Source organism: Prevotella sp. P4-67, from assembly GCF_002251325.1.
Lineage (GTDB): Bacteria > Bacteroidota > Bacteroidia > Bacteroidales > Bacteroidaceae > Prevotella.
On the sequence record NZ_NPJL01000011.1, the window covers coordinates 1 to 202,555 of the forward strand.

Sequence of the window (202,555 nt, forward strand, 5' to 3'; positions counted from 1 at the left end):
TTATCTTAAATCTTTCAAAGAACTCTTTCTTCAGCGCTCAGGAGAAGTGTTTCATTCTCGAAAGCGGATGCAAAGGTATAGCTTTTTTCAACACAAACCAAACATTTCAACAAAAAAGTTGAAAATAAACGCAATTTTTTTCGCATATTTTGACAAAAGAGGCCATTTTCGCCCATTTTGTCACGATTTTAGTGGCTCTATAGCCAATCTTCGCGTCATATTCCACCCACGCCAAAAGAGCGGGAAAAACCGCGAAAAGCACCCGAAGGTGCCTCTCGACCCTCATCACGCCCACAGCCACCACCACGACACGACCCGACGCCCATAATCGTCAAACAGGGCACCACCGATACCATTCCCGCGCATCCATCCAGCCCCCACGTGCCTATATATAATATAATAATGTGTAGATATTGTCAAAAACTTATGAATTAAGGTCAAAAAACAAGATGCGCAATGCCAACAATCAGTTAACTTTGCAGAAAAACTAAAAATCTTACATTAATCATGAAGAATAGAAAGTGTTTCTTTGCGGTTGACTTAGGCGCAACCAGCGGAAGAACTATCATAGGCACCCTTGCAGACGGCAAGGTTGCTTTGGAGGAGATTACCCGTTTTGGCAATCCTCTAATCAATGTCAATGGCTTTTTCTATTGGGACCTCTTTGCCCTATATAATGAAATCATCAAGGGACTCAAGACCGTCGCCGAGCGTGGCATTGAGATTACGAGCATAGGTATCGACACCTGGGGATGCGACTTCGTATGCATTGGCGACGACGGCCAGCCTCTGCGCAACCCACTCGCCTACCGCGACCCACACACCATGGGCATGATGGAGCGCTACTTCGAAGAGAAGATTAGCCGCGCCGAGATATATCAGCGCACCGGCATCCAGTTCATGAACTTCAACTCCCTCTTCCAGCTCTACACCATGGGCGAGATGGGCAACGTGGCACTGCGCAATGCCAAGAAGATACTCTTCATGCCCGACGCGCTGAGCTACATGCTCACCGGAAACGCCATCTGCGAATACACCGTAGCCTCGACCTCAGAGATGCTCAACCCCACCACGGGCGACCTTGACGAGCAACTGCTTGAGAGCATAGGATTGAACCGCGAGCAGTTTGGCACACTCACCCACCCCGGCACCATCATCGGCACCATCAACGAGGCCGTGCAGAAGCAGACCGGACTCGGCGCCGTGCCCGTGATAGCCGTAGCCGGACACGACACTGCCAGCGCCGTAGCCGCTGTGCCCGCCAAGGACGAAGAGTTTGCCTACCTCAGCAGCGGCACATGGAGCCTCATGGGTATCGAGTCCAAGAGAGCCATCATCAACGACCGCAGCTACGAGCTCAACTTCACCAACGAGGGCGGCGTAGGCGGAACCACACGTTTCCTCAAGAACATCTGCGGCATGTGGCTCTATGAGCGATGCCGACAGGAATGGTCAGAGCTGCGCCATCTGGGACACCTCGAGCTGCAGAAGGAAGCCTGGGAGATAGAGGACAACGAGAGTTTCATCTTCCCCGACGACCCCTGCTTCACCAATCCCGACTCCATGGTAGCCACCATACAGCAGTATTGCCGCGACCACGGCATGCCCGTGCCCGAAACCCACGGACAGATTATCCGCTGCATCTTCGACTCGCTCGCCCGACGCTACAGCGAGGTGCTGGGCTACCTGCGCGAGTTCAGCGAGACCGACATCAAGGTGCTCCACATCATCGGAGGCGGCTCCAAGAACGACTTCCTCAACCAGCTTACCGCCGACGCTTGCGGCATCACCGTACTGGCTGGCCCACAGGAGGGCACAGCCTTGGGCAACGTGATGCTCCAGGCCAAAGCAGCCGGAGAGGTAGATGACATCTGGCAGATGCGCCATATCATCGCCAACTCGGTAGAGATTAAGAAATATGAACCAAAAAAATAACAAAATCATGAAAGTAGAAACCATTGAACAGAACTATGCCATCGCCAAGGCGCGTTACGCTGAATTTGGCATAGACACCGACAAAGCCATCGCCGAACTCGAGAAGACCCCTATATCACTTCACTGCTGGCAAGCCGACGATGTGACAGGCTTTGAGAGCAACTCGGCTCTTACCGGTGGCATCCAGGCCACAGGCAATTACCCCGGCAAGGCACGCAACATCGACGAGCTGCGTCAGGATATAGAGAAAGTACAGACCCTGCTCGCAGGCAACCATCGCCTCAACCTCCACGAGATTTACGGAGAGTTCGGCGGCAAGTTTGTAGACCGCGACCAGGTAGAAGTTTCCCACTTCCAGGGATGGATTGACTGGGCAAAGGAGCACAACCTGAAGCTCGACTTCAACTCCACCAGTTTCTCCCACCCCAAGAGTGGCGACCTCTCGCTGGCCAATCCCGACAAGGCCATCCGCGACTTCTGGATTGAGCACACCAAGCGCTGCCGCCGCATCGCCGATGCCATGGGTAAGGCACAGGGCGACCCCTGTATCATGAACATCTGGGTTCACGACGGAAGCAAGGATCTCACCGTAGAGCGCTATCGCTACCGCCAGATTCTCAAAGAGAGCCTCGACGAAATCCTCGCCGAAGACCTGCCCCACATGAAGTCCTGTCTCGAAGCCAAGCTCTTCGGCATCGGTCTCGAAGCCTACACCGTAGGTTCTCACGACTTCTTCGCAGGCTATTGCTCCAAGAACAACGCCATCTACACCCTCGACACCGGCCACTACGAGCCCACCGAGAATGTGAGCGACATGGTTTCCAGCCTCCTCCTCTTCGTGCCCGAGCTGATGCTCCACGTGAGCCGCCCCATGCACTGGGATTCCGACCACGTGACACTCTTCGACGACAACACCCGCAACCTCTTCACCGAGCTTGTGCGTGCCAACGCCCTCGACCGTGCCCACATCGGCCTCGACTACTTCGACGCATCCATCAACCGCATCGGAGCCTACGTCATCGGCGTACGTGCAGCCCAGAAGTCTCTGCTCCAGGCATTCCTTGAGCCGCTTGCCACACTGCGCAAGTACGAGGACGACGGCAAGGGCTTCGAGCGCCTCGCCCTCCTCGAGGAGATGAAGACCCTCCCATTCGGCGCCGTATTCGACTACTTCAACCTCAAGAACAATGTGCCTGTAGCCGAGCAGTACATCGCCGAGGTACAGAAGTACGAGCAAGAAGTTCTGTCCAAGAGATAATGCTATATATATAATAAGGTATATAGCGCACTTATCACCCGCCGCATCATCAGTGCGGCAACCACTCACTTCAGGGTTGCAGGTTCCATTCCCGCAACCCTGTTTCTTTTGTTGCCCCCCAAAATCGGTCATCAGACTCCAGCTCATATCCGTGTCGCTTTTGAGCAGATTGTCTCGGTATAGATTGAAGACATGGCAGACTATGCCGAAACACAAACAGAGGGAAGATGCCAAAAGAGAACTGACTCATGGACAAAGGTTCACCACACTCCATTCTGTATACCAGCCGCCCTATGAGCATTATCCCGCCACTTTAGCGTGGCAGCGATAAAAAATCGCTAAGAACAATGTAATTAAAGAACTTTGTAGTATTTTTGCTGTCCCAAAGGAACAAGAAACAGACGCAAATGATACAGCTAAAAGAAAATCAAGGTATTCCCCGCAATATTCTCCTGATGATGGCCATCATCGCAGGACTCACAGTAGCCAACTGCTACTACAACCAACCGCTGCTCGAACTAATCCGTCACGACATAGGCATTACCGAGCAGAGCGCCAACCTCATCACCGTGATTACGCAGATAGGCTATGCGCTTGGCCTATTCTTCCTCATTCCCCTGGGCGACATGTTTTCACGCAAGAGACTCATCCTTGTCAATATGAGCATCGCTGCCGTGATGGCCATCGTGATGGCAGTGGCACAAAACGTGTGGATGCTCTGGGGGGCTTCGTTGCTGATAGGAGCCTGTTCCGTGATTCCACAGTTCTTCATCCCGATAGCAGGACAGTTTTCTGCACCCAAGAACAAGAGCAGGAATATGGGCTTTGTACTATCCGGATTACTGACGGGCATCCTTACCTCACGGGTGATTAGCGGCTACATCGGCGAATGGCTGGGATGGCGCGAGATGTTTATTATCGCCGCCTTCGTGATGCTCATCTGCATGGGCGTGATGCTATTGATGATGCCAGAGATGAAACGCAACTATGAAGGTACTTATAGAGGACTAATGAGCACCATGGCAGAGATTATCGTTCTCCACCCCTCGGTACGCATCTACTCCATCCGTGCCGCCTTTGGTTTCGGCAGCATGATGGCCATATGGTCGTGCCTCGCCTTTCATCTTGCCCAACCACCTTTCAGGGCAGGAAGCGACATGGTAGGGATGCTCGGACTCTGCGGCATCATGGGTGCCGTGGCGGCAAGTGGCATAGGCAAACAGGTCCCTAAGTTCGGCATTCGTAAATTCAGTCTGTTCGGAGCAGGCATGCAGATTATGGCCTGGGGAATAGCCTTGCTCTTCGGCGACACCTACGCAGGGCTCATCGCAGCCATCATCCTGGTCGACATAGGATTGCAATGTCAGCAACTCAGTAATCAAAGCGAATGCCTGCAAGAGATTCCGCATGCTTCCAACCGTGCCAACACCATCTTCATGACCACATATTTTATAGGTGGTTCACTCGGTACATTCTGTGCCGGATATTTATGGAACCGAGCCAACTGGTTAGGCGTATGCATTGTGGGCATTACCTTTGCCTTCATATCATTAGCCATCACTCTAAGCAACAGGAAATAGAGGTTCATCTGTAGCGCCGACAGCCCGTGTTTCCAATGCCAGCGAGCGGAGCTCAAAAAACATCAAGACAAAGCAGAAGTTACATGGTACATATCTTAGCTACGCTGTAAGTGCTGGTTGGGGGGGGGTACATATCATGGCTACCCTGTAAGTGTTGCGATTCCCCAGCCCAGGGTTTCTTGTATCATGCACTATAGATTTGACATATTGGCTGATGTTTTCGGTTATTACAGTGGCATAATTAGACTAAAAAATCTGTTTTATGCAACTAACAGCCTATAAAGTATTTATTCTCACCCTTGAACCAGTATATACTTTGTAAGTATCTGTAAATCAAAAGAAACTTTACGGCATCAAGCATAAATGATACCATAAAGTTCCCATTGTATGCAAGAAATCAATCTTGCGTTGTTTATATCAGAAGATGAATTGTTTGCTGCAAGTTAGCGATTAACATCCATTAACTCGTCTTTTGCTGTTTCAATGGCTGTAAGTTTCAATTCGTCTTCACCCTCCAAAGCATCCAATACTTTGTCGGCAAGCCAAAGGGTGAGCATTTCCTTTTCGTCCACTTTGAAGTATGTTGCCATTTGAATTACTTGGCATCTTTTTGCTCGTCTGTCCCCGCGTTCAATCTTGCTGAACATGGGTGTGTCTATTTCTAAGTATGCAGCCACTTGACGCTGCAATATTCCTTGTTCGTCTCTAAGAGACCTTATCTTGTTTCCTAATAACATATCCGTTTTATTCTTTGTCTAATATTACGATTTCCCAATAGCCTCCATATCTACCACCTGTTCGTTTAATCTTGCCTAATTCACGAAGTTTACGTATTTGCTTCTCAACTCCTCGTGAAGACATATTCAATTGCATTGCGATTTCAGCGGCTGTTATATGTGGGTCTTGTTTTATAATATCTATAATCAAGTCCTTTGTTTCCGAACTTCTTTCCGAACTTTTCGTTTTTGTTTCCGAACCTCTTTCCGAACCAAGTATGTCTGTTTCCGAACTGTTGCTATTCGTTTCTGAACTTTCACGACATCCTTCATGAACAGGAATAGTAACCAAGAACGTCAAGCGGTCATCTGTAGTTTCAAAGATGGCACGTGGTGAACCATTCTCTGCTAACTTTGTTTGTATTGTTGGAACACCAGTTGAGCGACCCTCTGTAAGGTCAAGTTCTTTTAAGAAATCACCCAAACGACGGTTACGATAGCGACGGCTTTTTAGCATATCGCCCTTTTCTATATCCTCCTTGGAGATGCTTCTGTCAGGTCCAGGACAATTGAGTATAGAGATTCCGCTTGGTTCAATGGTAATCTCTATTGGTTCATGCTGCAAGAAATCTCTGTGATATACAGAGTTTACAACTGCTTCCTCAATAGCATCGTATGGATAGTTCCAAAAACGTTCTGCCTCCTGCCTACCGGAAATCTTACGCACATGCTCTTTGAGTACATTGCTCTTGATGTAATCCATTGTCTGTTTTATCATCTGCGGAACACTGCCTTTGAATGTAACTTCTGTGAAATTGTTTGGATCATTCATCTTTCCGTTAGGGAATGTCACTACATCAATCTGAGTGTAAGGGAAGAACTTGCTTGGATTCTCGCAGAACATCATGGCTACCACATTGCGAAGCAAACGGTTTTCTTTTGGTCCTGTGTACAGTTCCATTTGGTCAAGTATGGTAGAAAGCGGAGTCGTTATCACATCATCAGCCAGTTTGCTACCCACTTTGACAAGATAATCACGAAGAAGCACCAGAGAAATATCTTCCAACTGGATGTCGCTATTGCCTCGTTCATCAAAAGGCACACGATTAGCCAACTCTCGCAATTCAACGAGAACTTCACCCCTTGCCTCAATGCTACTTGTACCACTGCGGATGTAGAAGTATTCTTTGGTTCCTTTCGCCGTTACATTTACAGGTACAGAATAAGGGCGATAACTACCAGCAGGACACCATATCACTATCAACTGTTTCCCATCTACCTCCTCTACAGAAGTGCGAGGTAAATAGTATGGAGCCATTTTGTTGTTGTAGCCTACCATCTCCTGCAAGATATTGTCTATCTTTTCCATTGGCACACCATCTACTGGGCGAATTGCCATACCAGTCTTGTCGTCAGTATCGACACCAACGATAATATATCCACCGCCAAGATCGTCAAAGTCATTGGCGAAAGCACATATACTGTGATATATACTTCCTGGATTCCAACCTTTCTTGAACTCAATGCGGTTGGATTCTATTTTCTGCTTGTTAAGCAGGTCGTTTATGTTTATTGCAAGTGCCATATAATTTACTTTATACAAATGTTCAAAAGGCTATCTATTGTTTTGTCAAAAGTCTCTTTATACAAGAGACCTTTAATATATTCTGTCGGAATAGATGAATAACCATATTTTGCTCCGAGTATGGCACACGCCACGGCTGCGTTTGTATCAGCATCGCCTCCCGCATTCACCACAGCGAGAAGCCCATCAACAAATGAAGTAGCATGTCGATAAGCCCAAAGAGCCACGGACAATGTAACTAAGGTATAGCCCATGTGGTCATAGTCTACCAAATTATTAATATTTGATTCACACCACGCTTTGTACACGTATTCACAGATTTCTGCATCATATAACTGTGCCAAACTTTTTATTTGAAATAATGTTGGCGGTTGTATACCATAAACCAATGCGTGTATAAGTTCAGATACAATTACACATGAGCCGACACATCTTGGATCGTAATGGGTGAGCCGACAGATATTCTCAGCACAAGTCCTTATTTCTTTCGGGAAAAGTCCGACTACTGAGGTACGCATCAGCCCACCATTTGCTGCAGACTGATACTTGCTCATTTCCCATACCTTGTGGGATACATCAAACGGATGCTCCACATAGTCGCCAATCATCAGCACCTTATAGGTATTTTCTCCAATACCCATAGGAGTGCCATTGGCCCAGCCTTTGAAGTGCTGGGCGATGTCGTAAAAATTAACACCCTTGTCTTCAATGACCGCATCAGCAATGCAGAGCATCATGTCGGTATCGTCCGTCCAGCCGCCGATCTCCCATCGTTTCCGATGTCTGTCTTGGTATATCTGCTTGTAGTGTTGTAGTCCATGAGGATATTTCCAAGCGATATCCTCATCTGTCATGAATTCCGTCCCCAATCCGAGTGCATCGCCTATGGCTTGACCATAAAGGCAACCTCTAAATCTGTCAATTGTTTTATGCTCCATAGTCGTATGTATCTAAATTTCTATATAATCATCTCTTTTCAACAGAGGAAGTTCTTCAAGGATGACAACATACTCTCCATTTACCAAATAATAATCTATTCGGTCATCCACAACTTTGGTAAGATAGAGATGGAACACACTAATGCCATCATCCTCCATCTGCCATTCGTCTTTAGGAACAAGGAAATATCCATCTCCAATCGAGTTGTTTTGATAGTCTGATTTTCTTACTACTAAAACATCTTCATTCGTGTCATACATTCGTATCATATAAATGTAAAACTTTCTATGGTATAATATCGTTACTTTTAAATAGTTATGTGTAAAATGTTTTTTATGTTTTACTTTTGACACTGGAGAAATCTTTAAGATTCTGTAATGGACTTCCTGCTAAAAGAATATTATTGATTTTAATATTGTTTGCAGAATATACAACCTCAAGAATATCCTTCTTCAAAAGTTTCTGTTGTTTGTATTTTTCAATTACCAAAATCTATGATCCGTACTAATATCATCACCAGAGAAATCGAATCGTTTTTTTTGCAATCTATTGACATACCTTATATTTCGTTCATCTTGATTTTTGGGATATTTTTGCAAATCATCTGCATATATGCTTACATACACCGAATTATCAAACAATTTATGAATACCATCTCCAAAATACTTCCAGAATGATTTTGTATAGTGATTTTTGAATTCATTACTAATTTCTGTCCGAACTATCCATACGCTTCTGTTATCTTGCGATTGACTCAATACTCCTCCGTGAAATAAAGCTATTTTAGAAATTTTAGCAAGCAACATTTCTTCTGTCATCGGAATGTTACCTAAGTTTAAAAATATAAGTATTTTCATTTTAAGTTGTGTTAAGATAGGAAACTAATACCTATAATATTGTTCTTTGTTGTAACAATATCAAGGTTTAATCGATATCAACAGACTTTCTTTTATAGGAATTGTCATTTATTGACTACAAAGATAAAGAATCTTATTCAGACGAAAGAATAAATCATTGGAAATCTTTATTCTGGCATCACATTTCTGTAATTTGAGGCGATTTGTGGTAATTAACGCTACAAATCGCCTCTCATTGTCATTATCTGGATAAACCTTGTGACTTCTTTTTTGGTGGTGCTCCTAATCCAAACTTCTGTGTTCCGTCCCAATTCGTGAGTTGGTCAGCACAACCATTGGAGCCACCGAGTGAAACGTATGTATCTGCGCTGCAAGACATGTAGTTAATGAACGAAAGGAAGTTCTGAATGAGGGGTTCGGTATAAACAACCTCATCGGTAGCAAAGAGTTTTGTCCAGTGTGCGACACATTCTCTCCGATAGTTGCCACAACCATTCCAATCCATGCTCGCGAGAAATCTTTCAACTGCAAATTTTGCTCCTTGTGGAGAGCGAAGCGCAATGTTGGTTTTTGTGGCAGTAGCCATAATACCATAATAGATTGCTTTGGTTTCTTTCTCATAGAAATCTATTCTGCTTGATTGCGAAAAGGCTTGAAGCTGTTCATGACCTTCACTAATAATACGGTCAAGTACACCTTGGTATCTGTCTTGCCTTGCCTGTTCCTCACGTTTTGCCTCCGCTTCTTGCTCCTTGCGGTCTTCCACACGTTTAACAGCTTCAATTAGTTCAAGCTGTTTTGTCAAGTCGTTCCAATGAAGAACCAAGATTTTGTATTTCTCCCATAGAGTATTGTAATCAGTCTTGAGTTTTGTAATGTCCTCGTTTTTTGAGACTAATTGGGTATTAAGCCTTTCAATAACAACATCCTTTTGAGCCGTTACTCGTCTGACAGCATTTTCGTCAAGCTGCGATATGTGTTGCTTCACTTTTGCATTTTCAGCCTTTAGCACTTCATTCTCATTCTGCAATGCCTTATTCTCAATAATCAGTTTGTTGAGTTGCTGCATATAGTAAGTGTAAGTTTTGTTGACAGATGCTCGTATACCATTATTCTGCTTGTCACGTTCAGCGTTGATGGCAACGACAAGAGTCTTAATAGCATCATTGATGTTTGTTGTCCGTTCCTCTCGCCAAGTCTTTTGTCCGATAAGTGCAGGAATAGGAATGGCAAGTTCTTTCTTAACGGCATCCATTGCCTCTTGAACAGGTGTCTTGATATTGAGAAGAGGGAAGGTGAGCTCTTGCTTGTCAACAGTGGCAAGAACAGCGTATTTCTCTACCTTGTCAAGAGCAGCTTTCGCCTGTCGCTCGGCTTCGAGAACCACCTTGTTTCTTATGCCTTCGTCCTCGTTTCTCCTCCTCGGACAATTCATTGTAAGGGATGCCGCGTGCAAGACCATACTTGCGGCCTACCTCATTGTGATAGTCTGTATGAAGTTGCGAGAGATAATCTCCCCATTTCTTGCTTCGATGTAGTAGGTATCCTTCTGCAACTCATCAAGTTGCAACTTAGGGTTAAGGTGCGCAACGCCTCTACCCAGGGTACACACACCACGAATACGGCTACCCTGTAAGTGTTGCGATTAGCCGAAGGCGTCATCCATAGCAGCCTGGCGCGACGCTTGGTGGCGGCAGATATCAGAGAGTGTACTCTCGGCAACATCCACCCCCACGCACCGCCGCATAGGGCGGAGCCCTGAAAAGAATCAAGACTTTTTGCGGCATCTTCGCCCCTGCAGGCGGCACGGCGAGAGAACGCCTTATGCACCGCAGCCCCACCTTATTTATATATACCCATCCACAGCCTACATCCGCGCCGGCGGGCATCATCTCCACGCCAATAGAGACTATCGTCTGCACCGTGCGCACATTTTTCGGTCCGTTGTGGTTCAAGGTAAAATATTTTTTGTACTTTTGCGATGTAAATGACATAAGCTATGGATAGCAGACAATTATACCAATTGTACCAACAACACCCCACCGTAACCACCGACAGCCGCAACTGTCCGGAGGGAAGCATCTTCATCGCGCTCAGGGGCGCCTCGTTCGACGGCAACCTTTTCGCCGACGCCGCTCTCGACAAGGGCTGTGCCTATGTGGTGATAGACAACAAGGAATACTATAAGGACGACGGCCGACACATCCTGGTCGACGACTGTCTGACCACCTTCAAGGAGCTGGCACGCGAGCACCGCCGCCAGTTCGACATCCCCGTGATAGGCATCACAGGCACCAACGGCAAGACCACTACCAAGGAGCTCGTATCGGCTGTGCTCGCCGAGCGCTACTGCGTGATGCACACCGAAGGCAACTTCAACAACGATGTGGGAGTGCCCAAGACGCTGCTGCGACTCAACGACACCCACGAGATAGCCGTAGTGGAGATGGGCGCATCCCATCCCGGAGACATCCGCGCACTGGTCGAGTATGTCGAGCCCACCTGCGGCATGATTACCAATGTGGGCCGAGCCCACCTGCAGGGCTTCGGCTCGTTCGAGGGCGTGATGGCCACCAAGGGCGAACTCTACGACTTCCTCGCTGCCCACCACTGCCAGACCTTCATCGACGCCGCCAACCCCTACCTCACCGCCATGGCCGCCGAGCGCCATCTCGACGACACCATGACCTACTCTGCCGACGCCGCAAGCCATGCCGACGTAATGGGAAGGGTGGTTAGCAGCGCCCCGTTCCTCTGCTTCGAGTGGACCCACGGCGCCACCTACCGCGTGCAGACCCACCTCATAGGCACATACAATATCACCAACATGCTGGCAGCCATCACCATCGGACTCCGCTTCGGCGTGAGCCCCGAGCAGATATGCCATGCTCTCGAGCACTACATCCCGAGCAACAACCGCTCCCAGCTCACCGTGACCCAGCGCAACTCGCTCATCGTGGATGCCTACAACGCCAACCCCACCAGCATGAAGGCGGCGGTAGACAATTTCGCCTTCATGCAGGTAGACCACAAGATGGCCATCCTCGGCGACATGCGCGAACTGGGAGCCGCCTCCCACGAGGAGCACCAACGCATAGTAGACCACATAGCCTCTCTCGGACTCAAGGATGTGTGGCTCGTGGGCGAAGAGTTTGCCCATACCGACACCGCGTATCGCAAGTTTGCCGATGTGGAGGAGGTCAAGCAAGCCCTCGCCGACAACGACATACGCGACCATTATATCCTCATCAAGGGCAGCAACGGCATACGTCTCTACGAGTTGCCTCCACTGCTTTAACACCGACAACATGAAAATAGGACTTGACGCCAAACGCATCGTGCGCAACGGCACGGGGCTGGGCAGCTACGGACGCAATCTGGCCAACGACCTCGCGGGCATCATCGATGCCGACACCCGTCTGCTGCTCTACGCACCCGACGCCGGACGCGACGACCTGCGCACCCAGGTACGCACCACCGCCAATATGGACTTTGTCTACCCCCGCGGCCACATGCCCAAGTGGCTCTGGCGCTCGTGGGGCATCGTGGGCGACCTGCGCCGCGACGCCGTAGACCTCTATCATGGACTCTCGGGCGAGCTGCCACTGGGCATCCACCGCAGCGGCATCCGCACGGTGGTCACCATCCACGACCTCATCTTCATGCGACATCCCGAGTACTACAACCGGGCCGATGTGAAGATATACACATGGAAGTTCCACCGCACCATAGCCCAGGCAGACCGCATCATAGCCATCAGCGAGTGCACCAAGCGCGACATCATGCACTACGGACACGTAGACCCCGACCGCATCGAGGTTATCTACCAGAGCTGCAGCACCCACTTCAAGTTGCGCGAGAGCGATGCCAAGCTCCAGGATGTGCACGCCCGCTACGTGCTGCCCAGCCGTTACATCATCAACGTGGGCACCGTGGAGCGACGCAAGAACATACTGCTGGCGGTGAAGGCGCTGCAGCACATAGACGATGTGGCGCTGGTCATCGTGGGCCGGCAGACCGACTATGCGCAGGAGGTCAAGGACTACATCGCCGCCCACGGACTGGGCGACCGGGTGCGCTGGCTCAGCGGTGTGCCCAATGCCGATCTGCCCTCGCTCTACCAGATGGCAGAGGCGTGTGTCTACCCCTCGCGCTACGAGGGTTTCGGCGTGCCCATCATCGAAGCCATCCAGAGCGGGCTGCCTGTAGTGGGCTGCACGGGCAGTTGTCTGGAAGAGGCGGGAGGACCCGACTGCCTCTACGTAGACCCCGATGACGACCGAGCCATGGCCCATGCCATCAGCCAGGTGCTCGTGGGAGCTCCTGGGCGCGACGAGCGCATAGCCCGCAGCATGGAATATGTAGCCCGGTTTGAGGGCAACAACGTGGGCGCCCAGGTGCTCGATGTCTATCGCCGCGTCATCCGGGGATAGACCGCGTCCCGACCGCTCACCCCCATCTTGAGCCTCGCCGATGCTCGCTCGGGCGTACCCAAGCCCACCACAGATACGATTATCATCACGTTTGCAGATGCCACGAGCCATCTGCAAACGTGTTTTTTTTATCCCCCACGGTCATCAGACTTTGCCCCTCGCCGTTTGAGCGGCAGCCCTGCTCCACCGGCCGTCCCTTGCCCTTCGTCCCGTCTGTCCTCGCTTCGTCGTCAGCCACGGTTGCCGCCCCGCAGCAGCCGTCATGCCGCCCGCGCCACAGCCCTGCGCCCACGCCCCTCGGCGCGTAGCGTGCCGAGGGTGGGGCTGTGGTTTTTAGGCTGTTGGCTGCAATATTTGTCCGCGTCCGCAGTTTTTCAGCCACCGTCTTCGCCGTTGTCCTTACTTTTTTTTATATTTGCACCATATTATATATATAGACAGTTACCATTATGAAAATCATCAAGCACTGCATGTTAGCGTTGGCACTCATGGCCGCCATGCCCTCATGGGCACAGACCGACGAGGGCGTGACGCGTTATGTCAACCCGTTTATCGGCACCGGCCAGGTAGATGCCCACAGCCTCAAGGGCGGCAACTTCCCCGGCGCCACCACTCCCTTTGGCATGGTCCAGCTGAGCCCCGAAGAGTTTGTATGCCCCAATGGCGACGGCGCGTCGGGCTACGACTACAGCCTGAACACCATCTACGGCTTCGCCCACACCCATCTGAGCGGCACCGGCTGTGTAGACCTGCTCGACGTGATGATGCAGCCATCGGTAGAGCCCATCACCCGTCTGCAGGGCGAAGACCTCTACCCCGCCACCTTCAGCCACGACAACGAGAAGGCCTCCGTGGGATATTATGCGGTTCGCTTCGACGGTTCTGGCATCAACACCGAGCTCACCGCCACCACCCGCACGGGCATGACCCGCATCACCTATCCCGCAGGCAAGCCCCAGACGCTGGCGTTCGACATGAGTCACGCCGGGCAGAACCGTGGCGGCGACCGCAAGACCATCATCTTCAATTCGCAGCTGCGCCTCGTCAACGCCACCACGCTGGTGGGCTACCGCATGCTCAGTGGATGGCAGAAGGCGCGCAAGGTCTATTTCTACGCCCAGTTCTCACGCCCCGTAGTGGCAAAGACATTCCGCCAGGGCAAGGAGGTCTATGTAGACGGCGACGTGGCCAACGGCCGCGACACCCGCTGCTTCCTCGACTTCGGCGCGTCGAACGAACCCCTCATCGTCAAGGTGGCACTCTCGCCCGTGAGCGTAGACAATGCCCGCGAAAACATGGAGGCCGAGAACCCCGGATGGAGTTTCGAGGCTGTCCAGCAGCAGGCAGTGGCAGCCTGGGAGAAGGAGCTCGCCAACATACGCATCGACGGCACCGACGACCAGAAGGCCATCTTCTACACCGGCCTCTACCACGCCTATATCCAGCCCAACACCGTCTCCGATGTCAATGGCGCCTACACCCGCTCCGACTTCACCGACGCGCGTTTGCCCGAGGGCGAGACCCACTACAGCACCTTCTCCCTCTGGGACACCTTCCGTGCCTGCAACCCGCTTTATGCACTGCTCAAGCCCGAGCGAGTGGGCGATATGGTCAAGAGCATGCTGCGCCAGTACGACGTCTATGGCTATCTGCCCATCTGGCAGCTGTGGGGGTCTGAAAACTACTGCATGATAGGCAACCACGCCATACCCGTGATGGTCGACGCAGCCCTCAAGGGCCTGCCCGGAGTCGACGCCGAGCGCGTCTACGAGGCTGTGCGCGGCACCTCGATGCGCGAGCACCGCCAGTCGCCATGGAAGTTGCTCGAGCAGTATGGCTATCTGCCCGAGACACGACAGATAGAGTCAGTCTCCATCACGCTCGAGAACGCCTTCGACGATGCCTGCGTGGCGCGACTCGCCAAGCACCTGGGCAAGATGGACGACTATGAATACTTCAACCGCCGTGCCCACCTCTACCGCAACCTCTACGACGAGAAGACTGGTTTCTTCCGCGCCAAAGACGAGAACGGCAAGTGGATGGAGCCATTCAATCCATACACCTACCGACCCAAGGGCATGCACCCCTATGCCGAAGGCAACGCCTGGCAGTACAACTTCTTCGTGCCCCACGATGTGCCCGACATGATAGCACTCATGGGTGGCAACAAGAAGTTTGAGAAGGAGCTCGACCACCTCTTCGCCGACACCACCCGAGTGGACCTCGACGGCGGCGGCAATGCCAGCGGATTTATAGGGCAGTACGCCCACGGCAACGAGCCCAGCCACCACTGCGCATACCTTTACAACTGGGTCGGCGCAGACCGCAAGGCACAGTATTACACCAACAAGGTAATGACCGAGCAGTACTTCAACCGCATCGACGGCTACTCGGGCAACGAGGACTGCGGACAGATGTCGTCATGGTACATCTGGTCGAGCATGGGTTTCTACCCCGTAGACCCCGCGTCGGGCGTATACAGCTTCGGCTCGCCCCAGCTGCGCCGCGCAGACATCACCCTCGCCAACGGCAAGACCTTCACCGTAAAGACCAACCGCCGCGGCGCCGACGACTGCTACATCAAGGCGGTCAAGCTCAACGGCAAGAAGTATAAGAAGAACTACATCACCTACGCCGACATCATGGCAGGTGGCACCCTCGAGTTTGTCATGGGCAAGTAGTCTTCCAGAGTCATAGCCAGGGGCAATAGCCCCTGAATCGCCCCCAACTGAAGCCCCTCCCCAACCCTCCCCAAGGGGCGGGAGTCCTATCCCGCTGTGTTTAAGGCACTTGGATGGCGCTCCTTCCCCATGTGAAAGGTCGGGAGGGGCTTCTGTTGGTACTCCTTCACCTTGAAGAAGGCTGGGATAGGCCAGCAGTTGGTGCTCCTTCCCCTTGGGAAGGCTGGGATGGGGCTTCCGTTGTAGCTCCATCCCCTTGAAGAAGGCTGGGATAGGCCAGCAGTTGGAGCTCCTTCCACTTGAAGAAGGCTGGGATAGGGGCTTCCGTTGTAGCTCCATCCCCTTGAAGGGACTTTAGGAGGGTTGGAATGGGGCTTGATGTGGAACTCCCGCCCCTTGGGGATGGTTCGGGGAGGGGCTTACACAAGCTGCGGCAACTCTGTAGGAGTTGCGATTCCCCAGCCCAGGGTTGCGGGCGAAGCACGCTACCCTGGGTATCCACCCCACCATCCATGCAACGCTGTAAGTGTTGCGTTTAGCCGTAGGCGTTACCCCCAGGGGAAAATTATCCAATGTTCCTAACCCGAGAACGTTCCCTCATGGCAAAATTATCATAAAATATAAACCGGGAAAACCTCGCTGCGGGTAACGCCTACGGCTAATCGCAACTCCTTCAGAGTAGCTTTATCTTTTATCATTGTACCCAGAGTAGAGGCGCTGCGCACCTCAACCCTGGGCTATGAAATCGCAACTCCTACAGAGTTGCCAAGGGTGCGCACCATCCTCTCACCGCACCCCACGAGCACCCCCACAACCCGACAGACCAACCCATCACACCCCACGGACACCCACACGCCCCGACCAACCAACCCATCACACCCCACGGACACCTACACGCCCCAACCGACCAACCCGTCACACCCCACGGACAACCACACACCCCGAACAACCAACCCATCACACCCCACGGGTGCCCCCACAACCCTACCAACCAACTCTGTGCACCCCATGACCATCGCCACAATTTTTCTGATGACCTCTACGAAAATTATGACCATCTCCACAAAATTTCTGATGACCTCCACAAAAATTATGACCATCTCTGCGACGCTGGAGACCACCTCTACAAATTTCCTGACCAACTCCGCCGGCTCGTATCGTCCGAAACGTGTGTACGTGCCTTCCGAAACGCGTGTCCGTGCCTTCCGAAACGCGCATCCGCGCCATACGATACGAGCCAGCGAAGTGGCTTTTGGCATTACTATCGGCGTCTTCGGATGATGCTAAACGCCATGGCGGCCTTCTCGAACTCACCAATATTAAAAATAAAGGAGATTTATTTTGTAATATCTTCGGTTTGCACACTTTACGGCGAAGCCGTGAAGTTAGGCGGCACCTCAATAGTAAAAATAAAGGAGATTTATTTTGTAATATCTTCGGTTTGCACTAACTTTGTGCAGAAAATTACGACAGATGAATTCATCCGATATTATTGGCAAATTGAAAAGCCGTTATCTGTGGGGCAACCTTTGCGCTATGGCACTGGTGGTGCTGGCATTGGTGATAGGGGTGAAGTTCGCCCTCGACGCCTATACCCATCATGGCGAAGCCATAACCGTGCCCAACCTGAAGGATAAGCGTTTTGCCGACGCCGACCGTATCATGGCCGACCTCAATCTGGTGATGGTGGTCAACGATACCGGCTATGTCAAGACTCTCCCTCCCGACTGCATCCTGAGCCAGTCGCCTGCAGCGGGCGACAAGGTAAAGTCGGGACACGTAATCTATGTCACCATCAACTCGCTGCATACCCCAACCCTCACCATTCCCGACGTGATAGACAACAGTTCGCTGCGCGAAGCTATGGCGCGACTCTCTGCCATGGGCTTCAGGCTCGGCACACCCCAACGCGTGCCCGGCGAGAAGGACTGGGTCTATGGCATCACCGTACACGGACGCCATGTGTCGGCGGGCGACCGCGTGGCTGTCGACGACCCGATAGTGGTACAAGCTGGCAGCGGCATGGTAGACGAAGCCGACTCCATCAACTTTATCGACCCGTTTGACGAGAACGAGTCGGCGGGCGAGGTGGACGAATTTGAAGAGGTCAAAGCTCCGCCGACGGCAGCCGAATAGGCTCGGGGGCTACACCTTATTATATATATAAAGCATAATGACAGACGAAGACATCAACCTGCAAGATATAGACGAACTCGAAGGCGAACCCCAGCTCTACGAGCACTTCAGATTTGTCGTGGACAGCGGCCAGGAGCCGCTGCGCATAGACAAGTATATGCTCGAAAAGCTGCAGCACTCGAGCCGCAACCGCATACAGCGTGCCGCCGATGCCGGTTTTGTGCATGTCAACGACCGCCCCGTGAAGCGCAACTATCGCGTGCGCCCGGGCGATGTGGTCACGCTCATGCTCGACCGTCCGCGCCACGACACCTCTATCGAGGCCGAGGACATACCACTCGATGTGGTCTATGAAGACAGCCAGCTGATGGTGGTCAACAAACCCGCCGGTCTCGTGGTTCACCCCGGCGTGGGCAACTTCACGGGTACGCTGGTCAACGCCCTCGCCTGGCATCTGCGCGATGTCGAGGGCTACGACCCCAACGACCCCGAGGTGGGTCTGGTGCATCGCATAGACAAGGATACGAGCGGTCTGCTGGTGGTAGCCAAGACTCCCGACGCCAAGACCAAGCTGGGACTGCAGTTCTTCAACAAGACTACACATCGCAGCTACAATGCCCTGGTGTGGGGAAACGTCAAGGACGACGAAGGACGCATCGAAGGCAACATCGGGCGCGACCCTAAAGACCGTCTGCGCATGGCTGTATTTGCGCCAGACTCGGGCATTGGCAAGCCCGCCGTGACCCACTACCGCGTCATCGAGCGGTTTGGCTACGTCACCCTCATCGAGTGCATTCTCGAGACCGGTCGCACCCACCAGATACGCGCCCACATGCGGTCGATAGGCCATCCCCTCTTTGCCGACGAGCGCTACGGTGGCATGGAAATCCTGCGCGGCGAGCGCAGCGCCTCCTACCGCGCCTTTGTGCAGAACTGCTTCTCACTCTGTCCGCGGCAGGCACTCCACGCCCGCACACTGGGCTTTGTGCATCCCACCACGGGCAAGCAGATGGACTTCACGTCTGAATGGCCTGAAGACATGCGCCAGCTCATCGAGAAGTGGCGTACGTTTATCGCAGGAACAACCAAAAATACTTTTGCAGAAAACTAAACAAGGATAAAGATGAAAGAACTGAAAAGAAACATCGCCATCGTTTGCGGCGGCGACTCATCAGAGCACGATGTCTCAATGCGCTCGGCACAGGGCATCTATTCGTTTTTCGACAAAGAACGTTACAATGTATATATCGTGGATGTCAAAGGACAGGACTGGCACGTGCAGCTCGCCAATGACACCACTGCACAGATAGACAAGAACGACTTCACCTTCGTATGCGACGGCAAGGTCGTCGAATTTGACTACGCCTACATCACCATCCACGGCACCCCCGGCGAGAACGGACTGATGCAGGGCTACTTTGACCTGCTCCATGTGCCCTACTCCACCAGCGGCGTGCTGGTCGAGGCAATGACCTTCGACAAGTATGTGCTCAACAACTATCTGAGAGGCTTCGGCGTCAACGTGGCCGACAGCATCCTGGTGCGCCGTGGCGAGGAGATCGACGAGAACGAGGTGGCACGCCGTCTGGGTATGCCCTGCTTTGTCAAGCCCGCTGCCGACGGTTCGAGCTTCGGCGTGTCGAAGGTGAAAGAGCCCGACCAGCTGGCTGCCGCACTGCGCGTGGCATTCATGGAGAGCAACGAGGTGATGATAGAGCGCTATATGCAGGGCACAGAGATAAGCATAGGCTGCTACAAGACCAAGGAGAAATCGGTGGTATTCCCCGCTACCGAGGTGGTGACGAGCAACGAGTTCTTCGACTACGCCGCCAAGTACAACGGTCAGGTGCAGGAGATTACGCCTGCCCGCATAGCCGACGCCACCGCCAAAGCCGTGGCCGAGGAGACCAGCCGCATCTATGACATCCTGCACTGCAACGGCATCATCCGCATCGACTATATCATCACCAAGGATGCCGAGGGCAACGACTGCATCAACATGCTCGAAATCAACACCACACCCGGCATGACCGCCACCAGCTTCATCCCACAGCAGGTGCGCGCCGCCGGCCTCGACATCACCCAGGTACTGAGCGAGATTGTGGAGAACCAGTTCTAACCTACAGAACTTCCGCTTATGAAAATTCCTGAACAATTTGACCCCATCCGTCCGTTTGAACCCGACGAGTTACCGGACGTCTTTGACCGCCTGCTCCAGAACGAGCAGTTCAGCAGCGTGCTGGCCTATCTCTACCCTGACGTGCCCAAAGAGGCGCTGGCTGAAAAGATGCACGCCTGCAAGGACAACCTCGATTTCCAGAAGACCTTCTGCTACGGTTTTCTCGTACAGCTTCTGGCGCGGCTCAGCAAGGGATGCGACATCGACATCGCATCGCTCGACACCGACAGCCGCTACACCTTCATCAGCAACCACCGCGACATAGTGCTCGATTCGGCACTGCTCGACAAGCTGCTGATAGACGCAGGCTTCAACACGACATGTGAAATCGCCATCGGCGACAATCTGCTCAAGCTGCCCTGGGTCAAGGACCTGGTGCGCGTCAACAAGTCGTTTATCGTAGAGCGTGCCCTCTCCATGCGCGAGATGCTGATGGCGAGCAAGCGGCTGAGCGAGTACATGCACTTCGTCATCGCCGAGAAGAACGACAACGTATGGATAGCCCAGCGCGAAGGCCGCGCCAAGGACAGCAACGACCGCACTCAGGAAGCCATACTCAAGATGATGGTGATGGGCGGCGAAGGCTCTATCATAGACCGACTGAAGCAGCTGCACCTCGTGCCCCTCGCCATAAGCTATGAGTACGACCCTTGCGACTATCTCAAGGCTGCCGAACTGCAGGCGCGCCGCGACAACCCCAGTTGGCAGAAAGGCCCGATGGACGACGTGACAAGCATGCAGACCGGCATCATGGGCTACAAGGGATACATACACTACCAGTGTGCCGACTGCATAGACAGCTACCTCGACACCATCCCGGCAGACACGCCCAAGACCGATCTATTCCGCCTCATCGCCGACCACATAGACCGGCAGATATTTGCAGGCTACCGCCTCTATCCCAACAACTACGTGGCGCTCGACCTGCTGCACGGCGACTCTGCCCACGCCGACCACTACACGGCTGAAGACAAGGCACAGTTTGAGGCTTACCTCAAGGACCAACTGGACAAGATAGAGATGGAGGGCAAGGACGATGCCTATCTGCGCGAACAGATGCTCAAGATGTATGCCAACCCAGCTATCAACCAAATGGGGCTGTGATATGAGATACTGGCTACTGGGCATGATGGCAGTGGTGATGGCGGCTTGCGAGAGCAGCAGCTACGACTCGGGCGACGGACACTACTCGTATATGCAGGCCGAAATGGTCGACGCATATACGACAGACAAGGGCGTGATAAGCCGCGTGGTGACCGACGAGGGCAAGGCGCTGCAGCTGCAGCCCACGATTACGGCAAAATGGGCGGCAAAGGCCGACACGCTGTATCGTGCCCTGTTCTACTACGACTATCACGACGCAGCCACCACCGTCAAGCCACGCTCTATCGGTGCGGTGCCGGTGTTGCGGCCTGTAGAGACCACACGCCCCGACACGCTGCGCACCGACCCGCTCGGACTCGAAAGCGCATGGCGCAGCACTACCGGGCGCTATATCAACATGAGACTGGCGCTCAAGGCGGGTGCCAAGGACAACGGAGAGATGGGGCGCCAGACCGTGGGCGTGAAGTGTGACACCCTACGCACGGGCAGCCGCGAGCAGTTTACCTTCACGCTGCTGCACAACCAGAACGGGGTGCCCGAATACTACACCCAGGTGGCGTTTGTGAGCATCCCGCTCGACGAGAGGGCACAGGAAGCCGACATCGTGGTGCGCGTCAATACCTACGGCGGACTCCTGGAGCACCGATATTAGACCGAAACCCATACCCCAAACAAAAAAAGATGCACAACATGCTGCTGGCAGCGCGTTGTGCATCTTATATATTATATAATGTATAGTCGTTATACTCCGAGCTTGATGGCGAGCTTCTCAAGCATATCGCGGGTCATGGCGTCGAGGTCGTAGCGTGGACACCAGTCCCACTCCTCGCGCGCACAGGTATCGTCGAGACGGTCGGGCCAGCTCTCGGCTATGCTCTGCTTGAGTGGGTCTACATCGTAGACCATCTCAAAGTCAGGCTTGTACTTCTTGATGGCCTGGTATACGGTCTCGGGACCGAAGCTGAGCGATGCGATGTTGAACGCATTGCGGTGAACGAGGCGCGAGGGGTCGGCCTCCATCACGTCGATGGCTCCCTTGAGCGCGTCGGGCATGTAAATCATATCCATCAGTGTGCCCTCCTTGATAGGACATACGAAGCGCTCGCCGCGAACTGCCGAGTAATAGATGTCGACAGCATAGTCGGTGGTGCCGCCACCAGGAGGAGTGACGTAGGAGATGACTCCGGGGAAGCGCACGGCACGGGTATCGACGCCATACTTATTGAAATAATAGTCGCTGAGCAACTCGGTGGTAACCTTGGTGACGCCATACATGGTGCGGGGACGCTGGATGGTGTCCTGGGGAGTCATCATCTTGGGTGTAGATGGTCCGAAAGAACCTATCGAGCTGGGTGTGAATACGGCGCAGCCATGTTCGCGAGCCACTTCGAGTATGTTCCAGAGTCCATCGATACCTATCTTCCATGCCAGACGAGGCTTGGACTCGGCCACTACCGACAGGAGCGCAGCCAGATTGTAGATGGTGTCGATATTATACTGCTTTACCACGCTGGCTATCATCTCGCCGTTGGTGACATCAGCCTCGGCCGACGGACCACTCTCGAGCAACTCTCCCTTGGGCTCTGCGCCCTTGATATAGCCAGCTACTACATGGTCGTTGCCATAGATTTTTCTCAATTCACGCGTCAGCTCAGAACCAATCTGGCCTGTAGAGCCGATGACCAAGATATTTTTCATGTGTCAAGTACTTAAAATTATGGGTGCAAATTAACTAATTTTTTTTGAGACTAAGGAGAAAAAAGCTATAAAAAAACCTTTTTACCCGCAGATTAACAAAAAAAACAGGCAAACGCTTTTATTTGTCGAAAATAATGCGTTATTTTGTAGTCTAACAAGAACTAAAACGTGAACAAACATGTACGGTAAAATCAAAGAACAGCTCTGCGCTACTTTGGAAAATCTCAAGAGCGCAGGCCTTTACAAAGAAGAACGCATCATCGAGAGCCCCCAGGGTGCTGCCATCCAGGTCAAGGGCGAAGAAGTGCTTAACTTTTGTGCCAACAACTATCTCGGTCTGTCCAACCATCCCCGCCTCATCGAGGGTGCCAAGCAGATGATGGACCGTCGCGGTTTCGGTATGTCTTCGGTTCGCTTCATCTGTGGTACTCAGGACATCCACAAGGAGCTTGAGGCTGCCATCAGCGACTACTTCCATACCGAGGACACCATACTCTATGCCGCCTGCTTCGACGCCAACGGCGGTCTCTTCGGCTCTTTCCTCACCGAGGAAGACGCCATCATCTCCGACGCCCTCAACCACGCCTCTATCATCGACGGTGTGCGCCTGTGCAAGGCCAAGCGTTACCGCTATGCCAACGCCGACATGGCTGAGCTTGAGAAGTGTCTGCAGGAGGCTCAGGCCCAGCGCTTCCGCATCATCTGTACCGACGGTGTATTCTCGATGGACGGCAACGTGGCTCCGATGGACAAGATCTGCGACCTCGCTGAAAAATACGACGCCCTCGTCATGGTCGACGAGTCTCACTCGGCTGGCGTGGTAGGTGCTACCGGTCACGGCGTGAGCGAACTGTGCAATACCTATGGCCGCGTAGACATCTATACCGGCACACTGGGCAAGTCGTTTGGTGGCGCCCTCGGCGGTTTCACCACCGGCCGCAAGGAAATCATCGACATGCTGCGCCAGAGCAGCCGTCCTTACCTCTTCTCCAACTCGCTGGCTCCCGCCATTATCGGCGCCAGTCTCGAGGTGTTCAAGATGCTCAAGGAAGACAACTCCATCCATGACCATCTGGTAGAGAATGTCAACTACTTCCGCGACAAGATGCAGGCTGCCGGCTTTGACATCAAGCCCACCCAGAGCGCCATCTGCGCCGTGATGCTCTACGACGCGCCGCTCTCTCAGCGCTATGCCAACCGTCTGCTCGAGGAAGGTATCTACGTCACGGGCTTCTACTATCCTGTAGTGCCCAAGGGCGAGGCCCGCATCCGTGTGCAGCTCTCTGCCGCCCACACCCGCGAGCAGCTCGACAAGTGTATCGCCGCCTTCATCAAGGTGGGCAAGGAACTTGGCGTGCTCAAATAAACCCGATTTCGTTTTCAAGATTATAGCCGCAGGCACATTCTCAGTGATGAGGAACGCCTGCGGCGTTTTTGTGTCCAGCCGCAAGACGGGCGGAAAAGATGCCATTTTCCCTGTCTATAGTCAAAAAAAGCGGAAGATAAGTTTGGCATTAACGGAAATTGTCTTAATTTTGTAACCATAGCCATCGGCCATCGGCTATGGCTGTCATCTGAAATACTATACACCAAACCTAACGACTGAACTATGAGTGTACTGAAAGAGAACGCAAGACTTGACAAGTACCTTGCCCAAAGCCTCATCAAGGAGAACGAATATACCGAGACCTACCGTGTGATAGACGACAACGACAACATCTATTTTCTCAAGTTGTATATCCTCAAGAAGACTCCAGAGCGCCTCATGGACACTGCCACGCACGAGGTCTACACCATCGAGCGCTGCAAGAAACTTGTCAATGAAAACATCGTCTCCTTCATCGATTCGGGCAAGGTCCACCTGGACTGCGGAGAGTGCCACTACTTCGTCACCAATTATTTCACCGGCGACGTGCTGATGGACAAGCTCGCCCGCGAAGGCAGGATGGATGCCGACACCGCCCTGAATATATATAGAGGTATTCTCAACGGCCTCGGCTACCTGCACCGTCAAGGCCTGTGCCACAACGACATCACTCCCCGCAACATCATGCTTTCCAAGGTGGCTGGAGGCATTCCCGAAATCATCGATATGGGGCACACAGCGCCGCGATGCAATGGAAAGACACCCTTTGAGGTGGCAGACCTGGAGGTGGAGTACTGCGCCAACGAGACCTTCATGGGCCTCTACGACGAGCAGAGCGACATCTTCTCTGCCACGGCCGTCCTCTACACCATGCTCTTCGGCGCGGCTCCGTGGGAGATGACCTTTACCGAGGGCATGACCAGAGCGCGCCGCTTCACGCTCATCAAGGAGAAGCGCAAGTCAGAACAGCTCTCGCTCGAGGGTGTGGACCTCGACGACAAGACCACCCGCATCCTGCAGAAGGGTCTGGCGGTGAAATACGAAGACCGCTTCAAGTCGGTCGAGGAAATCATCAGCCTCATCGACGGCAAACCCTGTCAGGAGACCACCGGTGCCAATGCACCGGGACAGTCCTCCGGCCCCACCACCCAGCAGGCAGAAGACAACCCCAACGCCGTAACGTTCAGCGTGGAGCAGCAGAAGGGCAACGGATTTGCCGACATCGCCGGCATGAAGGAACTCAAGGACATGCTCTACCAACGCGTAATCTTTGTCATCAAGAACAAGGAACTGGCAGAGCGCTACAAGCTCACGCCGCCCAATGGCATGCTGCTCTATGGTCCTCCCGGATGCGGCAAGACGTTCTTCGCAGAAAAATTCGCCGAAGAGACGGGCTTCAACTTCCTCATGGTCAAGACCTCAGACCTGGCGAGCATCTACATCCACGGTTCGCAGGAGAAGATAGGCAGTCTCTTCAAGCAGGCACAGGAAAAAGCACCGTCTGTGCTGTGCTTCGACGAGTTTGACGCGCTGGTCCCCAACCGCTCCAACATTGACAACACGAGCATGTCGGGCGAAGTCAACGAGTTTCTGAGCCAGCTCAACAACTGCTCCAAGAAGGGCATCTTTGTCATCGCCACCTCCAACCGCCCCGACAAGATAGACCCGGCTGTGCTGCGTACCGGCCGCATAGACAAGCAAATCTACGTGCCGCTGCCCGACCTCGACGCGCGCAAGGAGATGTTCATGCTCCACCTCAAGGGCCGCCCCTACGACGAGGCAGCCATCGACGCCAAGCATCTGGCAGAGCTCTCCGACGGATACATAGCCAGCGACATCGCCTATATAGTAAACGACGCAGCCATGACGGCAGCCTTCACCAACCAACTCATCAGCCAGGAGCTGCTCGAGACCTCCATCCGCAACACGCGCCCCTCGATACGCCCCGAGATAGTCAAGATGTACAAGGAGATAGAAGAGAAGATGCAGGGAGTGGAGCGCCGCAACATGGAACGCCCGCGCATAGGTTTCAACGCCTGACAGAAGCAAGAGAACAATAAACCATATACATCCTAACAACCAAAACCCAAAAATTATGACAAATGTAGATTTAATGAAAGAGTTCCTCAGCTCACAAGGTTTCAAATACGAGCAGGACGAAGACAACGACATCTTCTTCAAGTACCAGATGCGCAACTTCATATTCATGGGCAGCGACAACGACGAGACCTTCCTGCGTCTGGTCATGCCGGGCGTCTTTGACGTGACCGAAGACAACCGCGCCGGCGTCCTCGAAGCCACCAACGCGGTGAGCGTCTCGATGAAGGTGGTCAAAGCCACTATCGTCAACGACAATGTGTGGCTCTCTGCCGAGCTGCTGATAGACAGCACGCCCGTCTTTGACGACATTATCCCCAGAGTGCTCGACATTCTGCTTGCCGCCCAGCAGGAGTTCTACAAGCAGATTAACTGACGCTGTCACCCTGGTCGCCACGGCGACAACCGACCCATACGAAAAAGATGCACAACGCGCTGCCAGCAGCATGTTGTGCATCTTCTTTATATGGACTACGGCCAAGCCGATGGCTCAGCCAGCCCCACTGATATTCGTCCGCCCCGCGGCAAGTGTTTCCTCACAGTTTGCCTTCCTCGCGATAACTGTAGTAGGCGCCATCGGTGACGATGACATGATCTACCAGTCTGATACGCATAGTCTCACAGGCTTTGCGCATGAGGTCGGTAATGCGGTCGTCATCGCGGCTGGGATGGCAGTTGCCACTGGGATGGTTGTGGCAGAGCGCCATCACGGTGGCATTGCAGAGCAGAGCCTCGCGGAGCGCCACCCTCACATCGACCGCCGTCTCGCTGATACCACCATGGCTCAGCCGCAGCACCTTGATGAGCCTGAACGACTGGTTGGCCAGCACCACCCACGCCTCTTCGACATCGAGGTCCTGCATACGGGGATGCATCTCGCGATAGATGGCGTTGGCGCTGTCCATGCGCGGGCGTTCCTCGGGTCGCGACACCTGTCGGCGACGGCCCATTTCACAGGCGGCCTGAATGGTCACCGCCTTGGCCAGTCCCACGCCCTTGTATCGCTGCAGCTCGGCAAGCGAGAGTTTGCCCAGCTGGTTGAGATTGTTGCCACAGTCGGCCAGTATCTCCTTCATCAGGTCTACAGCGCTCTTCTCGGGAGTGCCCGACCCGATGAGGATGGCCAGCAGCTCGGCATTGCTCAGCGCCGACGCTCCCAGGCGGGCCAGCTTCTCACGCGGACGGTCTTCCTCTGCCCACTGGTTGATACTCAGACTGCCGGAGGTCATTTATAGAAGGTTTTTTCGTAAGCACTGAACTCACTCTTGCCACACACACAGCGCTTCCACCACGCCGAGAGGAAGCCGCAGCCATAGCCCGTGAGCTGGATGAAGGCCGAGGCGATGCTGAGCACACCCACGCGCAGACTGCGCGCCGAGCGGGTGGCGTCGATGCAGATGATGAGCGAATAGAGCACCAGCGGAGCCAGTGCCAACGCCATGAGCCATGGTCCGGCAGTGGTCTGCGGGCAAGCAGCCCATACCCCTGCTCCCACCAGAGCCATCACCACCAACAGCGCCACACCCACGGTGAAGACCATAGGCAGCAGATGGACGAGCTTGAGGCTCTCGGGATATTTCTTGTAGAGGTTGATGCGCGCGATACCGCTGTTGTAGACCTGCCGCCAGAACTTGCGGAAGTCTGTACGGCGCTTGTGCCACACCCAGGCTGCGGGGAAAAGGCGGCAGCGGCATCCTGCCTTGAATATACGGATAGAGAAGTCGATGTCTTCGCCAAAGCGCATACGCGAGAAACCACCCAGACGCTCATAGACATCACGACGGATGCCCATATTAAACGAGCGGGGATAGAATTTGTCCAGTTTCTTCTTGCCGCCACGTATTCCGCCGGTGGTAAAGAAGCTCGTCATCGAGTAGGAGATGGCTTTCTGCACCGGAGTAAACGACGGATGGGCACTGTCGGGGCCACCAAAAGCATCGCACTCGCGCTCTGCCAGTTCGGCATCTACCGCCGAGAGATAGCCCGGAGGCAACACCACGTCGGAGTCGAGCACGATGAGATACTCTCCCTGCGCCCGCTCCGCACCATAGTTGCGGCTCTGGCCAGGGCCCGAGTTCTCCTTATTATAATAGTGCAGGTCTAATCGGTCGGCATATCGGTCGCACACGTCGCGGCAAGGCACTGCCGACCCGTCTTCGACCACCACCACCTCAAAGTCACGACACTCCTGGCGCGTAAGGCTGTCGAGCAGCTCGTCGACCTCATCGGGACGGTTGTAGACGGGTATGATAAAACTATATTTCATGTCAGTAGTACAGATAGGATTGATGGTATTGAAACGCAGACAACCTATATCTCAGAACACCCACCATGGTGGCCCCGGAGATATAGGTTGTCACAAAAGTATAGGGTGCTGCGCGATTACTCGCTTACACGACCCAGATAGCTGCCATCACGGGTATCGACCAGGATGGTCTCGCCCTCGTTGATAAACAGAGGCACGCGTACGGTGGCACCCGACTCGAGAGTAGCGGGCTTGGTGGCGTTGGTAGCGGTGTTACCCTTTACGCCGGGCTCGCTGTGAGTAATCTTCAGAGTAGTCTTTACAGGCATCTCGGCGAGCAGGATAGTGCCGTCAGTTGTATCGGTTACAACCTCTACCACATCACCTTCCTTCATATACTCCACACCGGTAATCTGGTGTGCAGGGATTGGAATCTGCTCGAAAGTCTCCTGATTCATGAAGATACGGCCTGTGGCATCCTCATAAAGATACTGGTAAGGACGGCGCTCCACGCGAACATCCTCGAGCTTGAAACCAATCTGGAATGTACGCTCAAGCACACGGCCGTCAGCAACATTCTTCAGCTTGGTTATCATTACTGTGTTACCCTTACCCGGCTTTCTGTGCTGGAAGTCGATGCAAGTCCAAATCTTGCCATCCATGCGGATGCAAGTACCGATTTTGATTTCCTGTGAGTTAATCATATTGTTATTATAATGTTGTTGTCTGCTAAAAGCGGTGCAAAGTTACTACTTTTTTATAAAAAAACATCTAATTCTGACCGAAAAATGTCTGAGTTCTTTGTTATTTCAAAAATTATGCGTACTTTTGCAACCCAAAAAGGCGTCTATGCTTCCACCGGCATCATGGCCAGGGAGACGGCAGCCGTTTCAGAGACAGAAATAATAACAAATAAAAGATAAGCATAAGATGAAAAGAACATTTCAGCCACACAACCGTCGTCGTGTAAACAAGCACGGCTTCCGTGAGAGAATGGCAACAAAGAACGGCCGCCGCGTATTGGCTTCTCGCCGTGCTCATGGTCGCAAAAAGTTAACCGTTTCTGACGAGCACCACGGCAAATAATGTCGTTGACGTTAATCCGAAACAAAAAGGAGCGAAGATTACCACATCTTTGCTCCTTTTTGTTTATACCCCTATCACTCCGGCACACGCATCTCTCGCTGCTCGCATCCTCTCCGCCAGCGCCATCACTCCTACCTCCCCTGCTATCTACCTGACCACCATTACCACGACCACGCAACAAAGGCACGCAAACCCATATCGGACGACACGAGCCACCAGTGATAATCATAAATCTTGTGGAGGTAGTGGGCACACCCCCGAAAGGAAGCGTGCTTTTATTAAAATGGTTAATTCATTTGGTAATCAGAAAGTTTCCTCGTATATTTGTATAATTATCAAGAGGAATTGCTTATGTGCAAATTTGAAGAAATAGAAGGTTGGCGTTTTTCCAATGACAAGACCATCCGAGAGATCAAAAATGCCGTGCATGAGGAGGTATATTTGAGGCGAATATATCTCATCATTAGCATTTTGCTTGCTTATATGGGAACTATTAGCATGCAAGCTCAATCATGCGAGGGACGAGTGTACCTAAAGAATGGTATCCAGCAACTCTATGAAAGTAATGACCGAATAGACTTGCCACGCAAGAAAAAGGATGTTCAAGTTTATAGAAACTTCTTTTCTCGCCAATGCACTAGCGATGTGATACCTTTCGCCAACATTGATTCTGTAGTGGTGTGGAATGCCACCTCCAAGCAAAACGTACGCACACTTGTTCCCTTGGAAAATGTAGGATGGAGCTGGCTATATGTTAACCACCCACGATTACAAGTCTATATTTATGCCTCCCAAGGTTATTCCGTGACGGACATGGGAGGGATGAAAGCTTGGCAATGTAACACAGCAGCAGCAATGTTTTTCATCCCAAGCAAGACGGCTTGCGACTTCTATGTCAGACAGACTGATGGCAAGCTTATATGTCTGGGAGATACCTATAAGAAATGCGACAAATCCTTTATCCGAGAACTTTGCCACTGTGTAGGACTTTCGCAGGAATGGGAAAAGAAACTCATTGGAATAGGTGAACACAACCGAAGTTCTATGATACAACGAGTGATAGAAGTATTAGATGGCAAACAATAAATAACAACTAAAAGGAAGCATTATGAAAGCAATGAAGTTTTGGCTGCTCATAGCAGTAATGATGGTAGCGATAGCTGCACACGCTCGCAAGAATGACGACCCAGAAATGCGTCATGTTCGCCTCTCTATGATGGATGGCAAACAGATAGAGGGCTACATTCCTAAGAAGTACATGGGGTGGGCGTTAGAATATCAAGTAAGACTTGCCGAGAATCCAGATGGCAAAAAAGCCAAGAAGTACGATGCTGAGAAAATAGCCAAGATGGAATGGCTTGCACTCACAGAGGAACACCCTGAAGGCGAAGTGTGGGAACATTGCCAAACGATAGCACGTAATTCGATTAGGGCTGTAAAAGAGGATCGCCTTATGGAACTCCTTTACCGCGGCAAGAATGCATCTGTCTATCAAGTTCACGTATTTCTGCCTGGCAATGGCATAAACACAGGAAACTCTTGGGCTACTTGGTATGCACTGAAGCCTAATGGACAGAAAAGGGCATTTATTCTTTACAATGCAACGCTTGGCAAAATGGGAAGCCTGGATCGACAATTCAAGGATCAAAAGGAATATGAGGGACTGAAGAATTACATTCTTGAATGGTGGAACAAAGATAAGTCTTTAGCTAGGAAGCAACTGAATGATGGCGTAGCTATCTTTAGCCATATCTATGATGAATGGAAAGCAGCTTCCAGTAAACAATAATCGAGATTAAGATTCTCCGACTACAAGGTTGTAGAAACATAGTTTTGATTTTACCGCACCTCACTAAGCAGCACTTAACTAATTATTACACAATAAATTAGGTAGTGTACGATGTTCAATCAACACCGCACCCGTACCCGAGCAATACAAGGAGTCATCGATATCCCAACATTAGGTGCCTTGAACGCGGTAATGTAAACAGAACTGTGTCACGGCTCTGATTTTTTATTCTTTCCCTCTTATTTGTGTGCAGATTTCATATCTGCACACAAATAAGAGGAGCCTTTCACAGACAAAGTTACATAATCTTGAACCTATCTCCAATTCTTATAGCAAGTTGTTGTGATATCAGTGCCCAATTAGACAGGGGCATAGTCCATTTCCCACTAATGTCTCGATAGGCAAGATACACAAGCTTTTCAAGTGCGGTGACTGACGGGAATACACCCTTGTTCTTTGTTACTTTGCGCACCTGACGATGATAGCCCTCAACCGTATTGGTTGTGTAGATAATCTTGCGGATTGCAGGAGTATACTAAAATTTTCCGTAAGACGCTCCCAGTTGCCGCGCCAGGATTTGATAACTATAGGGTACATCTCACCCCATTTTTCATCAACCATGTCAAGCTGTGCCAATGCGGAATCCTTGCTTACAGCACCGTATACGGTCTTGAGATTCTTCAGAAACTCTTTCTGATGCTTGCTTCCTACATACTTGATTGAGTTGCGGATTTGGTGGACTACACATAGCAGAACGGAGGTTTCTGGGAATACACTTTGGATTGCGTCAGGGAATCCCTTAAGACCGTCTACGCAACAAATCAGAATATCACGTACACCACGGTTCTGAAGGTCGGTCATTACATCAAGCCAGAAGTTAGCACCCTCACTCTCAGATATATACATACCAAGAAGACCCTTGTGGCCAGACTTGTTTATACCTAAGACATTGTATATTGCACGAGTGACTGCACGACCCTTATCGTCCTTCACCTTGTAGTGAATGGCATCAAGCCAGCAAATGGCATACACGGGGTCAAGCATACGCGACTTCCATGCTGTTATTTCGGGAAGAACTCGGTCGGTTATAGCACTGATGGTTTCGGACACGGGAGTGGCGGAAAGCAGAAGAGAAGGGAATACTGGCGGCGTGAGACTGGCGGCTGGCTGAGAGAAAGCCGAGGCGGCTCCGAGGCGGCGGAGGCAGATGACGGCAACCAGGCAGAACAAAAAAAGCGGAGGGTCTCTACTGACTCTCCGCCTGACTGGCATTGGTCGGGATGAGGCGACTCGAACGCCCGACCCCTACGTCCCGAACGTAGTGCGCTACCAACTGCGCTACATCCCGAATGCGGATGCAAAGGTAAATGAAAAAACCGACAATCGAGCAAAAAACCATGAAAAAATTGCCTGTGCCACTCAAAATGAGTACCTTTGTAAACCAATACAAAGGTATAGCTATTAACAATCTAAACAACAGACAATGAAAATGTATCGCAGACTGGGTCTGCTGGCGGCACTGGTAATGATGACGTCGGCAGCCTTTGCACAGATGACCCTGGTGAGCAAGGGTAAGGCCAAGGCGTATATCGTGCTGGCCGAAGACAACAGTGTTAACCGCGAAGCAGCCGACATGCTGGCGCGGTTTGTCAACAAGATTTCAGGAGCACAGCTGGAGATAGCTCCCACCAAGGCCAAAGGTGGCGCCATCGTGATAGGCGAAGCCGCAGCCACTCCCGCCGAGGACGGCTTTGAGCTCGTCTGCAAAAACGGCGCGCTGCACATCAAGACCGGTGGCGGCAAGGGTGCCGTCTATGGCGTGGTGACGCTGCTGGAGCGCTATATGGGCGTAAGCTACTATGCCTACAAGGCCTACACGCTCACCCCTTCGGCCAACATCGAGTTGCCCGAAATCGAGATGAGCGACAAGCCCGCCTTCCGTTTCCGCCAGACCCACAGCTACGGCTGTCAAGACCCCGACTTTGAGCGCTGGTTCCGTCTGGAGAACAGTCAGGACGAGTTTGCAGGCAATCTGTGGGTACATACTTTCAACCGCATTCTCCCCTCGTCGGTCTATGGCGAGAAGCACCCCGAATACTATTCGTTCATCAACGGCAAGCGCCGCCCTGGAAGCCACAGCCAGTGGTGTCTCTCCAATCCTGAGGTCTACGAGCTGGCGGTGCAGAAGATAGACTCTATCTTCAAGGCCAACCCCGGCATGAAGATGATTAGCGTAAGCCAGAACGACGGCAACAACACCCAATGCCACTGCGAGGCCTGCGCCAAGATAGAGGAGTACGAGGGTGCCCCCTCGGGCAATCTTATCCGCTTTGTCAACAAGCTCGCCAAGCGCTTCCCCGACAAGCAGTTCTCTACCCTCGCCTACCTGTACAGCATGCACCCACCCAAGCATGTAAAACCGCTGCCCAACGTCAACATCATGCTCTGCGACATAGACTGCAAGCGCGAGGTGCCTCTGACCGACAACGAGTCGGGCCGCGACTTCATGCGGGCGCTCGAGGGCTGGAGCAAAATCAGCAACAACATCTTCGTATGGGACTACGGCATCAACTTTGACAACATGGTGGCTCCTTTCCCCAACTTCCACATCATCCAGAAGAACATACAGCTCTTCAAGGAGCACCACGCTACCATGATATTCGAGCAAATCAACGGCGGGCGCCAGCGCGGTACCGACTTCGGCGAGATGCGTGCCTACATGATAGCCAAACTCATGTGGGACCCCTATCAGAACGCCGACTCGCTGATGCGCACATTCATGAAGGGATACTATGGCGCAGCTGCACCTTATATATATAAGTACCAGATGATGCTCACCGGAGCGTTGCTGTCATCGTCGACACCGCTGTGGATATATGACTCACCCATATCCCACAAGAACGGCATGCTCAACGACCGTCTGATGAAGGTCTATGCCGAGATTTTCGACCAGGCCGAGGCTGCCGTGGCCGGCGACAGCACCCTGCTTGCCCGTGTCCAGACCGCTCGTCTGCCTCTGCGCTACAGCGAGCTGGAGATAACCCGCACCAAGAACGGTCAGGACGCCGAAGCCACCAGCCGCAAGCTCGAGATATTCCGTGAGCAGTGTGCCAAGTACGGCATCACCAGCCTCAACGAGCGCAACAACCGCTACGACGACTACTGCGACCTCTACAAGAAGCGTTTCCTGCCCCACCCAGACACCAACAAGGCTTCCGGCGCCAAGGTGATATGGCACAGCGCTCCCGACAAGGCCTACCAGCCCATCGCCGACAAGGCCCTGACCGACGGACTCTATGGCGGCACTACCTTTGTGGAAAGCTGGGTAGGATGGGAAGGCCGCGACGCCGACTTCGTGCTCGACATGGGCGAGGCCAAGACCTTCAGCACCGTCACCACCGACTTCCTGCAGCAGCTGGGCGCATGGGTATTGCTGCCCAAGAGCATCAGCTACTCGTACTCGATGGACAACAAGACCTTTACCGACATGGGCCGCATCGACTTTGCCGAAGACAAAGACATACAGGTCAAGTTTATCCCCGGCACCGTGACCGCCGCCCAGCCCGTAACCGCCCGCTATGTGCGCGTCAAGATTGAGACCATCGGCGTATGTCCTCCCTGGCACTACGGAGTGGGCTACCCGGCATGGTTCTTTATCGACGAGGTTGTCGTAGAGTAAAAACTATAGCACCCAACATAAAATAACCGCCGACAGTGGCCGATATACAAAATTATTGTTGTATATTTGCATGCTGCTTCGGCGGTTATTTTGTATACACGATGGACTATTCGGAGAAATTGGTAGTAAACGGTTTGCGCAAAGGAGATACAAAGGCTTTCAAGTATCTCTATGATACCCACTATCAGGTGCTTTGCCACTTTGCCAGCCGCTATCTGCGCGACGACTATCTCGCTGAGTCGGTGGTGGGCGACGTGATGTTCCATCTCTGGGAAAACCACGAGCGCATAGAGGTCGAAGTGTCGCTGCGCAGTTATCTTATCCGCTGCGTGCGCAACAGTTGTCTCGACCATCTGCGCAAGAACCGCGAGAAATACGAAATCGCCACCGAGGCCATTCCCCCTTCTTCAGACAAAACCATGGTGACGGGCAACGGCGAACAGCCGCTGGGCCAGCTGCTGGACAAGGAGCTGGCAGAGAAGCTGGACGAAGCCATAGCCGCCCTGCCCTTAGAATGTCGCACGGTGTTTGAGCTGAGTCGCTTTGCCGGCAAGAAGCATGCCGAGATAGCCCTCGAACTGGGCATATCGGTCAACACGGTGAAGTATCACATCAAGCACGCCCTGCAGATGCTCAACGAGCGGCTGGGGCGCTACATCGTGATGGCACTCTCGCTCCTGAGCATACAGTAATCAATCACAACATAAAGCAAGAAACCACATGAAAAGACATGGACTATTATTGTGCCTGCTGGTGCTGATGCTCCAGGCCATGGCACAGAAGACAGACTACACCCGACTCATCACCCAGGGCGTGACCTATACCGGACGCACCCTCGCCCATGCTGACGGCAGCGTCAGCTTCGACTGGATAGGCGTATATGCGCAGACCGACTTCACCGGCGGCACCATCGCCGTAGACATGAGCAGCACCCGTCCCTGCTACTTCAACGTATTCATCGACGGAGAGTGGACCCAGAAGATATTTGCCGACAGTCTGAGCCACCAGCGCATCGTGCTGGCAGAGAAGTTGGGCAAGGGTACCCACCGTCTGCGTCTGCAGCGTGCCTGCGAGGGCAACGGCATCACCACCATCCACGGTTTCTACGGTGCCAAAGGTGCGCGGCTCAAGGCCGTGGAGCGCAAGAGCCGCATGATAGAAATCTTCGGCGACAGCTACACCTGCGGTTACGGCTCTGACTCGCCCACGCAGAACGAGCACTTCAAGATAGAGACCGAGAACGTGGACCACGCCTACGGCTGCCTCATAGCCCGCTACTTCGACACCGACTATGCCATCCAGGCACACTCGGGACAGGGCATGGTGCGCAACTACGGCGACAAGAAGCAGCGCTCTGACTACAGCATGCTGGACCGCCACACCAAGGTGTATGACAACGACAAGACGGTGGAATATGACTTCAAGGCATACCGCCCCGACATCGTGCTCATCAATCTCGGCACCAACGACTTCTCGCGTGAGGTCACTCCCACTCCCGACCAGTATGTGGGCAACTATGTCAAGATGATCAAGAGTCTGCGCAGCCACTACGGCAACGTGCCCATACTCTGCATCATGCCCCACTCTGCCCGCAAATATCTGCAGGCTTGCTTCCCCATCCTGCGCGAGCGCTGCTATGACGACAAGCAGGTCTACTTTGCCGAACCCATGCTCGAGGTGCTGCGCGACGGACGCGACTATGGCGCCGACGGCCACCCCAACTACCAGGGCCATCGCAAGATAGCCATGAAGTTGATACCGCAGATAAGCCGTATCATGGACTGGAAGATGGAAGACAAAATCGTAAAATAACCAAACTACAGTATAATGAGAAAAGTAATGATGACACTGGCCTTGGCGCTGGGCCTCACTGCCGCAGCCGCCAATGCCGACTATAGGGTAGTACCGCTGCCAAGAGAGATTGCCGCAACCAAGGGCGGCGCGTACAGGCTGAACGGCGAGACCCGTATAGTGTATCTGGGCGACGCCGACATGGCGCGCAACGCCACATTCCTGGCAGAGTATATCGCTGAGAAGACAGGAATGAAACTCACCACCGCCGTGGCCGACAAGAAAAACCAGCGCGGCAACATCGTGCTGCGCACCGACGCCAAGATGAAGGAGGCCGAAGGCTACCGCATCGAGGTATCTGCCCGTGGCATCACCATCAGCGGCGCCACAGCCCAGGGCGTCTTCTACGGCATACAGACCCTGCGCAAGAGTCTGCCCGTGCTCACCCAGACCGAAGAGGTGACTCTGCCCGCCGTGGTCATCAACGACGCACCCCGCTTCGCCTATCGCGGCATGCACCTCGACTGCTCGCGCCACTTCTTCTCTGCCGACTTTGTCAAGCAGTATATTGATATGCTGGCGCTGCACAACATGAACCGCTTCCACTGGCATCTCACCGAAGACCAGGGATGGAACATCGAAATCAAGAAGTATCCCCGTCTGACCGAGGTGGGCGCTTGGCGCAGCGGTACCACCGTGGGCCGCAACTCCGATGTAGACGACCACGTGCGCTATGGTGGCTTCTACACCCAGGAGCAGGTGCGCGACATCGTGAAGTATGCTGCCGACCGCTATATCACCATCATCCCCGAGATAGACATGCCCGGCCACATGCTGGCAGCGCTTGCCGCCTATCCCGAACTGGGCTGCACCGGCGGTCCCTATGAGGTGGGCCACTACTGGGGCGTGTACCGCGACATCCTCTGTGGCGGCAATCCCAAGACCTATCAGTTTATCAAGGACGTGCTCGACGAGGTGTGCGACCTCTTCCCCTCCGAGTACATACACATCGGCGGCGACGAGGCTCCCAAGATGCGTTGGGAGAAATGTCCCAAGTGCCAGCAGATGATCAGCGACAAGGGTATCGTGGCTGGCAACAAGCAGAGCAAGGAAGACCGTCTGCAGGGATATTTCGCTACCGAAGTGCAGAAATATCTGGCTGCTAAAGGCCGCAAGATCATAGGTTGGGACGAGCTGTTGGAGTGCAACGTAGACCAGTCGGCCACCATCATGTCATGGCGCGGAGCCGAGCCCGGCGCCCAGGCAGCCGCTCTGGGTCACGACGTCATCATGACGCCCAACAGCCACGCCTACTTCGACTACTACCAGACCGCCAACAACCACAACGAGCCTCTGCTCATCGGCGGCGACCTGCCTATAGAGAAGACCTACAGCTTTGAACCCATCCCCGAAGGCACTCCGGCAGAAGCCGGCAAGCATATCCTGGGCGTGCAGGCCAACCTGTGGAGCGAGTACATCGTGTCCGAGTCTCTGGCTGAGTATCAGGTGCTGCCCAGAATGGGTGCGCTGAGCGAGGTGCAGTGGATGGACCCCGCACAGAAGGACTTCAAGGACTTTGTGAAGCGTGTGGAGTGTCTGCGCGCCATCTATGAGCTCAAGGGCTACACCTATGCCAAGCATCTCTGGCCCGAAGAGCACCTCAAGGGTTCGCGCGAGCTGTAGCCCCACGGCCCGGAAGGGATAAAACAAGAAGAGGATGAACCCCTCCATCATGAAGGTTCATCCTCTTTTATGTGTAGTAGTCCCGCCGAGAATCGAACTCGGATCAAAGGTTTAGGAAACCTCCGTTCTATCCATTTAACTACGGGACCAACGCAACTGCAAAGGTAAGCATATTAATCAAAATATAAGAAAAAATATCGATTTTTCTTTTGACGCGTTAAACCATTGGTACGCCAAATGCATCAAATAGATTGTATGAAACGACTATACATATTATTATTGTTCGCCCTCGCCACGATGACCATCATGGCGCAGGGAGTGATGAAGGGCCGCATACTGGACAAGGCCCACAGCACCCCACTCGAATTTGTCAACATTCTGGTGGTAGCCCAGAGCGACACTACCAAAATCATCGGCAGCGCCATATCCGACGCCGACGGCAAGTTTGCCGTGCGCAACCTGAAGGAAGGCAAGTACGTGGCACAGCTGTCATACCTGGGCTACAAGTCGATAAGACGCACATTTGCCATCACGGCTGCCGCGCCCACCGTGTCGTATGCCGTGCTCTACATGGCTGAAGACGCCCACATGCTCAAGGAAGTAAAGGTGACGGGGCAGCGCGCCACGATGAAACTGGAGGTAGACCGCAAGTCGTTTGACGTGAGCCAGCTGGTATCCAATTCGGGCCAGGCTGCCTCAGACGTGCTGGACAACATCCCCTCGGTCGAAGTAGACAACGACGGCAATATCTCGCTGCGCGGCAATGAGAGCGTAGAGGTGTGGATAAACGGCAAGGCCAGCGGTCTGACCAGCGACAACCGCGCGCAGATATTGCAGCAGTTGCCCGCAGAGAGCATCGAGCGCATAGAAATCATCGACAACCCCTCGGCCAAATTCTCGGCTGAAGGTTCGGCGGGTATCATCAACATCGTGCTGAAGAAAGACCGCAAGGCAGGCTACTACGGTTCGGTAGAGGCGGGTGCCGACACCCGCGGCGGCGCTACGACGAGCTTCAACATCAATATGAACAGCGGCAAGCTGGACGCTTATCTCAACGTGGGCTACCGCCACCGCAAGAACCGCGGACACAGCCAGAGCGAGCAGTATTTCCCCCAGACCTCGCAGTATCAGCGCTATGCCGCCGACAACGACCGCATGGGCAACGGCATCTTCTCGCGGGCTGGCATCACGTGGCACGCCACCAAGAAAGACGACATTTCTCTGAGTGGTATGATTATGGACGGACGCCACAAGAACTGGTCGCTCACGCCCTACCAGTATGGCAGTACAGGCAGCAGCACCCCCGACCGCATCATGACCCGACGCACATCGGGTATAGGCAATATGGATATGCTCTACGGAGAGTTCAACTACCGCCACAACTTCACCGACAAGCACTATCTGGACTTTGTGGTGGGACTGAGCAAGTGGAAGAGCGATGACGACAATGTGTATCAGGACTCTACCGACTATATCACAGGCGATATGCCTACCGTGTATAACTACCAGTATCGCCCCATGCACATCAACAACCGCCGCTGGACGGTGAAGCTCGACTATGAGAACCCCATCAGCGAGCACGCCAAGATACAGGCGGGATATGAGGGCAACTTCTCTGAAGAGAACACGCCGCAGGAGTCGTGGGCCGACCAGAGCTGGAACGGACTCAACGCCAGCGAAGACCGCTCCTTCTACAACCGCTTCATCTACGACATGGACCTGCACGCCGTATACCTCACCGCCCAATACCAGCTTGGCAAGCTGGGCGTGATGGGTGGTCTGCGCGGCGAATACTGGCACGTGAACACGGAGAGCTATACCTGGGAGCAGGAGCGCGACCCGTCGAAGCGCGACAAGGCCTTTGACAAGGACTACTTCCAGCTCTTCCCCAGCATCTTCATGAGCTATCAGCTGACAGACAACGACCAGCTGCAGCTCAACTACACGCGTCGTTTGCGCCGTCCTTGGGGCGGACAGCTCAACTCGTTCCGCGACACGCGCGACGCCACCTCCATCTCGTTCGGTAACCCCGAGCTTACGCCTGAGTTCTCCAACTCGTTCTCGTTCAACTATCTGCGCACCTGGACCGAGCACTCGTTGCTGGTAAGCGCCTACTACCGTCCGACGACCGACGTGATGCAGCGCGTCAACTGGCACGACGCCGCCACTGGCATCATGTACCAGACCACCAAGAACGTGGCTAAGAGCCAGAGCGAGGGTATCGAGGCGACGCTGAAGAATAAGTTGTTCCGCATACTGGACCTCACCACCAACATCAACGCCTACTACTACAAGCTCAACGGATTCAGCTACGTGATAGACGACCAGACCATCACCGGCGAGGGCAATTCCAGCTTCACATGGAACGCGCGTATGCAGGCAAGCCTCATCCTGCCCTACGACATCTCGGTACAGCTCGGCGGACGCTATCGTTCGCGACAGGTCATCACCCAGGGCTACCGCAAGGGCAACTACAATGTAGACTTCGGAGTGCGCAAGAACTTCATGAACCGCAAGTTTACCGTGTCGCTCAACTGCCGCGATGTGTTCAACACACGCAAGTGGGAGACATTCACATCGAGCGAGTCGTTCACCCGCCATCAGATCAACAAGTGGGGCGGTCGCAAGGTCAACCTCACGGTGACCTACAACTTCGGCAACACCAAGAAGAAGCCGCAGCGCCAGCAGGGTATGGACGGCATGAATCCCTCTGAACAGTATTCGGGCGGAGAGGAAATGTAACAAGACACATTCTTTTATAAATAAGCGTTAATTAGGTTAGAAAGGGCTTGACTCCAGGCGTGGAGCTCCAGGCCCTTTCATTGTTGTGGGCCATCGGGGAACAGATAAATGGCGGCAAAAGGCGGTAGAAGAATTAAATGTTATACCTTTGTAGCTGTCTAAACAAAACCTATTATGAAGATTACTACAACCATCGCCGCACTGCTGTTATGCACTGCCGCACTCGCATCAACGCCACACAAGTACCGGCTCGTATGGCAAGACCATTTTGACGGTATCACCTATGACAACCTCTCGTGGTCGAAGATTCCACGTGGCAATGCCGACTGGAAACGCCACATGTCGGACGCCGACTCGCTCTACGCCGTGCACGACGGCAGACTGGTGCTGCGTGGCGCCGTCAACACCCATCGCGACGCCGACACAGCCCGCTATGTCACTGGCGGACTCTACACCAAGCACAAGCGTACCATCAGGCACGGCAAGGTAGAAGTACGCGCAAAGTTTGGCAGCGCACAGGGAGCCTGGCCCGCAATATGGATGCTGCCCGATGCTGAGATAAAATGGCCCGAGGGCGGAGAGATAGACATCATGGAACATCTCAACCACGACACCATAGCCTATCAGACCATACATACCTACTACACCCACGTGCTCAAGAAAGACCAGAATCCGCCCCACGGCTCGACGCTGCCCATAGACCGCGACGGATTCAACACCTATGCCGTAGAGATACTGCCCGACTCCATTATCCTGTCTATCAATGGCAAGACATCGCTGGTCTACCCCAAGATAGAGACCACCGACAAGGGCCAGTTCCCATTCGGCACACCCTGTTACCTGCTCGTAGACATGCAGATTGAGGGCTCATGGGTAGGCAAGGCAGACCCCAAGCTGCTGCCCGTAGAGATGGAGATAGACTGGGTGAAATTTTATGAGTTGGAGTGAGGTGCGCCCCGACAGACTGATTGAGCAGAGAGCGGCAGTATCGTTGCCCTCTGCAAACTGCAACGCGAAGAACCAAACAGCCCGAAGACCGGCAAGACCGGACTTCGGGCTTTGTCTTTGTCTTTGGCTATCCTTGGTGACTGCCGCAGGATATATACCATTTGCGCCACCCTATACAGCGTGACGCAAAACGGACAATAGCCACTTAATGGTTTGCAGACACTTACTTCCAAAGTTGTGATGCCGCGTGGCTATTCTATACCCAAGCGTTCACGTATCGCCGCTGCAGCGTTATACATCTCTTCGCTTTCCGCGAGCCGTTGGGTTTCATTGTACAGAATAGCCAAGTTGTTATATGAACGAGCCAAGGCCGGCCCATATACCTGCAGATCATCCTCTGCCAAGTGTTCCCGTATGGCGATTGCCGACTTGTACATCGCTTCGCTTTCATCGTAACGCTGGGTATCGCGATATAGAATGGCCAAGTTGTAATATGACTCAGCCAAGGCCGGCTCGTATGCTTGTGGATTTACCTTTGCCAAACGTTCATATATCGCCAATGCCGACTTGTACATCGTTTCGCTTTCATGATAACGCCGGATATAGTAATACAGAACAGCCATGTTGTGATATGTATCTGCCAAGTCCGACTCGTATACCTGAGGATTTACCTTTGCCAAGCGTTCACGTATCGCCAATGCCGACTTGTACATCGTTTCACTTTCATCGTAAAACTTGGCCTTTTTATATAGAGCAGCCAGGTCGTAATATGAATCCGCCAAGTCCGGCTCATATACCTGTGGATTTGCCTTTGCCAGACGTTTACGTATCGCTATTGCTGACCTGTACATTGCTTCGCTTACAAGGAAACACTGGAGCTGTTTATTTAGAGCAGCCAGGTTATGATATATATCAGCCAAGTCCGGCTCGTATGTCTGCGGTTTTGCCTTTGCCAAGCGTTCATATATCGCTATTGCTGACCTGTACATCGCTTCGCTTTTATGAAACCGTTGGGTCTTGTAATACAGAACGGCCAGGTTGTTATACGAATTCGCCAAGTCCGGCTCGTATGTATGTGGATTTGCCTTTGCCAAGCGTTCACGTATAGCTATTGCCGACTTGTACATCGCTTCGCTTTCATCGTAACGTTGGGTATTGTAATATAGAACGGCCATATTGTTATACGAATCAGCCAAGTCCGGCTCGTATGCCTGAGGATTTTCCTTTGCCAAGCGTTCACGTATAGCCAATGCCGACTTGTACACCGCTTCGCTTTCATCGTAACGCTGGGTATTGTAATATAGAACGGCCATATTGTTATACGAATCAGCCAAGTCCGGCTCGTATGCCTGAGGATTTTCCTTTGCCAAGCGTTCACGTATAGCCAATGCCGTCTTGTACACCGCTTCGCTTTCATCGTAACGCTGGGTATTGTAATATAGAACGGTCATATTGTTATACGAATCAGCCAAGTCCGGCTCGTATGCCTGAGGATTTGCCTTCGCCAAGCGTTCATATATCGTCAATGCCGACTTGTGCATAGATTCGCTTTCCTGGAACCGCTGCGTATCGCTATATAAAAGTGCCAGGTTGTTATATGAATCAGCCAAGGCCGGCTCGTATGCCTGCGGACTTGCCTTTGCCAAGCGTTCACGTATAGCTATTGCCGATTTGTGCATAGATTCACTTTCCTCGAACCGCTGGGTATTGCTATATACGATATCCAGGTTCTTCTATGTAGCTGCCAAGTCCGGCTCGTATGCCGGCGGATTGGCTTTTGCCAAGCGTTCACGTATCGCCAATGCAGACTTGTACATCGCCTCGCTTTCCTGGAACCGCTGGGTATCGCTATATAGACTACCCAAGTTATTATATGAACGAGCCAAGTCTGGCTCGTATGCCTGCGGACTTGCCTTTGCCAAGCGTTCACGTATAGCCAATGCCGACTTGTACATCGCTTCGCTTTCCTGGAACCGTTGAGTATCTCTATATAGACTTGCCAAGCTGGCATACGAACGAGCCAAGGCTGGCTCGTATGCTTGTGGATTTACCTTTGCCAAACGTTCACGTATCGCCAATGCCGACCTGTATACCGCTTCGCTTTCCTTGATGCGTTGAGTATCGAGATATAGGCTTGCCAAGTTGTTATATGATATAGCCAAATCTGGCTCGTATGCCTGAGGATTTACCTTTGCCAAGCGTTCACGTATGTCTATTGCCGACTTGTACTTCGCTTCGCTTTCATCGTAACGCTGAGTATCGCAATATAAAACAGCCAAGTTGTTATATGAACCTGCCAAGGCCGGCTCGTATGCCTGAGGATTTTCCTTTGCCAAACGTTCACGTATAGCCAATGCCGACTTGTACATCGCTTCGCTTTCCTGAAACCGTTGGGTGGCGCCATATAGAACTGCCAAGTTGTTATATGATTGTGCTAAGTTTGATGCATACTCCTGTGGATTTTCCTTTGCCAGACGTTCGCGTATCACCAATACCGCTAAGTAGATCTCTTCGCTTTCTTGGAACCGTTGGGTCTTGTAATATAGATTAGCCAAGTTGTTATACGAACGAGCCAAGTCTGACTCATACATCTCGGGGTGGTCGCGACACAACTCTGCCCTGATAGACACACTCTCTTCGATATATGCTTCGCACTTGGAGAATTGGTTATTAGCAGACAAAAAACAGTAATAATCATTCAACTGGCCAGCAAGCTCTGCCTTGGGCAAATGTTTACGCGTCAGTTCTATCGCCCGTTCGTAGGCATTGCAGGCGAGTGAGAATCTATCGGCATTGTCTAAGTCCAGCATCAAGGCTTTGGCTCGCAGGATGTATTCTTCGACCTGTGCTTGGATGGTCTGTATACCTTTTTCTATCAGATCATTGCCGCTCTGCACCAGTTGACGGCCTCGGGCTATCTCCAGTTCTGCCTGCTTGGCTTCAGAAACCATGTCTTCCTCGTTGAGGACATTGATGACACCCTTGATGTTGCCCTGCTCAAACATCTCGATGGCAAGACGCTTGCGTTCGCTCATGGGGCTATTGCTGCTGATTGACTTGTTTACCTGGAAGGCCATGTCAAGCAACTGCTTCTCCATATTGATGATTTGCTCATGACATTTCTGTCGGTCTATGACCTTTTCTCTGAGCAGGTCGTGGGTGTCGTCTATTCCCAATGCGCGCAGTTGGGTGATGTCCTTGTCGAGCTGGGCGTATTTCTCCTTCAGACTGCAGTACTCGGGATTGGCTGCCGCAAAAGGCAGATTGGTATAGTCGGCTATCTTGATGCCCTGCAGCGTGACATTACCCTCTTCCACCTTCAACTGGCTGCTGTCGCCTGCAGACAGCCCCATGTCAGGTATGAGACGCTCAAGCTGCATGACAAAATGGAGATTCATGCTGTCATCACAGGCATAGTTGCACCAATAATGGCCAATGCTCTTGAAGAGTTGGTCCTTGAACGCCTTGAGTTCGTCGGTTTCGACCTCACCTTCTACAAGAGCGCGTATATAAACGAAGGTCTTGGGATGACTGTGATTGGTTCTGTATTCATCCAGAGCCTGTTCAAACTCCTCAATAGTATACTGTCCAGCCTCTTTATGGAACATACAGATGCACATATCGCAGGAGCGTACGGTCTTATTGTAGACATCCTGCGTTCTTTCACCTGTGCAATAAGCGGGGAAGTCCTCCCATCTGCGGCATTTGATGCGGATACCCCGTGGCTCGTATATGTCGTCAAGTTTGGCTATCAAAGCCTGGAAACTATTGCGGTCGTAATTCAACTCATTGCTCGAGGCAAGAAAAACGGTAATAGTCTTCATGTATCAATTCCTGTTTAGTCGATGTAAATATAGGTGGTAGACGATTATGATGTCGGCGGAAACCACCGTAAGGCATATATGTTTACTGTCAATAGCCTACGGACGGCAAACGCCGACGACAAAGATAGTGATATTTTCTATATTGCGGCTGAAATCGGCAAAGAAATTGACGCGCGCATGACAAATTTCATCAGAACGGGCCATTCTGGGCACAAATGGCGACACGAAATAGCCGATTAAAAGGCTGAAACAATGGTTGCAGATATGTATTCACATAATTCACGATTTGATTATCAGAAATAGACGCATCAGGAGCAGGTATGTGTATGCCTCAGAAATATGCGTTGTACGATAATGAGTTTATGGGAAAACGATGCAGGTGCGAAATGCCCGCGGGCGGCTGGTCAATGGATTGCTCACGATACGAAAGCAAGCCGCTTCATCAAATTCTTCGATTTATTTGCTGTGCAATGGATATTATTATGTAACTTTGCAACCGATATAGCATCTGCAGAGTTACCCTTTGGGTACGCCAACCGAGCTGTCAGCCACGGTGGTCCAGTTTGGATGCGAATTGTAGGACAATTAAAACTGACAAAGATGTACGAACACATTGTACTGAATGAGCCGCACGCCTCTATGGAGGGTCTGTATGACGCGGAAAAGAGTTTCTGGAATATCGATGCCGATTTTCTGAACAATGTAGTAATCAAGTGGACCGACTGGCATACGGACTATCTCTTCCACGGATTGCAGGATAGCCGCATTAGGACTGTGCGCTTTCCCTACTCCCGATTTATCGTTGACGCCGAGAGACTCTGGAACGACCCCATGGAAAGCATCGGGCAAGGTATCGTCTACAAAGAGTTTGAGGATTATAGGCGCGCCATCCCCTCTGACCAGGAACAGCATCTCCTGAATCTGTGGCACTGGCATCAAGAGCGCCTCAGCCATGCGCTGCAAGAAGGCGCGCTGCTTCTCGATTGTCATTCATTCCCTGATGACTTGAGCGATGTGGACATCTGCATCGGCTACAACGAAGACTGGTCGAAGCCATCTGATGACATTATAGATATGGCTGTCAACCATTTTATGGACAGGGGGTACAAGGTGGGCGTAAACTACCCATACAGCAACTCGGAGACTCCCGATTGCGACTTCGGCTATCACTCACTGATGCTGGAGGTAAACAAGAAAACGTATCTCAAACCTGGCTCCATCCTCCTGCAAGACGATGGCCTGAGAGATGACATTACTGCCTTCCAGCAACGACTGCTGATGGGCAGTTGACAAAAGAACAGCCGCCTCTGTCATTGTGACAAAGGCGGCTGTATCTTTAGTGAGTATTGGCGGTGACGCGGTTACATCAGGATGCTCTTCAACACACCCAACCCTTTCTTCAAGCCACCGCTCTTCTTCTGAGATTTGGCACGAGCGTTCTTCACCTTTTGTCTGGTGTTAGATAAACTGGGGGCGTTTCTACGCACGGGGTGCAGATATCCAGACTCGAAATAGAGGTGCTGACCGGTATACTTATCCTTCACCGCGGTAGAGCCGTTGTTGCCCTTCATGCGATATACCCACACACGCTAGTAGAAACCTAATGAAGAATTGGTGACACCGGTGTTGCGGGGCATGGTGCTGAGGGCGTCGTGACGCGTATAGGTGGTAATGTAATCTTCTTTATCGCCATCCGACACCGTCTGCGCCCAACCTGTGTGCTGTGCCATGGTGGCACGTTCGGCAGTAGCCAGCGCCAGCTCGATGGAGCAAGGAGCGTTGGGCGCCAGGGTGGTCTTGGTCACTGGGTCGACAAGCTCCAGCGCCTCCATAAACGCCATGGGCTCCTTGGCCCACTCCTTGAGCTGAGGGCTGTCGGTATAGGCAGTGAGGTTGGAGTTGTAGTCGGTATAGGTATACTTGGAGTTCTGCTCAATATAGCGCATGGCACGATAGATGAGTGTTGCCATCTCCTGACGTGTCATGGGAGCCGACATATCGGGAGTGCCATCGGCAATGTCGGCAAAGAGGTTCAACTTGCCTTCATCTGCGTTCTTCTCGGTCATCTCCTTGATAAGCCTCAGGGCTATCGATGCCACCTGCTGGCGTGTGGCGGTAACGGTGTAGTCGTTGCCCAAGAGCTGCTCGTCAATGAGGTTGTCGCAGAGGGCACGGTTGACCTCGTCCTCTGCCCATACGCTCTTCTTCACGGTGCTGCGGACGGGCAGCGTGAACATATCGGGCTGAGGGGTAGTAGCCAGTTTGGCATTGTCTTCGCGCATATTCAGCTGGGCCTCCATGTGCTTACGGAACAGGGGCAGCGTGCCTCCAAAGCCTGCAGCACGACGATGCTTCTCGGTAAGATGGCGCTGCTCATAGTTGGACGACATGCCGCACCATATACAGCTCTTCCAGTAGATATGCTCGCCAGCGGCATTGGTGCCCACATAGGCTTGGTCGGTGGCAAGGTTGGCCTTGAAGTAATGGACGCCCGGAATGTAAGTCTTTTCGTCTTCTGGCTTAAGGAACATGAAGGTGTGATGGGGATTACGCTCGCACTGGCCGCAGATGCTGCAGGAATAATACACCTTAGGGGCTTGCGTACAGGTGTAATGCTGCATTATACGGTCGGCGGTGAATAACCTCGACACAAAGTTGTGCTTGGTGCATGGATTCTTGGTAGCCTTGAGTCCGGCCTTCTGGGCGTCGGCCACATTGCCCGTATAGGTTCTCACAGTGTAGGGCGGAAACTTGGCATGCTTCGCCATGAGCGCCTTTACAGCTTCTGCCTGCTTGGCAGGCACACACAGCGTGGCATCGCCCGCAAGGAACATGGTGCTGCGGCTGTAGAAATAATATGAATCGGGCCAAATAGGGTTCTTCATACCATCGTTGAGGACGCGCATAAACGTCACGGCATTGACTTTGTCGCTGAGCCACACCTCCTTGAGATTGTAATAACCAGACTGATACAGGCTCAGTGCACTGGCGAACTCCTTGTAGACAGCCTCGTCGCCAGTGTCTACAATGACCTTGGTAAGGAAGACACGGTTGGGGCCTTCAAACTCAGGCAGAGGGTCGTGGGTCTCGGTAATGGTGACCACATCGTGGGGATGGAAGGAGCCACAGCAGGCATCGGCCGTCGCTGTGGAATAAATGTTATGGCTGGCACGACTTTTCTTCTTGTTGGCGATGTAATCTCCAAACAGGTTTTCCTTCTCCAGATTGCCGCCTTTGCCGCCAGGCACGGTGAACACAACGCTGAAACTGGGGTAATAAGGGCCACTGATATTCACGCGGGCGGGGGCGCCGTTGACGGTAATCTTAATCATGGTGTCGTCTACATAATAGTCGCCGTCGCGCATCTGGTACTTGAGGGTGTAAGGGCCCTTGGTGTCGAGCATCACCTTGATTGATGCCCTGTAGGAGTAGCCGGCCTTAAACTTGGGGTGGGAAGGGTCTTTGGTGTCAAACTCGCCTTCCCAAATAATGTTCATGATTGAGGCGATGCCCTGCTGGACCAGGTCGCCATAAGAGGTCTTGGCGGCGGTGAGTTTGAGTTCTTCGCCCTCCTGCAAAGTCATTCAGGCTTGGGGCACCGGGATGGTGAGGTCGAGAGAGGTTATCACCTTGTTGCCGGCAGCCTTCATGGTCGAAGGAAGCAGCGAAAGCACAGCGATGAGTAGGGTCAGGAAGTGTTTCATGTTCGCTTTGTACATTTGGTTAGAAAATCAGTTAATGTGCAACACTATGGTTAATGATATCTTTAGGATGATTGAGTAACTACCTGTAATCGGGAGTCAGTGTCCAGTCGAAGAAGCCTCTTATGCCTGTGTTGCGTAGACAAACAAGAGCATTTCTACCACTGACGCAGCAAATTTACGAATTAATTCCGACAAAACAACTCCTTCGGGGAAATAATTTTCATCGATATAAACACAAACTCCGCAATACACACGATGATGTATTGCGGAGTCTATATTGGGGATGATAATCTATCAGAAGCTAATCTTGGTGCCGAGGCTCAACTTGGCCATCGCCTCGACGGGATAGGAGTTGTGGGAGCGCTCGATGGTCTTGCCGAAGGCTGCCACCGATGGTTCGAGATATATCTCAACCTGTGGGGCGACACGCACACCAGCCTGGACGGCTGCCTGGAGACCGGGGGCGTAGGTGGGACCATGGCCCGAACGAGTGGCCACATTCATCGACGCACCGAGGAGGGTTGTAAGCTGGAACACATCGCTCTCGGTCGACTCGCCGGTGATGGCGCTCTTGACGTTGAGCATATATCCAGCCTGCAGAGAGTGGATGCTCTGGTTGTGCTCGCCACGGCGCTGGGCGGTGAGGTTGCTCAGGCGCACATAGGCACCATTGGTCTGGTCGAGCCAGCGACCATAACCCAAGTCGGCATTGAAGGTGAACTTGTTGCGGTAAGGACTCACCTCGCGGAACGAGCCCGAATAGGTACCGACACCCAGTCCGGCCATCACGACATTGCTATGGGCGGGAGCGCCGTGGTTGTCGCGTTTGCTCTGATGCCGGTTCATGCTGTAGTCGAGACCCAGCAGCAGCTGAGGCATCACGCGCTGACTCTGGCTGTTCCATCGGCTGGACATCTGGTAAGACAACTGGGGCTCGACAACCACTCTCACGGCGTCGGAGACGCGCAGCGACATCTGTGTACCCACATGCACATCAGGAGCGAAGCAGGTACGTCCATCGCCGAAATCAACTCCAGCATTGGCTCCCACAAATCCATTGAAACTGAGCACACGGTCGGGGTCGTAGCCATAGGTCTGGGCAGTGAAGTCGGTCATCCAGTCGAGTCCGAAACCCACCTGACCCTGTCGGCTATTGTGGATGGCGCGCTGGATGTAGCCCTGGAGATTGGCACGCCATGCCGAGGTATTGGAATACCAGTGGGTATAGCTCAGTCGGCCGATGGGGCTGTAGGCACGGGCGGTGCGCAGGTCGCCGAGATGATTGGTCACGCTGCCAGCTATCATGATAGAGGTGCGGCGGTTGTCGCCATCAGCCTTCTTGTAGCTGTCGGGCATATCGAGATTGAACTGCACGCCAGCCTGGATGCCGGCGATGAGGTCGAGTTTGGCAAAGCTGAGTGTACTGGGCAGGAGGTTGTCGCCATAGCCCTGCAGACGAGGCTCGATGAAGAAACCCATCAAGCGGTTGGGACGCCAGGTGGCGCGGAGCGAAGCATCGAGGCCCATGAAGAGACTGGTCTTGCCCTCACGACGAAGGACATTGGCACCCAAGCCGCCGACGACATCAAACTTGCGGTCGGCACGATAGCCATAGAGCGCATTGGTGAGGTTGAGCAGATAGTCGGCTCCCGCAGAGACATGCTTGTAACGGTTGCGGTCGTTGACATCGTACTGGGTCTGAGCCAGCTGACCCCACAGACGCATACCATGGAGCGGACTGAACCACTTGCCCACAGCCACATAGAGCGACGGACGGAGATAATCGCCGGGATGCTTGAGGGAAGAGGCCATGACGGGAAGATTGAGTCCGACACCAGTCTCGACAAACATATGGTCGTGCCAGGCTTGCTGAGTGAAGGCGTCGTCGTCGCGCAGCGCACGGCGGTCGTGATAGGTATAGACGAGACCGGCAAGCACTGAGCCCATCACGTCGCGCTGATTGAAGGAGTTGGCATAGGGTGCGTAGCTGTTGCCATAGAAGTCGACACGGGGCTCAACGACAAAGTCGACATCGCGACTCAACCGGACATTGGCCTGCAGACCACCGCCATAGCCGAAAGCATGACCATGGATACCGGGATAGACCGAAGTGTAGTTGTAGCTCACACCAGCAAGGGCGTTGACCCAGAACCTGCGGTCGGGATTGTAGCCACCGAAGGCGTTGTGCATATTGAGCATATAGTCAAGTCCGGCGCCGATGGCCTTGACCTTGTTATGGTATTTCTGGTCGCAGTAGCTGCCGTTGACATTGAGGCGCAGACCATTGGTGTGGCCAAACCACTTGCCAAGAGTACCGGCAAGACGCAGACCGCCATAGTCGCTCCAGTTGCTGGGGTCTGAGCTGAGCAGCGCAGTAGGACCGCCCATCACACCGATGAAGATATTGTCAGCCCAGCCCACATGTCCCTTGTCTTCGGTATAACTGAGGCGATGCTGGGGCAGACGATAGCCCAAACCAGCCGAAAGCGAAGCCACGGGGCGGTAGCCATGCCAGGTTGCACCCTGAGCCACGTCGTCGTCCATAATCGCGACGCGGGGCTCTATATATAAATAGGTAAAGGGAGAGAGGGCTGCCTGACCGCGCAGACCGATATGGACATCGAGTCCGCGGGCGCTGACACCCTCTTGGCGTGAATAGTGGTAACCCAGTCCGGCGATGCCATAGAGCTCAAAGGTGCGGGGCTGGTAGTCGTTGCCATACTGCGACAGGGCGGTGAGGTTGAGCAGATAGTCCAGTCCACCTCCCACATACTTGGTTCTGAAGCCATCGGGCTTGAATATACCGCCATCGAAATGGAGGCGCATTCCATGCTCGGGGGTAAACCAGTCGCCGATATTCAGTTCGCCCAAGCCATTGGTGGTGATACCACCGGGACCCATGGCACTTATGCCCAAGCCGGCATCGACAAACAGATGGTCGAAGAGTGTCTTGTCCTTATACGTTTTGCTTACGCGGGGACGCTGCAGCATATGGTCGAGTGCGCTGCCGGGCACCTGACCTGCGGCCGTCAGGGCAACGGCACACAGCGCGAGCCACAGCATGTTGATTCTCTTTATCTTGTTCATAGTGGTATTATTGCTCGTTTGGTTGGTTCTTCTTATCTAACAGCAGGTCGTTCACATCGCCATCGACATGGGCTATCTTCTCCAGCGAGGGATCCATCTCCAGTGCCTTTTTCAGTGCCTTATACGCATCAACGGGGTCATCGAGACGGTTCAGGCAGATGGCGCGTAGATAGTGGGTCAGCGCTTCGTCCTCGGGCAGAGTCTTGCTGAGTTCCGAAGCCTCCTTGTTGCGCTTCATGGCAAGCAGCATGATGAGCTCGTTGCGCTTGCCGGTCTGGGCCACGGTGTTGAAGTTGTCTTCATAGCGACCGTTGAGCACAGCGTTGACGGCGAGGAGCAGATGCGACTGTTCGTTGTCGGCCACGAAGTCTGCCACCGAGTCAGCCTGACTGTAGAGTCCGGCGTTGAGCAGAGCTATCATCTGGTTGGTATTGACCACCTGTGGTGCACTGCGTCCCACAAAGCGGCGCAGGATGTCGGGGTCAGAGGCCTGACGGTTGATGAGCAGGGCTTCGAGGTCGTTGGCGGCAGCCATAAACGAGGGATACATCTCGAGCGACTGGCGCAGTATCTTCTCGCGCTTGTTGCGGTCGGTCTCATTGCGGTAGAGCTTGAAGAACTCGAAACGCGACAGCTGCTTGTAGTCTTTCTCGTACAGCTCGGCTATCTCCTCGAGAGTGAGCTGACGGAAGATAGAGTAGTTCATCACATAACCTACCTTGCGCAACTGGGGCAGATACTTGCCTTCAAGCAGACGGCCGAAGAAGGGCAGCTTGCGGATGGCGCGACCTTGCTGGTCGATGTTGCCATAGCGCTTGACGATCTGCTCTACCTGGGCAGCCTCGTCATAGAGACTGTCGGCGCGCATCAGCTTGACCACATCGCTCCAGGGGGCCACGGCAGCCTTGGACTTGAACTGCATATCGCGGCGCAGTTCCTCGGGAACCAGCTGGCGCAGATAGTTGACCGCAAAGTCCATACGACGCTGGGCGAGGGTGAGGTTATAGTTGTAGCGGCCGTCGGGCGACGATGTACCTTCCATAGAGAGGGCTTGCAGCGTGGCGTCCTTGGTGCCGGCTATCTGCTGTATCTGCTGGTGCATCTTCTCCACCTCTGCCGCGTTCTGCGGGTCGTTGGTGTCAAAGACGCTCTTGCCGATGGGGAATCTCAGATTGACCTCGCCACGGCTGTCACGCAGCTGCATCTCGGGCTTGGGGATGTAGGCAGAGTCGTTCATCTCTCCGGCGGCAAACGAATAGTCGAGCCAGCGCAGGGGGGTTCACCGTGCCACGGGCTATGATGGTGGTGTCGCGGTAGAGTATGCGGTTATAGTTCTCGATAGCCATATAGACATCGCAGGAGAACTCGTCCTTGACATGCTCCACATAGATGGAGTCCGAATAGCCTATGATGTCATTGGTGCGGTTCTTCTCTCTCATCGCCTTGCTCTTCACGGTGACATGGCGTGCCAGAGGGTCGCCGGCTACACTGTCGTTCATATTGAAGCCATACATGCGGTCTTGGGTGGTGTTATATCCCTTGGCGTCATAGACCAGCGGACGCATCAGCTTCAGCTCACCGCGGGTAACGTCGTTGAGGATGGGCTGCACCACGAGTCGTGTGTCGTGCGAGAACATCTCGCGAGGCACTCTCACGCGGGTTCTCACGTGGAAGTAGTTGCCCTTCACCTCGATATCGGTGGGCTCGGGCGTTATCTTGTCCTTGATGATTTTGGCGGCAACCACCACCTCACCCAGGGAGATGTTCTCTTCTTCCATCTCGACTTCCATAAACTTATGGTTCTTCACCTTGACATTCACGCTCTTGGCACCTACCATACTGAACTTGAGAGTAGTGCCCAGGTGTACGTTGAAGGCGAAACGGCCGTCTACATCGGTGGCGGCATAGGCGCGCTTCACATGGGCATCGGTGATATTGACGCCTATCAGGGGTTCCTTGTCCGACTTCGATACCACCCTACCGGTGATACGTATCGTCTCTTGTGCTGAGGCCACCGTCACGAGGGCCAACGACAGAACGAGTGCAGACAACCAACGCTGCGCCAGCGTCCGCAAACTTGTAGTACGAGTCATAATTGTTATGAAATGTCTGTTGTTGATAATGGGGATGTTATCCTTACTTCAGAATGTATACAAAGGAGACGCCTGCCTTGAGCGGCGCAGCCATCCAGCGGGTATTATTCGCTTTTTCAGGCTCGGCCTGACCCTTCTCCACATTATAATATTTCTCCTTGCGATGCAGGAATCCGGCACCGGCGGTGAGTTCGAGACTCCAACGCTTGCCCAACACAAAGCTGTAGCCGTAGGTGAGACCCACGCCTAATGCGTCACCGTCATGATGACACTGCTTGTGGGTCAGGTCATAGTCGGCAGCCACTCCCATCAGACCGATGAAATGGCCAGCTTGCGGACGGGCACTCAGCCAATAGCGCATTTCGGGCGTGAAGGCGTAGCCCTTGACCTTGTAGTCCTTGATGTTCATAAAACTGGTCATCGCCTCCATGTTGAGGGTGAGATGACGATTCATTCTGAACTCCATTCCTATATTCGGAGTCTCGGCAGCCCAGTACAGGGCATTGGTCTTGAGATTGATGCGTTGGGCACTGACGCTTAGTGTCAGGCAAACGGCCAAGACAAGCAACGTGATTACTCTCTTCATCCTAAACTAATAGTTTTCTCCTATAGATAATTGACGTTATGACAACCATAGGATGTCTTTCTGCGTCAATGGTTTAATTATCCGTGCAAAAATACTGCTTTTTCGTCTAATTTCATCTACAAAGAGGGCATTATGGTCATCCGTAAGACAATCTTTAACTAAAATCGCCCGCCTGCCGTCTGTTTCCGTGGTATTCCATGCCCGATTTGCGCCCGCCGTCTTCACCTCAGATGATGTGCCTGAACAGGTTATCAAAGACATCAAACTCCACATCGTCGCCCTCACCCAGCGGAGCCATCATCCAGCACAGCGGGGTGTCGTGATACATCGACGCGGTGAGCGAGAAGGTGCTCGGAGCGCCTATGAGATAGTGGCAACGCGACAGCAGACACAGGTCTTCGCCGGGATTGCCATCGGGGAACGATACGTCCATACCCTCGAGCTCGCGGCAGAACTTGTCGCGGTCGAGCGTGGGGTCGTTGCCGCAGATGAAGACGCGCACCCTACCCTTCTGCTGCTCGGCAAACCGCTTGATGTAGTTGATATACACGTCATCACCGAAGTAGTAGCGTCCGCCCTGCCAAGTGCGGTAGTCGCCACGCCGTATGTGTACACCCAGCATTACATCGCCCTCACGGGTGTTGGCAAGCAGGTGGTCTACATGATATTCTATGGCGCTGTCAAAGGCAAAGAGCTGCTTGATTTCCCGCTTGTACTTGAGGAAGAGGTCGTAGTATCTCACTTCCCAACCCTCTACCATCAGCCAGTGGCGCGAGTCCATCAGGCGTTGGGCTTCGGGATTGTCGCCCACATGATCAAAGGTGGCCACAGGCAGCAGACCGATTTTGGCAGCCAGCTTGGCCAGCACATATACCACGAAGTTGTGGTAACGGGTGTGGCAGATGTGGAAGTAAGGATACTTGTAGGCAAACCGCATCGACACCGAACGACGCCGATGCTCTCGTGCCCAGGCATATACGTGGCCATACTGCAGGATATTATTGCACATACGGCCCTTGTCTCTTACAAATAACATTATCTTCTGTTTGATGGGGTTAGGGAGTGAGTCTGTCACCTATCATGCGGTCCATATACGATTGGATGATGGCTTTACACTCGCGCTCCATCTTGTCTTGCACAGCCACATGACCCACCTCGTTGTTACGCATCAGGTAGTCTTCCAGGCGATACATGCCTATCACGCGCTGACCGTCAAACTGCATCACATAGCCATACTTGCAGTACTGGTACACACCGTTGAGATAGTTGATGGCCCAAGTCTCGTTGGCGGGTGTATGAAAGAGGTCGCAGCCAAATCCCACATAGGGCTCGTCATAACCCAGATACCCCAGGATGGTAGGCATGATGTCTATCTGCTGGGCTATGGCGTCGCGCATACCGGGCTTGATGTCGCCCGAGGGATCATAGATGATGATGGGCGAGCAGAAACCGCCGATATCCGAGGAGAACTCGGCGTGGTCGCTCAGATTGGTGTGGTCCGAGGTGATTACAAAGATGGTATTCTTGAACCAAGGCTGCTTGCGCGACGTGTCAAAGAAGCGGCGCAGCGCATTGTCGGTATAGCGTATGCACTTGTGTATCACAATGCCTTCCTCGGGATATTTCTCCTTATACTTGTCGGGTATCTGATAGGGGTGATGGCTCGACGCAGTGAAGAGGGCGGTGACAAAGGGCTCGCTGAACTCGCTCATCTTGGTCGAATAATACTGCATGAACGGCTCGTCCCAGATAGCCCAGTAGCCGTCAAAGTCGTTGTCGCCACCGTAGCGCTTGTCTTGGTTGAAATCCTCTCGGCCGAAGTAGCCCTTGAATCCGGTGGCATTGCTGAAACCGTTGAAGCCCATACTTCCGGTGCGGGCGCCATGGAAGAAGGCCGAATAGTAACCCTTCTTGCCCAAATAGCCGGCAAGACCGCTCAGATGGTTGAGCGACTGGGGCGTGAGGATGAAGGGCTTGATAAACATAGGTACGCTTGAGAGTATCGAGGGCATGCCGTCGATGCTCTTGCGACCGTTGCAGTAGGAGTAGCGGAAGGTGGCACTGTGCTGCACCAGCGAGTCTACAAAGGGGGTATAGCCCTTATAACCATCGCCGAGGGCGGTACGCGCCAGCGAACCGATATACTCTCGCCCGAAACTCTCTATGATAATCACCACCACGTTCTTGCGCTTGGCCATACCCTTGTGGTCGGGCAGATGCAGGGGCGAGTAGATGGCGTCGAGCTCTCGCTTGTCACCGTAATAGCCTGGGTCGGTGAAGACTGCCTTGCCATAGGTGCGGATGATGGAGAACGGGGTGTTCAGCACCAGCGCCACCTCGGTGGGACGATAGGTGTACTCGTTGGCATTGCCCAGCGCCACCGGACGTATGTCGCGATGACGCCAGCCGCCGATGGGGGCGGTGATAAGCAGCGCCAGAGTCAGCGCCAGACTTACCCTGCCCACTGTCTTCATGCTCTTGCGCCATGCCACATAGGCGATATAGGCGGTATAGATAGCCAGAATATAGTTGTACCAGTGGTTGAGCAGACCGCCTCTGATACCGCTCACGCAGAGCACGGCGGCAAAGACGAAGGTCACCGTCATCACCAGATAATACCTTATCTTATTGGTCTGCCTCCGGTCTATTCGCGGAGTACTGTACAGCCTCCACAGACCATAGATCATCAGTCCGCCCAGCACCACGAGATACCAGTGGTGCAGCAGTTCGACACCGAGTATCGAGCCGATGTTGTCTTCGCCCTTAAACTCAGCAAACACGCTGGTAGAGGTACGGCGCAGGGTGTAGCGGAAATACACCGAGTCGGCGAGGTTTACGATGATGGCCAGGCCGTTGACCACCACAAACACCCAACGGCATACGCGCTGGTAGACGGCAGTCTCCTTCCAGTGCAGTGGCAGCATGAGCAGCAGGATATACAGGGCGTTGGTGTACATGATACCGGGAGTATCAAAGACCACACCACCCCAGAGCAGGCGGGGCAGATGGCCTTCACTCACACTCTGGGCAAAGTAACTGTAATTCTCCAGGAGATATTCTACACGCGCTATGCTATAGGCGAGATACACCAGGAGGATGTTCAACGATAGGGCCATAAATGGCGCAAATACCGAACGCTCCAAATGGAGTGATTTCAATCGTGACAACATATATTATAATAGGTATAAATGATACAATATGCAAAATTACACCAAAAGGATGTAATTAGCGTCATCATCCCCAACTTTTTTTCTTCCCCTACGGTCTATAGCTATCTACGCTTATCGGTCGTCAGATTTCAGTTCATGTCGGGGTTGGTTTTGTTTGCGACTCATTTCGGTCTGACGACCGATGGGCAGTTTGTTCTGGCGTTCCGCAAAGCCCGGCACCTCTGTGGTTGAGGTGCCGGGGCAGGAGCTGGCTCGCTCTCTATAGGCTGAGCCTTACGCTATCTCTACAGACAAGATGCGACGCCGAGCGTAGTGGCAAGTGCGGTGAGCATCGAGAGGATTATCTGTATAATGGTCTTCCATTTTTCCTGTTTCATAGTGATTGTCCTTTCTTTAGTGATTAGTGGTTAAGTGATGATGTGTGTCTTGACGATGTCCCCACCGCCCTGCCCACTGTCTGGGCAGGGCTCGAGGGGATTACACCTTCTATTTACCGTCGTTTGCAGTGGTCTTAGCGACAGGCTTGTAGTAGGTAGCCTCCATGATGTTGGCCACGCGCATCAACTGTGCCTTGGTGAACTCGCCGGTGGGACGCGCACGCAACTTGAAGGTAGCGATGTTCGTGTGGGCGTCAAACTCCTTGGCAGTGGGAGCGGGCTTGCTCACGATGCCTATCGAGAAGATGGCGAGGTCGTCTATCTTGACCGCCTGCCCTCTGAGGATAAGCTCATGTACGCAGGTAATCATGTCGGTTATCACAGCCCACATAGTACCCTTGGAGTAGGCGGTTCCGTGCTTGGCCATGTGTGCCACAAGCTGGCGGGTGGTGATGATGTCGCTCTTGGCGATACGGGCATACCAGCATCCCTTGAACTGGGAATTGGAGCGGGTGTCCTTATACAATTTGTACTTCAACATAATGATTTGTTTTTGTTAGTTTGACATTGTGTGTTTGTTCTCTTGTTGTCATCGTCTCCGGAACGTTTGACAATGCAAAGGTAGTCACATTCATCGCCGTTACCAAAAAAGCAGGCGCCGTAACCCGCAAAATTCTGTTAACAGCCACCGCCATTCGTGCTAACAAAAGTTAAGGCGGTCATCACAGTAACCACCGAGACCTCGCGCGCGTATATATATAATAAGGTGTAAGATGACTCGAAGCCTCTCTGGAGCCCCTCCGAAGCCCCTCTCCAACTCTCCCCAAGGGGAGAGAGCCCCTTCTTGTTATGTTTAAGGCAATTAGGAGGAACACATTCCATTGGGGAGAGTTTGAATAGGGCATGCTATCGGCTCCATACCCTTGAAGAGGGTGATACGGGCTCCCTGGCATCGACATACTTAACCCATCGTGGACTGAACGCATCCCAGGCAACTCTGACGGAGTTGCGTTTCCCCAGCCCAGGGTTGCGGGCGAAGCACGCTACCCTGGGTAAGCACCCCCACTAACCTTGCTACTCTGTAAGAGTTGCGATTAGCCGTAGGCGTTACCCGAAGCAGGATAATGGGTAGGAATGGGGAGGTGATTATTATCAGATTGAGTATAACGCCTTCGGCTAACCGCAACACTTACAGCGTTGCTACCCTTATTATACATATACCCAGGGTAGAGGCGCTGCGCGCCTCAACCCTGGGCTATGAAATCGCAACTCCTTCAGAGTTGCCGGGAGTGCGTACCATCCCTCTATGGACTAACTACATATCTCCATTAGCTACGTGCCATATACCGTATACCAATTACATTTTCCCATTGGCCACGTGCCATACACCGTATACTACTCACATAATGCCTTGGCCACGTGCCATACACACCACATAACCTCAAACGAGTGCGGGGATTACCATTTGCTGTCGCCTCATTAACTGATGAAGGCGTTTAATCTACATCGGCATCCGCCAAACCTAATCTTGCAGGACATAGTCGCGGTTGTACTCGATATTGTATTTCTCTAATAGCAGGCGGTATTCATCCTCAAAATTGACCTTCGCATGATGGGCGGCTTGGTTGCTGATATATTTTGTGGCATTGTCAACACCCGATTGGCCGATGGAGAAAACGGCGTAGCCATTCTGCCAAGCGAAATGATTGTAGCTGGAGTGTAGCTTTTTCAGATACATACTACTGCTACGCTTTATCTCCTTAACCATTTGGGATATGGTTACCTCGCGCGACAGCACAAAAAGGGCATGTACGTGGTCACCGGTACCACCCACGATGATGGTGGAACATCCAAGTTTGTTGATGGCTGTGCCAATATAGGCATGCAGATGTTGGGTATCCTCCTCGGATATTCTCGGGCTCGTCGATTTGACATGGAAGACGAGATGGATATATATTTTACTCAGTGATTGTGACATAGATAAAGATGATGATGTGCAAATATAGCCTTTATTTCAATTTGCGCGAAATGATGCGCCGTTTTTTTATAGTAAATCATGATAATTATGATAGCCGTACCGATTTCACCACCAATCCATGTATTTATTGTGAATAGGTATAGTGAAAAAGGGGCATGCCCCAGCAAGCAGAAGCAGCATGGGGAATTATTGTAGGCAGGAAACCGCAAGCAGAAACAACGTGGGGAATTATTGTAGGCAATCCTCAAGCAGCAGCAACTCTGACAGAGTTGCGATTTCACAGCCCAGGGTTGCGGGCGAAGACCGCTACCCTGGGTAAGCACCCCCACTAACCTTGCTACTCTGTAAGAGTTGCGATTAGCCGTAGGCGTTATTCTCAATCTTATGGTTTTCCAACTACCAGCAGCAGCAACTCTGACAGAGTTGCCAAGGGTGCGCACCATCCACTATGGACTAACCAAACCATCATCGGGCGCATACCATCTGCCACAATCCCCTACCAAGAGCCGCGGAGGGCTTCCTCAAGCAGCAGCAACTCTGACAGAGTTGCGATTTCACAGCCCAGGGTTGCGGGCGAAGCACGCTACCCTGGGTAAGCTCCCCCACTAACCTTGCTACTCTGTAAGAGTTGCGATTAACCGTAGGCGTTATTCTCAATCTTATGGTTTTCCAACTGCCAAGCAGCAGCAACTCTGACAGAGTTGCCAAGGGTGCGCAACATCCACTATGGACTAACCAAAATCCATCATCGGATGCATACCATCTGCCACAATCCCCCTACCAAGAGCCGCGGAGGCCTCAAGCAGCAGCAACTCTGACAGAGTTGCGATTTCACAGCCCAGGGTTGCGGGCGAAGACCGCTACCCTGGGTAAGCTCCCCCCACTAACTTTGCTACTCTGTAAGAGTTGCGATTAGCCGCAGGCGTTAGTACACAACTGGATTGTATTGCGGGCAAAGTCCTGCCGGAGTAACGCCTGCGGCTAAGCGCAACACTTACAGCGTTGCTACCTTTTTTTATTTGTACCCAGGGTAGAGGCGCTGCGCACCTCAACCCTGGGCTGAGGAAACGCAACTCTGACAGAGTTGCCAAGGGTGCGCACCATCCACTATGGACTAACCAAAACCATCATCGGACGCATATCATACCCCACAATCCCCTACCAAGAGCCGCGGAGGGCTTCCTCAAGCAGCAGCAACTCTGACAGAGTTGCGATTTCACAGCCCAGGGTTGCGGGCGAAGCACGCTACCCTGGGTAAGCGCCCCCACTAACTTTGCTACTCTGTAAGAGTTGCGATTAGCCGCAGGCGTTAGTACACAACTGGAATTGCAGATTACCAGCGGGAGCTGACATTTGAAGGCTGGGATGGCGATTCTCTTTCCCCCATCCCCATAAACAGCGAATGGGTCAGACTTCACAGCCTGACCCACTCAAAACTAAATAAATCTAACTTAATAGAAAATTTGGTTACCCAAATGCAATCTTATATTGTTTAATATTCTACTTAAAGCGCTATGCAGAAGTAACCTGTATTGAGGTAATCATCCTTGACGCAAGAGCAGATACCCCAGACACGAGAACCGTCGTTCTTGATGATTTCAACATCAACATCGAAGCTCTTCTTATAGTTCATATTGTAAACAAAGGTACCAGTACCCTTCTTGCCTACAGTGGCATCACCAGTCCAAGTACAAGTCATATAGTACCAGTTATAGTAATCCCACTTAGCCTGCATCTTGCCATCACCGAGATCTTTCACGGTATAGTCACCCCACTGGTAACCATCCTGTCCATTCCAGTTGACTACATTCTTGGTAATAGCCAGAATAGCAGCCTTTTCATCTTCAGTGAAAGGAATTGTAGTAGTTTCAACCTTCACTTTGATAGTCTTCTGCAGACCCATAAGGTCGGTAACTACGCAAGTTGTCTCACCAGCATTGATACCCTGGAATGTGATAGAAGTCTCTGTCTTGGCTATTACACGAGCGATTGTCTTGTCAGCAACATCAATCTTGTAAGAGCCGTTACCCTCAAGTACGTTAAGAGTAGCCTTGCCATCAGTGTGACCGAGCTTCATGCCGATGAAGAGCTCTTCCTTGTCGAAGTTGAGATTCATGTACATAGATTTCACGATAACACGCTTGTAGTTGCCCTCGGCGTCAGAGATTATGACACCGGTAAGACCCATCTTCTGAGAGTTGAGGGTTACAGTTGTTCCTTCGAGAGTAGCTGTAACCACGTCCTCGTTCTCACAGATTACCTTGTAGTCGCCACCACCTTCAAGGATGTTGAAAGAGGCAGTCTCACCAATACCGACCTTCACAGTATCCATGTCACACTTGAGTTCGGTCTTGGTGGCAGGCTTCTGTTGCTCAGTATTGCCGTTATTGTCATCATCGTCGCAAGACGCCATACCGAAGGTAAGGGCCATTGCCATCATGATGGTATAAATATATTTTGCTTTCATTGTTGTAATAATAAGTTTGTTTTATACATTACCAGTCTTTAGCATAGCTGCCAGTCTGAACGGTCTCCTCTCCATAGAAAGGAATGGTGATGTTGTTGAAACGATATACATAACCATTATTGGGGTTGAGCGAGAAAATCATGGTACCACCGTAACCATCTGTTACAATCTGACGGGCACGGTTCTCAGAGATGATGCTACCACGAGCAAACTCAGAAGAAGCCTGAATCATACCGCTCTTGGGCAGACCGGGGTAATCACTTTCGAGGTCATAATAGCGGCCGTAATCTTGGATAGCCTGAGTTACAAACTCACCAGGCTGCATACCATCAACAGGGCCACAAGAAGAAGTTCCGCTATAAACGTAAGCCTGAATCAGAGCATTAGGCATAGCCTTGCGAACCTCGTAGCAGAGACGAGAGAAGTTGTTGTAAGTAGTGAAGCCAGGATAGTCGCCACGGTTACAGTACTCATCATCGAAGAAAACACCATCGAGTTCATAAGCCTCGAGTTTAGCCTTCAGCTCACGGGCAAACTTGCGGGCGGCCTCGTCACCAAGGCGTGTACAGCAAGCACGGTCGTGGTTACACAGGATACCCAGGATAACCTTTATACCCTTCTGCTGCAGAGGTACGAGATACTTCTGACGGTTGTCGAGCAGATGCTGCACGTTCTCGTTGTTGTAGTTGTACACCTCACCGGTCTCAGCGTTGTAGTTGATGTTACCAGAGAAGAGGATAACCTGGTCGATAACCAGCTTACCAGACTCCTTCAGAGTATAGCAGAGGTTGTGCAGGGGGTTAGCGTCGTTAACCTCCATACAGCTTACGACAATCTGGTTCTTGTTCGCCTTATGACAGTTGGGCATACGGGTGATGTCCTTTACGAGGAAGATAAACTCGCCCTTCTCTACAGAAGCCTCGGCGAGTGAGTTGCCCTTAACAGCCAATGGGATGGCGTAAGTACCGAGGTCCTCAAGAGCGGCGTCGGTCTTGTAGCCTACCTTAACGGCAGAAGACTTGGCCTGGCCGGCAGCTACCACAGCAGTACCCTCGATAGTTACGAGAGCCTCGGGCATTGCCTTGTAGTCGGTACCATTAGCCATGTTATACTTGTTGAGCGCAGCAGCGTCGTAAACTACAGTGAACTCAGCATCCTTGGTCTGAACCTGAGTCAGGTTGACAAAGAACTCAGTAGTACCCTGCTCGTTGAACAGCAGCGAGTCAGCATTGGTCATACCAAACTGGTCAGAGAGGAACACGAGGCTCTTCTGAGAAGGAGCGAAGGGCTCCTCACCAATCTGCTGTACATTGATAGCATCCTCACATGAAGCCATAGCTCCAGCGGCGAGGATAGCCAATGCAAATGTCTTTATTTTATTGATATTCATAATTTTCTTTATTGTTCTTGTTGATTGAATGTGGATTATTTCTCGGGCAGAGATACATTTCTCCAAGAGAGAGCGCCAGCGGCTACGGCGTCGTTGCCATGACCGGTAGCGTCTACTACTCTGTAAGCGCTTGTGTTGTCATCCATCTTCCAGTAACCTACGAGGCCGGGAGTCTGGGGGTCAACATTGTAGATGTGAGAAGCAATCTCTTCCTGAGTACGAACTACGTTCCATACGCGAACCTCAGACATATCACCCTCAAACCAGCGGTTGTCATCGTAAGACTTACCGATAAGGAAGTCACGGTCAGAACCGTTGCCCTGGATGTCGATAGCGGTCATGCTCATAGTGCCTTCACTCTGCAGTCTGCCGTTGATGTAAATCTTGTACTCGCGAGTAGCACAGTCTACAGTGAGGGCTACGTGCTGCCACATATTGGTCTGCAGACCCTTGTTAGAGTCGGCATCGGGGAAGTTGCCACGATCGGTAGCAATCTGAATCTGGTTGTCGGGGAAACCGGCATCACCGATACGCATCAGGAAGCGACCCTCAATACCCATTACGGTAGAGATTAGTTTGCCGAACTCGCGGGGATAGAGCAGAGCCTCCATAGTAATCTGGCTCATATTGGCTACCTGGCTCTTGTCGGCCCACTGCACGGTGAGGTAGTTGCGGCTCATGTTGGTAACCACGTTGATGAGGGCACCTGCACGGAATACGAAGTAGTACTTGGAAGCAGAGCTTACAAGGTCGATGTCAGCAGTCTGAACCTCTACAGGGAGTACATAGATGAGCTCACGGTCGAGATTACCCAGGTTGGTGAACTCAAATGTAGCATCGGTACTCTTTACACTACCTGCGTCTACAGTCACCTTGTTGTTGACTACATTGTAGCACTCTTCGGGCAGGATTACTGCATTGGCACCATAGCACTTGTTATAAGTGCTTACCAAAGAGGGAGCTACATTGAAGGTAGCGTTAATGGTCTTCTCGGCGGGACGGGGCATGGTGATGCTGAGTGTCTTAACCACATCACCGGCATCGCCCTTGATGATAGTCTCCGCTCTCATTTCCTGAGAATTGATTGATGCCTTGTTGCCGAAGTTCTCTTCGTCGTTGTCCTGACAAGAAGCCAGAGCAAACACAGCCAGCATCATCGGAATATATTTGAAAATCTTCTTCATTGCTGTTTAGTTTTTAGCATTAGGATTAATGATAGAAATGGCTGAACGCACATTGGGATAAGTGAACGATGAGTGATAGTAATCATTGCTCATACCCTGGATGGCGATACCGGCAGGAACGAAGCCCTGATACTCGGCGGCAGCCCACTTGGCGGCACCCTTGATGGCAACTTCCTTGCCCCAGTAACCGGTCTTGGTGTCTGTGGGGTCGAGTGAAGGTGCGTTGACGAGGGCTACAAAGCGGTCAGTAGGCACACCCTCTTCGAGGGCCTTCAGAGCCAGGTAAGTAAGGGCAGAGGCTGTAACCTCGCTCTGTGCGGGCAGAATGAGATACTTGGCCTTGTCAAATACCTCCTTGGTGAGGATGTTCTGAGGCTTACCCATCAGGAGGAGCTCCTTGTTGGCGTGACGCTCAGCCCAGTCGTTGGCGATACCGATGAATACGTTCTGCTGAGCGATGAACTCTGCCTTCTCGGCTTCAGTCATGAAGGTGGTAATCTTACCGTTGAAGGCCATGATTACACCGTCATAGTTGTACTTCTCTACGAGAGCGAGCTTGGCGCTTACAGTATCAACGAGGTAACTGTTGAAAGCGGGGAATACCTTTGTGGGGTCTTCGTTTGCAGCGTCAAAGTCCTTCTTCTCTTCGTCATACTGTACCTTGATGTTCTCGTAGTTGATTTCGAATACCACCTTGGTACCCTTCTTCTCGCGTATTTCGTTCATCTCGGCGAGCTCGAAAGCAGCCAGGTTGTCGGGGTTGGTCAGCACGATGTAGTCCAAGCTGTCTGGTACAGAGTGGATGTGCTTGCCCTGAGAGTTGGGAGCCTTGTCGCTATTGTCAAACCATCCCATAGCCACCTTATGAGAACCCTTCTTGTAGTTTCTCAGGTGGGACAGATAGTCCTGATAAAGGCCGGGGTTCTGGTTGTCTACACCCGGATTGTTGATGTCAATAGACTCTACATCGGTGTCGCAGCTTGCCACGAAGGCTGTTGCGGCGATGCATGCCATTGATAATCTGATATATTTTAAGATACTTTTCATAATTGTCTATATTATCTTTGAATGTTTTACTTTGCCCACCACAGGTCAGTAGCCATATTGTCGGCACCACCGAGGAGACCTACAGCGTTAACATAGTTTTCGGCGTTGTTGAGACGCTCCTCCTGAGGATAAGCCAGACGACGGGCACCACGGGCTGAGTTTACTACGCCAGCACTGTTGTTGACAACAACGGGCATCAGCATAGGATAGCCGGTACGACGATACTCTGCCCAAGCCTCCTGACCGAGGGGGAAGTTGGCAAGCCACTTCTGGGTGATGATGCGCTCGAGGCTCTTCTCGAAGTCACCGTCTTCCCACTTGATGGTAATCTGTGAGGTAGCACCAGAGTAGGTGTTGAGCCCAGCGGGGTCCTTGTAAGAAGCGGGCATGCTGGTGTTGTCAGCCAGATAAGCGTCGGCACCATTGGCACCCCACTGTGCAAATGACAGCTTTACACCCTGCTCGTAGAATTCCTTGGCAGTACCGCCCATGTTCCAGTTGCGCAGAGCACCCTCAGCCTTGAGGAAAGCTACTTCGGCAGCGTTCATCCACATGAGCTTGCTGTCGGTGGCTACGATATAGTTACTGTATGCGTGAGCGATAGAACCGCCAGGGATGGCGATACCGCTACGGATACCAAAGTAGCCGTTGTCAACGAGACCGCCGAAAGTGGTCTTGGTGAACATCTTCTCACGACGGGGATCGTTGTAACCATTCATATAGGTTGTGATATCAGCGCTTACGCGAGAGTCACCACCATTGTATTCGTACATGATAATCTCGAAGGGGTTGGTAGAAACGAGAGTCAACTCGGCGTTGTCGTCGTTAGAGGTCATGGTACCTACCTCGTGGTTTACAGCCTCCTCAGCCATCTGCTGAGCCTTGGCGGGAGCCACCTTAGAGATACGCATAGCCATACGCAGCTTGAGAGAGTTGGCATACTTGATCCACTTGGTCACATTACCACCATACACACGGTCAGCCTTGTCGCTGAAGTCGGCAGTACGGTTCTGGGTCAGCACGTCGATAGCCGCGTTGAGCTGCTCAAACATCAGGTTGTACACCTGCTCCTGAGAGTCATAGGCAGCGGTAATCTGACCGTCCTTACCTACCTGAGAGTAAGGGATAGGACCGTAGCAGTCTGTAACGCGCTGGATACCTGACACCTTGATGATAGAAGCTACGGCGTTGGGGATAGGATCGTCGGTAGCACGGGCTACTTCGCCACAGTAGATGAAGAGCTTGGGGATGACATCCTTGAACATTACACGGCTCCATCCGTTCTCAGGGCTGAACTGACCGAAGTTCTTGCCAGCGAAACCTGCGTTGGAGTCAGCAATGTAACCACCGTAAGAACCACCCATCAGACACTCGGTGAACTGGTTGGTGTTGACATCGGTAGGAATTACCCAGCCTTCGAGGTTCAGCATGGCTGAACGCATAGCATAGGCGTCGCGCTGGGTTTCGTCTTTGGTGACGCCGTTGGGGTTGCGGTTGAAGCTCTCGTAGTCGTTAGTACAGCTGGAGAAGCTCAGGCAGAGACCTGCAGCAACCGCGCTCATTATGATATTTTTAATCTGTCTCATAGTTACTCTTAGAATTTGAGTTTGATGTTGAAACCAAGGTTGCGTGTGCTTGGTGTCATGAATTTGTCAATACCCTGATAGTAGTTACCGGTGGTAGCTGTGGTCTCAGGATCGAAAGGTGCCTTGCAGTAAAGCATCAGCAGGTTGCGACCAACGAGAGAGAGGCTCAGGTCACCGATACCGAAGAATACGTTCTTCTTGAAGGTATAACCAAGGCTTGCCTCCTGCAGACGAATGTTGGTAGCGCTGTAGGTATAGTACTGGGGAATACCGTCGGCAGCACCGATAGTGGTGTACCATGTCTCAGGATTCACGCGGTCTTCACCGTTTACGAGTACATAACCCAGGTCGCGGGCGTCGGCAGTGTTCTTAGACACACCGTAAGCGTCGAGGGCAGCCTGTGTAGCTGAGTAAACGATACCGCCAAAGCGTGCAGCAAACATGAAACCGAAGTTGATGCCCTTGTAGCTGAAGTCGTTGCGCCAAGCCATGTTACACTTGGGGAATACGGAACCCAGCTTGATGTCACCTACGTTGGTGTCCTTGTACACCTTACCGTTCTCGTCAACATATACACGGCCTTCGCTGTCGCGTACTACGTCGGTGAGAGAGTAGAGGTCACCCAGCGTACCACCTTCCTTGAGCAGGAAGTGAGCAGAACCCATACCGTTGAGGTCCAGACGGTCCTTGTTGATGATGGCGCCGGTCTCAGGGTGAACGTAGTTCTTTACGAGCTCGTTGATCTTGTTCTTGTTGGCAGAGAATGTGTAGTTAGAAGACCACTTGAAGTTGCCCCAGCTGTTGTCATAGCCCAGAGCCAACTCGATACCGTTATTGCTTACGCTACCGGTCTGGATGTACATGGTGCTATAACCAGAAGATACTGATATGTCGGGGTTGAAGGTCTGGTTGTAAGTCTTGGTCCAGTAGAGTGTCAGGTCAAGGCTGAAGTGCTTGAACAGACGGGTCTGCAAACCGAACTCCCAAGAGTCTGTGGTCTCAGGCTTCAGGTTGTACATAGGATAAATGGTCTGGCTCTTCCACTGACGGTTGGCCTCATCCCACTCATATACAGGGTTGGCGTACCAACGTGGGAAAGGAATACCTACAGAAGCGAATGAACCGCGAACCTTCAAGAAGTCAATCTGCTTGGGCAACTGGAATGTCTGTGATACAATCCATGATGCACCGATAGAGGGATAGAAGAATGAAGACTTGTTAGACTTGGGACCAGCGAGCATAGAGGGCCAGTCGTTACGGCCGGTAAGAGTCAGGTAGTACTGACTGTTCCATCCGATTTCAGCGCTCATGAAGACAGACTTGGTCTGGTCGTGGTAGCCACCGGGCTGACGCTTCTCGCGGTTGGGGTCAATCTGGTACTCGTTGAATACGTTAGGAATGAGGTTGTCATTGATAGGACCATCGATACCAGTAACACCCTGCTTAACATCAGAGATGATTGCACCGAGGTTGGCATTGACAGAGAGTCGGTCCTGGAAGAAACGCTTGTCAAAAGTCATCATTACATCGCCGTAAGTCTGCTTGTCATCGGTCTTCACGAGAGCGTACTGACCATTCTCACCAGCGAGAGTCTTGTTGGTAGAAGCATAGTACTTCTTCTCGAAGGTATTGGTGGCGTTGTCTACGCGGATACGTGCAGCAAGGCTCAGATAGTCGGTGAGCTTATAGCTGGCGCCGAGGTTGAGCATATAGCGATACTTGCGGTTGGTACGTACGTTGCGGTAGTTGATCCAGTAGGGGTTCTGACCTACGAACTCACTTGCGAGGTCGTTCCAGTTCTGAACGTAGAGGTTACGCTGTGTATCCCAACGCTCAAACATCTTGAGGTCATCGATAGAGTTGCCGCGGGGGTAGAGGTATGCGGTTACCAGTGGGTTACCATATACACCCTGGTTGGTCATGTTGCGGTCATCCTGGATAATGTAGCTTGCACCGGCGTCAACAGTCAGCTTGTCGTTGAGCATCTTGGCTGTGTTGCGGATGGTGAAGTTGTAACGGTTGTACTCGTTGTTGGGGATTACACCACCTGAGTTGAGGGCACTGGCAGAAACATAGGTCTGGTTCTTCTCAGTACCGGTAGAGAGGGTGAAAGCCTCGGTAGTAACGACACCTGTCTTGAAGTAGTTGTCTACAGGGTCATAGCCACGATAGTTGGTCTCGTTGAGCTTGGCACCCCAGCTGTAAGACTCACCACCAGCGTCGCGCAGTGTGCTGCCTGTACCGTAAGCGTTCTGGAAGTCGGGAGTACGGAAAACTGAAGAGAACTCAGTGGTCTGGCTTACAGTGACCTCGGTCTTGCCTTCCTTACCCTTCTTGGTGGTGATAACGATGGCACCGTTAGAAGCGCGGTTACCGTAAAGAGCGGCAGCGGCAGCACCGGTAAGCACTGACATAGACTCGATATCCTCGGGGTTGATGTCGGCGATAGCCTCGGTAGTACCGTTAGAACCGAAACCAGAGTCACCGTCGGAGCCGAGGTTGAACATTGGAATACCGTCAATCACATAGAGCACGTTGCTTGACTGCTCGATTGAACGTGTACCACGCATCACAACCTTAGAGGCACTACCTGCACCGGCAGAGCTGGCGTTGATGTTCACACCGGCAACCTTACCGTTGAGGGAGTTGATGAAGTTGGCATCCTTGTTGGTGAGGAGATCTTCACCGCTCACCTGCTGTACGTTGTAGCTCAGAGCCTTCTCAGCACGCTTGATACCGAGGGCGGTAACCACAACTTCGTTGAGCTCCTTGGTACCTGAAGACATAGACACGCTGTACTTGTCCTTGCCAGTTACCTTGAGAGTCTGGTCGGCATAGCCGATGTAGGTAATCTCGAGCTCTGCGCCTTCGGTGGTGTTGAGCACGAAGTTACCGTCTACATCAGAGATTACGGCATTCTGAGTGCCCTTCTCCTTGATGGTGGCACCGATGATGGGCTCACCGTTCTCGTCGGTGATAGTACCGGTTACCTTTTTCTTGGGATTGTTGGCCTTGGCGGTAGCCACGGTCTTACCCTGCTTCTTTGAAACGACGATGTTCTTACCCTTAATCTCGTAAGAAACACTCTGACCACGGAGGATCTGCTCCACAGCCTGCTTGACATCCTTCGCGTTAACACTGACTACCTTGGCGGTATTCACGTCAGCTGACTCAAACACGAACGAATATCCACTCTTTTGTCTCAATTCTGTCATTGCCTTCTCTACAGTGACTCCCTTGAGCTGCATCTGCAAGCTCTGTGCGAGGGCACTGAGGTTCATGCACAACAGAAACGCGCCTACCAAGAGGCCTTTTTTTCTGATATTCATTACTGTACTAAATTAGATAATTATATTTATTAACTCTTATTCGTAGGTTATTGTTTACGTTGGTGGGGCTTGTTCCCTGGCCGCCATCAGGGTGAGCCCAGGCACAGTCTTTATGACCGTGGGGCTCGTGATAAGGTTCTTTTCTGTTTTGTTTTTGTTGGGTGTCTGAGGTTAAAGTTGTAAAAGTAAGTTATAAAGTCGGGGAGTGCCCTTAGTATATTATGTAAGTCTTTCCTTGCAGTTTGTATCTGATGCGCCCGGTAGCAGAGAGGGCGTCGAGAATCTGAGTGAGCGTCTGCTCGTCGCGGTTAAAGGTAGCATAGAAGTTGAGAGTGGCGAGCTGCCTGTCGGCAATCACGATGCGCTGGTGGTAACTGCGAGAGAGCGTAAGGGCTATCTCGCGCAGGGTGGTGTCATGAAACATCAGTACTCCCTGGGTCCACTGACGTGACGCTTGGGCGACGGAAGACTGGATGGTCATGTTCTTGGAGCCTTTCTCAAAGACGGCACACTCGTTGGGTTGCAACTGGTATTCACGGTTGGCAGAGTCGGCATGGCTGCCTAAGGCTACGCGACCTTCGACGAGAGTGACCATAGCATTAGGGTCGTCGGGGTAGTCGCGGAAGTCAAACTTGGTACCGAGCACGCGCAGCTTGAGAGCGCTGGAGTTGACATGGAAGGGGAGTTTCTCGTTATGGGCAACTTCGAAGTAGCCTTCACCCACGAGCTTCACATTGCGTTCGCGAACACCGAAACCCTGAGAGTAGGTGATGCGTGAGCCGGCATTGAGCCAAACCTGTGTGCCATCGGGGAGGGTCATACGGGTTGTGGAACCTAAGGGGGCTTCGACGCTGATGTCGGCGAAGCGAGACTCTACCATATCCTGTCCCTTTATATAAAAGAGGTAGGAGAAGACACCCACGGTGACAAGAAGGATGGCAGCGTAGCGCATCATATACATCACGCGGCGATGGCGACGCTGACACTGATGAGCATGCACGCACTCCATAAACTTTTTGTAGGCAAGCACTTTGTCATATTTAGCCAGCTGCTCCATATTGGGAATGGACATCCACATAGTGTGAAGCTGTCTGAACAGGCGGGAGTTGGCTTCGTTGGCATCGCGCCACAACAGGAGTTCAGCGACCTCCTCAGTACTGAGGTTGTCACTGAAATAGCCTACCATCAAGTCGTAAAAATGTTCGTCTTGCACGTCGTTGTCGATTTGATATACATCAATAAGACGAAAAATATCTTAAATGGGGTAGTCAAAAATGCGATTTTTTTCAAAAAAAATCAATTTTCCACCATTTTCACCGATATTTTTAGCCAAAATTAGCACTTTGGGGATGAGAGAGGGGCTATTTACACAAGGAATAAGGACCAGGCAGATGATGCTGACACTTTATTACTTCATGTTTACCACTACACCTTATTATATATATATAGACTTACTGCTCCATAAAAAATAAATACAAAAAGCCTCGGCGTCTTCTGAAGGCTCCGCCTTTGTGGCGATAGACGCAGCCGTCAGCCGGAAAACAATTTTCCTTCGTGCCGCCAGCGCCATCACCACCGTCATGCACAGCATGACATCAGAAGACGCCAAGGAACAAAAAGCGGCCTGCGGCCGTAAAAAAAGTACAGCTTACGCCGGTAAAAAAACAATATCTGGGAGGAGGCCCCTCGACTGCTCCCAAAAGCCCCTCTCTAACTCTCCCCAAGGGGAGAGAAAGCCAAAGCACCCCAGATTAACGCATTAAGATAGAACTCCTTTCCCTAAGGCAAGGCTGGGATGTTGCCCGTATTAAACCTGTTCCACTTGGTGAAGGTTGGAATGCCCCCCTATTAAACTCAATCCACTTGAAGAAGGTTGAAATGGTTGACGCTGAGCTCCTTCCCCTTGGGGAAGATTGGGATGGGGCTTATCCTTGGCAACTCTGTAGGAGTTGCGATTCCCCAGCCCAGGGTTGCGGGCGAAGAACGCTACCCTGGGTATCAACCAAACTAATCATAGCTACTCTGTAAGAGTTGCGATTAGCCGAAGGCGTTACTCGCAGTTGATATTTTGCCCTATCACAAAAGGATAATTAACCGAACCACCACCGATTAACGCATTGGAATAGAGCTCCTTCAACGCGGAGAAAGTTGGGATAGGACTCGTGTTTGGGATGGCCACAAGCAGCGGCAACTCTGTAGGAGTTGCGATTCCCCAGCCCAGGGTTGCGGGCGAAGCACGCTACCCTGGGTATCAACCAAACTAATCATAGCTACTCTGTAAGAGTTGCGCTTAGCCGTAGGCGTTACTCGCGGCAGGAAATGCGCATGCTATTAGTGCGAATTGTTACCCACAGCAAGCCATTTATTGTTTATCCATTAAATTGCAAATGTCGCTGCCTCCATTTATATACGCGCCATGGAATGAGATGGCGCAAATAATGTATTCATTTTTTGTTCCGGCGAACAGCCGGGCTTTTTTTACCGCCAACGGCGGCTTTTTGATTTTGTTCCTTTTCAGCCTGCCATCGGGCAGGCGCGGCGGTGGGTGGTGGCAGATATCCGAGAGCCCGCTCTCGGGAATATCCGCAACCACACGCAGACGCATAGGGCGAAGCCCTGAAAAGGAACAAAACTTTTTGTATCATCTCCACACCCTCATTATATATATAGGACATACAATACGAAAGAACGGTTTTGAATTAAAAATAAAGAAAAAATCAAGAGAATGCGATGTATATCAGCGAAAATATATAACTTTGCGTATTGGCATATACGCCATATCTGAAACAATGTCTAAAATTATCGTTCAAAATACACCTATCACAGTTCTCTTCGTTAGAGGAACAGGATTATATCTCCCTCACAGATATGGCAACTGCCAAAGAGGGCGACAACCGTTCTGCCGATATAATCAAGAACTGGTTGCGAAACCGCTACACTATTGAATTTCTTGGTACTTGGGAGATGATTCATAATCCTGATTTCAAAGTGGTCGAATTTGACCACTTTAGAATGAGTGCAGGTTTGCCGTCCTTTGTGTTGAGTGCTTCTGAATGGATAGAGCGCACAAACGCAATCGGAATAATAGTAAAGAAAGGTCGCTATGGAGGTACCTATGCTCATAAGGATATAGCTTTTGAATTTGGTTCGGCAATAAGTGTGACGTTCAAACTTTATCTTATCGAGGAATTTCAGCGGCTCAAAACGGAGGAACAGCGGTTATTAGGTTGGTCGGCGAAACGTGAGTTATCGAAAATCAACTACCGCATACATACCGATGCCATAAAGCAGAACCTTATCCCTGCCGAGGTTACTCCGGCACAGGCAAGCATCATCTACGCCAATGAGGGCGATGTGCTGAATGTGGCAATGTTCGGTGTTACGGCAAAACAATGGCGCGAGGCAAATCCCGACCTCAAAGGAAACATACGCGACTACGCCACAATCAACGAACTTATCTGTCTGTCAAATATGGAAAACCTTAATGCGGTTTTCATCGAACAAGGCATGACTCAGAGCGAGCGGCTTGTGAAGCTGAACCAAATAGCCATTCATCAGATGAGCGTACTGGAAAGCGGCGACAATGATAGAAAATTGTTAAAATAAAAATGCAAACATTATGAAAAACTTCTTATTGGTTTTGTGCATGGAATTTTTGCCAATGCATATAATGGCTAATACACAAGATACAATTATTGGCCGACCGTTGAAGTCTTTTGACCTTTCAGCATTCTGCTCTTACAACAGTTTTCATCCGAGCGAATATCTGACAGATAACAATTGGGATATTCTTTGTGCCTTTGTTCAGTCTGGTTCTGCCGCTAAATTGGACTCACTTGGTATTCCTTAAAACAGAAGTCAACTTAGATTGCTTGAAGTTGGCGATTTGTTGATGTGTAATAACGAGCATTATACTACAAAAATGCACATTTTCGGGAAAAGTGAGACACAACAAATCCGCCGACAGTCAAAAGATTTTGCCGACAGCATTTTCCCGAAAATCGAGCCCAAAATCAGACGGCTGGTGGGTGCTTTTGATGAGGCCAGATATTCCCAACAGACCTATAGTCTTATATTTTCGTATCTGCTGGATAATTACATTTGGGAGGACGAGTTCCTGTCATCGCCACGTAGCTGCGAAAATCATGGCACATGGTCGGGAGCCTATTGGGCTATGTTTGAAAGCCGCAACCATGATAAAATCGGGACTAATGGCTACGGTCCTGTAAAACAGAACTGGACCGATAATCTGGGCTATTGGATGAGTATGCCCAAGATTATGACATTTGCACGTGAAGTGGCGGCTAATAGCGGCAAGCGTATCGAAAAACAAGAAGTCATTGATGCCGTCGCAGGCTGGGGTCTCACCGACGAAAATAGCAATATCCTTATTCCTGTGATATACCGGAACAACAATGACAAAATCGATCTCCTTTGCCGGGATATAACAACAGATTTAAGTCATGCTGTCAAGAAGCATTGCATATCATGGGGTAAGGCTCACAATATTGCTTCACAACAGTTGAGTCAGGTGATATTTTATCACGAAGTGATGTGGGATTTGCTTGACATTCTTGAATCAAAGGGTATTATCTCAATGCCAGCAATCCTGAAAGGGGAAGAAGTCGGCAAAGAGCACTTTGGTGACATCTGTTTCATAGTCTTAGATTCCGCTGCAGAGTGAATTTCAACTAAGCGAGGGAGGATTGCAAATGTCACTGCCTCTAATTATATACGCGCCATGGAATGAGATGGCGCAAATAATGTATTCATTTTTTGTTCCGGCGAACAGCCGGGCTTTTTTTACCGCCAACGGCGGCTTTTTGATTTTGTTCCTTTTCAGCCTGCCATCGGGCAGGCGCGGCGGTGGGTGGTGGCGGATATCCGAGAGCCCGCTCTCGGGAATATCTGCCACCACACGCAGACGCATAGGGCGAAGCCCTGAAAAGGAGCAAAACTTTTTGTATCATCTCCGCAACCTATTAATTACTCGCAGATGAAATTATATCCAATATCCTGGGGACAAAAACCTACTACAGGTAACGCCTTAGGCTAAGCGCAACACCTACAGAGTTGCTATACCTTATTATATATGTACCCAGGGTAGAGGCGCTGCGCCCCTCAACCCTGGGCTATGAAATCGCAACTCTGTCAGAGTTGCCGAGGGTGCGTACTTCCTGCTTTCAACAAAAGGGAATGAACGACAGCAGCCCCTCTCTAACTCTCCCCAAGGGGAGAGAAAGCCAAAGCACCCCAGGTTAACGCATTAAGATAGAACTCCTTTCCCTAAGGAAAGGCTGGGATGTGGCCCGTATTAAACTTGTTCCACTTGGTGAAGGATGGAATGCCCCCCTATTAAACCCAAACCCCTCGAAGAAGGTTGAAATGGTTGACGCTGAGCTCCTTCCCCTTGGGGAAGGTTGGGATGGGGCTTATCCTTGGCAACTCTGTAGGAGTTGCGATTCCCCAGCCCAGGGTTGCGGGCGAAGCACGCTACCCTGGGTATCATCCAAACTAATCATAGCTACTCTGTAAGAGTTGCGATTAGCCGAAGGCGTTACTCGCAGTTGATATTTTACTCTTTCACAAAAGGGACAATTAACCAACCCACCACGGGCAAACGTGTTGGGATAGGACTCCTTCCCTTTGGGGAAGGCTGGGATGGGGCTTTCCCCCACCGAAGCCAACAGGGGAAAATGAAAGTGCGGCCCTGACTGTGGAGCCGCACATCATCAAACATTTCAAAGAGATATTATTAGCAGATTAGTCAATTCAAAAATATGTTGTCAAAATTCAAGTGGTCACCAAGGGCAACGATAGCACCTACCATGGCTGCGAAACGAATGCCGAGAGCCAACAGAATGACGAGATGTCTGACACGGGCTGCACACGAGTAGCAATGCGGCGAAGCGAAGAGACGGTCATAGTGGATGCAAGTTGCTTTTGTTTATCACTTTGATATCCAAAGGCAAAAATAATATATTTGCCACAAAGCGGGTGTAACCTTGCGTAACTTTTGTGTCGCTTTCCTAACATTTAGGTGTCGCTTTGGTGGGAAAGAGACTACTGATTGGAAGAAAAAAGATGGCTGGTAGCGTGAGATTAGAAGCGCACGTAAGGACGAAGACGCTCGATGTCGGCGGCGGTGAACGCAGAGAGCAGACGCAGCTGGTCGAGGCTGGCGAGGGGACCCTTCAGCCGACGATAGTCGCAGATGGCGCGCGCCTGGAGATAGTTGATGTAAGGATGGCGCTTGAGTTGGGAGAGCGAGAGACGGTTGACATCGAGGCGCTGGATGTCGCCGGCATCGACGGTGAAGAAAGGAAGAGCCTCCTCGGGGAAGTCGTCAATCTCGAGCAACTGACGGGCATGGGCATAGCCACCCAGACGCTGGCGGTAAGCGACAATGCGGCGGGCGTAGTAGGCACCGATGCCAGGCACACGGCGCAGGAGCGTGGTATCGGCAAGGTTGAGGGCGATGCGCTCGGAGTTGCGCAATTTGACAGGATAGCGCAGGCTGTCGGAAGAGGCTTTGGGCCGCTCGTCATGGACGGCATAGACCTCCGATGCCGGCAGATAGTCTGCCGAGATGCGTATATAAGGCTCGAGCTCGCGATACTGCTTGGCGGTGAGACCGTAGAGGCGCGCGAAGTCGGACGGACGGCGGTAGACTCCACCCTTGGCACGGTAGTGATAGATGTTGCGCACCTGATAGGGCTGCAGACCAAGGCTGAGCAGCTGGGTGCTGTCGGCGGTATTGGGGTCGAAGGGGGCGTAGACCACCTGGCGCGAGGGTGTGGCATAGGTATAAGCACGCCGAGAGTCTGTGCCCACGGCGCTACGCTTGCTGCGGGTGCTGTCGGCAGCGGCGATGGGAGTGGTGTCGGCACTGGGCCACAAGAGATGATAGCCTATCACCCCGAAGGCAAGGACTGCCAACAGGAAGAGGACAACCACGCGGTCGCTCTTGCAGAGGTAATAGGGGCGGGACAACTTCATCGCTATATATAATATAATAAGGTGTAAGGTGGTTTATCTTCGGCAGCCCGGGGCATCAGAAGACGCCGAGCTGATGGAGGAAGACGGCGAGGATGGCTGTGGGACAGACATAGCGCACAAAGAACAGGTAGACGCCGAAGACCCTGCACGACACGGTGCCCCAGTTGGTAAACTCGTCGCGCACCAGCTTGCGCGGCACTGCCCACCCGATAAACAGGCAGGTGAGGAAGCCACCCACGGGGAGGAATATCTGACCCGTCACAAAGTCGAACCAGTCGAAGAGAGTGCGCCCGCCGAAGCTCAGCCATGGTATATCGCTGAACGAGAGCGAACAGAAGATGCCGATAAACAGGCTGCCAGCGGTGACGAAGGTGGCAGCCGTGCGGCGCGTGATATGCAGTTCCTCGATGAGGAAGGCTGTGCTCACCTCGTGGAGCGACATGAGCGACGTGATGGCTGCCAGCGACAGGAGGGCGTAGAAGAACACCGACACGAGCATGCCCACTAAGGGCACGGCGGCAAACGCCTGGTTGAACACGTTGGGCAGGGTGACAAAGACGAGCGAGGGGCCGCTGCCGGGGTTCACTCCCACGGAGAAGGCGGCAGGGAATATCATCAGTCCTGCCAGCACCGCTATCAGCGTATCGAGCAGTGACACCTGCAGGGCCGACTTCAACAGATTGGTCTGACGCTTGAAGTAAGAGGCATAGGTACAGATGCAGCCCATGGCGATGCTGAGCGAGTAGAACGACTGACCGAGGGCGCCGAGGAAGGCGTCGCTGTCGAGCTTGGTGAAGTCGGGCTTGAAGAGGAACTCCATGCCGCGCTCGCCACCGGGCAGGAGGCACGACGCCACGACGATGACAAGGAGCAGGATGAAGAGCGTGGGCATGAGCATCTTGGAGGTACGCTCGATACCGCTGCGCACACCATTGACAATCACAAGACAGGTGATGACAAGGATAGCAAGCGTCCAGATGACGGGGCGCCAGGGGTCGGAGGAGAACTCGGCAAAATAGTGGTTGACGAAGTCGGCATTGCCGGTGATCTCGCCGAAGAACGAGGCATAGACATACTGCAGGCACCAACCAGACACCACGGCATAATAGCCCATGATGAGAAAACCGGTGGCGACACCCAAGAGACCCACATACTTCCAGGCGTTGCCGCCGGAGAGCAGGGAGTAGGCGCGGTAGGTGTTGGACGCACCGTGACGGCCGATGATAAACTCGGAGAGCATACAGGGGATGCCCAGCATAAGCACACAGCAGATATAGACCAGAATGAAGGCTGCGCCGCCATTCTCGCCCGTCATATAGGGAAATCGCCACACATTGCCCAGTCCGACGGCACCGCCGGCGGTGGCAAGTATCATTCCCAGTTCGGTTCCGAAATTACCTCTTTTTTCCATCATTTTCCCTCAAATAACTACTATTTTTATGTCGTACGTACTAATAATCGTCGTGGTTGATACAAAAGTAATGAATTTTATTTACTTTTGTCAGCAAATCGAAGAGAAAAATGAAAAGTATATGGAAATTGTGTCGAGACTATCCCTTCTCGACACTGTGTATCATCGTGATATGGATACTGTGTATCATCCCCATTCCCGAGACGCCGCTGTCTGAGGTAAGCATGATAGACAAGTGGACGCATCTGGTGATGTATGGCGGACTGTGTGCCATGATATGGACAGACCGCGCCCGGCTGCGCCTCACCTCCGACCGCCGGGGGATGGTGGTCTACGCCCTGCTGCTGCCCATCGTGATGGGCGGGGTGATAGAGCTGGTCCAGGCCTACTGCACCGGCGGCACGCGCAGCGGGGAGTGGCTGGACTTGGCTGCCGACAGCCTGGGCGTGCTCATCGGCCAACCTATCGGTATGCTTCTGGTAGCGTGTCACGCCAGGTGGCGTAAGGGGCGCGCAGAAGATTAGAGTTGTAGAAACGGCGGTCGCCGGTAACCTCGACAGCGATGAAATCGGGCTTTTCAAAGGGTTCGTCCACCGAAGCCAACTCTATCTCTGCCATGACAAGACCGGCATTGTCGCCGAAAAACTCGTCCACTTCCCACACGTGGCGGCCATCGGCGCTGCGCACGAGATAACGGTTCTTGTCGATGACTCCACCCCGGCAGAGACGCAGGAGGTGGCTCGCCTCGTCGAGGGTTATCTCCTTCTCAAACTCATAACGGCTGAGTCCGCCGTCCTGCGAACGGTTCTTGATGGTGAGGTAGGCATGGTCGTCGCGTACGCGGACACGCACCGTGGCACCCTCGGCAGGGATATAGCCTTGCTGGATGTGGGTACAAGAAAAGGCAACACGCTTGTACGCATCGCCTTTCCTGACCAGAAACTTACGTTCTATTTCTACACCGCTCATTGCATCAATACCATAGCGTAACCTATCACGGCAAGAGTCAATACTACCATGGTTACTATCAACCACTTCATCACGTTCTTGCCTTCCTTCTCCTGCATGGCTGCCTTCTTGGCGCGGCGCATCTTACTTTTTTCGCTCATAGTTGTTATGTTTTTAGGTTAATATATCGATGTTCCTTTTAGGGGCTCAATCTTCATCGTCGGTGACAGGGAACTCCATGAGATAAGCCTTGATGAAGTCGTCGATTTTGCCGTCCATCACACCGTCGACATCACCGGTCTGGTAGTTGGTGCGGTGGTCCTTGACGCGACGGTCATCGAAGACATAGCTGCGTATCTGGCTTCCCCACTCTATCTTTTTCTTGCCGGCTTCAATCTTGGCCTTGGCCTCGAGACGCTTCTTCATGGCGCGGTCATAGAGCTGCGACTTGAGCAGACGCAAGGCGTTCTCGCGGTTCTTGGGCTGGTCGCGCGTCTCGGTATTCTCGATGAGAATTTCTTCTTTCTCGCCAGTGTCGGGGTCTTCATACTGATAGCGGAGGCGCACTCCCGACTCTACCTTGTTCACGTTCTGACCTCCGGCACCACTGGAGCGGAAGGTATCCCAAGAGAGGCGGGCAGGCTCGACCACCACCTCGATGGTATCGTCGACGAGGGGCGAGACGAAGACGCTGGCAAAACTGGTCATACGCTTGCCCTGGGCATTGAAAGGCGATACGCGCACGAGGCGATGCACGCCGTTCTCGCTCTTCAGGTAGCCATAGGCATACTCACCGCCTTCTATCTCCATAGTGACGCTCTTGATGCCGGCTTCATCGCCTTCCTGCAGGTCTGCCACACGCACTTTGTAGCCGTGTGACTCTGCCCAACGCATATACATACGCATAAGCATCGACGCCCAGTCCTGGCTCTCGGTACCGCCAGCGCCCGAATTGATTTTCATGACGCAGTCCATCGGGTCTTCCTTCTGTCTCAGCATGTTCTTGAGTTCAAGTTCCTCGATGGCTTTGATGGCTTTGGCGTAGTCGGCGTCGACTTCGTCCTCGGTCACCATATCGTCGTGATAGAAATCGAAGGCCAGCTGCAACTCGTCGGCATATTCGCGTGCCGCCTTGTAGTCCTTGAGCCAACGCTCAATGCCCTTGACCTTCTTCATCTGTTCCTGTGCGCGCTTGGGGTCTTCCCAGAAGTCAGGCGCCTGTGTGCGGAGCTGTTCTTCTTCAAACTCCACCTTCTTTTGGTCGATGTTCAGGTAGCGCGCCAACGCATCGGTGCGCTCCAGAACGTCTTTCAACTGATCACTTGTTATCATTTATTCTTCGTACATCTTGTCTATCGTCTCCTTGTAGTTCTTGTAGACGACAGCTCGTTTCAATTTGAGGGTGCTGGTCAGCTCTCCATTCTCCATGGTGAAGCCATGGGGCAGGAGGGTAAACCGCTTGATTTTCTCATAGTGGGCCAGCGTCTGCTGGAGGGTGTCGATGCGCTCGGTCATCATGTCGTGGATGCGCTTGTCGGCACAGAGCTCTTCGCGCGAGCCAAACTCGATGTGGTTGTCACGGGCGTAGGCTTCGAGCAGACGGAAGTCGGGCACGATGAGGGCGGCGACAAACTTGCGCTGGTCGGCGATGATGGCAACCTGGTCTACATACTTGTCGACGAGCAGCATGGACTCTATCATCTGGGGCGCGATATACTTGCCGTTGGATGTCTTGAAGAGGTCCTTGATACGCTCCTTGAGGAAGAGCTCGCCCTGGTCGTTGATGTAGCCGGCGTCACCCGTGCGGAAGAAACCGTCGGCAGTGAAGGCTTCGGCGTTGACCTGGTCGCGCTTGTAATAACCCGGCGTGATGGTCGGGCCCTTGAGCAGCACCTCGTCGTTGTCGCCAATCTTGACCTCGATGCCAGAGAGCGGACGACCCACCGAACCGATGGTGAACGGTTTGCCCTTGTGGTCGCAAGAGACAGTGGCAAGGCTTTCGGTGAGACCGTAGCCCACGACCATGTTGATACCGATGGAATGGACAAATTCTTCGACTTGGGGCGACACAGCGGCGCCGGCAGTGGGGAAGATATTGGGGTGGTCGAGACCCAACTGCTTGCGCACGAGGGCAAGCACGGTACGGTCATAAATCTTGTATTCGGCAGCGAGGGCAAGCGACGGGCGACGGCCGCGGGCCAGACAGTCTACATTGTACTTGTGACCCACATGGAGGGCACGGTGGAAAAGACGCTGCTGCAGGGCGCCAGCATTGTCCATACGGTCTTTGACAGCGATGTAGACCTTCTCCCAGAAGCGCGGAACCGATGACATACACGTGGGGTGGGTCTCGCGCATAGCCTGCTGTATCTGCTGGGGATAGGTGTTGATAATCAACTGGGCGCCAACCGACAGGCAGAGGTAAGCCCAACCTCTCTCGAAGATGTGGGTGAAGGGCAGGAAGTCGATGACGCGGTCGTTTTCAGAGACATCAACAAACTCATAGTTGGCGTGAAGAGCCGCATGATACTGCCCGTAGGTGAGCATCACGCCCTTGCTCTCGCCGGTGGTACCACTGGTGTAGAGGATGTTGCAGAGGTCGGTGTAGTTGGCTTCCTTCCAGCGCGTCTCAAGTTCAGACTGGCGGGGCAGCCCCTTGCCCAACTTGATGAAATCGCTGAAGTAAAGGGCATTGGAGTCGTGGGTATCGATATTCACGCTGTCATCATAGACGATGATGCGCTCGAGCGTGGGGCAGAGGTGGAAGATGCGCAACGCCTTGTCATACTGGTCCTGCTCGCCTACGAAGAGGAAGCGCACCTTGGCATCGTTGAGCACATAGAGTATCTGCTGCTCGCTATTGGTGGCGTAGAAAGGCACGGTAACGGCGCGCACGCCATAGGCACCGAAGTCGGTGTAGAGGTACTGCACACAGTTCTGTGAGAAAACGCCTATATTTTCCTGAGGTTTCACGCCGAGATTAAGCAGCGCGTTACTTACCTCCTTTACACGAAGAGAGAAATGCTGCCAAGATACTGAGCGCCATTTCTTTTCTCCAAATCTCTGAAAAGTAAGTGCCGTTCGCTCTCCGTACTTCTTGGCAAGGTCGTGAATGATCACCGAAAGATGACTATTGATTTGCATAAGCAATAATATTTAGTTTATGCAAAGGTAGTGCAAACCGAGCGAAATACAAAATAAATCTATTTATTTTTATTTCCGAGGTGAAGCCTACCTTCACGCCCTTAGGCGTAAAGTAGTGCAAACCGAAGACAATACAAAGAAAAAACGTAGGTTTTTTCGATTTGGATTGTTGAGGTGCAGCCTACCTTATCCAAAGGTAGTGCAAACCGAGCGAAATACAAAATAAATCTATTTATTTTTATTTCCGAGGTGAAGCCTATCTTGACGGCTTCGCCGTAAAGGTAGTGCAAACCGAAGAGATTACAAAATAAATTCATTTATTTTTAATCTTGAGGTGCAGCCTACCTTCACGCCTTTAGGCGTAAAGTAGTGCAAACCGAAGACAATACAAAGAAAAAACATGAGCTTTTTCGATTTCTACGGAAGAGCCGTCGTTATGTTTAAGTTGATGCAGATGCCAAACAAAAACATTTCAAGTCACGAAATGACGATTGCAAACCGCGATTTTATCATTTCAGACTTTGAGCCCATTATTTCAAGCCACGAATTATAGATGAATAGGCACTCGGACAAGTTGGCGCCACGCCCCACCCCATTTCCGAAGCCCTCGCACACACTCCCGGGCACCACTATGAAGGCAGCGCGACACACCACCCATCGCAGATATATGTGCCGAAAAGCAAAAAAACATGAGTTACAGCACCAATATCAATGATTTTTTGCTTAACTTTGCCCAGGATGGACGGTGCCTCGGCATTTGAAGCAAGTTTCATGATGCAGAGTTGCACCATCTACACCCACGAAACACGCCAAGATTATGAAAGCAGACGAATTGATAATTGACAAAATCAAGGATATCGCCCGGAGCACTGTCCCCGACGGCAGCGAAGCGATACTGTATGGCTCGCGGGCTCGTGGCGATGCCCGCAGCGACTCCGACTGGGACATCCTTATCCTGTTGAACAAGGACACGCTCACCCAGAACGACTACGACAACGTGAGTTATCCCTTCGTCATGCTGGGCTGCAACCTCGGCGCCGAAATCAACCCCATCCTCTACACCAAGAAGGAATGGGAAACCTACCAGTTCTCCCCTTTCTACGAGAATGTGAATAGAGACGGAATTATCCTTGCATAATTCGGTCGTTTCTACCAACAAACGCACAATTACGATGACCACAAAAGAATATACTGATGACGCGGTGGCGCTGCTCATGCGCCTGATAGCCACTCCGTCTGTGAGCCGCGACGAGGGCGGGGCGGCAGATGTCATGGAGGCAGAACTGCGGAGATGCGGAATTGAATATACGCGCGAGGGCAACAACCTCTGGACCACCGACCCGCAGTATGACGAGCGGCGCACCACCCTGCTGCTCAACGCCCATATCGACACCGTCAAGCCCGTGGAGAGCTGGACGCGCAACCCCTACTCCCCCACGCTCGAGGGTGACACGCTCTACGGTCTGGGCAGCAATGACTGCGGCGGAGGACTCACTGCGCTGCTGCAAGTGTATCGCGCGCTCAAAGACAGACCACGTCCATACAATCTGATATACCTCGCCTCGGCAGAGGAGGAGGTCTCGGGCGTCGACGGCATACGCCGCGTGCTGCCTCTGCTACCCAGGATAGATGTGGCGATAGTGGGCGAGCCCACCGCCATGCAGCCCGCCATAGCCGAGAAGGGACTGATGGTGCTCGACATCACCGCCCACGGCCGCAGCGGACACGCCGCGCGCAACGAGGGCGTGAACGCCATCTACAAGGCGATGGACGACCTGCTGTGGATGCGCGACTACAGGTTTGAGCGCGACAGCAGTCTCTTGGGGCCCACCACGATGAAGGTGACGGTGATAAACGCGGGCACCCAGCACAACGTGATACCCGACGAGTGCCGCATGGTGGTTGACATACGTACCAATGAGCATTATACCAACCGCGAGGTGTATGACATCGTGAGCCGCCACGTCAAGAGCGATGTCAAGGCGCGCTCCTTCCACCTCTGCTCGTCGCATATCGATGCCCAGCATCCATTGGTAAGACGGTGTCTGTCATTGGGAATGACGCCCTTTGGCTCGCCCACGCTGAGCGACCAGGCGCTCATGACATGGCCCTCGTTCAAGTTGGGCCCCGGCGACTCCGCCCGCTCCCACTCTGCCGACGAATACATACGCATAAGCGAAATCTCCCACGCCATCGACACCTATCTCTCGCTGCTCGAGGGTTGGGAAGGTTAAGTCACGAACCCCCGCCACGACCGTGGCGACAGCCACAAACGCAAAGAGCGCGCCCATGTGAACCTCTCACACGGGCGCGCTCTTTGCGATAGATATATAGATAGCGGCGCTAACGGCCGAGCCATGTTTCAGGGTTGAGTTTGGTCGTTCCGCGACGCAGCTGGAACTGGAGGATATGGTCGGGGCCTACATTGCCGAGCGCCTGACGCGTAGAGACTTTCTGTCCCTTGCTCACGCTCACCGAACTCAGGTTGCAATAGACGGAGATGTAGGCTCCATGGCGCACCATGACAAACATGCTGCCCTCCCAACCGAAGACGGCACTCACCTCGCCATCGTAGATGCTGCGGGCTACGGCTCCGGGGCGGCCCAGGATGTTGATGCCCTTGTTGTCGAGCGTCACGCCCTTGAGGCCTTCGACGGCGTACTGGCCGAAGTGGCTCACCACCTTGTAGCTGCCGGTGATAGGCATAGGCAGGCGACCCTTGTTGGCCTCAAAGCCACCACTCATCATGCGGTCTACCGACGACATCGACTCGGCATTGCTCACCTCGCGCTTGGCGGCAGCTATCTCCTTGCGGCTGCGGGCTTCGTCGGCACGCGCCTTGCGCTCGGCAGCCTCGCGATTGGCTGTGGCTTCGCGCATAGCTTGTCGGGCGCGCTCTTCAGCTTCACCCTTTCCGCGTCGGGCTTCTGCCTCGGCACGCAACTGCTGTTCGCGCTTGCGTGCCTCTTCGATGCGGCGCTGGTTTTCACGTGCTTCAGCCTCGGCGGCAGCCTTTCGGCGAGCCAGTTCTTCGGCTTTGCGTTTGGCGGCAGCGGCAGCAGCAGCCTTGCGCTTGGCCTCTGCCTCGGCGCGGGCTTTCGCCTTGGCCACCTCGATAGCCACAAGACGGTCAATCTGCGCGTTGAGCACCTGATTTTTCTTCTTCTGCTCGTCTATGATAGACTGTATGGTCTTCTGCTGGCGCTGCAGTCCTTTCACGATATTCTGCTGCTCGCTCTGCTTGCCCTCGAGCTCGGTGCGGGCTTGCACATCGCGACTGAGGAGCTGGTGCTTGTGTCCGCGGGCGTCCTCCAGCTGCTTATGCTTTTCGTTGACCTGCTGCTGCTTGACCTTGAGCATATCGCCCTGCACCTTCTGGTACGCGGCGTATTCCTTGACAAAGCGCATACGACGATACATCTGCGCGAAACTCTGTGCCGAGAAGACAAACATCATCTTGTCCTGCACGCTGCGATGCCTTGCCATGTAGCGTATCGACTTGATATATCGCTGGCGACGGTCATCGAGCTGGCTCTGGAGGGTGGCGAGCTGCGACTTGAGGATGCTGATGTTGTCGTCGAGGGCTGTGATGTCCTTCTGGATGCCGTCGATAGACTTCTGCTTCTCCCCTATCTCGCTGTTGATGAGCATGAGGTCCTTGAGGCGCTTGGACACGTTGGCCTTGTTGGCTCTGAGCGCCTGCTCCTGCTGCCTGATGCGGCGCTGCACGGCGGCGCGCTCATTGCGCAAGCCCTTGATGGTGGTGGGTTTGGCGTTCTTGGATGCAGAGGCTTTGGTCTTGGTCTTGCGCCTGGTCGTCGTCGCCTGGGACTTGCGCTTGGTTGTGGTCTTGGCGGTGGTGCGCTGCTTGCTCTGCCTCGTGGCCGTCGTCTTCTTCTGCGCGGTCAGAGGGAGGGTCAGCACCATTGCCATCAATACTATCAGAATACGTCTCATCGCATATTGAGTAATTTGTCAAACACATCATGGGCCTCCACCTTCTTATACTTGGCAGACGGCGTGGTGAGCGCCTGCCAGTCTGAGTCGGTGCGCACGCTGTTCATGCGCAGGCTGACAGTGGCCTGCTGGGTCTTGCCGCCGGCATTGGTGGTGAAGGTAAACGACTGGGAGGCTGGGAACATCTTGGCGCCTACTGCCTTGAAGTCGCCGTAGTTCCAGGCGAGACTCGAGGTGCCGTGGGCAGAGCCGAGATAGGTCACCAGCGCCGAGAGGATATGATGGTCGGCGCGGCGGGCGTTCCACTTGAAGTTGAGCTTGCCCGCCTTGAGCGTCACGGGAACCTCGTCGCCCAGGGCGTCAATCTCGGCAGTAAACTTGTCAAGGTCTCCCTCGCCAACCTTCTGCGTTCCGGGCAGCAGGAGTTCGTTCCAGAAGAGCGACTGCAGACTGTAGAAGTCGAGGCCATTGTCCTTGAGGAAGCCCAACTGGCTGTACTCGGCCTTGATATACTCTTTGTGCAGACGGTCGATGACGAGCACATAGTCGGGGGTAAACTCCACGCGGCCCACCTCGGTCTGGATGAGCGGTATCATCACCTGCAGACGGATTACCTCATCCTTGCGCATGCGCAACTGGCCCGGCAGCGTCTGGTTGATGCTTCCCGCCTTGATGCTGAAGCTCATGTCGCCCACAATGTTCTTCTGGTAGAGCCGCTGATCGCTCACCTGCTGCACGAAATGCAACGAGGGGCTCACGGCGTCGCTCTTCTTCATGGCAGCCTGAGTCTGCGCCGAGCCGCCGGTCATCACTGTCTTCTTGGCACCACACGATGCCAGCACGAGAGCCACGGCAAAGAGCGTGGCGTTATGGATTGTTCTTCTTGTTTCCATCTTGTTTCTTCTTGTCATTATCCTGATTCTTCCGGTCACCGTTCTGCTTCTGCTTGACGCCATCTTGCTTCTTCCGGTCACCATCTTCAATTATCTTTCTGTACTTTATCTTCTTGGGGAGCAGCTCACTGCCACCGCCAGCCTTAACCGCACGCTGCCAGTAGCCCACAGCCTCATCGGTGAGACCATTGCGGAAGTAGATATCACCAGCGTGTTCGAGCACCACACCACTCTGGACCGAGTCGCTGTCGTTGGCAAGCGCCTGGTCGATATAGATGCGCGCCTCGGCATAACGGTCCTGACGGTAGAGTATCCAGGCGTAGGTATCGAGGAAAGTGGGGTTCTTGGGTTCGGCCTTGATGGTCTTCTGGCTCATCTGCGCAGCCTTGTTGAGAGCCGTGTCCTTCTCGCTGAGATAGTAGGCATAGTTGTTGAGACACTCTATGTTGTCGTCCTTCCACTTCAGACAGTTGTCGAAGGCCTCAAAGGCTTCCTGCTCCTTGTTCTGGTCGTGCAGGATATTGCCCATCATCGAGTAGAAGTCACTGACGATGTCCTTGTTGCTCTTGTCGTCGGCAAGCGCCACACCCCGGCGCAGCGCGCTGAGTGCTTCGTCGTTGCGCTCATTCTGGTAACAAGAGAGGCCGAGGAAGTAGTAGAACGCGAGTTCATCGGGGTTGTACTCGGTGCCCTCTTTGCTGAGTTTTATGACCTCCTCCCAGTTCTGTTCTTTCCAATACGACTGTATGAGTTCAAACCTCACGGAGCCGTTGTCGGGCTCGAGGCTGAGCAGGCGGGTACGCGCCTTACGCACCTCGGCTTCGGGAAATTTCTTGAGGTTGAGGTATGCCAGCCGGAGTTCTGCCAGGGTAGCATCATAGACACCCAGCTTCTCCTGCTGGTCAAAGAGAGCTATCACGCGGGTACTGTCGTCGCCACGCGCTTCATTGTCCTGGATGAAGGCTTTCATCATGGTGAGGCGGGTCTTGTCTTCGGTCTTGGGGTTGTCCAGGATGCTCTTCAGGCAGTTGTCGGCAAGGTCGTTCTGACCCACCGACTTGTAATAGTCATACATCGAGCTGAGCACATTGGCGTTGCCAGGCTCCTTGGCGAGGGCTTCGGTGAATATCTTGAGTGCCTCGCTCTCTCCGCCGTTCTGCATGAGCCAGTTGCCCATCATCACCTGATAGTTGATGTCATAGGGATGCTCTGCCACGAGCTGCTTGAGCGACGCCAGAGCTTTCTTGCGCTCGCCTTTGAGTCCGTAGATGCTCACCTTGCTCAGCGTGATGTCTTCGCCGCTGCCCTCTATCTGCTCCAGGCGGTCCAGGCAGTCTATCATGCGGTCATAGGCTTTCTGCTTGTCATAGATACCGAGCAGAATCTGCAGCAGGTCGGTGCGGCCGCGGTTCTTGCGCGCCAGACTCTCATACACCGCCGCAGCCTTGTCCAGCTCGTTGTTGCGGTAGTAACTCAGGGCGAGTGTCTCGAGGTAAGTCTGGTTGTCGGGGCGCAGACTGACGGTCTTCTCGAGATAAGCCTGAACCAGCGAGTCATTGCCGTCGTCGGCATAGTATTTGGCGAGAAAGAAGTAGGGCTCTGCGGCGTAGGGGTTGAGGTCACGGCACTCTTCGAGCAGGCTGCGTGCGATGGAATCGTTGCCCTTGAGGCGCTCGCAGACCGACTCGAGGAAGAGACTGTCCATGCGGCGCTGGTCCTGGGCAGAGAGGATGGGAGCAGCCGCCACGGCCACCTTCTTGCGCTTGGCCTGGGTGGGCAGCGACAGCAGCGCCACCAGCAGCACCGCAGCTATCAGGATATAGCGATAGTTGATTTTCATCATCGTCTGCAGGTTATTTCCCCCCCGTATGACCATAACCGCCGGCACCGCGCTCGGTATCGTCGAGCTCGTCGACGAGCTGGAACTCTATCTGCTCATGGCGCGCCACCACCATCTGGGCGATGCGCTCGCCGTCGTTGATGACAAAGTCGGTATCAGAGAAGTTGATGAGCAGCACCATCAGTTCGCCACGATAGTCGGCATCGATGGTACCGGGGGTATTGAGCACGGTGATGCCGTGCTTCAGTGCCAGTCCGCTGCGAGGGCGTATCTGGGCTTCGAAGCCTTGCGGCAGGGCTATATGGAGCCCGGTGGGAACCAGGCGGCGCTCCATGGGATGAAGTACTATCGACTCGTCGATGTTGGCGCGCAGGTCCATGCCAGCACTCTGGCTGGTGGCATACGCGGGCAGGGGCTGGTGCCCCTTGTTGATTACTTTGACGTTAAGCATAGTCATGCTGATTTGATTTTTCATGCAAAAATAACTAATTCTGACCACATTATTCACTTTTTTATGATAAAAGAATATAATTAGGGTTTTTTCCACTACTTTTGTGGCTATGAATTGGCAACAACTTATCTCCAACAAGCGTCTCGGACAGGAGACGCGGCACGAGCGGCATGACGACCGCTCGGAGTTCAAGCGCGACAGCGACCGTCTCATTTACTCGGCGCCCTTCAGGCGTCTGCAGAACAAGACGCAGGTGTTCCCCCTGCCCGGCAGCATCTTCGTCCACAACCGTCTGACCCACTCGCTCGAAGTCTCGTCGCTCGGCAAGTCGCTCGGCGACGACGTGGCACGCATCCTCACCGAGCGCCATCCCGAACTGAGGGGCACGCTCTTCGAGGAGATTGGCACCATCGTCCAGACTGCCGGACTGGCGCACGACCTGGGCAACCCGCCCTTCGGCCACAGTGGCGAGAAAGCCATACAAGCCTTCTTCACCGAGGGCGAGGGCCAGGAGCTGCGCACCCGGGTGAGCGACCGCTTCTGGGACGACATCACCCACTTTGAGGGCAACGCCAATGCCTTCCGCATCCTTACCCACCGCTTCCACGGCAGGCGCGAGGGCGGGTTTGTCATGACCTACTCCACCCTGGCGAGCATCGTCAAATATCCCTTTGCCTCGTCTGAAGCCGGAGGGCATGGCAAGTTCGGTTTTTTCGCCCCCGAGGAAGACTCCTACCGCAAGATTGCCGACGAGCTGGGTATCGCGCGCCTCTCTGCCGACGGCGAGCCGCTGCGCTATGCCCGCCACCCGCTGGTATACCTCATGGAGGCTGCCGACGACATCTGCTATGAGATTATGGACATCGAAGACGCCCACAAGCTCAAGCTGCTCACCTATCAGGAGACCGAAGACCTGCTCTTGGGCTTCTTCGACAGCGACACCCGCGCCAGCATCCTGCAGCGGGTGGAGGAAGACGGGGTGACCGATGTCAACGAGAAGGTGGTGTATATGAGGGCGTGTGTCGTGGGACTGCTCGAAAACGAGTGCGTGCATGCCTTTGTAGACCACGAGAGCCAGATACTGGCTGGCACATTTGAGGGCAGCCTCATCAAAGCCATCTCCGAGCGGCCCCGCAACGCCTACAAGCGATGCACGCAGGTATCTAAAGAGAGAATATATCAAAGCAAGATAGTGCTCGACGTGGAGTTGTCGGGTTACAAGATTATGGAGACGCTGATGCGCGACCTCGTGAGCGCTGCCGTGAGTCCCGAGAAGTTTCATTCCAAGCAACTTATCAAGCGCTTCAGCAGCCAGTACGACATACAGAGCGAGGACCTGGAGACACGGCTCATGGCTGTCATCGACTATATCAGCGGCATGACCGACATCTATGCCTTGGACATCTACCAGAAGATTAACGGCATCTCGCTGCCCATCATCTGACACGCCACACAGCACAGCAAGGGGGAACCGGCAATGACCGGTTCCCCCTTGCTGTTTATCTATAGCGGCGCCGCGACCATCGACAGCACCGCCGCAGCCCCCTTGGCGAGTCTGGAGCATATCCTGGCGGGTTCGTAACTTATGATACGTGGGCTCGTGCCTTCCGTCACGCAGCCACGTACCATAAGGCACGAACCCTCGTATCAATAGGCACGAGCCGCCAATCATGGTCAGCAAGCGGGTGAAGACACTGGCTGTCAGCCCAATCATCATCGCTGCAGCAGCCGCGACAGCGACATCCGTACGAGATGCGAATGCGCCCTCGATGTCTTACAGCTGCCCCACCTTGCCTATAAAGAGGATGGTTCCCGTGGTATTCTCACGGATGGCATAGACAAAGGGGTGGTCGAACTTGATGGGCTCGGTGGGCTTATCCGACGTGTACAAACCTTCAGCGTAGCTTACTGCCGCAGCCTTGGTACCGTTTTCATCGACATCTATCATCGCGCTCTGCCCCATGTTGACATAGCACACTCCATTGCTTTGCACATCAAACAGCTTGTTGATGCCCAGTTGTTGGCAGACCTTCACGATATCCTGGAACTCATTCTGCACCTTGAACTTGGGCAGACGTATGTCTATCGTGGCGCTTACCAGCTTGTTGTGCAAGCCCCACCAGTCGGTCTTGTCGGTTATCTGCTGTCCAATGTCCTTGGGCATCACTATCATCATGCTGTAATAGCCGCGACCATAGGTGAGTTCGGCTACCGAGACATCGCCGTCTACATATACCTTGGCATCTACCGACGCCTGCATCATATCCACCTTTGATGTGGTGCCGTTCTCGTTGTGGAAGACGCCCTGATAAGTGTTTCTGCCATTAAAAGGCTGCGACCATTTGCCATTGAAATAGGTGGCATTGGCCAGGACAATGGCTGTCGATGAGCTTGGCTTCAGGCTGAGGCTATTGATTAGGCCGTGGGTCTTCTCGCTTGCCCACTTGTCGATAAGCTGCTTGGCCTCGTCGGCCTTGTTGCCAAAGTCGTGGACTACGAAATCTGCATTGTAGTTGTCCTCGATGTTTGCCACGTCTTCGGACGAGATGTACAGGTCATCATCGGCCCATATACTGTTGGCGAGCGCCAACTTGACATACTTGTCGTCCTGCTGCAGGCGCGTCAGCAGTTCCTTGCTGTGCTGGTTGGTCTCAGCCAGGGTGTAGTTGTTGAGTCCGAGGGCGTCGAACACCTCTGCCTGGGCCTCGACGCTTGCCGTGTTGGCCATCATGCTCAGCAGATACTGCATGCTGATGGGCGACACCACCACGTTGCCTTTGGCTGCAGACGGTTGGGCGGCAAGCACAGCCAGCAAGTCGTTGGCAAACCCATTGCTGCACGCCGCGAAATCGGTCTGCGTCACCTGATTAAGTTCTACTCGGATAGGCTCTATTTCGCCTCTCTCTTCATCATCACTACAAGCCACAAACGTGGATGTTGCCATTGTTACGAGCAACATAAGCGCTAATCTTGTCGGTTTCATAATGGTCATGATTAAAGTTATCGGTATTATTACGGTGATGTATCGGTCGGTCATCTGCTGCCGTACCATCTGCGGGGCGCTTGTGGCGGGACGGGCGCAAGCCGTGGCCAACAGTCTATGGCACACTGCGTCTGGCAGGCAGGCCCACACGCTATTTTTGGCAAAGATAAGGACTATTGCAGAATGGGTCACAATTATTTTGGTTAAAAATGTTTAGCCACGTAATAATTATGATTTTCAAGGGATTGGCGGTGAATATGAGGATGAAGTCGGCAACCTTTGGCTGCGCAGCGGTGGACAGTGTCGAGGAGAGTCTGGCGGCGGGCGTGAAGATGGTGGGGGGGCGTCGCAGCCATCCCCATACGCACCAAAACGACAATTGCCGTAATGGACTTGGCGTCCATTACGGCAATCATTATGGGGTTGCTCTCTGCCTCGCCCACGGGTAGCGTCATCGGCATGGCGGCGGGTGGCGGCAGGATGCAGGGCGGCGCCTACTTGCTGCCGTCCTTGTATATCACCTTGTTGGCTCCGCTGGTGAGCTGCAGCGCCTCGGGGTGCTCGGCGATAAAACTGTCGATGTGGCGTATGCGCTTCTCCTCGAGTATCTCGTCGATGGCAATCAGGATGCCCGTCTCCTCGACATCACCGAAGCCATAGTTGATGGCGGTTCCGAAGAGCTTCATCGTGGGACTGAGGTTCATATAGGCATTGACGAGCGGCGGGATGTTGTACCCCAGGTTGCGTATCTCACGGTTGAGCACGCGGTAGTCTTCCTTGAAGTCATCATGGCAGAATATCTTGGCCAGTTCGTCATCGGGAGTCTCAATAACCAGCGGTTTCATCGGTACAATGAGGTGCTCCTTGTCATCAAAATGCTTGCGCAAGAAGTAGAGAATCATATCTCTGCCGCGACGGATATAGCTGGGATACATCGTAACCTTACCGAAGAAATACTTGAGGTTGGGATAGAGCACGGTGAGGGCGCCAAGGCCGTCCCAGAGGTTGTCGAGGGCGAAGATGCTCTTGGTGTTTTTGCGCACATTCTGGTAGCCGAGCGACACAAACGAACGCCCCAGCTCTACGGTGTAGGGTGCGTACTGGGTCATAAACTTCTCGGAGAAGTGGAACATGTGACTCGTGGCAAGCACAGGCTGTCCCTTGTCGTCTATCTTCCAATCGGTACCTATCAGATAGCGATAGCCACCAATGATTTCTTCCTTTTCAGGATTCCATACTATCAACTGCCTGCAGCCATTCTCCATGGTATCAAACTCGTCGATATCTGCCGACTTGCCCGTACCACCTCCGGCGGTTCGGAAAGCCTCTTCGCGCAGACGCCCTATCTCGAGCATCACGTTGGGCGCTTCCTGTGCCGTAACGACATAAATCTCGTTATGGCTCTTGTTGGTCATACGCATACGGCGTTCGGGCGTAAGCTCTCCCTTGAGCAGTTCCCTACTGACGGGTTGGATAATTTCCTGTTCCATAATTACTTCTTTATCTATAGCTCGTAAACCTTTTCTTCTACAAAATTCGCCCATTCCATCGGAGTTTTGCTCTTGTCGAACGTCTGCCATGGTATGGGTTTGCCGATGACCACCCTGAACTTCTTACCCACATTGCGATACATCTCGTCGACGAGGAAAAGCATGGCAAGATTGAAGGGCAGATACTTGTCGCTGAACTTGGCGATGCGGTAGAACCGCTCGGAATTGCGGCCGCCGAAGAAGATGGGCACCACATCGCGGTGGCACTCCACGCTCTTGGTGACAAACGTCTTCTTCCACGGCAAATCGTGGATGGAGCCATCGGCGCGCTTGCGGCTGTTGAGTCCGGCGGGGAACATGAGCATGTGCTTGTCGCTCTTGAAGCCTGCCTCGACCATAGCGGGGAAGTTACGGCTCTGTCGGCCAGTCTTGTTGATACCTATACACAGTGGCTTGAGTCCTGGCAGATTGAGCAAGAGGTCATTGACGAGATAGCGGAAGTTGCCATCGTAGTGACGACCGATGATGGCGCCCAACGCCACGCCGTCCTGACCACCGAGGGGATGGTTGGACACAAAGGTGTAGAGCCGGCCGTCGTTCTTGTCGGGCAGGTTCTCCATTCCCTCTATCTCGAGGGTCATATCGAGGTACTTGACACAAGCCTCGAGCCACTCCACTCCCTCAAGATGACTGTGGTCATCAAGGAACTGGTTGACCTGGTCTTCGTGTACCAGCCGCTTGAGCCATGCCACGAGAAAGCGGGGCACCAGACGGGCTCTCTTCCCCATCTTGCCTGCCAGAATCTTGTCTATATCTATGGTCTTTGCCACCATGAGGTTTTATTTCATAACTTCTAAGGTAGTGCAAAAATAATACTTCTTTTCCAATTACGCTAAAAAAAGACATAAAATGTGTGATAAATCTAAAAATGATTGACAAATAGTCGCGAAAAGGCAGGAAAATACGGACAAAGTGGCCCAAAAACCGGCACCCGTTAACCCCGCCCGCGCCATCGGTAAGGACGGCGCCTGCAAACCGCCATGTCAAGTTTTTGAAGAAAAATGAAAAAAAAGTGGAGAAAAGTGGTGCAGTGTGGGGAAATAGTTGTATCTTTGACCACGAAATCGAATTCATATATAAAAGAGGTACGCATGCGATTTGTAGGAAACATAGAAGCCAAGACCGACGCCAAGGGACGCGTGTTCCTGCCCTCGGCTTTCAGGAAGCTGCTGCAGACAGCAGCCGAAGAGGGTCTGGTGCTGCGCAAAGACATCTTCCAGCCCTGTCTGGTGCTCTATCCCCAGTCGGTCTGGGACGAGCAGCTCAACCTGCTGCGCTCGCGCCTCAACCGATGGAACGCCCAGCACCAGCAGCTCTTCCGCCAGTTTGTCTCTGATGTAGAGCAGCTCACGCTCGACGGCAACGGCCGTTTCCTGATACCACGCCGGTATATGAAGATGGCCAATATAGAGAGCGCAGTGAGGTTTATAGGCATGGACGACACCATCGAAATATGGAACGCCGACACTGCCAACGGCGCCTTCATGGACGCCGACGCCTTTGCGCAACAGTTGGAGGACCTCATGACCACTCCCGGCGATACCGACACTAACGGCTAACACCCAGCGACAATGACAACAATCGACACATACCACGTACCCGTATTGCTCGACGAAAGCATAAACGGTCTCAACCTGCACCCCGACGGCGTGTACATCGACGTGACCTTCGGCGGTGGCGGCCATTCGCGCGAGATACTGCGCCGGCTCCCCCAGGGCTCGCGCCTCTTCAGCTTCGACCAGGACGCCGATGCCGAACGCAACATCGTAGACGACGACCGTTTCACCTTCGTACGCAGCAACTTCAGATACCTGAAGAACTGGATGCGCTACTACGAGATAGACCACATCGACGGTCTGCTAGCCGACCTCGGCGTGTCGTCGCACCACTTCGACGACGAGAGCCGCGGCTTCTCCTTCCGCTTCGACGCCCCCTTGGACATGCGCATGAACAAGCGCGCCGACAAGACCGCCGCTGACATCGTGGCAGAGTATGACGAAGAGGCGCTGGCTGACATCTTCTACCTCTACGGCGAACTCAAGAACTCGCGCCGCATTGCCTCGGCGCTGGTCAAGGCACGCCAGCAGCACGCAATAGCCACCACGCAGGACTTCCTGCATGTGGTGGAGCCTTTCTTCAAACGCGAGCGCGAGAAGAAGGACATGGCGCGACTCTTCCAGGCTCTGCGCATCGAGGTGAACCATGAGATGGAAGCCCTCAAGGAAATGCTCGCCGCTGCCACCCAACTGCTGGCTCCCAGCGGCAGACTCTCGGTCATCACCTACCACTCGCTGGAAGACCGCATCGTAAAGAACGTGATGAAGACGGGCAATGCCGAGGGCAAGATGATACAGGACTTCTACGGACGCATCGAGACGCCCTACAGGCTGGTAAACAACAAGGTCATCGTGCCCACCGACGAAGAACAGCAACGCAACCCACGCAGCCGAAGCGCCAAACTAAGAATAGCAGAAAAGAAATGACAGACGAAGACAAAGACATAAAGCAGCCCACGGCAGACAAGCCCGCCAGCACAGAGGAACTGGCCGAGCGCCAGCCTACGCTGACCGAAGCCATCAAGAAACAGGTGGCCGACGAAGACACCCCGCTATCGGGTGCGCTCACCTTCAGCAAGATTGTGGGTGGCGACATCCTCAACACCTCGACCATACGCCGCCAGATATGGCTGCTGCTGCTCATCGTGCTGTTTATCGTCATCTATATCTCCAACAGATACAGCTGTCAGCGCAGTCTGATAGAAATCGACAAGTTGCAGACCGAACTGAAGGATGCCCGCTACAAGGCGCAGACTACCAACAACAGATTTATCGAGATGAGCCGCGAAAGCCGCGTGCTCGAACAGCTCAAGGCATGTAAAGACAGCACGCTGCACATGTCCAACCAGCCACCCTACTTAATCAATGTTCCAGAGAAATGAGCAAGTTTGACAACAAAAAGGTAATGCCGAGATACTACTTCCTGGCCACCATGATGACCCTGCTGGCAGTGATTGTCGTCGCCAAGGCCGGCTACATCATGAGCGCCAAGCGCGCATACTGGATGGAAGTGGCAAGCCGCGTGAAGAAAGACAGCGTGGCGGTGAAGGCCATCCGCGGCAACATACTGAGCTGCAATGGCGAGATTATGGCAAGTTCGCTGCCCGAATACCGACTATTCATCGACTTCAAGGCCATACACGAAGCCGGCAACGACTCGCTCTGGGATACTAAGGTCGACTCCATCAGCGAGGGGCTGAGCCGTATGTTCCCCAACCGCAGCAAAGCTGAATATCGCCGCTATCTGCAGAAGGGCAAGGAAAAGCAGAGCCGCCGCTGGTCTATCTATGACGGGCGCGTGGACTACAATACCTACTGCGAGGCTAAGCAGCTGCCTATGTTCCGTCTGCGCGGCTACACCGGCGGTTTCTACTGCGAGAATTTTGACTCGCGCCAGCACCCCTACGGGTCGCTCGCCGAGCGCACCCTGGGCACCCTCTACGCCGGCAAAGACGAAGCCAAGAACGGACTGGAACAGTTCTACGACAGTCTGCTGCGTGGCAAGAACGGCATCATACACCGCCGCAAGGTGCTCAACAAGTATCTGGACATCACCGACACGCCGCCCACCGATGGTGCCGACATCGTGACCACCATCGATGTGAACATGCAGGACCTGGCTGAGCGTGCCGTCATAGGGCAGCTCAACGACAAAGATGTAAACGGACTGGTGGGTGTGGCTATCGTCATGGAAGTCAAGACGGGCGACATCAAAGCCATCGTCAACATGGAGCGCGGCGCCGACGGCAAGCTCTACGAGATGAAGAACCACGCCATCAGCGACCTTATGGAGCCGGGCTCGGTGTTCAAAACCGTGTCGCTGATGACCGTACTCGAGGACGGCATGTGCGACACCAGCCGCGTGGTGGAGACCGGCAACGGTATCTACGACATGCACGGACGACCCATGCGCGACCACAACTGGCGCCACAACGGATATGGCACCATCACCATGGCACGCTCGCTGGAGGTGAGCTCGAATATCGGCGTCAGCCGTATCGTGGAAGACTACTACGGCAAAAACCCTGAGAAGTTTGTCGAAGGCGTCTACCGCACAGGTATCACCACCGACTTCAAACTGCCCCTCAACGGTTACGCTCCTGCCCGAGTACGCATGCCCAAGAAGAACGCGCGCGGCCAGTGGCTCAATTGGAGCAAGACATCGCTGGCGTGGATGAGCATAGGATATGAGACCCAGATACCGCCGATATCCACCCTGGCGTTCTACAACGCCATAGCCAACGGCGGCCGCATGATGTATCCGCGCTTTGTCACCGGCATCAGCAAGAACGGCGAGATGCTCATGACATTCCCTGCAATGGCGGTGCCCGGCCATGAGAAGATATGCAGCCAGCGCACCTTGGGCAAGGTGCAGGCCATGCTGGAGCACGTGGTGTCAAAAGGTACGGCAAAGAAAGCAGGCTCCAAAGCCTTCAAGATAGCCGGAAAGACCGGTACGGCACAGGTGGCACAGGGCGGAAGCTACAGAAACGGCACGATGAAATACCTGCTGAGTTTTGTGGGATACTTCCCCGCTGACGCGCCACGGTACAGTTGTATCGTATGTATACAGAAAAAGGGTCTGCCTGCATCCAGCGGTTTCAGCGCAATAGCATTCCGTGAGATTGCGGAGGGCATTATGGCGCAGAACCTGAAGATGGATGTGCGCGACGCCAAAGACGAGCATAGCATCATGGTGCCCGACGTGAAAGCAGGCAACATCAACTCGGCGGGCAACGTGCTGCACTCGTTGGGAGTGAGGACTCAAGGCCAGCCGTGGAATGACAGCCAGAAGCCCGTGGGGGGCACAGGCCCGCGCAACCGCCACTCGGTGACGCTGAACCGCGTGGCGATGACTCCCGCCAACGAGGTGCCCGATGTCAAGGGCATGGGCGCCCGCGACGCCGTCTATCTCATGGAGAGCCGAGGCATCAAGGTGACCCTCAAAGGCCGCGGCAAGGTGTGCAGACAGAGTCTGCAGCCAGGGCTGAGAGCCGTGAAGGGACAGCGATGTCATCTGATATTGGAATAAACGTAATACACATATATATATATTATGAAGCTACACGAACTTCTCAAGAACATCAAGCCTCTGCAAGTCGCAGGCGACAGCGAGGTTGAGATTACCGGAGTGAACATCGACTCACGCCGCATAACCAAAGGCCACCTCTTTGTGGCCCTGCGTGGCACTCAGGTAGACGGCCACAAGTTTATCGGCAAAGCCATAGACCAGGGCGCCGTGGCCGTACTCTGCGAAGAAATGCCAGACCAACTCTGCGAGGGTGTGACCTATATACAGGTAGACTCGACCGAAGACGCCGTGGGCCGCGTGGCCACCGTCTTCTACGGAGAGCCGTCCAAGAAACTCAAACTGGTGGGCGTGACCGGCACCAATGGCAAAACGACCATCGCCACCTTATTATATAATATGTTCCGTAAGATGGGGCACCGTTGCGGTCTGCTCTCTACCGTCTGCAACTATATCGAGGACGAGGCAATAGCCGCCGACCACACCACACCCGACCCCATAGAGCTCAACGCACTGCTGGCGCGCATGGTAGAGGCTGGCTGCGAATATGCGTTTATGGAATGCTCGTCGCACGCCATCGCCCAGAAGCGCATCGGCGGACTCAAGTTTGTCGGAGGCATATTCACCAACCTCACCCGCGACCATCTGGACTACCACAAGACCTTTGAAAACTACCGCGACGCCAAGAAGGCCTTCTTTGATGGCCTGCCCAAGTCGGCATTTGCCATCACCAACGCCGACGACAAGAACGGCATGGTAATGGTGCAGAACTGCAAGGCCCAGGTGAAGACCTACTCGATACGACAGATGGCAGACTTCAGAGCCCGCATACTGGAGTGCCACTTCGAGGGCATGTATCTGGAGATAGACGGACAGGAAGTGGGCGTGCAGTTTATCGGCAAGTTCAACGTGAGCAACCTGCTCGCCGTCTATGGCGCCGCCCGCATGCTGGGCAAGGACGCCAAAGACATACTGGTGACGATGAGCACGCTGCACAGCGTGAGCGGTCGTCTGGACCCGGTGCGCTCGCCCGAGGGATATACCGCCATCGTGGACTATGCCCACACCCCCGACGCCCTCGCCAATGTGCTCAACGCCATCCACGAAGTGCTCAACAAGAAGGGCCACGTCATCACCGTATGTGGTGCCGGCGGCAACCGCGACAAGGGCAAGCGCCCGCTCATGGCACAGGAAGCCGTGCGCCAGAGCGACAAGGTCATCATCACGAGCGACAACCCCAGATTTGAAGACCCACAGGACATCATCAACGACATGCTGGCGGGCCTCAACTCACAGCAGCGCAAGAACGTGCTGGCCATCACCGACCGCAAGGAAGCCATACGCACCGCCTGCATGATGGCCGAGAAGGGCGACGTGATACTCGTTGCCGGCAAGGGTCATGAGAACTATCAGGAAATCAAGGGCGTAAAGCACCACTTCGATGACAAGGAGGTGCTGCGCGACATCTTCAACAACCAATAAAAGGAGAAGAGCCATGTTGTACTATTTATTCAGATTCTTGGAACAGTTTGGCATCAGCGGGTCGCACATATGGGGCTACATCTCATTCAGGTCGCTGCTGGCGCTCATCCTGTCGCTGGTAATCTCGGCCTGGTTTGGCGAGAAGTTCATCAAATATCTCAAGAGCAAGCAGATAACCGAGACACAGCGCGACGCCTCGATAGACCCGTTTGGCGTAAAGAAGATAGGCGTGCCCTCGATGGGCGGCATCATCATCATCGTCTCTATCCTCATACCGGTATTGCTGCTGGGCCGTCTGCGCAACATCTACCTCATCCTGATGATTATCACCACCGTATGGCTGGGTTTCCTGGGAGGTATGGACGACTTTATCAAGATATTCCACCACAACAAGGAGGGCCTCAAGGGCAAATACAAGATAGTGGGCCAGATAGGTATTGGCCTCATTGTGGGTCTGGTGCTATGGTCTTCGCCCGACGTGAAGATGTATGAGAACCTCTCGATACAGCGCCAGGGGCAGGAGATGGTGGTGAAACACCGCACCGAAGCCAAGAAGTCGCTCAAGACGACCATCCCGTTTGTCAAGGGCCACAACCTGGACTACTCGTACCTCATGTCGTTCTGCGGCAAGTACAAGACGGCGGCAGGATGGATACTCTTTGTCATCATGACCATCCTCGTGGTGACGGCAGTGAGCAACGGTGCCAACCTCAACGACGGCATGGACGGCATGTGTGCCGGCAACTCGGCCATCATTGGCGTGGCGTTGGGCATACTCGCCTATGTGAGTTCGCATATAGAGTTTGCCTCTTACCTGAATATCATGTATATTCCCGACTCGCAGGAACTGGTGGTGTTCATGTGCGCCTTTGTGGGAGCCCTCATCGGTTTCCTCTGGTACAACGCCTATCCCGCCCAGGTCTTCATGGGTGATACCGGCTCGCTCACCATCGGCGGCATCATCGCCGTGTGTGCCATCATCATCCACAAGGAACTGCTGCTGCCCATCCTTTGCGGCATCTTCTTTGTGGAAAGTCTCAGCGTCATCCTGCAGGTGTGGTACTACAAGATGGGCAAACGCCGTGGCGTGAAGCAGCGCATCTTCCGCCGCACACCTATCCACGACAACTTCCGCACACAGGACAGCCAGCTCGACGCCGACTGCCGCTATGTCATCAAGGGCCCGCACACCGTGGTGCATGAATCCAAGATTACCCTGCGCTTCTGGATTGTCACCATCATACTGGCCGCGCTTACCATTATCACATTAAAAATAAGATAGGAACAAGAGAATGAAAAGAATTGTTGTCTTAGGCGCCGCCGAGAGTGGTGTGGGCGCCGCTATCCTGGCTCAGAAAGAGGGCTTCGATGTCTTTGTGTCTGACATGTCGGCCATCAAGGACCACTACAAGGCCATGCTCGACAGCCACGGGATAGAATGGGAAGAAGGACACCATAGCGAAGACAAGATACTCAATGCCAACGAGGTAATAAAGAGCCCCGGCATACCCAAGGAAGCCCCGATGATACAGAAGGTGATGGCTCGCAACATTCCCGTGATAAGCGAGATAGAGTTTGCAGGCAGGTATACCGACGCCCGCATGATCTGCATCACCGGAAGCAACGGCAAGACCACCACCACATCGCTCATCTACCACATCATGGAAAAGGCGGGCTACGACGTGGGGCTGGCTGGCAACATAGGCCACTCCCTGGCTCTGCAGGTGGCAGAGGCTCCGCACGCCTGGTACGTGATAGAGCTGAGCAGCTTCCAACTCGACAACATGTATGACTTCCACGCCGACATCGCCGTGCTGCTCAACATCACCCCCGACCATCTGGACCGCTACGAGTTCAAGTTTGAGAACTATGCCGACGCCAAGATGCGCATCACGCAGAACCAGGTCAAGGCCGACGCCTTCATCTACTGGAACGACGACCCCGTAATCCAGCACGAACTGACCAAGACTGCCGTGGGAGCCACGCTCTACCCCTTCGGACTGGAAAAGAGCGACGCCCTCAAGGGCTATATCACCGACGGAGAGTATGTGCTCACAGCGCCAACACGGCTGGAGATGAAGCAGGAGGAGCTGAGTCTGACTGGCAAACACAATATGTACAACTCTTTGGCAGCAGGACTTGCCACCCATCTGGCTGGCGTCGCCCCCGAGGTGATACGCCAGGGTCTCAGCGACTTCCCCGGCGTGGAGCATCGTCTGGAGAAAGTCTGCCGTCTGCATGGCGTGCAGTATATCAACGACTCCAAGGCCACCAACGTCGATGCCTGCTGGTATGCGCTGGAGAGCATGACCACCCCCACCATACTCATCGTGGGCGGAAAGGACAAGGGCAACGACTACTCTACCCTCACCGACCTGGTGAAGGAGAAGTGTAAGGCTCTGGTCTATCTCGGCGCCGACAACACCAAGCTGCACCAGGCGTTCGACTCACTGGGACTGCCCGTACGCGACACCCACAGCATGAAAGACTGTGTGGCTGCCTGCAACGAGCTTGCCGCCGAGGGCGACACCGTATTGCTGAGTCCCTGCTGCGCCAGCTTCGACCTGTTCAAGAACATGGAAGACCGCGGCGAGCAGTTCAAGCAGTTAGTAAGACAGTCATAACAACAAGATAGATGATAAACAACACCTTAAGCAAACTGTTCAAAGGCGACAAGGTGATATGGATGGTGTTCTTCTTCCTCTGTATCATCAGTATCGTCGAGGTATTTTCTGCCTCGTCGCAGTTGGCGTACAAGGGCGGCAGCTATCTGAGCCCTATGTTCAAGCACATATTCCTGCTGATACTGGGCATATTCTGCATGATTATCACCCTCAACATCCAGTGCCGCTATTTCAAGGTGGCGTTGCCGTTTCTGCTCATAGTGTCGATTATCACGCTCGGCGCCGTGCTGGCTGCTGGGCAGAACATCAATGGCGGCAGCCGCTGGCTCAATATCTTCGGACTGAGTTTCCAGCCATCTGAGATTGCCAAGGGCACCATGGTGCTTGCCACGGCACAGATATACAGTGTATTGCAGACCGACAACGGCGCCGACAAGAACGCCTTCAAGTGGGTAATGGGTCTCTCGATAGCAATATTGGCCCTCATCTGTGGCGAGAACCTCTCGACGGCAGCACTGCTGTTCCTGGTCATCGTCATGATGATGTTCATAGGCCGCACGCCCTACTCCCAGCTGGGCAAGCTGCTGGGAGTGGTCACCCTGCTGGGCGTGGCGGGTATATTCTTCATCATGGCGTTCGGCAAGGACGTCAATGAGGAGAAGAAGCTGCTGGCGGCACACAACGTGACGGTGGTGGGCGACGACAAGGACGGCCTGTTTGAGAAGCGCCCGTGGTTCCTGAAGCGCGCCGACACCTGGAAGACGCGTATAGACAAGTTTATGAACTCCAAGGATATACCCCCAGACTCGGTAGACCTGGACAAGGACGCGCAGGTGTCGTATGCCAATATCGCCATAGCCTCGTCGAACGTGATAGGCAAAGGTCCGGGCAACTCCGAGCAGCGCGACTTCCTGTCGCAGGCGTTCTCTGACTTCATCTACGCCATCATCATCGAGGAGATGGGCATCATAGGAGCCGGAGGTGTGGCATTCCTCTACATCATCCTGCTCTTCAGAACCGCCAAGATAGCCAACCAGTGCGAGAACAACTTCCCCGCATTCCTCGCGATGGGCCTGGCGCTGATGCTGGTGACCCAGGCACTGTTCAACATGTGTGTGGCTGTGGGTCTGGCACCCGTCACGGGTCAGCCGCTACCCCTCATCAGCAAAGGCGGAACCTCGACGGTCATCAACTGCGTCTACATCGGAGTGATACTGAGCATCAGCCGTTCGGCGAAGAAGCGCACGCCGGCTGCCAACGCCCAGCCTGCCGCCGTCTGAGCCCCACGCTACCCCCCGAGATGGGCACCCTCACACTGGGAGTCATCACGGGAGACAAAGAAATCATGGATGAAACCAAAAATATTTGGATAAATCACGCATAAATCAAAATATTTTAGCTATTTTTGCCTGAATAAAGTAACGGAAACGAAAATGGAAGACGAACTGAGAATCATCATCAGTGGAGGAGGTACCGGCGGACACATATTTCCCGCCATCTCGATAGCCAACAGCATCAAGGCCAAGCGCCCCGATGCCAAGATACTCTTTGTGGGTGCACTGGGACGCATGGAGATGCAGCGCGTGCCTGCCGCAGGCTATGAGATAAAGGGCCTGCCTATCTGCGGATTCGACCGCAAGCACCCTCTGCGCAACATTGCCGTACTCTTCAAGATATGGAAGAGCCAGCGCATGGCAAAGAAGATTATCCGCGATTTCCGCCCCATGGCAGCCGTGGGCGTAGGAGGTTATGCCAGCGGTCCCACGCTTAACATGTGTGCCGCCAAGCATATACCCTGCCTCATCCAGGAGCAGAACTCGTATGCCGGAGTGACCAACCGTCTGCTGGCCAAGAAGGCCGAGAAGATATGCGTGGCCTATGAACACATGGACCGCTTCTTCCCCGCCGACAAAATCATACTCACGGGCAACCCCGTGCGCCAGAACCTCATTGAGACCACGCTCAGCCGCGAAGAGGCTATCGAGCGTTTCGGCCTCGACCCCGCCAAGAAGACCATACTGCTCGTGGGCGGCAGCCTCGGTGCCCGCACCATCAACGAGAGCGTGCTCCAGCATCTGGACATGGTCAGAGAGTCGGGCGTGCAGTTCATCTGGCAGACCGGAAAGTACTACAGCGACGCCATCGCCCAACGCCTGAAAGGTGAAGAGCCGATGCCGATGCTCCACGTGACCGACTTCATCAGCGACATGGGTGCCGCCTACAAGGCAGCCGACCTCGTGATAAGCCGAGCCGGCGCCAGCTCCATCAGCGAGTTCTGCCTGATTGGCAAGCCTGTCATCCTGGTGCCCAGCCCCAACGTGGCCGAAGACCACCAGACCCACAACGCCATGGCGCTGGTAAACCGCAACGCCGCCATATTCGTCAAGGACGCCGAGGCTCCCGAGATACTGCTCCAGCGGGCCATCGAGACCGTCAAGGACCAGGACAAACTCGCCTCGCTCCACGACAACATCCTCACATTGGGCGTAGAAAACTCTGCCGACACCATTGCCGACGAGGTAATCAAATTAGCAACAAGACAATAACTATGGAACTGAAAGATATCAAGTCTGTATATTTCGTAGGAGCCGGCGGCATAGGCATGAGTGCCATCGCCCGCTACTTCCTGCACAAGGGCGTGACCGTTGCAGGTTACGACCGCACCCCCTCAGAGCTGACCCGTCAGCTGGAACGTGAAGGTATGGCCATCCACTATGAAGAGAACGCGGACCTAATACCCCAACCGTGTCGCGACACAGCCACCAGTCTGGTCATCTATACTCCCGCCATCCCCGCCGAGCACAAGGAGATGGTCTTTTTCCGTGAGGGCGGCTTCACCATCGAGAAGCGCGCCCAGGTGCTCGGTACCCTCACCCGCACCCACAAGGGCCTGTGCTTTGCCGGAACCCACGGCAAGACCACCACATCCACCATGTGTGCCCACATCATGCACGAGAGCCACGTAGACTGCAACGCCTTCCTCGGAGGAATCTCCAAGAACTATGGCACCAACTACATCCTCAGCGAGAGTGACTACATCGTGATTGAGGCTGACGAGTTTGACCGCAGTTTCCACTGGCTACGCCCCTGGATGAGCGTCATCACAGCCACCGACCCCGACCATCTGGACATCTACGGCACCAAGGAAGCCTATCTCGAGAGCTTCCGCCACTACACCACGCTCATCCAGCCCGGAGGAGCGCTCGTCATCCACACCGGTCTGGAGATGAAGGCCGACGTGCAGGAGGGCGTGAAGGTCTATACCTACAGCCTCAACGAAGGCGACTTCCATGCCGAGAACATCAAGATAGACAATGGCGAAATCAGCTTCGACTTCGTATCGCCCATAGAGCGCGTCGACGGCATCGTGCTGGGCCAGCCCATCCCCATCAATATCGAGAACGGCGTGGCTGCCATGGCTATGGCCCAGCTCAACGGATGTACCCCCGACGAACTGCGTCACGGCATGGCTACCTACGGAGGTGTGGACCGCCGCTTTGACTTCAGGCTGAAGAACAGCCGCCACGTGGTGCTCTCCGACTATGCCCACCACCCCAAAGAGATATTCCAGAGCGCCAAGAGTATGCGCGAGCTGTACAAAGACCGCAAGATTACGGCCATCTTCCAGCCCCATCTCTATACCCGAACCCGCGACTTCTACCGCGACTTCGCCGACGCGCTGAGCCAGCTCGACGAGGTAATACTCACCGAGATTTACCCCGCCCGCGAGCAGCCCATTCCCGGCGTCACCAGCCAGCTCATCTACGACAACCTCAAGCCTGGCGTGGAGAAGGCCATCATCCGCAAGGACGACGTGATAGACTATGTCAAGAGCCGCGACTTCGACGTGCTTATCATCCTGGGCGCCGGCGACCTGGACAACTATACCGACGAGATAGCTCACATCATAGACAACAAGTAAAGAGTGGCAAGACTACGATTCAACTGGAAGAGAGGACTCCTCATCATGGTAGATATCGCCTTGGGCGTGTATCTGTTCATGGCCTTCACCGCGTTCAACAAGTTTGACGACAAGGGACGCAGGTGTACCAAGGTCAACATACAGATTACCGACTCCAAGACCGACGGCTTCATAGGCAGCGACGAAATCAAGGCCCGACTGAAGAAGCAGGGCCTGTTTCCGCTGGGAAAGCCCATCACCCAGATTAGGACACGACAGATAGAGGAAAGCCTCATGGCGAGCCCGTTTGTCAAGACCGCCGAGTGCTACATCACTCAGGACGGACAGGTCAACATAGCCTACAGCCAGTTGATGCCTATCGTGAGAGTCAAGGCCAACAACGGCACCGACTACTACATCGACGACAAGTGCAGCATCATGCCCAACTCCCACTACACCAGCGACCTCATCATCGCCACGGGCAACATCAACCAGTGGTATGCCCGAAACTACATCGCCTATCTTGTCCAGACGCTCATGGCGAGCGACTTCTGGAAGAACCAGATAGTACAAATCAACGTCCTCAGCGACCTCGGCATCGAGCTCGTGCCCAGAGTGGGCAACCATATTATATATATAGGTCAGCTGCCCGAGGCCAAGACACCACGAGAACGACAGAAGCAGATAGCTGACTTCACCCGTCACAAGATGGACCGTCTCAAGAAATTCTACAAGTACGGACTCTCCCAGGCAGGATGGAACCGCTACTCGTACATCAATCTCGAATTTGACAACCAGATTATCTGCAAGAAAAGTAAACAAGAATAAAACAATATAACGTATGGCAAAGGAATTTATAATCGCTATCGAACTGGGCTCGTCCAAGATTACAGGCGTGGCCGGAAAGAAGAACCTTGATGGCAGCATCAGCATCCTCGCCGTAGCGCAAGAAGACTCTTCGGCATGCATCCGCAAGGGAGTAGTCTATAACCACGACCGCACGGTACAGTGTCTGACCAACATCGTCAACAAACTTGAACACTCGCTCAAGTCCAAGATAGCAGGCGTGTATGTATGCGGAGGAGGACAGTCGATACGCAGCGTAAAGAATGTGATTGTCAAAGACCTGGAAGAGGGAGCCATCGTGCGCCAGGACATGATAGACGAACTCATGGACGCCAACCGCAGCATGGATTATCCCGAACAGGAGATTATCGATGCCATCACTCAGGAATACAAGGTTGACAACCAGCTCCAGCTTGACCCCGCAGGCATACAGTGCAAGCATCTGGAAGGCAATTTCCTTAACATATTGTGGCGCAAGAAGTTCTACTACGCCTGCAACGAGTGCTTCAAGAGCGCCGGCATCAACATAGTCGAGATGTATCTCGCACCGCTGGTGCTCGCCGACAGCGTGCTCACCGAGTCGGAGAAGCGCAGCGGATGTATGCTCGTAGACCTGGGCGCCGAGACCACCACCGTGTCGGTATACTACAAGAACATCCTGCGCCATATCGCCGTCATACCACTGGGCAGCAACAATATCACCAAGGACATCGCCTCGCTCCAGATAGACGAGGAAAGGGCTGAAGAGATGAAGCTCGAGTATGGTTGCGCATATACCAACAACGCTGACATCGACAACACGCTCGAACTCGCCGTGGGCGACGGACGCAAGATCGAGAGCCGCCGCTTCATAGAGATTGTAGAGTCGCGCATGGAGGAAATCATCCGCAACGTGTGGTACCAGATGCCCAACGAGTTTTCCGACAAGATGCTGGGCGGCATCATCCTCACCGGCGGCGGTTCCAACATGCGCAACATCGTCGAGGCTTTCCATACCTTCACCCCCATCGAGAAAATTAGAGTTGCCAAGTTTGTCAACGGTGTCATCAATGCCAACCAGCCCGAAATCACCGCTCACGACGGCCGCATGAACACTGTACTGGGACTGCTCGAGCGCGGCAACGAAAACTGCGCCGGCAAAGACTTCAATGACTCGCTCTTCGCCCCTGAAGACGAGGGTTACACCACTACAGAGAAGCCCAAGGAACCCCACCAGCCAGGCAAGGGCATCATACAGACGCCCGAAGAGAAGGCCGCTGCCGAAGAGGCTAAGCGCAAGAAGGAAGAGGAGGAAGAACTGAAGCGGCAGAGAGAGGCTGAAGAGGAACGCAAGAAGGAGCGCGAGAACAGTTTCTGGCACCGCAACAAGACCAAACTCAAGAACTTCTTCTCACAGATTATCACAGAGGAAGAATAAGCAATCGTAATTCACACCACAATCAAGCATGACTATCATGGATAAAGACAACAATACAACCAACGGCACCCTGCCTATCTTTGAAGTTCCCGAGAAGGTCAACATCATCAAGGTCATCGGCGTGGGCGGTGGTGGCGGCAATGCCGTAAACCACATGTACAGAGAGGGCATACACGACGTGAGCTTCGTGCTGTGCAACACCGACGCACAGGCGCTCAACGCTTCGCCCGTACCCGTACACATCCAGCTGGGCAAGGAAGGACTCGGCGCGGGCAACGTGCCCGAGAAGGCGCGTAAAGCCGCAGAAGAAACCCTGGACGACATCAAGGCCATGCTCGACGACGGCACCAAGATGACATTCATCACCGCCGGAATGGGCGGAGGTACCGGCACCGGAGCAGCGCCCGTCATAGCAAAGGCGAGCAAGGACATGGGCATCCTCACCGTGGGCATCGTCACCATACCCTTTTTATGGGAAGGCGAAAAGAAAATCAACAAAGCCCTCGACGGTGTAGAGGAACTGGCAAAGAACGTAGACGCACTGCTGGTCATCAACAATGAGCGTCTGCGCGAGGTATATGCAGACCTGTCGGTGCTCAACGCCTTCGGAAAGGCCGACGACACGCTGAGCGTGGCTGCCAAGAGCATCGCCGAAATCATTACCAGCCGAGGCATCGTCAACCTCGACTTCAACGACGTGCGCACCGTGCTCGAAGACGGCGGCGTGGCCATCATGAGTACCGGTTACGGTGAGGGCGAGGGCCGTCTGCGCAAAGCCATCGAGAGCGCGCTTCACTCGCCGCTACTCAACAACAACGACATCTACAATTCCAAGAAGATTCTGCTCAGTATCACCTTCGCCGCAGACAAAGCCAATAACGAGGGACTGCGTATGGAGGAGATGAACGAAGTCAATGAGTTCATGTCGCACTTCAACTGTGACTATCAGTCCAAGTGGGGCATATTCCTCGACCCCAATCTGGGTGAGAAGGTCAAGGTTACCATCCTCGCCACCGGTTTCGGCATCAAGAATATCGACGGCATGCAGGAACACCAGACCAAGAAATACACCCAGGAAGAGGCAGACAATATGGCCAAGAAAGCCGAAGCCGACGCCCAGAAGAAGGCACGCATGGGCGTGTACTACGGCAGCGGCGAGAAGACCATGGAGTACAAGCGCCGTCCACACATCTTCCTCTTTTCGCCCGAATACCTTGACAACGAGGACGTGATACTCGCCATCGAGAACACGCCCACTTACAAGCGCTCCAAGAACATGATAGACGAGATAACCCGTCAGGCATCGGGACACACCGAGAGTAAACCTGCCGATGACGGCGGCAACGACGGCACTGCCAACTCCATCATTTCATTCGTATAACCATTGAAACTAAACATTATGGATTTGTTTGAACAAGTAAGCAACGATATCAAGGAAGCCATGAAGGCCCGCGACAAGGTGCGCCTCATGACCCTCCGCAACATCAAGAAAGTATTTCTCGAGGCCAAGACCGCCCCGGGAGCCAACGACACACTCGACGATGCCGCCGCGCTCAAGATACTGCAGAAGCTGGCCAAGCAGGGCCGCGAGACAGCAGCCACCTACACAGCCAACGGTCGCGCCGACCTGGCTGAAGAAGAGTTGGCCCAGGCCGCCGTCATCGAGAGCTATCTGCCCAAGCAGCTCAGCGCCACAGAGATAGAAGAGATCGTCAAGGGCATCATAGCCGAGACCGGAGCCTCATCGATGAAGGATATGGGGCGCGTCATGGGCATCGCCACCAAGCAGTTGGCAGGCAAGGCCGACGGCGGAGCAGTCTCGCAGATTGTAAAGCGACTGCTGGCATAGGCAGCCGTTACACCTTATTATATATATAGCATCCCGACACGTTATGGACAACTGGCCATAGCGTGTCGGGATGTTTCTATTGGAACAGTTGGCGCAGAATGGCCACAGACTTGAGCTCGGGAAAAGAGGGCAGATGCAGACGGTAATAGTCCATCAGAGCGTCGAGACAGCAGTTGCGCTCGTCGCGGTTCATCGGCATCGCAACACCTTCAAAACCACCGCGAAGGAAGAGAGCTATACGCCGCGCCACCTCGGGCTGAGCCACATCCTGATGGGCTGGGCGAAGCAGAGTGAAGCATCCCTCGCGCAGGTCGAGCCAGCTGCCGGCGGCATAGGTTTCCTCGTCGGGCGCAATGCCCACCAGGCGCGTGAGCATGGTCATAAACACGAGGTGGAAGTTGGCAGTATGCTCGCCATCGAGCTCCAACACATCTATCGAAGCGTCAACAAACTCAAAGAGTTGCCGGTTTTCGTGCTCGTGGCGGGCTACGGTGGTGAGCAGTTCGACCACAAAGAGCGCTACGGGCAGCTTGACCGCATCTTCGTACATGTAGGTGGCCATCGTGCTGAACCTTACATCCGTCAGGAGTTGCAACCGGCGGTTGGGTCGCATGTCATAGGCTATCTCCAACCTCGAAAGCGGGATAAAATACTGCCGCTTCAACTTGCCGCGCTTGGTCGCCGGAACCGTCACCGCAAACGACTGGTAGCCGTAGTCTGCCGTGAACATCTCCACCACCATCTTGCGGTCAGCATAGGGATTGGTTTTGAGTACTATTGCGTTTGTTTTGACCATCATAGACTACAAAAGTAATAAAAAACAGCCTTTTATAGAAAATTCTTTGAAGAAAATTTGCACATTTCGTTAAAAGTATCTACCTTTGCATCCGCTAATAGACAGATGGTCCCTTCGTCTATCGGTTAGGACGAGAGATTTTCATTCTCTAAAGAGGAGTTCGACTCTCCTAGGGACTACAAATAATAAAAAAGAAAGTATAATAAGATGGCAAATCACAAATCATCACTGAAGAGAATTCGTCAGACAAAGACAAAGACTTTGCACAACAAATATTATGCAAAGACTATGCGCAACGCCGTACGTAAGTTGCGCGCAATGACAGACAAGGAAGAGGCTGTTAAGCTGTACCCCGTAGTACAGGCCATGTTGGACAAGCTCACAAAGACCAACATCATCCACAAGAACAAGGCTGCGAACCTGAAGTCAAGCCTCGCTCTCCACATCAGCAAGCTGGGATAATTAACAAAACAATATATCCTACCCCAAAGAGACCACTACCACAAGTAGTGGTCTCTTTGGTTATATGCCTCGAGGGCAGAGAGCGGCACGCTGTCGCCGGTGACAGAGCAAAGCCAAATCGCCTACAACGCACTGATTTGCAATCGCGCAGACCGTCATCATCAGTTCTGGACACAGATAGTAAACCAGCAGTCGCATTCCCCACAGCGGCAATGATGACGGAGCAGACCAATAAGTTGAGAGCAAAGCCGGAAATGACTATTGCAAAGTTGGAAATACTCACGGCAAACCCTGAAATAACCGATGCAAACCTTGAGAAGAACTTTACCGCCACAGAGATGACTATGACGGCAAGGGTGATGGTTTCGGTCATACGCACAATGGTTTCGGTCATACGCACAATGGCCGGGACGGAGCACGGGGGCGTCGCCACGCTGGTGCACCACACCAGCACCGTTACAACCGGCGGACGCGAGTCTATGCGACTGCGCCTCAACAAGGCGAAAGCGGGTACCACAAAGCCCCACACACCGCATACGACAGTCTCTGCGGAGGCAGACTGGGTGAGCAAACAGTTAAACTTTTATAACGTCGGGGCAAAGGGAGTTTCTGATGGAAACAGAGGTCAAAATAACGGGGCAAATGTTTCGCTATGTCAATGAATTTTACTATCTTTGCAATCAAACTTGTACCATACTGAAATGGAAGATAATCATAACATAGAAAGCAACTATTCGGCGAGTAACATTCAGGTACTCGAAGGCTTGGAGGCAGTGCGCAAGCGCCCTGCCATGTACATCGGCGATATTAGCGAAAAGGGTCTGCATCACCTGATTAACGAGACGGTAGACAACTCTATCGACGAGGCGATGGCAGGCTACTGCACAGATATAGAAGTGACCATCAACGAGGACAACTCGGTAACGGTGGAAGACAACGGCCGCGGTATCCCCGTGGATATGCATGAGAAACTGCACAAATCGGCTCTGGAGGTGGTTATGACCGTGCTCCACGCCGGTGGTAAGTTTGACAAGGGTTCGTATAAGGTCAGCGGTGGTCTCCACGGTGTGGGCGTAAGCTGTGTCAACGCCCTGTCGAGCCACATGATGTCGCAGGTGTTCCGCAACGGAAAAATCTATCAACAGGAATATGAGAAGGGCAAGCCTCTCTACCCCGTCAAGGTAGTGGGCGAGACCGACAAGCGCGGTACACGCCAGCAGTTCTGGCCCGATGGCAGCATCTTCACCACCACCACATTCCAGTGGGACATCGTGGCTCGCCGTATGCGCGAGCTGGCATTCCTCAACGCCGGCATCCGCATCACCCTCACCGATGCGCGCCCCGACGCCGAGGGCAAGACCCGTCAGGAGGTCTTCCATGCCAAGGACGGTCTGAAGGAGTTTGTGCGCTACGTAGACCGTCACCGCGCCCACCTCTTCGACGACGTCATCTATCTCAAGACCGAGAAGCAGGGCATCCCTATCGAGGTGGCTATCATGTACAACACCGACTATTCGGAGAACATCCACTCTTATGTCAACAATATCAACACCATAGAGGGCGGTACCCACCTCACCGGTTTCCGTACGGCTCTCACCCGTGTGCTCAAGGCTTATGCCGACAACGAGCCCACCATCTCCAAGCAGATTGAAAAGGCCAAGATAGAGATTGCCGGCGAAGACTTCCGCGAGGGACTTACCGCCGTGATTTCCATCAAGGTAGCCGAGCCACAGTTTGAGGGTCAGACCAAGACCAAGCTGGGCAACTCTGAGGTGGCTGGTGCCGTGCAGCAGGCTGTGGGTGAAGCGCTCAACGACTATCTCGAAGAGCATCCCGTCGAGGCCAAGCGCATCTGCGAGAAGGTGGTACTGGCTGCCACCGCACGTATCGCCGCCCGCAAGGCCCGCGAAAGCGTGCAGCGCAAGAACGTGATGAGCGGCGGCGGTCTGCCCGGCAAGTTGGCCGACTGCTCCAACAAGGACCCCAAGGAGTGTGAGATATTCCTCGTCGAGGGTGACTCTGCCGGTGGTTCTGCCAAGCAGGGCCGCGACCGTTTCCGCCAGGCCATCCTGCCGCTGAGAGGTAAAATCCTCAACGTAGAGAAAGTGCAGTGGCACCGTGTCTTTGAGGCTGAGTCGGTAATGAACATCATCCAGAGTATCGGCGTGCGTTTCGGCGTCGAAGGCGAGGACGACCGCGAGGCCAACATCGACAAGCTGCGCTACGACAAGATTATCATCATGACCGATGCCGATGTCGATGGTTCTCACATCGACACCCTCATCATGACGCTCTTCTACCGCTTCATGCCCAAGGTCATCGAAGACGGCCACCTGTATATCGCCACGCCTCCCCTCTACCGTTGCTCGTACAAGGACAAGAGCGAATACTGTTATACCGAACAACAACGCCTACAGTTTATCGAGAAATATGCTGGCGGAAACGATTCCGACAAAGCCCTTCACACCCAGCGTTACAAGGGTCTTGGTGAGATGAACCCCGAGCAGCTGTGGGAAACCACTATGAATCCTGAAAGTCGATTGCTCAAACAAGTGACTATAGAGAATGCCGCCGACGCCGACGAAATTTTCTCTATGCTTATGGGCGATGACGTAGAACCACGCCGTATCTTCATCGAAGAGAACGCTACCTACGCCAATATCGACGCTTAAACAAAATGTCAATTACCTAAAAAAGGCACGCCTCTTATGACAAGAGGTGTGCCTTCTTTTTTGCTGGTCACGACGATGGCCATATCCGCCACGAAGATAGTGGTATCGTTGATTTTTCCTCATTTTCACTTGGTAACGCCAATAAAAAGTACTAATTTTGCAACTGATGGCCAAAACTGCAATACAAGAGATGATTATGGTGCTGATGGGCTTGCTCGTCATCGGCATGACGAGCGCCAGCGCCCAGACCGACAGCCTTGGCCCTGGAGAGATAAGCTGCACCACAGCCGACTCGCTCTCTGACATCTGGTTCCGCCACACCTATCTCACGCAGCGCCGCCCCATCAGCGCCACGCTCAGCGTCACCGCCCGTGGCAGATACAGAGTGTATGTCAATGAGTCTAATGTCACCCCGCCCCTCCCGACCGACAACTGTCATCACCCCGTCACCATCGATATCGACGTCAGCGGCTACCTGCGTTCCGACTCCAACACGGTGGCCATCCTCTATCACCCGGTTGGTCCCCACGACCACCAGATAGCCGTCTGCTATTACGGAGTGGGTCGCGACGGTCGCCCCTTTGGTCACAAGGCCGACGGAGGATGGCTCTGCCGGCCTGTAGATGAAGGTTCGGGCGACGGAATTGACCGCGGCTACACGCAGACGGTATCGACAGCATGCTGGACACCAGTCTCGGCGCCAGGGAGGTTAGAGATAGAAGAAGCGAAGGCTGCTTCAGCACCACGGAGGTTAGAGATAGAAGAAGCGAAGGCTGCTTCGGAACCACGGAGGGTAGAGATAGAAGGAACGAAGGCTACTTCGGCACCACGGAGGGTGGAGATAGAAGGAACGAAGGCTGACTCCGAACTGCGGACGGCTGACTCGGCACTTCGGAGGGTATCGACGGAGATGGGGGTGTGGCCCTTGGCTACACTGCTGCCTGTCCGGGTAAATCGCGTGACGAGAGTCACTGCGCCGCGATATTCAGAGCGGACGCCGGAGGGCATCGCCTACGAGTTTGTCACTGGCTTCTACGGTTTTGTGAGGCTCACGCTGCGCGGGGCGAAGAAGGGTGAGACCATTATCATCGGCGGGCGCAAGTATACCTGCAACGGCGAGACCGACGAGCAGATTACCACAGCCTTCGAGCCTACCTACCACCGACGGGTGATTGTCAGCGGAGACAGTGCGTTTGACGCCAGCCAGGTGCAGCGCGTCGACGGCGTAAGCCTCATGACGACAACAAGTTACAATGCATATCCATACTAAAGCAATGATAAAATACAAGAACAAGGAAATCTACGAGGTAACCATAGCCTCAACGCTTAGCCACTATAAAGGAAGCCACATAGACAACGACATCGTCTTGTTTGACGATCTGGCCAAAATCCCCTTCCCCGACCGCACGCGCCGCATGCAATGCATGATGGCTGCGCTCTGTCTGAACGGCAGAGCCACCTACCGGCTTGACACCATAGAACACACCGTGGAGCGCAACGACGTCATCATCATCACCAACGGCATGGTGGTCGACAACTGTTCGTTCAGCGAAGATTTCAGCGGCATAGGATTTATCATCTCGCCCAATTTCTTCAGCGACATCGCCAAAGATGTACACGAGATATCATCGCTCTTCCTCTTTGCGCGCAGCAACCCGGTCTCGACGCTGAGCATGAAGGAGGCCGACACTTTCTGCGATTACTACAAGATGCTCAAGAGTAAGATAGACTGCGTGGGGCATCATTTCCGCCGCGACGTGGCCCGCATGACCATCGCCACGATGATATATGACCTGGGCAATACCATCTACCAGATCATGAACAGGGACAACAGGAAAAAGAACCGTGCAGAGACGATTTTTACCGATTTCATCGCACTTATAGAGAAGAACTTCCGCACCGAACGCCGTGTGAGTTGGTACGGCCGACAGCTGTGTATCACCCCAAAATATCTGTCGGAGTGCATCAAGCAGGTAAGCCAGCGCACCCCCAACGAGTGGATAGACAACTATGTGGTTATGGAGCTGCGCGTGCAAATCAAGAACTCGCGCAAGAGCATCAAGCAGATAGCGATGGACATGAACTTCCCCAGCCAGAGCTTTATGGGGAAATACTTCAAGGAGCACGTGGGCATGTCGCCGACCGAATACAGAAGGTCGTAGTCTGTCGGCAGCAAGCCCCGAGGCGACGGGACGACAAGCGTCTGCAGAGCCGTCACGCCCTCGTTTCCTACCATTGCCGAGGCGTCAAATCATGCCTAAAGTCCGAAGCTCGTCGGCCACCTGGCACAGCTCCTGATACCACTCCTTGCCGAAGCGGCGCACAAGCGGACCCTCGAGAAAGCGGTAGAGAGGCAAGTCGAGCTCGCGGCCTTTCTCTACAGCACACTGGCAGATGCGCCAACGATGATAGTTGAGCCCCACCGAACCATCGGGAAACGTCTTTTCGCGAATGGGATAGAGCGCACAGGAGATGGGCTTGACAAAGGGGCAGCGGCCCTGACGATGCGCGCGCTCAAGGGCACAGAGACAGGTGTCGCCCTCATAGCATGTAAACACACAGTCCTTACCTCCGACAATGCTTGTGACCAGGTCGCCGTCGCGGTCGGCATAAGCCACACCCTGGCGGTCCAAGACAGCCTGCGCCGAAGCCGAGAGGTCATTCCATACCACATCGAGCGAAGCCTCCAAATCGCCGATTTCATCGAGGGTTACCGGCGCGCCAGCGTCGCCTTCGATGCAGCATGCGCCCTTGCACACGTCAAGGTCGCAGCAGAACTTTACCGTGAAAATATCGGGCGAAACAAATACGTTTCCTATCTGTAAAATATGCAGTTCATTCATGTTCTTACCAGTTGATGGGGCCCATGCCGTGCCCGGCGAGATATTCATTGCAGCGCGAGAAGTGATGGTTGCCAAACCATCCACCCCGGTTGGCAGAGAGGGGTGAGGGATGCACCGACTCGAGCACCAGATGACGGCTGCGGTCGATGAGCGACGCCTTGGAGCGCGCATAGCCACCCCAGAGGATGAAGACCAGATGGTCGCGACCCTCGCTGAGCCTGCTGATGGCAGCGTCGGTAAACCTCTCCCACCCATGGCGCTGGTGGCTGCCGGCCTGGTGGGCCCTCACGGTGAGCGTGGCGTTGAGCAGCAGCACTCCCTGCTCAGCCCAACGCGTCAGGTTACCGCTCTGGGGCACTCCGATGCCGAGGTCACCCTGTATCTCCTTGAAGATGTTCTGCAGCGACGGCGGCATGGCTACTCCGTCGGGCACCGAGAAGCTGAGCCCCATAGCCTGACCCGCCTCGTGATAGGGGTCCTGCCCGATGATGACCACCTTGACGCTGTCAAAAGGACAGAGATTGAAGGCGTTGAAGATAAGTCTGCCGGGAGGATAGCAGGTCGTGGTGGCATACTCGTGCCTTACGAAGTCGGTGAGCTGGGAGAAATAAGGCTGGGCAAACTCATTGCCGAGCCGCTCAGCCCAACTGTCGTTGATTTTTACGTTCATGGAAGCGCGCTATATTATATAATAATGTGCAAAATTACTGCAAAAGGATGTAACTATAGCCATTTGCTCCCACTTTTTTTCACTATTTTCCACCCACCCCGCCACCATCTCTCCGATGGCGGCAATGACGGGGATGGCGCTTTCTATCGTCTTTGTTATCCCAAAAGTCAGAAAAAGCCGCAGCGCGATGCAAAAAAACGCGGTTATGCACAAGGCGTTTGGCAAAATAATCGTATTTTTGCATGTCTATACTTACTTGACAAGAGATAATCACCTAATAGCTACATCGTTTATGATGCACAAGAAGACGTTATGGCTCACCCTCTGCCTGCTATGGCTCTCCGCCCTGGCGGCGATGGGCTCTCCGCGCGCAATCTATGTCACCACCAGCGACCTGAACATGCGTATGCAGCCATCACCCAACGCCTACAAGCGCGGGGTGGCACCGCGTGGCACCGAGCTGCTCGTGGTCGAATGGGGAGACGACTGGTCCAAGGTCATCTTCGAGGGCGACACCGCCTATGCCGCCAGCCGCTATCTGTCGTATGTCAAAGACGAGCCCGTGGCTACCTCCAAGCCCAAGAAGCGGCGCAGCTCGTTCTCGCTGTTCACCCTGATAGGATGGGCCTTCAAGTTGGCGCTCATCCTCTTCGTCCTCTACATCATATCCAAGGTCCTCTTCTACGGGTTTGCCTTCTACTACTTCATCATGCAGTGGATATACCGCATTACGAGCATCCCCTTCCTCATCACCAACTGGCTCCAGCGCTGGCTCTCCAAGCCCTGGCGCGCGCTCTATAAGGAGAACTCGGGCAACGACCGTCGCAACGATGAGTTGGAAGGCTATCTGTTGCTGGCCAAGATACCGCTGTACATACTGCTCACGCCGATAAGACTGGTCAACGCCATCTACTTCAACCTCTTCGCCCACTGCACCTTCGAGATGTTCAACTATGTGCTCGAGGTCTTTGTGCCGAGCAGCGACAAGGAGGGCACCGACGATGCTATAGACTGGGCGCTGTGGCTGCCGTGGCGCATCATCAAGTACCCGATATGGCACATGTCGCTCACCGTCATCGAGAGTCTGTTCTGGACCGTCTTCGACACCTTCGTCCCCGCGCTTACCCTCTACCACGGCACCGACGAGACCGCCGCGCTCAACATCGTGATGGCGCCTGGCCGCTGCTGGCACGGCAACCGCATGTCGGGCATCTGGAACGTAGGCGCCGGCAACTTTGCCGGCAACGGCATCTACTTCGCCCCCGTGCGCAGCACCGCCACCCACTATTCGGGCGGCTGCATCATCATGTGCCGCGTGAGCCTGGGCAGCGTGCTCGACCTGGGCCTCGCCCCCTATCGCATATACCGCCAGTGTGGCTATGCCAATGCATTCGACGTGACCCGCTACGGACTGAAGAACGACTACACCACGGGCGAATGGTGGCGCGGCGACCGCGAATGGTGGGAATACTGCATGTACGACTGGCAGAACCGCTACAACGAGAGCTGGCGCATACGCCCTCTCTATGTGCTCGACCTGGCCGACAACACCATCATGCGCATCCCCGGCGGCATGAGCCATTGGCTCTTCCGCAAGATGGTCATCAAGGATTTGTATACGTGGGCATCCAATTTGTAGCCACATCCTTGGGATATCTCAGAAATTATTCCTAAATTTGCAGACAATCAGAACAAAACATATATTACTAACCCTACAACCATTAACGATTATGGCAATAGAAAAGACATTGGTCCTGCTCAAGCCCTGCACCATGCAGCGCGGTCTGGCAGGCGAGATTATCAGTATTTTTGAGAAGAAAGGCCTGCAGATATGCGGCATGAAGATGATGATGCTCACCGACGAGCTGCTCTCCGAGCACTACAGCCATCTCAGCGAGAAGCCCTTCTTCCAGCGCGTCAAGGACGCCATGATGACAGCCCCCGTGGTGGCCATGTGCCTCAAGGGTGTCGACGCCATCGCCGCTGTGCGCGCACTAGCAGGCCCCACCAACGGCCGCAACGCCGCCCCCGGCACCATCCGCGGTTCCTACTGCATGAGTTTCCAGGAGAATATCGTCCACGCATCCGACTCTGCCGAGACCGCAGCCATCGAGCTCAAGCGTTTCTTCCGCGACGAGGAAATCATAGAGTGGGAGCAGTGCTACCACCCCTTCCTCTACGCCAACGACGAGTTCTAACACCCGCCAACTCATCATCCCCACCACGGGAGCAACCATAGCCCCGAAGGTGGCATCAGGATATAGCCCCACGGCCATGCCCGCTGCTATACCTGAAGCCGTCTTCGGGGCTTTTGCGTGTCTGCGCAGTCGGCCCGAGGGCCGCATCGCCGCTCCAATGACGGCTGAACTACGGGCGGAAACAGCGATTTTGACTTTTTTCTTCATGATTGTCATGCTTTTTTCGGTCTGCCCAAGCCGGGTATGGATTATTATTACTAAATTTGCAGTGACAACGAACCAATAAATAAGTATCTATATGGGTAACAAGCTGTTTATCTGCGCTATCGTGATGATGATAGCCGGCGGCATCTATGCCTCGCGCATCACGGGGCTCAACGCTGCGAAGTATCAACAAGTATCTGCCGTGGACGACGACACCCTCAAGGGCAAACCCGTAATCAAGGCCGACACCACCAAGCATGACAACGACACCGTAGCCAAAAAGAAGAAGGACGAGTATGCCGACATCATCAAGAAGGGTGGCACCGTGAAGGAAGGTCTATTCACCGTGCGCCATATCCAGGACAAGTGGTACTTCGAGATACCCGACACGCTCCTGGGCCGCTACTTCATGTGCGTGACGCGCTATACGGCTGTGCCCCAGAACTTCGGCAAGTATGCCGGCGAAGAGGTCAACGAGGCCACCGTCTATTTTGAGAAGCACGACTACAAGACGATGTACATGCGTGCCTACGTGCTCACCCAGCTGGCCGACTCGACCGACCGTATATCCAAGACTCTCCAGGCATCGACCATCGACCCCATCGTGGCGTCGTTCAAGATAATCGGCAAGAGCCCCAAGGGCCGAAGCATGATAGAGATTACCAATTTCTTCAAGAACGACAACAAGCTCACCACCAGCGTAAGATCATCGCTGGGCATGGTCAAGCTCGGCGGAATGATAAGCAGCCGCTCGTATATCGACACCATGAAGGTGTTTCCCATCAACATCGAGGTGGCCACCGTGCGCACCTATGGTGCCACAGCCAACCGCAACGCGCCAGCCAGTCTGACGGGCTCGGTGACCCTGGGCATGAACACCTCGATGGTGCTGCTGCCCAGCCAGCCTATGCGCAAGCGTCTCTGGGACAAGCGCGTGGGGTACTTTGTCAACAATTTCACCCGTTTCTCTGACACCCAGCACAAGACCCAGCGTGAGTCGTTCATCGCCCGTTACCGTCTGGTGCCGCGCGATGTAAAAGCCTATCGTCAGGGACGGCTGGTAGAACCCGTGAAGCCCATCATATACTACATAGACCCAGCTACGCCCAAGAAGTGGGTGCCCTATCTCATCAAGGGAGTTGAAGACTGGAACGTGGCGTTCGAAGCCGCCGGTTTCAAGAACGCCATCCAGGCCAAGCCATGGCCCAACGACTCCAACATGAGCGTCGACGACGCCCGCTACTGCGTGATACGCTATCTCCCGGCTGAGATAGAAAATGCCTACGGTCCCCACGTGAGCGACCCGCGCAGCGGAGAAATCATCGAGAGCCACATCTGCTGGTATCACAACGTGATGAGCCTGCTCACCAAGTGGTACATGGTGCAGTGCGGACCACTCGACAAGCGCGCACAGACCATGACCTTCGACGACAAGCTCATGGGCGAGCTCATACGCTTCGTCTCCTCCCACGAGGTGGGCCACACCCTGGGTCTGCGCCACAACATGGGCGCCAGCCACGCCACTCCCGTAGAGAAGCTGCGCGACAAGGCGTGGGTAGAGGCCCACGGCCACACCGCATCCATCATGGACTATGCCCGCTTCAACTACGTGGCTCAGCCCGAAGACAAGATTGGACCCAAGGGACTCTTCCCTCGCATCAACGACTATGACAAGTGGGCCATCAAGTGGGGCTACTCCTACCGCCCTGAGTTCAAGGACGAATATGAAGAGAAAGAGGCGATGATGACCGAGACCTCGCGCTTCCTGGCTGGTCATCCCCGCTGCTGGTTTTCGGGTGAGGGCCGCGACGAAGACCCCCGCTCGCAGACCGAAGACTTGGGCGACGACAACATGAAGGCCAACGAGTATGGCGTGAAGAACCTGAAGCGCGTCATCGCGGGTCTGCCCCAGTGGACTCATCAGGACAACGACCAGTATAGTGACCTGGCAGAGGTCTACAAGAGCGTGCGCGACCAGCTGCGCCGATACACAGGCCACGTCATCAAGCACCTGGGCGGCCGATACCTCAACAATATGCCCGGCACCAAGCCCGTAGAGATAGCTCCGGCAGCCATGCCGCTCGAGGCGATAGACTGGGTGGGCCGCAACATCTTCGAGGCTCCGCTGTGGCTGTACCCCGCCACCCTCACCGAAAAGACTGGCATCGACCCGTCAGCCGACATCGCCAACCAACAGAACATCGTGCTCTCGCGCGCTCTCTCTGCCGACATCATCGTCAAGATATACAACGACTCTTACCTCTCGCCATCGGCACTGAAGCTCGACGCCTACCTCTCGGCGCTGAAGGGCGCGGTGTGGAAGCCTCTGGCTGGCGACAACGGCATGAGCGACAAAATCAGACGCAGTCTGGAGCGCAGCTACCTGAACCGCGTCAACTCGCTGCTCAACCCCAAGGACGACAAGCCTGCACAGTCATCGCTGATGCAGCTGCTCTTTGCCTCGCGCAGTGGCGCCAGCAACAAGGACTCTGATGCGGTGCTCTACCTCGTCCAGCACCTCGACGACATCGCCCAGTTTGTAGACAGCCAGGAGGCTGGCGCCAAGGGCATCGACAAACTCCACTATCAGGACCTGCAACGTCAGATCAAGCTCATCCGCGAGCGCCGCACCACTGTCAAATAACGCAAGCGCAATGGTACTCAACTATATCTGGATAGGCTTCATCATCATCGCCTTTGTCATCGCCCTGGCCAAGCTCATCTTCCTGGGCGATGTCACGGTATTTCCGGCGCTCATAGACTCAACCTTCGCCTCGTCCAAGACCGCCTTTGAAATCTCACTGGGCCTCACGGGCGTGCTCTCGCTCTGGTTGGGCATCATGAAGATAGGCGAGCGCGGCGGGGTGGTCAACGTGCTGGCCAGGGCGTTGTCTCCGGTGTTCACCCAGCTTTTCCCCGACATTCCCAAGGGTCACCCTGTGACCGGCGCGATATTCATGAACATCGCCGCCAATATGTTGGGACTCGACAATGCCGCCACGCCGCTCGGGCTGAAGGCGATGGAACAGCTGCAGACGCTCAACCCCAACAAGGAGACTGCCACCAACCCCATGATTATGTTCCTGGTACTCAACACGTCGGGCCTCACGCTCATCCCCATATCCATCATGGTGTATAGGGCGCAGTTGGGAGCCGCCCAGCCCACAGATGTGTTTATCCCCATACTGCTTGCCACCTTCTTCTCGACCGTGGCGGGCATAATCATTACCTCGATATACCAGCGCATCAACCTGCTCAACCGCACCATGCTCCTCACCCTGGGCGGCATGGCTCTGGTGGTGGGTGCCATCATCTGGGGCTTCGGCCAGTTGGACAAGGACCAGATGAACATTGTGAGCACATCGGTGGCCAATATCCTGCTGATGACTATCATTGTGGCATTTGTGCTGGCAGGCATGAAGCACCACATCAATGTCTATGATGCGTTTGTCGAGGGTGCCAAGGAAGGTTTTACCACCGCCGTGCGCATCATACCCTATCTCGTGGCGATACTCGTGGCCATCGGCCTGTTTCGCGCGTCGGGCGCCATGGACATGCTCATCAACGGCGTGGCAACTCTGGTCAAGGCCCTGGGCGGCAACAGCGACTTTGTGGGCGCGCTGCCTACTGCGCTGATGAAGCCGCTTTCCGGCTCGGGAGCCCGAGGTATGATGGTCGACGCCATGACCACCTACGGCGCCGACTCGTTTGTGGGCAGACTGAGCTGCATCTTCCAGGGCTCGACCGACACCACCTTCTACATCCTCGCCGTCTACTTCGGCAGCGTGGGCATCCGCAATATGCGTCATGCCGTGCCATGCGGACTGCTGGCCGACTTCGCCGGAGTCATCGCCGCCATCGGCATCGCTTATTTATTCTTCTAAAACTCTACAGAAATGGCTAATTTAACGAGTCTGGTCAAAGATACTGCCATCTATGGTATCAGCAGCATCGCCGGACGTTTCATCAATTATCTCCTGGTACCCATCCAGACGGCAGCCTTTGCCGCGGGCGGTGGCGAGTATGGCGTGGTGACCAACATCTATGCCTACACGGCGCTGCTGATGGTGATACTCACCTACGGCATGGAGACCACCTTCTTCCGGTTTATCAACAAGACCGAGGACGACCCCATGCGGGTCTATTCCACCGTGCTGGTATCGGTGGGAGTATCGTCGCTGCTGTTTGTCATCGCCGTCTTTGCGCTGCTGCCCCAGATAGCGGGATTCATGAAATACCCTGACCACCCCGACTGGGTGGCGGTGATGTTTGTGTGTGTCGCCATCGACGCCTTCAAGTGCATCCCGTTCGCCTACCTGCGCTACCAGAAGCGCGCCATCAAGTTTGCCTGCCTGCAGCTGGTCAACATCATCCTCAACATTATCCTCAACCTCACCTACCTCATCGTGCTGCCAGCTCTGAGGCTCAACCCCTTCGGGCTGTACGACGACAAGTTCACGCTCAATGTGGGCATGGTCTTCTACATCAACCTGGTGTGCACCGCCGTGGTAGTGGTGTGCTTCTGGCATGAGCTTACGGGCTTCCGCTACCGCTTTGACCGCGCACTTTGGGGCAAGATGATGCGCTACGCATGGCCGCTGCTCATCCTGGGCATAGCCGGCATACTCAACCAGACGCTCGACAAGATTATTTTCCCCTACCTCTATACCGGCGCCGACGAGAAGGCGCAGCTGGGCATCTATGGTGCAGCCACCAAGATAGCCATGATTATGGCCATGATTACCCAGGCGTTCCGCTATGCCTACGAGCCGTTTGTTTTCGGCAAAGCCAAAGATCGCGACAGCCGCGACACCTACGCCAAAGCCATGAAGTACTTCGTCATCTTCACCCTGTTGGCGTTTTTGGCTGTGATTGGATATATGGACATTCTGCGTTACGTCATCCGCGACCGCAGTTACTGGCCGGGGCTGCGCGTTGTACCTATCGTGATGGCTGCCGAGATAATGATGGGCATCTACTTCAACCTCTCTTTCTGGTACAAGCTCATCGACAAGACCATCTATGGCGCCTGGTTCTCGGGCGCGGGCTGTCTGGTGCTGGTCGTGGTCAACGTGGTCTTCGTGCCGCGCTACAGCTACATGGCGTGTGCGTGGGGTGGAGTGGCAGGCTACGGCACGGCGATGCTCCTGTCCTACTTTGTGGGTCAGAAGAAATATCCCATCGACTATCCCGTCAAGGAGATGATGGTCTATGTGGCTCTTACCGCCGTGCTCACCGCCGGAATGACTGCTGCCAACAGGCTGCTGCCTATGGGTGCGTCGCTGGCTGTCAACACCCTGCTCATCCTGGTCTTTGTGGCCTATCTCGTGAAGAGAGACTTCCCGCTCAGCGGGCTCCCCGTAATCGGTAAATACTTTAACAAACGATAATATGAGAAAGTTATTTGTCATCTTAGCCGCCTTTGCGGCTACCATCTCGGCCAAGGCCGACGAGGGAATGTGGACGCTCTACAACCTGCCCAACGCGGTGTACGAGCAGATGAAGGGCTACGGATTTGCTCTGCCCTACAGCAGCCTGTATCAGAGCGACGACGCCATCAAGAACTCAGTGGTAAACTTCTCGGGCTACTGCTCGGGAGTAGTGGTTTCGCCCGACGGACTGGTGTTCACCAACCACCACTGTGGATTTGAGGCCATACGCAGCCACTCTACCGTGGAGCACGACTACATGCTCAACGGATTTTTCGCCAAGACCTATGCCGACGAGCTGCCCAACAAGGGCATGTTTGTGCGCTTCATGGTCGACCAGCGCGACATCACCCCGCTGCTCGAGAAGCGGGGCATACGCACCATGACCGCCAAGGAGCAGGCCAAGTTGCTCGACGAGGTCGAGAACGAGATGCTCAAGGAGGTACACGCCAAGGATGCCAACCTGGAGCTTGAGATCAAGCCTTTCTATGAGGGCAACAAGTATTATGCCACTACCTACCAGGAGTTCAGAGACCTGCGTCTCGTCTTTACTATCCCCAAATCGATGGGTAAATTTGGCGGTGAGACCGACAACTGGATGTGGCCACGACAGACGTGCGACTTTTCAGTGTTCCGAATCTATGCCGACCCGAAGACCAACGGCCCTGCTGACTACTCCAAGGACAACGTGCCATACCGTCCCAAGCACTGGGCACCCGTCTCGCTCGACGGCTACAAGGAGGGAGACTTCGCCATGACCGTGGGATACCCCGGCTCTACCGAGCGCTACCTCTCCTCATACGGTATACGTGAGATGCGCGACGCCGACAATGCTCCCCGCGCACAGATACGTGGTGTGAAGCAGGAGGTGATGATTCGCCACATGCGCGCCGACGAAGCCGTGCGCATCAAGTATGACTCCAAGTACGCGCAGAGCTCCAACTACTGGAAGAACTCTCTCGGCATGAACAAGTGCATCGACTCTGTGGGCATTATCCGCCAGAAAGCCGACTTTGAAGACCGCATTGTCGACTACCAGAAGTGGACGGGATACCTCAAAGGCAAGCTCGACATGGACAAGCTCGCCAAGTTCTACGCCCAGCGTTTCGACGCTGCACGCATGCTCACCGTCTGGGGCGAGACCTTCCGCCGCACCACCGAGCTCAACAGCCGCGCCATGCGCATAGCCAGCAACCCCACCGCCGTCAACCCCACCGCTGCCAAGAAGAAGCAGTACTATGTATTCAAGGACAACAGCGCCGAGTGGGATGAAGCACTCGACCGCGACGTGATGGCTACGCTGATAGACAACTACCGCAAGTATGTGGCTGCCGACAAGCTGCCCGCCTTCTACCAGACCATCGCCGACCGCTTCGGAGGCGACACGCGCAAGTATGTAGACTGGCTGTGGGACAATACCATCCTCATGAAGAGCGGCAAGAAGATTATGCTCAACAGCAAGCAGCTCCTCAAAGACCCCGGATACCTGTATGGCAAGCAGCTCATGGACATCCGCACCGAGATATTGAAGTCGTACCTCCAAAATGCCGACTCCATCGACCTGCAGGAGCAGTATCTCTGCGACGCCAAGGTGCGCATGGAGCAGGAACTGCCCCACTACTCCGACGCCAACTTCACCATGCGCCTCAGCTATGGCCAGGTGGGTGGTTACATGCTCGGCGGCAAGCCCTCGGGCTACTACACCGAGGCAGAGAGCATCGTCAAGAAGATGGAGGCTGGCGACCGCGGCACCATCGACTACCAGGTAGAGCCTGTGATGAAGCAACTGCTCGGCGCCAAGGACTTTGGCAACTATACCGACAAGACCACGGGCAAGATGCAGCTCTGCTTCCTCACCAACAACGACATTACTGGCGGCAACTCGGGCTCTCCCATGTTTGATGGTAAGGGCCGCCTCATCGGTCTTGCCTTCGACGGCAACTGGGACTCGCTCTCCAGCGACATCTGGTTCGACAAGCGCCTTGCCCGTTGCATCGGCGTCGACATCCGCTTCGTCCTCTACATGATGGATCGTTGGGGCCATGCCGACCGCCTGCTCAAGGAGATGGGAGTGAAGTGATAAGGGGATAGGGAGGGATAGAAGCCCCTCCCCAACCCTCCCCAGGGGGCGGGAGTCCATTCTTGCTGTTTCTTAGATAGTTAGAATGGTGGCCGCGATTGGGTTTTGGGGTTTTTCCGACCTATATTAGCAACGCTGTAGGTGTTGTGATTAGCTTTAGCGTCAAAGATAGTTGGTCTGTTGTGACCTGCATCTGCGAGTAACGCTTGGCTAAACGCAAGACTTACAGCGTTGCTTCTTTCTATGCCCGTTCCCCCAGGGTTGGGAGTTCGCCATAGGGCGCTATCATCCACCTTTCGATTATCTGATTTGCGCATCGGGATACCAACTACTACCATGGCGCCAATCGAGAGAAGACACGAGCCGCCAACAACGAGCATCCCATCGTCTGGACAACCATGTTCGTCACACCTTATTATATATATAATGGCGGAACATACACCCCTGAGCATGGTATGAGTACGTGGGAGGTACACTCGTATCAGCAACGGCAACTCTGAACCGAAGGTCACCGGCGCGGCGCAGTGCGGCGCGGAAAGGTAATGGAGTTGCGATTACACAGCCCAGGGTTGCGGGCGAAGCACGCTACCCTGGGTAAATGTACTACTAATATTGCTACTCTGTAAGAGTTGCGATTAGCCGTAGGCGTTACCCGCCGCGAGTCTGGACGCCACCTACCCCACTCCCGCAATTACGCATGGTAGTGGCGCACCCGACAAGGTTGTTTTACTGCATCCTCCTAATGGCGGAACGTACACCCCTGAGCATGGTATGAGTACATGGGAGATACACTCGTATCAGCAGCGGCAACTCTGAACCGGAGGTCACCGGCGCGGCGCAGTGCGGCGCGGCGCGGAAAGGTAATGGAGTTGCGATTACACAGCCCAGGGTTGCGGGCGAAGCACGCTACCCTGGGTAGATGTACTACTAATATTGCTACTCTGTAAGAGTTGCGATTAGCCGTAGGCGTTACCCGCCGCGAGTCTGGACGCCACCTACCCCACTCCCGCAATTACGCATGGTGGTGGCGCACCCGACAAGGTGGTTTTACTGCATCCTCCTAATGGCGGAACGTACACCCCTGAGCATGGTATGAGTACGTGGGAGATACACTCGTATCAGCAGCGGCAACTCTGAACCGAAGGTCACCGGCGTGGCGCAGTGCGGCGCGGAAAGGTAATGGAGTGGCGATTACATAGCCCAGGGTTGCGGGCGAAGCACGCTACCCTGGGTAGCGGAACTGCTAATATTGCTACTCTGTAAGAGTTGCGATTAGCCGTAGGCGTTACCCCCCGCGAGTCTGGACGTCATCTACTCCACTCCCGCAATTACGCATGGTAGTGGCGCACCCGACAAGGTTGTTTTACTGCATCCTCCTAATGGCGGAACGTACACCCCTGAGCATGGTATGAGTACGTGGGAGATACACTCGTATCAGCAGCGGCAACTCTGACAGAGTTGCGTTTTCCCAGCCCAGGGTTGCGGGCGAAGCACGCTACCCTGGGTAGCTGTACTACTAATATTGCTACTCTGTAAGAGTTGCGATTAGCCGTAGGCGTTACCCGCCTCGGGTCTGGACGCCACCTACCCCACTCCCGCAATACCACATGGTGGTGGCGGAGCCAGCGAGGTGGTTTCCGCCCCATCCTCCACCGCGCTACGGGGCAAAGATAAAAAACTGAGAGATTTTCTTTGCGTTGTCTGCGGTTTGCAGTAACTTTGCACTCAGAAAGTTAAGAATATCAAAATATTAAGACAATTATGGCAAAGAAAGCTTTATTGATGATTCTCGATGGATGGGGAATCGGACAGCATGGTAAGGGAGACGTTATCTTCAACACCCCGACACCTTATTTGGATTATCTCACCGCTATTTCCGCCCACTCAGAGCTCGCTGCTTCGGGCGAGGATGTGGGTCTGCCCGACGGACAGATGGGCAACTCAGAGGTGGGTCACCTCAATATCGGCGCCGGCCGCGTGGTCTATCAGGACCTGGTCAAGATTAACCGCGCCTGCAAGGACGGCTCTATCCTGAAGAACCCCGGCATCGTGGCTGCCTACAGCTATGCCAAGGAGAACGGCAAGAAGCTCCACCTGATGGGCCTGACCTCAACTGGCGGCGTACACTCTTCACTCGACCACCTCTTCAAGCTGATTGAAATCTCCAAGGAGTATGGCCTGGACAAGACCTTCGTACACTGCTTCATGGACGGTCGCGACACCGACCCCAAGAGCGGAGCCGGATTTATCCAGCAGATTGCTGACACCTGCGCAGCCAACGGCGCTCACATCGCCAGCATCATCGGCCGCTTCTACGCCATGGACCGCGACAAGCGATGGAACCGCGTGAAAGAGGCTTACGACCTGCTCGTCGAGGGCAAGGGCAAGGAAGCCACCGACATGGTTAAGGCCATGGAGGAGAGCTACGCCGACGGCGTGACCGACGAGTTTGTAAAGCCTATCGTCAACTCGACCGTAAACGGTACCATCGAGGAGGGCGACGTGGTAATCTTCATCAACTTCCGCAACGACCGCGCCAAGGAACTCACCCAGGTGCTCACCCAGCAGGATATGCCCGAAGAGGGTATGCACACCATCAAGGGTCTACAGTATTACTGCATGACTCCCTATGATGCCAAATTCAAGGGCGTGAACATACTCTTCCCCAAGGAGAACGTGGAAGACACTCTCGGCGAGTATCTCAGCAAGCACGGCAAGCGCCAGCTGCACACCGCAGAGACAGAGAAGTATGCCCACGTGACATTCTTCTTCAACGGCGGTCGCGAGGCTCCATACGAGGGCGAAGACCGCATACTGGTTCCCTCTCCCAAGGTGGCTACCTATGACCTCAAGCCCGAGATGAGCGCCTACGAGGTGAAGGACAAGCTGGTGGGTGCCATCAACACCCAGGAGTATGATTTCATCGTGGTCAACTTCGCCAACGGCGACATGGTGGGCCACACCGGTGTCTACAACGCCATAGCCAAGGCTGTGCATGCCGTAGACTGCTGCGTGCGCGACGTCATCGAGGCTGCCAAGGCCAACGACTACGAGGCCATCATCATAGCCGACCACGGCAACGCCGACAACGCCATCAACGCTGATGGTACGCCCAACACCGCACACTCGCTCAACCACGTGCCCTTCATCTACGTCACCGACAACAACAGCGCCACCGTCAAGAACGGACGCCTGGCAGACGTGGCTCCCTCTATCCTCCACATCATGGGACTGGAGCAGCCTGCCGACATGACCGGTGAGAACCTGATAGAAGACAACAAGTAATCACATACAGCGAAAGCTACAATAACCCTGAGAGCCGCGACTGACAACAGCCGCGGCTCTCTTGTTGTACTGCCCGCAGCGGGGCTTGCCACCGACGCGCAGCACCAACCCAGCGACGGCAAGGCCATCAGCCCTGGCGCAGAGCGGGCTGCAGCCACCGTGCCGACCACCATCGCCGGCTCGTAACGGAAGTCACGAGCCCACGTAACATAAGATACGTAAGCTCGTGCCTTACGATACGAGCTCACGTATCATAAGTCACGAGCCAGCCAAGAGCCCCACAGCGGCAGCCCAAACAGCCTCTGCGACGGTCGGAGCAGCCTCTATGCTGCCGAGAATGACCGAGCAACCCACCGACCACACCTCTACTGCGCCGGCTGCCCATACCCCCATAACACAAATACACCGCTCCATCCCTCGGGACGAAGCGGTGTATTGCTATAGGGTTGTCGGCAGAGCCTTAGTTCTTGAGGAAGTACATACCCTCGTCGTTGCTGGTGTTGTAGTTGGCCTGGTAGATGTTGTCGTAAGAGGCGGTAAACGAGCTGGCAGCAGCCTGAGAGCTGGCCACGATAGAGATACCGCAAACATAATAGTTACCCATCTTCTGGCCAGCCTTGAAGTACTTGTACTTGAGCGACTTGTTGTCAGAGCCGAGAGTGAGCCACAGCCAGTCGTACTTGGTGGTCGAGAAGTCCTTGGGCTGGAAGTTGTAGTTACCCCATCCGTTGTTTGCCGAACCTTCGGGCAGATACATGCAGTACTTGTACTTGTCGTTGCCGGTGGGCTGACCCTCGCGGCAGTCAAACATGATACCTACCTTCACGGTCTTCTTCTCGTAGTCGATGGCGATGGTGCCGTCGAGCACTGAGTCGAAGTAGAGGCCCTTGATACCGAAGTTGTTGGTATAGGTATTGCCGTCGGGACCAGTGAGGGTCTCGCCCTTGCGAGGCTTGCCGAAGGTACAGGGCATCTTGCTGGTACTGGTGGAGCCACCCCATGACTTGGAGGCGTTGAACTGCTTGGAGTAGAGCGTCCACTGACCGCTGAAGTCGTTGACGCCAATCTGGGTGACGATATACTTGCGACCGTTGTCGAGCACCATGGTACCCTTACGGATAGAGCCGGTAGTATTGGCCTCGATGGTGATGACACCACCGCTGAGGGTCATCCACTTGGGAGCCGTTACCACGTTGCCGGTAACATCCTCGATGGTGGCGGCGGCATCGTCGTACCAGAGGTCGTACTCGCGTGAGTTGAAGTCTACCTTAGAGACCACAGTGTTGTCCTCGCCGGGCTTCACCGCACCGAGACGGAAGACACCAGAGAAGTTGGCATTGTCGATGGTAGCAGCGAGAGTCACACCGTCGTAGCTGGCCTGGGGCCAAACCACTGCGTAGGCGGTCACCTTGCGGGCGGCGGCGTCAATCACGGCGGGAGCCACTACCACATCGCCAGTGGTGCTTGTCACGCCTTCACCGGCAGTGAGGGCCTTGCCATTGTCCATGACGAGCTTGTTGATGAGACCTGAGAGGGTAAGGCGGGTGTTGGCAACAGTAGGCTCATCGGCGTCGGTAGGGAACTGCACATCAATCTTGACCACTGCGGTCTGGTAAGCCAAGGTCACATTGGCGCTCTCGCCCACGGCGGTGGTGGCGCTGATGACCGAGTGCTGGCGCACCCACTCCTCGGTACCTGCCTGGGTACCAAACTCCTCGACCACTACGGGCTTGCCGTCCCAATTGATTTTGCAGGCGGGGTTGTCCCAGGTGAGCAGCATGTTGGCGGCGTCGTTGGGCACAGCCACGCGCTGGGCGCTGAAGGTGGCGGTAGAGCCGGTCGACTCGGCGCAGCGCAGGGTCTGCGTGCGGCCGGTCTGGGTGCCGTCAGACTTCTGGAAGGTGACGTGGAGCACGTCGCTCAGGCTGAACGCCTTGAGTGCGCCGTAGGTATTGGCGCCAGGCACTTGGGCAGTGACACTGATGTTCTTCATCGACACGTTGGCCTCTGAAGATTCGCTTACGTCCTCGGCATTGTCGCTACAGGCCACGAGACCCAGCAGCGCTACCAGCATGGAGGCGTATGTCAATATTCTTTTTTTCATGATTTGTTCGTTGTTTTGAGTTATCATTAGGTTTATCATCCGCAGAGGAGACGGGGACCGGAGCCCTGCGCTCCTCTGCGGCGATTACGTAAGGGATGATTAGTCGAGTGACTTCCAGTAAGGATTGCCGATGCGCTCCTTCTGAGGAATCTCCCATGTGAAGTGACTGATCTGAGTGTTGCTCCAGTGGTTAGCTCCACGCTTGTGCTGGGTGCCCCAACGCTTCTGGTTGTAGAAGGCCCAGTCGCCCTCGCCCCACATCTCGATGCGCCACTGCAACTTGACCATATCCATGGTACTCATGCCAGCCATAGTGTTGTCGCAGGTCATCGTGGGACGGCCCTCGATGGTGCGAGCCTCAAGCAGCTTGTTGAGGGTCTGCTTGGCCATGGCGTCCTGGCCGCTCTGGGCATAAGCCTCGGCGAGCATGAGCCATACGGCAGAGGTGCGCAGATAGATATTGTCTGACACGGTGTACTTGTTGTCATGCATCTCACCGTTGTGACCGATAGACGACGATGCCGCCCACTTCAGACTGGTGTACTTGGGCATGGTATAGCTGTACCAGGTAGAGTCGTTGTTCTCAAAAGAGTAGATGGGATAGTTCTCAAAGTCATCGGCGAGGATACAAGCCTTGCGGCAGTCATTGTCTGACAGGGCATTGTAGATATCGGCATCGACCTGATAGTAACCCGAAGGACCGCGCTTGAGGGCGTTGAAGCCGCCGTTGGTCCAGAACATGTTGCTCGAACCGCGGGCACTACCAAAGATACCCTCGGGGTTCTTCTCCCAGTTGTAGAAGGCGTTTTCCTCGGCGTTATACTCCTTGCCACACCAGCCGTTGTCGTTGCGGGCAGCTACAGAGGCGAGCTTAGACTGGTCCATACCATAGTCGCTGGCCTTGATGAAGTTGGGATAGTAAGAGAGCAGCTCGGTAGCGCCATCGATGACGGTAGCCCAGTCCTTGCGGTCCATGGCGGCGCGGCAACGGTAGTACTGAGCCACGGCGCAGTTGATGCTGTAGACCACATCGGAAGTGTGACCGCTCAGATAGCCTTTGGTACCGATGGAGGACTCATGGAAAGACTTGACAGCCTTGTCAAAATACTCCTTGATGGTAGCCCAGGTCTCAGCCACCGACTTGGGCTCGGTGGCGGGGTTGTAGGCGTAGTCGTTGTAGATGGGCCAACCCTGCTTGGTCTCGGAGGTAACATCCTGGAGGTCGGTGTAGCGCTCCATGAGCATGGTGTAGCCGATGGCCTTCATGGTGAGGGCCTGGGCCTGATAGCCCTTCATCTTCTTGTCTTCCTTGACGTTGTCGTCGCTGAGATACTGCATGGCCTTGATGGCATTGGTAATCTTGTAGACGGGGCCGAGGTAGTAGCCATAGTTCTGTATATCATCGTTAGTCTGCCAGTAGGTCACGCTGGGGCTGTTCTGGTACCACTGGTTGTAGGTACCCTTGTTGGCAGATGAGCCTTCGACCACATCGCCCGACTGCATGAATCGGCGCAACTCGAAGTTGGACTCGTAGGCATAGCCGTTGGAGTAGCCGCCGTTGAGCGCGGCATTGTAGATATTGATGTAGCCGGGAAGAACCGATACGAGTCCTGCCACCACCTTGTCCTTCTTCTCTTCGTCATCACCCTGGAGGATGTTGTCGATGTCGTCCTTGGTGAAGTAGTTGGGGTTATTGACATCCAGGCGGCTGCTACATGCCGAGACTCCCGCTACGAGCAGGGCTGCGGCAACTATATTCTTATATATTCGTTTCATATCTTCTGTATATATAATGGTCAGTGATTTAGAATTCGAGGTTAAGACCCAGAGTTATGGTCTGCATCTGAGGATAGATGTATGTATCGACCTCCTTGCCACCGATAGCCGACATAGAGGGGTCTACACCCTTCTGGGCAGAGAAGATGAGCAGGTTGTCGGCAGATACAAAGGCGCGCAGCTTGCTGATACCTATCTTGCGAAGCAGATTCTTGGGTACGGTGTAGCCCAGAGTGATGTTCTTCAGACGGAAGTAAGAGGCGCTGAAGAGTGCCATGTCGGTGTACTTGTGGCTGCCGGGGAGGAGGACACCATCGAGATAGTAGTCGCCGCCAGAGCTGTTGAACCACTGCATAGGATACTTGGCGCCGGTGTTGTCGGGAGTCCAGGTAGCGCCTACGACATCCTTGGAAACAGGGATATTGGAGCCACCGAGGGTAGAACCGCGGAAGAGGTGCTGGGCATACTCCATAGAGAAGAACTTGCCACCGAGCTGGTAAGCAGCTACGATACCGAGGTCGAAGTCTTTCCAGCGCAGATTGGTGGTGATACCGCCCATGACATCGGGGATGGCGCTGCCGCACTCGTACTCTGAAGCGTCGGCTGCCACGGTAGTCTTCACGTTATCGCCCTGCTTGTACTCGGCATAGCGGCCACCGTTGGCATAAGCGCCGTTGGCATCGGGATGGGTGTCAGCATAGGTCACGCGGTGCCAGTACATAGGCAGACCCGAAGCCTGGTCTACGCCGGCATACTTGTACATATAGAGATTGAAGAGGTCCTTGCCCTCGCCACGGAGGTAGAAGTCGCCACGTCCGGCATGGCTGGCTGTTCCGGCCTGAGCCATATCCTCGGTCTGTACGACCCATGTGCCCTTGGGCACGTCCATGGTGTTGTCCCAGTTGGGTATCTGGTCGGCAGGCACCTTGACGAGCTTGGTGGTATAGTGGGTGGCGTTGACGCCTACGCTCCAGGTCCAGTCCTTGGTACGGATGATGTCGGCGTCGAGCTCGATTTCGATACCGGTGTTGCGTATTTTGGCAGCATTCTTCTGCAGCGTGGTCGAGCCCATATTGGCGAGCGGCGAAACCATCTGGTTGTAGAGCGCATTGGAGGTGAGGTTGTTGTAGTAGTCGATGGCACCGGTGAGGCGGCTTCCCAGTACAGAGAAGTCGAGACCGAGGTCGAACTGGTGGATAACCTCCCAGGTGAGGTCGGTACGTACGAGGTTACCGCCGGTGATGGTGGTCACCTTGGGCACGCCTGTACCTGTAGCACCCTCCTGCCAGGCTGATACGCCGTAGCCGTAGGTCTGGTTGAGGTAATAGCTGGTGAGTCCGTTGGAGTTACCGGTGACACCATAGCTCAGACGCAGCTTGGCATTGTCGAGCCAGGACTTGGCGCTCTTCAAGAAGGGCTCCTCGGAGAAGCGCCAGCCGGCGCCCAGAGACCAGAAGGTACCCCAGCGGTTGTCCTTGGTAAACTTGGAAGAGGCATCGCGACGCAGAGAGGCTGATGCATAGTAGCGCTCGGCGTAGTTGTAGTTGGCGCGACCCAGGTAAGACTCGGTGCGGTAGGTATTGAGACCCCAGCTCGGAGTAGCGGTGTTCTCACCACCGTAGTTGGTGTAGTGGCCTACGAAGTTGCCAGGGATGATATAACCGGGCAGAAGCTCGTAGGAAGTACCGAAGTTGACATCCTTGCGGTCGAGGTCTTCATACTCGTGACCTACCAGAGCGTCAACATGGTGCTTGCCGAAGTCCTGGTCGTAAGAGAGCAGCTGCTGGGTGTTGATGATGCGGCGGGTGTAGGTCTTGAGACCGAAGCTGCCCTGACCGCTGGCACGTCCGGCGATACTGTTCATATAGGAAGTACGTCGCCAGTGCTGCTCGTCCATGTTGAAGTTGATTGTGAAGTTGAAGTGGTCGAGGAAGTCTATCTGGGCAAAGAAGCGGCTGGTCCAGTTGATGATATCCTGACGCTCCATGTTGGTGCGGGTGATATACATATAGTCGCTGCCGAAGTTGCGGTCGGCTACATGGTTCTCGCCGAGAGGCGACCAAGACTTGTTGTAGACATTGAGGATGTTGCCCTTGTCGTCGGTAGCCACGGTGCCGTCTTCGTTCATCTGATAGACGGGGTAGATGGGCGCCCAACCCTTGACATGGAGCATGGCGTTACCGGAGGCACCACCAATCTGGCGAGAGCCCCACTTACCTGCCTGTGCGCGGGTCTTGGTGTTGGAGTAACCGATGTTGGCGCCTACTTTCAACCACTTCAGCACCTGGGCATCCATATTGGCACGGCCGCTGTAACGACGGAACTCACTGCTGAGCAGGAATGAGGGGTCGTCCTGATAGCCGAGAGAGAAGTAGTAGTGGGCCTTGTCGCTACCACCGCTGGCAGAGAGGTTGTACTCCTGGCGGAAAGCGTTGCTGAAGAGCAGGTCAGAGGCGTCGCCGCTGTAGAGCTGGCGGGCCAGGGGGTTCAGACGGCCGGTCTCGGGGTCGATAAGGTAGGCTCCGGTCATGGTAGAGCTGGAGTTGCTGCCTGAGCCGGTGTTGGTATAGATGGCACCGGGCACGTTGTAAGCCATGTTGTTCTTGAGCAGGTTCTTCTGGAAAGCGGTCTCGCTGTTGTTGTAGTCGAAGAGGTGCTGGCTGGCGAAGAGGCGGGCCTCGGCGTCAGAGTGGTTGGGGTTGCCCACGTTGGTGTAGTATCGGCCGCTGGCATCTACGCCGGGAAGACCGGTGCCATTGACACCGTAGCGGTAGGAGTTGTAGATACTCTTCCATACGTACTCGTAGTACTGGGCGGCGTTGTCTATAGAGTTGACATTGTAGTCTCCGATAGAGTTCCAGCCCCAACGGCTCTCAAAGGAGATTTTGGCCTTGCCGCTCTGACCCTTCTTGGTGGTGATGAGCACCACGCCGTTGGCACCACGCGAACCGTAGAGGGCGGTAGAGGCGGCGTCCTTGAGGATGGAGACAGAGGCGATATCGTTGGGGTCAAGCTGAGAGAGGGGGTTCTCATAGGTAGAGTTGGTCTGCTGGGCCACACCGTCGATGACGATAAGGGCGGCGGCAGAGGCGCCGTTGGTGGAGCTTACACCACGGATGCGCACAGCCATATCATAACCTGGCTGTCCGTCGACCGAAGACACGCGGATACCAGGGGCGGCACCCTCGAGCGCACGGCTCACGGTGGTGGTGTTCTGCACGGCGATGTTCTCGGCCTTGACGGCGGTCATCGAACCGGTAAGGTCTTTCTTCTTCTGGGTACCGTATGCCACAACGACAACTTCGTCGAGGATGGCCTGGTCTTCTTCCAGAGTGACGTTGACTACATTGCCTTTGGCAGCGAGAGTCTGCTGCTGATAGCCGATGGAGCTTACGCTGATGCGCGAACCAAGCTTGATCTGGAGGCGGTAGTTACCGTTGGCGTCGGTGATGGTGGCATTGGTGGCATTGCCAACTTCAGCCACAGTGGCGCCGATGACGGGCTCGCCGTGGGCATCCTTCACCAGACCGGTAACGGTTTTCTTGGCCTGTTGTACGGCCTGCACTGTGTTTTCGTTCTCACTGCCGGAAGCTGTAGCCGATGCCGAGATGGGCACAAGCGTAAGCATGGAAGCAGCGAGCAGGTAGGTCCATTGCTTTGAGGTCTTCAAAGCAGCGAACACGCTCTTTTTCTGTTTCTCATCCATAAGGAATTAAATTAGGTGATTAGAATTGTTTTTTATGTTTTCGATTTGGGTTATGCCGACTGTTGCTGTAACAGCCGAAAGATTGGGGGGCATCGTTGTCTTAGTTCAGTTCATGGGCACTTTCATTAGGTGGTCAGTTAGCACGATGAGGTTAAGCATCGCACTCATATCGGCACCAAAATTAACAATAATATTTAACAACGCAAGCGTTTTTTTATTTTTTTTTATGACAATTACGCGTCTTTACCATGTCAGGATGACAACCGCGATGGTCAGAACGAGAACAAAAGTGGTAGAAACCACTGGTTCACAGGTCGTTATCACAGAAGCAGGCAAGGAGATGACCGTATTGACAATCATTAATAATTTGCGCAAAAATTGCGCAAGTTTATTCATCACCGACAACTTGCAAGAAAACTATGTCGCTTAGCGACAGAATGACAGAGAAAAGAGTCGGAACAACACCGATGGTCAGCAAAACCACCGAAACAACGACAGGGATAACCAAAGCGACATGTGGAGTTGCCCTTTACACCTTATTATAACTATAGGGGATAGCGCGAATGACAATTGCACTATGCGCAACCATCCACTACACCTTATTATAACTATAGGGGATGGTGAGGGCAATATAGGATAGAGACGAAAGGAGCAAAGGAAGGCTCGCCGAAACGGTGACGACCGTTGGGAGATGGCGCAGGGGCGGCGAAGGAGCACTAAGGGATATCACCAAGAGAGATAGCAGCGGCGAAGGAGCACTGAGGAATGTAGCCATAAAAAAGAGTGGCGACCCGAGGGCCGCCACTCCAGTATTAAGAGTTGAGATTAATCGAGAAGGATTAATAACCGTAGTTCTGAGGATACTCAGCACCTGAGTTAGACTTGATAACGTCGTCTGGGATAGGCTGCTGGTAGTTGTAAGGCTTGATGTTGGGGATGAAGCGGATACTCTTAGCACCATCGTTCTTGGTGTAGATAACCTTCTCACGGCCGAAGTCAGCATTAACCTGGTCAGTAGCATTGTTCCAGCTCATACCATACTTGCGTACACGCTCATACAGAGTGTTGCTGGTCTTCTCATCCTGTGTAGGATACTTAGAAGTAACGTAGCTACCGCAGTTGGGGTTAACAGACAGACGGTTGAGAGTGATGCAACGATGCTCCTCACCGAAGAGCTCACGGGTGCGCTCGTCGAGGATGTAGTCGATGTCTACCTCAGCGGCAGAGCAACGGGGAGCGTTGGCACGGTCGCGGATTACGTTGATATCGTCGGCAGCCTTCTGCTTGTCGCCCTTGGCGAGGTAAGCCTCGGCACGGAGCAGGTAGGTCTCAGCGATACGGATCAGGTAAGGCTCGTACTCACACTCCTTAACGTCACCGTTAGGATGCTTTTCCTGAGAGAACTTCCAGAAACGTGGGAAGATATCGAGGGTATCGCTGGCGTTCAAAACATAAGCTGAGTTGCCGGGATGAGCCCTCTCGCGATCCTTAGCATACTTCCACTGTACGCTCCACTTGGTACCACCGGGAGTGTACCAGTCGCGCTGCATCATAGTCTCAGAGCAACGGAAGTCTGCCTTACCTGGCTGTGCAGGGTCGGTAGCCTTAGCCCAGATGTAACCAGGCTCCAGTGGGTCAAAGATGTAACGGCAAGGCCAGTTACGGTTGCTACCGTAAGCATAACCACCACCGATAGAGTCGCGAGTGTTGTTAGCCTGATAACGGCCGGCAGCAATAGCAGAGGTAGAAACACCGAGGCTGCTTGAACCGCCCTGAACACCTGCGGGATAGCACATAGCGTCGTCACCGAAGAGGTAGAACTTCACACCATTATCGGTACGGTTGGTACCGCAGTTACGAACCTTGTTGCTCATGAAGTCGCCTTCCATGGTGTTGTTGCGCATACGCCACCAAGCGTCACCGCTACCACCATTAGAGTAGTTACCTACAGAGAACTGGCTGGTCCAAAGAGCCTCCTTGTTACCAGTTACACCGTAGTCCTGGTTGGTATTGCCTGAACCGTTGCCGGGTGTAGCGAAGAGGTCCCAATAAGCACCACCCTTGTCGGCAGCGAGAGAGTGACCGTAGCGGTCGGTAGCACGGCTGGCCTCAGTACCGAAACGAGTAGTCATCAGGTGATAGTCACCGTCCTGACCGCCGATTACGCGGCTGGTAGCCTGGATAGCCTCGTCAAACTTACCGAGAGCCAAGCAGATTTCTGCGAGCATGTGGTCGGCAGCAGCACGGGTTACACATCCCTGCTTACGCTCTGTCTTAGACATATTCTCAGCAGCAAACTTGAAGTCATCGTAGCACTTCTCCCATACTTCCTGACGGGTGTTGGGCTGGTAACCCATCTCAATCTTCTTGGTAGGCTTGTCGAGGTAAGGCACATTACCAAACATACCGGCGAGCATGCGGAATGCCCAACCACGCATAAAGCGTGCCTCGCCCAGGAGCTCGTTCTTCTTCTCTGCAGTAGTATACTTGATATCCTTGGTCTCGATGGCGTAGATGGCTGTGTTGGCGTAGTTTACGAGGTAGTACAACTCATTGTACCAGTGACGGCTGTAACCGTTGGCAGAGTTAAGCTTAGTCCAGTTAGAGAAGCAGTCGTTGTTGTTGTTCTCTGTGTATGTATCCAGACCTACACCCGTAAGCATATAAGAGTGATAACCGTGGGTCTGACCGAGAACCAGGTAGTTGACCTCCTTATAGCAGGAGTTGATAGCCATAGCCACCTCGTTTTCAGTATTGAACATACCCGAGTCGTCTTGCTTGTAAGAGTGCTCCTTCAAGAAGTCAGAGTCGCTCTGGCAGGCTGTCTGGGTAAGGGCCATCGCACCAAGTGCGACGATGCCCAATATCTGTTTTGTTAATTTCATAGCTGTTGTCTTTTAGATGTGTTAGAATGTCACGTTAAGACCGAAGGTGATGGTGCGGTAAGCGCCATTGCTTGCATACTTGGTAGAAGCAGCGCCGGCAGCGATAGTACCACCAGTTTCAGGATCGAGACCAGACCAGTTGGTGATGGTGAAGAGGTCGGTACCTGATACGTATGCACGGAGACCGGTGAGGCCGAGAGGTGCAATGAGGTTGCGGTCGAAGTTGTAAGAGAACACGAGGTCCTTGAGCTTGAGGAAGCCGCGGCTGTTCCACCAGAGGTAGTCAAACTGGTTGCTCCATCCATAGCGAGGATAGTCGTTGTTCTTGTTGTCGGCACGCCATGGGTTTACGCGGTCAAGCTGGTTGCCGCTGCCACCATTGGGCCCCCAAGCGAATGGGTCGTAACCGAGGAAGTGGCTGTCGCTACCTGGCATCCAACGGAAGTTGAAGTACAGAGAGAAGTTCTTATAGCTGATGGTGTTGCCAAAGTTCAGAGTGAACAGAGGATCCTGGTCACCAATGCAGTGGCGGTCTTCAGCAGAAATCTTACCATCGTTGTTCCAGTCCATGAACTTCACGTCACCGGGCTTGGCATCGGGCTGAATCTTGCTAACGGCGCCAGTCTCGGGGTTCTTCCATGTATAGTTGTCAATCTCTTCCTGGCTCTGGAAGATACCGAGCTTCTTCAGGTCGTAAGCAGCGGTGATAGAGCTACCTACCATCAGAGCATAGTAAGACTGAGGACCATAGGTGTGGAAGTTGGCCACATCGTCGGCCTCTACACCCTTATAGTTCTTGCCGTAGAGCTCCATAACCTTGTTGCGGTTCAGGTCGAATACGAGGTTAGACTCCCAACGTACATTGTCCTTACCGTCGCCATTGATGTTGACAGAGTGCAGAGTTACCTCAATACCCTTGTTGCTCACCTTACCTACGTTAGCGTAAGCAGTGTTGAAACCAGAAGGATAAGGTACAGAGCGCTGCATCAGCATGTTGGTGGTGCGGCCGCTATAGATATCGATAGTACCATCGAGTCGGCTGTTGAGCACGCTGAAGTCCAAACCGAGGTTGTACTTGGTAATGGTAGCCCATGTCAGATCCTTGTTACCCAGAGTGCTGGCAAGGTAACCGAGAGTAGACTGGTTGTCAAGCCATGTCTTGGTGGTAGAGATAGTAGAGTTGGTGGCGTAAGCGCTAACCGAACGGCTACCGTTCTGACCCCAAGAGAGACGCAGCTTGGCATAGTCGAGCCAAGTGAGGTTGTCCTTGATGAAGTTTTCCTTGCTGAATACCCATGCACCAGACACACCGTAGAAGTTACCCCACTTCTTGCCTTCGGCGAAAGCAGAGAAACCGTCACGACGGTAGTTGAAGGTTACGTAGTACTTGCTGTCGAAGTTGTAGTTGAAACGAGCCAGGTAAGCAGCAGACTGGGTACGAGTGCGCTCGCGTCTTACATTCTGAGTGTTGGCAGCAGAAGCACCGTAGTAACCCAGAGAGGTAGAACCGGTGAAGTCCTTGAAGCTGAGGTAACGGTAGTTGTTGTCGTAAGACTCACGAGTGTAACCTACCATTGCGTCAACGTGGTGCTTGTCGATATCTGTACCATAGGTCAAGATATTGTCGGTATTCCAGTATGAAGAAACAGAAGCTGTAGAGATACCCTCAACCTTGTTGTTGAACTTAGTTGGGTCGTCCATCTGACCGGTATTGCGGGTGTCTACCCACATCTCGGGACGGTTGAATGTATCCTGGTAGCTTGAGTTGCGCTGAGCGTTCAAGGTGAAGCGATAAGACAGACCCTTAAGGAATGGGAAGTCAACCTGTGCGGTCAACACGCCATTGACGTTGTTACCGTTTCTGTCGTTGACACCATAGAGATAAGAGTCGGCTACACCACCGCTAACGCCTGAACCCCACAGAGGGCTGAGGGTATTGCCATCGGGGTGAGAGTTGTACCAAGAGGTATACTTGAGTGAGCTCTCAACGATATTGCCATCAGCATCTCTAACAGGCTGAACAGTCTTGAATGAGAAAGGAGAATACCACTCGGCGTTACCGAGAGTAGCGGTTACACCCCACTGACGCCAGCCGAGGTAGTTGGCCTTCAAACCAACCTTCAACCAGTCGGTAACGTCGATGTCAATCTTAGACATTACGTTGTACTTCTCGTAGTCATCACCACGCTGTACACCCTGACGGCGAGTGTAGTCGCCAGAGAGGTAGTACTTGACGCCCTTGCTGCCACCGGCAACACTCAGGTCGTACTGCTGGCCTACACCAGTGCGGGTAACTTCGTCGAGCCAGTTGGTCCACATGCCGGCATCGTAAGCCTGCTCTTCAGTTGTGGTAACGAAGAAGGCTTCCTTGTTTTGCTTGAAGAAATCCATAGACCATGTAGCATCTGCGGGGAAACGCGTGTCACCAGCAGCCTGCTTGGCATAGAAACGGTTCATCAAGAAGCGCTCGGTGTTGTTAACAAACTCTGGCTTACGGCTCCAGTCAGAGAAGCTCCAAGAAGAGTTGAAACGTACTGTAGGCTTGGCGCTCTCGCCACGCTTGGTGGTGATGATGATCACACCGTTGGCAGCACGCGAACCGTAGATAGCGGCTGCAGAAGCGTCCTTCAACACGTCGATGGTAGCGATGTCATTGGTATTGATTTCGCTGATACCGCCATAAGAGATAACGCCATCGACGATGAGCAGAGGAGCATTGTTAGCCTGCTTAGCAGCAGCAGGACTCTCTGGGATAACGTTCTTACCACGCAGAGTCATGGTAGAAGAGTTGTCACCAGCAGCACTGCTCGTAGGAGAGTAGTGCAGACCGGCTACCTGGCTTGACAGGGCAGACAGGGCGTTAGGGTTAGGCAGGTTGGTCAGCTTGCCGTCATCAAACTTCACGCTGGTGATGGCGCCAGACACGTCCTTACGCTTGGCTGTACCGTAACCTACGACTACTACCTGCTCGAGTACTTCTGCGTCCTCTTTCAGGGTTACATCTACTTTGTCACTGGCCTTTACGGTCTGCTCCTTGAAACCTACGCTTGACACCGTGAGCATTGCGCCCGGCTTCACGTTGAGTTTGAAGGTACCGTTGACGTCGGTAATGGTAGCGTTCTGCGTACCTACCTCCTTAACGGTAGCACCGATGATGGGTTCACCGTTGGCATCAACCACGGTACCACTGACTGTTTTCTTGTCTTGCTGTACGGCAAGAGACTTGCTTGCATTCAGGTTGTTGCTTTCGCTTGCTGACGCTGACAGCGGAGCAAGGGTCAACATAGAGGCAGCGAACAAATATGCCCACTGCTTCGAAATGTTCAAAGCACTGAATGAAGTCTTTTTCAGTTTCTCATCCATAAACTATGATTTAAAAGGTAATAAATAATATAAGTTTCGTAACTAACCAAGTTTTACAAGATACGGTTGACGCTATGCAAGCACCAGATGTATTTGACCACTGGCTTTCACTCACTTTTTTCTGTGTTTTGGTGTGTCTCGGGGGCTGCTCGGGCCCGTCAACACCATTTCACTCGCAAATGTAAGCATTAAAATTTGATAACAACTTATAAATATGTCATTTCTTCTATTAATATTTAATATTTTTTTGAATTGTAACAGGAAATGGGGAATAATCGTTAAAATCGGAGTGATAATTGGCGGGAAAAGGACGATAATTGGTGGAAGAAGAGGAATAATTGGGACAAGCAGCACAGACAGGGCGCCGACCGACGAATGTAGTGGGGATGCGGTGGGGATGCACATTATTATATATATGGCCACGGGGAATGGCAGGGGCATCACAGAGATGTAGCCCGAGATGGCATTAATCATCATTTCAAGGTGCGATTTCACTATTTCGGACTTGGATTTATGCGTTGCAGGATGCGAAATAGTCGTTTCATACCCTAAAATTTGTTTAATTTCAAACATAATGAGCCCCTTCTCCAGCAGCGGCAACTCTGAAGGAGTTGCCGCTGGGTGCGTACTATACCCCCACTTGGCCACTTGTGTCCTCTTAAACTACTCCAACCTTTGCTTCCACCCACACCATCATGCCCTCACCTACTCCAACACATACCTAAATCCGCACCATCAACCCCACACCTACACCTACCCACAACTCCACCCGCACCATCATCCCCACGCCTACACCTACCTACAACTCCACCCGCACCATCATCTCCACGCCTACACCACACCGCATGGGGGAATTGTCAGGCCTTATTCCTACAAAAATGGGGATGAAAAAAAATGGGGGAAATGATACTATATATATAAATAATGTGTACTTTTGCACCGTTGACCCTATCTTCGGGGCCAACGTAAATGCAAAATATCATGACAATAACGAAGAAGGAGGAACAGATGGTCGCCGACGAGCGGGTGCGCGCCATCAACAGGGTGACCATCAAGGGCAGCATCATCAATGTGGTGCTGCTGATATTCAAGTTTGTCGCCGGCATCGTGGGCGGTTCGGCTGCGATGATAGCCGATGCCGTACACTCGTTGTCGGACTTTCTGACCGATGTGGTGGTGGTGGTCTTCGTAAGGCTGGGCAGCAAACCCGAAGACGGAGACCATGACTACGGTCACGGCAAGTATGAGACGCTGGCGACGGCAGCCATCGGCATGGCGCTGGGCGTGGTGGGCGCAATGCTCTGCTATGGTGGCGCAGACAAGATAGTGGACGCCATGAGGGGCGAGGCGCTCGAGCAGCCGGGGTGGATAGCTCTGGCGGCAGCGCTGATGAGCATAGCGCTCAAGGAGTGGGCTTACCGCTTCACGGTAAGCGTAGGCCGACGGTTGGACTCGCCCGCCGTGGTCGCCAACGCATGGCATCACCGCTCTGACGCGCTCTCGAGCATCGGCACAGCCATAGGCATCGGCGGCGCCATCATCCTGGGCAGCCGCTGGGCTGTGCTCGACCCCATCGCCGCCGTGGTGGTGAGCGTCTTCATCATGCGCACCGCCTATACACTGGTGGGCCAGTCGATGGGCGAGCTGCTCGAGAAGAGTCTGCCCGAAGACATGGAGCGGCAGATAGCCGACATCGCCAGCGAAGAGCCCACGGTGAGCGCCATCCACCATCTGCGCACGCGCCGCATAGGCAGCCACATCGCCATCGATATGCACGTGCGCATGCCGGGAGCGCTCTCGCTCTACGAAGCCCATCAGCACGCCACCAACATAGAGCAGCGGCTGAGGGAGCGGTTTGGCGAGGAAACGTATATCAATCTGCACGTGGAGCCGGTCAAGGTCAACGGCGAATATGTGAAGCCATAACGCAGCCCCATACGACAAGAGCGGGGAGGCATGCCATAGACAGGCACGTCTCCCCGCTCTCTTTGTATGGGGCAGACCGCTTAGCGGAGCACGCCGTTGACCCGCACGACGACGAGGGGTGCCGACTCCTGGATGTGGGCTTTCAGCCGGGCATCGCGGGCATTGGCGCCAATCTCGAGGGTATAGTCGCCGGCATCGAGTACCCATGCGTTCTGCGCCTCGTCGAAGCAGGCGAGGTCGCGCTGGGTGATGGTGAGACTGAGGGTCTCGCTCTCGCCGGGCTGGAGCGTGCGGGTCTTGCCAAAGGCGACGAGCTGATGGCTCAGCGAGCGCACGGGGGCATAGACCTGTACCACCTCCTTGCCGGCGCAGGTTCCGGTGTTGGTGACCTTGACGCTGAGGGCGAAGTTGCCATCGGCCTGGGCGCGGCAGACGGCGTCGCTGTAGGCGAAGGTGGTGTAGCTGAGTCCGAAGCCAAAGGGATAGGCCACAGGGCGGTTGAAGGTGTCGAAGTAGCGGTATCCCACGTACATGCCCTCGACATAGTCGACGTAGTGTACGTTCTTAATGGCCGGCGTACGCGGTATCTTGGGGTAGTTACCGATAGCTTTGGGGCCGTGGTAGTCGTAGGGGAAGTTGTCGTGGGTGCTGCAGTCTTCGTAGCGCAGAGGGAAAGTCATGGTCAGGCGGCCCGAGGGACACACCTTGCCGGTGAGCACGCGGCATACGGCGTCGCCGGCTTCCTGTCCGGGCAACCACGAGAGCACCACGGCGTCGGCGAGCGAGCGCCAGGATGCCACCTCGACCACGCCCGACACATTGAGCACCACTACCACGCGCTTCTGGGCGGCGTGGAAGGCTCGGCTCACCTGGGCGATGAGCCTGTGTTCGACGTCGGAGAGCAGATATTCGGTCTGCTGCAGGCGGTCGGCTCCCTCACCACAGCTGCGGCCGATGGTGATGATGGCGACATCGTCGGTCTGGGCGCTGCGGGCTATGACAGCCGAGTCAATGGTGAGCTCGGGGATGGCGGCGTAGCCCAGCGGGTCGTAGGCGCGGGCTGCGATGGTATCGCGGATGATGCGCTGATAGGTCTGTGCCACGTCGGCATTGGTCTCGACGCCCACATTGGCAAATCCCTCAAGGAGATTGACGGTGTGGGGGGTCTTGACATTGCCCGAGCCGGTGCCGACGGAGATGAAGTTGTAAGAGGAGACGCCAAACATGCCCACGCGCCGGGTCTCCTTGGCGAGGGGCAGGGTCTGGTTATGGTTCTCGAGCAGCACGATGCCTTCCTCGGCAGCCTCGCGCGACTTGATGGCGTGGGCTTTGAGGTCGGGGTTCTCGCTATAGGTGCGGGGGGTGATGCGCTCGGTGCGGGCTACAAACTGGAGCATACGGCGGGCACAGCTGTCGAGGGCAGCCACAGAGAGGGTGCCGGCCTTGACGGCGGCCTTGATCTCCTGACGCTGCTGGGCGGTGCCGGGGGCAAGCAGGTCGTTGCCAGCCCATATCTCGCGGCCGGAGTCGCGCCATCCGGGGGCAGCCCAGTCGCTCACCACGAAACCACGGAAACCAAAGTCGCCGCGGAGGATGGTGGTGAGCAGGTCGCGACTCTCCATACACTGCTGGCCGTTGATCATATTGTACGCACTCATCACCGACCAGGGATCGCTCTCACGCACGGCTATCTCGAAGGGCTTCAGGTAGAGCTCGCGCAGGGGTCGCTGGGCGATGCGCACATCGACGTCCTTGCGGTTGGTCTCCTGGTTGTTCACGGCAAAATGCTTGAGGGTGGCGCCGACATGCTGGCTCTGGATGCCGCGCACAAAGGCTGCCGCCATCTTACCGGTGAGGAGCGGGTCTTCGGAGTAGTACTCGAAGTTGCGGCCTCCGAGCGGGTCGCGGTGCAGGTTCATGCCCGGGCCGAAGATGAGGTCGAGCCCGTATTCATGGGCCTCGTTGCCGATGGCCTCTCCCACCTCATAGATGAGGGGCTGGTTCCACGACGAGGCAAGGGCGGTGCCGATGGGGAAGCCGGTGTGGTAGTAGCGGCGGCTCTGGCCCTCGCGCATGGTATCGATGCGGAGACCGGCAGGGCCATCGGTGAGCGCGGTGGGCGGGATGCCGAGGCGGGGGATGGGCGAGGTGGTTCCGGCAGCACCGGGCACGAGCTTCTTGGTGTTGCCATAGCCGGTGAAGGTCTCATTGCCGGCGCCCACGACGATGTTGATCTTCTCGTCGAGGGTCATGTGGGCGAGCACGTCATCGACATTGTCGCGGGTGAGCTGCGGCGCCTTGCCGCAGGCCACCATGACGAGAGCGAGCGCCATGGCGCCCATGCTCAGAGGGGTGAAGAGCTTACGTTTCATTGCTTGGAGTTATCGTAGATTTGTCCGTTCGTCTTGCCAAAGGGGTAAGAGATGTTCTCAAACTTGACATTCGAAGCGTCGTCGAGAACGAAGGCAGGACGGAAGTCGTCGTTGCGGAGCAGGAGGTTGACATTGCGGAAGGTGACGCCATCGGCATGGCGCACGTAGAAACCGTAGCAGGGCAGCTCGCCAAACATATCAAACTCGGGATAACGGTTAATCTGCTCGGGTATCTTGCTGAGCTCGCCCATGGTGAGGTAGCGCAGACCCTTGTCGGCTCCACCGGGATAGATGATGGTGACATTGTCGATGAGTACATTGCGCACCTTGACGCCGGGGATGCCCACGATGCTCGAAGGCATAGGGTTGCGCATGGTGTTGGTGATGGGGCCGCGCAACTTATAGCCTACATCGGGGCGCTCGAAGGGAACTTCGCACACCATGTTGCGGATGGTCACACCATCGACGATGCCGTCGCGGCGGTCGGCCTGGCGCTTGCCTAAGCGGATGAAGATGGGGTTGCCGGTATTGAGGGCGTGGATATTCTCAACGAGCACGTTGCGCACTTCGCCGCCGTCGACAGCCTCGATGGCTATGGCAGAGCGGAAGGTGTTGCTGACCTTGATGTCACGGATGGTAATGTTTTTGAAACCACCGGCAGAGTTGGTGCCGAACTTGATGGCCGACGCCGAGCTCTCCACAGCGCAGTTGTAGACCTGGATGTCGTCGCAGGCGAGCTCGAGCTTGTCTGACTTGAGGCAGATACCGTCGTCGGCAGCATTGACGTGGCTGTCGCGGATGATGACGTGCTGGCAGTCCACGATGTCGATGCCGTCGTTGTTCCAGTAGGCGCGGTTGAGCACATCCACGCGCTCGATAAGCAGGTTTTTGCACTGGAAGAAGACGAGTCCCCAGCAGGCGCCGTTGCGCAGATGGAGTCCGCTCACCTCGATACCGTCACAGGCATTGATGGTGAAGAGGTTGGGGCGCATGGCCTCACGTGGGCGGTTGAGTCGGTCAAAGTAGTTGGGGTCGGGGCGCACGCCAGCCTTGTGCAGGCTGTCGATAGCGAGAGCCAGCTCGCAGCCGCGGGCGTCGATGGTGCCCTCGCCGGTGAGCTTGATGTTCTTGGCTTGGTATGCCTCGATGAGCGCGAGGCTCAGATAGTTCCACTTCTTAGGGTCGCTGCGGTCGGCGCCCTCCTTGGTGATGTCGATGTAGTCATAGGGATTGGTACTGCCCAAGAGGGTGGCGCCGCTCTTGAGGTGGAGCTCGATATTGGAACGCAGCTCGAGGGTACCGATGACATAGTTGCCGGGCTCGAAGACGATGGTGCCGCCGCCCTTACGACTCAGGTCGTCGATGGCGCGCTGGATGGCGGGAGTGTTGACGGTCTGACCGTCGGCTACGAGTTTGAGAGCCGTAGAGCTCACGGTCTTGGCAGCTTCGGCCACAGTGGCAACGAGCATCATGGCTGCCACGAGGATATAGTTACGGTATTTCATAATGTTTGCTATGGGCAGCGTCTGCCCGATGATAGTTGTGGTTGTTACTAATGTCTATATAAGTATATGTAGATTAATCGTGACGATGGCACTTGCCACAGTGCTTGGGCTCGGGCAGAGTGATGTTGACTCCCTCGTCCTTGTAGCCGTTGACATTGACCTGGCAGATGGCGGGACGGAAGTCGCGGTCGCGCAGGGTGAGGTTGACATTGCGCAGGGTGATGCCCTCGACGTGGCGCAGGAAGAAAGCCCAGGCGGGGAGCTCGCCAAACATGGTGAACTCAGGGTAGCGGTCGTAGTTTTCGGGAACCTCGGGCGCCTTGACATAGGCCATACCCTTGTCGGCACGACCGGGAGCGCTGATATTGATGTTCTCGAGCACCACGTTCTCTACAGGATGACCGGGCCAACCGGTGATACTTGAGGGGAAGGGGTTGTGGAAGTAGCTCACCTCGGGGCCGCGGATATCATAGTCGGTGTCGGGACGGCCGAAGGCGAGCTCAACATCCATATTGCGCAGGGTGATGTTGCGGATATAGCCCTGGTCGTTCTTGGCACGGTTGCCCAACTTGACGAAGATGGCGTTGCCGGTATTGGTTGCCTTGAGACCGTCGACTACGATGTTCTCGATCTGCGAACCGTCGACGCTCTCGATGGCGATGCACGAGCGGAAGGTGTCGATTACGCGGATGTTGGTAATGGTGATGTCGCGGAAATTACCCCAAGTGGCAGTGCCGAACTTGACAGCCGAGGCAGAGCTGCGTATCTCGCAGCTGTCGATGACGAGGTTCTGGCTTACGCCGCGCTTGTGGTAGCTCTTCAGGCAGATACCATCGTCGGCGGCATTGATGCGGCAGTTGGTGATACGCGAGTCGCGGCAGTCGGTCATGTCGATACCGTCGTTGTTCCAGTAGGCACGGTTGTAGACATCGAGGTGATGGAGATTCATATTGGAGCAGAGGTCGAAGGAGAGACCCCAGCAGGCGCTGTTGCGCAGATGGAGGCCGGCGATTTCGACTCCGTCACACTCGGAGAAGAAGAAGAGCTTGGGACGCATGATCTCACTGGGACGACGCAGACGCTTGCTGTAGTTGGGGTCACTCTTCACGCCACATTTCACGAGCGAGTCGATGGTGAGCGCCAGCTCCTGACCCTGTCCGTCGATGACTCCCTCGCCGGTGAGGGCGATATTGCGGGCACCCTGGGCGAGCACGAGGGCATACTTGGAGTTGTCCTTGCGCACCACGTCGCCGTCGCCCATCACCTGCAGCTGGTAATAGTCATCGGGATTGGTGCTGCCCAAGAGCACGGCACCGCGCTCGAGGTGGAGCTCTACCCCACTCTTCAGCTGGATGGCCCCGGTGAGGTAAAGGCCCTTGCTGATTGTCAACTTGCCGCCGCCCTTCTTAGACAGACGGTCGATGGCGTTCTGGATAGCTTCGGTGTTAAGGGTCTTGCCATCGGCAACGAGCTTGAGCGACGCCGAGGTAACCACTTTGGCGGCGCTGAGGCTGAGCGACAGCATCGCCATGAGGATGAATGATACGGTCTTCTTCATGATAAGGCAAAGATAGCAAAAAACAGAGTGACACACAAAAAGTTTAGCATTAATTCGTGTTATTTTTTCAATCATTCAAGTAATTACTGGGCGGGGCGAGGCAAGGACTGACTACGGACTGCCTGATTTTGAGCATCTGAAGGGGTAATGTGAGGCAAATCTGATACCACCTACATCCCCTCTCCCCACCCCCAAGCTCAAGGATATGACAAAGCCCGAAACCTGCAGATGGTTTCGGGCTTTGTTGGTTCTCTTGGTGAGAGGCGGCAGACTATTTGAGAGTCAGCTCAACGATGGTGTCCACACCCTTGGGCACAGCGGGGAGCTCGAGGGTCACGCCCTCAGCGTTCTTGCTGACACGCACCTTCTGGTGACCGTCAAACATACGCGCACTGGCCACACGGCGATCGGTGAGGGGAAGGAAGAGGGCACGGTCCTGGCAGTTCATGATATGCACATAGAGGGTGTTGCCCTTCTGGGTGGTAACGCCCCAGTCATGGGGACGCACGATGCCACCGCGGGTGCCGTAGATGGTCTCGCCATAGCGGCCCATCCAGTCACCAATAGCCTTGAGGCGCTCGACAGCCTCTACGGGCAGCTTGCCGTCGGGGCGGGGACCGATGTTGATGACATAGTTGGCATTGTTGCCGGCAGCCTTGATGATGTGCTGGATGATATATTCAGAGCTCTTGTACTTCTTGTCGGTGATGTCGTAGCCCCAGACCTTGTTCATGGTCATCACAGTCTCCAGAGGCAACTGTCCTATCACCGTTCCCTTGGAATAACCGGCTGTGTTCTGACCGGGCAGGTCCTGCTCAAAGGTTTGCAGGTCTTCGCCGGGCTTGGGGGCCTTGTGGTGGTTGTTGGCCACGAGACAGCCGGGCTGCAGGCGGTGGATAAGGCTGTACTGCTCGTCGAGACGCCAGTCAAACTTGGGGTTGTTCTTCTGGTCCCAGTAGCCGTCAAACCAGATGGCACCGATGGGGCCATAGTTGGTGAGCAGCTCGGTGAGCTGGTGCTTCATGAAAGCGAGGTAGGAGTCGTAGTTGTACTGGTCCTTGGGCTTGCCGATACCCATACCGCTCCATCCCTGAGGATAGTCGGGGCGCGACCAGTCTACGTGTGAATAGTAGAGGTGGAGCTTGATGCCATACTTCTGACAGGCATCAGCGAGCTCTTTGAGCACATCGCGGTGGAAGGGAGTACCATCGACGATGTTATAGTTATTGGCCGATGTCTTGAACATCGAGAAGCCATCGTGATGACGGGTGGTAAAGGTGACGTAGCGGGCACCGGCGGCCTTGAACGCCTTGACCCATTCCTCGGCGTCGAACTTGGAGGGATAGAAGCCGTCGGCCAGGTGGGTATATTCCTTATAATTAATGTTGCGGTTACTCATCACCCACTCGCCGTTGCCGAGCATGGAGTAGAGTCCCCAGTGGATGTAGATGCCAAACTTGTTGTCCTGGAATTCGGTACGGGCCTTGAGGATTTCGGGCGAAGCCTGATACTGAGCCGAGGCGGTAAGGCTTGCCACCATCAGCAGGAGTAGTGTTGAAATTTTCTTCATGACATTGATGATTGTTATAACGCACACAAAGTTAAGGATTTTGGCTGAAAGAGCCAAACGAATGTCCGCTTTTTAGCAGACTATCCCCCAAGATTTTGAGAACCCCGCCATAGACCGAGAACAGACAAATAGAGTAATGCAGGATAATGGGATGCAATGTAGAGACGATTAGTATTAACCGAGCATAACGCCTGCGGCTAATCGCAACTCCTTCAGAGTAGCTATAATAGTTGTGCTGCTACCCAGGGTAGCGGACTACGCCCGCAACCCTGGGCTGGGAAAGCGCAACTCCTACAGAGTTGCTGCTGCTGACAAACTCCACAACAAAAGTGACCAGCAGCGTACCCCACCCCAGTCTTCCCATGAGGGTAAATAGCGATTTGACACCTGACAACGGCATAGATAATACGGCGCAGACGGTACACATCACCGGCAACTCTAAACCGAAGGTCACCGGCGCGGCGCAATGCGACGCGGAAAGGTAATGGAGTTGTGATTACATAGCCCAAGGTTGAGGTGCGGAGTGGTTTTACCTTGGTCAATGATATAGGCAGAACGGCGCAGACGGTACGCACCCCCGGAAACTCTGTAGGAGTTGCGATTACATAGCCCAAGGTTGAGGCGCGGAGTTGTTTTACCTTGGTCAATGATATAGGCAATACGGCGCAGACGGTACGCACCCCCGGCAACTCTGTAGGAGTTGCGATTACATAGCCCAAGGTTGAGGTGCGGAGTTGTTTTACCTTGGTCAATGATATAGGCAGTACGGCGCAGACGGTACACATCACCGGCAACTGTGAACCGAAGGTCACCGGCACGGCGCAATGCGACGCGGAAAGGTAATGGAGTTGCGATTACATAGCTCAAGGTAGAGGTGCGGAGTTGTTTTACCTTGGTCAATGATATAGGCAGTACGGCGCAGACGGTACGCACCCCCGGCAACTCTGTAGGAGTTGCGATTTCACAGCCCAGGGTTGAGGTGCGAAGCGCCTCTACCCTGGGTATTGGTACAAAAAAGGTAGCAACGCTGAACCGAAGGTCACCGGCGCGGCGCTTTGCGACGCGGAAAGGTAAAGTGTTGCGTTTAGCCGTAGGCGTTACCTCCAGCAGGATAATGGAAAAAAAAGGTGTAGACGATTATTATTAACCGAGCATAACGCCTTCGGCTAATCGCAACTCCTTCAGAGTAGCTATAATAGTTGTGCAGCTACCCAGGGTAGCGGACTACGCCCGCAACCCTGGGCTGGGGAAGCGCAACTCCTACAGAGTTGCTGCTGCTGACAAGCTCCACAACAAAAGAGACCAGCAGCGTACCCCACCCCAGTCTTCCCATGAGCGTAAATAGCGATTTGACACCCGACAACGGCATAGGCAGTACGGCGCAGACGGTACGCACCCCCGGCAACTCTGTAGGAGTTGCGATTTCACAGCCCAGGGTTGAGGTGCGAAGCGCCTCTACCCTGGGTATTAGTACAAAAAAGGTAGCAACGCTGAACCGAAGGTCACCGGCGCGGCGCTTTGCGACGCGGAAAGGTAAAGTGTTGCGTTTAGCCGTAGGCGTTACCTCCAGCAGGATAATGGAAAAAAAGGTGTAGACGATTAGTATTAACCGAGCATAACGCCTTCGGCTAATCGCAACTCCTTCAGAGTAGCTATAATAGTTGTGCAGCTACCCAGGGTAGCGGACTACGCCCGCAACCCTGGGCTGGGAAAGCGCAACTCCTACAGAGTTGCTGCTGCTGACAAGCTCCACAACAAAAGTGACCAGCAGCGTACCCCACCCCAGTTCTCCCAAAGGGCTTACAACTACAACCCACATCGCCGACACCATGTCCACAGAGGACACGATGTCGGCGATGCCTATATATATTAATAAGGTGTAACCCTTACTTCACTACCTTATGGCCGTTGATGATGTAGACGCCGTGGGGGAGCGAGCTGGCGTCGGTGCCGAGATAGACACCCGAGAGGGTGTAGATGCCCACCTTGGCGGGACGCGAAGAGGGGGTGTAGACATTGTCGATACCCGACTCTACGCTGGTCTGGATTTCAACCTCATCGAGGAAGAGACGGCAGGAGTTGAAGGTGAGCTGCGTCTTGCCCGATGCTCTCAGCGTGGTGCTGCAGTCGGTCCACTGGCCTTCGGTCAGGTTGAAAGTAGTGGTCGACAGCGTACCGTTGCTGGTAGAGAGGGTGAGCGTATTGCTGTTGTTCTTGTCGAAGGGAGCAGCCTTGAACTTGATGGTGACAGGCGTGTTGGCGTCGACATTGAATGAAGGACTCGTCAGATCATAGGTGCCTGATGCGTTGCCATTGCGGCCGATGACCGCACACTGGTAAGCGCCCTTGAGGGTCATGCCAGCTTCCCATCCTGTAACATCGGGTTCGAAAGTACCATTGGCAAAGTTTTTTGCTTGCAGGAGGTTGTCGGGCTTGTAGAAGCCCTTGTCGTCGTTGGCACCGGTACCGAGACAGCGGTCGAAGGTCTCCTTGAGCAGATAGCCTTCCTGAGAAGCGCCGTTGTTGAGGTTGGCAAAGTTGAACGAAGCCAGACCGCCCGAGCAAGACATCTTGCTGATGAGGATGTTCATAAGCATCCTGCCGTTGTTGTCGTTATACACCACACAGGCCGGACTGGTGTTATTGCCCAGACTGTTGTGTCCGCCATAGGGCCATGCGTCGCCCGCCTCTGTTTCACCGCTCTTGACATTGTCAGCAGGGATGATGGTGATGCGCTCGTGGTCGTTGCCTCTATCAGGAGTATTGGGGCAGTTCCACTGCCAGAGAGTAGGATTATAGTCGATATGATTGATCATAATGCCCGAAGCCGCGATATACTTGTCCCAACCTTCCTGCTGACGGTTCTCGATGAGATAGTACTCATTGCTGCTGCCGGGGTTGGTCACTTTGTAGACTTCGCCACCCTTGGCAGTGGTCTTCAGGTCCTTGACGCTGCAGGTAAGAGTTTCAGAGAGGTCAACGGGCTTAATCCATCCGCCGACCATCTTCTCGTAAGCGGTGTAGCCGGCAGGACAATACTCGTTGCCATTGTAGCTGCCCGAGCACATGAGGTCCCAGGTGCCCATGCCATACCAGGTGTTGCTGGTACCAGAGTTGCCGCGGGTGTCATACATGTCGGGATAACCCAAGCAGTGGGAGAACTCGTGGCAGATGGTGCCGATGCCCATATAGCTGCTGGCACTGCGCAACTCGTTGGAGCAGGCGTAGACGCTGACATACTTGTTGCCATACTTCACGGGCGAAGCGAGCTGCCACTTGTGGGGCCATACGGTATTTTTACCGCCACCAGTAGCCTCGCCACGGCCGGCATAGATGACATAGACTTCCTCGACAAAGCCGTCGCCGTCCCAGTCATAGGGCGAGAAGTCGAGGCCATCGGCATAAGCCTTGTTGCAGGCATCAAGTATCATACCACGGGCGTTCTGGTCGTTGCCGTTGACATTGCCACCATAAGAAACCTGCGAGCCGAGGGTATAGGGACCTACCACGTCGAAGGTGATGTTGAACACGCCACCGCTCTGGGCGCTGAAGTAGTCTGCCACGCTGCCTACAAACTTACCTTCTTTGAGACCTTTCTCATTGGCCACGCGGTTGTAGTAAGCCTGGGGGTCGTCCATCGTGAAAGCGACGTCAGAGAACTGGGCGAGGATAATGAGGCAACGCTTCTCGCCGGTGAAGTTGACACGCTGTGCCACCTTCTCTCTCCACGACTTGCGCTGCTTGCCCTGACTGCGGGCAGGCTCCATCTGGCTGCGCATGTTGGTGGCGTTGAGCTGCAGCTGCTGCATGTCTGCCACACGCAGCACATCGTTGCTCTCAAGGGTGTAACAGGCGCCGTTCTCGGCTTTCCAGTAACGCATAAACTCGTCGCCACACAGCTGTACGCGAACAGTCTTGCCATCGGCAGTTTTGAAGATGCGCCACACGCTTGGGTCGGCGGGGACGGCATGGACTGCTACTGTAGCTACCAACAGCAACAGTGCAGTAAGGAATCTTTTCATCATGATTTGAATTATTTTATTTGACATTTTTGTCGATAACGTGTTCATTAGCAAACTCGTATGCAAAAATAATTATTTTTTCCAACCTAACGGCTATCATCGGGCAACAAAATGAGGTCATGGCATAAAAAAAGATTGCCAGCGCTGTGCCGGCAATCTTTTTTATTGTCATTTCCGCATGAGTCATCACGCAGATTTCAGCTAATCGATTAGCGTACCATGGTAATGCTCTTGGCAGAGAACCATATATAACCCGTGAATGAACCGTTGGAACCGAAGATACCACCACACAAGACCTTGTCGGCATCGAAGGTGACAGTCTTGAAGTCTGCACTCCAGGTACCACCGATAGGCTCGGTAGTAAGATTTCTACCGTCTTGAGAGAAGAGACATACGTAGTTAGGAGCATTGCCAAGACCGAAGTCTACACCGTCGGCAAACTTGTAAGAACCCAGTTCGTCGAATGCCAGTGAGCCCTGTTTGGTAGCCTTGTCGTAGTCATACTTGAGCACGGCCATTGTCCAGTCATAGCCCATCATGCCAGAGACATAGAGATAGTGGTTGTAGTCCTCGCTTTCCTCATCGCCGCCGGTCACGGTTACCGACCACTCCTTGGCAGCACCATTGGCGTCGACGCACTTCATCTTCCATACACCCTGGAGTTTCTCATAGAACTCAGAGTCGTTGTCACGAAGTACAACATTGGTAGAAGAGTTGGCGCCTACCTTGGCGCCATCGGCAGAAACGATATATACTTCGAAGGTACGGTTTTCATTGATTTCATCGTCATCGACGGTCTTGACTTCTACCTTGCCGGCACCGTCAGAGATGACGATGGTGGTATCAGTAACCATATAGTTGACGTCCTTCTTGGCAGGGTTGCTGCCCGACTCTCTCATTGACACATGTACACGCACGGGAGCTGTAGTCTCACCTTTGACAACGATAGGCACATTGAAAAGACCTGCACCTTCCTTGACCTTGACTTCTGTCTTGCCCATCTCGACGGTTACGTCGGCATTGGTGTTCCAGCTGGCATCATCGTCCGAGCAGGCCGCAAAGAAAGCGGTCACTGCAAGGAGCATAAACAATTTGATATATTTCATACTGTGATGTATTCTTTAATAGTTATACTGATTAATCGGCGTATCCGGGGTTCTGCTGAGTCTTCAGCTTGGGGTTGCTGTCGAGCTCGCTCTGAGGAATAGGCCATGTGTAACGATAGTCACCAGCCTTATAGGTAACGCTTGCGCTCTTCACGGTAATGATACCGTTGATACCCATAGCGGCAGGATAGTCGGCAGTACGGCTGAAGCCGAGACCCAGACGACGCAGGTCGCTCAGACGGAAGCCCTCGCCTACAAACTCAAGCTGACGCTGACGCAGAGCCGAGGTGAGCAGCTGCTCAGAGGTGAACGAAGCGGCCTGATAGTCCTCGATACGGTTCTTGAGGAAGGTGTTCAGATAGCTTGAGCCATCCACATTGGTGCGGGCAGCAGCCTCGGCAGCGATGAGGTACATCTCAGAGAGACGGAAAGGCTTGCACATGTTGACCAGGTTGTTAGCGCTACCGGTACGCAGTGAGCTGTTGCCGGGGAACTTGACAAACTGGTACAGAGCATAGGTGCTACCCTCGACCTTTACACCCTCGTTGACCTCGAAGAATGTGTCGAAGCGCACGTCGCCTTCAACAGCGAAGGTATTCAGAGTGGCGTAGGTGGGGATATAGTCGCAAGTCTGGTTGTCGGAAGAGATGTAAGCACCACCTACCGAACCGCCAAGCTCAGTATTTGACATGAAGGGGCGGAAGATCACCTCGGTACCGGCGTCATTGGTCCAGAGCTTCTTGTAATCGGCAATGGTGGTAAGAGTATAGGCACCGTTGGTGATTACGTCCTTGGCCTTGGCAAGAGCTGTGGGATAGTCGCCCTTGACGAGAGCCACACGAGCCATCATAGCCTCTACGGCAAACGAAGATACGTAAGCGGCGTTGGGCTTGAGCAGGTCGGCTACATCACTGGCACCGCTGGCCTCGTAGGCCTTGATGCCGTCGTAGGCATTGGCAAGGTCGGTCTCGATGAGACTGAAGGTCTCTGCCAATGTGCTGCGGTCGGGATAGTAGGACGCATTGGATGTAGGATAGTAGACCGTCTGCAGGGGCAGACCAGAATGCTCTGCCTCGGGATTGGTCTGTGTGTAAGACTGGCAGAAGTGGTCGGCCAGGAAGAAGTAAGCATAGGCACGGGTAAACGAAGCCTCTGCGCGATAGCGTTTGATGGCAAGCACCTGGGCATCGGTAAGACCCTCCTGACCCAGCAGCTTGTCGGCCTCTTCCATCAGCTTGTTACAGTTCTTGATGACGCTGTAGCAGCTACCCCACATGCTCTCGATTTCGCCGGTAGAAGCGAGGATGTTACCGCTGTTGAGCTCACCGTTACGGTTACCGTTGCTCAACAAGCCTACAAACTCGTCGGCTACCAGGTCGGGCTGGTAGAGCCAACCGCCGGAAGTAAGACCGCGAAGATTGCTGTAGAGGATGTTACGGAACTGATAGAGGTCCTTCTCGTTGCGAATTGCGGACTGGTCGTCGAGAGCTCCGAAGGGCTTCTGGTCCATGCTACATGAAGTAACGAACAATGTCGCAAGCAACATCAGTGAAAAATATATTTTTTTCATATTCTTTTCCATTTATCGTGTTATATTGTTAGAATGTAACTTCGGCACCGAGCACGAACTGGCGGGTGTTAGGATAGTTGAACTTAACCAGGTTGATATCGGGCTCTGGGTCATAACCAGAGAACGAAGTAATGGTGAAGAGGTTACGAGCGATACCAAATACCTTGAAGCCCTTGACATAGCGCAGAGGAGCAAGCCACTTCTTGGGCAGGTCGTACTGGAGGCTCAGGGTCTTCATACGCAGGAATGAAGCGTTGTCGAGCAGATTGTCGTCGAGCATGGTCACGTTGTATCCAGCAGCAGGGATGTCGGTAATCTGACCGGGCTTGGTCCAGATGTTCAGCATCTTGGTCTGCTGGTTCCATGAAGTAGCGTTGGCGGGGTTGGCGGTGAAGACTTCCTCGTTCATCAGCAGGTACTTGCCGTTCTGCCAAGCGAAGTCAGCGATGATGGCAAAGCCCTTCCAGGTGAAGTTGGTACCGAAACCACCAATCCAGGGGGCATAACGGTTCTTGCCAGTCCATACTGTACAGTTCTCCTCGCTGAAGGTCTTGGTGATGTTGCCATCCTTGTCGTACCACATGGGGGCACCGTCGCGTGGGTCAACGCCTGCACGGCGGGGCAGATAGAACTCACCATAGCTGCGGCCTACCTCATAGCGTACACCGGTATTGGCGATGGTATAGTTGTCACGACCGGCAAAGAGCTCGGTGATTTCGTTCTTGTTGTAACCTACGTTGGCCTTGAAGGTCCAGCGCATGTCGCGAGTCTTGATGATGTCTACATCGACGTCGGCTTCAAATCCCTTGTTGACCATCGAACCTACGTTACCCACACCAGCAGAGAAACCAGTGGTGAAAGAGTAAGGAACGTCCATAATCATATCGGTACTCTTGTTCTTGTAGAGGTTGATGTTGACACCCAGACGGTCGAAGACGCGGGCATTGATACCGAAGTTGAGCTTGTCCACCTTCTCCCAAGTCAGCATATAGTTGGCAGCCTGTGCGATACCCAGAGTGGTCTGGCCGTTGTAGAGCGAACCCTGGCCATAGAGACCGAAGTACTCGTAGGCACCAGGACCTGCGTCACTACCGGTAGTACCATAGTTGAGACTCAGTGAGGCATCGTTGAGCCAACTTACGTCCTTGAGGAAGCTCTCCTTCTTGGCATCCCACTTCACACCGAGTGACCAGAAGGTACCCCAGCGGTGGTCGGGAGCAAACTTAGAGCTACCGTCGCGACGGATAGAGCTGTAGAAATAATACTTCTCCTTGAAGTTGTACTCCAGAGTGGCGAAGAGTGAGTTGGCAACAACCTTGGTCTGAGCGTCCTCGAGGTCAGAGAGGGCAACGTTAGTACCGCTGGTGATGTTCATCAGACGGGCATCGGCATGACCTGTTGCGAAGGCACCAAACTGCCAGTCCTTGGTGATGCGGGTTTCCTCACCGACCAGCACGTCGATGTTGTGGTCGCCAAAGCCCTTGCGGTATTCAGCAGTGTGGATGAGGTTGTACTGATAAGAAGAGGTATAACGGTTCTGTACGGCACCGGTATTCATCGAGCCTACAGCGCCATCACCTACAATGTCGCCCATAGGAGTCCGGAAAGTCTCCCAAGGCAGGTTGCGGTTGTCGAGGGTCTGGTTGACCAGCTCGAGCGACTGCTGGGCGGTCAGGGTAAGACCGTCGATAGGAGTAAGCACCTCATTGAGTGAAGTGTTGAGGGTGATACGCTTGCGGAAAGAGCGACGGTATCTGCTGTCCTGTTCCATGGTCTTCATACCAGAGTAGTGCAGATAGTCGGCCTTGGCGCCCTTGATGAGCTTGCCGCTGTCGTCGAAGCTATAATAATAAGGTACGTCGAAGGGCAGAGCCTTACGGGCAAATACCAGAGGGTTGTTAGTATAAATGCTGCTGGCACTCTGCATGGCGCTCCATACGGCGTTCTGCTCGAAGTCCTGTACACCGATGTTGGCGCTGTAGCCCACCTTGAAGAACTTGTTCAGACGAGCGTTGATACGGGCATTGAGGACAGAGCGCTGCATAGCAGACTTCTCTACCAGACCCTGCTGCTTGTGGTGGTTGTAAGACATATAGTAGTTGACTGTCTGGCTACCGCCCTGCATGGTGGCATTGATATCATAAGTAGGAGCCGAACTGCTCAGCACCTCGTCATACCAGTTGGTATTGAGGCCGTAGTTCTTGACCAGATTGCGGATTTCGTCGCTCACGGGCTGACCGATAATATCGCGGAACTGTACGTACTGCTCAGAGTTCATCATCTCTGCACCGTCGGAAGTAGGAGAAGAAACACCCCACTGGGCCTTGACGCTAACCTGGGCGCTCTCGTTGTAACGGCCCTGCTTAGAGGTGATAAGGATCACACCGTTGGCAGCACGCGCACCGTAAATAGAAGTAGAGGCAGCATCCTTGAGCACGGTGATATTGGCAATGTCCTCAGGGTTGAGGGTGCTGAAGAATGAAGAGCTGATAGGTGCACCATCCAGAATGAAGAGGGGCTGGTTGCTGGTCTGCAGGAAGTTGACACCACGCAGACGGATTGTAGCTGTGGTCGAAGGGTCACCGGCTGAGCTGAGCACAGACAGACCAGAAACCTGACCGGCAAGAGCGTCGGTGAAGTTAGGGGTAACAATCTTGCCGAGCTTTTCAGAGCCTACAGTACCGATGGCACCTACAACGGCACCCACCTTCTTGGCCTGGCCGTAACCGGTAACCACTACTTGCTCCAATACATGACTGTCGGGGTCGAGCACGACCATCATGTTGGCAGAGGCTTTAAGACGCTTGGTAACCATACCGATGGATGAAAACTCGAGTTCAGCGTTCTTGCTGTTTACCACGAGCGAGAATTTTCCATCAATGTCTGTGGCGACACCAGTCTTGGTGCCTACGACTTTAACAGACGCACCAATTACAGGCTCGTTGTCTTCGCTGCTGACTACGGTACCTGTAACTTTTGTTTGTGCCAGCGCCATTCCTATGCTCAGGAAGAGGCAGGCAAAAAACATCGATAGTCTTTTTTCCATAAAATCTCTCTCTTTTAAATTAAAAACTATATTAACTATTATTATTATTTCATCCTCAATGACAAGTTTTCGGGGTCTTACCACCGTCTCCGGCAGCATTATGCTGACATTTTGGAAACCAAAAGCGCAAAAAACAATCCTTTAAGCACAACCTTAGAGCCGTTTTTAAGTCGTTTTGCAACTATATGTACGTGCAAAATTAATAGTATTAATGATAAATAGCAAAAATTATACAAAATATTATTACGGGGTTAACGTTTATTAACTATTAAAGGAGCTTTCAGATGATTTATATCAAGGATTGCGACTGTAGAAGATAACAAATTATAATTAGAAAGCCACAATATTTAACGGATTGTTATCGATAGGGGTATATTTAATCATTATTTATTCATCCGAGGTAATGTTAAAAACCTCAAACTGCCAAATCAGCGTTTTCGAGTTGGCTTATAGCATAGTAGGAGGGCTACCCCGCGTCCGTTTCCCACCACGTCCACCCCTTTTCCTCCCGCATTTGCAAGCAGCGGGATGATTGTTGTGATGGCGGAGGTTGGCGACACCCACACCGAGACCTATGCAAAAAGTCCCGAGCACAGCCTAATGACGCCCGAGCACATCGAAAACCCGATTTCGTGGTGTGAAATGGTGATTGCAAGCCAGGATATCCATTATGCAAGCTACGAAATGACGATTTCACACCGTGAGCGTCGTTTTACGATGTACATTGACGGGATGGGGCAAGACAATAAAAGATACAAAAAGCCGATGGCGTCTTCTGAAGGCTCCGCCTTAGTGGCGCTGACGGCATCGGCAGGAGGAGAGGCCCCTCCCTTAACCTTCCCCAAGGGGCGGGAGTTCATACTTGGTGTGTTTAAGGCGTTTAGATAAAACTCCTTCCCCTTGGGAAATACTGGGATGGCCCCAAGCGGCATCTCCTACATCCATGGACACGAACAACATATCCCTCATGACGAACACCACGTAAGCAGCGGCAACTCCTACATCCATGCACACGAACATTATACCCACCATGACGAAACCGTCGTAAGCAGCGGCAACTCATACATCCATGCACACGAACATTATACCCTCCATGACAAAACACACATAAGCAGCGGCAACTCTGTAGGAGTTGCGTTTCCCCAGCCCAGGGTTGCGGGCGAAGCACGCTACCCTGGGTACGCGCCCCCACTAACCTTGCTACTCTGTAAGAGTTGCGATTAGCCGTAGGCGTTATTCTCAATCTTATGGTTTCCGCCTGCCCAGTGCTTGCAGATAGCCTGCTGCGGGTAACGCCTTCGGCTAAACGCAACTCCTACAGAGTTGCTTCATCTTATTATTCATGTACCCAGGGTAGAGGCGCTGCGCACCTCAACCCTGGGCTATGAAATCGCAACTCCTACAGAGTTGCCAAGGGTGCGCACCATCCACAATGGACCACTTATATCATTGTCATCCCCTTGCAGCATCAACGAATGGAGGACGACAACCACAGCGTTACCCCCAACCGCCCCACTCCACCTTATTATATATATAGGGCGCACCTCTCTGCCCACATCTGGGCACTAAAAAAACCCAGACCGGGTGGGGCTGGGGCTCTTGATGAAATATGAGAGACTTAATTCAACAGTCTGAACTTCTGGGCTACATTCCACTTCACGACGAGGGGCTTTGCCTCCTTGCCGTTGACCACGGGGATGACGTGGATGCGGCGGGGGGCGTAGTGGCGACGGAAATAGAGGGAGCTCACGTGTATCGACTTGCGCTCGTGGGGCTGGAGACGCACCATAGAGGGCATCTTGAGCACCGTATTGTTGGGCACACGCTTGAACTGGATGGTCATCGGCTTATCGGTGTCGTTGGCGAGCTTCAGCTCGAAGGTGTGGGTCTGCCCCACGGTCAACTCGGGAAACGGCAGCAGCTGCTGGTTCATGAAGAGGCCGTGTCCGTAGTCGAAGGGATGGTCTTCACGCACGGGGTGGACCATAGGCACGATGTTGGCCTTGACCCAGAGACGCACGTAAGCCGAACCGTCGTTGACGAGCACCACCACCTGCTTGACAAAGTTGCCCTGCTTGTGGTCGGGGTCGAGCGACACGGTGACCCGGGCTGTCTCGCCCGGACGCACGGCACGCTTGGTATAGTCGGCGACCATGCAGCCACACCACGTGTTGACTGCCGAGATGGCCACGGGACTCTTGCCGTTGTTGCGCAGACGGAAGACATGGACCACCTTACCGTCTTTCTCGTAGATGGTACCGAAGTCGTGGGTGCGCTCTACGGGCTTGAACGTCTCAAGAAACTGTGGTTCGCCCTGTGCCTGTGCCGTGAGTGCCGTGAAGAGTGAAAGTATGAGGAATAGCAATGATTTCATCATGTCATTATCCTTGGATTGTTAGGGAAGTATAGGGTGCCCACGCCCCAATCATGAGGAGGGGCACCCCTGTCAACGCTATCGATTGAACTGAATCAATCTTCTATGCATGTTCAGTCTACGAAGGTGAGTCCCCAAGTTGTGGAGACATAGCTTGCGCCCCATCCATAGTTGCCGTAGCTCCAACCCCAGTGGTTGGGATCGAGCGTCTGCTCTACCTTGACATAACGGGCATTGACAGCACCATAGAGTACATACCACTGGCTGCTCCAGCTCTCACGATAGGTGCCCTTGCCATTGACATCGCCCAGGTCTACCCAGTTGGCATTGTCCTCGCTCAGATAGAAGCGGAACGACTTGCCGGGAGAACAAGAGAGCTTGAAGGCACCCACCTTGTGTACGGCTCCGAAGTCTACGACAAACGAGGCATTGTCGATATTGAACTGAGAGAACTTCCATGTCGACAGTTTGAGTTCATCCTTATTGTAGTTGACGGCAGAGATACACTTCCAGGCGCTGATGTCGCTCACGGCTGTACCCAGCAGTGCTGTAGGATTGTCCTGGATGAGGCTCTCCTCGGTGGTCACCACGAGATAAGCCACCTGGCTGTCGAGGGTCACCTTGGTGCCGTTGGCATACTCAGCTACGAGTCGCAGCGGAGCCACATAGCCTGCCTCGGTCAGCGTCTGACCCAGCTCGGTGGGCAGCTCCACATGGAGTTGGGCGCCTTGACTTCCAGCAGCCACCGTGGCAGCTGTCACCTCGAGGGCACCAGCCACATTGGCGGGCAGTGACTTGTAGTTCTTGCCGTTCTCGGTGTTGTAGGCATCCACGAGGCTGTTGTCTACGGTAGCCGACACCTTCACATCACTGTCGAGCGCGAAGTGCAGGCTCACGTTATAGTCGGCCTTGACCTCGCCAAAGACTCCCACGGGAGTGCGCACGATGCTGCTCTTGGCTGAGTTTGAGCCTGCGAGATAGACCATATCGTTGGTGGTATGGATGGCTACATAGTAGACGCCCATCTCCTCGCTTGCCACCACGGGACGGTCGGTATCGAGGGACCCCTCCTTGACGGCGGTGAGTCTGAGGGGCACCACATACTCGGGCTCGGTCAGACGGGCACAAGCCTCGGCGGGGATGGTCACCTTGAGAGGTTCGGAGGCCACGTTGGCTCCGGCGCTGATGCCCGTCTTCTCCAGCTGGATGGCAGCGAGCACATCGGCAGGCACGGTGGTGGCCACGCCGTTATATTCCTTGTTATATTCAGATACCATTGTGGTGTCGGGGGCGGCACTAATGGTGATGCTGTCTGCCGAAGCATACTGCAGACGCGCCTTGACGTTGGCGGTGATGTCGCCGAAAGAGCCTACCGGTGTGTGGTAGACGGTACACTCGGTCACTTTGGCTACCGACTGGTCTACGTAGATGAGGTTGTTGTTGGAACCGTCTACATCGTAGGCCTCGTCGTCGCTACAGCCGCTGAGAGTGGCTGTTCCAAGGAACAGCACTCCACAGGCGATATATAATTTGTTCAGTTTCATTGATTGTAAGTTTTATCGGTTAGACGACACTGTATTAGTAGGGGCACTTATGATTGGGCACCCATGATGGTGAGCCACTCTTGGCCACGGCGTTGTATCCATGACCGGTCTGGTCGAGGATCGAACCGTCTTCCTGCTGGTCTGTACCGCAGAAGCGCCAGTATGCGATGAGTCCCGGTGTGTGGGGGTCTACATAGCAGATGTTGTTGAGCAGGTCGGCAGGAGTGCGGGCAACGTTCCATACGCGGAATTCACTTACGCGGCCGTTGAGATAGCGGCCTCCGGCAGAGTAGCCGATGGCGAAGGGACCGTTGTTGTCGCCGTATGAGGTTCCGTAATCATAGCTCCACACGAGCGAGATGTCGCCAGTAGCCTTGACAGGGTCACCCATAGGTTCGCCGTCGAGATACATGGTAATCTGAGAGCCGTCATAGACACAGGCAAAGTGGCACCATTTCTTGGTGGGGAAGTGGGTGGGGAATGTGGTGGGGTGAGCCGTTCCCTTGTCGGGCTTGTCCCAAGAGGGCGCACCGGTCTTGCCACCGGCGAGCTGCAGCTGGTCGGGGTCGCACGATACGTCGCCGAAGCGCAGCAGGAAGTTCTCCTCGCATCCCATCAGTGAAGAGATGTAGGGATTGGTGTGGCAGAAGTCGTTGACATATACTTTGCACTCCATAGTGAGCTGGGAGAGATGACCCAGGGCCTCGTTGTTGCGGAAGCCGGGAACCAGGAATGGCCTGCCGTTGATGTCGGCCACGTCGGTAGTGATGATGGGCACGAAGACGATGTATGCCACCGAGCCAGCCTCGAGCAGATTGCCATCGCTCTTGACGCGCACGGGCAGACAATAGTTCTTGCCTTCCTCAAACTGTGATGGATCGCCTATCATCAACTTGGCCTGAGATGACACAAAGTTACCCGGGGTGATGGTAACGTTGGCATCCTCGATGCTGTAAGCCGATGTGGGAGGCACGATGTAGCTCGAGTTGTTGGCCTTGTTGTAGGCGTCGAGCAGCTCGGGGGCAGCCTCAAAGGTGGCCGTGACGGGGGCGCTCACCTTGCCGGTGCAGGTGACAGAGAGGTCTACCTGGTCGGCGCCCTCAAAGCCCTTGCGTATGGTATTCTTCTGCATGGTGCCCGTGATGTAAACCACATCGCGGTAGTCGCCATTGCTCTCCTGACAGGCGGCGAAGACCAGGGCTACCATAGCCATCATAAATAATCTTATCTTATTCATAATCGTTGTTCTAAATCTTTATACTGTTACTAATCACGGTTTTAGTGGATAGCAGGGTTCTGGATTTGGATGCCGTGGCGCATATTGGCGTAGTTGCTGCATCCATAGCCAGTGTTGATATAGTCGCGGTGCATGAAGAAGGCACCAAAACCACCCTTGCGGCCAGTGCTGGGCTGATAGCGGGCATAATTGAGCAGCTGTCCGCACTCAGCAGCCTTCCAGTTGTCACCCACGTTCTCGGTATAGACCACCTTCTCGGTAGGACAGCCACTGAAGGGCACGCGACCGGGGCTTCCGCCATAGGTCTGGTTGACATACCAGTTGGTAAACTTATTGGTATTGCCGCTGGGGGCACTTCCGTAGTAGTCAATGCAGAGTAGCATGTTGGGGTTGCCCTTGATGGTAAATCCGTCGGGATAGGTAAAGGTGCTGTCGGGCGATGCCATGGGGCCGACGAACTGGCCTACATACTCCACGAAGTAGTCGAGGTTGCCACCGGAGAGCGGGTCGCCCTCAGGCTCATAGTCCATGTCGATACCGTCGAGTCCATTCTCAAAGATGGGACGCAGCAGGTCCTGGGCGTAGGCACGCATGGCTGCCTGGGGGTCGTTCTGCTTTACCCAGATAGAGTCGTAGAACTCTGGACGGGTGCGGATGCGGATGATGGTAGGTACCACGAGCCGGGTACCCTTAACTTCCTGCACATACTTCATCTCACGATATACCTCGGGCAGATAGTGAGTATCTACGTGGGTAGAGTCGTCAGAGGGGATGCCACCCCAGAGTGAGCAGATATCGAGCGAGTCGGGCAGACCGAGGAAGCGGGTAGCCAGCGAGGTGCTCTGGGTGTAGTCGGCGAACCATCCCCAAGCGATGGAATGGTCACTCTTCTTGTAGTCGCGCAAGTTCTTGTAATACTGCGGGCCGTAGGTGGTGGGGGCAACCACCGTGGCGTTCTCTACATCGGTATCGCATGAAGCAAACATGCAGGCGATGAGCAGCAGCGGCATAATATATTTCATTATTTTCATAGATGCTGTCATTTAGGTGATTAATGTTTAGGGTTCTTGTCCCACCAGAGTTTGGTACCGCCATTGTCGGGACCACCGAGCAGACCTACGGCAGCCTGTACATTAGCATTGTTGTTGGAATACTCAGAAGCGGGGAAGCGCAGACGACGAATCTGCAGATTGGTATTTACTGCGCCGTTGCTGGCGTTATGGTCTACGGTGAAGAGCTTGGGATAACCCGTACGGCGATACTCACTCCAAGCCTCCTGACCATCGGGGAAGATGGCGAGATACTTCTGGGTGATGATGCGCTCGAGCTTCTGCTCGGTCTGGGCGTTGTTGTCCCACTTGGGGGTGATGGTGCTCAGCGCCGAGGCGTCGCGACCGTTGCCGCTGTTGTCGGTGAAGGTGGCGGGCACGTTGTTGCTCTCCAGATAGGCATCGGCACCGCTCACGCCACGCTCCTGGAACGAAGCGCGTACACCAGCCTTATAGAGTTCTTCGACCGAGCTTGCGCCCATATCCCATCTGAGCTTGGCCTCAGCTCTGAGGAAGAAGCTCTCGGCTGCCGACATCCACTGTATGGCTGCATTTGACTCCACATTCGCTACCGATGTCTTTGCTGTATAGTCGCTCTGGTTGCGTATCTGCAGACCGGGATAGACGCCGTGGATGCCACCACCGTTGGCGGCTTCGGCGAAGTAGACCTTGGCACGAGGGTCGGCGTAGCCGTTGAGATAGCTGTCGATAGAGGCACCCATGCGCATATCGCCGAAGCTCTGGGTAACCTCCCAGATGGGGTTCAGGTAAGAGTACTTGGCATTGTTGGCATGAAGTGCAGTCTTCTCAAGGAAGCCCAGGCTGTTATCGATAGACTTCTGAGCCTCCTGCTTGGCGAGGGCCTCGTTGGCATAAGCCACGCGGAGAGCCAGACGCAGACGCAGGGTATTGGCAAACTTGACCCAGCTCTCTACATCGCCGCCGAAGACAAAGTCAAAGTTGGCGAGGAGCTTGGCAGAAGCCGATGCCTCATGATAGGAAGTGAGCACGTCGATGGCGTCGTCGAGCTCGGCAAAGAAGGCTTTGTACACATCCTCCTGGCTGTCGTAAGCCACATTGATGCCGGTACCGAAGCGGGTGTAGGGCAGCGGGCCATACATGTCTGCCAGACGGCTCATGCCGAATACCTTGACCACATTGCCCAGAGCTGTCACGGCAGCCGTACCGTTCTTGTCAGAGTTGGTCTTCAGCGAGAGCCAGGGCTGCATCAGATTGGTATAGGTGTCGTTGAAGGGCAGGTTTACCCACTTGTCGGGCATCAGATAATGGGCATTGTGCAGCGAGCCCACATCGTAAGAAGCCTTGATATTGGAGAAATAGCCAGAGAAGAGGCCGCCGGTGAGCATATCCTCTACCTGGTAATCGGCGCCCTTGTCCAGACCTACGATGAATACGTTGTGCTGCATCTGGGAGAAGAAGGCACCGGTATTCATATTGTCGTGGGTCATATCTTCTTCAGTAGCCGAGTTATGGTCAGTGTTCCACTTGTCAAACTCAGACGTACATGAAGAGAGCACTACGGCAGATGCCATGACGGCGAGACTGCCTGTGATGAATTTATTGAGTTTCATAATCGTTATAGGGTCTTTAGAAGTCAACTTTTACAGAGAAACCAAGATTGCGCAGGCTCGGCATCATGAAGTTGTCGATACCGGTGAAGTAGGTACCCGTACTGGCGGTGAGTTCGGGGTCGAACGGAGCCTTGCAGTAGAACATGAGCAGGTTGCGGCCGGTGAAGGCGAGGCGCAGGTTCTCTATCCAGGGCACCCACTTGCTGATGGGCAGACTGTAGCCCACAGAGAGTTCAGACAGACGCACGTTGGTAGCGCTGTAGATGTAGTATGCACCCACGCTGGGACCTATCTTGCTGTAGTAGTCCTGGGCAGGGATGCGGTAGCCGTTGACGAGTGCGCCACCCAGGTCGCGGGCCTCGGCTGTAGTCTTGCTGGCACCGAAGTAGTCCATGTAGCCCTGGGTAATGGATGATACCCGACCACCCACACGGGCACTGATGAGGAAGCCCAGGTCTATGCCCTTCCAGGAGAAGCTGTTGCGCCAGCCCATGTTGTACTTGGGATTGACGTTGCCGGCATATACATACTTGCCTTCATCCACACCGGCGATGTTGCGCGAGGTGTAGTCGACGATGAGGTAGCCGTGCTCGTCCATCTTGGGGATGGTGACATAGAGGTCGCCCATAGAGCCGCCCTCGGTGAGGCGCACCTTGACAGAACCCAGATTGAGCATGTCCATGCCGTCGAGCGACACGTTTACCTTGTTGCCGTTGGCAAGGGTGAGCTCGGTAGGAGCGAGGAGTTGCTTGATTTTGTTCTTGTTGAGGGTGTAGGTGAAGGTGCTTGACCACTTCACGGGACCCAGAGGTTGGTTCAGCGTGAGCGAAGCCTCAATACCCTTGTTGTCGATACGACCACCGTTGATAGGCAGCTTGCTGTAACCCGACGAGGCAGACAGTTCGGGAAGGAAGAACTGGTCGGTGGTGCGGGTAGAGTAAAGGCTGACGTTAAGGTTTACCTTGTCCTGCCACAGGTTGGCCTGCAGACCCAGCTCCCATGCCTTGGTGCGCTCGGGCTTCAGGTTGTTGTTGGGATAGTAAGAGGTAGTAGAGGGCGCGGCGTTGGAGTAAGTGTAGCGGGTGAGCGCATAGAACTTCTCGGGTGTGTTACCCACCTCACTGTAGCTGCCACGGAGCTTGAGGAAGGAGAGCACCTTGCTCTTCAGACCAGGTATCATCTCGGTCAGGATGGCGCTCACACCGGCAGAGGGATAGAAGAATCCCTTGTTGCGATACTGGGTGTTGCCGAGGAAAGAGTCCCAGTCGTTGCGGGCGGTGAGGTCGAGATAGACCATACTCTTATAGCCCACCTGGGCGGTGGCAAAGACACTCTGTACCTGGTGGTGGTAGTTGAGTGCGGGGTCGGCGTCCATGTGTGAGTTGGCGCGGTTTACGGCATTGAGGGTGAAGTTGTTGGCGACATTGAGGAAACCGCCGACATAGGTGTAGCTGGTCTCCACATCCTTGATAGAGGTACCGAGGTTGGCGGTGAGCGAGAAGTCACCGAAATACTTGTCGATATTCAGGATGGCGTCGCCGTAGATTTGACGGGTGTTGTCGTTGGTGCGGTAATAGGCACCATACTCACCGGCGAAGAGGGGGTCGGTAGAGGCGGCATAGCGTTTCTCATAGATGCCAGAGGTCTTGTCCATCTTGGCACGGCCAGAGAGGGTGATGCCCTTGGCGATATCGAAGGTCAGACCAGCACTGAGGATAAAGCGGTCCTTGTGGTTTTCGGCGATGTCGCGGTTGATTTCCCAGTAGGGGTTCATCATGGAGAGTCCCTGGTTGCCGAAAGGCCAGTACTGGGTCTTGAAGTTGCGTTCGGGGTCGTACTGCTCAAAGGGAGTGTACTTGCGGATATCGTCGCCGGCGGGGAAGAGGTAGACGGGGACGATGGGGTTGAAGTAGAAACCCTGGGATATCATGTTCTGTTCCTTCACACTCATGTACATGGCGCTGAGGTCAAGGTGCAGACGGTCTTTGAGGAAGTCAGTGGTGTTGCGGATGGTGAAGTTGTAGCGCGACATCTCGTTGTTCTCCACGATGCCCTCGGCATTGGTGGTAGAGGCAGAGACAAAGGTCTGGCTGTGCTCCGAACCTACAGAGAAGGTCACAGAGTTGCCCACGTTGTAACCTGTCTGGAAGAAGTCGAGCGGGTCGTAGCTTGATGGAGTAGCCAGCTTGGAGCCCCAACTTGAGAAGGTGCCGGTACCGGTCTGTCCGTAAGTGTTCTGGAACTCGGGAGTCACAAAGGGTGAGAAGAAGGAGGTGTTGTTGCTGTAGCTCACGCGCACCTTGCCCACAGTACCCTTCTTGGTGGTAATCATGACCACACCGTTGGCAGCGTCGCTACCATAGAGGGCAGAGGCGGCAGCACCGCTCAGCACCGAGATGCTCTCGATATCATCGGGGTTCACCATAGAGGCGGCGTCGCCGGTCTGGGCGTCACCGTGGTAGGCGTCGGTAGGTTGGTTGGCCTGGAGCGAAGGCATGGGAATACCGTCAATCACGTAGAGGGCGTTGTTGTTGCCGTTGATAGACTTGTTACCACGCATCACCACCTTGACGCCGCCACCGATACCGGCAGCACTGGCGTTGATTTCGACACCTGCCACCTTGCCGGCGAGGGCGTTCATGAAGTTGGCGTCCTTGACACCGGTGATATCCGAGTTCTTGAGTTGCTGCACATTATAGGTCAGCGCCTTCGACTCTTTCTTGATACCCAGGGCGGTAACGACCACCTCGTTCAGGGTCTTCTCGTCCTGAGAGATATTCACGGTCAGGTTGTTGCCTTTGGCGGTAACTGACTTGGGCTGGTAGCCGAGATACGACACCTCTATCTTGCTGCCTTCTTCGGCAGAGATGGTGAAGTTGCCGTCCAGGTCGGTCACCACGGCAGCGCCAGTGGCCTTGCTGCGTACGGTAGCGCCTATCACGGGCTCACCGTTCTCGTCGAGCACCTGGCCCTTGACGGTCTTCTTGGGAGCCTGGGGGTCCTTGGCAGCGGGTTTGGCTTCACGCTTGAAGATGGTAATCATCTTGTGGTCTATCTTGAAGCCAAGATGAGAGCCCAAGACCTTAGTCAACACGTCGCGGACGGGTGTGGCATGGAAGGTGGCTGTCACCTTCTGGCTGGCGTTCACTTCGTCCACTTTGTAGATTACAGACATCTTGGTTTGGCGTTCCACTTCTTTCAATACGTTGCGGAGGCTCTCGTTACTGAACGTCTTGGTAACGGTCTGAGCACTCATGCTGAGCGCACTGAACATCAGTGTGACCAACAGGCAGATGCCGAGCAATTTGCTTTGCTTACTGTTCATAGCAGTTGGTTGTTTTTAGTTAGACAATTTAATATATAGGTTTTATTTTCAGTAGTGTTTAGTAGAGGTGTTTTGGTATTGGCGGGGCGGGGGTCAGTCGCCGATGGTAATCTCCTTACCATCGCGACATACCTGCATGCTTGTGATGCTCTGGAGAGCGTCGAGCACATCGTCTATGGTCTCCTTGTTGCGCAGCGAGATGGCAAACTCCATCTTGCGCAGACGCTCAGAGGTGATAGTGATGTTTACAGCGTAGCGACGGGAGAGCAGCTTGGCGAGGTCTTCGAGGCTAATCTCAGAGAATTCGGTCATGCCCTGTACCCACGCATGGTGGTCGGTGGTATAGCGGCTCTTGGAGAATTTACCGGTAATCACATTGAGGCTTACCATATCGCCGGGCTCCATCGTGAGGCGGTCGGCGCCGCGGTCTATCACCACCTTACCCTGCAAGAGGGTCGTGGTGATGTTTTTGTCATCATTGTAGGCAGAGATGTCAAAGCGGGTACCCTTGACCACCACGTCGTAGCCGCGGGTGTTTACCACAAACTCGGCGCCATCGCGCTTGGCGACCTCGAAATAGCCTTGTCCTTCGAGGACTACACGGCGGTTATTGTCACCGAAGCGGTTGGAATAGCGCAGCGAAGAGCCTGCGTTGAGCCATACCAGCGAGCCGTCGGGCAGGGAGAGGCGGGTCTTGCTGCCCATAGGTACGGTGAGGGTGTAGTAGTGTTCGGGCTGAAGGCTGGTGGCATACCACCCGACAAAAGCCGAGCACAACATAAGCAGCACCACGGCAGCCGCTGCTGCCACACGCCACATTGGCCGGCGCTGCCGACGAGCCTCGGCGCCACACATCCAGTCACAGAAGCGTGTCCATGCGCTTTCGGTGACCATATCGAAGTGTGGGCGCGACGCCCATTCGGCTTCCCAGCTGCGGAAAGTGGCAAGGGCCTCACTGTCCTGTGCGAGGTAATCGAACAGAGCTTTCTCATCTTCGCGGGAAATCTTTCCCTCGAAATACTTGTTGGCCAATGCCTTCATTTCACTTCCCATCAACATTTCTTAATATAACGTTAGTATTGGTTTCACTATTAGGATGGCGCCAGCGGTCTTTCCGAAGACGCCCGAGCACATCATTACTGACATACTGTCACTATTAAAACAACCCGCAGACACTTTACCCGCCCTCGGAGATAACTTTTTTTCAAAAATATTTGCACTTTTCTGCTTAAATTCATACTTTTGCACCGTCAATCGTGATGCAAGCGGTCGCCGGAGCCATCTATATAATATATAATAAGGTGTAACACGCCCGTGGTGACCGAATAAAAAAAGTGTAAAAACCATGCGTTTCTATAAGGAACAAAGCGAACTCTTTGAGGGAATACAGAACGGCGACGCCGATGCTTTCGAGTATGTCTTCAAGACGTACTACCCTCGTCTGCGCAATTATGCCAACCGCTTTGTGAGCGATAGCGACGACTTGGAAGACATCCTGCAGAACTGTTTCATCCACCTGTGGGAACGCCGAGACAGCATCACGTTCATCTCCATTTCATCTCTGCTCTTCACCATGGTGCGCAACGGCTGTCTGAACTACCTCAAGCACCAGACGATGGTCAACGGCTACGAGGCAGGCTCGCTCAGCAAGATACCCGGGGCAGAAGAGCTCTACAGCACCGACATGAAGGGCACCACCGACAGCGACACGCTCTACAACGAACTGACCCGACAGATAGAGCAGGTCATGGAAGAGCTGTCGCCGCGCTGCCGCGAGATTTTCACCATGAGCCGCTTTGAAGGACTCAAGAACCGCGAGATAGCCGACCAGCTGGGCATCTCGGTCAAGGTGGTCGAGAAGCACATCACCAAGGCGCTTGCCGTTTTCCGCACCCATTTCAAGACGGGCAGAGCCTCCGCGCTGCTCCTGCTATGGCTCATCGCCATGGCATAATCGCCTACCCCTCTCTTATTCCATCTCTGCCACGCGCCCCTCGACCTCGGGCGCAGCACTGCGCGTATTCAACTCGCTGCCAATGGCTTCGGCAAGCGCAGAGACCGTCATCACGACTGCCGTGACCACCACTGGCGGCTCGTAACATAAGGTACGGACGCTCGTGACATAAGGCACGAAGCCGCGTAACATAAGGCACGAGCCCACGTGACTTATGATACGAGCCCGCCATGATGATCACCACGCCGGCGGCGGCACGCTCCACGACTGGCAACCCGCTTCCTGCCGAGCCAACCGCCCCTCCACGACCGCCTACCGCCCCTCCACGATCGCCTATCGCCCCTCCACGATCGCCAGACAAGCCCTCCACGGGAGCCGACAGAACGGGCTGGTTTGGGGCAATGACCAAAAAAAATGCAATTTAGTTTTGTATTTCACTCGGTTTGCACTACCTTTGTAGTGGAAAAAGTAAACAAGACTGAAATGAAGATATCCAAAATCATGTCTTTCATGGCCGTGGGCGTGGCTGTGCTTGCGCTGTCGGCCTGTGGCAACAAGAAGTTTGAGGTCAATGGCAACATCAAGGACGCCAAGGACTCCACGCTCTATTTTGAGAACCTCAGCCTCAACGGACCTGTAGTCCTCGACTCTGTCAAGTTAGGCGAAGACGGTGCCTTCGACTTCAAGGCCGACGCCACCGATGCCCCCGAGTTCTACCGTCTGCGTATAGCCGGCCAGATTATCAATGTCGCCATCGACTCTACCGAGACCGTCAAGTTCAATGCCTCCTACCCCACCATGTCGGCCGAATACGAGGTCGAAGGTTCGGAGAACTGCGAGAAGATACGTGAACTGGCTCAGAAGCAGCTGCAGCTGCAGCGCACCATCAATGCCCTCGTCGCCAACCCCGCCTTGGGCGTAGACAGCGTGGAAGTGGCTGTGGCCAGAGTGCTCGCCGCTTACAAGGAAGATGTGAAGCTCAACTATATCTACAAGGAGCCGATGAAGAGCTATGCCTACTTCGCGCTCTTCCAGACCTATGTGCTGGGCAACCGTCAGGCGCTCATCTTCAACCCTCGTCTCTACAGCGACGACATCAAGGTCTATGCTGCCGTAGCCACCAGCTGGGACACCTTCCACCCCAATGCTGAGCGCGGCACCAATCTCCACAATATTGCCATCGAGAGTATGAAGGACCAGCGCATCGTGCGCAACGAGCAGGTTGCCAGCCAGATTGACGCCAGCAAGGTGCAGGTGGCCGGACTCATAGACCTCGCCCTCACCGACAACAAGGGTGTGACCCGCCGTCTCACCGACCTCAAGGGCAAGGTGGTGCTGCTCGACTTCCACGTCTTCGCCAGCGAGCAGAGCACCAAGCGCATCATGATGATGCGTGACCTCTACAACAAGTATCATGGCCAGGGTCTGGAAATCTACCAGATTTCGCTCGACCCCAATGAGCACTTCTGGAAGACACAGACTGCAGCGCTGCCCTGGATAAGCGTGCGCGACGAAGCCGGCACCTCTGCCCGCACCTACAACATCATGGGCATTCCGTCGTTCTTCCTGATAGACCGCAACAACAATCTCTACAAGCGTGGAGAGCAGGTAAGCGACATCGACGCCGAAATCAAGAAACTGTTATAAGACCACGGGCTGCCGGGACATAACCTCCAGCCTGCGCTCTATGATATAACGAGAACTTTAAGCATTCATAAAAACATCATCAACCGATGAGCGACCTCTGGTGTGAACCACGGGTCGCTTTTTTTTGATTTACAACTATGTTTTATGATAAAAGAGCGGCGTCATCGGCGTTTTTTTCGTAATATTGCATATTAACTTGTCAACTGCGATGGATATACTTACACGATTCAAGCATTGCCCCGTGTGTGGAGGCAGTCTCCAACCCGACTCAGCGAAGAGTATGCGCTGCCACAACTGTGGCTTCGAATACTTTGTCAATGCCAGCGCAGCCTATGTGGCGCTCATCTACGACGAGCGTGGCAGGCTGCTCGTGGTGCGCCGTCGCTGCGAGCCCGCCAAAGGCACGCTCGACCTGCCGGGAGGCTTTGCCGACATGGGCGAGACGGTAGAAACTGGCGTGGCGCGCGAGGTAAAGGAGGAAACGGGGCTCACCGTGACCGCCATGGACTACCTCTTCAGCCAGCCCAACCGCTATCTCTACAGCGGCATCGACATCCCCACACTCGACCTCTTCTTCCGCTGTCGCGTAGACGACATCTCGACGCTCGCTGCCGGCGACGACGCCGCCGAGACCCTGTGGCTCGCCCCCGACGAGATACACCCTGACGACTTCGGGCTCACCTCCATCCGCGAGGGAGTGAAACGCATAATCAATAACAATCAGATATAAACATGAAAAATATCAGAACCATCTTACTCGCCATGGCCCTGACCACAGCTACAGGCAGCATGGCACAGAGCGACCTGCAACAGCAGTTTGCCAACCCGCCCCAAGAGGCGAGACCTCGTGTGTGGTGGCACTGGATGAACGGCAATATCTCCAAGTATGGCATCAAGAAAGACCTGGAGTGGATGCACCGCGCCGGAATAGCCGGTATCCATGTCTTCGATGCCGGTCTGAACACGCCGCAGATAGTGCCCCACCGCATCACGTACATGACGCCCGAGTGGAAAGATTGCTTCCGCTACGCCGTGCACATCGCCGACTCGCTGGGCATGACGATGGCCATCCCCAGCTCGCCAGGCTGGAGCAACACGGGCGGTCCCTGGGTCACTCCCCACGATGCCATGAAGAAGATCACGTGGCGCGCGGTGAGGGTAAAGGGTGGCAAGAAACTCACCGTCAATCTCCCCGGTATCTACACCACCACCGGACACTTCCAGAACGTAGAAAACACCAACAGCCCTGAAACCTTCAGTCAGCAGATAGGCATCGTGGCAGTGCGTATGCCCGATACCGACATCGATATAGCCTCTCTCAACCCCACCATCACGGTGAGCAAGGGTGAGCCCACGGTGGCACAACTCACCGACGGCGACTACAGCAAGGGTACCCGCGTGGAACCCGACGCCGAGGGCAACATCTGGGCACAGTACACCTTTGAGAAGCCCGTAACCATCAAGGCGCTGTCGCTCTCGGACGGCAACAACCGCAGTACCTGGAACAGCTGGTCGGCACCGCTGTACTACCGCTTGGAGACGAGCAACGACGGCAAGACATTCACCAAGGTATGCGACATCCCGCAGAGCGGTACGTTCCAGCAGACCATCGACCTGTCTCCCACCACGGCACGCTGCTTCCGCGTGGTATGCCAGCTGCCGCAGAAAGACAAGCAGGGCGAGTATGTCAACCTGATGGAGTATAACCTCTACACCACCAGCCGCATCAACTTTGCCGAGGAGAAGGCTGGATTTACCTCCTTCGGCGACCTCGACCAGTACCCATCACGCCCCGACAGCGACGTGTCGGCTGCAGGCGATGTGGTGGTGCTCACCGACAAGGTCGACGCCGACGGACGCCTCACCTGGAACGCCCCACGTGGCAACTGGGTCATCTACCGCTTCGGTACGTCGCTCTTCGGTTCGCGCAACGGCCCTGCCTCGCCCGAAGCCACGGGTCTGGAGGTCGACAAGATGGACCGCGAGGCTGTGCACAAGTATATCGAGCACTATATAGACCTCTATCGCGACGCCTCTGGCGGCAACATCGGCAAGCGCGGCATCCAGTATCTGCTCATCGACAGCTACGAGCCCGGCAAAGCCACATGGACCCTGCAGATGCCGGCACAGTTTGAGCGTCGGCGCGGCTATAGCATCTATCCCTGGCTGCCCGTGCTTACCGGCGTCATCGTGGGAAGCGTGGAGCAGAGTGAGCAGTTCCTCTACGACTATCGCCAGACCATCGGCGAACTCATGGACGAGTCGCTCTACGCCGAGGTGGCTGATGCCGCCCACCGTCATGGCATGAAAATCTATATCGAGTCGCACGAGAACGGACGCCAGATGCTCGCCGACGGTATCAGCGTCAAGGCGAAAGGCGACATCCCTATGGGCGCCATGTGGGCAGAGAAGCGCGCCGACCTGAGCATGTATGAGTGCGACCTGCGCGAGACCTCCTCTACCGCCCACATCTATGGCAAGAAGTATGTGGCTGGCGAGTCGTTCACCGCCGACGGCCGCCACGAGATGTGCTATACCTTCTATCCCGGCAACCTCAAACCCATCGCCGACTACATGATGTCGTGCGGTCTTAACCGCTTCATCATCCACGAGAGCGCCCATCAGCCCGTCGACGACCGCAAGCCCGGACTCGCTCTGGCTATCTACGGCCAGTGGTTCAACCGCCACGAGACCTGGGCAGAGCAAGCCCGCCCATGGACCGACTATCTCGGCCGCTCCAGCTACATGATGCAGCAGGGCAAATACGTGGCAGACATCGCCTACTACTATGGCGGCGACAACAGCGTCACCGGCCGCTTCGCCCACAACCATCCCGCCATTCCCCGTGGCTATAACTTCGACTACGTGAACCCCGGCGCGCTCATGGACGTGTTCGGCTACGACGGACAGAAGCTCACTACCAAGGCAGGAATGAGCTATCGACTGCTGGTAATAGACCGCCAGGTGACACGGATGACCGTCGACGAGCTCAAGGCGATAGCCCGCCTCGCCAAGGCTGGCGCCCCCATCTGCGGCAAGCGCCCCACCATACAGCCCAACCTCAAGGGCGACGACGCCGAGTGGCACCGCCTGGTGGCAGAGATATGGGACAGCAACCGCGCAAACGTGATGGAAAACCTGTCGATGGAAGAGGCACTCGCCAAGACGGGCGTGGCTCCTGACTTCAGCTTCGTGGCAGCCGACAAGGACAAGGCTACGCCCGACAGCATACGCTGGATGCACCGCCGCACGGCAGACTCGGAAATCTACTGGGTGGCCAACGCGATAGACCAGCCCAAGCGCATCACAGCCTCATTCAACGTGACCGGCAAGAAGCCCATGCTCTGGAACGCAGAGAACGCCTCTATCAAGCCCGTGGGCTATACTATGGCTGACGGCCATACCAGCATCGACCTTGACCTCGACCCCTACGGTGCGCTCTTCATCGTCTTCACCGAACCTACCGACGAGAAGCACCTGGCCATCTCCCACGCCGAGGAACAGGAAGTGATGACGCTCGACAACGACTGGCACGTCTACTTCGGTGGTGTGCAGGACACTCCCGAGAGCATCGAGATGCCCACCCTGCGCTCGCTCACCGAGAGCGATGATGCCCAGATACGCTACTTCTCAGGCACGGCTGTCTATACCCGTGACTTTGACGTCAAGGGATATAACAAGCGCGCCACCTACCGCCTCGACCTGGGCGGAGTGGGCTGCATGGCAGAGGTTTACCTCAACGGCCAGATGCTGGGAACACTCTGGAAGGCGCCCTACGCCATCGACATCACGCCCGCACTCAAGAAGAAGGGCAACAAGCTCGAGGTGCGTGTCACCAACCTGTGGGCCAACCGCGTCATAGGCGACAAGCAGCCCGACAAGAAGAAACGCTACGCATGGGCATCCTACAACAATGCCTTCAGAGCTTCGTCGAAGCCTCTCCCCGCAGGTCTGCTGGGCGGCGTACGCCTGCTCTGCACCCCTGCCGGCAAGTAACACTCCCACCCTCCGGCACGCCGCCGGAGGGGAACACATAGACACGATGCCGCCGAAGCGCCGCACCCGACCAGACATGGCACAGAGCCACGCAACATGGTCGGCGGCGGACTTCGGCGGCATTGTCGTATGGGTGCAGCCCCGCCCCACGCGAAAAATCTTTTGCCCGCAGCCAACAATTATCATGAATTTATAGGCAGAGTCTGAAGAAAATGGCGTATATTTGCATTTGATGCCCGCCACAATCTACGGCAAGGGCACATCATCGACCTCAAACCTAAAAACAGAGAACCTAATCATCATGGCGACAGCTATCATACTCCTACAGTTTGCCATCGTACTGGCACTGATATTCAAGGGTGCCCGCACGGGCGGCATAGGACTCGGCATCTATGGCATGGTAGGTGTGTTCATCCTCGTCTTCATCTTCGGACTCAAGCCCGGCCATCTGCCCATCGACGTGATGCTCATCATCGTGTCGGTAATCACGGCGGCAGCCACCCTGCAAGCCGCCGGAGGTCTGGACTATCTCGTAGGACTCGCCGCCAGGTTTCTGCGCCGCCACCCCACTCACATCACCTACCTCGGCCCGCTCACCACGTGGCTCTTCTGCCTCGTGGCAGGCACCGCCCACACCTGCTACTCCCTCCTGCCCATCATCTCTGAGATTGCCACCAACTCCAAGATACGCCCCGAGCGGCCGCTGAGCGTCGCCACCATAGCCGCCTCGCTCGGCATCACCGGCAGCCCCGTCTCGGCAGCCACCGCAGCCGTCATCAGCACCGACCTGTTGGGCGGCGCGGGCATCGAATTGAAGCACATCCTCATGGTCTGCATCCCCGCCTCGCTGGTGGCCATCATCGTGGCTGCCTGGGTACAGAACCGCATAGGCAAAGAGCTGCACGAAGACGAAATCTACTGCGAGCGCGTGCGCCAGGGGCTGATACGGCCCGAGCAGGACATCCGTCTGATAGACGAGATGAACAAGAACCCCGACCCCAAGGCCAAGTATGCCGTGCTGGCGTTTCTCACAGGCGTAGTGCTGGTGGTGCTCTTTGGCAGCATCCCCACCATGCGGCCCGCGTTCATGATAGATGGCGAGCTGCACCGCGTCACCATGCCCGAGACCATCGAGATAGTGATGATGTCGACCGCCGCGCTCATCCTCACCGTGAGCAGAGCCAGCGTGCAGACCGCCATCAAGGGCAATGTCTTCGACGCAGGCATGTGCGCCTTGGTCGCCATCTTCGGCATAGCCTGGATGGGCGACACCTTCTTCAACGGCAACCTCGCCTTCTTCAAAGACCACATTGCCACCATCGTCACCCTCTATCCCTTCCTCTTCGCCATAGCCCTCTTCATCATGTCTATCATGCTCTTCTCCCAGGCTGCCACCGTGCGCACCCTCTACCCCTTGGGCATAGGACTCGGCATCCCGCCACTGGCGCTCATCGCGATGTTTCCGGCGGTCAACGGCTACTTCTTCCTGCCCAACTACCCCACCACCGTCGCTGCCATCAACTTCGACCGTACCGGCTCGACGCGTATAGGGCGATTTGTGATTAACCACTCTTTCCAGCTGCCCGGCATCATCACCACCGTGGTCTCCATCGGCGTGGGCTATCTCATCATCCAGTTCATGTAGCACCGTGGCGAGCACTGCCAAACTGCCTGAAACCAAAGAAAAACCGGCAAGGGATAGGTTTTTACAAATAAAGGTTCGTTTTTTATAAAAGGAATATGAACAAATAGGCGTAACTTTGCCCCTGTAAATACCAAGATGATGGTTATACCCATCACAGACACGAATACAAACAATATAACCATTTATATTATGACAGACGAAAAGAAATTCAGAGTAGAGGCCGACCTCTTGGGCGAACTCAACGTTCCCGCCGACGCCCTCTATGGCGTGCAGACACAGCGCGGTATCAACAATTACCACATCTCGCGCAAGACTATGTGTGACTATCCAGACTTTATCATCGCCATCGCGTACGTCAAGCTGGCTGCCGCACAGACCAACCACTCGCTCGGAGTCATCAACGACGAAATCTCGGGCGCCATGGCCGAAGCCTGCCGTGAGATTATCGACGGCAAGTGGCATGAGAACTTCCCCATCGACATGGTGCAAGGCGGTGCCGGTACATCGGTCAACATGAATGCCAACGAGGTGATAGCCAACCGTGCACTCGAAATTCTTGGCCGTCAGAAAGGCGACTACCAGTATGTATCTCCCAACGACCACTGCAACTGTGGCCAGAGTACCAATGACGTCTACCCCACCAGTATACGCCTTGCGCTTATCCGCATGAACCTCCATCTGGTCAAGGCATTGACCGGACTCATCAGCGCCTTCCGCTACAAGGGCGAAGAGTACACCGACACCATCAAGATGGGTCGCACACAGCTGCAGGACGCCGTGCCTATGACTGTGGGTCAGGAGTTCAAGGCCTACGCCAACAACCTGGAAGAGGAAATCCTCAACCTGGAGCGCAACGTGAAGCTGCTGCACGAAATCAACATGGGCGGTACTGCCATCGGTACCGGTCTCAACGCCGTGCCTGGCTTTGCCAAGCTCTGCGCAGCCAATCTGAGCAAGCTCACCGGTGAGAATTTCATCTCGGCCAGTGACCTCGTAGAGGCTACGCCCGATACTGGCGCCTATGTGAGCTATTCGTCAGCGCTGAAGCGTCTTGCCATCAAGCTCTCTAAAATCTGCAACGACCTGCGACTCATGGCTTCAGGTCCCCGCTGCGGTCTCAACGAAATCAACCTGCCTCCCAAGGCTCCCGGTTCATCTATCATGCCCGGCAAGGTGAACCCCGTCATCCCCGAGGTAACCAACCAGGTTTGCTTCAAGGTCATCGGCAACGACACCACCGTGAGCTTTGCCGCCGAAGCCGGACAGCTGGAGCTCAACGTGATGGAGCCTATCATCACAGAGAGCCTCTTCGAGAGCCTCACTTGGCTGAGGAATGTCATCGAGACCCTTACCGAAGAGTGCATCCTCGGTATCACCGTCAACAAGGAACACTGCTACGAGATGGTCAAGAACAGCATTGGCATCGTGACCGCCCTGAACCCCATCATCGGCTACAAGAAGAGTTCGATGGTAGCCAAGGAAGCCCACGATACCGGCCGCTCGGTCTATGACATCGTTATCGAGAAGGGACTTATGACCAAGGAAGAGCTGGACAAAGCCCTCGACCCCAAGGAGATGCTCCAGTCGCACAAGTTTACGCTGAAGTAATGTAATCCCAATATATATGTATGTAAAGAGCCTGCAGGCCGACACCCCTCATTCTCTCGGGGTTAGGCTTGCAGGCTTGTTTTGTTTCAGGATGGCTGCGGCGGGCACAGCGATGACTCGCAGGGAGCCATCGAGGGTCTATCGGTTGCGATAGGCTATGGGCGTCATGCCCGAGCGCTGCTTGAAGAAGTTGGTGAGGGCACTCTGGTCGCTGAAGTTCAAGTGGTCGGCTATCTCGCCCATGGTCATGTCGGTCTGGGTAAGCATATTGCAGATTTCCTTGTAGAGCAGCGAGGTGACGTGGTCATTGATGGTAGAGCCGCTTATCTCCTTGACCAGCCGGGAGAGATAAGGGGCAGACAGATTGAGCTTGTCGGCATAGAAACGTATCTGGCGTTCCTTGCGGAAGTTGCGATAAAGATGGTGGAGGAACACTTCGTAGACCGCCTTCTTATGCCCCAAGTCGTGGGAGATAGAGCGCTGCGTGTAGGGCAACTCGTCGATGATGAGGCGCAGCACGTTGACCATGCTCTGTATCATCTCTATCTTGTTGATGTGCTGGTGGCGCACGATATCGCGCATGAAGTGGAAGATATCCTGCATGCTCTTGTATTTCTCGTCGGTGAGGCGGTAGTGGGAGGCGTGCGGCGCAAACGACTCGTCGACCAGCACGCACTCGGCTTCGAAGTCGGGCGACACATCGCGCAGCTGCGCCGTGTCGCGGACCGACACCACCAGGAGCGAAGCCCGAGAGAGAACCGCATCGGGCCCCTCGCCGTCGGCGTCGACAAGCCGGCAGCTGCCCCGCTCCACCAGCAGCAGCTTGGTAAAGAGCGTGCGCTCGGCCATCATGTCGACGAGCGTCGCGCCCTCCCCGGCTGTGACAGCCAAGTGGGCGGCATAGGCACCAAATATATCGCTGAGATGATATTGGGTGGCAAAATCCTCCAGGTTGTATATCTTCTGGTTCATGCCATTAGAGTCTTCATGGTCAGAGACGCTTGCTGCATGGCTGCACGGCAATGCCGCAACGGAGAGCGGACCTGCGCCCCCGACATTTGGGGCAAAAGTAACAATAAAATCGCAGAAACAGGCGGCTTTGGCGCCTATTTTTACGTTATCCCCCTCAATTCTTACTCCCGAAGCCATGGCGGCTGTCGCCGAGGGCGTGGCGGCGACCCTCGTGACCATCCCGACGACCGCCGAGATGCCCTCGGCGGCAGCACCGACTATCATAAAGACGGCAAAAGCGAACACGAAGCTAACAAAAATCACCGAAAATCATGACAAATGTCAGAAAAACAGGCAGTAAAGTGATATTTCTGGAGTAAATACATGGTTATTTTGTAATATTTTGTTACCTTTGCGCCACCAAAAATGATAATTCCTGCCATCTTCGGCATCACCACAGTGAAAAGAGACTGCCCGGAGAGGGCAAACTTACGGATAATGAGGAAAGAAACAAATCTAAAACAGAACGATATGACAAAAAAACTACTCATGATGGCAATGCTCCTTTCAGCATTTGCCTTTGCAGTTCCGGCATCGGGCCAGGACGACAATGTGACCGTGGTAATCGACGAGAACTTCGACTCCTTCACCGAGGGTAGCGAAGACGCTCCCGCCACTACCGACATCGGCGGCTACAGCGGCAAGCTCTATAAACTGGGTTGGAGCGGCAGCAGTTCCAAGGTCTATGAAGCCGGCGGCAAACTCAAGGTTGCCGGTTCGGGAGCTCTCGAGACTGGCAATCTGAAGAAAGCAGTATCTACCCAGGTGCTTAAGATTACAGCCCGTGTGCGTGCCGCAGCCGACTACGGAGAAGCCATTACCTTCGCTGTGGGCTACTCTTTCAAAAATCAGGTGGTCTTCAACGACAACAAGTGGCATGACGTGACATTATATGTAGGATCTGTGTCATCCAGCTCGAGATTAAAGATTACCCCGCTGCTCGAAGGCTTCTTCATCGACGAAATCAAGGCAGTCACCAGCCCCACTATCGTGGCTGTACCCGTGCCCGAGCTGCCCTCACAGGCCGACGGCGTGTCCTTCACCGCCAAGTGGGCCCACGACCGTACCAATAAAGACTATCTGCTCGATGTCTACTCCAAGGCCGACAATGGTTCCAAGGAGTATGTGCTCAAGGACGAGGTGGTAAAGGTAGTGTCTGCTTACGCCAGCACCGTAGAGAAGAAGGTGGAAGGACTGGACGCCAGCAAGACCTACTACTACACCGTGCGCGGCCGCAACAAGAATGGCAACGTATCGGACTACTCTGACGAAATCGAGGTCATCCGCGTGCTCAAGAGCATCGACGCCCCCAAAGCCATCGCTGCCACAGGCGTGACAGCCACCTCCTTCAGAGCCAACTGGGAGGCTGTGGCTGAGGCGAAGAGATATGCCGTGAACCTGACCAAGACCAAGACGCTGCAGGCAGCCACCACGGTCAAGGTGCTGGACGATGACTTTGCCAAGGTGACCATGGGCTCGCTGGAGAAAGTGGAGTTCGGACTGCTGAGCGATTTTGACAGCTATACCAAGACCCCCGGATGGAGTGCAGTAGACTTTGCTCTGGCTTCGGGATACATGGTACTGTCGCCCTATAGCAAGACCAGTTCGCTGACCACACCCAAACTGGACCTCACAGCCGACAACGGCGCTTGCACCGTGAACTTCAACATGGCAGAGGGCGCCTATGGCCAATACACCTCAGGCAGCAAGGTCACCGTGAGCCTCTATGACACCGACCCCAACGTCGACGGATTTGAGGGCACACCTCTGGAGAGCAAGACCGTGACCACCAACAAGGGATTTGCCGACTACAAGGTAGAGTTTACCAAGGGCGCAGCCACATCGTACATTATGTTCTCGTACGAGAACGGTAGCACCACCAACAAGATATTCTTCGACGCCATCAACGTGGAGCAGAAGATGCCCGCCGGTGCTAAGGTGACCACTGCGATAAGCGTCAACGAGACCGAAGATACCTACTACGACTTCACCATCGACTCGCCCGAGGACAACACCGTATACAGCTATACCGTGAACGCCATCGGTCTGACCGTAGTAGACGGCGAGCTGGCCGACCTGTACTCTAACGAGTCCAACAAGATAGAGGTGAGTCTGAGTGGTTCGGTAGGCATCGACAACGTGGACAACCAGGGCGACGTAGTGGTCAAGGCCGACAACGGCACCATCAGCGTAAGCCTCGCCACAGCCGGCCGCATAGCCGTGTACGACCTCACCGGCCGTCTGATTGCCCAGACCTATGGCAAGGCTGGCGCCAACACTCTGAGCGTGGCCCAGCGCCAGGTGGTAGTGGTTCGCGCCGCCAACAAGTCATTCAAACTGGCACTTTAATCACCCCCTATAAATAATAAAGGTAGTCCGCACGCCCATAGAGGCACGGACTGCCTTTTTCAAATTTAATCCCAATGATACGCAGATTATCCATTCTTTTCCTACTCATAGCAGTGACCGTGGGCCACATGATGGCCAATCCCGTCACCCAAGCCCAGGCAGAGCAGATGGCACGCAGCTTCATCACACAGCGCCCCAACGCCTCTGCCAAGACTGTGCTGCGCCACATGGCTGTGGCAAAGTCGGGTGCCAAGGAGATACAACCCTACTACGTGTTCAATGCCGGCGATGACGAGGGCTTTGTCATCGTCTCGGGCGAGGACCGCTTTGCCAATGTCATAGCCTATGCCGACCGCGGCCGCTTCACCCTCGACGGCGCACCTGCAAGCCTGCGCTCGTGGATGGAACTCTACGCCCGCTACGTGGAAGCCTACTGGCACAACGACTCGCTGGCTGCCGACACCCCGGCACGCGCCGGCGCCAAAGTGGTGGTGGCTCCGCTACTCGACAACATACGCTGGGGTCAGGACGCACCCTTCAACGACATGTGTCCCACCTATAGCGACGGAGGCAAGACCGTGCACTACTACACAGGCTGTGTGGCTACGGCAGCTACGCAGATTATGCGCTACTACAAATATCCCACCCGCGGAACAGGCGAGAAGACCTGCACCGTGAAGGGTATAGAACTCTCTGCCAACTTCGGCGAGACCACCTATGACTGGGACAACATGCTGGCTTACTACAAGCGCAACGGCATATTCTCCATCGCCCAGCGCGACGCTGTGGCTAAGCTGGCAGCCCACTTCGGCGTGGCTGTAGAGATGGAATACGAGAAGGCTGGCAGTGGCGCCTCGCCCATGATGGTGCCCGGCGCGCTGAAGAACTATTTCGGCTACGACAAGCACGTCACCCTGCGCAAGCGCAGCTACTACGGCACCACCGAGTGGATGAATATCATCAAGGCTGAGCTGGACGCCGGACGCCCCGTCTACTACGGCGGTGCGAGTGATGCCGGACAGGGTGGCCACGCCTTTGTCTGCGACGGATATGATGACAACGGCTATGTGCACATCAACTGGGGATGGTATGGCGACAGCAACGGCTACTTCCTCGTAAACCGTCTGAACCCCTCGGACTTGGGCGAAGGCGGTGGAAGCGGTGGCTACAACCGCGACCAGGAGATGGTGACGGGCATACAGCCTGCCACCGAGAGCGAAGGCGATGTGGAGCTGCCCCTCTATGGCAGCGTGAGACTCTCTATCACTCCCTATGGCGGCAACTCGTTCAGCCTGATGACCATCCTCGAAAACCTCGATACCGACGACTTCGACGGTGCTCTGGCAGCTGTCATCACCCAGAACGGCGTCATCAAGAAGGTGCTCAAGGAGGAAAGCCTCAACGTGAAAGGCTATGCTGGCAGCAAGTCGGGAACAGCCTATGTGACCATGCGCGACATCACCGCTACAGCCGACGGACTGGCTGACGGCGCATACGAAATCCGCTTTGCCTACAAGGCCAAAGGCGCCAAGACATGGCAGGTGGTGCGCCACTATACGGGCTTCCCCAGATATGTAGACATGACCGTAGAGGGCGGCAAGGTGGTGCTGGGAGAGGTTCACGCCGTGACACCACGCGTAAAACTGCTCGCCCCAATCACATGCAACAACGAGATACACGCCGGCGGAGCTGCGCTCTTCAGAGTGAAGCTGCACAACGGCGGCGATGATATGCAACTGAAATCGGTGGTGGTGGCGATGACCTCGAAAGCCAACCCCGAGGAGGTAATCACCGGCAAGATTTCGGCAAGCGTATACGAGGAGAGCGACTATAACGCCTCGGTGCTCGTGACTCTGCCAGAGACTGCCACACCGGGCAGCTACACCGTCACAGCCTATGCCGAGGGCTACGAGGCATATCCCTTTGACGACAGCGCCGTAGGCCGCACCGAGGTAGAGGTGCTCGACAAGACCTCAGAGCCCATCCTGGGCGTCACCCAGCGCATGGAATGGACCACAAACGACGCTGCCCAAACCCTGAAGCAGGGCGATATGCTCATGCTGGGCTTTGTGGTGCGCAACTTCGGCGCTGCGGGCAAGGCTGGCGTGGTAACCCGTCTGCAGGATGTCAATGACCCCGAGCATAGCTACGTGCTGCGTCAGACCGACTATACCTTCAAACAGGGCGAAGAGAAGACCTTCACACTGGGACGCTATCTCAACATCGACGCCGGCACCTATACACTCGCCGTGACAGCCGTCGGCGAGAACGGCAAGGCGCTCACCATCGCCCAGCCCGAAGTGAAGACCACTGTCACCATAGCCCCCAACAGCGAACTGGCGATTAAGGTGAAGAGCATGAAGCTCGACAACGTGCTCTCGCCCGGCAAGAAATCTGCCGGCCAACTGGTGGTACACCTTAATAAAGACTATTCCAACTATGTCTATCTGCGTCTGCGCCAGTTTACCAATACCGGCGGCGAACTCGTATTGATGAAGCGCATCACCAATGGAAAGGCCGGTGATGACGTGACCTTCAACTTCAACTACACCCCCACCGTGGCTGTAGGCACCTATATGCCTATGGTGGAGTATAAGTCGGAGAGCGGCTCGTATGTGGGTGCCGACGGACTGGCCAACTACTACCGCGAAATAAGCGTGGTGGATGCCACAGGAGTGGATGAAATCACAACGGAGGCATCGGCTGCGGGAGCAACCATAAGCTGCCGCGAGGGCGTGGTAAGCGTAAGCACCGCCGAGGGCGTCAGCGTGGTAAGGCTGAGCGTAGCCTCGACCACCGGAGCCACCGTATGGAGCGGAAAGGCAAACCAGGCCGACCTGAACAGCCTGCCCCATGGAATATATGTCGTGAGCGTTTATACCAACAGAGGTACCGTAACCCGCAAGGTGTGTCTGTAAAGGCCCACCCTGCGAGTAACCCAAATAAACAAGGGATGCCACTCAGTGAGCGGCATCCCTTTTCTACGTTAGTATGTTATGAAAAATTTGAGAGAAAATAGAAACTTCACAGTTTCATTCTTTTGTTTTACTAAACATGATTTTATAGAGAAAGCATAGAAATTATCTTTTCATAATCGGCGTTGTACAGACCTCGGAAGGCTGCACGTTGGACTGCGGCATAGTGTCGAGCACAGCCGAGTCGGCTCTTGCCACCGAGTGCATCTGCTGGATGCGGTTGTAGTTGGTGGCTCCGCTGCCGATAACAGGACCATTGTTGTCAAACGACATCTGGAAGGCGTTGCTCAACGTGAGGATGATGGCCACCACGGCAGCTGCCTTGAAGAGAGGTCTCAACCGCTGGGTCATGGTAATGACGCGGGCCTTGACCTGCTTGGGCTCTTCGGTCATGGCGAGCATACGGGCGTCGAAGTCGTCGCCCAGCACGTCGGTCTTGGGCTCGGTGGCCTCGTAGACGAAGAGTGCCTGGTACTTGGCCAGCTCGGCAGGTACAGACTTCTGACTGAAGAAAGCCTTGAGAATGCTTTCTTCTTCGACCGTAGTCTCACACGCCCAGTAGCGCTCCAGCAATTGTTTGATATAGTTATAGTCCATAATTGTCAAAATCATTAAATTTCTGCTTGATGGTCTGGCGGGCTCGGAAGATATTCACCTTGACCTGTTCCTCGCTTATCTCCATCATGCGAGCAATTTCCTTGTACGTTTTCCCTTCAAAATCGCGCAGCTGCATACACATACGCTGCTTGTCGGGAAGAGCATTGACCAGGCGATGAACCAGCTCGACTCTGTCGCTTTGCGCCGCTCTCTCATCGGGAGTCGACGCGCTGTCGGCCTTGTCTTCCGGCAAATCGGGGGTGGAATCGCTGAGGTGGGAGCTCTTTCGTATGTAATCCAACGCAAGGTTCTTGCAGATGGTAGTACAGAAAGCCTCTATAGACTCTATCTCGCTCCACGTGTCGCGTCTGTTCCACACCTTAATCATCGTTTCCTGCACGATATCCTCCGCTTCGGCCTTGTCAAGCGTAATGCGGAGCGCCACTCTGAAAAGCATATTCTTCAGGGGGAGTATATCGTCGCGAAAACTGATAATCTTCATCGTTGCTCTATTAATAAGACGTTTGTTGGAAACTAAAGTTACAGTTATGGGGATATTTTTTCGATTTTAACACTTAACGGATAATTGTTCCCTGTTGGCCGTCGATGGCATCGGCTTGGGTGATGACTACCCTGGCGACGCCCTCGTCGATGGCTGCGAGCGCATTCTCTACCTTGGGAATCATGCCGCCGGCTATCACGCCATCGGCCACGTATCTATCGAAGTCAGCGCGGGTGATGGTGGGTATCACGCTGTTGTCGTCGTCGGGGTTGCTCAGCACGCCGCGCTTCTCGAAGGCGTAGACGAGCGTGACCTCGTAGTCGCGGGCCACCGCGCAAGCCACCGTCTTGGCGATGGTGTCGGCATTGGTATTGAGGATATGGCCTTGGCCGTCGTGGGTGAGTGGCGCCACCACTGGGGTGACTCCCGACTCGACCAGCCGGGCTATCATCTGACCGTCGGCAGCATCGACATCGCCTACGAAGCCATAGTCGACGCCGTCCTTGACCGGACGCTTATGGGCACGGATGATATTGGCATCGGCGCCAGTGAGGCCGATGGCATTGACGCCTACGGCTTGCAGTCCTGCCACGATATTCTTGTTGACCAGTCCGCCATAGACCATCGTGACCACTTCGAGCATGGCTGCGTCGGTGATGCGTCGGCCGCCCACCATAGTCGTCTTGATGCCCAGCGCCTCGGCTACCTTGGTAGCGCGACGCCCGCCGCCATGCACCAGAATCTTGCGGCCCGGGATGGCGGCAAAGTCGGTGAGCAGACGGCTGAGCGCCGTGGCGTCTTCGACCACGGCACCGCCGACCTTGACCACCGTTATTGCTGTTTTGTTGTCTTTCATCATTTATTCCAGATAGGTATATCCATAAAGTCCAGAGCGATAGTTGGACAGGAACTCCTTGCCCTCCTCGAGCGAGATTTTACCGTTCTTGACGCTCTTGGTCACCCAAATCTCGAGCTGGCGCACCAGCTTCTTCGGGTTGTACTGCACGTAGTCGAGCACCTCCTCGACGGTCTCGCCATCGATAATCTGGTCGATGTGGTAGTGACCGTCCTTGACGCTGACGTGCACGGCGTTGGTGTCGCCAAAGAGGTTGTGCATGTCGCCGAGTATCTCCTGATAGGCACCCACAAGGAAGACGCCGAGGTAGTAAGGCTCGTTGCGGCGCAAGGCATGGAGGGGCAGCACATGAGAGAGGTGGCCCTCCTTGACGAAGTTGGCTATCTTGCCATCCGAGTCGCAGGTGATATCCTGCAGGGTTGCGTTGCGCGTAGGCCGTTCGGTAAGGCGCTGAATGGGCATTATGGGGAACAGCTGGTCGATGGCCCACGAGTCGGGGAGGCTCTGGAACAGCGAGAAGTTGCAGAAATACTTGTCAGCGAGCAGCTTGTCGATATTGCGCAGCTCTTCGGGCACGTGCTTCATCTGCTTGGAGAGCGTATTGATTTCATGGCATACGCTCCAGTACATGCTCTCAATCTCGGCACGGGTCTTGAGGTCTACGATGCCATGAGAGAAGAGCTCGAGGGCCTCGTCGCGTATCTGCTCGGCATCATGCCAGTCTTCGAGCATATTCTTGGAGTTGAGGTTGTCCCATATCTCGTAGAGGTCCTTGACCAGCTGGTGGTCGGAGTCCTTGGCCTCAAACTCCTCGGGCATCTCGGGCAGGCTGGCGGTCTCGAGCACGTCGATAACCAGTACCGAGTGGTGTGCCGTCAGCGACCGGCCGCTCTCGGTGATGATGTTGGGATGGGCTATGTCGTTCTTGTTGGCTGCGTCGACGAAGGTATAGACACAGTCGTTGACATACTCCTGGATAGAGTAGTTGACCGAGCTCTCGCTGTTGGCCGAGCGGGTGCCGTCGTAGTCCACTCCCAGTCCGCCGCCACAGTCGACGAAATCCACGTTGTACCCCATCTTGTGGAGGTTGATGTAGAACTGAGCCGCCTCACGCAGCGCGGTCTGTATACGTCGTATCTTGGTAATCTGGCTGCCAATGTGGAAGTGGATAAGACGAAGACTGTCGTGCAGCCCCTTCTCATCAAGGATGCGCAGGGCGTCGAGGAGCTCCGAACTGGTAAGTCCGAACTTCGACGCATCGCCTCCGCTCTCGGCCCATTTGCCCGAACCGCTCGATGCGAGCTTGATGCGTATGCCCAGGTTAGGCTTCACGTTGAGCTTCTTGGCTGCGCGGGCGATGATGTCAAGCTCGTTGAGCTTCTCGACAACGATAAAGATGCGCTTTCCCATCTTCTGGGCCAGCAGAGCCAACTCGATGTAGCTCTGGTCCTTGTATCCGTTGCAGATGATGAGCGAGTCGCTCTGGCACTGCACGGCTATCACGGCGTGGAGCTCGGGCTTGGAACCCGCCTCAAGTCCCAGATTGAACTTGCGGCCGTGCGAGATGATTTCCTCGACCACCGGCTGCATCTGGTTGACCTTGATGGGATAGATAATAAAGTTCTGTGCCTTGTACTCATACTCCTCAGCCGCCCGCTTGAAGCAGTTGGCGGTCTTCTCGATACGGTTGTCGAGGATATCGGGGAATCTGAGCAGCAGCGGGGGCGTCACGTCGCGCAGCGACAGCTCATCTACAATCTCGCGCAAGTCTATCTGGGCTTCATCCTTACAGGGAGAGACGCTGACGTTGCCTTCCTCGTTGATGTCAAAGTAAGAAGCTCCCCAGCCTTTGATGTTATACATCTCGCGAGAGTCTTCGATGCTCCATTTCTTCATATTCCAAGTTCGTTTTTTAGTTGTTGGGTGGTAAAATGTATCTTCTTAAAATCGTCCATGACGCTTACGTCGATGGTATAGTGGGCTTTGGTGTAGTAGGGTTCGCGCTCGGCGAGCTGGCGGGTTATGTACTGGCGCACCTCTTCGGGCGTTTTGTTGAGCAGCAATGGTCTCACGGTGTGTCCCATGCTCAGATGCTTGTACAGCACGTCTGGCGACGCCTTGAGATAGACCGTTGCGCCCTGGCGGTTGAGGTAGTCCATGTTGTCGAAGAAGCAGGGAGTGCCGCCGCCACAACTGATGATGACGTCCTCAAACTCTGCCACCTCGTGGAGCATATTGTGCTCGATGCGGCGGAACCCTTCCTCGCCGCGCTCGTCAAAGATTTCCTTGACGGTGTGGTGCATACGGCTCTCGATATACCAGTCGAGGTCGTAGAACCTCATCCCCATGTCGCGGGCAAGCGCATTGCCAAGCGTGGTCTTGCCCGCGCCCATATATCCTATAAGAATAATACGCGTGGGGGTCATTTCTTGCGGCGTGCTTTGGGTTCGGGGGCTTTGTCTACGATTTCCTTGCACTCGGCGTAGGTAAGTTGGGCGGCGCGCTCATGCAGGCTCTTCGGCAGACGATAGTTTTTGCCGTCGCAGGTGATATAGGGACCGAAGCGGCCATTGAGCACCTGCATCGTGGAATCTTCTTCAAACGACTTGATGTGGCGCTGGCGCTCCTGCTCGCGCTTCTCGGCGATGAGCTTGATGGCATCGGCGAGCGTTACTGTCATCGGATCCATCTCTTTAGGCAGTGATACATACTTGCCGTCATGCTGAACGTAGGGACCGAAACGACCTGAGCCGATGGTGACGATGTCTCCTTCGTACTCGCCGATATTGCGGGGCAGACGGAACAGCTCGAGAGCCTCGTCGAGGGTGATGGTCTCGATGCTCTTGCCCGACGGCAGCTGCGCAAAGCGTGGCTTCACCTCGTCGTCGGCGCTGCCTATCTGCACTACAGGGCCAAAGCGTCCTATCTTGACGAATACCGGACGATGGGAAAGAGGGTCTACACCCAGTTCGCGCTCACCTGCCTTATGCTCCGAGCGGGCGTTCATCACCTTGCGCACGGTGGGCTCGAAGTCGTGGTCGAAATTGTGCATCATACTGGTCCACTCTTCGTGGCCTTCGGCTATCTGGTCAAACTGGCTCTCCACCTTGGCGGTGAAGTTGTAGTCCATAATCTCGGGGAAGTGCTCCATCAGGAAGTCGTTGACCACGGTACCGATGTCGGTGGGCAGCAGCTTGCCCTTCTCCTTGCCTGCCACCTCGGTGCGGGTCTTCGATACGATGCGGCTGGCGCTCAGCGTGTCGGTCACGTACTGCCGCTCTTCGCCCGCCTTGTCTCCCTTGACCACATACTCACGCTGCTGGATGGTAGAGATGGTCGGCGCGTAGGTAGAGGGTCGTCCTATGCCCAGTTCTTCGAGCTTCTTGACCAGGCTGGCCTCGGTATATCTCACGGGGCCTTGTGAATATTTCTCTGTCGATGTGATTGTCTTGCGTTCCAGAAGGTCTCCGGCGCTGAGGGCGGGCAGAGTGTTGCCGCCTTCATTGTCCTGGTTCTCGTCGTCGGTAGACTCGTGATAGACCTTGAGGAATCCGTCGAAGGTAACCACCTCGCCGTCGGCGATGAACTTCTCCTCCTGTCCGTCGATGTCTATCGTCACTACCGTCTTTTCTATCTCCGACTCAGCCATCTGCGATGCCACGGTGCGCTTCCATATCAGGTCGTAGAGGCGGCGCTCCTGCACGGTGCCCTCGATGGTCTGCTCCGATATATAGGTAGGACGTATGGCCTCGTGGGCTTCCTGCGCGCCCTTGCTGTGGGTGTGGAAGTTGCGGGTGTGGCTGTACTCGGCTCCCCAGAGCTGGGTGATGGCGTCGCGGCTGGCTGCCAGAGCGAGTTTGGACAGGTTTACGCTGTCGGTACGCATGTAGGTGATTCGTCCGTTCTCGTAGAGATGCTGCGCCACCATCATGGTCTGGGTCACGGTATATCCCAGCTTGCGGGCGGCCTCCTGCTGCAGCGTAGAGGTAGTGAAGGGAGGTGCGGGCATACGCTTGAGCGGCTTCTTGCTTACCGAACCGACGGTAAACTGGGCCTTGCGGCAGCGCTCCAGGAATGCTACAGCCTCTTCGCGGGTGGCAAAGCGCTTGTCGAGCTCGGCTTTGACCTCGGCGATGTGGCCTTCGGCCTGGGGCACGGTGAAGACGGCGCTCACGCGATAGTAGGGCTCGCTCACGAAGGCCTGTATCTCGCGCTCGCGCTCAACGATGAGTCTTACAGCCACGCTCTGCACGCGTCCGGCAGACAATGCGGGCTTCACCTTGCGCCACAATACGGGCGAGAGCTTGAATCCCACGAGTCGGTCGAGCACTCGTCGTGCCTGCTGGGCATTGACGAGGTTCATGTCGAGATGACGGGGATGCTCGATGGCATCAAGGATGGCGGTGGGGGTAATCTCGTGGAATACGATGCGGTTGGTATTGTCCTTGTCCAGGCCCAACACCTCACACAGATGCCAACTGATGGCCTCTCCCTCGCGGTCTTCATCGGATGCCAACCACACGCGCTGTGCCTCCTTGACCTGCTTCTTGAGCTCGCTCACCAACTTGCGTTTCTCCTCGGGTATCTCGTAATCGGGCTCCATCGTCTTCTCGTTGATGGAGAGCGTCTTCTTTTTCAGGTCACGTATGTGGCCGAAACTTGACATGACCTTGTAGTCCTTGCCAAGAAACTTCTCTATGGTTTTAGCCTTTGCGGGGCTCTCTACAATCACCAAATTCTCGTGCATAGTAAATCATATTTGTTATTTGAAGCGCAAAAGTAGACAAAAAAATCGCTTATACCTTATTATATAGGTGTTTTTTTGATTTTTTTAAGGATTGCGGCGCTTCTCGCCATGACAAAGCCCACTTGGGCGACTATCAGCACGGGCAACGAGGGCATTACGGCGGGGCGCGAGATGACCTCCTCCTGCCCCGTCGGTATGGCATAAATCGCGGCGATGAACTTCATGCTGATTTCAGGGTCTGAAACGGTCGTTGCGAACTATGATTTCCGCGTTGCACAACCCGATTTCTGTATTGCACATCACGATTTCTGCATTGCACGCCACGAACTCTGTTTTACTTTGACCTCCAGATGTTTTGACAATACTCTCCGGCGCGCCGCGGTGGCAAAAATCGTGGCAGAAAATGACCTCCTTCGCGACGGAAAAATCTACGGCGTCAGCGAGGGTCATCACGGCTCTCGCAGAGGTACCCTCCACGCTCACCGGGACGCCCTCCACGCTCGCCAAGGTACCCTCCACGCTCGCCAAGATACCCTCCACAGGTGCCGAGGTCACCAGCTTCTGGAGGAAGGTGGATAGGGAGTGGCGAAAGATGGATGGAGGATGCGGGAAGGTGACAAGAGACCATGGGGAGGTGGGCGGAAGTTGTGGGAAGGTGGATAGAGGTTGC

At 54.3% G+C, this 202,555-nt stretch carries 153 protein-coding genes, 3 tRNA genes, 2 pseudogenes and 1 riboswitch; of the genes and pseudogenes, 76 read left to right on the plus strand and 82 right to left on the minus strand.

Annotated features, from left to right (window positions below; all coding sequences use genetic code 11):
• The 4 genes from CIK92_RS13950 to CIK92_RS00995 all read left to right on the plus strand — a co-directional run.
• A partial coding sequence (locus CIK92_RS13950) for a hypothetical protein (protein ID WP_216821918.1) occupies positions 1–328 on the plus strand: 328 nt, incomplete at its 5' end.
• 179 nt (positions 329–507) lie between these two features.
• Positions 508–1,935: a rhamnulokinase gene (gene rhaB, locus CIK92_RS00985; protein ID WP_094387854.1), complete on the plus strand. Its 1,428-nt coding sequence runs from the start codon at positions 508–510 to the stop codon at positions 1,933–1,935.
• A 7-nt stretch (positions 1,936–1,942) separates the two neighbouring features.
• Positions 1,943–3,193 carry an L-rhamnose isomerase gene (locus CIK92_RS00990; RefSeq protein ID WP_094387951.1) on the plus strand — a complete coding sequence of 417 codons (1,251 nt, stop codon included), beginning with the start codon at positions 1,943–1,945 and terminating at the stop codon, positions 3,191–3,193.
• A gap of 407 nt (positions 3,194–3,600) precedes the next feature.
• A complete protein-coding gene (locus CIK92_RS00995) occupies positions 3,601–4,773 on the plus strand; it encodes an MFS transporter (RefSeq protein WP_094387855.1) in 1,173 nt (390 codons plus the stop codon).
• 443 nt (positions 4,774–5,216) lie between these two features.
• Here CIK92_RS00995 and CIK92_RS01000 read toward each other — a convergent pair whose 3' ends face one another.
• From CIK92_RS01000 to CIK92_RS01025, 6 genes are all read right to left on the minus strand, one after another.
• Positions 5,217–5,510, minus strand: a complete 294-nt coding sequence (locus CIK92_RS01000; RefSeq protein ID WP_094387856.1) for a helix-turn-helix domain-containing protein — start codon at positions 5,508–5,510, stop codon at positions 5,217–5,219.
• 7 nt (positions 5,511–5,517) lie between these two features.
• Positions 5,518–7,074 carry an RNA-binding domain-containing protein gene (locus CIK92_RS01005; RefSeq protein ID WP_094387857.1) on the minus strand — a complete coding sequence of 519 codons (1,557 nt, stop codon included), beginning with the start codon at positions 7,072–7,074 and terminating at the stop codon, positions 5,518–5,520.
• Between the two features lie 5 nt (positions 7,075–7,079).
• Positions 7,080–8,012 (minus strand): ADP-ribosylglycohydrolase family protein, encoded by a 933-nt coding sequence (locus CIK92_RS01010; RefSeq protein ID WP_094387858.1) that lies wholly within the window; start codon positions 8,010–8,012, stop codon positions 7,080–7,082.
• A 12-nt stretch (positions 8,013–8,024) separates the two neighbouring features.
• Entirely contained in the window at positions 8,025–8,282 is a 258-nt protein-coding gene (locus tag CIK92_RS01015) for a hypothetical protein (protein ID WP_022310125.1), read from the minus strand.
• A gap of 213 nt (positions 8,283–8,495) precedes the next feature.
• Positions 8,496–8,870 (minus strand): hypothetical protein, encoded by a 375-nt coding sequence (locus CIK92_RS01020; protein WP_094387859.1) that lies wholly within the window; start codon positions 8,868–8,870, stop codon positions 8,496–8,498.
• Between the two features lie 241 nt (positions 8,871–9,111).
• Positions 9,112–10,257 carry a hypothetical protein gene (locus CIK92_RS01025; protein WP_144008391.1) on the minus strand — a complete coding sequence of 382 codons (1,146 nt, stop codon included), beginning with the start codon at positions 10,255–10,257 and terminating at the stop codon, positions 9,112–9,114.
• Positions 10,258–10,869: 612 nt separating this feature from the next.
• Between CIK92_RS01025 and murF the strand changes: the two genes are divergently transcribed.
• The 9 genes from murF (at position 10,870) to CIK92_RS01075 (ending at position 22,055) form a co-directional block, all read left to right on the plus strand.
• Positions 10,870–12,168 carry a UDP-N-acetylmuramoyl-tripeptide--D-alanyl-D-alanine ligase gene (murF, locus tag CIK92_RS01035; protein WP_094387862.1) on the plus strand — a complete coding sequence of 433 codons (1,299 nt, stop codon included), beginning with the start codon at positions 10,870–10,872 and terminating at the stop codon, positions 12,166–12,168.
• A gap of 10 nt (positions 12,169–12,178) precedes the next feature.
• On the plus strand, positions 12,179–13,303 hold the full coding sequence (locus CIK92_RS01040) for a glycosyltransferase family 1 protein (protein WP_094387863.1): 1,125 nt from the start codon (positions 12,179–12,181) through the stop codon (positions 13,301–13,303).
• 449 nt (positions 13,304–13,752) lie between these two features.
• The gene (locus CIK92_RS01045; protein ID WP_094387864.1) at positions 13,753–15,984 is read left to right on the plus strand and encodes a GH92 family glycosyl hydrolase; all 2,232 of its coding nucleotides are present in this window, start codon (positions 13,753–13,755) and stop codon (positions 15,982–15,984) included.
• A 1,050-nt stretch (positions 15,985–17,034) separates the two neighbouring features.
• Positions 17,035–17,265 (plus strand): hypothetical protein, encoded by a 231-nt coding sequence (locus CIK92_RS13240; protein WP_144289287.1) that lies wholly within the window; start codon positions 17,035–17,037, stop codon positions 17,263–17,265.
• A gap of 192 nt (positions 17,266–17,457) precedes the next feature.
• Positions 17,458–18,120: a PASTA domain-containing protein gene (locus tag CIK92_RS01055; RefSeq protein ID WP_094387866.1), complete on the plus strand. Its 663-nt coding sequence runs from the start codon at positions 17,458–17,460 to the stop codon at positions 18,118–18,120.
• A gap of 37 nt (positions 18,121–18,157) precedes the next feature.
• Positions 18,158–19,231, plus strand: a complete 1,074-nt coding sequence (locus CIK92_RS01060) for an RluA family pseudouridine synthase (protein ID WP_022310341.1) — start codon at positions 18,158–18,160, stop codon at positions 19,229–19,231.
• Between the two features lie 12 nt (positions 19,232–19,243).
• A complete protein-coding gene (locus CIK92_RS01065; protein ID WP_022310342.1) occupies positions 19,244–20,239 on the plus strand; it encodes a D-alanine--D-alanine ligase in 996 nt (331 codons plus the stop codon).
• An 18-nt stretch (positions 20,240–20,257) separates the two neighbouring features.
• Positions 20,258–21,403, plus strand: coding sequence for a 1-acyl-sn-glycerol-3-phosphate acyltransferase (locus CIK92_RS01070; protein ID WP_094387867.1), 1,146 nt, complete (start codon positions 20,258–20,260; stop codon positions 21,401–21,403).
• Position 21,404: 1 nt separating this feature from the next.
• Entirely contained in the window at positions 21,405–22,055 is a 651-nt protein-coding gene (locus CIK92_RS01075) for a NigD-like C-terminal domain-containing protein (protein WP_158214699.1), read from the plus strand.
• Between the two features lie 89 nt (positions 22,056–22,144).
• Here the strand turns inward: CIK92_RS01075 and CIK92_RS01080 are convergent, their stop codons facing one another.
• Entirely contained in the window at positions 22,145–23,101 is a 957-nt protein-coding gene (locus CIK92_RS01080) for an NAD-dependent epimerase/dehydratase family protein (RefSeq protein WP_022310345.1), read from the minus strand.
• 178 nt (positions 23,102–23,279) lie between these two features.
• Here CIK92_RS01080 and kbl point away from each other — a divergent pair, with 178 nt between their 5' ends.
• The 3 genes from kbl to CIK92_RS01095 all read left to right on the plus strand — a co-directional run bounded on the left by kbl (position 23,280) and on the right by CIK92_RS01095 (position 26,940).
• Positions 23,280–24,467 carry a glycine C-acetyltransferase gene (gene kbl, locus CIK92_RS01085; RefSeq protein ID WP_094387236.1) on the plus strand — a complete coding sequence of 396 codons (1,188 nt, stop codon included), beginning with the start codon at positions 23,280–23,282 and terminating at the stop codon, positions 24,465–24,467.
• Positions 24,468–24,710: 243 nt separating this feature from the next.
• Complete coding sequence (locus CIK92_RS01090; protein WP_094387869.1) at positions 24,711–26,507, plus strand: AAA family ATPase; 1,797 nt, start codon at positions 24,711–24,713, stop codon at positions 26,505–26,507.
• Positions 26,508–26,562: 55 nt separating this feature from the next.
• Complete coding sequence (locus CIK92_RS01095) at positions 26,563–26,940, plus strand: YbjN domain-containing protein (RefSeq protein WP_022310348.1); 378 nt, start codon at positions 26,563–26,565, stop codon at positions 26,938–26,940.
• Positions 26,941–27,100: 160 nt separating this feature from the next.
• On the opposite strand, the gene radC is transcribed toward CIK92_RS01095, so the two are convergent.
• The 3 genes from radC to efp all read right to left on the minus strand — a co-directional run bounded on the left by radC (position 27,101) and on the right by efp (position 29,513).
• A complete protein-coding gene (radC, locus tag CIK92_RS01100; protein WP_022310349.1) occupies positions 27,101–27,793 on the minus strand; it encodes a DNA repair protein RadC in 693 nt (230 codons plus the stop codon).
• On the minus strand, positions 27,790–28,830 hold the full coding sequence (locus CIK92_RS01105; RefSeq protein ID WP_094387870.1) for a glycosyltransferase family 2 protein: 1,041 nt from the start codon (positions 28,828–28,830) through the stop codon (positions 27,790–27,792). Before CIK92_RS01105 ends, radC begins: the two co-directional genes overlap by 4 nt.
• Positions 28,831–28,946: 116 nt before the next feature.
• Complete coding sequence (gene efp / locus CIK92_RS01110) at positions 28,947–29,513, minus strand: elongation factor P (protein ID WP_022310351.1); 567 nt, start codon at positions 29,511–29,513, stop codon at positions 28,947–28,949.
• Between the two features lie 12 nt (positions 29,514–29,525).
• On the opposite strand from efp, the gene CIK92_RS01115 reads away from it, so the two are divergent.
• From CIK92_RS01115 to CIK92_RS01130, 4 genes are all read left to right on the plus strand, one after another.
• Complete coding sequence (locus CIK92_RS01115; RefSeq protein ID WP_094387871.1) at positions 29,526–29,732, plus strand: hypothetical protein; 207 nt, start codon at positions 29,526–29,528, stop codon at positions 29,730–29,732.
• Positions 29,733–29,739: 7 nt separating this feature from the next.
• Positions 29,740–29,895 (plus strand): 50S ribosomal protein L34, encoded by a 156-nt coding sequence (gene rpmH, locus CIK92_RS01120; protein ID WP_004351099.1) that lies wholly within the window; start codon positions 29,740–29,742, stop codon positions 29,893–29,895.
• A 351-nt stretch (positions 29,896–30,246) separates the two neighbouring features.
• The gene (locus CIK92_RS13955) at positions 30,247–30,981 is read left to right on the plus strand and encodes a hypothetical protein (protein ID WP_216822212.1); all 735 of its coding nucleotides are present in this window, start codon (positions 30,247–30,249) and stop codon (positions 30,979–30,981) included.
• A 22-nt stretch (positions 30,982–31,003) separates the two neighbouring features.
• Positions 31,004–31,684 carry a hypothetical protein gene (locus tag CIK92_RS01130; RefSeq protein ID WP_094387872.1) on the plus strand — a complete coding sequence of 227 codons (681 nt, stop codon included), beginning with the start codon at positions 31,004–31,006 and terminating at the stop codon, positions 31,682–31,684.
• A 298-nt stretch (positions 31,685–31,982) separates the two neighbouring features.
• On the opposite strand, the pseudogene CIK92_RS01135 reads toward CIK92_RS01130, so the two are convergent.
• Both CIK92_RS01135 and CIK92_RS01140 read right to left on the minus strand, forming a co-directional pair.
• Positions 31,983–32,791: pseudogene (locus tag CIK92_RS01135) on the minus strand (IS256 family transposase); the annotation flags it as partial.
• 165 nt (positions 32,792–32,956) lie between these two features.
• Positions 32,957–33,032: transfer RNA gene (locus CIK92_RS01140), tRNA-Pro, on the minus strand.
• A gap of 135 nt (positions 33,033–33,167) precedes the next feature.
• Here CIK92_RS01140 and CIK92_RS01145 point away from each other — a divergent pair.
• The 4 genes from CIK92_RS01145 (at position 33,168) to CIK92_RS01160 (ending at position 38,837) form a co-directional block, all read left to right on the plus strand.
• A complete protein-coding gene (locus CIK92_RS01145) occupies positions 33,168–35,363 on the plus strand; it encodes a DUF4838 domain-containing protein (protein WP_094387873.1) in 2,196 nt (731 codons plus the stop codon).
• Between the two features lie 134 nt (positions 35,364–35,497).
• Positions 35,498–36,055: an RNA polymerase sigma-70 factor gene (locus tag CIK92_RS01150; protein WP_254045971.1), complete on the plus strand. Its 558-nt coding sequence runs from the start codon at positions 35,498–35,500 to the stop codon at positions 36,053–36,055.
• A gap of 28 nt (positions 36,056–36,083) precedes the next feature.
• Entirely contained in the window at positions 36,084–37,175 is a 1,092-nt protein-coding gene (locus tag CIK92_RS01155) for an SGNH/GDSL hydrolase family protein (protein ID WP_022310358.1), read from the plus strand.
• 15 nt (positions 37,176–37,190) lie between these two features.
• On the plus strand, positions 37,191–38,837 hold the full coding sequence (locus tag CIK92_RS01160) for a beta-N-acetylhexosaminidase (protein ID WP_094387874.1): 1,647 nt from the start codon (positions 37,191–37,193) through the stop codon (positions 38,835–38,837).
• Between the two features lie 77 nt (positions 38,838–38,914).
• Here the strand turns inward: CIK92_RS01160 and CIK92_RS01165 are convergent.
• A tRNA-Arg gene (locus tag CIK92_RS01165) sits at positions 38,915–38,986 on the minus strand.
• A 106-nt stretch (positions 38,987–39,092) separates the two neighbouring features.
• Here CIK92_RS01165 and CIK92_RS01170 point away from each other — a divergent pair.
• Together CIK92_RS01170 and CIK92_RS01175 are read left to right on the plus strand one after the other, a co-directional pair.
• Positions 39,093–41,579 (plus strand): TonB-dependent receptor domain-containing protein, encoded by a 2,487-nt coding sequence (locus tag CIK92_RS01170; protein ID WP_094387875.1) that lies wholly within the window; start codon positions 39,093–39,095, stop codon positions 41,577–41,579.
• Between the two features lie 174 nt (positions 41,580–41,753).
• Complete coding sequence (locus CIK92_RS01175; protein WP_094387876.1) at positions 41,754–42,527, plus strand: glycoside hydrolase family 16 protein; 774 nt, start codon at positions 41,754–41,756, stop codon at positions 42,525–42,527.
• A gap of 251 nt (positions 42,528–42,778) precedes the next feature.
• On the opposite strand, the gene CIK92_RS01180 is transcribed toward CIK92_RS01175, so the two are convergent.
• Together CIK92_RS01180 and CIK92_RS01185 are read right to left on the minus strand one after the other, a co-directional pair.
• Positions 42,779–44,206 carry a tetratricopeptide repeat protein gene (locus CIK92_RS01180; RefSeq protein ID WP_094387877.1) on the minus strand — a complete coding sequence of 476 codons (1,428 nt, stop codon included), beginning with the start codon at positions 44,204–44,206 and terminating at the stop codon, positions 42,779–42,781.
• A gap of 54 nt (positions 44,207–44,260) precedes the next feature.
• Positions 44,261–46,351, minus strand: a complete 2,091-nt coding sequence (locus tag CIK92_RS01185) for a tetratricopeptide repeat protein (RefSeq protein ID WP_094387878.1) — start codon at positions 46,349–46,351, stop codon at positions 44,261–44,263.
• A 499-nt stretch (positions 46,352–46,850) separates the two neighbouring features.
• Positions 46,851–46,952, plus strand: a riboswitch (SAM-I-IV-variant riboswitch).
• On the opposite strand from CIK92_RS01185, the gene CIK92_RS01195 reads away from it, so the two are divergent.
• Positions 46,952–47,641, plus strand: a complete 690-nt coding sequence (locus CIK92_RS01195) for an N-formylglutamate amidohydrolase (protein WP_158214700.1) — start codon at positions 46,952–46,954, stop codon at positions 47,639–47,641. Its footprint overlaps the riboswitch before it by 1 nt.
• A 71-nt stretch (positions 47,642–47,712) precedes the next feature.
• Here the strand turns inward: CIK92_RS01195 and CIK92_RS01200 are convergent, their stop codons facing one another.
• From CIK92_RS01200 to CIK92_RS13885, 20 genes are all read right to left on the minus strand, one after another.
• Entirely contained in the window at positions 47,713–47,937 is a 225-nt protein-coding gene (locus tag CIK92_RS01200; RefSeq protein WP_144289288.1) for a hypothetical protein, read from the minus strand.
• A 3-nt stretch (positions 47,938–47,940) separates the two neighbouring features.
• A complete protein-coding gene (locus CIK92_RS01205; RefSeq protein ID WP_094387882.1) occupies positions 47,941–49,935 on the minus strand; it encodes a hypothetical protein in 1,995 nt (664 codons plus the stop codon).
• Entirely contained in the window at positions 49,936–50,070 is a 135-nt protein-coding gene (locus CIK92_RS14170) for a hypothetical protein (protein ID WP_256387323.1), read from the minus strand.
• 279 nt (positions 50,071–50,349) lie between these two features.
• Complete coding sequence (locus CIK92_RS01210; protein WP_094387883.1) at positions 50,350–53,142, minus strand: hypothetical protein; 2,793 nt, start codon at positions 53,140–53,142, stop codon at positions 50,350–50,352.
• Between the two features lie 7 nt (positions 53,143–53,149).
• Positions 53,150–54,379, minus strand: coding sequence for a hypothetical protein (locus tag CIK92_RS01215; RefSeq protein ID WP_094387884.1), 1,230 nt, complete (start codon positions 54,377–54,379; stop codon positions 53,150–53,152).
• Positions 54,333–55,235, minus strand: a complete 903-nt coding sequence (locus CIK92_RS01220) for a carboxypeptidase-like regulatory domain-containing protein (protein ID WP_094387885.1) — start codon at positions 55,233–55,235, stop codon at positions 54,333–54,335. Before CIK92_RS01220 ends, CIK92_RS01215 begins: the two co-directional genes overlap by 47 nt.
• Positions 55,236–55,278: 43 nt before the next feature.
• Positions 55,279–55,821, minus strand: a complete 543-nt coding sequence (locus CIK92_RS01225; RefSeq protein WP_022310368.1) for a DUF3575 domain-containing protein — start codon at positions 55,819–55,821, stop codon at positions 55,279–55,281.
• A gap of 226 nt (positions 55,822–56,047) precedes the next feature.
• Entirely contained in the window at positions 56,048–56,857 is an 810-nt protein-coding gene (locus CIK92_RS01230) for an alpha-1,2-fucosyltransferase (RefSeq protein ID WP_022310369.1), read from the minus strand.
• Between the two features lie 19 nt (positions 56,858–56,876).
• The gene (locus CIK92_RS01235) at positions 56,877–58,937 is read right to left on the minus strand and encodes an LTA synthase family protein (protein WP_254045972.1); all 2,061 of its coding nucleotides are present in this window, start codon (positions 58,935–58,937) and stop codon (positions 56,877–56,879) included.
• A gap of 338 nt (positions 58,938–59,275) precedes the next feature.
• A complete protein-coding gene (locus CIK92_RS13615) occupies positions 59,276–59,368 on the minus strand; it encodes a smalltalk protein (protein ID WP_022310371.1) in 93 nt (30 codons plus the stop codon).
• 109 nt (positions 59,369–59,477) lie between these two features.
• Positions 59,478–59,909, minus strand: a complete 432-nt coding sequence (locus tag CIK92_RS01240) for a hypothetical protein (protein ID WP_022310372.1) — start codon at positions 59,907–59,909, stop codon at positions 59,478–59,480.
• A gap of 981 nt (positions 59,910–60,890) precedes the next feature.
• The gene (gene tnpA / locus CIK92_RS01245; RefSeq protein WP_022309611.1) at positions 60,891–61,346 is read right to left on the minus strand and encodes an IS200/IS605 family transposase; all 456 of its coding nucleotides are present in this window, start codon (positions 61,344–61,346) and stop codon (positions 60,891–60,893) included.
• A 1,504-nt stretch (positions 61,347–62,850) separates the two neighbouring features.
• Positions 62,851–63,813, minus strand: a complete 963-nt coding sequence (locus CIK92_RS01250) for a hypothetical protein (protein WP_094387886.1) — start codon at positions 63,811–63,813, stop codon at positions 62,851–62,853.
• 28 nt (positions 63,814–63,841) lie between these two features.
• Positions 63,842–65,203 carry a BT_3987 domain-containing protein gene (locus tag CIK92_RS01255; protein WP_094387255.1) on the minus strand — a complete coding sequence of 454 codons (1,362 nt, stop codon included), beginning with the start codon at positions 65,201–65,203 and terminating at the stop codon, positions 63,842–63,844.
• Positions 65,204–65,238: 35 nt separating this feature from the next.
• Positions 65,239–66,387: a DUF1735 and LamG domain-containing protein gene (locus tag CIK92_RS01260; protein ID WP_094387887.1), complete on the minus strand. Its 1,149-nt coding sequence runs from the start codon at positions 66,385–66,387 to the stop codon at positions 65,239–65,241.
• 6 nt (positions 66,388–66,393) lie between these two features.
• Positions 66,394–67,434 carry a glycoside hydrolase family 18 gene (locus CIK92_RS01265; protein ID WP_094387888.1) on the minus strand — a complete coding sequence of 347 codons (1,041 nt, stop codon included), beginning with the start codon at positions 67,432–67,434 and terminating at the stop codon, positions 66,394–66,396.
• Positions 67,435–67,460: 26 nt separating this feature from the next.
• A complete protein-coding gene (locus CIK92_RS01270) occupies positions 67,461–69,020 on the minus strand; it encodes a RagB/SusD family nutrient uptake outer membrane protein (protein WP_094387258.1) in 1,560 nt (519 codons plus the stop codon).
• Positions 69,021–69,028: 8 nt separating this feature from the next.
• Positions 69,029–72,349 (minus strand): SusC/RagA family TonB-linked outer membrane protein, encoded by a 3,321-nt coding sequence (locus CIK92_RS01275; RefSeq protein WP_022309604.1) that lies wholly within the window; start codon positions 72,347–72,349, stop codon positions 69,029–69,031.
• Positions 72,350–72,560: 211 nt separating this feature from the next.
• A complete protein-coding gene (locus tag CIK92_RS01280; protein ID WP_144007664.1) occupies positions 72,561–73,562 on the minus strand; it encodes a FecR family protein in 1,002 nt (333 codons plus the stop codon).
• A gap of 1,149 nt (positions 73,563–74,711) precedes the next feature.
• Positions 74,712–74,954 (minus strand): hypothetical protein, encoded by a 243-nt coding sequence (locus CIK92_RS13885; RefSeq protein WP_173823787.1) that lies wholly within the window; start codon positions 74,952–74,954, stop codon positions 74,712–74,714.
• Between the two features lie 184 nt (positions 74,955–75,138).
• On the opposite strand from CIK92_RS13885, the pseudogene CIK92_RS01285 reads away from it, so the two are divergent.
• The 3 genes and pseudogenes from CIK92_RS01285 to CIK92_RS01290 all read left to right on the plus strand — a co-directional run bounded on the left by CIK92_RS01285 (position 75,139) and on the right by CIK92_RS01290 (position 77,033).
• Positions 75,139–75,955, plus strand: a pseudogene (locus tag CIK92_RS01285) (KilA-N domain-containing protein).
• Positions 75,956–75,968: 13 nt separating this feature from the next.
• Positions 75,969–76,199, plus strand: coding sequence for a hypothetical protein (locus CIK92_RS13250; protein WP_144289289.1), 231 nt, complete (start codon positions 75,969–75,971; stop codon positions 76,197–76,199).
• A 72-nt stretch (positions 76,200–76,271) separates the two neighbouring features.
• A complete protein-coding gene (locus tag CIK92_RS01290) occupies positions 76,272–77,033 on the plus strand; it encodes a hypothetical protein (RefSeq protein ID WP_094387890.1) in 762 nt (253 codons plus the stop codon).
• Between the two features lie 1,418 nt (positions 77,034–78,451).
• Here CIK92_RS01290 and CIK92_RS01300 read toward each other — a convergent pair.
• Entirely contained in the window at positions 78,452–79,348 is an 897-nt protein-coding gene (locus CIK92_RS01300) for a helix-hairpin-helix domain-containing protein (RefSeq protein WP_094387892.1), read from the minus strand.
• Positions 79,349–79,403: 55 nt separating this feature from the next.
• The gene (locus CIK92_RS01305; RefSeq protein WP_094387893.1) at positions 79,404–80,762 is read right to left on the minus strand and encodes a sodium-dependent transporter; all 1,359 of its coding nucleotides are present in this window, start codon (positions 80,760–80,762) and stop codon (positions 79,404–79,406) included.
• A 107-nt stretch (positions 80,763–80,869) separates the two neighbouring features.
• On the opposite strand from CIK92_RS01305, the gene CIK92_RS01310 reads away from it, so the two are divergent.
• On the plus strand, positions 80,870–81,283 hold the full coding sequence (locus CIK92_RS01310) for a VanZ family protein (RefSeq protein WP_094387894.1): 414 nt from the start codon (positions 80,870–80,872) through the stop codon (positions 81,281–81,283).
• Here CIK92_RS01310 and CIK92_RS01315 read toward each other — a convergent pair.
• Genes CIK92_RS01315 through CIK92_RS01325 form a run of 4 tightly spaced genes read right to left on the minus strand, consistent with a single transcriptional unit; the run spans position 81,222 to position 84,851 of the window.
• A complete protein-coding gene (locus CIK92_RS01315) occupies positions 81,222–81,728 on the minus strand; it encodes a CYTH domain-containing protein (protein ID WP_094387895.1) in 507 nt (168 codons plus the stop codon). The two genes, CIK92_RS01310 and CIK92_RS01315, sit on opposite strands and share 62 nt — an antisense overlap.
• Positions 81,725–81,868 (minus strand): hypothetical protein, encoded by a 144-nt coding sequence (locus CIK92_RS13890; protein WP_022310688.1) that lies wholly within the window; start codon positions 81,866–81,868, stop codon positions 81,725–81,727. Before CIK92_RS13890 ends, CIK92_RS01315 begins: the two co-directional genes overlap by 4 nt.
• 46 nt (positions 81,869–81,914) lie before the next feature.
• Positions 81,915–83,039 carry a peptide chain release factor 2 gene (prfB, locus tag CIK92_RS01320; protein ID WP_094387264.1) on the minus strand — a complete coding sequence of 375 codons (1,125 nt, stop codon included), beginning with the start codon at positions 83,037–83,039 and terminating at the stop codon, positions 81,915–81,917.
• Positions 83,040–84,851 carry a long-chain fatty acid--CoA ligase gene (locus CIK92_RS01325; protein ID WP_094387896.1) on the minus strand — a complete coding sequence of 604 codons (1,812 nt, stop codon included), beginning with the start codon at positions 84,849–84,851 and terminating at the stop codon, positions 83,040–83,042.
• A gap of 817 nt (positions 84,852–85,668) precedes the next feature.
• Here CIK92_RS01325 and CIK92_RS01330 point away from each other — a divergent pair.
• Together CIK92_RS01330 and CIK92_RS01335 are read left to right on the plus strand one after the other, a co-directional pair.
• Positions 85,669–85,989: a nucleotidyltransferase domain-containing protein gene (locus CIK92_RS01330; RefSeq protein ID WP_094387897.1), complete on the plus strand. Its 321-nt coding sequence runs from the start codon at positions 85,669–85,671 to the stop codon at positions 85,987–85,989.
• 34 nt (positions 85,990–86,023) lie between these two features.
• Positions 86,024–87,085, plus strand: coding sequence for a M20 family metallo-hydrolase (locus CIK92_RS01335; RefSeq protein WP_094387266.1), 1,062 nt, complete (start codon positions 86,024–86,026; stop codon positions 87,083–87,085).
• Between the two features lie 109 nt (positions 87,086–87,194).
• Here CIK92_RS01335 and CIK92_RS01340 read toward each other — a convergent pair whose 3' ends face one another.
• Genes CIK92_RS01340 through dut form a run of 4 tightly spaced genes read right to left on the minus strand, consistent with a single transcriptional unit; the run spans position 87,195 to position 91,992 of the window.
• On the minus strand, positions 87,195–88,808 hold the full coding sequence (locus CIK92_RS01340; RefSeq protein WP_094387898.1) for a peptidoglycan DD-metalloendopeptidase family protein: 1,614 nt from the start codon (positions 88,806–88,808) through the stop codon (positions 87,195–87,197).
• Positions 88,805–89,701, minus strand: a complete 897-nt coding sequence (locus tag CIK92_RS01345) for a DUF4292 domain-containing protein (protein ID WP_094387899.1) — start codon at positions 89,699–89,701, stop codon at positions 88,805–88,807. Before CIK92_RS01345 ends, CIK92_RS01340 begins: the two co-directional genes overlap by 4 nt.
• Positions 89,676–91,577: a tetratricopeptide repeat protein gene (locus tag CIK92_RS01350; RefSeq protein WP_144289290.1), complete on the minus strand. Its 1,902-nt coding sequence runs from the start codon at positions 91,575–91,577 to the stop codon at positions 89,676–89,678. The genes CIK92_RS01345 and CIK92_RS01350 overlap by 26 nt, the downstream gene beginning before the upstream one ends.
• The gene (gene dut / locus CIK92_RS01355; protein ID WP_094387952.1) at positions 91,555–91,992 is read right to left on the minus strand and encodes a dUTP diphosphatase; all 438 of its coding nucleotides are present in this window, start codon (positions 91,990–91,992) and stop codon (positions 91,555–91,557) included. The genes CIK92_RS01350 and dut overlap by 23 nt, the downstream gene beginning before the upstream one ends.
• Positions 91,993–92,101: 109 nt before the next feature.
• Here dut and dgt point away from each other — a divergent pair, with 109 nt between their 5' ends.
• Positions 92,102–93,436 carry a dGTP triphosphohydrolase gene (gene dgt / locus CIK92_RS01360; RefSeq protein WP_094387901.1) on the plus strand — a complete coding sequence of 445 codons (1,335 nt, stop codon included), beginning with the start codon at positions 92,102–92,104 and terminating at the stop codon, positions 93,434–93,436.
• A gap of 330 nt (positions 93,437–93,766) precedes the next feature.
• On the opposite strand, the gene CIK92_RS01365 is transcribed toward dgt, so the two are convergent.
• Positions 93,767–94,975 carry a serpin family protein gene (locus CIK92_RS01365; protein ID WP_158214701.1) on the minus strand — a complete coding sequence of 403 codons (1,209 nt, stop codon included), beginning with the start codon at positions 94,973–94,975 and terminating at the stop codon, positions 93,767–93,769.
• Positions 94,976–94,982: 7 nt separating this feature from the next.
• Between CIK92_RS01365 and CIK92_RS13620 the strand changes: the two genes are divergently transcribed.
• Positions 94,983–95,192, plus strand: a complete 210-nt coding sequence (locus CIK92_RS13620) for a hypothetical protein (RefSeq protein ID WP_158214702.1) — start codon at positions 94,983–94,985, stop codon at positions 95,190–95,192.
• Between the two features lie 13 nt (positions 95,193–95,205).
• Positions 95,206–95,424 (plus strand): hypothetical protein, encoded by a 219-nt coding sequence (locus CIK92_RS01370; protein WP_022310677.1) that lies wholly within the window; start codon positions 95,206–95,208, stop codon positions 95,422–95,424.
• 45 nt (positions 95,425–95,469) lie between these two features.
• Here CIK92_RS01370 and CIK92_RS01375 read toward each other — a convergent pair whose 3' ends face one another.
• Both CIK92_RS01375 and CIK92_RS01380 read right to left on the minus strand, forming a co-directional pair.
• The gene (locus CIK92_RS01375) at positions 95,470–96,465 is read right to left on the minus strand and encodes a GNAT family N-acetyltransferase (RefSeq protein ID WP_094387904.1); all 996 of its coding nucleotides are present in this window, start codon (positions 96,463–96,465) and stop codon (positions 95,470–95,472) included.
• Positions 96,466–96,479: 14 nt separating this feature from the next.
• Positions 96,480–97,298 carry a glycerol acyltransferase gene (locus CIK92_RS01380; protein WP_094387905.1) on the minus strand — a complete coding sequence of 273 codons (819 nt, stop codon included), beginning with the start codon at positions 97,296–97,298 and terminating at the stop codon, positions 96,480–96,482.
• A 318-nt stretch (positions 97,299–97,616) separates the two neighbouring features.
• Between CIK92_RS01380 and mraZ the strand changes: the two genes are divergently transcribed.
• The 14 genes from mraZ (at position 97,617) to CIK92_RS01450 (ending at position 113,729) form a co-directional block, all read left to right on the plus strand.
• A complete protein-coding gene (mraZ, locus tag CIK92_RS01385) occupies positions 97,617–98,084 on the plus strand; it encodes a division/cell wall cluster transcriptional repressor MraZ (RefSeq protein ID WP_094387274.1) in 468 nt (155 codons plus the stop codon).
• A gap of 12 nt (positions 98,085–98,096) precedes the next feature.
• Positions 98,097–99,008 carry a 16S rRNA (cytosine(1402)-N(4))-methyltransferase RsmH gene (gene rsmH / locus CIK92_RS01390; RefSeq protein WP_094387906.1) on the plus strand — a complete coding sequence of 304 codons (912 nt, stop codon included), beginning with the start codon at positions 98,097–98,099 and terminating at the stop codon, positions 99,006–99,008.
• Positions 99,005–99,463 carry an FtsL-like putative cell division protein gene (locus CIK92_RS01395; protein WP_094387907.1) on the plus strand — a complete coding sequence of 153 codons (459 nt, stop codon included), beginning with the start codon at positions 99,005–99,007 and terminating at the stop codon, positions 99,461–99,463. Before rsmH ends, CIK92_RS01395 begins: the two co-directional genes overlap by 4 nt.
• A complete protein-coding gene (locus CIK92_RS01400; RefSeq protein WP_094387908.1) occupies positions 99,460–101,613 on the plus strand; it encodes a penicillin-binding protein in 2,154 nt (717 codons plus the stop codon). Before CIK92_RS01395 ends, CIK92_RS01400 begins: the two co-directional genes overlap by 4 nt.
• A 24-nt stretch (positions 101,614–101,637) precedes the next feature.
• Positions 101,638–103,092, plus strand: coding sequence for a UDP-N-acetylmuramoyl-L-alanyl-D-glutamate--2,6-diaminopimelate ligase (locus CIK92_RS01405; RefSeq protein ID WP_094387909.1), 1,455 nt, complete (start codon positions 101,638–101,640; stop codon positions 103,090–103,092).
• A gap of 13 nt (positions 103,093–103,105) precedes the next feature.
• On the plus strand, positions 103,106–104,374 hold the full coding sequence (gene mraY / locus CIK92_RS01410; RefSeq protein ID WP_094387277.1) for a phospho-N-acetylmuramoyl-pentapeptide-transferase: 1,269 nt from the start codon (positions 103,106–103,108) through the stop codon (positions 104,372–104,374).
• Between the two features lie 10 nt (positions 104,375–104,384).
• Complete coding sequence (gene murD, locus CIK92_RS01415; RefSeq protein ID WP_094387910.1) at positions 104,385–105,716, plus strand: UDP-N-acetylmuramoyl-L-alanine--D-glutamate ligase; 1,332 nt, start codon at positions 104,385–104,387, stop codon at positions 105,714–105,716.
• 11 nt (positions 105,717–105,727) lie between these two features.
• Positions 105,728–106,996, plus strand: coding sequence for an FtsW/RodA/SpoVE family cell cycle protein (locus tag CIK92_RS01420; protein ID WP_094387911.1), 1,269 nt, complete (start codon positions 105,728–105,730; stop codon positions 106,994–106,996).
• Positions 106,997–107,149: 153 nt separating this feature from the next.
• Positions 107,150–108,262, plus strand: coding sequence for an undecaprenyldiphospho-muramoylpentapeptide beta-N-acetylglucosaminyltransferase (gene murG, locus CIK92_RS01425; RefSeq protein WP_022310666.1), 1,113 nt, complete (start codon positions 107,150–107,152; stop codon positions 108,260–108,262).
• A 2-nt stretch (positions 108,263–108,264) separates the two neighbouring features.
• Positions 108,265–109,638 (plus strand): UDP-N-acetylmuramate--L-alanine ligase, encoded by a 1,374-nt coding sequence (gene murC, locus CIK92_RS01430; protein ID WP_094387912.1) that lies wholly within the window; start codon positions 108,265–108,267, stop codon positions 109,636–109,638.
• Positions 109,639–109,641: 3 nt separating this feature from the next.
• Positions 109,642–110,445: a cell division protein FtsQ gene (locus CIK92_RS01435; protein WP_371593928.1), complete on the plus strand. Its 804-nt coding sequence runs from the start codon at positions 109,642–109,644 to the stop codon at positions 110,443–110,445.
• 13 nt (positions 110,446–110,458) lie between these two features.
• A complete protein-coding gene (gene ftsA, locus CIK92_RS01440) occupies positions 110,459–111,880 on the plus strand; it encodes a cell division protein FtsA (RefSeq protein WP_094387914.1) in 1,422 nt (473 codons plus the stop codon).
• A 37-nt stretch (positions 111,881–111,917) separates the two neighbouring features.
• Entirely contained in the window at positions 111,918–113,261 is a 1,344-nt protein-coding gene (ftsZ, locus tag CIK92_RS01445) for a cell division protein FtsZ (RefSeq protein ID WP_254045973.1), read from the plus strand.
• An 18-nt stretch (positions 113,262–113,279) separates the two neighbouring features.
• Positions 113,280–113,729 (plus strand): GatB/YqeY domain-containing protein, encoded by a 450-nt coding sequence (locus CIK92_RS01450; protein WP_094387916.1) that lies wholly within the window; start codon positions 113,280–113,282, stop codon positions 113,727–113,729.
• 76 nt (positions 113,730–113,805) lie between these two features.
• Here the strand turns inward: CIK92_RS01450 and CIK92_RS01455 are convergent, their stop codons facing one another.
• Positions 113,806–114,528, minus strand: coding sequence for a DNA repair protein RecO (locus tag CIK92_RS01455; protein WP_094387285.1), 723 nt, complete (start codon positions 114,526–114,528; stop codon positions 113,806–113,808).
• A gap of 104 nt (positions 114,529–114,632) precedes the next feature.
• On the opposite strand from CIK92_RS01455, the gene CIK92_RS13625 reads away from it, so the two are divergent.
• From CIK92_RS13625 to CIK92_RS01480, 6 genes are all read left to right on the plus strand, one after another.
• A tRNA-Glu gene (locus tag CIK92_RS13625) sits at positions 114,633–114,704 on the plus strand.
• A gap of 28 nt (positions 114,705–114,732) precedes the next feature.
• The gene (rpsT, locus tag CIK92_RS01460; RefSeq protein ID WP_022310659.1) at positions 114,733–114,987 is read left to right on the plus strand and encodes a 30S ribosomal protein S20; all 255 of its coding nucleotides are present in this window, start codon (positions 114,733–114,735) and stop codon (positions 114,985–114,987) included.
• Positions 114,988–115,199: 212 nt separating this feature from the next.
• Complete coding sequence (locus CIK92_RS01465) at positions 115,200–115,649, plus strand: hypothetical protein (RefSeq protein ID WP_094387917.1); 450 nt, start codon at positions 115,200–115,202, stop codon at positions 115,647–115,649.
• A gap of 39 nt (positions 115,650–115,688) precedes the next feature.
• A complete protein-coding gene (gyrB, locus tag CIK92_RS01470) occupies positions 115,689–117,659 on the plus strand; it encodes a DNA topoisomerase (ATP-hydrolyzing) subunit B (RefSeq protein ID WP_094387287.1) in 1,971 nt (656 codons plus the stop codon).
• 166 nt (positions 117,660–117,825) lie between these two features.
• Positions 117,826–118,929 (plus strand): hypothetical protein, encoded by a 1,104-nt coding sequence (locus tag CIK92_RS01475; RefSeq protein ID WP_094387918.1) that lies wholly within the window; start codon positions 117,826–117,828, stop codon positions 118,927–118,929.
• Positions 118,930–118,933: 4 nt separating this feature from the next.
• Positions 118,934–119,821 (plus strand): helix-turn-helix domain-containing protein, encoded by an 888-nt coding sequence (locus CIK92_RS01480; protein ID WP_094387919.1) that lies wholly within the window; start codon positions 118,934–118,936, stop codon positions 119,819–119,821.
• Between the two features lie 84 nt (positions 119,822–119,905).
• On the opposite strand, the gene CIK92_RS01485 is transcribed toward CIK92_RS01480, so the two are convergent.
• Both CIK92_RS01485 and ung read right to left on the minus strand, forming a co-directional pair.
• Positions 119,906–120,502: a DUF3109 family protein gene (locus CIK92_RS01485; protein WP_094387920.1), complete on the minus strand. Its 597-nt coding sequence runs from the start codon at positions 120,500–120,502 to the stop codon at positions 119,906–119,908.
• A gap of 4 nt (positions 120,503–120,506) precedes the next feature.
• Complete coding sequence (ung, locus tag CIK92_RS01490; protein WP_022310653.1) at positions 120,507–121,172, minus strand: uracil-DNA glycosylase; 666 nt, start codon at positions 121,170–121,172, stop codon at positions 120,507–120,509.
• A gap of 24 nt (positions 121,173–121,196) precedes the next feature.
• Here ung and CIK92_RS13255 point away from each other — a divergent pair, with 24 nt between their 5' ends.
• The 8 genes from CIK92_RS13255 to gpmI all read left to right on the plus strand — a co-directional run bounded on the left by CIK92_RS13255 (position 121,197) and on the right by gpmI (position 134,368).
• Complete coding sequence (locus tag CIK92_RS13255) at positions 121,197–121,442, plus strand: hypothetical protein (protein ID WP_144008206.1); 246 nt, start codon at positions 121,197–121,199, stop codon at positions 121,440–121,442.
• A 22-nt stretch (positions 121,443–121,464) separates the two neighbouring features.
• Complete coding sequence (locus CIK92_RS01500; RefSeq protein ID WP_094387921.1) at positions 121,465–122,811, plus strand: SH3 domain-containing protein; 1,347 nt, start codon at positions 121,465–121,467, stop codon at positions 122,809–122,811.
• Between the two features lie 91 nt (positions 122,812–122,902).
• Positions 122,903–123,370 carry a nucleoside-diphosphate kinase gene (ndk, locus tag CIK92_RS01505; RefSeq protein ID WP_022310651.1) on the plus strand — a complete coding sequence of 156 codons (468 nt, stop codon included), beginning with the start codon at positions 122,903–122,905 and terminating at the stop codon, positions 123,368–123,370.
• A 298-nt stretch (positions 123,371–123,668) separates the two neighbouring features.
• Positions 123,669–126,218, plus strand: a complete 2,550-nt coding sequence (locus CIK92_RS01510) for a zinc-dependent metalloprotease (RefSeq protein WP_254045974.1) — start codon at positions 123,669–123,671, stop codon at positions 126,216–126,218.
• 10 nt (positions 126,219–126,228) lie between these two features.
• Entirely contained in the window at positions 126,229–127,458 is a 1,230-nt protein-coding gene (locus CIK92_RS01515; RefSeq protein ID WP_094387922.1) for a nucleoside recognition domain-containing protein, read from the plus strand.
• Positions 127,459–127,470: 12 nt separating this feature from the next.
• Entirely contained in the window at positions 127,471–128,964 is a 1,494-nt protein-coding gene (locus tag CIK92_RS01520) for a lipopolysaccharide biosynthesis protein (RefSeq protein WP_094387923.1), read from the plus strand.
• Between the two features lies 1 nt (position 128,965).
• Positions 128,966–131,083, plus strand: coding sequence for a S46 family peptidase (locus tag CIK92_RS01525; protein ID WP_094387924.1), 2,118 nt, complete (start codon positions 128,966–128,968; stop codon positions 131,081–131,083).
• 1,761 nt (positions 131,084–132,844) lie between these two features.
• The gene (gpmI, locus tag CIK92_RS01530; RefSeq protein ID WP_094387925.1) at positions 132,845–134,368 is read left to right on the plus strand and encodes a 2,3-bisphosphoglycerate-independent phosphoglycerate mutase; all 1,524 of its coding nucleotides are present in this window, start codon (positions 132,845–132,847) and stop codon (positions 134,366–134,368) included.
• A gap of 258 nt (positions 134,369–134,626) precedes the next feature.
• Here the strand turns inward: gpmI and CIK92_RS14175 are convergent, their stop codons facing one another.
• The 6 genes from CIK92_RS14175 to CIK92_RS01560 form a co-directional block, all read right to left on the minus strand.
• Positions 134,627–134,761, minus strand: a complete 135-nt coding sequence (locus CIK92_RS14175; RefSeq protein WP_256387324.1) for a hypothetical protein — start codon at positions 134,759–134,761, stop codon at positions 134,627–134,629.
• Between the two features lie 67 nt (positions 134,762–134,828).
• Complete coding sequence (locus CIK92_RS01535; RefSeq protein ID WP_144007727.1) at positions 134,829–136,472, minus strand: fimbrillin family protein; 1,644 nt, start codon at positions 136,470–136,472, stop codon at positions 134,829–134,831.
• Between the two features lie 99 nt (positions 136,473–136,571).
• Positions 136,572–138,248 (minus strand): RagB/SusD family nutrient uptake outer membrane protein, encoded by a 1,677-nt coding sequence (locus tag CIK92_RS01540; RefSeq protein WP_094387927.1) that lies wholly within the window; start codon positions 138,246–138,248, stop codon positions 136,572–136,574.
• 28 nt (positions 138,249–138,276) lie between these two features.
• On the minus strand, positions 138,277–141,954 hold the full coding sequence (locus tag CIK92_RS01545) for a TonB-dependent receptor (protein ID WP_094387928.1): 3,678 nt from the start codon (positions 141,952–141,954) through the stop codon (positions 138,277–138,279).
• A gap of 839 nt (positions 141,955–142,793) precedes the next feature.
• Complete coding sequence (locus CIK92_RS01555) at positions 142,794–144,839, minus strand: RagB/SusD family nutrient uptake outer membrane protein (protein WP_094387930.1); 2,046 nt, start codon at positions 144,837–144,839, stop codon at positions 142,794–142,796.
• A gap of 21 nt (positions 144,840–144,860) precedes the next feature.
• Positions 144,861–148,124 carry a TonB-dependent receptor gene (locus tag CIK92_RS01560; protein WP_094387314.1) on the minus strand — a complete coding sequence of 1,088 codons (3,264 nt, stop codon included), beginning with the start codon at positions 148,122–148,124 and terminating at the stop codon, positions 144,861–144,863.
• 292 nt (positions 148,125–148,416) lie between these two features.
• On the opposite strand from CIK92_RS01560, the gene CIK92_RS13260 reads away from it, so the two are divergent.
• Together CIK92_RS13260 and CIK92_RS01570 are read left to right on the plus strand one after the other, a co-directional pair.
• Positions 148,417–148,656, plus strand: coding sequence for a hypothetical protein (locus CIK92_RS13260; RefSeq protein ID WP_144289292.1), 240 nt, complete (start codon positions 148,417–148,419; stop codon positions 148,654–148,656).
• 527 nt (positions 148,657–149,183) lie between these two features.
• The gene (locus CIK92_RS01570; RefSeq protein ID WP_254045975.1) at positions 149,184–150,128 is read left to right on the plus strand and encodes a cation diffusion facilitator family transporter; all 945 of its coding nucleotides are present in this window, start codon (positions 149,184–149,186) and stop codon (positions 150,126–150,128) included.
• A gap of 80 nt (positions 150,129–150,208) precedes the next feature.
• Here the strand turns inward: CIK92_RS01570 and CIK92_RS01575 are convergent, their stop codons facing one another.
• The 5 genes from CIK92_RS01575 to CIK92_RS13265 form a co-directional block, all read right to left on the minus strand.
• The gene (locus CIK92_RS01575) at positions 150,209–152,500 is read right to left on the minus strand and encodes a beta-glucosidase (RefSeq protein WP_094387932.1); all 2,292 of its coding nucleotides are present in this window, start codon (positions 152,498–152,500) and stop codon (positions 150,209–150,211) included.
• A complete protein-coding gene (locus CIK92_RS01580; protein WP_094387933.1) occupies positions 152,497–154,005 on the minus strand; it encodes a glycoside hydrolase family 28 protein in 1,509 nt (502 codons plus the stop codon). The genes CIK92_RS01575 and CIK92_RS01580 overlap by 4 nt, the downstream gene beginning before the upstream one ends.
• 73 nt (positions 154,006–154,078) lie before the next feature.
• Positions 154,079–155,563: a glycoside hydrolase family 28 protein gene (locus CIK92_RS01585; RefSeq protein WP_094387307.1), complete on the minus strand. Its 1,485-nt coding sequence runs from the start codon at positions 155,561–155,563 to the stop codon at positions 154,079–154,081.
• Between the two features lie 271 nt (positions 155,564–155,834).
• Positions 155,835–157,133, minus strand: coding sequence for an alpha-L-fucosidase (locus CIK92_RS01590; RefSeq protein ID WP_094387934.1), 1,299 nt, complete (start codon positions 157,131–157,133; stop codon positions 155,835–155,837).
• A gap of 450 nt (positions 157,134–157,583) precedes the next feature.
• Complete coding sequence (locus CIK92_RS13265) at positions 157,584–158,033, minus strand: hypothetical protein (protein WP_144289293.1); 450 nt, start codon at positions 158,031–158,033, stop codon at positions 157,584–157,586.
• Positions 158,034–158,796: 763 nt separating this feature from the next.
• Between CIK92_RS13265 and CIK92_RS13270 the strand changes: the two genes are divergently transcribed.
• Positions 158,797–159,006 (plus strand): hypothetical protein, encoded by a 210-nt coding sequence (locus tag CIK92_RS13270; protein ID WP_144289294.1) that lies wholly within the window; start codon positions 158,797–158,799, stop codon positions 159,004–159,006.
• Positions 159,007–159,019: 13 nt separating this feature from the next.
• Here the strand turns inward: CIK92_RS13270 and CIK92_RS01595 are convergent, their stop codons facing one another.
• The 4 genes from CIK92_RS01595 to CIK92_RS01610 form a co-directional block, all read right to left on the minus strand.
• Positions 159,020–161,158 carry a M6 family metalloprotease domain-containing protein gene (locus tag CIK92_RS01595; RefSeq protein ID WP_158214703.1) on the minus strand — a complete coding sequence of 713 codons (2,139 nt, stop codon included), beginning with the start codon at positions 161,156–161,158 and terminating at the stop codon, positions 159,020–159,022.
• Positions 161,159–161,364: 206 nt separating this feature from the next.
• A complete protein-coding gene (locus CIK92_RS01600) occupies positions 161,365–162,261 on the minus strand; it encodes a Calx-beta domain-containing protein (protein ID WP_094387936.1) in 897 nt (298 codons plus the stop codon).
• Between the two features lie 31 nt (positions 162,262–162,292).
• Positions 162,293–163,831: a RagB/SusD family nutrient uptake outer membrane protein gene (locus CIK92_RS01605; protein ID WP_022310336.1), complete on the minus strand. Its 1,539-nt coding sequence runs from the start codon at positions 163,829–163,831 to the stop codon at positions 162,293–162,295.
• Positions 163,832–163,859: 28 nt separating this feature from the next.
• A complete protein-coding gene (locus tag CIK92_RS01610; RefSeq protein WP_094387937.1) occupies positions 163,860–166,877 on the minus strand; it encodes a SusC/RagA family TonB-linked outer membrane protein in 3,018 nt (1,005 codons plus the stop codon).
• Positions 166,878–167,405: 528 nt separating this feature from the next.
• Between CIK92_RS01610 and CIK92_RS01615 the strand changes: the two genes are divergently transcribed.
• Positions 167,406–167,765 carry a hypothetical protein gene (locus CIK92_RS01615; protein ID WP_094387938.1) on the plus strand — a complete coding sequence of 120 codons (360 nt, stop codon included), beginning with the start codon at positions 167,406–167,408 and terminating at the stop codon, positions 167,763–167,765.
• 730 nt (positions 167,766–168,495) lie between these two features.
• On the opposite strand, the gene CIK92_RS01620 is transcribed toward CIK92_RS01615, so the two are convergent.
• The 7 genes from CIK92_RS01620 to CIK92_RS01650 form a co-directional block, all read right to left on the minus strand.
• Entirely contained in the window at positions 168,496–169,254 is a 759-nt protein-coding gene (locus CIK92_RS01620; protein ID WP_094387939.1) for a DUF1573 domain-containing protein, read from the minus strand.
• Between the two features lie 110 nt (positions 169,255–169,364).
• On the minus strand, positions 169,365–170,795 hold the full coding sequence (locus tag CIK92_RS01625; RefSeq protein ID WP_094387940.1) for a BT_3987 domain-containing protein: 1,431 nt from the start codon (positions 170,793–170,795) through the stop codon (positions 169,365–169,367).
• Positions 170,796–170,829: 34 nt separating this feature from the next.
• Complete coding sequence (locus CIK92_RS01630) at positions 170,830–172,032, minus strand: DUF1735 and LamG domain-containing protein (protein ID WP_094387043.1); 1,203 nt, start codon at positions 172,030–172,032, stop codon at positions 170,830–170,832.
• A gap of 41 nt (positions 172,033–172,073) precedes the next feature.
• Positions 172,074–173,054 (minus strand): glycoside hydrolase family 18, encoded by a 981-nt coding sequence (locus CIK92_RS01635; RefSeq protein WP_158214704.1) that lies wholly within the window; start codon positions 173,052–173,054, stop codon positions 172,074–172,076.
• Between the two features lie 29 nt (positions 173,055–173,083).
• On the minus strand, positions 173,084–174,673 hold the full coding sequence (locus tag CIK92_RS01640; protein WP_022310602.1) for a RagB/SusD family nutrient uptake outer membrane protein: 1,590 nt from the start codon (positions 174,671–174,673) through the stop codon (positions 173,084–173,086).
• Between the two features lie 16 nt (positions 174,674–174,689).
• Positions 174,690–177,998 carry a SusC/RagA family TonB-linked outer membrane protein gene (locus CIK92_RS01645; protein ID WP_094387941.1) on the minus strand — a complete coding sequence of 1,103 codons (3,309 nt, stop codon included), beginning with the start codon at positions 177,996–177,998 and terminating at the stop codon, positions 174,690–174,692.
• Between the two features lie 93 nt (positions 177,999–178,091).
• Positions 178,092–179,057, minus strand: coding sequence for a FecR family protein (locus tag CIK92_RS01650; protein WP_094387942.1), 966 nt, complete (start codon positions 179,055–179,057; stop codon positions 178,092–178,094).
• 286 nt (positions 179,058–179,343) lie between these two features.
• Here CIK92_RS01650 and CIK92_RS01655 point away from each other — a divergent pair, with 286 nt between their 5' ends.
• The 6 genes from CIK92_RS01655 (at position 179,344) to CIK92_RS01680 (ending at position 188,848) form a co-directional block, all read left to right on the plus strand.
• On the plus strand, positions 179,344–179,952 hold the full coding sequence (locus CIK92_RS01655) for an RNA polymerase sigma-70 factor (protein WP_094387023.1): 609 nt from the start codon (positions 179,344–179,346) through the stop codon (positions 179,950–179,952).
• 483 nt (positions 179,953–180,435) lie between these two features.
• A complete protein-coding gene (locus CIK92_RS01660) occupies positions 180,436–181,599 on the plus strand; it encodes a TlpA disulfide reductase family protein (RefSeq protein WP_094387943.1) in 1,164 nt (387 codons plus the stop codon).
• 208 nt (positions 181,600–181,807) lie between these two features.
• Positions 181,808–182,329 (plus strand): NUDIX domain-containing protein, encoded by a 522-nt coding sequence (locus CIK92_RS01665; protein WP_094387034.1) that lies wholly within the window; start codon positions 181,808–181,810, stop codon positions 182,327–182,329.
• A 2-nt stretch (positions 182,330–182,331) separates the two neighbouring features.
• Positions 182,332–185,595 (plus strand): glycosyl hydrolase, encoded by a 3,264-nt coding sequence (locus tag CIK92_RS01670; RefSeq protein ID WP_254045976.1) that lies wholly within the window; start codon positions 182,332–182,334, stop codon positions 185,593–185,595.
• A gap of 301 nt (positions 185,596–185,896) precedes the next feature.
• Positions 185,897–187,240 carry an anaerobic C4-dicarboxylate transporter family protein gene (locus tag CIK92_RS01675; protein ID WP_094387954.1) on the plus strand — a complete coding sequence of 448 codons (1,344 nt, stop codon included), beginning with the start codon at positions 185,897–185,899 and terminating at the stop codon, positions 187,238–187,240.
• A 189-nt stretch (positions 187,241–187,429) separates the two neighbouring features.
• On the plus strand, positions 187,430–188,848 hold the full coding sequence (locus CIK92_RS01680; RefSeq protein WP_094387037.1) for an aspartate ammonia-lyase: 1,419 nt from the start codon (positions 187,430–187,432) through the stop codon (positions 188,846–188,848).
• A gap of 138 nt (positions 188,849–188,986) precedes the next feature.
• On the opposite strand, the gene CIK92_RS01685 is transcribed toward CIK92_RS01680, so the two are convergent.
• Positions 188,987–190,084, minus strand: a complete 1,098-nt coding sequence (locus tag CIK92_RS01685; protein ID WP_094387945.1) for an AraC family transcriptional regulator — start codon at positions 190,082–190,084, stop codon at positions 188,987–188,989.
• A 246-nt stretch (positions 190,085–190,330) separates the two neighbouring features.
• Between CIK92_RS01685 and CIK92_RS01695 the strand changes: the two genes are divergently transcribed.
• Together CIK92_RS01695 and CIK92_RS01700 are read left to right on the plus strand one after the other, a co-directional pair.
• A complete protein-coding gene (locus tag CIK92_RS01695) occupies positions 190,331–192,208 on the plus strand; it encodes a hypothetical protein (RefSeq protein WP_144289295.1) in 1,878 nt (625 codons plus the stop codon).
• A 74-nt stretch (positions 192,209–192,282) separates the two neighbouring features.
• Complete coding sequence (locus tag CIK92_RS01700; protein WP_094387947.1) at positions 192,283–195,126, plus strand: C10 family peptidase; 2,844 nt, start codon at positions 192,283–192,285, stop codon at positions 195,124–195,126.
• A gap of 162 nt (positions 195,127–195,288) precedes the next feature.
• On the opposite strand, the gene CIK92_RS01705 is transcribed toward CIK92_RS01700, so the two are convergent.
• From CIK92_RS01705 to CIK92_RS13960, 8 genes are all read right to left on the minus strand, one after another.
• Positions 195,289–195,780: a pyruvate ferredoxin oxidoreductase gene (locus CIK92_RS01705; protein ID WP_094387948.1), complete on the minus strand. Its 492-nt coding sequence runs from the start codon at positions 195,778–195,780 to the stop codon at positions 195,289–195,291.
• Positions 195,770–196,282 (minus strand): RNA polymerase sigma factor, encoded by a 513-nt coding sequence (locus CIK92_RS01710; RefSeq protein WP_094387029.1) that lies wholly within the window; start codon positions 196,280–196,282, stop codon positions 195,770–195,772. Before CIK92_RS01710 ends, CIK92_RS01705 begins: the two co-directional genes overlap by 11 nt.
• A gap of 73 nt (positions 196,283–196,355) precedes the next feature.
• Positions 196,356–197,141 (minus strand): acetylglutamate kinase, encoded by a 786-nt coding sequence (gene argB / locus CIK92_RS01715; protein ID WP_254045977.1) that lies wholly within the window; start codon positions 197,139–197,141, stop codon positions 196,356–196,358.
• Positions 197,142–199,034 (minus strand): biosynthetic arginine decarboxylase, encoded by a 1,893-nt coding sequence (gene speA / locus CIK92_RS01720; protein WP_094387030.1) that lies wholly within the window; start codon positions 199,032–199,034, stop codon positions 197,142–197,144.
• Positions 199,031–199,564 (minus strand): shikimate kinase, encoded by a 534-nt coding sequence (locus CIK92_RS01725; RefSeq protein WP_094387949.1) that lies wholly within the window; start codon positions 199,562–199,564, stop codon positions 199,031–199,033. Before CIK92_RS01725 ends, speA begins: the two co-directional genes overlap by 4 nt.
• A complete protein-coding gene (topA, locus tag CIK92_RS01730) occupies positions 199,561–201,885 on the minus strand; it encodes a type I DNA topoisomerase (RefSeq protein WP_022310620.1) in 2,325 nt (774 codons plus the stop codon). Before topA ends, CIK92_RS01725 begins: the two co-directional genes overlap by 4 nt.
• Positions 201,886–201,944: 59 nt before the next feature.
• Positions 201,945–202,109 carry a hypothetical protein gene (locus tag CIK92_RS13630; RefSeq protein ID WP_158214705.1) on the minus strand — a complete coding sequence of 55 codons (165 nt, stop codon included), beginning with the start codon at positions 202,107–202,109 and terminating at the stop codon, positions 201,945–201,947.
• A 212-nt stretch (positions 202,110–202,321) separates the two neighbouring features.
• The coding region (locus CIK92_RS13960; RefSeq protein ID WP_216822213.1) for a hypothetical protein at positions 202,322–202,555 on the minus strand (234 nt) is incomplete at its 5' end.

What these genes read in the sequence shown, in the direction of transcription:
- rhaB (WP_094387854.1), top strand. Translation starts at nt 508, where the DNA reads ATGAAGAATAGAAAGTGTTTCTTTGCGGTTGACTTAGGCGCAACCAGC.
- CIK92_RS00990 (WP_094387951.1), top strand. Translation starts at nt 1,943, where the DNA reads ATGAAAGTAGAAACCATTGAACAGAACTATGCCATCGCCAAGGCGCGT.
- CIK92_RS00995 (WP_094387855.1), top strand. Translation starts at nt 3,601, where the DNA reads ATGATACAGCTAAAAGAAAATCAAGGTATTCCCCGCAATATTCTCCTG.
- CIK92_RS01000 (WP_094387856.1), bottom strand. Translation starts at nt 5,510, where the DNA reads ATGTTATTAGGAAACAAGATAAGGTCTCTTAGAGACGAACAAGGAATA.
- CIK92_RS01005 (WP_094387857.1), bottom strand. Translation starts at nt 7,074, where the DNA reads ATGGCACTTGCAATAAACATAAACGACCTGCTTAACAAGCAGAAAATA.
- CIK92_RS01010 (WP_094387858.1), bottom strand. Translation starts at nt 8,012, where the DNA reads ATGGAGCATAAAACAATTGACAGATTTAGAGGTTGCCTTTATGGTCAA.
- CIK92_RS01015 (WP_022310125.1), bottom strand. Translation starts at nt 8,282, where the DNA reads ATGATACGAATGTATGACACGAATGAAGATGTTTTAGTAGTAAGAAAA.
- CIK92_RS01020 (WP_094387859.1), bottom strand. Translation starts at nt 8,870, where the DNA reads ATGAAAATACTTATATTTTTAAACTTAGGTAACATTCCGATGACAGAA.
- murF (WP_094387862.1), top strand. Translation starts at nt 10,870, where the DNA reads ATGGATAGCAGACAATTATACCAATTGTACCAACAACACCCCACCGTA.
- CIK92_RS01040 (WP_094387863.1), top strand. Translation starts at nt 12,179, where the DNA reads ATGAAAATAGGACTTGACGCCAAACGCATCGTGCGCAACGGCACGGGG.
- CIK92_RS01045 (WP_094387864.1), top strand. Translation starts at nt 13,753, where the DNA reads ATGAAAATCATCAAGCACTGCATGTTAGCGTTGGCACTCATGGCCGCC.
- CIK92_RS13240 (WP_144289287.1), top strand. Translation starts at nt 17,035, where the DNA reads ATGACCATCTCCACAAAATTTCTGATGACCTCCACAAAAATTATGACC.
- CIK92_RS01055 (WP_094387866.1), top strand. Translation starts at nt 17,458, where the DNA reads ATGAATTCATCCGATATTATTGGCAAATTGAAAAGCCGTTATCTGTGG.
- CIK92_RS01060 (WP_022310341.1), top strand. Translation starts at nt 18,158, where the DNA reads ATGACAGACGAAGACATCAACCTGCAAGATATAGACGAACTCGAAGGC.
- CIK92_RS01065 (WP_022310342.1), top strand. Translation starts at nt 19,244, where the DNA reads ATGAAAGAACTGAAAAGAAACATCGCCATCGTTTGCGGCGGCGACTCA.
- CIK92_RS01070 (WP_094387867.1), top strand. Translation starts at nt 20,258, where the DNA reads ATGAAAATTCCTGAACAATTTGACCCCATCCGTCCGTTTGAACCCGAC.
- CIK92_RS01075 (WP_158214699.1), top strand. Translation starts at nt 21,405, where the DNA reads ATGAGATACTGGCTACTGGGCATGATGGCAGTGGTGATGGCGGCTTGC.
- CIK92_RS01080 (WP_022310345.1), bottom strand. Translation starts at nt 23,101, where the DNA reads ATGAAAAATATCTTGGTCATCGGCTCTACAGGCCAGATTGGTTCTGAG.
- kbl (WP_094387236.1), top strand. Translation starts at nt 23,280, where the DNA reads ATGTACGGTAAAATCAAAGAACAGCTCTGCGCTACTTTGGAAAATCTC.
- CIK92_RS01090 (WP_094387869.1), top strand. Translation starts at nt 24,711, where the DNA reads ATGAGTGTACTGAAAGAGAACGCAAGACTTGACAAGTACCTTGCCCAA.
- CIK92_RS01095 (WP_022310348.1), top strand. Translation starts at nt 26,563, where the DNA reads ATGACAAATGTAGATTTAATGAAAGAGTTCCTCAGCTCACAAGGTTTC.
- radC (WP_022310349.1), bottom strand. Translation starts at nt 27,793, where the DNA reads ATGACCTCCGGCAGTCTGAGTATCAACCAGTGGGCAGAGGAAGACCGT.
- CIK92_RS01105 (WP_094387870.1), bottom strand. Translation starts at nt 28,830, where the DNA reads ATGAAATATAGTTTTATCATACCCGTCTACAACCGTCCCGATGAGGTC.
- efp (WP_022310351.1), bottom strand. Translation starts at nt 29,513, where the DNA reads ATGATTAACTCACAGGAAATCAAAATCGGTACTTGCATCCGCATGGAT.
- CIK92_RS01115 (WP_094387871.1), top strand. Translation starts at nt 29,526, where the DNA reads ATGTTGTTGTCTGCTAAAAGCGGTGCAAAGTTACTACTTTTTTATAAA.
- rpmH (WP_004351099.1), top strand. Translation starts at nt 29,740, where the DNA reads ATGAAAAGAACATTTCAGCCACACAACCGTCGTCGTGTAAACAAGCAC.
- CIK92_RS13955 (WP_216822212.1), top strand. Translation starts at nt 30,247, where the DNA reads ATGTGCAAATTTGAAGAAATAGAAGGTTGGCGTTTTTCCAATGACAAG.
- CIK92_RS01130 (WP_094387872.1), top strand. Translation starts at nt 31,004, where the DNA reads ATGAAAGCAATGAAGTTTTGGCTGCTCATAGCAGTAATGATGGTAGCG.
- CIK92_RS01145 (WP_094387873.1), top strand. Translation starts at nt 33,168, where the DNA reads ATGAAAATGTATCGCAGACTGGGTCTGCTGGCGGCACTGGTAATGATG.
- CIK92_RS01155 (WP_022310358.1), top strand. Translation starts at nt 36,084, where the DNA reads ATGAAAAGACATGGACTATTATTGTGCCTGCTGGTGCTGATGCTCCAG.
- CIK92_RS01160 (WP_094387874.1), top strand. Translation starts at nt 37,191, where the DNA reads ATGAGAAAAGTAATGATGACACTGGCCTTGGCGCTGGGCCTCACTGCC.
- CIK92_RS01170 (WP_094387875.1), top strand. Translation starts at nt 39,093, where the DNA reads ATGAAACGACTATACATATTATTATTGTTCGCCCTCGCCACGATGACC.
- CIK92_RS01175 (WP_094387876.1), top strand. Translation starts at nt 41,754, where the DNA reads ATGAAGATTACTACAACCATCGCCGCACTGCTGTTATGCACTGCCGCA.
- CIK92_RS01180 (WP_094387877.1), bottom strand. Translation starts at nt 44,206, where the DNA reads ATGCACAAATCGGCAATAGCTATACGTGAACGCTTGGCAAAGGCAAGT.
- CIK92_RS01185 (WP_094387878.1), bottom strand. Translation starts at nt 46,351, where the DNA reads ATGAAGACTATTACCGTTTTTCTTGCCTCGAGCAATGAGTTGAATTAC.
- CIK92_RS01195 (WP_158214700.1), top strand. Translation starts at nt 46,952, where the DNA reads ATGTACGAACACATTGTACTGAATGAGCCGCACGCCTCTATGGAGGGT.
- CIK92_RS01205 (WP_094387882.1), bottom strand. Translation starts at nt 49,935, where the DNA reads ATGACTTTGCAGGAGGGCGAAGAACTCAAACTCACCGCCGCCAAGACC.
- CIK92_RS14170 (WP_256387323.1), bottom strand. Translation starts at nt 50,070, where the DNA reads ATGTACAAAGCGAACATGAAACACTTCCTGACCCTACTCATCGCTGTG.
- CIK92_RS01210 (WP_094387883.1), bottom strand. Translation starts at nt 53,142, where the DNA reads ATGAACAAGATAAAGAGAATCAACATGCTGTGGCTCGCGCTGTGTGCC.
- CIK92_RS01215 (WP_094387884.1), bottom strand. Translation starts at nt 54,379, where the DNA reads ATGAACGACTCTGCCTACATCCCCAAGCCCGAGATGCAGCTGCGTGAC.
- CIK92_RS01220 (WP_094387885.1), bottom strand. Translation starts at nt 55,235, where the DNA reads ATGACTCGTACTACAAGTTTGCGGACGCTGGCGCAGCGTTGGTTGTCT.
- CIK92_RS01225 (WP_022310368.1), bottom strand. Translation starts at nt 55,821, where the DNA reads ATGAAGAGAGTAATCACGTTGCTTGTCTTGGCCGTTTGCCTGACACTA.
- CIK92_RS01230 (WP_022310369.1), bottom strand. Translation starts at nt 56,857, where the DNA reads ATGTTATTTGTAAGAGACAAGGGCCGTATGTGCAATAATATCCTGCAG.
- CIK92_RS01235 (WP_254045972.1), bottom strand. Translation starts at nt 58,937, where the DNA reads ATGGCCCTATCGTTGAACATCCTCCTGGTGTATCTCGCCTATAGCATA.
- CIK92_RS13615 (WP_022310371.1), bottom strand. Translation starts at nt 59,368, where the DNA reads ATGAAACAGGAAAAATGGAAGACCATTATACAGATAATCCTCTCGATG.
- CIK92_RS01240 (WP_022310372.1), bottom strand. Translation starts at nt 59,909, where the DNA reads ATGTTGAAGTACAAATTGTATAAGGACACCCGCTCCAATTCCCAGTTC.
- tnpA (WP_022309611.1), bottom strand. Translation starts at nt 61,346, where the DNA reads ATGTCACAATCACTGAGTAAAATATATATCCATCTCGTCTTCCATGTC.
- CIK92_RS01250 (WP_094387886.1), bottom strand. Translation starts at nt 63,813, where the DNA reads ATGAAAGCAAAATATATTTATACCATCATGATGGCAATGGCCCTTACC.
- CIK92_RS01255 (WP_094387255.1), bottom strand. Translation starts at nt 65,203, where the DNA reads ATGAATATCAATAAAATAAAGACATTTGCATTGGCTATCCTCGCCGCT.
- CIK92_RS01260 (WP_094387887.1), bottom strand. Translation starts at nt 66,387, where the DNA reads ATGAAGAAGATTTTCAAATATATTCCGATGATGCTGGCTGTGTTTGCT.
- CIK92_RS01265 (WP_094387888.1), bottom strand. Translation starts at nt 67,434, where the DNA reads ATGAAAAGTATCTTAAAATATATCAGATTATCAATGGCATGCATCGCC.
- CIK92_RS01270 (WP_094387258.1), bottom strand. Translation starts at nt 69,020, where the DNA reads ATGAGACAGATTAAAAATATCATAATGAGCGCGGTTGCTGCAGGTCTC.
- CIK92_RS01275 (WP_022309604.1), bottom strand. Translation starts at nt 72,349, where the DNA reads ATGAATATCAGAAAAAAAGGCCTCTTGGTAGGCGCGTTTCTGTTGTGC.
- CIK92_RS13885 (WP_173823787.1), bottom strand. Translation starts at nt 74,954, where the DNA reads ATGCGTCTGCGTGTGGTTGCGGATATTCCCGAGAGCGGGCTCTCGGAT.
- CIK92_RS13250 (WP_144289289.1), top strand. Translation starts at nt 75,969, where the DNA reads ATGAAAAACTTCTTATTGGTTTTGTGCATGGAATTTTTGCCAATGCAT.
- CIK92_RS01290 (WP_094387890.1), top strand. Translation starts at nt 76,272, where the DNA reads ATGCACATTTTCGGGAAAAGTGAGACACAACAAATCCGCCGACAGTCA.
- CIK92_RS01300 (WP_094387892.1), bottom strand. Translation starts at nt 79,348, where the DNA reads ATGAAGTTGTCCCGCCCCTATTACCTCTGCAAGAGCGACCGCGTGGTT.
- CIK92_RS01305 (WP_094387893.1), bottom strand. Translation starts at nt 80,762, where the DNA reads ATGATGGAAAAAAGAGGTAATTTCGGAACCGAACTGGGAATGATACTT.
- CIK92_RS01310 (WP_094387894.1), top strand. Translation starts at nt 80,870, where the DNA reads ATGAAAAGTATATGGAAATTGTGTCGAGACTATCCCTTCTCGACACTG.
- CIK92_RS01315 (WP_094387895.1), bottom strand. Translation starts at nt 81,728, where the DNA reads ATGAGCGGTGTAGAAATAGAACGTAAGTTTCTGGTCAGGAAAGGCGAT.
- CIK92_RS13890 (WP_022310688.1), bottom strand. Translation starts at nt 81,868, where the DNA reads ATGAGCGAAAAAAGTAAGATGCGCCGCGCCAAGAAGGCAGCCATGCAG.
- prfB (WP_094387264.1), bottom strand. Translation starts at nt 83,039, where the DNA reads ATGATAACAAGTGATCAGTTGAAAGACGTTCTGGAGCGCACCGATGCG.
- CIK92_RS01325 (WP_094387896.1), bottom strand. Translation starts at nt 84,851, where the DNA reads ATGCAAATCAATAGTCATCTTTCGGTGATCATTCACGACCTTGCCAAG.
- CIK92_RS01330 (WP_094387897.1), top strand. Translation starts at nt 85,669, where the DNA reads ATGAAAGCAGACGAATTGATAATTGACAAAATCAAGGATATCGCCCGG.
- CIK92_RS01335 (WP_094387266.1), top strand. Translation starts at nt 86,024, where the DNA reads ATGACCACAAAAGAATATACTGATGACGCGGTGGCGCTGCTCATGCGC.
- CIK92_RS01340 (WP_094387898.1), bottom strand. Translation starts at nt 88,808, where the DNA reads ATGAGACGTATTCTGATAGTATTGATGGCAATGGTGCTGACCCTCCCT.
- CIK92_RS01345 (WP_094387899.1), bottom strand. Translation starts at nt 89,701, where the DNA reads ATGGAAACAAGAAGAACAATCCATAACGCCACGCTCTTTGCCGTGGCT.
- CIK92_RS01350 (WP_144289290.1), bottom strand. Translation starts at nt 91,577, where the DNA reads ATGGTCATACGGGGGGGAAATAACCTGCAGACGATGATGAAAATCAAC.
- dut (WP_094387952.1), bottom strand. Translation starts at nt 91,992, where the DNA reads ATGCTTAACGTCAAAGTAATCAACAAGGGGCACCAGCCCCTGCCCGCG.
- dgt (WP_094387901.1), top strand. Translation starts at nt 92,102, where the DNA reads ATGAATTGGCAACAACTTATCTCCAACAAGCGTCTCGGACAGGAGACG.
- CIK92_RS01365 (WP_158214701.1), bottom strand. Translation starts at nt 94,975, where the DNA reads ATGAAACCGACAAGATTAGCGCTTATGTTGCTCGTAACAATGGCAACA.
- CIK92_RS13620 (WP_158214702.1), top strand. Translation starts at nt 94,983, where the DNA reads ATGATTAAAGTTATCGGTATTATTACGGTGATGTATCGGTCGGTCATC.
- CIK92_RS01370 (WP_022310677.1), top strand. Translation starts at nt 95,206, where the DNA reads ATGATTTTCAAGGGATTGGCGGTGAATATGAGGATGAAGTCGGCAACC.
- CIK92_RS01375 (WP_094387904.1), bottom strand. Translation starts at nt 96,465, where the DNA reads ATGGAACAGGAAATTATCCAACCCGTCAGTAGGGAACTGCTCAAGGGA.
- CIK92_RS01380 (WP_094387905.1), bottom strand. Translation starts at nt 97,298, where the DNA reads ATGGTGGCAAAGACCATAGATATAGACAAGATTCTGGCAGGCAAGATG.
- mraZ (WP_094387274.1), top strand. Translation starts at nt 97,617, where the DNA reads ATGCGATTTGTAGGAAACATAGAAGCCAAGACCGACGCCAAGGGACGC.
- rsmH (WP_094387906.1), top strand. Translation starts at nt 98,097, where the DNA reads ATGACAACAATCGACACATACCACGTACCCGTATTGCTCGACGAAAGC.
- CIK92_RS01395 (WP_094387907.1), top strand. Translation starts at nt 99,005, where the DNA reads ATGACAGACGAAGACAAAGACATAAAGCAGCCCACGGCAGACAAGCCC.
- CIK92_RS01400 (WP_094387908.1), top strand. Translation starts at nt 99,460, where the DNA reads ATGAGCAAGTTTGACAACAAAAAGGTAATGCCGAGATACTACTTCCTG.
- CIK92_RS01405 (WP_094387909.1), top strand. Translation starts at nt 101,638, where the DNA reads ATGAAGCTACACGAACTTCTCAAGAACATCAAGCCTCTGCAAGTCGCA.
- mraY (WP_094387277.1), top strand. Translation starts at nt 103,106, where the DNA reads ATGTTGTACTATTTATTCAGATTCTTGGAACAGTTTGGCATCAGCGGG.
- murD (WP_094387910.1), top strand. Translation starts at nt 104,385, where the DNA reads ATGAAAAGAATTGTTGTCTTAGGCGCCGCCGAGAGTGGTGTGGGCGCC.
- CIK92_RS01420 (WP_094387911.1), top strand. Translation starts at nt 105,728, where the DNA reads ATGATAAACAACACCTTAAGCAAACTGTTCAAAGGCGACAAGGTGATA.
- murG (WP_022310666.1), top strand. Translation starts at nt 107,150, where the DNA reads ATGGAAGACGAACTGAGAATCATCATCAGTGGAGGAGGTACCGGCGGA.
- murC (WP_094387912.1), top strand. Translation starts at nt 108,265, where the DNA reads ATGGAACTGAAAGATATCAAGTCTGTATATTTCGTAGGAGCCGGCGGC.
- ftsA (WP_094387914.1), top strand. Translation starts at nt 110,459, where the DNA reads ATGGCAAAGGAATTTATAATCGCTATCGAACTGGGCTCGTCCAAGATT.
- ftsZ (WP_254045973.1), top strand. Translation starts at nt 111,918, where the DNA reads ATGGATAAAGACAACAATACAACCAACGGCACCCTGCCTATCTTTGAA.
- CIK92_RS01450 (WP_094387916.1), top strand. Translation starts at nt 113,280, where the DNA reads ATGGATTTGTTTGAACAAGTAAGCAACGATATCAAGGAAGCCATGAAG.
- CIK92_RS01455 (WP_094387285.1), bottom strand. Translation starts at nt 114,528, where the DNA reads ATGATGGTCAAAACAAACGCAATAGTACTCAAAACCAATCCCTATGCT.
- rpsT (WP_022310659.1), top strand. Translation starts at nt 114,733, where the DNA reads ATGGCAAATCACAAATCATCACTGAAGAGAATTCGTCAGACAAAGACA.
- CIK92_RS01465 (WP_094387917.1), top strand. Translation starts at nt 115,200, where the DNA reads ATGATGACGGAGCAGACCAATAAGTTGAGAGCAAAGCCGGAAATGACT.
- gyrB (WP_094387287.1), top strand. Translation starts at nt 115,689, where the DNA reads ATGGAAGATAATCATAACATAGAAAGCAACTATTCGGCGAGTAACATT.
- CIK92_RS01475 (WP_094387918.1), top strand. Translation starts at nt 117,826, where the DNA reads ATGGCCAAAACTGCAATACAAGAGATGATTATGGTGCTGATGGGCTTG.
- CIK92_RS01480 (WP_094387919.1), top strand. Translation starts at nt 118,934, where the DNA reads ATGATAAAATACAAGAACAAGGAAATCTACGAGGTAACCATAGCCTCA.
- CIK92_RS01485 (WP_094387920.1), bottom strand. Translation starts at nt 120,502, where the DNA reads ATGAATGAACTGCATATTTTACAGATAGGAAACGTATTTGTTTCGCCC.
- ung (WP_022310653.1), bottom strand. Translation starts at nt 121,172, where the DNA reads ATGAACGTAAAAATCAACGACAGTTGGGCTGAGCGGCTCGGCAATGAG.
- CIK92_RS13255 (WP_144008206.1), top strand. Translation starts at nt 121,197, where the DNA reads ATGTGCAAAATTACTGCAAAAGGATGTAACTATAGCCATTTGCTCCCA.
- CIK92_RS01500 (WP_094387921.1), top strand. Translation starts at nt 121,465, where the DNA reads ATGATGCACAAGAAGACGTTATGGCTCACCCTCTGCCTGCTATGGCTC.
- ndk (WP_022310651.1), top strand. Translation starts at nt 122,903, where the DNA reads ATGGCAATAGAAAAGACATTGGTCCTGCTCAAGCCCTGCACCATGCAG.
- CIK92_RS01510 (WP_254045974.1), top strand. Translation starts at nt 123,669, where the DNA reads ATGGGTAACAAGCTGTTTATCTGCGCTATCGTGATGATGATAGCCGGC.
- CIK92_RS01515 (WP_094387922.1), top strand. Translation starts at nt 126,229, where the DNA reads ATGGTACTCAACTATATCTGGATAGGCTTCATCATCATCGCCTTTGTC.
- CIK92_RS01520 (WP_094387923.1), top strand. Translation starts at nt 127,471, where the DNA reads ATGGCTAATTTAACGAGTCTGGTCAAAGATACTGCCATCTATGGTATC.
- CIK92_RS01525 (WP_094387924.1), top strand. Translation starts at nt 128,966, where the DNA reads ATGAGAAAGTTATTTGTCATCTTAGCCGCCTTTGCGGCTACCATCTCG.
- gpmI (WP_094387925.1), top strand. Translation starts at nt 132,845, where the DNA reads ATGGCAAAGAAAGCTTTATTGATGATTCTCGATGGATGGGGAATCGGA.
- CIK92_RS14175 (WP_256387324.1), bottom strand. Translation starts at nt 134,761, where the DNA reads ATGGGGGTATGGGCAGCCGGCGCAGTAGAGGTGTGGTCGGTGGGTTGC.
- CIK92_RS01535 (WP_144007727.1), bottom strand. Translation starts at nt 136,472, where the DNA reads ATGAAAAAAAGAATATTGACATACGCCTCCATGCTGGTAGCGCTGCTG.
- CIK92_RS01540 (WP_094387927.1), bottom strand. Translation starts at nt 138,248, where the DNA reads ATGAAACGAATATATAAGAATATAGTTGCCGCAGCCCTGCTCGTAGCG.
- CIK92_RS01545 (WP_094387928.1), bottom strand. Translation starts at nt 141,954, where the DNA reads ATGGATGAGAAACAGAAAAAGAGCGTGTTCGCTGCTTTGAAGACCTCA.
- CIK92_RS01555 (WP_094387930.1), bottom strand. Translation starts at nt 144,839, where the DNA reads ATGAAATTAACAAAACAGATATTGGGCATCGTCGCACTTGGTGCGATG.
- CIK92_RS01560 (WP_094387314.1), bottom strand. Translation starts at nt 148,124, where the DNA reads ATGTTGACCCTTGCTCCGCTGTCAGCGTCAGCAAGCGAAAGCAACAAC.
- CIK92_RS13260 (WP_144289292.1), top strand. Translation starts at nt 148,417, where the DNA reads ATGTCATTTCTTCTATTAATATTTAATATTTTTTTGAATTGTAACAGG.
- CIK92_RS01570 (WP_254045975.1), top strand. Translation starts at nt 149,184, where the DNA reads ATGACAATAACGAAGAAGGAGGAACAGATGGTCGCCGACGAGCGGGTG.
- CIK92_RS01575 (WP_094387932.1), bottom strand. Translation starts at nt 152,500, where the DNA reads ATGAAACGTAAGCTCTTCACCCCTCTGAGCATGGGCGCCATGGCGCTC.
- CIK92_RS01580 (WP_094387933.1), bottom strand. Translation starts at nt 154,005, where the DNA reads ATGAAATACCGTAACTATATCCTCGTGGCAGCCATGATGCTCGTTGCC.
- CIK92_RS01585 (WP_094387307.1), bottom strand. Translation starts at nt 155,563, where the DNA reads ATGAAGAAGACCGTATCATTCATCCTCATGGCGATGCTGTCGCTCAGC.
- CIK92_RS01590 (WP_094387934.1), bottom strand. Translation starts at nt 157,133, where the DNA reads ATGAAGAAAATTTCAACACTACTCCTGCTGATGGTGGCAAGCCTTACC.
- CIK92_RS01595 (WP_158214703.1), bottom strand. Translation starts at nt 161,158, where the DNA reads ATGATGAAAAGATTCCTTACTGCACTGTTGCTGTTGGTAGCTACAGTA.
- CIK92_RS01600 (WP_094387936.1), bottom strand. Translation starts at nt 162,261, where the DNA reads ATGAAATATATCAAATTGTTTATGCTCCTTGCAGTGACCGCTTTCTTT.
- CIK92_RS01605 (WP_022310336.1), bottom strand. Translation starts at nt 163,831, where the DNA reads ATGAAAAAAATATATTTTTCACTGATGTTGCTTGCGACATTGTTCGTT.
- CIK92_RS01610 (WP_094387937.1), bottom strand. Translation starts at nt 166,877, where the DNA reads ATGGAAAAAAGACTATCGATGTTTTTTGCCTGCCTCTTCCTGAGCATA.
- CIK92_RS01615 (WP_094387938.1), top strand. Translation starts at nt 167,406, where the DNA reads ATGATTGTTGTGATGGCGGAGGTTGGCGACACCCACACCGAGACCTAT.
- CIK92_RS01620 (WP_094387939.1), bottom strand. Translation starts at nt 169,254, where the DNA reads ATGATGAAATCATTGCTATTCCTCATACTTTCACTCTTCACGGCACTC.
- CIK92_RS01625 (WP_094387940.1), bottom strand. Translation starts at nt 170,795, where the DNA reads ATGAAACTGAACAAATTATATATCGCCTGTGGAGTGCTGTTCCTTGGA.
- CIK92_RS01630 (WP_094387043.1), bottom strand. Translation starts at nt 172,032, where the DNA reads ATGAATAAGATAAGATTATTTATGATGGCTATGGTAGCCCTGGTCTTC.
- CIK92_RS01635 (WP_158214704.1), bottom strand. Translation starts at nt 173,054, where the DNA reads ATGAAATATATTATGCCGCTGCTGCTCATCGCCTGCATGTTTGCTTCA.
- CIK92_RS01640 (WP_022310602.1), bottom strand. Translation starts at nt 174,673, where the DNA reads ATGAAACTCAATAAATTCATCACAGGCAGTCTCGCCGTCATGGCATCT.
- CIK92_RS01645 (WP_094387941.1), bottom strand. Translation starts at nt 177,998, where the DNA reads ATGAACAGTAAGCAAAGCAAATTGCTCGGCATCTGCCTGTTGGTCACA.
- CIK92_RS01650 (WP_094387942.1), bottom strand. Translation starts at nt 179,057, where the DNA reads ATGTTGATGGGAAGTGAAATGAAGGCATTGGCCAACAAGTATTTCGAG.
- CIK92_RS01655 (WP_094387023.1), top strand. Translation starts at nt 179,344, where the DNA reads ATGCGTTTCTATAAGGAACAAAGCGAACTCTTTGAGGGAATACAGAAC.
- CIK92_RS01660 (WP_094387943.1), top strand. Translation starts at nt 180,436, where the DNA reads ATGAAGATATCCAAAATCATGTCTTTCATGGCCGTGGGCGTGGCTGTG.
- CIK92_RS01665 (WP_094387034.1), top strand. Translation starts at nt 181,808, where the DNA reads ATGGATATACTTACACGATTCAAGCATTGCCCCGTGTGTGGAGGCAGT.
- CIK92_RS01670 (WP_254045976.1), top strand. Translation starts at nt 182,332, where the DNA reads ATGAAAAATATCAGAACCATCTTACTCGCCATGGCCCTGACCACAGCT.
- CIK92_RS01675 (WP_094387954.1), top strand. Translation starts at nt 185,897, where the DNA reads ATGGCGACAGCTATCATACTCCTACAGTTTGCCATCGTACTGGCACTG.
- CIK92_RS01680 (WP_094387037.1), top strand. Translation starts at nt 187,430, where the DNA reads ATGACAGACGAAAAGAAATTCAGAGTAGAGGCCGACCTCTTGGGCGAA.
- CIK92_RS01685 (WP_094387945.1), bottom strand. Translation starts at nt 190,084, where the DNA reads ATGATAGTCGGTGCTGCCGCCGAGGGCATCTCGGCGGTCGTCGGGATG.
- CIK92_RS01695 (WP_144289295.1), top strand. Translation starts at nt 190,331, where the DNA reads ATGACAAAAAAACTACTCATGATGGCAATGCTCCTTTCAGCATTTGCC.
- CIK92_RS01700 (WP_094387947.1), top strand. Translation starts at nt 192,283, where the DNA reads ATGATACGCAGATTATCCATTCTTTTCCTACTCATAGCAGTGACCGTG.
- CIK92_RS01705 (WP_094387948.1), bottom strand. Translation starts at nt 195,780, where the DNA reads ATGGACTATAACTATATCAAACAATTGCTGGAGCGCTACTGGGCGTGT.
- CIK92_RS01710 (WP_094387029.1), bottom strand. Translation starts at nt 196,282, where the DNA reads ATGAAGATTATCAGTTTTCGCGACGATATACTCCCCCTGAAGAATATG.
- argB (WP_254045977.1), bottom strand. Translation starts at nt 197,141, where the DNA reads ATGATGAAAGACAACAAAACAGCAATAACGGTGGTCAAGGTCGGCGGT.
- speA (WP_094387030.1), bottom strand. Translation starts at nt 199,034, where the DNA reads ATGAAGAAATGGAGCATCGAAGACTCTCGCGAGATGTATAACATCAAA.
- CIK92_RS01725 (WP_094387949.1), bottom strand. Translation starts at nt 199,564, where the DNA reads ATGACCCCCACGCGTATTATTCTTATAGGATATATGGGCGCGGGCAAG.
- topA (WP_022310620.1), bottom strand. Translation starts at nt 201,885, where the DNA reads ATGCACGAGAATTTGGTGATTGTAGAGAGCCCCGCAAAGGCTAAAACC.
- CIK92_RS13630 (WP_158214705.1), bottom strand. Translation starts at nt 202,109, where the DNA reads ATGAAGTTCATCGCCGCGATTTATGCCATACCGACGGGGCAGGAGGAG.